The organism is Sporofaciens sp. St.21A7, from assembly GCF_059728535.1.
Window position 1 is genome coordinate 1 of sequence record NZ_BAAGFN010000002.1, and the last position, 228,963, is coordinate 228,963.

251 protein-coding genes, 16 pseudogenes and 1 riboswitch (1 of these 268 only partly in view) are annotated in these 228,963 nt (G+C 42.5%); of the genes and pseudogenes, 151 read left to right on the forward strand and 116 right to left on the reverse strand.

Annotation, left to right across the window (positions count from 1 at the left end; all coding sequences use genetic code 11):
* From AC6I3O_RS26420 to AC6I3O_RS26430, 3 genes are all read right to left on the reverse strand, one after another.
* On the reverse strand, positions 1–1,066 hold a 1,066-nt coding region (locus tag AC6I3O_RS26420; RefSeq protein WP_497853681.1), incomplete at its 3' end, for a putative ABC transporter permease subunit.
* The gene (locus AC6I3O_RS26425; protein ID WP_016220630.1) at positions 1,059–1,772 is read right to left on the reverse strand and encodes an ABC transporter ATP-binding protein; all 714 of its coding nucleotides are present in this window, start codon (positions 1,770–1,772) and stop codon (positions 1,059–1,061) included. The genes AC6I3O_RS26425 and AC6I3O_RS26420, both read right to left, overlap by 8 nt.
* Before the next feature lie 146 nt (positions 1,773–1,918).
* Positions 1,919–2,536 carry a TetR/AcrR family transcriptional regulator gene (locus tag AC6I3O_RS26430; protein ID WP_016220631.1) on the reverse strand — a complete coding sequence of 206 codons (618 nt, stop codon included), beginning with the start codon at positions 2,534–2,536 and terminating at the stop codon, positions 1,919–1,921.
* A 246-nt stretch (positions 2,537–2,782) separates the two neighbouring features.
* Here AC6I3O_RS26430 and AC6I3O_RS26435 point away from each other — a divergent pair, with 246 nt between their 5' ends.
* Positions 2,783–3,184: an SRPBCC family protein gene (locus AC6I3O_RS26435; protein ID WP_016220632.1), complete on the forward strand. Its 402-nt coding sequence runs from the start codon at positions 2,783–2,785 to the stop codon at positions 3,182–3,184.
* 9 nt (positions 3,185–3,193) lie between these two features.
* On the forward strand, positions 3,194–3,643 hold the full coding sequence (locus tag AC6I3O_RS26440) for a MarR family winged helix-turn-helix transcriptional regulator (RefSeq protein ID WP_022745031.1): 450 nt from the start codon (positions 3,194–3,196) through the stop codon (positions 3,641–3,643).
* A gap of 274 nt (positions 3,644–3,917) precedes the next feature.
* On the opposite strand, the gene AC6I3O_RS26445 is transcribed toward AC6I3O_RS26440, so the two are convergent.
* The 15 genes and pseudogenes from AC6I3O_RS26445 to AC6I3O_RS26515 all read right to left on the reverse strand — a co-directional run bounded on the left by AC6I3O_RS26445 (position 3,918) and on the right by AC6I3O_RS26515 (position 13,441).
* Positions 3,918–4,811, reverse strand: a complete 894-nt coding sequence (locus tag AC6I3O_RS26445; RefSeq protein WP_016220634.1) for an SPL family radical SAM protein — start codon at positions 4,809–4,811, stop codon at positions 3,918–3,920.
* A gap of 26 nt (positions 4,812–4,837) precedes the next feature.
* A pseudogene (locus AC6I3O_RS26450) lies at positions 4,838–5,137 on the reverse strand (GrpB family protein); the annotation flags it as partial.
* A gap of 43 nt (positions 5,138–5,180) precedes the next feature.
* Positions 5,181–5,642, reverse strand: a complete 462-nt coding sequence (locus AC6I3O_RS26455) for a GyrI-like domain-containing protein (protein WP_016220636.1) — start codon at positions 5,640–5,642, stop codon at positions 5,181–5,183.
* Positions 5,643–5,677: 35 nt separating this feature from the next.
* Positions 5,678–6,163, reverse strand: coding sequence for a GNAT family N-acetyltransferase (locus AC6I3O_RS26460; protein WP_016220637.1), 486 nt, complete (start codon positions 6,161–6,163; stop codon positions 5,678–5,680).
* A 7-nt stretch (positions 6,164–6,170) separates the two neighbouring features.
* A complete protein-coding gene (locus AC6I3O_RS26465) occupies positions 6,171–6,557 on the reverse strand; it encodes a DUF3795 domain-containing protein (RefSeq protein WP_497853685.1) in 387 nt (128 codons plus the stop codon).
* Positions 6,558–6,672: 115 nt separating this feature from the next.
* Positions 6,673–6,975 (reverse strand): DUF3784 domain-containing protein, encoded by a 303-nt coding sequence (locus AC6I3O_RS26470; protein WP_497853687.1) that lies wholly within the window; start codon positions 6,973–6,975, stop codon positions 6,673–6,675.
* A 202-nt stretch (positions 6,976–7,177) separates the two neighbouring features.
* Positions 7,178–7,381 (reverse strand): hypothetical protein, encoded by a 204-nt coding sequence (locus AC6I3O_RS26475; protein ID WP_497853689.1) that lies wholly within the window; start codon positions 7,379–7,381, stop codon positions 7,178–7,180.
* A 28-nt stretch (positions 7,382–7,409) separates the two neighbouring features.
* A complete protein-coding gene (locus tag AC6I3O_RS26480) occupies positions 7,410–7,865 on the reverse strand; it encodes a GNAT family N-acetyltransferase (RefSeq protein WP_497853693.1) in 456 nt (151 codons plus the stop codon).
* A 60-nt stretch (positions 7,866–7,925) separates the two neighbouring features.
* Entirely contained in the window at positions 7,926–8,882 is a 957-nt protein-coding gene (locus tag AC6I3O_RS26485; protein ID WP_159757744.1) for an amidohydrolase family protein, read from the reverse strand.
* Positions 8,883–8,900: 18 nt separating this feature from the next.
* Positions 8,901–9,254, reverse strand: a complete 354-nt coding sequence (locus AC6I3O_RS26490; protein WP_497853696.1) for a GNAT family N-acetyltransferase — start codon at positions 9,252–9,254, stop codon at positions 8,901–8,903.
* A 409-nt stretch (positions 9,255–9,663) separates the two neighbouring features.
* The gene (locus tag AC6I3O_RS26495) at positions 9,664–10,911 is read right to left on the reverse strand and encodes a DUF6070 family protein (protein WP_497853698.1); all 1,248 of its coding nucleotides are present in this window, start codon (positions 10,909–10,911) and stop codon (positions 9,664–9,666) included.
* Positions 10,912–11,023: 112 nt separating this feature from the next.
* Positions 11,024–12,262 carry a DUF6070 family protein gene (locus AC6I3O_RS26500; protein WP_497853700.1) on the reverse strand — a complete coding sequence of 413 codons (1,239 nt, stop codon included), beginning with the start codon at positions 12,260–12,262 and terminating at the stop codon, positions 11,024–11,026.
* A gap of 173 nt (positions 12,263–12,435) precedes the next feature.
* Positions 12,436–12,729, reverse strand: a complete 294-nt coding sequence (locus AC6I3O_RS26505) for a nucleotidyl transferase AbiEii/AbiGii toxin family protein (RefSeq protein ID WP_022745040.1) — start codon at positions 12,727–12,729, stop codon at positions 12,436–12,438.
* Positions 12,716–12,880: a hypothetical protein gene (locus AC6I3O_RS26510; RefSeq protein WP_497853702.1), complete on the reverse strand. Its 165-nt coding sequence runs from the start codon at positions 12,878–12,880 to the stop codon at positions 12,716–12,718. The genes AC6I3O_RS26505 and AC6I3O_RS26510 overlap by 14 nt, the downstream gene beginning before the upstream one ends.
* Positions 12,881–12,898: 18 nt before the next feature.
* Complete coding sequence (locus AC6I3O_RS26515) at positions 12,899–13,441, reverse strand: type IV toxin-antitoxin system AbiEi family antitoxin domain-containing protein (RefSeq protein WP_497853704.1); 543 nt, start codon at positions 13,439–13,441, stop codon at positions 12,899–12,901.
* A 276-nt stretch (positions 13,442–13,717) separates the two neighbouring features.
* On the opposite strand from AC6I3O_RS26515, the gene AC6I3O_RS26520 reads away from it, so the two are divergent.
* Positions 13,718–14,095, forward strand: a complete 378-nt coding sequence (locus AC6I3O_RS26520; protein ID WP_016220655.1) for a BlaI/MecI/CopY family transcriptional regulator — start codon at positions 13,718–13,720, stop codon at positions 14,093–14,095.
* 87 nt (positions 14,096–14,182) lie between these two features.
* Positions 14,183–16,042 carry a BlaR1 family beta-lactam sensor/signal transducer gene (locus AC6I3O_RS26525; protein WP_497853707.1) on the forward strand — a complete coding sequence of 620 codons (1,860 nt, stop codon included), beginning with the start codon at positions 14,183–14,185 and terminating at the stop codon, positions 16,040–16,042.
* A gap of 155 nt (positions 16,043–16,197) precedes the next feature.
* Here AC6I3O_RS26525 and ilvN read toward each other — a convergent pair whose 3' ends face one another.
* The 8 genes from ilvN to AC6I3O_RS26565 form a co-directional block, all read right to left on the reverse strand.
* A complete protein-coding gene (ilvN, locus tag AC6I3O_RS26530; protein WP_159757768.1) occupies positions 16,198–16,698 on the reverse strand; it encodes an acetolactate synthase small subunit in 501 nt (166 codons plus the stop codon).
* Positions 16,695–18,434, reverse strand: a complete 1,740-nt coding sequence (ilvB, locus tag AC6I3O_RS26535) for a biosynthetic-type acetolactate synthase large subunit (protein ID WP_497853709.1) — start codon at positions 18,432–18,434, stop codon at positions 16,695–16,697. The genes ilvN and ilvB overlap by 4 nt, the downstream gene beginning before the upstream one ends.
* A gap of 80 nt (positions 18,435–18,514) precedes the next feature.
* Positions 18,515–19,090, reverse strand: coding sequence for a TetR/AcrR family transcriptional regulator (locus AC6I3O_RS26540; RefSeq protein WP_497853711.1), 576 nt, complete (start codon positions 19,088–19,090; stop codon positions 18,515–18,517).
* A 116-nt stretch (positions 19,091–19,206) separates the two neighbouring features.
* Positions 19,207–20,421 (reverse strand): DUF6070 family protein, encoded by a 1,215-nt coding sequence (locus tag AC6I3O_RS26545; RefSeq protein WP_497853714.1) that lies wholly within the window; start codon positions 20,419–20,421, stop codon positions 19,207–19,209.
* 12 nt (positions 20,422–20,433) lie between these two features.
* Positions 20,434–21,738: a DUF6070 family protein gene (locus tag AC6I3O_RS26550; RefSeq protein ID WP_497853716.1), complete on the reverse strand. Its 1,305-nt coding sequence runs from the start codon at positions 21,736–21,738 to the stop codon at positions 20,434–20,436.
* Positions 21,735–23,006: a DUF6070 family protein gene (locus AC6I3O_RS26555; protein ID WP_497853718.1), complete on the reverse strand. Its 1,272-nt coding sequence runs from the start codon at positions 23,004–23,006 to the stop codon at positions 21,735–21,737. Before AC6I3O_RS26555 ends, AC6I3O_RS26550 begins: the two co-directional genes overlap by 4 nt.
* 448 nt (positions 23,007–23,454) lie before the next feature.
* Positions 23,455–24,873, reverse strand: coding sequence for a magnesium transporter (mgtE, locus tag AC6I3O_RS26560; protein ID WP_497853720.1), 1,419 nt, complete (start codon positions 24,871–24,873; stop codon positions 23,455–23,457).
* A gap of 397 nt (positions 24,874–25,270) precedes the next feature.
* On the reverse strand, positions 25,271–25,489 hold the full coding sequence (locus tag AC6I3O_RS26565) for a hypothetical protein (protein WP_497853723.1): 219 nt from the start codon (positions 25,487–25,489) through the stop codon (positions 25,271–25,273).
* 780 nt (positions 25,490–26,269) lie between these two features.
* On the opposite strand from AC6I3O_RS26565, the pseudogene AC6I3O_RS26570 reads away from it, so the two are divergent.
* Positions 26,270–26,455, forward strand: a pseudogene (locus tag AC6I3O_RS26570) (CatA-like O-acetyltransferase); the annotation flags it as partial.
* A 104-nt stretch (positions 26,456–26,559) separates the two neighbouring features.
* On the opposite strand, the gene AC6I3O_RS26575 reads toward AC6I3O_RS26570, so the two are convergent.
* On the reverse strand, positions 26,560–27,243 hold the full coding sequence (locus tag AC6I3O_RS26575; RefSeq protein WP_497853725.1) for an ATP-binding protein: 684 nt from the start codon (positions 27,241–27,243) through the stop codon (positions 26,560–26,562).
* An 86-nt stretch (positions 27,244–27,329) separates the two neighbouring features.
* Here AC6I3O_RS26575 and AC6I3O_RS26580 point away from each other — a divergent pair, with 86 nt between their 5' ends.
* On the forward strand, positions 27,330–27,989 hold the full coding sequence (locus tag AC6I3O_RS26580; protein ID WP_497853727.1) for a Crp/Fnr family transcriptional regulator: 660 nt from the start codon (positions 27,330–27,332) through the stop codon (positions 27,987–27,989).
* A 107-nt stretch (positions 27,990–28,096) separates the two neighbouring features.
* Here the strand turns inward: AC6I3O_RS26580 and AC6I3O_RS26585 are convergent, their stop codons facing one another.
* From AC6I3O_RS26585 to AC6I3O_RS26595, 3 genes are all read right to left on the reverse strand, one after another.
* Complete coding sequence (locus tag AC6I3O_RS26585) at positions 28,097–28,411, reverse strand: type II toxin-antitoxin system RelE/ParE family toxin (protein WP_497853729.1); 315 nt, start codon at positions 28,409–28,411, stop codon at positions 28,097–28,099.
* 1 nt (position 28,412) lies between these two features.
* On the reverse strand, positions 28,413–28,715 hold the full coding sequence (locus tag AC6I3O_RS26590; RefSeq protein WP_497853731.1) for a type II toxin-antitoxin system RelB/DinJ family antitoxin: 303 nt from the start codon (positions 28,713–28,715) through the stop codon (positions 28,413–28,415).
* A 355-nt stretch (positions 28,716–29,070) separates the two neighbouring features.
* Positions 29,071–30,087: an ABC transporter permease gene (locus AC6I3O_RS26595; RefSeq protein ID WP_497853733.1), complete on the reverse strand. Its 1,017-nt coding sequence runs from the start codon at positions 30,085–30,087 to the stop codon at positions 29,071–29,073.
* 239 nt (positions 30,088–30,326) lie between these two features.
* On the opposite strand from AC6I3O_RS26595, the gene AC6I3O_RS26600 reads away from it, so the two are divergent.
* Together AC6I3O_RS26600 and AC6I3O_RS26605 are read left to right on the forward strand one after the other, a co-directional pair.
* Positions 30,327–30,605 (forward strand): transposase, encoded by a 279-nt coding sequence (locus AC6I3O_RS26600; protein WP_497849288.1) that lies wholly within the window; start codon positions 30,327–30,329, stop codon positions 30,603–30,605.
* A gap of 8 nt (positions 30,606–30,613) precedes the next feature.
* Positions 30,614–31,480, forward strand: coding sequence for an IS3 family transposase (locus tag AC6I3O_RS26605; RefSeq protein WP_497849287.1), 867 nt, complete (start codon positions 30,614–30,616; stop codon positions 31,478–31,480).
* Positions 31,481–31,498: 18 nt separating this feature from the next.
* Here AC6I3O_RS26605 and AC6I3O_RS26610 read toward each other — a convergent pair whose 3' ends face one another.
* The 3 genes from AC6I3O_RS26610 to AC6I3O_RS26620 all read right to left on the reverse strand — a co-directional run bounded on the left by AC6I3O_RS26610 (position 31,499) and on the right by AC6I3O_RS26620 (position 34,515).
* A complete protein-coding gene (locus tag AC6I3O_RS26610) occupies positions 31,499–32,701 on the reverse strand; it encodes an ABC transporter permease (protein WP_497853735.1) in 1,203 nt (400 codons plus the stop codon).
* Positions 32,702–33,382, reverse strand: a complete 681-nt coding sequence (locus AC6I3O_RS26615) for an ABC transporter ATP-binding protein (RefSeq protein ID WP_497853737.1) — start codon at positions 33,380–33,382, stop codon at positions 32,702–32,704.
* A gap of 248 nt (positions 33,383–33,630) precedes the next feature.
* A complete protein-coding gene (locus tag AC6I3O_RS26620) occupies positions 33,631–34,515 on the reverse strand; it encodes a YdcF family protein (protein ID WP_497853739.1) in 885 nt (294 codons plus the stop codon).
* A 481-nt stretch (positions 34,516–34,996) separates the two neighbouring features.
* Here AC6I3O_RS26620 and AC6I3O_RS26625 point away from each other — a divergent pair, with 481 nt between their 5' ends.
* From AC6I3O_RS26625 to AC6I3O_RS26650, 6 genes are all read left to right on the forward strand, one after another.
* The gene (locus AC6I3O_RS26625; RefSeq protein WP_497853741.1) at positions 34,997–35,695 is read left to right on the forward strand and encodes a response regulator transcription factor; all 699 of its coding nucleotides are present in this window, start codon (positions 34,997–34,999) and stop codon (positions 35,693–35,695) included.
* Between the two features lies 1 nt (position 35,696).
* A complete protein-coding gene (locus AC6I3O_RS26630) occupies positions 35,697–36,620 on the forward strand; it encodes a sensor histidine kinase (protein WP_016220670.1) in 924 nt (307 codons plus the stop codon).
* A gap of 105 nt (positions 36,621–36,725) precedes the next feature.
* Positions 36,726–37,649 carry an ABC transporter ATP-binding protein gene (locus AC6I3O_RS26635; RefSeq protein ID WP_016220671.1) on the forward strand — a complete coding sequence of 308 codons (924 nt, stop codon included), beginning with the start codon at positions 36,726–36,728 and terminating at the stop codon, positions 37,647–37,649.
* Positions 37,642–38,376, forward strand: a complete 735-nt coding sequence (locus tag AC6I3O_RS26640) for an ABC transporter permease (protein ID WP_016220672.1) — start codon at positions 37,642–37,644, stop codon at positions 38,374–38,376. Before AC6I3O_RS26635 ends, AC6I3O_RS26640 begins: the two co-directional genes overlap by 8 nt.
* A gap of 10 nt (positions 38,377–38,386) precedes the next feature.
* Positions 38,387–39,142, forward strand: coding sequence for an ABC transporter permease (locus AC6I3O_RS26645; RefSeq protein ID WP_016220673.1), 756 nt, complete (start codon positions 38,387–38,389; stop codon positions 39,140–39,142).
* Between the two features lie 81 nt (positions 39,143–39,223).
* Positions 39,224–39,352: a DUF6809 family protein gene (locus tag AC6I3O_RS26650; protein WP_016220674.1), complete on the forward strand. Its 129-nt coding sequence runs from the start codon at positions 39,224–39,226 to the stop codon at positions 39,350–39,352.
* A gap of 164 nt (positions 39,353–39,516) precedes the next feature.
* Here the strand turns inward: AC6I3O_RS26650 and AC6I3O_RS26655 are convergent, their stop codons facing one another.
* From AC6I3O_RS26655 to AC6I3O_RS26690, 8 genes are all read right to left on the reverse strand, one after another.
* Positions 39,517–39,966, reverse strand: coding sequence for a GNAT family N-acetyltransferase (locus AC6I3O_RS26655; protein WP_016220675.1), 450 nt, complete (start codon positions 39,964–39,966; stop codon positions 39,517–39,519).
* A 49-nt stretch (positions 39,967–40,015) separates the two neighbouring features.
* Positions 40,016–40,495, reverse strand: a complete 480-nt coding sequence (locus tag AC6I3O_RS26660) for an MGMT family protein (protein ID WP_016220676.1) — start codon at positions 40,493–40,495, stop codon at positions 40,016–40,018.
* A 103-nt stretch (positions 40,496–40,598) separates the two neighbouring features.
* A complete protein-coding gene (locus tag AC6I3O_RS26665) occupies positions 40,599–43,088 on the reverse strand; it encodes an FtsX-like permease family protein (RefSeq protein ID WP_497853746.1) in 2,490 nt (829 codons plus the stop codon).
* The gene (locus AC6I3O_RS26670) at positions 43,085–43,768 is read right to left on the reverse strand and encodes an ABC transporter ATP-binding protein (protein ID WP_302168492.1); all 684 of its coding nucleotides are present in this window, start codon (positions 43,766–43,768) and stop codon (positions 43,085–43,087) included. The genes AC6I3O_RS26665 and AC6I3O_RS26670 overlap by 4 nt, the downstream gene beginning before the upstream one ends.
* 124 nt (positions 43,769–43,892) lie before the next feature.
* Positions 43,893–44,993, reverse strand: a complete 1,101-nt coding sequence (locus tag AC6I3O_RS26675) for a HAMP domain-containing sensor histidine kinase (RefSeq protein ID WP_302168491.1) — start codon at positions 44,991–44,993, stop codon at positions 43,893–43,895.
* Positions 44,981–45,664, reverse strand: coding sequence for a response regulator transcription factor (locus AC6I3O_RS26680; RefSeq protein WP_497853750.1), 684 nt, complete (start codon positions 45,662–45,664; stop codon positions 44,981–44,983). Before AC6I3O_RS26680 ends, AC6I3O_RS26675 begins: the two co-directional genes overlap by 13 nt.
* 59 nt (positions 45,665–45,723) lie before the next feature.
* A complete protein-coding gene (locus tag AC6I3O_RS26685; RefSeq protein ID WP_160283562.1) occupies positions 45,724–46,752 on the reverse strand; it encodes a sensor histidine kinase in 1,029 nt (342 codons plus the stop codon).
* A gap of 25 nt (positions 46,753–46,777) precedes the next feature.
* Positions 46,778–47,488, reverse strand: a complete 711-nt coding sequence (locus tag AC6I3O_RS26690; RefSeq protein WP_497853753.1) for a response regulator transcription factor — start codon at positions 47,486–47,488, stop codon at positions 46,778–46,780.
* A 285-nt stretch (positions 47,489–47,773) separates the two neighbouring features.
* On the opposite strand from AC6I3O_RS26690, the gene AC6I3O_RS26695 reads away from it, so the two are divergent.
* The gene (locus tag AC6I3O_RS26695) at positions 47,774–48,394 is read left to right on the forward strand and encodes a hypothetical protein (protein WP_016220684.1); all 621 of its coding nucleotides are present in this window, start codon (positions 47,774–47,776) and stop codon (positions 48,392–48,394) included.
* 175 nt (positions 48,395–48,569) lie between these two features.
* On the opposite strand, the gene AC6I3O_RS26700 is transcribed toward AC6I3O_RS26695, so the two are convergent.
* The 3 genes from AC6I3O_RS26700 to AC6I3O_RS26710 all read right to left on the reverse strand — a co-directional run bounded on the left by AC6I3O_RS26700 (position 48,570) and on the right by AC6I3O_RS26710 (position 50,535).
* A complete protein-coding gene (locus AC6I3O_RS26700) occupies positions 48,570–48,944 on the reverse strand; it encodes an RloB domain-containing protein (RefSeq protein ID WP_497853755.1) in 375 nt (124 codons plus the stop codon).
* A gap of 22 nt (positions 48,945–48,966) precedes the next feature.
* Positions 48,967–49,128, reverse strand: coding sequence for a hypothetical protein (locus tag AC6I3O_RS26705; protein WP_497853757.1), 162 nt, complete (start codon positions 49,126–49,128; stop codon positions 48,967–48,969).
* 93 nt (positions 49,129–49,221) lie between these two features.
* Positions 49,222–50,535, reverse strand: a complete 1,314-nt coding sequence (locus AC6I3O_RS26710) for an AAA family ATPase (RefSeq protein ID WP_497853759.1) — start codon at positions 50,533–50,535, stop codon at positions 49,222–49,224.
* 443 nt (positions 50,536–50,978) lie between these two features.
* Here AC6I3O_RS26710 and AC6I3O_RS26715 point away from each other — a divergent pair, with 443 nt between their 5' ends.
* Positions 50,979–51,236, forward strand: coding sequence for a hypothetical protein (locus tag AC6I3O_RS26715; protein WP_497853762.1), 258 nt, complete (start codon positions 50,979–50,981; stop codon positions 51,234–51,236).
* A gap of 19 nt (positions 51,237–51,255) precedes the next feature.
* Entirely contained in the window at positions 51,256–51,483 is a 228-nt protein-coding gene (locus AC6I3O_RS26720) for a DUF2188 domain-containing protein (protein ID WP_300825755.1), read from the forward strand.
* Positions 51,484–51,563: 80 nt separating this feature from the next.
* Here the strand turns inward: AC6I3O_RS26720 and AC6I3O_RS26725 are convergent, their stop codons facing one another.
* From AC6I3O_RS26725 to AC6I3O_RS26750, 6 genes are all read right to left on the reverse strand, one after another.
* Positions 51,564–52,808, reverse strand: a complete 1,245-nt coding sequence (locus AC6I3O_RS26725; protein ID WP_497853764.1) for an ABC transporter permease — start codon at positions 52,806–52,808, stop codon at positions 51,564–51,566.
* Between the two features lie 8 nt (positions 52,809–52,816).
* Complete coding sequence (locus AC6I3O_RS26730) at positions 52,817–54,220, reverse strand: efflux RND transporter periplasmic adaptor subunit (protein WP_497853766.1); 1,404 nt, start codon at positions 54,218–54,220, stop codon at positions 52,817–52,819.
* 77 nt (positions 54,221–54,297) lie between these two features.
* Positions 54,298–55,089, reverse strand: a complete 792-nt coding sequence (locus AC6I3O_RS26735; protein ID WP_081643959.1) for a carbohydrate ABC transporter permease — start codon at positions 55,087–55,089, stop codon at positions 54,298–54,300.
* A 52-nt stretch (positions 55,090–55,141) separates the two neighbouring features.
* Positions 55,142–56,077 carry a carbohydrate ABC transporter permease gene (locus AC6I3O_RS26740; protein WP_016220689.1) on the reverse strand — a complete coding sequence of 312 codons (936 nt, stop codon included), beginning with the start codon at positions 56,075–56,077 and terminating at the stop codon, positions 55,142–55,144.
* Positions 56,019–58,268 carry an ABC transporter substrate-binding protein gene (locus AC6I3O_RS26745; protein WP_286082699.1) on the reverse strand — a complete coding sequence of 750 codons (2,250 nt, stop codon included), beginning with the start codon at positions 58,266–58,268 and terminating at the stop codon, positions 56,019–56,021. Before AC6I3O_RS26745 ends, AC6I3O_RS26740 begins: the two co-directional genes overlap by 59 nt.
* A gap of 375 nt (positions 58,269–58,643) precedes the next feature.
* Positions 58,644–59,189: a hypothetical protein gene (locus AC6I3O_RS26750; RefSeq protein WP_497853770.1), complete on the reverse strand. Its 546-nt coding sequence runs from the start codon at positions 59,187–59,189 to the stop codon at positions 58,644–58,646.
* Between the two features lie 379 nt (positions 59,190–59,568).
* On the opposite strand from AC6I3O_RS26750, the gene AC6I3O_RS26755 reads away from it, so the two are divergent.
* The 3 genes from AC6I3O_RS26755 to AC6I3O_RS26765 are packed head-to-tail and all read left to right on the forward strand — an operon-like array spanning position 59,569 to position 61,962.
* Positions 59,569–60,252, forward strand: coding sequence for a response regulator transcription factor (locus AC6I3O_RS26755; protein WP_497853772.1), 684 nt, complete (start codon positions 59,569–59,571; stop codon positions 60,250–60,252).
* Positions 60,242–61,528: a sensor histidine kinase gene (locus AC6I3O_RS26760; protein ID WP_159757860.1), complete on the forward strand. Its 1,287-nt coding sequence runs from the start codon at positions 60,242–60,244 to the stop codon at positions 61,526–61,528. Before AC6I3O_RS26755 ends, AC6I3O_RS26760 begins: the two co-directional genes overlap by 11 nt.
* Before the next feature lie 26 nt (positions 61,529–61,554).
* Complete coding sequence (locus tag AC6I3O_RS26765) at positions 61,555–61,962, forward strand: hypothetical protein (protein WP_016220694.1); 408 nt, start codon at positions 61,555–61,557, stop codon at positions 61,960–61,962.
* Positions 61,963–61,966: 4 nt separating this feature from the next.
* Here the strand turns inward: AC6I3O_RS26765 and tenA are convergent, their stop codons facing one another.
* The 10 genes and pseudogenes from tenA to AC6I3O_RS26815 all read right to left on the reverse strand — a co-directional run bounded on the left by tenA (position 61,967) and on the right by AC6I3O_RS26815 (position 71,111).
* Complete coding sequence (gene tenA, locus AC6I3O_RS26770) at positions 61,967–62,641, reverse strand: thiaminase II (RefSeq protein ID WP_497853775.1); 675 nt, start codon at positions 62,639–62,641, stop codon at positions 61,967–61,969.
* Positions 62,638–63,447: a bifunctional hydroxymethylpyrimidine kinase/phosphomethylpyrimidine kinase gene (thiD, locus tag AC6I3O_RS26775; protein WP_300915554.1), complete on the reverse strand. Its 810-nt coding sequence runs from the start codon at positions 63,445–63,447 to the stop codon at positions 62,638–62,640. Before thiD ends, tenA begins: the two co-directional genes overlap by 4 nt.
* A 94-nt stretch (positions 63,448–63,541) precedes the next feature.
* Positions 63,542–64,201 (reverse strand): HAD family hydrolase, encoded by a 660-nt coding sequence (locus AC6I3O_RS26780; protein ID WP_016220697.1) that lies wholly within the window; start codon positions 64,199–64,201, stop codon positions 63,542–63,544.
* Entirely contained in the window at positions 64,198–64,839 is a 642-nt protein-coding gene (gene thiE, locus AC6I3O_RS26785) for a thiamine phosphate synthase (protein ID WP_016220698.1), read from the reverse strand. The genes AC6I3O_RS26780 and thiE overlap by 4 nt, the downstream gene beginning before the upstream one ends.
* The gene (gene thiM / locus AC6I3O_RS26790) at positions 64,826–65,647 is read right to left on the reverse strand and encodes a hydroxyethylthiazole kinase (RefSeq protein ID WP_497853779.1); all 822 of its coding nucleotides are present in this window, start codon (positions 65,645–65,647) and stop codon (positions 64,826–64,828) included. Before thiM ends, thiE begins: the two co-directional genes overlap by 14 nt.
* 303 nt (positions 65,648–65,950) lie before the next feature.
* Positions 65,951–66,056: riboswitch (TPP riboswitch) on the reverse strand.
* Positions 66,057–66,460: 404 nt separating this feature from the next.
* A pseudogene (locus tag AC6I3O_RS26795) lies at positions 66,461–67,114 on the reverse strand (ABC-2 transporter permease).
* Positions 67,083–67,970, reverse strand: a complete 888-nt coding sequence (locus tag AC6I3O_RS26800) for an ABC transporter ATP-binding protein (RefSeq protein ID WP_159757878.1) — start codon at positions 67,968–67,970, stop codon at positions 67,083–67,085. Before AC6I3O_RS26800 ends, AC6I3O_RS26795 begins: the two are co-directional and overlap by 32 nt.
* 144 nt (positions 67,971–68,114) lie before the next feature.
* Complete coding sequence (locus AC6I3O_RS26805; protein WP_497853781.1) at positions 68,115–69,428, reverse strand: sensor histidine kinase; 1,314 nt, start codon at positions 69,426–69,428, stop codon at positions 68,115–68,117.
* A 4-nt stretch (positions 69,429–69,432) separates the two neighbouring features.
* The gene (locus tag AC6I3O_RS26810) at positions 69,433–70,182 is read right to left on the reverse strand and encodes a LytR/AlgR family response regulator transcription factor (protein WP_497853783.1); all 750 of its coding nucleotides are present in this window, start codon (positions 70,180–70,182) and stop codon (positions 69,433–69,435) included.
* A 47-nt stretch (positions 70,183–70,229) separates the two neighbouring features.
* The gene (locus AC6I3O_RS26815; RefSeq protein ID WP_334638698.1) at positions 70,230–71,111 is read right to left on the reverse strand and encodes a coiled-coil domain-containing protein; all 882 of its coding nucleotides are present in this window, start codon (positions 71,109–71,111) and stop codon (positions 70,230–70,232) included.
* Positions 71,112–71,389: 278 nt separating this feature from the next.
* Between AC6I3O_RS26815 and AC6I3O_RS26820 the strand changes: the two genes are divergently transcribed.
* The 6 genes and pseudogenes from AC6I3O_RS26820 to AC6I3O_RS26845 all read left to right on the forward strand — a co-directional run.
* Complete coding sequence (locus AC6I3O_RS26820; RefSeq protein WP_497853786.1) at positions 71,390–71,872, forward strand: hypothetical protein; 483 nt, start codon at positions 71,390–71,392, stop codon at positions 71,870–71,872.
* Positions 71,873–71,918: 46 nt separating this feature from the next.
* Positions 71,919–72,701, forward strand: coding sequence for a hypothetical protein (locus AC6I3O_RS26825; protein ID WP_497853788.1), 783 nt, complete (start codon positions 71,919–71,921; stop codon positions 72,699–72,701).
* Complete coding sequence (locus AC6I3O_RS26830; protein WP_302168162.1) at positions 72,701–75,043, forward strand: TraM recognition domain-containing protein; 2,343 nt, start codon at positions 72,701–72,703, stop codon at positions 75,041–75,043. The genes AC6I3O_RS26825 and AC6I3O_RS26830 overlap by 1 nt, the downstream gene beginning before the upstream one ends.
* Before the next feature lie 28 nt (positions 75,044–75,071).
* Entirely contained in the window at positions 75,072–76,076 is a 1,005-nt protein-coding gene (locus tag AC6I3O_RS26835) for a hypothetical protein (protein WP_497853791.1), read from the forward strand.
* 290 nt (positions 76,077–76,366) lie between these two features.
* The gene (locus tag AC6I3O_RS26840) at positions 76,367–77,383 is read left to right on the forward strand and encodes a hypothetical protein (RefSeq protein WP_302168160.1); all 1,017 of its coding nucleotides are present in this window, start codon (positions 76,367–76,369) and stop codon (positions 77,381–77,383) included.
* Positions 77,384–77,545: 162 nt separating this feature from the next.
* Positions 77,546–77,719: pseudogene (locus AC6I3O_RS26845) on the forward strand (DUF3854 domain-containing protein); the annotation flags it as partial.
* A 39-nt stretch (positions 77,720–77,758) separates the two neighbouring features.
* Here the strand turns inward: AC6I3O_RS26845 and AC6I3O_RS26850 are convergent.
* Both AC6I3O_RS26850 and AC6I3O_RS26855 read right to left on the reverse strand, forming a co-directional pair.
* Positions 77,759–78,805 (reverse strand): ParB/RepB/Spo0J family partition protein, encoded by a 1,047-nt coding sequence (locus AC6I3O_RS26850; RefSeq protein ID WP_016220712.1) that lies wholly within the window; start codon positions 78,803–78,805, stop codon positions 77,759–77,761.
* The gene (locus AC6I3O_RS26855; RefSeq protein WP_016220713.1) at positions 78,806–79,654 is read right to left on the reverse strand and encodes a ParA family protein; all 849 of its coding nucleotides are present in this window, start codon (positions 79,652–79,654) and stop codon (positions 78,806–78,808) included.
* A 776-nt stretch (positions 79,655–80,430) separates the two neighbouring features.
* Here AC6I3O_RS26855 and AC6I3O_RS26860 point away from each other — a divergent pair.
* From AC6I3O_RS26860 to dnaX, 4 genes are all read left to right on the forward strand, one after another.
* Positions 80,431–82,170: a hypothetical protein gene (locus AC6I3O_RS26860; protein ID WP_497853793.1), complete on the forward strand. Its 1,740-nt coding sequence runs from the start codon at positions 80,431–80,433 to the stop codon at positions 82,168–82,170.
* Positions 82,139–82,762 (forward strand): hypothetical protein, encoded by a 624-nt coding sequence (locus AC6I3O_RS26865; RefSeq protein WP_497853795.1) that lies wholly within the window; start codon positions 82,139–82,141, stop codon positions 82,760–82,762. The genes AC6I3O_RS26860 and AC6I3O_RS26865 overlap by 32 nt, the downstream gene beginning before the upstream one ends.
* A gap of 285 nt (positions 82,763–83,047) precedes the next feature.
* Complete coding sequence (locus AC6I3O_RS26870; RefSeq protein WP_497853797.1) at positions 83,048–83,674, forward strand: DNA polymerase III delta subunit-related protein; 627 nt, start codon at positions 83,048–83,050, stop codon at positions 83,672–83,674.
* A gap of 161 nt (positions 83,675–83,835) precedes the next feature.
* Positions 83,836–85,209, forward strand: coding sequence for a DNA polymerase III subunit gamma/tau (dnaX, locus tag AC6I3O_RS26875; RefSeq protein ID WP_497853800.1), 1,374 nt, complete (start codon positions 83,836–83,838; stop codon positions 85,207–85,209).
* A gap of 769 nt (positions 85,210–85,978) precedes the next feature.
* Here the strand turns inward: dnaX and AC6I3O_RS26880 are convergent.
* The gene (locus AC6I3O_RS26880; protein ID WP_497853801.1) at positions 85,979–87,223 is read right to left on the reverse strand and encodes a hypothetical protein; all 1,245 of its coding nucleotides are present in this window, start codon (positions 87,221–87,223) and stop codon (positions 85,979–85,981) included.
* Positions 87,224–88,700: 1,477 nt separating this feature from the next.
* A complete protein-coding gene (locus tag AC6I3O_RS26885; protein WP_016220719.1) occupies positions 88,701–90,359 on the reverse strand; it encodes a hypothetical protein in 1,659 nt (552 codons plus the stop codon).
* Positions 90,360–90,530: 171 nt separating this feature from the next.
* Between AC6I3O_RS26885 and AC6I3O_RS26890 the strand changes: the two genes are divergently transcribed.
* Positions 90,531–90,959: a YwbE family protein gene (locus AC6I3O_RS26890; RefSeq protein WP_497853803.1), complete on the forward strand. Its 429-nt coding sequence runs from the start codon at positions 90,531–90,533 to the stop codon at positions 90,957–90,959.
* A 73-nt stretch (positions 90,960–91,032) separates the two neighbouring features.
* Here AC6I3O_RS26890 and AC6I3O_RS26895 read toward each other — a convergent pair whose 3' ends face one another.
* Both AC6I3O_RS26895 and AC6I3O_RS26900 read right to left on the reverse strand, forming a co-directional pair.
* Positions 91,033–91,272, reverse strand: coding sequence for a hypothetical protein (locus AC6I3O_RS26895; RefSeq protein ID WP_016222310.1), 240 nt, complete (start codon positions 91,270–91,272; stop codon positions 91,033–91,035).
* Positions 91,273–91,437: 165 nt separating this feature from the next.
* The gene (locus AC6I3O_RS26900; RefSeq protein ID WP_016222309.1) at positions 91,438–92,226 is read right to left on the reverse strand and encodes an SDR family NAD(P)-dependent oxidoreductase; all 789 of its coding nucleotides are present in this window, start codon (positions 92,224–92,226) and stop codon (positions 91,438–91,440) included.
* Between the two features lie 81 nt (positions 92,227–92,307).
* Here AC6I3O_RS26900 and AC6I3O_RS26905 point away from each other — a divergent pair, with 81 nt between their 5' ends.
* A complete protein-coding gene (locus tag AC6I3O_RS26905; RefSeq protein ID WP_016220987.1) occupies positions 92,308–92,685 on the forward strand; it encodes a MerR family transcriptional regulator in 378 nt (125 codons plus the stop codon).
* On the opposite strand, the gene AC6I3O_RS26910 is transcribed toward AC6I3O_RS26905, so the two are convergent.
* On the reverse strand, positions 92,682–93,485 hold the full coding sequence (locus tag AC6I3O_RS26910; RefSeq protein WP_497853807.1) for an amidohydrolase family protein: 804 nt from the start codon (positions 93,483–93,485) through the stop codon (positions 92,682–92,684). The two genes, AC6I3O_RS26905 and AC6I3O_RS26910, sit on opposite strands and share 4 nt — an antisense overlap.
* A gap of 126 nt (positions 93,486–93,611) precedes the next feature.
* Between AC6I3O_RS26910 and AC6I3O_RS26915 the strand changes: the two genes are divergently transcribed.
* Complete coding sequence (locus tag AC6I3O_RS26915) at positions 93,612–93,950, forward strand: winged helix-turn-helix transcriptional regulator (protein ID WP_497853810.1); 339 nt, start codon at positions 93,612–93,614, stop codon at positions 93,948–93,950.
* A gap of 24 nt (positions 93,951–93,974) precedes the next feature.
* Here the strand turns inward: AC6I3O_RS26915 and AC6I3O_RS26920 are convergent, their stop codons facing one another.
* The 3 genes from AC6I3O_RS26920 to AC6I3O_RS26930 are packed head-to-tail and all read right to left on the reverse strand — an operon-like array spanning position 93,975 to position 95,495.
* Positions 93,975–94,778 carry an SDR family NAD(P)-dependent oxidoreductase gene (locus AC6I3O_RS26920; protein WP_497853812.1) on the reverse strand — a complete coding sequence of 268 codons (804 nt, stop codon included), beginning with the start codon at positions 94,776–94,778 and terminating at the stop codon, positions 93,975–93,977.
* A gap of 28 nt (positions 94,779–94,806) precedes the next feature.
* Positions 94,807–95,016 (reverse strand): 4-oxalocrotonate tautomerase DmpI, encoded by a 210-nt coding sequence (gene dmpI, locus AC6I3O_RS26925; RefSeq protein WP_066535663.1) that lies wholly within the window; start codon positions 95,014–95,016, stop codon positions 94,807–94,809.
* Positions 95,017–95,072: 56 nt separating this feature from the next.
* Positions 95,073–95,495 carry a MerR family transcriptional regulator gene (locus AC6I3O_RS26930; RefSeq protein ID WP_497853814.1) on the reverse strand — a complete coding sequence of 141 codons (423 nt, stop codon included), beginning with the start codon at positions 95,493–95,495 and terminating at the stop codon, positions 95,073–95,075.
* Between the two features lie 207 nt (positions 95,496–95,702).
* Here AC6I3O_RS26930 and AC6I3O_RS26935 point away from each other — a divergent pair, with 207 nt between their 5' ends.
* From AC6I3O_RS26935 to AC6I3O_RS26990, 12 genes are all read left to right on the forward strand, one after another.
* Entirely contained in the window at positions 95,703–96,407 is a 705-nt protein-coding gene (locus AC6I3O_RS26935) for a response regulator transcription factor (RefSeq protein ID WP_016220983.1), read from the forward strand.
* Positions 96,397–97,806 (forward strand): sensor histidine kinase, encoded by a 1,410-nt coding sequence (locus tag AC6I3O_RS26940; RefSeq protein ID WP_497853816.1) that lies wholly within the window; start codon positions 96,397–96,399, stop codon positions 97,804–97,806. The genes AC6I3O_RS26935 and AC6I3O_RS26940 overlap by 11 nt, the downstream gene beginning before the upstream one ends.
* Positions 97,807–98,009: 203 nt before the next feature.
* Complete coding sequence (locus tag AC6I3O_RS26945; protein ID WP_016220981.1) at positions 98,010–98,894, forward strand: ABC transporter ATP-binding protein; 885 nt, start codon at positions 98,010–98,012, stop codon at positions 98,892–98,894.
* 1 nt (position 98,895) lies between these two features.
* On the forward strand, positions 98,896–100,122 hold the full coding sequence (locus AC6I3O_RS26950; RefSeq protein WP_497853818.1) for an ABC transporter permease: 1,227 nt from the start codon (positions 98,896–98,898) through the stop codon (positions 100,120–100,122).
* A gap of 11 nt (positions 100,123–100,133) precedes the next feature.
* Positions 100,134–100,502 carry a hypothetical protein gene (locus AC6I3O_RS26955; protein ID WP_016220979.1) on the forward strand — a complete coding sequence of 123 codons (369 nt, stop codon included), beginning with the start codon at positions 100,134–100,136 and terminating at the stop codon, positions 100,500–100,502.
* 82 nt (positions 100,503–100,584) lie between these two features.
* Entirely contained in the window at positions 100,585–101,259 is a 675-nt protein-coding gene (locus tag AC6I3O_RS26960; RefSeq protein ID WP_300858580.1) for a response regulator transcription factor, read from the forward strand.
* Positions 101,247–102,428 (forward strand): HAMP domain-containing sensor histidine kinase, encoded by a 1,182-nt coding sequence (locus AC6I3O_RS26965; protein WP_286152583.1) that lies wholly within the window; start codon positions 101,247–101,249, stop codon positions 102,426–102,428. Before AC6I3O_RS26960 ends, AC6I3O_RS26965 begins: the two co-directional genes overlap by 13 nt.
* A gap of 85 nt (positions 102,429–102,513) precedes the next feature.
* Positions 102,514–103,578 carry an ABC transporter permease subunit gene (locus AC6I3O_RS26970; protein WP_286152582.1) on the forward strand — a complete coding sequence of 355 codons (1,065 nt, stop codon included), beginning with the start codon at positions 102,514–102,516 and terminating at the stop codon, positions 103,576–103,578.
* Positions 103,575–104,249: a hypothetical protein gene (locus AC6I3O_RS26975; RefSeq protein WP_286152581.1), complete on the forward strand. Its 675-nt coding sequence runs from the start codon at positions 103,575–103,577 to the stop codon at positions 104,247–104,249. The genes AC6I3O_RS26970 and AC6I3O_RS26975 overlap by 4 nt, the downstream gene beginning before the upstream one ends.
* 41 nt (positions 104,250–104,290) lie before the next feature.
* Positions 104,291–105,166: an ABC transporter ATP-binding protein gene (locus tag AC6I3O_RS26980; protein ID WP_286152580.1), complete on the forward strand. Its 876-nt coding sequence runs from the start codon at positions 104,291–104,293 to the stop codon at positions 105,164–105,166.
* 73 nt (positions 105,167–105,239) lie between these two features.
* Entirely contained in the window at positions 105,240–105,503 is a 264-nt protein-coding gene (locus AC6I3O_RS26985) for a type II toxin-antitoxin system prevent-host-death family antitoxin (protein WP_016220969.1), read from the forward strand.
* Entirely contained in the window at positions 105,496–105,798 is a 303-nt protein-coding gene (locus tag AC6I3O_RS26990) for a type II toxin-antitoxin system RelE/ParE family toxin (RefSeq protein ID WP_497853822.1), read from the forward strand. Before AC6I3O_RS26985 ends, AC6I3O_RS26990 begins: the two co-directional genes overlap by 8 nt.
* Here the strand turns inward: AC6I3O_RS26990 and AC6I3O_RS26995 are convergent.
* Positions 105,795–106,286: a hypothetical protein gene (locus tag AC6I3O_RS26995; RefSeq protein ID WP_497853825.1), complete on the reverse strand. Its 492-nt coding sequence runs from the start codon at positions 106,284–106,286 to the stop codon at positions 105,795–105,797. The two genes, AC6I3O_RS26990 and AC6I3O_RS26995, sit on opposite strands and share 4 nt — an antisense overlap.
* Here AC6I3O_RS26995 and AC6I3O_RS27000 point away from each other — a divergent pair.
* The 28 genes and pseudogenes from AC6I3O_RS27000 (at position 106,263) to AC6I3O_RS27135 (ending at position 132,503) form a co-directional block, all read left to right on the forward strand.
* Positions 106,263–106,535 carry a GntR family transcriptional regulator gene (locus tag AC6I3O_RS27000; RefSeq protein WP_497854179.1) on the forward strand — a complete coding sequence of 91 codons (273 nt, stop codon included), beginning with the start codon at positions 106,263–106,265 and terminating at the stop codon, positions 106,533–106,535. The genes AC6I3O_RS26995 and AC6I3O_RS27000 overlap by 24 nt on opposite strands.
* 2 nt (positions 106,536–106,537) lie before the next feature.
* A complete protein-coding gene (locus AC6I3O_RS27005) occupies positions 106,538–107,389 on the forward strand; it encodes an ABC transporter ATP-binding protein (protein ID WP_497853827.1) in 852 nt (283 codons plus the stop codon).
* Complete coding sequence (locus AC6I3O_RS27010; RefSeq protein ID WP_497853829.1) at positions 107,389–108,018, forward strand: ABC-2 transporter permease; 630 nt, start codon at positions 107,389–107,391, stop codon at positions 108,016–108,018. Before AC6I3O_RS27005 ends, AC6I3O_RS27010 begins: the two co-directional genes overlap by 1 nt.
* Positions 108,019–108,141: 123 nt before the next feature.
* Positions 108,142–108,810 carry a DUF3796 domain-containing protein gene (locus AC6I3O_RS27015; RefSeq protein WP_286152577.1) on the forward strand — a complete coding sequence of 223 codons (669 nt, stop codon included), beginning with the start codon at positions 108,142–108,144 and terminating at the stop codon, positions 108,808–108,810.
* A gap of 3 nt (positions 108,811–108,813) precedes the next feature.
* On the forward strand, positions 108,814–109,014 hold the full coding sequence (locus AC6I3O_RS27020) for a helix-turn-helix transcriptional regulator (RefSeq protein WP_016220965.1): 201 nt from the start codon (positions 108,814–108,816) through the stop codon (positions 109,012–109,014).
* 84 nt (positions 109,015–109,098) lie between these two features.
* Complete coding sequence (locus AC6I3O_RS27025; protein ID WP_296442205.1) at positions 109,099–109,788, forward strand: response regulator transcription factor; 690 nt, start codon at positions 109,099–109,101, stop codon at positions 109,786–109,788.
* Entirely contained in the window at positions 109,785–110,819 is a 1,035-nt protein-coding gene (locus tag AC6I3O_RS27030) for a sensor histidine kinase (protein WP_497853833.1), read from the forward strand. The genes AC6I3O_RS27025 and AC6I3O_RS27030 overlap by 4 nt, the downstream gene beginning before the upstream one ends.
* Before the next feature lie 88 nt (positions 110,820–110,907).
* On the forward strand, positions 110,908–113,301 hold the full coding sequence (locus tag AC6I3O_RS27035; RefSeq protein WP_497853835.1) for an ABC transporter permease: 2,394 nt from the start codon (positions 110,908–110,910) through the stop codon (positions 113,299–113,301).
* An 82-nt stretch (positions 113,302–113,383) separates the two neighbouring features.
* A pseudogene (locus tag AC6I3O_RS27040) lies at positions 113,384–114,043 on the forward strand (ABC transporter ATP-binding protein); the annotation flags it as partial.
* A 182-nt stretch (positions 114,044–114,225) separates the two neighbouring features.
* Entirely contained in the window at positions 114,226–116,640 is a 2,415-nt protein-coding gene (locus AC6I3O_RS27045) for an ABC transporter permease (RefSeq protein WP_497853837.1), read from the forward strand.
* A 19-nt stretch (positions 116,641–116,659) separates the two neighbouring features.
* Positions 116,660–119,170: an ABC transporter permease gene (locus AC6I3O_RS27050; protein WP_497853839.1), complete on the forward strand. Its 2,511-nt coding sequence runs from the start codon at positions 116,660–116,662 to the stop codon at positions 119,168–119,170.
* Between the two features lie 13 nt (positions 119,171–119,183).
* On the forward strand, positions 119,184–121,565 hold the full coding sequence (locus AC6I3O_RS27055) for an ABC transporter permease (RefSeq protein WP_016220959.1): 2,382 nt from the start codon (positions 119,184–119,186) through the stop codon (positions 121,563–121,565).
* A gap of 149 nt (positions 121,566–121,714) precedes the next feature.
* On the forward strand, positions 121,715–122,419 hold the full coding sequence (locus AC6I3O_RS27060) for a LytR/AlgR family response regulator transcription factor (protein ID WP_497853841.1): 705 nt from the start codon (positions 121,715–121,717) through the stop codon (positions 122,417–122,419).
* Positions 122,420–122,481: 62 nt separating this feature from the next.
* Positions 122,482–123,798, forward strand: coding sequence for a sensor histidine kinase (locus AC6I3O_RS27065; RefSeq protein WP_497853843.1), 1,317 nt, complete (start codon positions 122,482–122,484; stop codon positions 123,796–123,798).
* 99 nt (positions 123,799–123,897) lie between these two features.
* Positions 123,898–124,473, forward strand: coding sequence for a hypothetical protein (locus AC6I3O_RS27070; protein ID WP_286082392.1), 576 nt, complete (start codon positions 123,898–123,900; stop codon positions 124,471–124,473).
* Positions 124,474–124,574: 101 nt separating this feature from the next.
* Positions 124,575–125,075: a hypothetical protein gene (locus tag AC6I3O_RS27075; RefSeq protein ID WP_497853846.1), complete on the forward strand. Its 501-nt coding sequence runs from the start codon at positions 124,575–124,577 to the stop codon at positions 125,073–125,075.
* Positions 125,076–125,109: 34 nt separating this feature from the next.
* Positions 125,110–126,153: a glycosyltransferase family A protein gene (locus AC6I3O_RS27080; RefSeq protein ID WP_497853849.1), complete on the forward strand. Its 1,044-nt coding sequence runs from the start codon at positions 125,110–125,112 to the stop codon at positions 126,151–126,153.
* Positions 126,150–126,569, forward strand: a complete 420-nt coding sequence (locus tag AC6I3O_RS27085) for a DUF6608 family protein (RefSeq protein WP_016220955.1) — start codon at positions 126,150–126,152, stop codon at positions 126,567–126,569. The genes AC6I3O_RS27080 and AC6I3O_RS27085 overlap by 4 nt, the downstream gene beginning before the upstream one ends.
* Positions 126,562–126,768, forward strand: coding sequence for a hypothetical protein (locus AC6I3O_RS27090; RefSeq protein WP_334638727.1), 207 nt, complete (start codon positions 126,562–126,564; stop codon positions 126,766–126,768). The genes AC6I3O_RS27085 and AC6I3O_RS27090 overlap by 8 nt, the downstream gene beginning before the upstream one ends.
* 44 nt (positions 126,769–126,812) lie before the next feature.
* Entirely contained in the window at positions 126,813–127,682 is an 870-nt protein-coding gene (locus AC6I3O_RS27095; RefSeq protein WP_497853852.1) for a hypothetical protein, read from the forward strand.
* Positions 127,683–127,715: 33 nt separating this feature from the next.
* Positions 127,716–128,201: a GNAT family N-acetyltransferase gene (locus AC6I3O_RS27100; RefSeq protein WP_497853854.1), complete on the forward strand. Its 486-nt coding sequence runs from the start codon at positions 127,716–127,718 to the stop codon at positions 128,199–128,201.
* Positions 128,202–128,221: 20 nt separating this feature from the next.
* Positions 128,222–128,359 (forward strand): DUF6019 family protein, encoded by a 138-nt coding sequence (locus AC6I3O_RS27105; protein ID WP_497853856.1) that lies wholly within the window; start codon positions 128,222–128,224, stop codon positions 128,357–128,359.
* A 132-nt stretch (positions 128,360–128,491) separates the two neighbouring features.
* Complete coding sequence (locus AC6I3O_RS27110) at positions 128,492–128,695, forward strand: GNAT family N-acetyltransferase (protein ID WP_497853858.1); 204 nt, start codon at positions 128,492–128,494, stop codon at positions 128,693–128,695.
* 61 nt (positions 128,696–128,756) lie between these two features.
* A complete protein-coding gene (locus AC6I3O_RS27115) occupies positions 128,757–129,818 on the forward strand; it encodes a hypothetical protein (RefSeq protein ID WP_497853860.1) in 1,062 nt (353 codons plus the stop codon).
* Positions 129,811–130,323, forward strand: coding sequence for a GNAT family N-acetyltransferase (locus AC6I3O_RS27120; protein WP_497853862.1), 513 nt, complete (start codon positions 129,811–129,813; stop codon positions 130,321–130,323). The genes AC6I3O_RS27115 and AC6I3O_RS27120 overlap by 8 nt, the downstream gene beginning before the upstream one ends.
* Before the next feature lie 217 nt (positions 130,324–130,540).
* Positions 130,541–131,083, forward strand: a complete 543-nt coding sequence (locus AC6I3O_RS27125) for a GNAT family N-acetyltransferase (protein WP_497853864.1) — start codon at positions 130,541–130,543, stop codon at positions 131,081–131,083.
* A gap of 6 nt (positions 131,084–131,089) precedes the next feature.
* Positions 131,090–131,953, forward strand: a complete 864-nt coding sequence (locus AC6I3O_RS27130; RefSeq protein WP_497853866.1) for a CPBP family intramembrane glutamic endopeptidase — start codon at positions 131,090–131,092, stop codon at positions 131,951–131,953.
* A gap of 139 nt (positions 131,954–132,092) precedes the next feature.
* Positions 132,093–132,503 (forward strand): hypothetical protein, encoded by a 411-nt coding sequence (locus AC6I3O_RS27135; RefSeq protein ID WP_497853869.1) that lies wholly within the window; start codon positions 132,093–132,095, stop codon positions 132,501–132,503.
* 146 nt (positions 132,504–132,649) lie between these two features.
* On the opposite strand, the pseudogene AC6I3O_RS27140 reads toward AC6I3O_RS27135, so the two are convergent.
* Both AC6I3O_RS27140 and AC6I3O_RS27145 read right to left on the reverse strand, forming a co-directional pair.
* Positions 132,650–133,153: pseudogene (locus AC6I3O_RS27140) on the reverse strand (IS91 family transposase); the annotation flags it as partial.
* 13 nt (positions 133,154–133,166) lie between these two features.
* Positions 133,167–134,033 (reverse strand): tyrosine-type recombinase/integrase, encoded by an 867-nt coding sequence (locus tag AC6I3O_RS27145; protein WP_172551161.1) that lies wholly within the window; start codon positions 134,031–134,033, stop codon positions 133,167–133,169.
* A gap of 238 nt (positions 134,034–134,271) precedes the next feature.
* Between AC6I3O_RS27145 and AC6I3O_RS27150 the strand changes: the two genes are divergently transcribed.
* From AC6I3O_RS27150 to tnpA (AC6I3O_RS27160), 3 genes and pseudogenes are all read left to right on the forward strand, one after another.
* On the forward strand, positions 134,272–134,526 hold the full coding sequence (locus AC6I3O_RS27150) for a GNAT family N-acetyltransferase (RefSeq protein WP_497854182.1): 255 nt from the start codon (positions 134,272–134,274) through the stop codon (positions 134,524–134,526).
* Positions 134,527–134,587: 61 nt separating this feature from the next.
* Entirely contained in the window at positions 134,588–135,337 is a 750-nt protein-coding gene (locus AC6I3O_RS27155) for a CPBP family intramembrane glutamic endopeptidase (RefSeq protein ID WP_497853871.1), read from the forward strand.
* A 478-nt stretch (positions 135,338–135,815) separates the two neighbouring features.
* Positions 135,816–136,061, forward strand: a pseudogene (gene tnpA / locus AC6I3O_RS27160) (IS200/IS605 family transposase); the annotation flags it as partial.
* 54 nt (positions 136,062–136,115) lie between these two features.
* Here the strand turns inward: tnpA (AC6I3O_RS27160) and AC6I3O_RS27165 are convergent.
* Both AC6I3O_RS27165 and AC6I3O_RS27170 read right to left on the reverse strand, forming a co-directional pair.
* Positions 136,116–136,619: a DUF6398 domain-containing protein gene (locus AC6I3O_RS27165; RefSeq protein ID WP_004072069.1), complete on the reverse strand. Its 504-nt coding sequence runs from the start codon at positions 136,617–136,619 to the stop codon at positions 136,116–136,118.
* A gap of 27 nt (positions 136,620–136,646) precedes the next feature.
* Positions 136,647–138,203 carry an IS1634 family transposase gene (locus AC6I3O_RS27170; RefSeq protein WP_290451292.1) on the reverse strand — a complete coding sequence of 519 codons (1,557 nt, stop codon included), beginning with the start codon at positions 138,201–138,203 and terminating at the stop codon, positions 136,647–136,649.
* Between the two features lie 144 nt (positions 138,204–138,347).
* Between AC6I3O_RS27170 and AC6I3O_RS27175 the strand changes: the two are divergent.
* A pseudogene (locus AC6I3O_RS27175) lies at positions 138,348–138,542 on the forward strand (transposase); the annotation flags it as partial.
* A gap of 400 nt (positions 138,543–138,942) precedes the next feature.
* Here the strand turns inward: AC6I3O_RS27175 and AC6I3O_RS27180 are convergent.
* Positions 138,943–140,241 (reverse strand): tyrosine-type recombinase/integrase, encoded by a 1,299-nt coding sequence (locus AC6I3O_RS27180; RefSeq protein WP_497853873.1) that lies wholly within the window; start codon positions 140,239–140,241, stop codon positions 138,943–138,945.
* A gap of 87 nt (positions 140,242–140,328) precedes the next feature.
* Entirely contained in the window at positions 140,329–141,015 is a 687-nt protein-coding gene (locus tag AC6I3O_RS27185; RefSeq protein WP_257465512.1) for a helix-turn-helix domain-containing protein, read from the reverse strand.
* A gap of 126 nt (positions 141,016–141,141) precedes the next feature.
* On the opposite strand from AC6I3O_RS27185, the gene AC6I3O_RS27190 reads away from it, so the two are divergent.
* Both AC6I3O_RS27190 and AC6I3O_RS27195 read left to right on the forward strand, forming a co-directional pair.
* The gene (locus AC6I3O_RS27190; RefSeq protein ID WP_004612412.1) at positions 141,142–141,357 is read left to right on the forward strand and encodes a helix-turn-helix domain-containing protein; all 216 of its coding nucleotides are present in this window, start codon (positions 141,142–141,144) and stop codon (positions 141,355–141,357) included.
* Between the two features lie 247 nt (positions 141,358–141,604).
* Positions 141,605–141,901 (forward strand): annotated as a pseudogene (locus AC6I3O_RS27195) (MobA/MobL family protein); the annotation flags it as partial.
* A 187-nt stretch (positions 141,902–142,088) separates the two neighbouring features.
* Here AC6I3O_RS27195 and AC6I3O_RS27200 read toward each other — a convergent pair.
* The 4 genes from AC6I3O_RS27200 to AC6I3O_RS27215 all read right to left on the reverse strand — a co-directional run bounded on the left by AC6I3O_RS27200 (position 142,089) and on the right by AC6I3O_RS27215 (position 145,183).
* Entirely contained in the window at positions 142,089–142,412 is a 324-nt protein-coding gene (locus tag AC6I3O_RS27200; protein WP_302134599.1) for a DUF6618 family protein, read from the reverse strand.
* 12 nt (positions 142,413–142,424) lie between these two features.
* Positions 142,425–143,231 (reverse strand): ExeA family protein, encoded by an 807-nt coding sequence (locus tag AC6I3O_RS27205; protein ID WP_497850223.1) that lies wholly within the window; start codon positions 143,229–143,231, stop codon positions 142,425–142,427.
* Positions 143,231–144,499: a DDE-type integrase/transposase/recombinase gene (locus tag AC6I3O_RS27210; RefSeq protein WP_497853876.1), complete on the reverse strand. Its 1,269-nt coding sequence runs from the start codon at positions 144,497–144,499 to the stop codon at positions 143,231–143,233. The genes AC6I3O_RS27205 and AC6I3O_RS27210 overlap by 1 nt, the downstream gene beginning before the upstream one ends.
* 90 nt (positions 144,500–144,589) lie before the next feature.
* The gene (locus AC6I3O_RS27215) at positions 144,590–145,183 is read right to left on the reverse strand and encodes a DUF6431 domain-containing protein (RefSeq protein WP_497853878.1); all 594 of its coding nucleotides are present in this window, start codon (positions 145,181–145,183) and stop codon (positions 144,590–144,592) included.
* 277 nt (positions 145,184–145,460) lie between these two features.
* Between AC6I3O_RS27215 and AC6I3O_RS27220 the strand changes: the two genes are divergently transcribed.
* On the forward strand, positions 145,461–146,603 hold the full coding sequence (locus AC6I3O_RS27220) for a MobA/MobL family protein (RefSeq protein WP_497853880.1): 1,143 nt from the start codon (positions 145,461–145,463) through the stop codon (positions 146,601–146,603).
* Between the two features lie 135 nt (positions 146,604–146,738).
* On the opposite strand, the gene AC6I3O_RS27225 is transcribed toward AC6I3O_RS27220, so the two are convergent.
* From AC6I3O_RS27225 to AC6I3O_RS27245, 5 genes are all read right to left on the reverse strand, one after another.
* The gene (locus AC6I3O_RS27225) at positions 146,739–147,164 is read right to left on the reverse strand and encodes a hypothetical protein (RefSeq protein ID WP_288162345.1); all 426 of its coding nucleotides are present in this window, start codon (positions 147,162–147,164) and stop codon (positions 146,739–146,741) included.
* A gap of 23 nt (positions 147,165–147,187) precedes the next feature.
* Positions 147,188–147,601 (reverse strand): hypothetical protein, encoded by a 414-nt coding sequence (locus AC6I3O_RS27230; protein ID WP_497853882.1) that lies wholly within the window; start codon positions 147,599–147,601, stop codon positions 147,188–147,190.
* Positions 147,598–147,801 (reverse strand): helix-turn-helix transcriptional regulator, encoded by a 204-nt coding sequence (locus tag AC6I3O_RS27235; RefSeq protein ID WP_039930565.1) that lies wholly within the window; start codon positions 147,799–147,801, stop codon positions 147,598–147,600. The genes AC6I3O_RS27230 and AC6I3O_RS27235 overlap by 4 nt, the downstream gene beginning before the upstream one ends.
* 224 nt (positions 147,802–148,025) lie before the next feature.
* Positions 148,026–148,100 carry a hypothetical protein gene (locus AC6I3O_RS27240; RefSeq protein WP_464834978.1) on the reverse strand — a complete coding sequence of 25 codons (75 nt, stop codon included), beginning with the start codon at positions 148,098–148,100 and terminating at the stop codon, positions 148,026–148,028.
* Between the two features lie 25 nt (positions 148,101–148,125).
* Entirely contained in the window at positions 148,126–148,404 is a 279-nt protein-coding gene (locus AC6I3O_RS27245; RefSeq protein ID WP_497853885.1) for a TnpV protein, read from the reverse strand.
* A 386-nt stretch (positions 148,405–148,790) separates the two neighbouring features.
* On the opposite strand from AC6I3O_RS27245, the gene AC6I3O_RS27250 reads away from it, so the two are divergent.
* The 3 genes from AC6I3O_RS27250 (at position 148,791) to AC6I3O_RS27260 (ending at position 150,399) form a co-directional block, all read left to right on the forward strand.
* On the forward strand, positions 148,791–149,546 hold the full coding sequence (locus AC6I3O_RS27250; RefSeq protein ID WP_497853887.1) for a YoaP domain-containing protein: 756 nt from the start codon (positions 148,791–148,793) through the stop codon (positions 149,544–149,546).
* 209 nt (positions 149,547–149,755) lie between these two features.
* Complete coding sequence (locus AC6I3O_RS27255) at positions 149,756–149,905, forward strand: hypothetical protein (RefSeq protein WP_497853889.1); 150 nt, start codon at positions 149,756–149,758, stop codon at positions 149,903–149,905.
* 74 nt (positions 149,906–149,979) lie between these two features.
* Positions 149,980–150,399, forward strand: a complete 420-nt coding sequence (locus AC6I3O_RS27260; RefSeq protein ID WP_497853891.1) for a C-GCAxxG-C-C family protein — start codon at positions 149,980–149,982, stop codon at positions 150,397–150,399.
* A gap of 8 nt (positions 150,400–150,407) precedes the next feature.
* Here AC6I3O_RS27260 and AC6I3O_RS27265 read toward each other — a convergent pair whose 3' ends face one another.
* The 4 genes from AC6I3O_RS27265 to AC6I3O_RS27280 are packed head-to-tail and all read right to left on the reverse strand — an operon-like array spanning position 150,408 to position 155,480.
* Complete coding sequence (locus AC6I3O_RS27265) at positions 150,408–151,619, reverse strand: HAMP domain-containing sensor histidine kinase (protein ID WP_497853893.1); 1,212 nt, start codon at positions 151,617–151,619, stop codon at positions 150,408–150,410.
* Positions 151,616–152,278 (reverse strand): response regulator transcription factor, encoded by a 663-nt coding sequence (locus AC6I3O_RS27270; protein WP_497853895.1) that lies wholly within the window; start codon positions 152,276–152,278, stop codon positions 151,616–151,618. Before AC6I3O_RS27270 ends, AC6I3O_RS27265 begins: the two co-directional genes overlap by 4 nt.
* Before the next feature lie 32 nt (positions 152,279–152,310).
* Positions 152,311–153,078 carry an ABC transporter ATP-binding protein gene (locus AC6I3O_RS27275; RefSeq protein WP_497853897.1) on the reverse strand — a complete coding sequence of 256 codons (768 nt, stop codon included), beginning with the start codon at positions 153,076–153,078 and terminating at the stop codon, positions 152,311–152,313.
* A 14-nt stretch (positions 153,079–153,092) separates the two neighbouring features.
* On the reverse strand, positions 153,093–155,480 hold the full coding sequence (locus AC6I3O_RS27280) for an ABC transporter permease (RefSeq protein WP_497853899.1): 2,388 nt from the start codon (positions 155,478–155,480) through the stop codon (positions 153,093–153,095).
* 236 nt (positions 155,481–155,716) lie between these two features.
* Here AC6I3O_RS27280 and AC6I3O_RS27285 point away from each other — a divergent pair, with 236 nt between their 5' ends.
* The 17 genes and pseudogenes from AC6I3O_RS27285 to AC6I3O_RS27365 all read left to right on the forward strand — a co-directional run bounded on the left by AC6I3O_RS27285 (position 155,717) and on the right by AC6I3O_RS27365 (position 167,721).
* A complete protein-coding gene (locus AC6I3O_RS27285; RefSeq protein WP_491870198.1) occupies positions 155,717–156,064 on the forward strand; it encodes a hypothetical protein in 348 nt (115 codons plus the stop codon).
* A 253-nt stretch (positions 156,065–156,317) separates the two neighbouring features.
* Positions 156,318–156,989: a hypothetical protein gene (locus tag AC6I3O_RS27290; protein WP_497853902.1), complete on the forward strand. Its 672-nt coding sequence runs from the start codon at positions 156,318–156,320 to the stop codon at positions 156,987–156,989.
* 86 nt (positions 156,990–157,075) lie between these two features.
* Positions 157,076–157,558 carry a GNAT family N-acetyltransferase gene (locus AC6I3O_RS27295; RefSeq protein WP_497853904.1) on the forward strand — a complete coding sequence of 161 codons (483 nt, stop codon included), beginning with the start codon at positions 157,076–157,078 and terminating at the stop codon, positions 157,556–157,558.
* A gap of 19 nt (positions 157,559–157,577) precedes the next feature.
* Positions 157,578–158,684, forward strand: a complete 1,107-nt coding sequence (locus AC6I3O_RS27300) for an alpha/beta hydrolase (protein WP_160282127.1) — start codon at positions 157,578–157,580, stop codon at positions 158,682–158,684.
* Positions 158,685–158,900: 216 nt separating this feature from the next.
* Positions 158,901–159,335, forward strand: coding sequence for a DUF3795 domain-containing protein (locus AC6I3O_RS27305; protein WP_160282100.1), 435 nt, complete (start codon positions 158,901–158,903; stop codon positions 159,333–159,335).
* 45 nt (positions 159,336–159,380) lie between these two features.
* Complete coding sequence (locus AC6I3O_RS27310) at positions 159,381–159,779, forward strand: SRPBCC family protein (RefSeq protein ID WP_160282101.1); 399 nt, start codon at positions 159,381–159,383, stop codon at positions 159,777–159,779.
* Positions 159,780–159,905: 126 nt separating this feature from the next.
* Positions 159,906–160,337: a pyridoxamine 5'-phosphate oxidase family protein gene (locus AC6I3O_RS27315; protein WP_159757440.1), complete on the forward strand. Its 432-nt coding sequence runs from the start codon at positions 159,906–159,908 to the stop codon at positions 160,335–160,337.
* Positions 160,338–160,371: 34 nt separating this feature from the next.
* Positions 160,372–160,596 (forward strand): annotated as a pseudogene (locus AC6I3O_RS27320) (response regulator transcription factor); the annotation flags it as partial.
* Positions 160,597–160,650: 54 nt separating this feature from the next.
* Positions 160,651–161,061, forward strand: a complete 411-nt coding sequence (locus AC6I3O_RS27325) for a response regulator (protein ID WP_497853907.1) — start codon at positions 160,651–160,653, stop codon at positions 161,059–161,061.
* A 19-nt stretch (positions 161,062–161,080) separates the two neighbouring features.
* On the forward strand, positions 161,081–161,707 hold the full coding sequence (locus AC6I3O_RS27330; protein WP_497854185.1) for a response regulator transcription factor: 627 nt from the start codon (positions 161,081–161,083) through the stop codon (positions 161,705–161,707).
* Positions 161,695–162,870: a HAMP domain-containing sensor histidine kinase gene (locus AC6I3O_RS27335; protein WP_497853909.1), complete on the forward strand. Its 1,176-nt coding sequence runs from the start codon at positions 161,695–161,697 to the stop codon at positions 162,868–162,870. The genes AC6I3O_RS27330 and AC6I3O_RS27335 overlap by 13 nt, the downstream gene beginning before the upstream one ends.
* A 60-nt stretch (positions 162,871–162,930) precedes the next feature.
* Positions 162,931–163,830: an ABC transporter ATP-binding protein gene (locus AC6I3O_RS27340; RefSeq protein WP_497853911.1), complete on the forward strand. Its 900-nt coding sequence runs from the start codon at positions 162,931–162,933 to the stop codon at positions 163,828–163,830.
* Positions 163,831–163,896: 66 nt separating this feature from the next.
* The gene (tnpA, locus tag AC6I3O_RS27345; RefSeq protein WP_497853913.1) at positions 163,897–164,331 is read left to right on the forward strand and encodes an IS200/IS605 family transposase; all 435 of its coding nucleotides are present in this window, start codon (positions 163,897–163,899) and stop codon (positions 164,329–164,331) included.
* Between the two features lie 108 nt (positions 164,332–164,439).
* Entirely contained in the window at positions 164,440–165,516 is a 1,077-nt protein-coding gene (locus AC6I3O_RS27350) for an ABC transporter permease (RefSeq protein WP_497853916.1), read from the forward strand.
* A 149-nt stretch (positions 165,517–165,665) separates the two neighbouring features.
* Positions 165,666–166,682 (forward strand): MerR family transcriptional regulator, encoded by a 1,017-nt coding sequence (locus tag AC6I3O_RS27355; protein WP_497853919.1) that lies wholly within the window; start codon positions 165,666–165,668, stop codon positions 166,680–166,682.
* Positions 166,683–166,783: 101 nt separating this feature from the next.
* A complete protein-coding gene (locus tag AC6I3O_RS27360) occupies positions 166,784–167,296 on the forward strand; it encodes a flavodoxin family protein (RefSeq protein ID WP_016220836.1) in 513 nt (170 codons plus the stop codon).
* Positions 167,284–167,721 (forward strand): hypothetical protein, encoded by a 438-nt coding sequence (locus tag AC6I3O_RS27365; protein ID WP_497853921.1) that lies wholly within the window; start codon positions 167,284–167,286, stop codon positions 167,719–167,721. Before AC6I3O_RS27360 ends, AC6I3O_RS27365 begins: the two co-directional genes overlap by 13 nt.
* Positions 167,722–167,737: 16 nt before the next feature.
* Here the strand turns inward: AC6I3O_RS27365 and AC6I3O_RS27370 are convergent, their stop codons facing one another.
* Complete coding sequence (locus tag AC6I3O_RS27370) at positions 167,738–168,919, reverse strand: IS630 family transposase (RefSeq protein WP_304523360.1); 1,182 nt, start codon at positions 168,917–168,919, stop codon at positions 167,738–167,740.
* A gap of 96 nt (positions 168,920–169,015) precedes the next feature.
* Here AC6I3O_RS27370 and AC6I3O_RS27375 point away from each other — a divergent pair, with 96 nt between their 5' ends.
* The 7 genes from AC6I3O_RS27375 to AC6I3O_RS27405 all read left to right on the forward strand — a co-directional run bounded on the left by AC6I3O_RS27375 (position 169,016) and on the right by AC6I3O_RS27405 (position 174,610).
* Positions 169,016–169,249: a hypothetical protein gene (locus AC6I3O_RS27375; RefSeq protein ID WP_497853923.1), complete on the forward strand. Its 234-nt coding sequence runs from the start codon at positions 169,016–169,018 to the stop codon at positions 169,247–169,249.
* A 12-nt stretch (positions 169,250–169,261) separates the two neighbouring features.
* Positions 169,262–169,450, forward strand: coding sequence for an ATP-binding cassette domain-containing protein (locus AC6I3O_RS27380; RefSeq protein WP_497853925.1), 189 nt, complete (start codon positions 169,262–169,264; stop codon positions 169,448–169,450).
* A 101-nt stretch (positions 169,451–169,551) separates the two neighbouring features.
* Positions 169,552–170,196 carry a TetR/AcrR family transcriptional regulator gene (locus tag AC6I3O_RS27385; protein ID WP_497853927.1) on the forward strand — a complete coding sequence of 215 codons (645 nt, stop codon included), beginning with the start codon at positions 169,552–169,554 and terminating at the stop codon, positions 170,194–170,196.
* Complete coding sequence (locus AC6I3O_RS27390; RefSeq protein WP_159757464.1) at positions 170,193–170,762, forward strand: flavodoxin family protein; 570 nt, start codon at positions 170,193–170,195, stop codon at positions 170,760–170,762. Before AC6I3O_RS27385 ends, AC6I3O_RS27390 begins: the two co-directional genes overlap by 4 nt.
* Positions 170,759–171,166, forward strand: a complete 408-nt coding sequence (locus AC6I3O_RS27395) for an FMN-binding protein (protein ID WP_159757467.1) — start codon at positions 170,759–170,761, stop codon at positions 171,164–171,166. The genes AC6I3O_RS27390 and AC6I3O_RS27395 overlap by 4 nt, the downstream gene beginning before the upstream one ends.
* A gap of 135 nt (positions 171,167–171,301) precedes the next feature.
* Positions 171,302–173,554 carry an ATP-binding cassette domain-containing protein gene (locus AC6I3O_RS27400; RefSeq protein ID WP_497853930.1) on the forward strand — a complete coding sequence of 751 codons (2,253 nt, stop codon included), beginning with the start codon at positions 171,302–171,304 and terminating at the stop codon, positions 173,552–173,554.
* Positions 173,555–173,701: 147 nt separating this feature from the next.
* On the forward strand, positions 173,702–174,610 hold the full coding sequence (locus AC6I3O_RS27405; protein WP_159757470.1) for a helix-turn-helix transcriptional regulator: 909 nt from the start codon (positions 173,702–173,704) through the stop codon (positions 174,608–174,610).
* A gap of 12 nt (positions 174,611–174,622) precedes the next feature.
* On the opposite strand, the gene AC6I3O_RS27410 is transcribed toward AC6I3O_RS27405, so the two are convergent.
* On the reverse strand, positions 174,623–175,555 hold the full coding sequence (locus tag AC6I3O_RS27410; RefSeq protein WP_159757473.1) for a helix-turn-helix transcriptional regulator: 933 nt from the start codon (positions 175,553–175,555) through the stop codon (positions 174,623–174,625).
* Positions 175,556–175,671: 116 nt separating this feature from the next.
* Between AC6I3O_RS27410 and AC6I3O_RS27415 the strand changes: the two genes are divergently transcribed.
* The 5 genes from AC6I3O_RS27415 (at position 175,672) to AC6I3O_RS27435 (ending at position 179,299) form a co-directional block, all read left to right on the forward strand.
* Positions 175,672–176,307: a type 1 glutamine amidotransferase family protein gene (locus AC6I3O_RS27415; RefSeq protein ID WP_016220827.1), complete on the forward strand. Its 636-nt coding sequence runs from the start codon at positions 175,672–175,674 to the stop codon at positions 176,305–176,307.
* A 167-nt stretch (positions 176,308–176,474) separates the two neighbouring features.
* A complete protein-coding gene (locus AC6I3O_RS27420; protein ID WP_016220826.1) occupies positions 176,475–177,206 on the forward strand; it encodes an ABC transporter ATP-binding protein in 732 nt (243 codons plus the stop codon).
* On the forward strand, positions 177,203–177,946 hold the full coding sequence (locus AC6I3O_RS27425) for an ABC transporter permease (protein WP_016220825.1): 744 nt from the start codon (positions 177,203–177,205) through the stop codon (positions 177,944–177,946). Before AC6I3O_RS27420 ends, AC6I3O_RS27425 begins: the two co-directional genes overlap by 4 nt.
* Before the next feature lie 104 nt (positions 177,947–178,050).
* Entirely contained in the window at positions 178,051–178,896 is an 846-nt protein-coding gene (locus tag AC6I3O_RS27430; protein WP_288175909.1) for a tocopherol cyclase family protein, read from the forward strand.
* Positions 178,897–179,077: 181 nt separating this feature from the next.
* Complete coding sequence (locus AC6I3O_RS27435) at positions 179,078–179,299, forward strand: tetratricopeptide repeat protein (protein ID WP_334638577.1); 222 nt, start codon at positions 179,078–179,080, stop codon at positions 179,297–179,299.
* Between the two features lie 68 nt (positions 179,300–179,367).
* On the opposite strand, the gene AC6I3O_RS27440 is transcribed toward AC6I3O_RS27435, so the two are convergent.
* Together AC6I3O_RS27440 and AC6I3O_RS27445 are read right to left on the reverse strand one after the other, a co-directional pair.
* Complete coding sequence (locus tag AC6I3O_RS27440) at positions 179,368–179,931, reverse strand: Uma2 family endonuclease (RefSeq protein WP_159757482.1); 564 nt, start codon at positions 179,929–179,931, stop codon at positions 179,368–179,370.
* Between the two features lie 20 nt (positions 179,932–179,951).
* Positions 179,952–180,371: a helix-turn-helix domain-containing protein gene (locus AC6I3O_RS27445; RefSeq protein WP_497853936.1), complete on the reverse strand. Its 420-nt coding sequence runs from the start codon at positions 180,369–180,371 to the stop codon at positions 179,952–179,954.
* Positions 180,372–180,540: 169 nt separating this feature from the next.
* Between AC6I3O_RS27445 and AC6I3O_RS27450 the strand changes: the two genes are divergently transcribed.
* Positions 180,541–180,747: a hypothetical protein gene (locus AC6I3O_RS27450; protein ID WP_334638581.1), complete on the forward strand. Its 207-nt coding sequence runs from the start codon at positions 180,541–180,543 to the stop codon at positions 180,745–180,747.
* A 231-nt stretch (positions 180,748–180,978) separates the two neighbouring features.
* On the opposite strand, the pseudogene AC6I3O_RS27455 reads toward AC6I3O_RS27450, so the two are convergent.
* The 5 genes and pseudogenes from AC6I3O_RS27455 to AC6I3O_RS27475 all read right to left on the reverse strand — a co-directional run.
* Positions 180,979–181,224, reverse strand: a pseudogene (locus tag AC6I3O_RS27455) (recombinase family protein); the annotation flags it as partial.
* A 421-nt stretch (positions 181,225–181,645) separates the two neighbouring features.
* Positions 181,646–181,828, reverse strand: a complete 183-nt coding sequence (locus AC6I3O_RS27460; RefSeq protein ID WP_334638733.1) for a cysteine-rich KTR domain-containing protein — start codon at positions 181,826–181,828, stop codon at positions 181,646–181,648.
* Positions 181,829–181,831: 3 nt separating this feature from the next.
* Entirely contained in the window at positions 181,832–182,581 is a 750-nt protein-coding gene (locus tag AC6I3O_RS27465; RefSeq protein WP_334638582.1) for a MerR family transcriptional regulator, read from the reverse strand.
* Positions 182,574–183,485, reverse strand: a complete 912-nt coding sequence (locus AC6I3O_RS27470; RefSeq protein ID WP_334638583.1) for a DUF2268 domain-containing putative Zn-dependent protease — start codon at positions 183,483–183,485, stop codon at positions 182,574–182,576. Before AC6I3O_RS27470 ends, AC6I3O_RS27465 begins: the two co-directional genes overlap by 8 nt.
* A gap of 529 nt (positions 183,486–184,014) precedes the next feature.
* Positions 184,015–184,199, reverse strand: a pseudogene (locus AC6I3O_RS27475) (TnpV protein); the annotation flags it as partial.
* A 250-nt stretch (positions 184,200–184,449) separates the two neighbouring features.
* Between AC6I3O_RS27475 and AC6I3O_RS27480 the strand changes: the two are divergent.
* The 20 genes and pseudogenes from AC6I3O_RS27480 (at position 184,450) to AC6I3O_RS27575 (ending at position 201,533) form a co-directional block, all read left to right on the forward strand.
* The gene (locus AC6I3O_RS27480; RefSeq protein ID WP_334638584.1) at positions 184,450–184,827 is read left to right on the forward strand and encodes a tyrosine-type recombinase/integrase; all 378 of its coding nucleotides are present in this window, start codon (positions 184,450–184,452) and stop codon (positions 184,825–184,827) included.
* A 228-nt stretch (positions 184,828–185,055) separates the two neighbouring features.
* A complete protein-coding gene (locus AC6I3O_RS27485; protein ID WP_288175625.1) occupies positions 185,056–185,742 on the forward strand; it encodes a response regulator transcription factor in 687 nt (228 codons plus the stop codon).
* A 5-nt stretch (positions 185,743–185,747) separates the two neighbouring features.
* A complete protein-coding gene (locus tag AC6I3O_RS27490) occupies positions 185,748–186,977 on the forward strand; it encodes a sensor histidine kinase (protein WP_288175626.1) in 1,230 nt (409 codons plus the stop codon).
* Positions 186,978–187,063: 86 nt separating this feature from the next.
* Entirely contained in the window at positions 187,064–187,747 is a 684-nt protein-coding gene (locus AC6I3O_RS27495) for an ABC transporter ATP-binding protein (protein ID WP_159757503.1), read from the forward strand.
* Positions 187,744–190,110, forward strand: a complete 2,367-nt coding sequence (locus tag AC6I3O_RS27500) for an ABC transporter permease (protein WP_497853941.1) — start codon at positions 187,744–187,746, stop codon at positions 190,108–190,110. The genes AC6I3O_RS27495 and AC6I3O_RS27500 overlap by 4 nt, the downstream gene beginning before the upstream one ends.
* Before the next feature lie 260 nt (positions 190,111–190,370).
* Complete coding sequence (locus AC6I3O_RS27505; protein WP_159757509.1) at positions 190,371–190,568, forward strand: flavodoxin; 198 nt, start codon at positions 190,371–190,373, stop codon at positions 190,566–190,568.
* Positions 190,569–190,880: 312 nt separating this feature from the next.
* Positions 190,881–192,143 (forward strand): AAA family ATPase, encoded by a 1,263-nt coding sequence (locus tag AC6I3O_RS27510; RefSeq protein ID WP_497853943.1) that lies wholly within the window; start codon positions 190,881–190,883, stop codon positions 192,141–192,143.
* 7 nt (positions 192,144–192,150) lie between these two features.
* Positions 192,151–192,636, forward strand: a complete 486-nt coding sequence (locus AC6I3O_RS27515; RefSeq protein ID WP_334638589.1) for an RloB family protein — start codon at positions 192,151–192,153, stop codon at positions 192,634–192,636.
* A 200-nt stretch (positions 192,637–192,836) separates the two neighbouring features.
* A complete protein-coding gene (locus tag AC6I3O_RS27520; protein WP_497853945.1) occupies positions 192,837–193,832 on the forward strand; it encodes a KAP family P-loop NTPase fold protein in 996 nt (331 codons plus the stop codon).
* A gap of 159 nt (positions 193,833–193,991) precedes the next feature.
* Entirely contained in the window at positions 193,992–195,554 is a 1,563-nt protein-coding gene (istA, locus tag AC6I3O_RS27525; protein WP_497853947.1) for an IS21 family transposase, read from the forward strand.
* 119 nt (positions 195,555–195,673) lie between these two features.
* Positions 195,674–196,318, forward strand: a complete 645-nt coding sequence (locus AC6I3O_RS27530; RefSeq protein WP_497854187.1) for an ATP-binding protein — start codon at positions 195,674–195,676, stop codon at positions 196,316–196,318.
* Positions 196,319–196,428: 110 nt separating this feature from the next.
* Positions 196,429–196,701: a hypothetical protein gene (locus tag AC6I3O_RS27535; protein WP_125128212.1), complete on the forward strand. Its 273-nt coding sequence runs from the start codon at positions 196,429–196,431 to the stop codon at positions 196,699–196,701.
* A 577-nt stretch (positions 196,702–197,278) separates the two neighbouring features.
* A pseudogene (locus tag AC6I3O_RS27540) lies at positions 197,279–197,467 on the forward strand (hypothetical protein); the annotation flags it as partial.
* A 76-nt stretch (positions 197,468–197,543) separates the two neighbouring features.
* Positions 197,544–198,035 (forward strand): GNAT family N-acetyltransferase, encoded by a 492-nt coding sequence (locus AC6I3O_RS27545; protein WP_497853950.1) that lies wholly within the window; start codon positions 197,544–197,546, stop codon positions 198,033–198,035.
* A gap of 62 nt (positions 198,036–198,097) precedes the next feature.
* On the forward strand, positions 198,098–198,580 hold the full coding sequence (locus AC6I3O_RS27550) for a GNAT family N-acetyltransferase (protein ID WP_120412141.1): 483 nt from the start codon (positions 198,098–198,100) through the stop codon (positions 198,578–198,580).
* A gap of 73 nt (positions 198,581–198,653) precedes the next feature.
* Positions 198,654–199,208 (forward strand): AAA family ATPase, encoded by a 555-nt coding sequence (locus AC6I3O_RS27555; RefSeq protein WP_497853954.1) that lies wholly within the window; start codon positions 198,654–198,656, stop codon positions 199,206–199,208.
* Positions 199,205–199,717, forward strand: a complete 513-nt coding sequence (locus tag AC6I3O_RS27560) for a GNAT family N-acetyltransferase (RefSeq protein WP_120412139.1) — start codon at positions 199,205–199,207, stop codon at positions 199,715–199,717. The genes AC6I3O_RS27555 and AC6I3O_RS27560 overlap by 4 nt, the downstream gene beginning before the upstream one ends.
* Positions 199,718–200,281: 564 nt before the next feature.
* Complete coding sequence (locus AC6I3O_RS27565; RefSeq protein ID WP_300822440.1) at positions 200,282–200,776, forward strand: hypothetical protein; 495 nt, start codon at positions 200,282–200,284, stop codon at positions 200,774–200,776.
* 249 nt (positions 200,777–201,025) lie between these two features.
* Entirely contained in the window at positions 201,026–201,277 is a 252-nt protein-coding gene (locus AC6I3O_RS27570) for a type II toxin-antitoxin system RelB/DinJ family antitoxin (protein WP_300822438.1), read from the forward strand.
* Entirely contained in the window at positions 201,270–201,533 is a 264-nt protein-coding gene (locus tag AC6I3O_RS27575) for a Txe/YoeB family addiction module toxin (RefSeq protein ID WP_497854189.1), read from the forward strand. Before AC6I3O_RS27570 ends, AC6I3O_RS27575 begins: the two co-directional genes overlap by 8 nt.
* A 221-nt stretch (positions 201,534–201,754) precedes the next feature.
* Here the strand turns inward: AC6I3O_RS27575 and AC6I3O_RS27580 are convergent, their stop codons facing one another.
* The 4 genes from AC6I3O_RS27580 to AC6I3O_RS27595 are packed head-to-tail and all read right to left on the reverse strand — an operon-like array spanning position 201,755 to position 204,937.
* On the reverse strand, positions 201,755–203,314 hold the full coding sequence (locus tag AC6I3O_RS27580; protein ID WP_129180396.1) for an AAA family ATPase: 1,560 nt from the start codon (positions 203,312–203,314) through the stop codon (positions 201,755–201,757).
* 15 nt (positions 203,315–203,329) lie between these two features.
* Positions 203,330–203,896 carry a helix-turn-helix domain-containing protein gene (locus tag AC6I3O_RS27585; protein WP_129180398.1) on the reverse strand — a complete coding sequence of 189 codons (567 nt, stop codon included), beginning with the start codon at positions 203,894–203,896 and terminating at the stop codon, positions 203,330–203,332.
* Positions 203,897–203,918: 22 nt separating this feature from the next.
* Positions 203,919–204,425, reverse strand: a complete 507-nt coding sequence (locus tag AC6I3O_RS27590) for a GNAT family N-acetyltransferase (protein ID WP_129180400.1) — start codon at positions 204,423–204,425, stop codon at positions 203,919–203,921.
* 38 nt (positions 204,426–204,463) lie between these two features.
* Positions 204,464–204,937 (reverse strand): GNAT family N-acetyltransferase, encoded by a 474-nt coding sequence (locus AC6I3O_RS27595; protein ID WP_129180402.1) that lies wholly within the window; start codon positions 204,935–204,937, stop codon positions 204,464–204,466.
* 195 nt (positions 204,938–205,132) lie between these two features.
* Here AC6I3O_RS27595 and AC6I3O_RS27600 point away from each other — a divergent pair, with 195 nt between their 5' ends.
* Together AC6I3O_RS27600 and AC6I3O_RS27605 are read left to right on the forward strand one after the other, a co-directional pair.
* Positions 205,133–205,324 (forward strand): helix-turn-helix domain-containing protein, encoded by a 192-nt coding sequence (locus AC6I3O_RS27600; RefSeq protein ID WP_120422738.1) that lies wholly within the window; start codon positions 205,133–205,135, stop codon positions 205,322–205,324.
* 12 nt (positions 205,325–205,336) lie between these two features.
* On the forward strand, positions 205,337–206,362 hold the full coding sequence (locus tag AC6I3O_RS27605) for a site-specific integrase (RefSeq protein WP_497853960.1): 1,026 nt from the start codon (positions 205,337–205,339) through the stop codon (positions 206,360–206,362).
* 31 nt (positions 206,363–206,393) lie between these two features.
* Here the strand turns inward: AC6I3O_RS27605 and AC6I3O_RS27610 are convergent, their stop codons facing one another.
* From AC6I3O_RS27610 to AC6I3O_RS27640, 7 genes and pseudogenes are all read right to left on the reverse strand, one after another.
* Entirely contained in the window at positions 206,394–207,788 is a 1,395-nt protein-coding gene (locus AC6I3O_RS27610) for a caspase family protein (RefSeq protein WP_497853962.1), read from the reverse strand.
* Positions 207,789–207,923: 135 nt separating this feature from the next.
* Positions 207,924–208,220 (reverse strand): annotated as a pseudogene (gene rhuM, locus AC6I3O_RS27615) (RhuM family protein); the annotation flags it as partial.
* Positions 208,221–208,287: 67 nt separating this feature from the next.
* Complete coding sequence (locus AC6I3O_RS27620; RefSeq protein WP_004072069.1) at positions 208,288–208,791, reverse strand: DUF6398 domain-containing protein; 504 nt, start codon at positions 208,789–208,791, stop codon at positions 208,288–208,290.
* Positions 208,792–208,818: 27 nt separating this feature from the next.
* A complete protein-coding gene (locus AC6I3O_RS27625) occupies positions 208,819–210,375 on the reverse strand; it encodes an IS1634 family transposase (RefSeq protein WP_290451292.1) in 1,557 nt (518 codons plus the stop codon).
* A gap of 131 nt (positions 210,376–210,506) precedes the next feature.
* A pseudogene (gene rhuM / locus AC6I3O_RS27630) lies at positions 210,507–211,208 on the reverse strand (RhuM family protein); the annotation flags it as partial.
* A 101-nt stretch (positions 211,209–211,309) separates the two neighbouring features.
* A complete protein-coding gene (locus AC6I3O_RS27635; RefSeq protein WP_497853964.1) occupies positions 211,310–212,422 on the reverse strand; it encodes a Fic family protein in 1,113 nt (370 codons plus the stop codon).
* A gap of 239 nt (positions 212,423–212,661) precedes the next feature.
* On the reverse strand, positions 212,662–212,901 hold the full coding sequence (locus AC6I3O_RS27640) for a hypothetical protein (protein WP_497853966.1): 240 nt from the start codon (positions 212,899–212,901) through the stop codon (positions 212,662–212,664).
* Positions 212,902–213,124: 223 nt separating this feature from the next.
* Here AC6I3O_RS27640 and AC6I3O_RS27645 point away from each other — a divergent pair, with 223 nt between their 5' ends.
* Positions 213,125–213,358, forward strand: coding sequence for a flagellar export protein FliJ (locus tag AC6I3O_RS27645; protein WP_497853968.1), 234 nt, complete (start codon positions 213,125–213,127; stop codon positions 213,356–213,358).
* A gap of 120 nt (positions 213,359–213,478) precedes the next feature.
* Here AC6I3O_RS27645 and AC6I3O_RS27650 read toward each other — a convergent pair whose 3' ends face one another.
* Positions 213,479–214,030 (reverse strand): helix-turn-helix domain-containing protein, encoded by a 552-nt coding sequence (locus AC6I3O_RS27650; RefSeq protein WP_497853971.1) that lies wholly within the window; start codon positions 214,028–214,030, stop codon positions 213,479–213,481.
* Between the two features lie 147 nt (positions 214,031–214,177).
* On the opposite strand from AC6I3O_RS27650, the gene AC6I3O_RS27655 reads away from it, so the two are divergent.
* From AC6I3O_RS27655 to AC6I3O_RS27695, 9 genes are all read left to right on the forward strand, one after another.
* Entirely contained in the window at positions 214,178–214,828 is a 651-nt protein-coding gene (locus tag AC6I3O_RS27655) for an AzlC family ABC transporter permease (protein WP_497853974.1), read from the forward strand.
* Positions 214,829–214,908: 80 nt separating this feature from the next.
* Positions 214,909–215,343 (forward strand): IS200/IS605 family transposase, encoded by a 435-nt coding sequence (tnpA, locus tag AC6I3O_RS27660; RefSeq protein WP_497853913.1) that lies wholly within the window; start codon positions 214,909–214,911, stop codon positions 215,341–215,343.
* Between the two features lie 160 nt (positions 215,344–215,503).
* On the forward strand, positions 215,504–215,830 hold the full coding sequence (locus AC6I3O_RS27665; protein WP_159757547.1) for a branched-chain amino acid transporter permease: 327 nt from the start codon (positions 215,504–215,506) through the stop codon (positions 215,828–215,830).
* Between the two features lie 122 nt (positions 215,831–215,952).
* A complete protein-coding gene (locus AC6I3O_RS27670; RefSeq protein ID WP_016220488.1) occupies positions 215,953–216,528 on the forward strand; it encodes an HDIG domain-containing metalloprotein in 576 nt (191 codons plus the stop codon).
* Between the two features lie 380 nt (positions 216,529–216,908).
* On the forward strand, positions 216,909–217,808 hold the full coding sequence (locus tag AC6I3O_RS27675; RefSeq protein WP_160282122.1) for a tyrosine-type recombinase/integrase: 900 nt from the start codon (positions 216,909–216,911) through the stop codon (positions 217,806–217,808).
* Positions 217,809–218,049: 241 nt separating this feature from the next.
* On the forward strand, positions 218,050–218,682 hold the full coding sequence (locus AC6I3O_RS27680) for a hypothetical protein (protein ID WP_159757552.1): 633 nt from the start codon (positions 218,050–218,052) through the stop codon (positions 218,680–218,682).
* Position 218,683: 1 nt separating this feature from the next.
* Positions 218,684–219,637 carry a phosphoadenosine phosphosulfate reductase family protein gene (locus AC6I3O_RS27685; RefSeq protein ID WP_159757555.1) on the forward strand — a complete coding sequence of 318 codons (954 nt, stop codon included), beginning with the start codon at positions 218,684–218,686 and terminating at the stop codon, positions 219,635–219,637.
* Positions 219,638–219,648: 11 nt separating this feature from the next.
* Entirely contained in the window at positions 219,649–219,906 is a 258-nt protein-coding gene (locus AC6I3O_RS27690; RefSeq protein WP_497853979.1) for a hypothetical protein, read from the forward strand.
* Positions 219,907–219,921: 15 nt separating this feature from the next.
* Entirely contained in the window at positions 219,922–220,368 is a 447-nt protein-coding gene (locus AC6I3O_RS27695) for a hypothetical protein (protein WP_497853982.1), read from the forward strand.
* A 106-nt stretch (positions 220,369–220,474) separates the two neighbouring features.
* On the opposite strand, the gene AC6I3O_RS27700 is transcribed toward AC6I3O_RS27695, so the two are convergent.
* From AC6I3O_RS27700 to AC6I3O_RS27715, 4 genes are all read right to left on the reverse strand, one after another.
* The gene (locus AC6I3O_RS27700) at positions 220,475–220,789 is read right to left on the reverse strand and encodes a DUF6618 family protein (protein ID WP_004604849.1); all 315 of its coding nucleotides are present in this window, start codon (positions 220,787–220,789) and stop codon (positions 220,475–220,477) included.
* Positions 220,790–220,802: 13 nt separating this feature from the next.
* Entirely contained in the window at positions 220,803–221,609 is an 807-nt protein-coding gene (locus tag AC6I3O_RS27705; RefSeq protein WP_497850715.1) for an ExeA family protein, read from the reverse strand.
* Positions 221,609–222,877 (reverse strand): DDE-type integrase/transposase/recombinase, encoded by a 1,269-nt coding sequence (locus tag AC6I3O_RS27710; RefSeq protein ID WP_039909679.1) that lies wholly within the window; start codon positions 222,875–222,877, stop codon positions 221,609–221,611. The genes AC6I3O_RS27705 and AC6I3O_RS27710 overlap by 1 nt, the downstream gene beginning before the upstream one ends.
* A 90-nt stretch (positions 222,878–222,967) precedes the next feature.
* The gene (locus AC6I3O_RS27715) at positions 222,968–223,561 is read right to left on the reverse strand and encodes a DUF6431 domain-containing protein (protein WP_368444840.1); all 594 of its coding nucleotides are present in this window, start codon (positions 223,559–223,561) and stop codon (positions 222,968–222,970) included.
* 287 nt (positions 223,562–223,848) lie between these two features.
* Here AC6I3O_RS27715 and AC6I3O_RS27720 point away from each other — a divergent pair.
* From AC6I3O_RS27720 to AC6I3O_RS27735, 4 genes and pseudogenes are all read left to right on the forward strand, one after another.
* Positions 223,849–224,079: pseudogene (locus AC6I3O_RS27720) on the forward strand (hypothetical protein); the annotation flags it as partial.
* A 66-nt stretch (positions 224,080–224,145) separates the two neighbouring features.
* Positions 224,146–224,580, forward strand: a complete 435-nt coding sequence (tnpA, locus tag AC6I3O_RS27725; RefSeq protein ID WP_300512659.1) for an IS200/IS605 family transposase — start codon at positions 224,146–224,148, stop codon at positions 224,578–224,580.
* Positions 224,581–224,686: 106 nt separating this feature from the next.
* Positions 224,687–224,842, forward strand: a complete 156-nt coding sequence (locus AC6I3O_RS27730; protein ID WP_497853985.1) for a hypothetical protein — start codon at positions 224,687–224,689, stop codon at positions 224,840–224,842.
* Positions 224,829–226,313, forward strand: a complete 1,485-nt coding sequence (locus AC6I3O_RS27735) for a hypothetical protein (protein WP_497853987.1) — start codon at positions 224,829–224,831, stop codon at positions 226,311–226,313. The genes AC6I3O_RS27730 and AC6I3O_RS27735 overlap by 14 nt, the downstream gene beginning before the upstream one ends.
* 82 nt (positions 226,314–226,395) lie before the next feature.
* Here the strand turns inward: AC6I3O_RS27735 and AC6I3O_RS27740 are convergent, their stop codons facing one another.
* A complete protein-coding gene (locus AC6I3O_RS27740) occupies positions 226,396–227,775 on the reverse strand; it encodes an IS4 family transposase (protein ID WP_497853989.1) in 1,380 nt (459 codons plus the stop codon).
* Positions 227,776–227,904: 129 nt separating this feature from the next.
* Here AC6I3O_RS27740 and AC6I3O_RS27745 point away from each other — a divergent pair, with 129 nt between their 5' ends.
* Positions 227,905–228,306 carry a ubiquitin-activating E1 family protein gene (locus AC6I3O_RS27745; RefSeq protein WP_497853990.1) on the forward strand — a complete coding sequence of 134 codons (402 nt, stop codon included), beginning with the start codon at positions 227,905–227,907 and terminating at the stop codon, positions 228,304–228,306.
* Positions 228,307–228,545: 239 nt separating this feature from the next.
* Positions 228,546–228,963, forward strand: the start of a protein-coding gene (locus AC6I3O_RS27750; protein WP_497853992.1) for an ATP-dependent helicase. Its footprint extends 2,255 nt past the window's final position; the window shows 418 of its 2,673 coding nt (coding positions 1–418); its start codon is at positions 228,546–228,548; the stop codon falls past the right edge of the window.

The following is a 228,963-nucleotide window of genomic DNA, read 5'->3' on the forward strand; positions in this document are numbered from 1 at the left end:
TTATTAAAGGGGCATACTGCCCTAAAAATAAATCCACATCTTCAATCCCTGCATACGTCCCTAGTATTTCAGGAGATACCACGCAAAGAGCCAAACTGGTCACACAAAGAAGGACAACTCCCAGACCTGTATTCAACACCCAAAGGTAGGAACTAAAATAACGTCCCATCTCTTTTAGATACACAGCCGTAAATACAGAATGTTTCTTGAGGTTGGCTTTCCTTCCTGGGGAGGCTGCATGGTATTGCAAAACATAAGAATTCAGCCTCGCATAACGGCACTCTACAATTTTTACAAATATACAGAAAACCAAAGCCGATAAGCTCCAGAACCCAACATTCCCAGCCAATGAAAAGTAATTCGTATATCGAAACCATGCCGATAAGGAATACAGCCTGCTGACTTGTTCCATGAGGATGACTCCTAAACTGCCGCCAGAAGCACCCGTCTGCATACTGTAGATCCCAATCCCCAGCAAACCTCCTAAAACTGCAAATGAAAAAACAAGAGAAACTATGTTTTTCCTTCGGAATTTAGAAGATACAACCGTAACCAGGACTCCAAGCAAAGAGGCAATGCACATCGGTACAAAAGGCACAAAAACGGCAGATGCCAAGTACATGAAAAAGAATAGCAAATGCGCCGACGCGTAAATCTGCCATATAATCCCTGCCGGGAGCATGAAGAGAATCCCTAACAAGAAATTCAGCAGATAAAGAAACCCAAATTTACTGCTGATAATTTCCTTTGCCTGAACCGGCAGGGAAGAAAGCATCTCATAATCCCTGCAGCCAAAAAGTATGCCGTTTGAACGCAGCACAGTAAATACAAGGATAATAAAGTTGGAAACGGACACCATGTAAGCCGGAATTAGCTGCGCCTGCCCCATCTTTGCAAGCGCAAGCGCTGTCATTATATTATAGCCACTCAACAAGGCCAATAATGTAAATATCCCAACTGCTGTGATAAAGGCAAAATTGCTCCTTTTCTTTTCGGAATGAAATAGCTCGTTTAATGAGAAATAATTATATATCTGTGTTTTTAACAGAAGCGTTGTTTTATTCATGACCCTGCACCTCCATAAAAACAGATTCCAGAGAATGGTTCCCCCTGACTGTTTCTATATTCCCAGATGTTATCAGCTCTCCTCGTTTAATGATGGCAATTTTATTGCAAAGTTTTTCTGCAACATCTAAAACATGCGTAGAAAAGAAAATTGCTCCTCCATTCTGTACAAGCTCTTGCATGGTCTGTTTCAGATGCCATGCCCCTTTGGGATCGAGTCCGACAAAAGGTTCATCTAAAATCAGTAGCTTGGGCTTATGAACCAAGGCAGCAATAATAGCCGTCCGTTGTTTCATCCCATGGGAATAAGATGCAATTACATTTCCCAGGCTGGAACTCATCTCAAAAAGTTCACTATACTTCTCAATCTGCTGCTTTCGTTCAGATAGTTCCACATCATAAATATCCGCAATAAAGTTAATGTACTGATATCCCGTCAAATGTTCATATAAATCCGGGTTATCTGGAATATAAGCCAGTACTTTTTTACACTGCAGCGGATCTGTGCGAATGGATTTACCATTGATGTAGATTTCCCCCTGGTCAAATTCATGGATACCGACCACAGCTTTTATCGTAGAGGTTTTCCCGGCTCCATTTGCACCGATAAATCCATAGATATCCCCCTCCTGTATCGATAGGGATAGATCATCAACAGCCTTTTTTCCGTTTGGATAAGTCTTTATAAGGTGTTCAATTTTCAACATTGATATGTCCTCCTTCACTGACATTTCGTCAGTTAGTATTTCAAAAATAACCGATAGCATAATCCATCGGATGTAAACTGACATTTTGTCAGTTGTTATGTGAAAAAATAGAATGAGATTGTCATTCTGCAAACTCTCATTCTGATTTATGAAAAAAGCGGTATTTGGGGATTTAATGCTCTTTCCAACAATTTTTTATATGTCTCTAAATAGCTCTCTAATTGCCCTTTGTCCCGGCCGGCAAGCTTAACGTCATTGGATACGAAAATATATCCTGTCATTAAAAATGAGGCTGTTTCCTTCGGAGAATCCACATGAAATATATTCTCCTTATTTCCCTGCTCAAGAATATATGCAAAATATTCTATCACACAGCTACATAATCTGTGGTAAAACCGATCCAGCATGTAGCGGTTTTCCTCCAGGTTTACTGCTTCCTGAAGGACTGAATTTTCGACCGTAATATCTTTATCTGAGATAGTAGTCATTGTAACAAAAGACCGAATTTTTTCAAGCGCACTCTTACTTTCGTCATATGTGAGATGCTCCAACTGCCGCAGCAACGGTTCGGAATATCTATTGATGATGCAGTATAAAATATCCTCCTTGTTCTTAAAGTGATAATAGAGAAGCCCACGGGATATTTTTACCTCATCAATGATGTCCTGTGTTGTTGTATTCAAATATCCCTTTGCGGTAAACAACCTGATTGCTGCATCCATGATTTCAGCCCTGCGAACCTCTGGCTCTTTCACATCACGCATAATATGGTACCTCCTTATGCATTAGAATAGCACACGACTGACAAATTGTCAATTAACAATGCATACCATTTTACTTACCGCGGCAGCCTTGTCCGCTATGATTGATTCCAGGCGGTGAAAAACGAAAAACTCTCCAAAATAGATACGCTGAAAAAACAATACTGGAATCAACAGCTAAAAAATGGCACTTGACTTTTATTGTAATATCACTTATTATAAGTATACTTATAACAAGGAGGAGAAAATATGTTTACCTATGAAAAATCTGTTACAGGCAAAGCTGACATTGAAAAGGTCTGGGAACTCTATTCCGATGTAACCCAGTGGAATTTGTGGGACGAAAGCGTTAAATCTGTCCAACTCTCTGGCCCCTTTTGTGCTGGTACTTACGGTGTTATGGAAATGACTCACGGACCGAACTTGCCTATCGTGCTGACCGAGTGCTCGGATAAGAAAAGTTTCACAACAAAATCCGAACTTGGCCCTATTACAGTCACATTTGGACATCTCTTGAAAGAGGACACAAATGGAGTTACGATTACACATACCGTTACCATTGAGGGCGGAGAAGAAAACCAAATGAAAGGTATGGGGGAAGGCATCGCGGCAGGAATACCTGGTTGTCTACGCAAGCTCTTTTCCGCATAATATGTTATTATGAAGTTTGCAGAATGTAAAAACCACAAAGAAAGTATAGGACTACTCTTTTGGCAGTCATCTATGCTTTGGCAAAGGAAAATTAAGCAGATATTACAGCCATACAATCTAACACATACACAGTTTGTAATTTTAGCTGTAATAGAAGAACTTTCTGAACAGGAAGTATGTATTACACAAAAAAAGATTTCTGATTTTTCTATGATTGATGTTATGACTGTATCTTCTACCGTTAGACTGCTTGAGAAAAAAGGGCTGATCTATCGTTTACCGCATAAGACAGATACAAGGGCAAATTCCATTTCCAATACTGAGGAAGGAAAAAACTGTTTGAAACAAGCGGTTATAGATGTTGAAGGGATTGATAAAGCCTTTTTCTTTAGTACTAATAAGGAAAATGCGCAGTTTCAAAATATGTTGTCACAGTTATTGTGTAAAAATTCGGAATGAACGTGTATCAGCTACCAGAGTTGATTTTACCAAAATGCTAGAAGCCCATAAAGGAACCCTTGCCTTAACTCGCTTGAAATATACTATCTGAATTAGATCCGAATATATTTCTTCCGGGTCATCGAAAATGGCTTGGAGGACTTTCTGAATGGTCATTAGAATCAAGCTTTAGAGCATGTGGATCATGTTCATCGCACCATCCGGCTGTACGGCAAGTGTACCGACATATCCTCCGGCATAAGACCAAGTCTGCTTAGGAGGTTTTGGATATTACCTAAAACGGAAGCGTTATCTGCGTAACCTTATATGGTCTTTTATACTGGCTTATAATATCCTCCATGCGGTATACAATCTGTCTTTTCTGACATTCTTCCGAGAAATATTCCCACAGTTTTCTCGCCTGTGGGCTGGTGCATTCATAGTATTCCCCATACCTTTTTCGGTAGGCTGCCACCAGACCCTCTCCTGGAAACTGTTCGTTAAGTTTCTGAAAATACCATGCCCTCTGATTGCCCCGCAAAGTCATGCCAAATGCAGGATAGATAAATTTAACCCCTGTATCCTCTGCCTTCCGGATAATCTCACCGATATTTTCCCGGTTGTCCTCAATAAAAGGCAGAACCGGCATGAGCAAAATGCCTGTATAAAGCCCTGCTCTGGCAAGCTTTTCTATCATTTCAAAGCGCTCCGTCGGGCGTGAAACGTTCGGTTCTATCTTCTCTGCCAAATCATCCCTTGCCGTTGTGATTGTAATCTTCAAAAGCACTGGAGAATGTTCTGCGATACTCTGCAGAATATCAATATCCCGGGAAAGCAACGAACTTTTTGTCGCAATCGCCGCGCCAAACCCAAACGCATCACACAATTCCAACGCATGCCTTGAAAGTTCAAGTTCCCGTTCAAAGGGATTATATGGGTCGCTCATGGCTCCGGTTCCTACCACCCCGCTTCTTGTTTTTCTGCGCAAATCATCCCTGATGATCCGCAGCGCATTCTCCTTAACGCGCACCTTGTCAAAATCATCTACTCCATAGCACTCCGAACGGCTGTCGCAATAAATACAGCCGTGACAGCAGCCCTTGTAAATATTCATATTGTAATCAATCCCAAACCATTTTGCAGGAGCCTTCGTTTTCGTTACGATTGTCTTTGCAGGGATATATTCCATCTGTTTCCTCCAAGTTCCAGTCCTAGTTACATTGTTTTAAAAACTGCAATATCCTTCGCTATTAAAGTGTATTTCTTTACAAAATCTGTTTTTGCATCCGTATAGCTATCACGGTTATGCTCGTATTGCTTCCATAACCCAAGTTTTAACTTTTCATATTCTTTGGCTGTATCAGGGTATTGATTCAAATAATCACGGAAATACAGTTCATCGTTATCGCCTTCCCTGCGCAAATGCAGATGAAAAACCTTCTCTGCAAAGCCCTTTTCCGTATATCCTTTATTAAACGATAAGCGCCGGCTGTTTTCTGACATGCATAAATACCCTGCAGAAGTAAGATATTATCCATATCTCTCAGCTCTTATCTCTTTACAGCTTTTTAATCGGAAAAAACATATATCCCTTTCCAGTCTGCGGACAAGTAAAATCATGAACTGCCCCTGTCAGTTGAAGACCATTATCTCCCAGATACTTTATCACCTCTGAAAAAGTGTCCTCATTTTCACGTTCCGCATAAATATATTCATAGCCGGGAACCACCCACTTTGTCCACCCGTCAGGAGCTTCTGCATCATCATTACATTCTACTCCGGCAAGATAAAGCCCCTTGCAAAAGTCCTCCCACGGATGAAAAGACCGGGAAAAATCAGACATTGCTCCCCATATGCCAGCGATATTGCCATTTTCGTCTTTCTTTGCCAAATGCTGAACTTCTCCAAAATGAGAATTTGCATCATCCCAAAGCTTTTGGATAAATCCTTCTCCATCTGATGTTGAACCCTCTTTTCCTATCACAACAAAAGAGGCTTTTTTGCATTTATCAATCTTCATATTTCTTATCCCTCTTGATTTCATTTATCGATTCTTTACGATACTATAATTTCATAATGTATTCTTTGCCCCGCATATTCGGAGAATGTTTCCTCACTCTTTTTTACAAACTGAAATCCCACACTTTCATAAGTGTGCTGAGCGGGAACGCAAATCTCATTTGTCCAAACAACTATCTTTTTTGCTCCCTGCGCAATCATACGCTGAACCGCTTCCTGCATTTGTCGTTTCCCATAGCCGTTTCCCTTGTATTCCGTCAAAATGCAGTTGTGCCCGACTTCTGCTGATTCAGGCAGGTTTGTCGGATTCCATGAAACAAATCCAACGGGCTTTCCTTCCAGAACTGTCATAAACCCGCTAACCTCGGCAATATGGGGATTATCATAAAAAAAATCATCAAAGTCCTGCCATTGGTTATGCCAATTAAGCTCGAATTTCGGCTCAAAAGAATAACTGTCTTTCAACAAGGCGGCAAGCGTTCCCCGAGGAAATTCTGTTATTTTCTTAAATTCAATATCCACTTTCTCTCTACCTCACCAATAAATCAGGGGCATTTTTAATAAACGCAATTAACTCTTCCAAATCAGTAAAACCATCATAATCTCCATATATCCCCTCTCTATGATAGACAACTCCGTTTTTTTCATTTCTTTCAAGGCAATCAAGCAAAGTTTCCAGACCATATCTTTTAGCAAATATCGTAAATCCATATGGCTTGAGCTTTGCTAAAAGTCCCTTTTTACAATCAGTTTCACATAAAAAACAATTTGATATCCCTTTTTTGATGGAACAAGTACGATTTTCACACCATTCTTTATCAGGACATTCACCAGAGTTACAGCCATTGCAGCCGACATTCTCAGAGCATAAGCAGCAAGCAAGTCCACATCTTGCAATCCCAAGTTCTCTTTTCATCCAAACGCCACCTCCATATTGCAATTTCCAATCTTCATATTCTTTCATCTGATTTCACAATTCATAATTGAGCATTAAACCTTGCCAAAACAATGATATCTCCTGACGATAAATTTTAATTATATTTCATCCCTGCATAAACCATAAGTCCAAATCCACTTACAAAACAAACCCCAAATGCAGTCCAACCCCATCCAGCTTGCGTAATAAAATCAATAATTCCCGTAAGAATGATTCCTATTCCAATTATGATTGCACCTTTTCCCATAAGCGCAGTATACTCTTTTTTATCTGCCTCCGCCACATTCTTATAATGGTAGTCATGTATGAGATTTATCTTCTCCCTTTTCCAAATGAACCAGCCGACAATCAAAAATATAATACCAATTATCAACAAAACGATTAGTTCCAACAGCATTCCATACCCCTCCATGATTTGTTATTATTCATTTTTCCTGTGTCTATAACATTTTCCATTCCGCGCGGTGCTATGTACTGGGTCATAATATCCTTTGGAATCGTAATTTCATACTCACAGGTCAAATCTTTGTTCAGCACAGAACGTACCACTCTGCCCTCAAGTTCCCGGTTTAATTCAATAAAACGTTCTGTCTCTGTTTTCAATGCTTTTGAAGAAACATATCTAAATCACCGATTTCAAGAAACTCTTCCCTTGCCCACGCAGACTGAGACGGATGTATTCCATGCCCCACTCTGTAAAGAATTTTCCGTACAGTTTTTTCGCCTGCCATCGCTTCCAACCGGCATATAAATGTATGCATATTGCAGCACTTGCAGCCAGCCTCGGTTTCCATATCCGGCAAAACAAGACCACCTGTTAGAATCCATTGTTCAAAAGCTTGCAAGATTAGACAGTGTATCGCCAGTAATCCGATATACCGTCCAATCATCCATAGGCTCTGCCCCCAGCGAAAGATAGAAATCAATACCAGGCTTGTTCCAATCAAGACACCACCACTCCAATCGCCCGCACCCACGCTCAACCGCGATAACCGCCAGCTTTTTCAGAATCGCCTTTCCATAACCTTTCCCACGATATTCAGGTTTTACAAACAGATCTTCAAGATAGATACCCGCCCTTCCGAGAAACGTAGAGAAGTTATGAAAGAAAAGTGCAAAACCAAGCCTTTCACTCGCTGTCCGGAATCTCCCTAGATCCTCTTCCGAAGCAGAATAAAGAACTTTTACATCTCCGACGAGCGGAAGAAGACCCTCTTCCAAATTTGCAATATTTCGGACACGTTCCCAGTCTATCGGAAAGATGTCATATCCTACTCCCGCAATCATAAAAGTTCCTGCCAGCCGATACCCCCGTTCTGTCCGGGGAATAAAATAACAATCCTATACTCACGTAATAATCTCCTCAATACTTTTCAATCCATTTTCTCGTATATCATCCAACTCTTCCGCTGACAAACATCCCGACTCATGTAGGCGCAGGTATTCTTTTGAAACATCCGAATCAAACATCAGGACATCATCTGAATTAATCGTAACGTCAACCCCGTTCCTATAGAGCAATGAGATCGGATGCTCTTTGAGCTTTTCCACTCTGCCCAGTAATATATTGCTTGTAGGTGTAATATTAAGACGGATGTGATTATCCGTTAAAAACCTCATAATCCCTTTATCATAAGCCGCTGCAATACCATGCTGTACTTCATCCAACTCTAACAATTCCACTGCTTTTTGGATGTCTTGTGCACTTCCCCATTCTCCAACATGCGCTTTTAACCGAAGGCCTTCTTTCTTAGCCCGGCGATAAACGGGTATAAACGTTTCAATAGGCTGCGCCATCTCATCTCCATACAAATCAATCGAATAGAAAGCACTGTTCCCCCAAAAATGCGAAAGACAGTCCTCCAGATAGCCAATGGAACAATGCCTGGAAAGCCCGATTTGCAGCCGTAGTTCCATGTCAGGAGCGATCTTCGCTTTCGCTTCATAAAAAGCATTGATAAGCTCATGGATGTCATTTCTAAAAAACTCTCCAAGCCCCCAGACATCCTCTCCAATCTCTAAAACCGTCACACCATCGTTTTTTGCCTGCTGAAAAGTCGCTTCAATCAGAAACTTTCTCATATCCGAAGAATCAAATCTCGAACCGATATACTTATCACTCCATCCATTCATTTCCTGCATGGATGAAAGCGGCCTCTCAAGCGGCATAATCTCTATATTTTTATATCGTTTTATATACTCGCGGCTTCCTCCAAGCACAAAATGATTATGTAAGTCCGCCTTTGCACAGACTCTTATATCTTCTAAACTATGCCGTTTCAGCCCTTCTATAAATTGACTCATTGTTTTTTAATCTCCATTTTACAGGATTCTTTCAGCTAAGATGACTTCCTCTGCAACGTTGCTCGTCGTTTCCATCAATGGTGTAAAACCATTTTTCAGCCAAAAGTGTTCCGACTGCGGGTTCCCCTTGACCCATGCCAGCCGAACCGACTCATATCCCAGACCAGAAAGATATCTGCACAAATAATCAATAATCTCCGTTCCTATTCCACGACCCTGTACCGAAATATCCGTCATAAAAAAACCGATATATACAATCAGCTTTTCGGGATAACCATCGTTTAAGTCCATAACTGCAATCAACTTTCCATCCTGACAGAACCCGATATAATATTTATCTTCGATTACCTTGCCAGGCGGCAATATTCTCATATCCTCCTGGATCGTCTGCCGTGTAACAAAGGGAGGGCAATATTCATAATAGTAAGATATTCTTGCTAAGCAGATCATATATTTCATCTACGTTCTTGTTGGTAAGTATATGAGCCTTATATTTATCTGATAATAATTCTACCTGCATGATTGCCACCTCAATGTTTTATTTTATCATTTACATCTGCCCAAAACAACAGTCCTTTCCGTTTTTGCAAAATGAGGGGCAATTTTTGCATAGTTCTTTTACATTTTTAGGGTATATATTTCCTTTAAATGACTAATTATCTGTATTATTCAAAAACATCTTTTCCGTTGATAAAGGGAAAGATGTTTTCAAATGCGCCAAATAAGTTATTTTCTATAAGTAATCAAATTATGTCATGTATCGGTATTTTGTGTATATTATTCATTTCTTTATGACCGGAATCTCCATTTCCTGCTGTTCTACGACATTTGACAAATAGCAGAATGTACCGTCCTCATATGACTGTATGACAACTTGATTTGTAAACGCATAATCCGAATCATAATCCGGCCATACGCCATCCACAAAGAGAGTTAATGTACCGTCTTCATTCTCTGTGTAGTCCACCACTTCACCGAACGGCGCATATGGCCTGACTGAAAACAAATCACATTCGTAAGTGTCGCTATCCGCATCATAACCGCAGCAATGGCGAAGCTGTTCTATAGTTATAGGAAAATATATTGTCATAATCTCTTCAAATATCTCTGCGTCAACTCTTCCTCCATGCACTTTCAGATATTCTCCCGTATGCATATGATAAATATCCCCAAACATAGTATCCATTATTATATCTTCCACATTGCTGCCGTTCCAGTCAACAGTCAGCAGATTATAATCTATATAGCTTAAGCCGGATATATACTTCTCTGTCAGCGCCCTGCAGTCCTCAGCTAATGGTTTTATCCTGTAGTGCTCCCGCAAATTTCCATGTGATATCTTTATTTTATTGGTATAGATAAAGTACCCTTTTTCTGTCAGCCTGATTTCTTCCAAATCCCATACGGATGTATGGGACAGTATGGGCACGCCTCCTTCCTGCCATGTAATTTCCACATAGTAAACCTGCAGCTTCCCTGCACGGTACAGAAAAGTGCGGCATCCAAACCGGCCGTCCCCATAGATATCACATATTGTAACCTGGGCCTCCTCTCCATCTGAATATCTGGAATAAAACATTTCTACCTCTTCATAATTTTCCATATTGATGCCTTTTGACACTGAAACATATCCAAGCCCGCCCATCCGGCTGACTGTCTCCCGCCTTTGTTCTTTTGTCCTCTGCCCCAGTTGATAAAAAGTCGTATCCAGCACCTTGATGTCCTTATATAAATCTGCACATCCTTCGGCGGCTGATATTGCGGCTTCCTGAAGCTGTTCCTGTTCTTCGCTTTCCAGGATGCTCACCGCCTCTTCTATTTCTTTCCCATAAGAGCTGCCATCCACATTTTCCCTGCTTTCTTCTGCCTGCTGCTCCTGCGGCTCCCCTGAAAATTCCTTTTCAGGGGAGATTGCCTTATCACAACCGAAATAAAGTAATAAGACAACAAAGCTACCTGCGGCAACAAAAAAGATACTTTCAAATAAACTCCTTTGGCATTCTATTTTTCTCTGTTTACTATACTTCATAACGTTCCTTACCTTTTCTGGTCGTATAATCTATATATAGTATTACATTTGTAAGATTTTAAGTCAAGAATAACTTATATTATCTACAATCTTACAGCCCCGTCTTATTTTCTCACCGTTTCCCCACTACCGGAATATCTAATTCCTGTTTTTGGATGGAATTGGATAAATAACGAAAGGCCCCATTCTCTAACGGTCTTACCACAATCTGATTTGTAAAGGCATAATCCGAACCATAATCCGGCCATACACCGTCCACAAACAGTGTAAGCGTTCCATCCACATTTTCTTTATAGTCCACCACTTCGGGAAACGGCGGCAATGGCTGCGAGATACTCATTTCATATTTATACGTATCCATGGCTGCATCGTAATTGCAGTACTCCCTTAATTGCTCTGCTGTTACCGGGAAATAAGTCATCATAATAGATTCATAAAGCTCTGCCGGGATCCCCTCACCGTCTGGCACAAATACCTCCCCTGTATGAATCCGATAAACATCCTCAAACATGCATGGCCTTAAAATTTCTTCCACATTTCCGCTGTCCCAATCCGTTATCATCACCGTATAACTCACATAACTAAGTCCAGAAACATATTTTTGGGTAAGCTCCCGGCAGGTTTCCGGCAGAGGCTTAACCCTGTAGTACTCCTTCAAATTACCATGTGCAACGATTACTGCATGTGTATAAATCAAATATCCCTTTTCCGTCAGCCGGATTTCTGTAATATCGTTGGTTCTGGCCGCCTGTATAACCGGTATTCCATTGTCTTGCCATCCAATCCCGATATAGTAGGTCTGCAGTATTCCCTGCCGGTAGACAAAGGTTCTGGAAGAAAATGTCCCGTCTATAAAAGGTTCGTAGATTGTAACCAGTGCCTCCTGCCCTGTGCGGTATTGGGAATAAAAATTTTCTACCTCTTCATAGTTACGCATATTCATATCATCCGAAACACTTACCATTCCATTGTCGCCCAACAGATTGACAATATCTCTTCTCTGCTGTTCTGTCAACTCAATAACCGAAGCGTAGCCGCTGTCCTTGCTGCTATTCACTGACTCTTTGGCAGAATAATAACCTGCACACATTTCTGCCGCCGATACTGCTTCATTCTGTAATTTTTTCTGTTCATCCATTGACAGGACACACTCCGGTTCCGTATACGCATACGGCTCCCCATCTACCGACCCCGGTTGTTCCTGGGATTCAATCCTGGCAAACGGCACTTTTACTCCCCTGCTGCCAGCCGGATACACTGCCTCTTTCATCTCTCCTACCACGTGCCCAACGGCTGCCAAGGATAGCGCTGATAAAAAACATACGCTGCATTTCTGTAAAGTACGTTTCATATGCTCTATCGTTCTCCCTTCCTGATAATATGCTTTACAATTCTTCTGTCAGGTAGAACATATGAAATTAAATGTCTGGCTATAACAAATCATTCCTTTTTTGCTGAATAAAGGGCGGTTTTTGCAGATTTTATATTATTCAGTCTACCAGTCATCACTTCAAACTCAATATGTTATTGTTGGCATTTCCAAATTGCCATCGGATGTTCCTTAATTCTTTCCACAATTTCTTCTTTCGTATCATTTGGTGTGTAATCCATATCAATATCCACAGACAAACGTGGTAGATTGAACACCGCCAGATTGATAGCTGTTCCACCTTTTAAAAGCAGATGGTCTCTTAGATATTCTTCTTCATTCAGATAATTCAATACATCCTTCAAGTGCAAGACCTTTTCAAAGGTATCTCTCACAAATCCATGCTGCTGTGCAATACGTCCAATCTCTGTTTTATTATACATCGGCATCCATCATTACCCCATTCTTCATATTTTGCAAATCATCCGGAACAACCAGTTTCCAAGTATCATCATAGCAGCCGCCATCCTGATCACGTGTAAGATAACGCTTGCTTTTGCCTATTTGTTTCTTACATTTTACAAAAAATGAATCAGTCAATCCCATTTGTTCCTTGTGCTACCATAATAAATATCCCATCTTCTGATACAAGAATTGATTTTGATAAAGTTCCAGGTACTTGATCAGTCTTTTCTCCTGTATTCTGTGCATACTTTCCACATTCTGCACCACTTCTTCAATGCCCGAAATCTTGTCCATATCCTTAATGCTGTCAACAATGGTTCGCTCCAAATTGGTCACTGCAACACCTCCGCTATAAGGAGGCTTCTCAATACCCTCTGAATTTTTTGACGCTACGAAACAAAACGTATAACCATCAAATGTAAAATTCCGGAAGCTAGTCCTTGATGATACATACACATCATAATAGACTTGATCTGTAATTCCATAATACTCCATGGCTGTATGATGAGACACATATGATGTTGGCGTAATGTGGCTGGCTATCTGAAAACGATTCGCAACCGGTGCGCCAGTTTCTCCGCTAACGCAGGTATACATATTATTACGAATCTTGGCCACCATTCCCTCTTTCATCAATCGCTTGATCGCCGAACGTGCGCTATCTATATTATTGTAAAACACATTTACATCTTCCATGTTGAAGACCGGTTTTTTAATAGTTCGAAATATAGGTTCATATTTCCACCTTCGTTCATTTTATCATCATTTTAATTTATATGTAAACTATTCCATCCACCTCTTAAACCAAAGATACTACCATGCCTTCATACAAATAAAAACGGATCTGCTGAAACATGCTCACTCCATCCAATAAACCTAATTGATCCGCTCTATGTTCTTCTACAATTGACAATCCCCTGAATCCCCTCTATAATATCTTTATTACACACGTAAGATTTGGAGGGATTTACCATGGCTGCTCTGCCGCAGATTTCCGAAGCTGAATATGAAGTGATGAAGGTCGTATGGAAGTACGCGCCCATCAATACCAATGAGATCACTGAGAAGTTACTGAAAACCACCGTCTGGAGCCCCAAAACCATACAAACCCTGATCAAACGTCTGGTGACGAAAGGCGCCCTCTCTTATGAGAAACAGGGCCGGATATTCGTCTACACCCCGCTTGTATTGGAACGGGAGTATGTGGGCCAGGAAAGCCGTTCGTTTCTGAAACGCTTTTACGGCGGGGATATTACTGCCATGCTGTCCGCATACATAGAAAATGACGGTCTGTCCGATACGGAGCTTGAACAGCTTCGCACCCTGCTTTCTGTAAAAAAGGATAAATGAGTTTGTAACTTTCGTCAGGAACTGTTCCTAACGAAATCTTGCGCTCCGGCTTGTCCGGGTTAAGGAAACAAAAAGGAGACAATACCTATGGCTGATTTTATGATTCGTTTTCTTATATGTAACCTATTCATCTGTGCCCTGGTTGGAATCCTTCTGGCCGCCAGGCATTTATTGAGAAATATCCTGTCAGGCCGGATGCAGTATCACCTGTGGTTTCTGCTGCTCGGCCTGCTTACTGTTCCGTTCCTGCCGCTTCGCCTAACAGGTTTCCCAATGCTTCTTGCCCGGCTTTTTGCATTTTGTAACCCCGCCCTGCCCGATACCAGAAGCGTTGTGAATCAAGGAGATGTGACGGCTCCTGCAGGAGATTCGGGCTGGCTGAATGATTTTACTCTCTCCATAAGCAATCAGACACCATCCATTGCCGGAACCATTTTACTGGGAATCTGGCTTGCCGGTATCCTTATCATGGTTGTGCGGACCGCCAGATCGTCCCTCCGCCTGCAGAACATCAGACAATCTGCCCTTCCTCTCCAAAATCCGGCAATCTGCAGACTATACCGCCATTGCCTGAAAGAACTCCATATCAGAAAGGAGATTCCCATATACAGTACCGCATTTTTGCAGTCGCCGGTTTTCACAGGGTTCCTAAGGCCGCGTATCTATCTTCCCATCCACATCATCTCCGATTACAGTAAGATAGATACCGACAAACTCTGCCAAGCATCCTGCGGTTCAAGTCCATCCGGAATGAACGGGCTTCACCAGATCCGCTACATGCTGCTGCACGAGCTGCAGCATTACAGGCACAAAGACGCGCTTGCAGGCTATCTGATGACCCTCACGGGAATCCTCTACTGGTTCAATCCCATGGTCTGGATTGCACTTAAGGAAATGCGAAATGACAGGGAAATCGCCTGCGACACGTCCGTACTGAATATGCTTGAACCAGATTCCTACGAGGATTACGGAATGACGCTGATCCATTTTGCCGAAAAGCTGTCCCGCCCTGCTTTTCCCTTTTCCGTTGGATTAAGCGGAAACATGTCACAGATGAAGCGGCGTATCCTCAATATCGCCGCCTACGAGACGCCCACCGCAAAGAAACGGCTTACAGGCATGACGGCATTCCTGATGGTAACAGTTCTCCTCACAAGCCTGGCTCCCCTGCTGTCTGCAAATGCAACAAAGGATGATTATTATGGATGGGATACATCTCATAAAAATATCAACGTCATAGATCTGTCTTCCTGCTTTCAGGGATACGAAGGAAGCTTCGTCCTATACAACATGGCACAGGATACGTGGAATATCTATGATATGGACCGTGCCGCCTTGCGGGTCTCTCCTGACTCTACCTATAAAATCTATGACGCCCTGTTCGGGCTGGAGGCCGGTGCCATTACACCGGAAGCTTCCGCCATGGAATGGAACCATGAACTCTATTCGTTCCAAGAATGGAACGCTGACCAGACTTTGCAGTCCGCCATGAGCGCTTCCGTGAACTGGTACTTTCAGGAAATAGATAAACAGCTTGGACTCTCTGGCATTGACCGCTATCTCCGGGAAATCAGATACGGCAATGAGAATTCCAAAGGCGGCCTCTCCTCCTACTGGATGGAATCTTCTTTAAAGATTTCCCCCATCGAACAGGTGGAGCTTTTGCGAAAGCTTTATGAAAACAACCTCGGCTTTGGCATCCAAAATGTTAATGCAGTAAAGGACTCTATCCTCCTGTCCTCTTCCGAAGCCGGAAACCTCTATGGAAAAACCGGCACCGGTTGTATCGACGGCAAGGATGTAAACGGATGGTTTGTAGGATATGTGGAAGCCCCTGACAATATGTGGTTCTTTGCAGCAAATATCGCCGCGAACGGCGGTGCCTCCGGCAGCCGCGCGGCAGAAATAACGCGGCACATTCTTTCTAAGATAAATATATGGCAATAAGGAGCTTCTGGATAGAAAGTCAAATGTCCATACAACAAATATGCCCACTTGGCTCGTTGCCTGCAGGAACAAAGGGGCTGCCTTTCTCAGGAGCCCCTTTTCCCTTGATACTATTGTTTCACTTCATAGCAGCGGCTGACTCCTGTACGGTTTCTCTATCTTTCCGAGACACTGACAGCTTCAGCCGCAACACTTCCACCCCTTACAATCTCAATCCTGTTTACAAACTTTCTTTTCAGCAATGCGATTAAATCATCATTCCTGTTTTCTGTCTGGGTACATTCCAAAAGGACGGTAGCGCCGTCATAGTCAATTATTGCAGCCCCGAATACTTTTGAAATCCGGAATAGTTCCGTTATGTCCGCATCTGAACAATGCTTCACCTTAACAAATAAAATTTCTTTCATGTGGATAGGTATATCTGTATAATCTACCACTTTGATCACCTCAACACTTCTGCTAAGCTGCTTCTTTATCTGCTCAAAAGTCCGGTCATCACTTGTCAGGCTGATTGTCATCCGTGATATGGTGCTGTCCTCAGTAACTCCGGCTGTCAGACTGTCCAGATTATAAGATTTTCCGGAAAACAAACCCGAAATACGGGCGAGTACACCTATTTCATTTTCAACAAACAGACAAATCCATCTCTTTTTCATTCCCTGTTTTCCTCTCTTTCTAAAATCATGTCATTCAGGGCGTTTCCCGGCGGAACAATCGGCAGGACATTGGCTTCTCTGTCTATGATAAACTCAATCACCGTAGGCATTTTTGTATTCTGCTTTGCACTGTCTAAAGCTGTTTTTATATCTTCTGCCTTTGTGACGCGGATTCCTTTTGCACCATAGCTTTCTGCCAGTGCAATGAAATCTGGCGTATATTTCGGACAATCATGACCAGGCTGGCTGCAGCCAATCTCACAGCTTCTCCGATAACGCATACATGTACTCGAATACCGCCTTTCATAAAACATTTCCTGCCATTGCCGCACATTCCCCAAGTATCCGTTATTCAGTATGCAGATAATGATTGGCAGTTCATAAACAACCGCAGTCGCCATTTCCTGGATATTCATCTGCATACCGCCATCGCCGGATATGACAATAACATCCTTATGCGGATTGCCAAGTTTTGCCCCGATTGCCGCAGGATAACCATACCCCATTGTCCCTAGACCGCCCGATGTCAACATTTGTTTATTCTCACCGCTATCAAGAAACTGTGTTGTCCACAATTGATTTTGCCCTACATCCGTAACGACAACAACATCTTTAAACCCTTCATTTATGGATTGAATGATCATCTGCGGCGTCAGACCAACCTTCCCCATATCAATCGGATATTCCTTTTTCCAACGGCTGATTTTATCCGTCCACTCTGAGATATGAAGGGGCTTTGCCTTTTTGAGCAAAGCGTCTATGGCCTTTTTCGCATCAGCTACAATCGGAACATCCACATCAATATTGCGGGAAATAGATGCCGCATCCACGTCAATGTGAATAATCTTTGCATTTCCCGCAAATTCCTCTATTTTCCCCGTAATGCGGTCATTAAACCGGGTTCCAATGGAAAAAAGAACGTCACAATTACTGATCGCTGCATTGGCGGCATAACTCCCATGGATCCCTATGTTGCCGACATAGGAACTGTTTGTTGTGGGAATTGCGCCTTTTCCCATGATTGTCGTAATAACAGGCACACCTGTCAGCTCTGCAAGCTGTGTCATCTCCTTCTCTGCATGGGCAATATGAACTCCGCCGCCAATCAGGAACACAGGCTTCTCCGCATGGTTTAAGATGTCCAGCGCCTTATTTAACTGTCCCATATGTACAGAGGTATTTGGCTTGTAGCCTCTGACCACAATTTCCTCCGGATAGAAATCGCTGCCATAAGCCCGCTGGACATCCTTTGGCAGATCAACAACCACTACCCCCGGTTTTCCGGTCTTTGCAATATAAAAAGCCTTTTTGATTGTTTCCGCCAAATCTTCCCTGTTTCGTACCGTTACGGCATATTTACAGATACTTCTTGTAATACCTACAATGTCTACCTCCTGAAAGGCGTCATTCCCAATAAGGTTTGTCGCCACCTGGCCCGTAAAACATACTAACGGAACGCTGTCATAATTTGCCGTAGCAATCCCTGTGACAAGATTCGTAGCCCCTGGCCCGCTTGTTACAAGACAGACACCAACTTTACCCGTAGAACGTGCATAACCGTCTGCCGCATGGATCAGCCCCTGCTCATGGCGAGGCAGGATCACATCTATTTCTTTTTCCCCATACAGTGCATTAAACAGATCTATCGCCTGTCCCCCCGGATAAGCGAACAATGTGTCAACTGCTTCTTCTTTTAGCGCCTTTACAAATAAATCCGCACCTGTTATCTGTTTCATAGCATCCTCCATTCTTCAATGCGTGTGCTTGCATGCATTATATTTCTTTTTTTGGCACTGCCCTCTGACAGCGCCAAATCTTACGGATCGATTCCTTTTACAAACATCTGCACACTTTCATTAATGTACCTGTCTTTTTCAATCTCTGTAAGCTCTTTTCCAAATGATGCATTCAGAAATGTATAGCCGAATGTTGCCGAAAATACGGTCAATGCCAGAGCCTCAAAATCTTTCTCCGGTATTTTTCCCATCGCACACATTTTATTCAGATAATCGGTAAATGTCCTCAAAAAAGCCTGGGGAACCTTCATAATAAGCTCTTTGGTTTCCTCATAGAGCTGCGGCGCCCTCAGACCGATTGACAGATTCACGAAATCCGGCGTCATCCTGTCAATATATGCCCTCATGAACATTTCCAGGTCTGCCTGCAAATCCCACTCTACATTTTCAAAAATCTCCGGTGTGACATTCGCCCGCCATCCAGCCTGGTTTGCCCCTTGTAAAACAATATCCTTTTTGCTCTCAAATTTGCGGAACAAGGTACACTCATTTACGCCGGCTACCCTTGCAATTTCTTTCGTGGTTGTTGCGACATATCCCTTGTCACGGACTAACGCCATCGCCGCATCAATGATCTTCTGGCTTGTCTCATCCACATTCTATTCCCCCTCTCTGCAGTTTTATCATTAATAATATCCTTTCATGCAAGTACATGCTTTCATCATAGCAGAATAAATATCTAAAGTCAATATCCTATAAATATCCAAACCTTTTATCTGCCCCCAACCCGATACCAGTATTCTGGGATTTCCCTGATCCCGTCACCAAGAATCCGATTGCCCAGATAGCGGAAACTGCCGTCTTCTGCAAATCTTACGGTCAATTCATGGGTTATGAGCCTGTCATCACATATAACCATGTCACACACTGCATCGACAGTCAGCGTAACCGTTCCATCTTCATTTTCTTTGATATCCGTAACCTCCGGAAGCGATGTTCCGAAGAAATTCGGATCATAATTTCCACATCCCAGCCGTTCCCACGTGTATCTCCGGCTTTCTTCATCAAATGCGGCATATTCCCGTATCTGTTCTGCTGTCACTGGCAGATACTCCATAAGCAGACTCTCAAACTCACCCTGCGGTATCCCATCCTGATCATCTGCGGGCAAAAAGGTCTCCTGGTATTTCATCTTATACAGATATTCATACAGTCCATTATAATCCAATTTCTCCATATGTCCTGCGTCCCAATCAGAACACAGCAGATTATTTCCCTTATACCCGATATCCCGGACGCACTTTTCAGACAGCTCTTTTTGTTCCTCAGTCATTGGTCTTATCCGGAGCAGACAGCTTCCATCCACGATCTCCGTTACTTCCGGCGGTTCGGGAACGCACATTTCATAGCAGAACCAGCCCTTGTCTGTGTAACTCCAGTCCTTTATTTTGGTATAAGAAATATACTCCACCCTTGGATGGTTGTCTTCCCGCCACGCTGCCCTTGCACTTAGGACATACATATCATTCCCGTCAAACGTATATTTTCTTCTTCCTATCCCTCCATCAGACTGTATCTCATAAACTACCGCAAATCCACTGTTTCCTTTTATGCATTCTTCCAGGAAGCCATCCATTTTCTCATAATTTTCCATATTGGAATACAACAGAGTTGAATGGACCGCTTCCCCTGTTTCCCCGGCTTTCTCCTGCATCATCTGAATGGTCTCATCAGAGAATCCGTCTGATAAAGTGTACACATCAGAAACCGCCTCCGCCATCCTGATACAATCCTCCTCTGCCTCTTCCCTTTCCTTATCATCGACCGGAAGATTGTAGCCTTTTTCCCATTGTTTTGCATCTTCTTTCCTTTTCTGTGTTTCTTTTTCTAAAGAAGATTCCTTCCTGTCCGGAATCTCTGCGCAAGCACACAAAATAGCAGCAAGCACAAACACCATAACCAAAATACATTTCTTCTGCAACGGCATATTATCTTCCTTTCACTCTATTACCGGAATTTCCAGCTCCTTCTGCTCTATCACGTTAGAAAGATATCGAAAAGTCCCGTCTTCAAACGGCTGTACAACAATCATATTAGTAAACGCATAATCCGAATTATAATCCGGCCATACACCATCGACAAACAGCGTTATCGTTCCATCCCCGTTTTCCGTATAATCAACCACTTCTCCAAAAGGCGGGTATGGACTTGCATATATCATTTCATAGGGGTAACTGCCACTGCCTGCATCATAGCCGCATACCTTTCGTACCTGTTCTACAGATACCGGAAAACATGCGGTCATGACCTGTTCATACACTTCTGCAGGGACAGTCCTGTCCTTCGTTCTGAAAATCTCACCTGTGTAAATGCGATAAATATCTTCAAACATACGAGGCATCAGAATATCCTCCACATTGCTGCTGTCCCAGTTTGTCACAAGCAGATTATAATTTACATAGCTTAGGCCGGATAAATACTTTTTGGTTAATTCCCTGCACTTGTCTGATATGGGACTTGTTCTAAAGCACTGGCGCAGGCTTGAATGCGGAATCAGGATTTCATAAGAATAGATAAAATATCCTTTTTCCGTTAATTTTATTTCTGCTATGCTGTTTTCCAAAGTACTCCTTATCTCAGGTATGCCGCCCTGCTGCCAGCCTATCCCTACATAATAGGTCTGCAGTTCATCCATCCTGTACAGGAAAGTAAATGCACCGATCAGGCCGTCCGGATTCACCTGGAAGATTGTGAACATGGACTCTTTTTGATTCAGATAATCGGCGTAAAATGCGTGGAGCCTTTCCGGATTTACCATATTGCAGTCCTCCGTAATGCTTACAAACCCCGCCTGTCCAAGAAGTGAGACCACTTCCTTACACTGCTCGCCTGTAAACTCTGCAATATTCGATGAAAAAGCAGGGCCGTCAGCGACCTCTATATTCTGATAGATACCTTTTACCTGCTCTGCTGCCGTCAAAGCCGTCTCCTGAATCTTCTTCTTTTCTTCCTCTGTAAAAAGGCAGACTTTCCTCTCCTGGGTAACTGGCGCCTGGGAATCAGAAGATTTTGCAGTGATATTGCCGATATCTATTTCGTCCCCGTCTATCTCGTCAGCATCTATTCCTTCCATATGATTAACAGGAACTTCTGCCTTTTGCGCCCTGATTTCCTCTATGTTTTCCTCTCCTGAATTATTCTGCTTTGGTCCTTTTAAAACTATGACACAGGCGATAACAATAACCAGCAATTCTATGATGAAAACGCCCTTTTTTTGAATCAGCCATTTCACATTTTCCATCATTCCATGCCTCCATACATCTCTTCCCACTGTTCCGGAGTCAGACGCGGCTTATGCCAAGTTCCCTCCTGATTCTCCTCTGACGGTATAACCCGGTTAGATACATACTGCACCCCTCCGCCTTCCAAAGGGCGGACCACCACCTCGTGGGCATATACTTTGGAAATGCCTGCATAAGGAAATACCACATTTACTGTCAGCGTTATGGTTCCGTCACTGTTTTCCGTATACTGAACTACTTCCGGATATGGATACTCCGGATATTCCACTTCATAAAAGCCTCTCGGCTTATATTCATACGTCCCATCCTCCGGATAAAAAACCGTTTTTGACTGCAATGTACCGCTGTCTATGTTGATATATCTTTGAATGACGTTCTCAAATTCATCCTCCGGTATCCTGTATACCGCGCCGACCCCTAAGTTATCGTCCATACCATATGGGATCTGCCCGCCGTTTACCCTGGGGTAAAACAGGTCATACAGATCATAGAAATCCAACGTCCCAAAATCATTCTCATTCCAATCCACCAGAAACAGGTTGTTCCTCTCATAACCGGCAGGAAGGATATACTGCCGGTTCAGCTCCCTGCATGTTTCGTCTAAAGGCAGCACCCGAAACGCAGCATACTCGCTGGCTTCACTCATAGTGAGCACATATAACTGTTCGGAAAAATAACTGCCGGAAAACATCAGATATCCGTCCTCCGTGTATTCCCACCGGTCCGCATGAAAACCAGCTGTAGACACCTTTTCCATGTCCTGATCCTTATACTTGTAATAACTGGTGGTTGCTTCTACCTCTCCGTCTTTTGTCGTCAGGTCATATTTCACAATCCCGTCCAAGACTCCCTCAAGGTCATTGATTTTAAGAATGGTCAGCTCTCCTTCCTCTTTCGCGTCTACTTTCCCGCAGAAGCTGATGACCTGCTCCGGTTCTGTCATGTCAATCTGGTTCCTTCCGTCAACGGCCGCATAACCATGATTGCCAAATTGGTTTACAATACTGCGGAACATTTCCAAATCCTCCATACGTCCTGCTTCCTCGGCATCTCTAAAAAGCTCATATCCAATCTCGATCACTGGGTCTGCTTTCTCCTGAGCCTCCTTCCCGGACTTTACCGCCCTGTTCTCCTGTTCATCATCTCCAGATTCCGTCTGGGATGTATCAGTACACCCAGATATACTCAAAAGCAAGATAATAATAAGAGGAAGAACGAACCAGTTTCTTCCCATCTTCTGCTTGTATCTGTCTTTTCCTTCAAACCTCATATCTGCCTCCATTCATCTGTTCTAAATCCCGCGTATCTATAGGCTTCAAAAGAAATACTACGCATGTAGGATTTAAAGTCAAAAAAAATTATAAATCTATTGTCTCAAAATAAATATTACATATGTAGGATTTGAAAGTCAAGAGAAAAATGTAAATGTTTCCCTTTCCTTCAAGATACAGAAACACCGTTAACGGCAGGTTTTGCATGGATAAATTTCAAAATATTGTCATTGAACCTTATCTTTTACGCTTTGGGTATCGCTCATGTTCCTCCTTTTTGGCGCATAAAAGGCGCATGGTTTACAATTTACTGTTCCATGCGCCTTTACGCTGTTTTATTGATATTAAGTTGTTGATTATGCCAGCTGCATAACCGCTCTTTCGATTTCTTCTACATCATCTGATGTCAATTCGGGGAAAAAGGCACGCTTCTTTTAACATGAAAACTCACAGATGCATAACATTAATTATCAGTATCCATGCTAAACCATAGTATGTAACAACTGCAATAAGGTCATTGATTGTTGTAATCAACGGACCAGACGCAACGGCGGGATCGACTTTTAATTTCTTAAACATAAGAGGAATCAATGTTCCTGACAAACTTGAAAGTATCATTGCAAAAAGCAATGCAATACCCGTACATGCAGATACAGCAAATGCTACCGTTGTCGCTTGGTTCTTTAATACAACTAAATACAACCCAATAAACACAAAGGATAATATGCCAAGTATCAGACCATTGGCCAAACCCACACGTGCTTCTTTTGTAACCAGAAAAAGTTTTTGCTTACTGTTCACATTTTCGTCCATGAGGATACGTATCGTAACAGCAAGCGACTGTGTTCCTACATTTCCCGCCATATCCAGAATCAGTGACTGGAAGGCAATAATCAATGGCAGCTGCGCAACAACTCCTTCAAATACTCCAACAACGCTGGAAACGACCATTCCTAAGCCAAGCAGCACAAGCAACCAGGGCAAACGCTTACGGATGCTCTTTTTCAAGGATTCATTTAAATCTTCTTCTGCGGACAGACCAGCCAGTTTTGCATAATCTTCCCCCATTTCATCATCAACAAGTTCCATAATATCCTGCGAGGTCAGTACCCCTACAAGTTTATTATCCGAATCTAAAACAGGAATGGAATCCTCTGAATAATCCTTGATACGACCAAGGCAGTCATCAATCAGTTCCGTGGCATAGACATAAGGATATGATGTCATAATAATCGCATCAAGCAGTGTACCGTCACGTGCTATAATCAAATCTTTTAAGTCAATTGCACCAAGAAGAGTTTCTCCTTCATCAAGTACATAAATAGTGGAAATGTTATCGTTATCTGCCGCCTGTTCAATCAGTGAGTGCATTGCCTGCCGCACGCCGATTCCAGAACGGACAGCAATATAATTTGTGGTCATTCTTCCACCGATTTCATCTTCACCAAAAGAATTGAGCATTACAATTTGATGTTTGAGTTCATCCCCTAACAATTCAATTACCGTGGCACGGTCTTCTTTATCCATTTGGCGAAGGCATTCTGCCATTTCTGTAATCTCAAATTGAGAAAGTACGTCAATTCTTTTTTGGATACTTATTTCTCCAATATATTCTGTCTTGTTTTCGGCATATTCGAGTATATCTGCAAGTGTGTCCGCACTCAAAATGCGATACAACCTGCTACGTTCTTCTAGACTAAGCAGTTTTAATGCATCCGCAATATCCTTTTCATGGTATGCAAGTATACGTTCCTGCTTGATTTTGGGAATCAGATTACTGCGGAGCACCTCGACAATCTCGGCTTTGTAGTCAGGGTATTGCATCATTTCAACAGCTTCATTTTGAACATTGTCTTTTACATTCATTGCATTTTCCTCCTTTTCTCATTGGGCTTGCATATCGACAGCCACAGATTAAAAGGCGGGCGCAAAAAGCAACCGAGCAAAAAGGCATAAAAATACCATTGTCGCTCATAAACCTTACGATTCTGCACTCGACCTATCCATGCAGTATAGTTTTAGAATCAGACAATGGTCTTTATATATGGACACAACAAACCGCTACATATTATGAACATGACTGTAGCAATGCATATTATGACAATATATGAAAACCCTGCCTATACTTCTACTACTACTGTCGTCCATAATTTCACCTCGCTTATCATTATATTTACAGGCATTACTCAATAAAATGCCATTTATATTATATCAAAAATCTGCAATAAGTCAATGAGCGACATATATATGATTATGTAAATTTTTACCATTCAGCCTTCCGGCTGGACAACTGGCAATGCACCGGAAACTCTTTTTCTTTCTTGATTTTTTCGGACTCTTCTTCAAGTTCTTGAACCTGCGTCTCAGCAGCTCCCGAAAGAGCTTCAAGCATTTTGCGTATCTCATTTTGTGCTATGGGATTTGAACCCAGAGACAGACTTACTATTAGCGCAAGAAATAATTTATATAACCTTTTTTTCATTCATATTTCTCCTATTCAATCTTTGCTTCACTCTCATAATAAGTATGCGGTTTATAAACACCGCTTACTTACATACAAAAAGGAAACCATTATTTAATTCTAAAAATGGCTCATAATCACTATCATACTTGCAATGATTTTGAAAAGGAGTTGATTCAAATGTCCAGACGTATTTTCTGATTAATTAATGTCCAACTATTGGGCAATAATATAAATAAGGTTAAAAAGATAAAAAGATAAACTATGAGTAAAAAAGGAAACAAGCAGAATCCTTTTGGTATAGTAGCAATAATGGATATTGGGCATATACTCTTCCTTATAGTTTCAGTATGAGAATCTTTATTATTCAAAAATAAAGGCCTAAAATGTGTCGTATTATCACTATCTTGATTGGCAGCAACACTTTCCGAAATTGTCCACGTTTCAATTACGGTTGTATTATCTAATGATTCATAAAGATTATAATTGCCGCCCAGAAGCACATTCATAGTCAAGCACATAGTAAAAAGGACCATAACGAAAAAAGCTATAATATGAGATAAACGATTTTTGCTATTATTTATTTTCATTACAACTCCTTTCTTAGCTACCGCTATGTCTAATGTGGTCAACTTAAACTTCTTTGCTTTTAATTCATAATCTTGAGGTGTCGAAAATTTTGATTTGTCACTGTCAATAATACTGGATATTGTAACACATACCCAACTATATCACAATGATTTATTTTGACTTTTCAGCCACCTTTTCAGCCACCCCAAATATGCAACTAATCAATTACGCCTCTCCCACATTGATTCCCAAAATAAAGATAATGCAACACCATTATTTGACTGGGGCAGATATGAAAAAAGAATGGAAAAAATCATGCTTCCCTTTTCTGTCCAGGTTCATCATTCTTTCGTAGACGGGGTGCATATAGGCAAATTTGCGGAGAATTTACAGCTTTATCTCAATACACTATCTTAACACTCATTAAGATTTTTCCAGTCAGGAATTGGTCTGCGAACGATTAGGTTCGTCAGACCAATTCCTGTAAGATACTTTATAGGTATTTCTTTCATAAAAAACAATTAATTATCCAGAATTTTTCCATCCGTAGAAATGGTTACAACTCTCCATGGTATAAATCTGCCACTCCTTTTAAGAGCCTCTTTTACCGCATGTTCAATTCCGCCGCAGCATGGAACTTCCATCCTTACAACCGTCACACTCTTGATATCATTTCCTGCAATCATATCCGTCAGTTTGTCCGTGTAATCCCCTTCATCAAGCTTGGGGCACCCAATCAGCGTAATATGGTTCCTGATAAACTCGCTGTGGAAATTCCCATAGGCATATGCCGTACAGTCCGCGGCAATCAGCAGATTGGCATTCTCAAAATAAGGTGCCTTTACAGGTGCGAGTTTTATCTGTATAGGCCATTGCTTTAGCTGGCTGCTGACAGGGACAGCGGTAACAGAAACATCCGAATCCGCTGCATTTCTTGTAATCGTCCTTGCGTTTGATCCGGGACAGCCAGCCTTTTTTGCAGCGAGTACGGCCGCCTCATCATAGGCTGGCGCCTCCCGTTCCTCAAATGAAATCGCATCAGCCGGGCATGTTGGCAGACAATCCCCCAGACCGTCACAGTAATCCTCACGGGTAAGCTCTGCCTTCCCATCTATCATTTCAATCGCACCTTCATGACAGGCTGCCGCACAGGCCCCGCATCCGTTACATTTCTCTTTATCGATTTTAATAATTTTTCTGATCATATGAACTCCTCCTTGCTTTTCTGTAGCTATCATAATACAATAAACAAAACAATTCGGTTGTATTTACAACAGAAAGAGGATTTTATATGGAAAAATATGTGCCTGTGCTCAAAGAGACGCAGCTGTTCGCTGGTGTAAGGACAGACGAAGTCAATACAATACTCGGATGTCTCCAGGCAAAATCCCGTATTTATAAAAAGGGAGAATATATTTTCAGGCAGGGGGAACACCTGACCCATATTACGGTTTTGGTAAAAGGGAAGCTGCACATCCAGCGGGATGACTATTGGGGAAACCGGAGCATTGTCAACGTCATCCATGTCGGTGAAATGTTCGGAGAAGCCTATGTCTCCCCCGGAAGCGGACCGATTCTGAATGATGTTATTGCTGTGGACGACAGCACCGTCATATTCTTTGACGTACGGAAAATGCTGAACGTCTGCTCATCAGCCTGCCGTTTCCATTCAATCGTACTGCAGAATCTTTTTTTTGCAATATCTGATAAGAACAGGAAACTCGTACAGAAGCTTGGACATATATCAAAGCGTACCACACGGGAAAAATTGATTTCTTATCTGTCCGAAGAGGCAAAAAAACAGAACGACAGTTCCATTACCATTCCCTTCAACCGGCAGCAGCTTGCGGATTTTCTTTCCGTAGACCGCAGCGCTATGTCCAATGAGCTGTGCAGGATGCGGAATGAAGGGCTTCTGACCTTTGAGAAAAATCAATTTACTCTGCTGTAGATTCATATTTTTAAAACTGAAAAGAGATACAAAAAGGCAGGACACCTTCCTTTTTATGGGAATGTATCCTGCCTCATGTTTCATATTTTCTTTTTTGATTTTATCATTTAACCTTTTAATCGGTTTTCAATATCTGATGCACTATATAATACATCTGTTACAATCACTTTATCTCCCTGGATTACAAAAAAGACAGAATAATTGTCTATCAACAATCTTCTCATCTCTTTGCTTCGTTCCGGTTCTGATTCCATAATACAGATTCTCTCAGCCATAGTATCCAATGTCAAAATAGCGTCTGCAATCCGGTTATACTGATTCATTGCATTTTCTGGTGCCTGAAGGGCATAAGCAATATGATTGTATAATTGATCCATATCAGCCAATGCTTCATTTGTAATCTCAACCGTATATTGTTTCATATCAATGGTTCTCCCTAAATTTTGCGAACGCTTCCGCTGCATTTTGCACTCTTCCTGCTGCTATATCATTGTAACCTTTTTCCAATTTTTGATGGATTTCTTCCGTTGTCATGGTATCTGCATGAATCGATACTGGTGCTTTGGGTAAAGAAACAGAAAAAGGAATTCCACCTGTAAGAGAAATTTGATTCAAATATATATCAATTGCTGTTGACATGGGAACACCTAACTGAGACAATACTTTTTCTGCCCGTTCTTTAACAGTTGGATTTACTCTTAAGTTCAATGTTGCTGTTTTTTCCATAATTACACCTCCTAGTTTTTATATTGTAACGCTTTTGTCGTTACAATTCAAGCACTATTTTCTTCATATATCAGACATACATTAGAGAAAAACTCCCCAATATCCTGAAAAGTCTCCTGAAGCTATTCCTCTCCGTCACAATAACATAATACACTATTTTCAGACAGATTGAATCTGTCTGAGCGTTGTGCCTCCAAATATTCTAATTGTATCATTTTATCCGATAATGTCAGAAATTGACCATTCTGGTTTATAAAACTGCAGCCAGCTAAAAACTGAATAATAGCCTTACATGCAGAACGGCACAAAAAACAGAAAATTCAAAAAAAGACTTCCTGTTTTTTATGCCCATTTATTACAACTCATTCATCGTCTCTGTCACCGCCATACTCCGAATGCGTTTCGCCGGAGAGTAGACTGCAGCCACGGCCGCTGCAAAAACCAACAGCACGATGACCAGAAGCGGAACGATTGGAATGCTCCACACAGCATATGGAAAATGCGGTGTAATCAGGATACCGTACAGCCCTTTACTAATGAGCAGTCCAAGAATACATCCGGCCACACATCCATAGAAAGCATAAGCAAATGCCTCTGCCGCTATCATTTTTGTGACCTGCCATTCGTCCATGCCCACCGCGCGCATTGTTCCGTACTGCCTGATTCTGGCAGATACACTCATGGAAATACTGTTCACAATATTCAATACTGTCACCAGTGCGATAATCGCCAGGAATCCATAAGCAAAAATCATAAATGCCGCATACGTGTTGCCTGTTTTCTGGCCGATCCTGTTTCTAAACGCATATTCACCGTCTATTTCATTGTCCGCTGCATTACGGATTGCTTCCACATCTCCATTCTCTACATCCTCTTCCATCTGCACCATGAGCAGAGCATATTCCGCAATACCCATCAGCCGTGTAAATGTTTCTTTTGAAGTAATGATCGTAACCTTTCCGCCAGATGTCCCGTCACTGCTGAACGGATTCATTTTCAGCATTCCCGCAATCTCAACCTCTTCACTGCCAACCCGTATCTTATCACCTATCCCTACCGGAACATCTGCGTCACAGATTGCCAGAACATAACGGCTGTTCCCATATACCTTTGAAATATCACTGCCTTTTTTAAGCTCCTTATCCTTTGTCAGGCAGTCCAGATCAAATTCATCATAAGAAATAACATCCACCACACCAGACGAAAGACCCTCTTCCGCAAACTGCGCCGGGACATCAAAACAACTCCTGCGTCCAAACACATTGGTTACTCCCTCCATGCCTCCAAGTTCATCCAGCAGTACGCTGCTTATTGAGTTCGAGCCGTCACTGCTCGCAATCTCAATATCTGCATCATTAGATTTCTGGGGCATAATCAGGCTCACCAAATCTGCAAAAACGGTAAAACTTAAAAAAAGAATAATGCTGAGGGCAAAAGAGCCGGTCATCAATATCAGGTTTTTCTTTTTCGATACCGCATGATGCATGCCAAGAGCGGTTTCTATTTTTGCAAACCGGGTATTTGCAGCGCTGTGGTGTTAGTATATAAGAGTGGACAGGAAAAGTTGAACAATCTATACTATCAAGTGAAAGAGCAAAGGAGATGAAGGGCATGGCGAAAAACCAAAAATCTTACACTCTGGAATTTAAACAGCAGATCGTGGATCTGTACAATGCCGGAGGAACCTCGTATCCAAAACTGGAGCGTGAATATGGCGTAAATCGGAGTACTATCAGCGGGTGGGTAAAGCAGCTTTCCCCAATCAAAGTATCGGGGGAGGAAACGGTTACCCTCAGGGAGTATAAGGCTCTCCAGAAAGAGAACCAGCGCCTTAAGATCGAGAATGAAATATTAAAAAAAGCGACCGCCATATTCGCAAAAGAACAATAGCCGAAATTGTGGCTTTTATCCAGAACAACCTGGCTGATTACTCTGTGTCCCAGCTTTGCAGCGCCTTGAAATTCCCAAGGGGCACCTATTACAAGGCTCTGGTCCGTGTGCCTTCAAATAAGCAAAAAGAGTATGAAGAATTCGGCCGGAAAGTGAAACAGGCATATGAGGACTCAAAACAGAGATATGGAGCTGTCAAAATATGCCGCATACTGAATGATAACGGTACATCCTGCAGCGTCAAGCGGGTGCAGAGGCATATGGCAGAGCAGGGGCTGCGCTCTGTTGTAGTAAAGAAGTACAACCACCGTGCCAATCATGGCAGCGTCCCAGATGATAAGGTAAATATTTTGCAGCGTGATTTTGAAACGGAGACCATTAACCAAAAATGGTGTACGGACATTACTTACATCCATGTGCAGAAAGAAGGATGGACTTATCTGGCGTCTGTTATGGACCTATGCAGCCGCAAGATCATCGGGTATGCCTATGGAACATCTATGACGGCGGAACTGGCAGTCCAGGCAGTAAAGAATGCGTGCCTGAATGTCGCGGATACAGAGGGGATTATCCTGCACAGCGACCTTGGGAGTCAGTACACGGGTCGGGAATTTGAAAACTACTTGGCCAGCAGGGGAATCCTGCATTCTTTCAGCCGTAAGGGGAATCCATATGACAATGCCTGTATTGAGTCATTCCATTCCGTGCTGAAAAAGGAAGAAATCTATCTCCATGACTATCAGGATTCAACGGAAGCCCGCAGAGCAATCTTTGAATACATAGAGGGCTGGTATAACCGTAAAAGAATACACAGTGCTATTGGTTATATGACACCACAACAAAAGGAGGATGAAGAACTTAAAACAGCAGCATAACCTTTCAACTTTTTTTGTCTAAAGTATTGACATAGATCCACTGCTCATATTTTTCCCATCCCCTGCATTGCCTGTAACAGCTGACACAGGCGACACCTTGGACGCTCTTTTTGCCGGAGACTGCGCTGCAATCAGAACCGTAATAATTCCCACTGCCACTCCGCTGACAATTCCTGCCGCACTCACTCCAAACAATGGAATACTGACAAATTCCTCTCCTGCCATAAACCGCAGCAGGGCGCACACTCCCCATGTGACCAGAATACCAAGGATGACACCTGCCGGAATCGCAATCTTACACCAGTTCAGGGCTTCCAGCCTTACGAAGCGGATAATCTGTTCCCTGCTCATACCGATACAGCGCATCATACCGAAAAATTTCGTCCTTTGGGCGACATTGCTGTTCATACTGCCTGCAATCATCAGTGCTCCTGCAATCAGTATCAAAATAAACAGCATAACAGCAATCATGTAAATCTCCTGCATTCCCGAATCCCCGCCAAGGGCTCCCGTCCCCATCAAAGCTTTATTTACTTCGATATTTTCATCCGTCCATCCATACTCTTCCTTGATGTCTGAAACATGTCTGCTGATATCTGCCTGGCTCTGATACCGTATATATAAGGATGGATTTCGGACAAGCCCGTACTTCTCAAATGCTTTTCGGTTCATATATACACTGAATGTTCCATATAATGCATTGAACTCCTCATCATCCTCACCAAATCCGGATATGGTAAAATCCATGCTGCCGGAAGGTGTTTCTATGGTGATTCTGTCGCCTGTCTTTGCACCAAACGCATCCTTTGCATTAGAACTGATCAAAATCTCCGTATCATTCTGCGGGAAAGAGCCCTCCTTCAAACCATTCTTGATATCCGTAATATAAGCTTCATCAACTCCATATAGAGCAGCCTTCCTTTTCCCAATATGGTACTCTTCTTCCCTGCCGTAATTCACCACATCCGTCCATGCCGCAACAGAAACATCTGCACTTTGGCCAATCTGCTCTGCGTCGGCTTCAGGCACATTTTTTAGCTGGACATGCCAGTTCCCATGCTTCTTAAGCATATTATTCGTCTGCATCCTATTTCCCATGTCAGCCATACTGAAAACCGCCGTCACCAGAAATACGGAAATTGTAATGCACAAAAGTGTCAACCGGTTCTGCCGACTGTGGACATGTGCAGAAATCGGAATTAAGCTAAGATAACTCTTCATTCACCGCACCTCCCCCAGATCATTCAGCTCCCCATCCGACACCTGCAGGATACGATCCGCTTTCTGTGCAATGCTGCGGCTGTGGGTAATCATAATGATAGTCTGCTCATACTTCTTGGACGCTTCTTTTAGGAGCGTAATCACCTCTCTGCTGTTCTGTGTGTCCAGATTTCCTGTCGGCTCATCAGCAAGGATGAGGGCAGGACGGGTAATCAGCGCCCGACCGATTGCCACTCTCTGCTGCTGCCCGCCCGAGAGCTGGCTTGGCAGATGGTGCCGGCGCTCCCGAAGGTTCAGCACTGTTAGCAGTTCCTCCAGATATCTTCTGTCTGGTTCCTGGTAATCAAGTAGTACCGGGAAAATGATATTCTGCTCAACCGTCAGTTCGGGAACCAGATTAAAGCTCTGGAAAATAAACCCGATATTCCTGCGGCGGAAAACCGTAAGATTTCTTTCTTTCATTGCAAAAATATCCTTGCTGTCAATATATACCTTGCCAAAGGAAGGCATATCCAGCGCACCGATCATATTAAGGAGCGTACTCTTTCCGGAGCCTGATTCCCCGACGATTGCGACAAATTCTCCTTTCGGTACCGAAAAACTAACTTTCTTTAAAGCCTGTACGGCCGTATCTCCTTCCCCGTAGGTCTTGGAAATTGATTTAACCTCCAACAAATTCATAAATCAAAGCACCTCTTTCTCCATAAAATCCATACATCGAAAATGAATTCCCAAATCATTATGCCCGTCTGCATGGAATTTCATTTTTAATGTATAAGAAGCATAACACACCAATCCTACAGGAATATTGCAATTATCCTGCAATTTTGCAGGAATTATCACTATATAGAGGTTCACTGCGGCATGAATAAAGAGGCTGCTGATCTTCTTTAGCCTACATTTATGAATTAAAATATGGATTTAATAACTCATCTAAAAGCTATTGCAATGCTTATAATGATGCCTATTACAATAGCGTGTCTCTTCCAGGTCAGCCGAAGATATCCTGCAAATTCACGGAGCAATGCATTCAGTGTAAAATACCATTTTGTCTTTGCACCAAACCCTACGCATTTTATTCCCTGCTGCTTCGCCAGAATTAAAGCCCTAAAGACATGATAAGCAGTTGTAACAATAACAATTTTCGCATTCTCGTTGTCTATCAACTCCTTTGAAAACATCAGGTTTTCCTCCGTTGATACCGATTTTTGCTCCATTATGATCTTTTCAGCATCCACTCCCTGATCGACAGCATATGCCGCCATAGCGGCGCTTTCCGAAATGTCTTCGCCTGGCCCCTGCCCTCCGGACATAATCAGTACCGCATTCTGGTTGCAGCGCAAAAGCTCTATTCCTCTATGAATCCGGGCCGCAAGCAGCGGCGTAACCTTAGTCCCAATAATCCCGGAGCCCAGTACAATAATATAGTCCGCATTCCTCTTTTTTCTCAGATGAATAAGATTAAGAACCGCAGATAGTGAATACATCGCCATCAGTGACAATACATATACAGCAGAAAAACTAATCGTTACATAAAATATTGTACTGAATCTGCCCTTTTCCAGACTCCCAATCACTGGCCAGACTGCAAGATATCCAAACAGCAGGATTGAAAATAGCATAGATAATAAATTAGAAGGCTTCATTCCCTCATGCCGGATAATTTTTATTCCTTCTATAAAAAACGTAACAATCAAAACTGCCGGAAATGCGATTACGCTGACTACTGCCAAAATAAACAGAAAAACAAGAAGTCCGACGACTGCATCATGTGACGCAAGCCATTCTGAGTACTGGGAAAGTATAAAAAACAAAAAAACTGCCAGACTTGTCATCATCCAGAAAAATGAAACGCCGCTCCATAATGTTCTGGGATCATGCAGCATAATTCTCGCAAATATGCAAAATGGTATTAAAAAAAGAATAAATGAAATCTGCAACATATCTGTATTGCCCCTTTAAAATACGACATTTTAGAAAGCCCTTCCGCTAAGGGATTCTCTCCATAATTTTATCATACTCAAATGGCGGTGTAAAATACATTCTAATACACAATCAGACACTTGCTATTATTCGAGTATCCATATACAATTATATTTGTCACCAATTTCCGTCAGGAAATTGATGACCTGCTTGCGCTTCAGCGCAATTCCTATTGTATACTGATACAGTTTAAAGAAAGACAGGTACAAATACTTTGCAGCGAGAACCGCATACCGGATATTTCAAGACCTGGGTATATGCGGCTGATGCAAAAAGACGCAAAAAAGCTGATTGATGGAAGGGAGTTACGCCATGAATAATGTATTGATTATAGATAATGATAAAGAACTTTGCGCTCTTATGAAAAAATGCGTAGAGCAGGAAAATTTATCAGCCATAGTTGCATATAGCGGCATTCAGGGGCTGCGTCTGGCCGATGAAAACAAAGATAGCTGTTCCCTTATTATTCTGGATGTAATGATGCCCGATTTAAACGGATTTCAAGTGTTGCAGCAAATACGGCGGACAAGCAATGTTCCCGTCCTTATGCTCACTGCCAAAAGCGACGAGGAAGATAAAGTGTCCGGCTTGCGAATGGGGGCAGACGATTATCTGACAAAACCATTTAGCATTAACGAGCTTATGGCGCGTGTCAATTCCCTGATCCGACGATACACTACCTTAAATCCCTCTACGGCAGATACAGATTATATATCGCTGAAAGATATGGTAATTGACAAATTAAACCGTACAGTTTCGGTCAAAGATATTCCTGTTTCGCTTACAGGGAAGGAATTTGATTTACTGCTCTTTCTTGCTTCCAACAAAGGACGGGTATTTACCAAAAAGCAAATTTATTCACAGGTATGGGAGGAAGAATATGCTTTTGACGATAGCAATATTATGTCTTTTATCAGCAAATTAAGGAAAAAGATTGAGCCGGACCCCGACCACCCCTTTTACATTTTAACTGTCCGGGGTGTCGGCTATCGTTTTAACAAGGAGGCATAACATGGACATCACTGTTTATCTTTTCATTGTGTCAGCCCTCATGCTGCTTATCATTGTGTATCTCATTTCTGCCTTACGGCGCGTGCGAACACAGCTTGCGCTGATAAAAGACGCCTTAGAGGACATAGAGGGCGGGAACTTGAACCGACGTATTTTAGCAGGCGAAAACGACATGACAAAGAAAATCTGCTATGGTATTAACGAAATAGCCGTAAACAGTCAGGCGCAGCTTATACGGCAAAGACAATCTGAACAGGCATATAAACGGCTGATGACAAGCCTTTCGCATGATGTAAAAACCCCGCTTGCCTCCCTTGTGGGTTATCTGGAAGCGGTAGAAAACAAAATAGTCATTGGGGAGGAAAAAGACGAATATATCCATGTCACACATGAAAAGGCACAATATCTGAAATCCTTTGTGGAAAATCTGTTTGAGTGGGTAAAACTGGATTCTGGGGAGCAGATTTTTCATTTTGAAAAATTTGATTTGAATGAACTATCCCGCAACATTATAGCAGACTGGATTCCTGTCTTGGAAAACAGTTCTTTTGAATATGAATTTGTCATACCCGAAACAGAGTATTTTATCCGTATAGATGTAAATGCATATACCCGCGTCCTTAATAACCTTTTGCAAAACATGATTGTTCACAGTGAGGGTGACAAAATGGAATTGCATATTTTCGAGGATATGCGGCAAGCTAAAATTATAATATCGGATAATGGAAAAGGAATAACTCCCGACAATCTCCCACATATCTTTGAAAGAATGTACCAGTGCGACCAGTCGCGGTCCGCGAAAGGAAACGGATTAGGTCTGGCGATTACAAAGGAACTTATCAGCGTTCATAAAGGAACCATCACCGCCGAAAGCAATTCCGGCCATGGGACCAAATTTACCATATTGCTTCCGAAAGCCCTGTAAAAAGTGCAGGGCTTTTCTTAATAAAACAAGAAAAAAGCAAGGTATCGGCAAGGTTATGGCAAGGTTAGTGATTTATAATAGGGAGTGCAAAAGGAGGAAACATCTATGAATGATTTCGTAATTGAAACAAAGCAGCTGACAAAAATATATGGAGAACAAACGGCTGTCAGCAAAGTAAATCTCCATGTAAAAAAAGGACGGATTTATGGTCTGTTAGGGCGTAACGGAGCCGGAAAAACAACAATTATGAAAATGATTTTAGGACTGGCTTCTATTACTTCCGGCAAAGTGGATGTATTCGGTAAAAATGTCAAAGGACGGGAAAAACTTGTATATCCCCGTATTGGTGCAATTATCGAAACGCCGGGTTTCTATCCAAACCTAACCGGAACAGAAAATCTGGAAATCTTTGCAAAGCTACGCGGCACAGCCGCCCCTCATGCAGTAAAAAACGCTCTGGAAATAGTTGGATTGCCCTATAAGGATAAAAAGCTATTCAGCAAATATTCCCTTGGCATGAAACAGCGACTTGGGATTGCAAACGCTATCCTGCATGACCCGGAATTGTTGATTTTAGACGAGCCGACAAACGGGCTTGACCCTATCGGCATTGCAGAAGTAAGGGATTTTATCAAAGAGTTAAGTGCGGCACAGGGTAAAACGATTCTTATATCCAGCCATATTCTTTCTGAAATCTCACTGTTGGCCGACGATATTGGAATTATTGATAATGGCGTTCTTTTGGAAGAAAGCAGCATGCGGGAACTGGAAAAGAAAAACCGTAAATATATCCTGCTGCAAGTGTCCGATATTCCAAAGACGACATTGATTTTAGAACGTCAATTCCATTTGACCGATTATTCTGTTCAAGACGACCATACGTTACGGCTTTATGACGCTTCCCTTGATATGGGCGAAGTCAACAAGGTACTTTTCATGCAGGATATTACCGTTATGAGTTCTCTGGTCTGCAACGATACATTGGAGGACTATTTCAAAAAAATTACAGGAGGGGAAGGCATTGCTTAAATTGATTGAAACCGAACTGCTGAAACTTCGCCGAAGAAAACTTTTATTGATTATGCTGCTCGCAGCACTTATTATGCCCTTTTTCGCAATGCTGCTGTTTCGCTACAAAGGAGAAACAGGAATAAACCCATTAGAGTTTTATCGGTGGTCTGCATTTGGTTATACGCTTTTTATTATTCTACCAGTCGTGTTGGGGATATTTTGTGTAATGCTTATCTATGAAGAAAAGCGGCATGATGTAGCAAAGCAGCTTTGGATCGTACCGATAAGCAGAATGAGCTATTTTTTCAGTAAGTTTTTTGTGGTTTTATTCTATTCAGTCGTTTTTATGATGATTACTGCAATAGCTTCTGCGGCGTTTGGTGTGCTTCCCGGATATATCGGATTTGACGGGAATCATATTTTGTACTTGTTTGAAAGATGTTTAGAAATAGGAGTGATTACAGCCTTTGCACTATTACCTGTTCTGTCAATCGCAACAATGACAAAGGGATATATTCTCCCTTCCTGTATCACATTGATATATGCCCTCTTAGGATTTTTCTTAATGAACACGAACATATATCTACACCCGATTTGTTCAACTGCGGCTATCATCATGCGAGACAGCGATATTCCAGGGCTTGCTTTTTCACAGACGATAAATGTTCCATTTGCATTGCTCTGTATTGCTGCTTGGGATATTATCTTTATCCTGCTTGCTAATATTGCTTTGAAAAAGAAGTGAGGTGTGTTCCATGATGAAATTACTTTGGGCGGAACGTCAAAAGCTTCGTCGCTCAAGTATCGTCTTACTTACCATATTTGCAACCGTATTAGTCGCTATTGTTGTTTTTATCGGCGGGAACAGTATGGATTTAGAAGGACAGTATATTGATAATGCGGGGTGGTACATGACAATGGTTCAGCCTTGGGCTACTTTGCTTGTTATTCCTGCTGTTATCGCTCTGTTGGGAAGTTATATGGTTTGCCGGGAGGAACAGGACGACACAATGAAAACGCTAAGGCTGATTCCTGTCAATGAAGTAAAATTGACTATCGTAAAGCTGGTGATTACTCTTGCTTTCAGTATATTTGTCTATGTGTTGCTTTTTATTATAACTTTTTTGACGGAAGCATATTTACATTTTTCCGAATTGTCGGCAGGAATGGTTTTCGATTTTTTGAAAACATACTTTTTAGAGGGAATAGGCGTATTTTTAGCTGTTTCTCCTATCATTGCATTAGTAACATATACAAAGAAAAGCTATTGGTTAGCACTAATCTTAACAGAAATGTACTCTTTTGCAGGAATGTTTATGAGTATGTCCGGCACTTTAAGAGCGTTCTATCCTATTACGGCGGTATTGGGTGTTGCAGGTTACTATGAAACTACTACTGAGAAATTAATTGCAAGTATTATAATTCTATTGTTATGCGGTTGTCTTTCGATTTTGTTATTGGTAGGGTTAAATCACAAAGAAAAGGAAAAGATATGCCATACTTGTTCGTGAAGAGTTCAGTTGCCTAATAAATTCACATGAACAGGGACACGAACAACTGGATTCTGGAAAACTGAATACAGGAGGTCACAAATGAAAGAACTGCCAGAAAGAATCCATGACGATACCAACGGTCTTGATTACGTTGAATTCTCGGAAATGTTCATTGACGGTTTTAAGCTGGGGGCAAAGATGATGGCGGAGGTTTTCAGGAACGAGTAAAAGGACGGGGACAGGAAAAGGCAGACGCTTTGAGGGGAGCGGCTGCCTTTTTTGGAGGGTTGCTGACAAGTTGGAAATCAAATTCTGTTAAATAATCCATATTTTCTACGCTATTTAAAAAATCCCGATTTTAAACTCCATGCAGCTTCCCAGCAAGCTGGAAATTACAGATATTTTACATATACTCTTGAATCTTCTCCATGCATATCTTTCATCATTCTAAAAAACTCATACCCATATTTCTCATATAACCCATTATGATTTGTTGAAATATAAATGCTATTAATTCCATCTGCTTTTGCCAATGTTTCAGCGTAACTTAACAGCTTTCCAACATAACGGTGTCCTCTATAATGCGGAAAGGTATATACCCACCCAATCCATGGTGTTAATTCTGTTGGCTGAATATCGTCCTTATCAGCAAATGTGCAAAAAGAAATCAAATCTCCTCCCTCTGTCAACATAAGTACCTTTGTATTTTCACCGACATATTCCTTTAACTTTTGATTTTTTAACAGTTCATATAAAAACTGACCTGCCCCCCAATCACTTTCTTTAATCTTTGAAAGCCAATATTCTTTGTTATTTGTACTGAAATATTCGATTATGTTCACAAAGTTATCCTCCTAACTCCGAATTATTATTGCGTTCAGTTTAGCACATTTATGTTAAATCAAACAGAAAGTCCTCATAATCACTTACATAATACCGGATATTCGTTCTTCCCCTTTGAATGATCGTATGTCCCTCTGCTTCCAGTTTTGATTTTTGGGCCTTAACACCGCCGGGATACTTGGGATTTAGCTCTCCTTTTGCTTTCAACGTCCTCCAATAAGGCGTCTCATCCTTTGTTCTCTGATGGCTTGCCCATGCTGCTATAGTAACAAAAATACCGGCAGTGATAGGTTCTGTAAAATCAGCACCGCTTAATTTAGCAAAATACTCACGGATCTTTCCCACGGTTATCACCTTCCCGTAAGGAATCCTTTTCATAATTTTATCATACTCTATTGGCGGTGCAAAATACATTCTGTCACCGCCATATTTGTCAATACTCTTCTGATCCGTAATCACTTGAATCTTGGGCATATCCTTACTTTCATGCAACATTGCATTAAAATCTTTTTTATCTTCATTCGCCATATCTCTTTTTTCGTAAATCATAATACAATACCTGCCCATATGCAATGAGACAGTTTTAAAAAATACGTCTTTCTACTTAGCAAATAAATCCGAATAGTATTTATCACTCTACCGTTTCAATCGAATCCACAATACTCATATTCGCAATCCGCCTCAATGGTATGCACGTTGCAATCAGGCAGGCAAGCACAGACATTACGGCCGCCTCCGCCAGGGAAACTACAGGAATCGAGACCAGCTGGATGGTATCTGTACGGGCAGCTTCCACAAAAATCGTGCAGATATACCCAATCACACCCCCAATCACAGCAGCAATGATTCCATAATACGCCCCTTCCCACAGGAATGTCTGATATAATGCCCCATGGCTCATGCCGATTGCCCTCTGCATCCCAATCTCCGTCACCCTGGTATGGATATTCGTATACACCGTATTTACGATATTCAAAAGGCCAATCAGACCTACGAACAAAATCAGCCCCCATGCCAGCAGCCGGATCTGCTCATAGCTCTCCGCAAGCTGCCGATCCGTATCTTCATAAGAGAGATAAGTCGTGCCCGGAATTTCCCGGCATAGTTCTTCCACCGCCCGGTCAAACAAGTTCCTGTCCGCCGTCTCCTTCAGCACCGGAAGCATTTCCTGATACTCGCTCTTTCCTGTCAGTTCCGAATAAATCCGGTCAGATACAATCACCTGCACACCATTTATAAATCCCTGATTCCCGATTCCCGCGAATCCATCCGTTCCGTCAAATGCAGCCATGACCAAAAGCTCCCATCCCTTTATGGAAACTGTATCGCCTGCGGCAAACTCTGAATGTTCCAGCTCCTCCCCCTCATAAACTACCGGGAACGGATTCTTTATCACACAGCCCTCTCCTGCCATCAGACGCTGAAACTCTTCTTCTGAAAGCTTCCCTTCCGTATAAGCGTCCATATACATTTCATTGAACCCTACAACCTGCAAGGTCTCCCCCGGCTTCAATTCAAATCCCGGAGACATCCCGGCAACCAGTTCTTCCGTATCATAAAGAGAAAACTGGATTGCCGCAACAGATTCAACAGCATCATTTTGAGATAACTCATCTAAATCTTTTTCTGTAAAGCCGGCCGTCTCATTGATAATCGAATAATCCCCAAGACGCATTTCTTCCATAAGACTGGCAGCATTTAAAAGCGAAGTAAAGCTCTGCAGGGCAATAAACACTGAAATACTCATCACAAGAGACAGGATTGTAATGGCCGTCCGTCCGGGGCTCCGCCTCAGATTCAGCCGGGCATAATAAGCCGCAAAATTCTTAATCCTTTTTGTCCTGCGGTTTCTGCGCCGGATCTTCGTATTCCCGCCTGACATGGCTACAGTCGGCGCCACCTTCCCCGCATACCGGACCGCCGGTACTGCCGCGGCAAATGCAAAGAACAAGGTGAGAAATGCACTGGCGGCAAGAAACAGTGGCTTCCCTGCGCTGTTTTCCCGGATCAGCTCCTTTAATCCCGCAGTATCATTTACCATAAAGATCTCCGGGGACACAAAGCTCGTTGCCATCGAAAAGATACTTTCTGCTGAAAAATATCCTGCCAGCATCCCAACCGGGATTCCGGCTGCACACAAAAACAATATCTGCCGGAAAACAATCTCCCAGAGCTGATCTTTCCCGCCTCCGATGGCACGCAACACGCCGTATTCTTTCGTGCGCTTTGACACGGAAATTTTCAGCACATTGTAAATCACAAGCCCTGATGCCAGAAGCACAAGGCCGCCTACCATGATACCCGCAATCTTAAGGAAGGAAACGTCCATCCCATCCTCCCCGCCTTCTTCCGGATTCTCATAGGGGATGCCCACTGCCGAAAGATAGACGATATTATAGGTCACATCCAGTTCAGGAATCTGCAGTTTCTCTGCCACATCCTCCACCGTACTCTGCATAGTCTTCTTATCCGCGGTACAGAAATCCGCCACATAATATATCTGCTCTGACGGGAACAGCCGGGAAGCCGTCCCCTCCCCCACAATACCGGGGAGCATGCCATAAGTATAGGCTACATAGTTGCTCTTCGTGATTCCTGTCAGGGTAAATTCCTCCGTATAATCCACTGCAGGCAGAATCCCATGTCGCCACGATTTAGAAGCCGTCAGGGAAATCCGATCTCCGGCTTTTCCCTGAAAGCCAAGAAACCTTAACACATCCTCTGACAGTGCAATCTCCATTGGACGTTCCGGAAGCCGTCCTTCCAGAAGTTCTGTAAAAGCCGGATACATCTCATAACTATGATCCAGATATTCTACAAGGCTAAGCTTTAGCTGGCTGTTCAGCTGGATTGTCCCAAGGTCAATGGCCGCTCCGACATAGGAAAAACGGGAATCGGATTTCACTTCTGCAAGCTGTTCTTCTGAAAGCTGCACGAAAGATCCATACTTTTTCCCTGCAAGGGCGGCTGCCTGCTGCTCCTTCATCGCATTCAGAATCCCAATCGACTGCCCGATTACGGTTGTTATGACTGTAGAGAGAACCACCGCAATCAGTATTAATATGGAAGTAACCTTCTGTGCACACAGCTCCCTCCATGCCAAAGTTCTGTAGGACTTCATACTTCCACCCCGCTTCCTGTCTCTGAAAGGATTCCATCCACGATTACAAACTGCCTGTCAGCCATCTTCGCGATCCGGCTGTCATGGGTAATGACCACCAGCGTTTTGTCCAGCTCCCTTCTGATATTGCAAAGAAGCTCCATCACCTCGCCGCCGCTTTTGCTGTCAAGATTTCCCGTCGGCTCGTCCGCAAAAATAATGTCCGGCTGTGCCGCTAAGGCACGGGCAATGGCCACACGCTGCTGCTGCCCGCCGGAAAGCTCATGGGGAAGATGATTCAGCCGCTTCTGGATTCCAAGAAGTTCTGTAAGCTTCTTTAGGTAAGCTTCATCCGGCTGCTTTTTATCCAATAGAAGCGGCATGATGATATTTTCCCTGGCCGTCAGAACCGGAAGGAGGTTAAACTGCTGGAAGATAAATCCGATACGCCTGCGCCGGAAAGCGGAAAGCTCCTTATCATGGAAACTGTAAATATCCCTGCCGCCATAGGAAAGCAGCCCTGATGTGGGACGGTCCAGACCGGACAGCAGGTGAAGCAGCGTACTCTTCCCGCTACCCGAAGGGCCTGTAATAGAAAGGAAATCCCCCTGCCCGATTTTAAGGTCTGCCTTGTCGAGCGCTACCACGCGGCTCTCCCCGCTGCCATAGATTTTCGATAGTTCTCTTGCCTCAATGATCATAAAAACACTCTCCTTATATTTTGTAAAACGGCCAAATGTCCGTAATGGAATGTAAACCATTGGATATCCGTATAAGAAGAGTGTAACTCATAAATCTCAAGAAACGTTCAAGATTATAAAATTGTCAAATAATTCTAAACGAAGCGGCTGCCGCTGCTCCTCCGCCTGCCGGATTTTCTAATTTAAGCGTCCCTCCATGTTTCAGGCAAAGAACATGGGTACTATATAATCCCATTCCAAAATGTTCCGCCTCCTCGTTCATTTTTCCGAAAGGTTTCGGACCCTCCCGAAGCATTTTCAGAGGGAATCCGGGGCCGTCATCCATGACCGTCAAAACGACTCTGCCATCCTTCTCCCTTAGCAGTACAGACAGCTTTTTCACAGCAAACCGCGCCCCATTACTGATCAGATTCTCGGCAGCATTCAGGAAAATCCCATAATCCAGCCGGGTACTTCCTCTGGGCTCCACCGTAACCGTAGATTCTAATGCCGGAGCAAGAAACTTTATCGTATCCGCCAGTTCTGTCTCAAGCATGGAATAGGTACATTCTACGGCCCGAACCGGAAGCTGTTCCATTCTCTGGATACTGCTCATCGCCTCAACATAATTCTCGATACGCAGCGTATAACCCGCAAGCCTGTCAAAGGTTCTCTGGTCGCCTTTCCCCTGCTGTATCAGCTTAACCGTTCCTTTTAAAACAGCAACCGGATTGCGCAGGTCGTGGGAAAATGCGGCATTCAGCCTCTTTCTGTCTTCCGCCTGCTCCCACAATTCCTGGTTCGCCTGAAGGAGTTCTGCCCGCATAATCTCAAATCCTCTGCAGATCTGCCCCAGTTCATCCTCTGAAATATCCGGAATGGAAAAATCCAGATCCCGATTCAGGATACGCTCCGTCCCCATCTTCAGGACAGAAATCGGCGTTTTCAGCTTGATACGGTAAAACAGAAGCCCTGCAGTCCCGATTCCGCCGACAGGCAGCAAGATACATGCAAAAAGCTGAAAGCTGTCTATCATACGCAGGATTCTCCGCTGCCCCTTTGTCGGCTGCTGAAGCAGTACATTCGTTCCATCCGCCCTGAATTCAATTCCCCCGGACGGGTAATTGTCCCGGACTTTCTCACAGCACACGAAAAGCAGTAAAAGGAGACACAGCGAAAGAACGACACAGAGGGAAGACAGCACAAAAAACGCTCTCTTTAGACCCATTTTTTTCAGGCGTTCCATTTATATCCGCACCCCCAGACTGTCTCAATATAGCTGTGAAGCGTATGCTCGGCCAGTTTTGCCCTGAGCTTGCGGATATGCTCCATCACAGTGCCGCTGTTTCCTTCCCCGTCAATCCCCCAGATCATGTCATAGATCCGTTCCCGGTCAAATACCTGTCCCATATTCTTAGAGAGCAGTTCCAGGATGTCAAACTCTCTTTTCGTCAGCAAAACCGGATTTCCGTTTACCGACACACTTCGGGTCCCATAATCAACCGCCAGTTCGCCGAAAAACCGGACTGCCCTGCCGGCTGCCCGGTTATCCAGTGTGCGCTGCTCCCTGCGCAAATGCGCCGCCACCCGCGCGCCAAGCTCATCCAGTTCAAAGGGCTTTACAATATAGTCATCCGCCCCTGCCTGAAAGCCGGTAATCTTATCCGGAGATTCCACCCTTGCAGTCAGAAACAGAATGGGGCAGGTGACAAATCCGCGGATTTTCCGGCAGACCTCCAGGCCGTCCATCTTTGGCATATTGATATCAAGAAGAATCAAATCCGGCTCCACATACAGCTTTTTTACCGCTTCCCCGCCGCTGTCAGCCGTATACACTTCATACTCCGGCTCAAAATACTCTTTTATCATATCGGTGATTCCCGGTTCATCGTCCACAATCAGTATCTTATATCGCATCTGATATCCTCCAAATGTTTGATAGATCTCTATTTTAGCACGAAAATATCAAGAAACTTTCAGAGAGTAGGAAAATTTATATAAAATGCCGAGCCGGCCCCTAATCCGCTGTCAGCTGCAATACTGCCCCCATGCGCTTCAATAATAGATTTTGCAAGAGGCAGGCCAAGACCAATTCCCTGTGTATCCTTGGAATACCGACTTCTGTAAAACCTCTTAAAAATATAATACAGATCCTCCGGATGGATTCCAGTCCCGTTATCCTTTATGGCAATCTGCAGCGAAGACGCTGACATCTTCCACTCAATCCAGACAAAACCTCCCTTTTCCGTATGGTCCAAAGCATTTTTTACAATATTTATCACTGCCTCCATCAGCCAGTTACGGTCACAGACAAAGTCTGTAGATTCATCTCCAGAAAGAATAATCTCTTTTTCTTCCTGTCCGGCACGAAAACGGAAACTCTTTTTGATACGTTCCATCATCTCAGATATATTTTCCGTTTTCCTCTCCATTACAATTGTACCCGCATCAAATTTTGAAATCTTTAACAGATTCTGTACCAATGTTTCAATCCTTTCCAGTTCCTGCTCGGAAAGATCGGCAAACTCTTTAATCGTAGGCAGATTTTCCGCCTCTCCCTGCAAAATCCCGTTATAAATATTTAAGGCTGCCAGGGGAGTCTTTAACTGATGGGAAATATCCGATATCGTATTTCTCAAGAACTCCTTCTCTTTCCCTTCCTTCTCAATATGTGCGTTCAGGATAGAAACCAAAGAATTCACTTCATGAAACAGCCTGTATAGTTCTCCCTCATCATAACATTCGATACGTGCGTCTTTGCTGCCGGAAATATATTCCCTGATCTGCCACACTGCCTTCTCCATAATCTCATTCTGTTCTTTAAAATATCCATAGCATGCCAATATGATCAGGAATCCCATAACGCAAGCGCCAATTCCAATGTAGAGAGCTGCCAGTGTGATTCCAAGTTGCATGAAAACAATAAAAAACACTGAAAACCCTATTATATATAGAAGAATTTTACAGAACAGCGCTTTTATTTTTTGATTTGCCAGTATCTTCATAATACACCTCTACAAGATGTTTCCTTTACATCTTCCTGGATTCCATGCCTCCCTCCGCCGGATTCCATTTATAACCCATACGGCGGACGGTTACAATTCTTTCCGGCTTTCCGGGATCATCCTCTATCTTTATACGAAGTCTCCGTATATAGGACGTAAGCGTATTATTGTCGATATAGTTTTCATCACAATCCCACAGCCTGTTTAAAATCTGCTCAGGTGAAAGTACAATGCCGGGATTCTCCATAAACAGGCACAGCAGTTTATATTCACTTGCCGTAAGGTCAAGCTGCTCGTCTCTTTTATAAACTTCTCCTTTTATGCGTTCCACCGTGATATCATTGGAGCTAAGCTCCGATTTCTCCTGAGCAAAGTTGCCGCTTCTGCGGAGCAGGGCATTCACCCTTGACAGGAACACAGCCAGCTTAAATGGTTTCGTGATATAATCATCCCCGCCGATATCAAGCCCCATGACAATATCCGTCTCATCATCCGCAGCAGTTAAAAACATAATCGGAACCCTGGAAGTCAGACGCATTTTTTTGCACAAATCAAAACCGGAACCGTCAGGGAGGGAGACATCCAGAATAACCAGGTCGTATTTTCCATCAGTCCAGAGCGTATCAGCTTCCAGGCTTGTGCGGGCAACATCTATCCCATATCCTTCTTTTTTGACTGCAAAAGAAAGTCCGCTAATTAAACTTAAATCATCTTCCACCAGTAAAATCTGTTTCATTATATTATCTTCCTCTGGATTTTTCTTTTATAATTCTACATGTATCGCTACGTCCCCGTTCATTTATTATACCATCTATATACATCCTTTACAATAAACTACCCGTCTTTTGCAAAATGAAAGGCCATCTTTGCATATTGTCCAATGAAATCCACAAATTTCACGAAATAAATTACTTTACACAGCCTCTTTATATTGTGTTATACTTTATTGTACAGTTTTTACGAGAGAATCATACAGTTTTATTACAGTATATTACATAATGGATTTTCGGCTCTATCGCTCATGGAAGACAATCTGCTTGGCGGCGCATATCCATTATGCCGGGGAGCAATCGAAATATACCTTAAACTTCTGATATCAAATTCGCAAAGTGAACTATATAAATGGCATGAAAAATTCACAACATTTGAGATTAAACAATCCTGTTGTACTCAGATATATCCTGAAGAATTTGATATATTATTTGAGAATCGCATCTGTAAAAATGCAAAAAATAAGGTTGATTATCTTCATTTTGGCTGGGTAGATTTTATAAACGGATATCATGACGTGGTAAAAAAGTTTCCGTACTCTGTTTATGGCATTATCACATATCTCAAGAATAAGAAGATATGCAAGATTTCAGAATTGGAGGAACTCGAGCATTTTTATAAATCATGTCATATATACACTCATGGCAATACACAGATAGTAAAATATCCCATACTGCACTATTTTGAAATCTCTATTATGCTTTACTATATTATCCGCAATACATTTCTTCTGCTATGTAAAGAAAATGAGACAAAAATTGCTATTAATGAACTTGATATTATTGCCTTGATAGACAGAGACTTTGAAATATTGTACAAACAATACAGCAAACGCTCCACTAAAAACTTTGAAAATTATTATAATCGCTAATTTAATCTGTAGAAGGGAATATAGAATTTCCCTTCGGTCTCCCTTGCTATAACGTTGTCTATTTCCCATACATTTTTAGTTCTTCGATCAATCTCCATAAATTACACCCTATGCTATCCACCAATTCATATTCATCACCAGGGAACCTTTTTGCTTGAATGACTGCTTTATCAATTTAAGGCAAATATTTTCTGGCAAAATTAATACCACTTTTCCCGTGATGTGCTCTGTCCGATACTTCCTTACTTACAAAAGTATGCTGCTCCGAAACCTTCTTATTTTCTTTAATTTCATCTAACTGATCGCCAAATTCCACTTCTATATCAGCTAAATGCATAAGCAACCAAAACTCAAAACAAGGATTCGCAATATAACATTTATATCCATTATCCCTACAATACTTAATACATTCAAGCATATTAGATTCTGAATGTGTCTGCATATCTCTGTCGATCAATACGGCAAACTCATCTAGCTCATCATTATATTTCTTTAAATATTTCCGATAATTGATATCATAGCCTATTTTCTTCAATTCAGTAGCAAACAAATTCTTTTGTTTCTTTGGTAATTTATCTAAGCCTGATGTATTCTTCTAATAACTCTATTACCTGCTGAGGTGCACTGTTCGTATCTTTCTTTCCCCTACGTAAAACCTCTACGTCAACTTTTGCGTTAATGCCTATTTTCACTCTATTTTTCGATAAGCCGTCGAAGTATTCTTTTTCTGTCAAATTTCCTTCTACGGACAGGAAAACCTTTTTTCCGGGATAATTTTCTGAGTCTCATCTTCCCGGTCATATACCGTTGATGTTAACCTGTAACGATTATGCATTTATATCCTCCAACACCCCTTCATCAAATATCGGTATAGCATCATAACGTCCCAATAAATATTCTTTGTCTATTTTCTTATCGTAACGTTCCTTGTAGCGATTTAACGAATATAAATTTGAGCTATGATCCCTTTTTCTTTTTACAAACCAAATTTCGTCCTGTCTGACCAGATCCAAATCCAGTAAGTTAATATCATGCGTTGTTGCAATTATCTGGCTCGTATCATCTTCTGTCAATTGATAAAACAGCTCAAGAAATTTCCGGGTAAGATTCGTATGAAGGCTTCTGTCAATTTCATCAATAAAAATAACCCTATTTCCATTGTGCTCATAAAATAAGGGGATAAGGTCAAATAACCTTTGTGTTCCATCAGATTCATCTAAATATTCAAAAAGCTCCTGCATGTTACCATGGTTTTGCATCATTTTTGTCGTAATAATATTCCCTTCGTCATCTTTACTTAAAGAGTATACCTGACTACTTACCTTGAACATTACAGGATCATCCCCTATATCATTCGAAATTCTGGCTTTTAATTTTTCAGCGTCTTCCTTCGGGATACCTTCAAAAATTTTATCAAACTCCATTTGTCCTAGCTTTGATTCCACAGATTCAATACCAGTATCAAAATATTTTAGGAGTTTTGAAAAAACATTTCTGAGCTGCTCATCTTCAACCATCTGGTTTAAACCACTATATTGACTGGTCGGAAATATGATTATCATGCTTTGAAACCAAATAAAAACATCTAGAATTTCAGAAAAGACTCCTTGCCTGCCGTTGCTTCTTTCAGCTATATCACTTAAAATGGTTTTTTTCTTCATAGACTCAGATATATTTTCACCAAAATCGCCCAAATAAATTTCCCATCTCATTTTTTCTTCAGCATCTTTAATTTTAATTTCACTTTCAGTAAGATTTATGCCATTATCGTCAATATTCCTATTAAAAATATAAGTCTCTGTGCCACTTTTCTCTATACGAATCAACCATTCTGAAAGAATTTCTTTTTCTGCATAGGATATCGCAATCCCATAAGAATATTCCTTCCCCGTATGTGTTATCAGCCTGTACTCAAAAACCCCTGGTGTCTTATAACACTTACCAGATATTCTAAAATATTTTTTGTTTAAATCAACCGCTCCCAAGCCGTCTAATATAATATCTCTTGAAAAATCAATCGCTTTCACTAAATTACTCTTTCCACTAGCATTAGCGCCATAGATAAGTCCTGTTTTTAATATTTTCTTTCCGTTGCCATTTAAGATGTGTTCCTTATGCCTTGCCACCTTAGATGCTGCCATTGACATTGTTTGCGCAGTTTTGAATGACAAATAATTACTGACTGAAAAGCCTATAAACATCTCTTTCTACTCTCTTTCTACTATATTTATTCTATTTATATTAATATACTATCCATTATATTGTGAATAATTCTCTTGTGTCAATAGATTTATATGCTTTTTTTCTCTATTTCAATTTATATTAGAGTTTTTTTCTCTTAATCTCTCTTGACAAGAAACATTCGATATGTTATCTTTTACTTACAGGAGCATTAGCACTCATTTTATATAAGTGCTAATAAAGGTAAAAAGATGGCCTCTCGACCATCTTTCAAACTGAATCTGCATTGTACAAATTCAACGTAGCACTTGAATCTTATCATATAAATGCAGAGAGTTCAACAGTTTTGTATTGCATTTAAGCAATTTACCTTTCCCAGTTTTATGAGGAAGGAGGAAAAAATATGTCATTTGATGGAGCTCTCATTAAAGAACAAGGGGTTACTTTTGCAATTGTGGTTGTAAAACCACATGTTTTAACCAGTACAGAAAAAGAATCCATTCGCCTAGGTTTTATGCGTTACTTTAGAAATATTCCTATAATTCTGATGGCGCAGAACCAAAAAGGTATTCCAACATACGACGGTCGCAAAGATATTGTACGCTTCCTGGCAAATATTCACCCATCCAGAATACCCTGGAAACACTATACAGCAGCTTAATGTAAAGGAGATGTTTTATATGGCAAATCAACATGTAGTTCCTAATGATGGGAAATGGCAATTAAAACGAGAAAATGCAGTCCGGGCAACAAAAACTTTTGATACACAAAAAGAAGCAATTGCTTACGGCAGAGATATTGCGATACGCCAGCAGTCAGAACTTGTAATTCATGACCGACATGGCCGCATTCGTGATAAGGATAGCTACGGTAATGATCCTTGTCCACCCAAAGATACTAAATTTTAAATCTTAGCTATAATTTTAAATTACTACACCAGTGGTGCTGAACCTCTCAGCACCACTTTTTCAGAAAATAATAATAATTTCTATTTTACTCTACCACAACTCTCACCACACATTCCTACTCTCCTAATCTGATGTACAAGTGAAGCAATCCAGCCTCTCCCCTTTTTCTTCCTGCGAACCCGCAGGTGCAAAAGGAAATCCATACAGACCAGCAGTATCAATACCCCTGCAAGAACCTCCGCCAGAATAACCCTCCGCCAAAGGCCAAACATCTTCTGCCAGACAAAAAACTCCTGATGAACGGCAAGACTTTGTATCTGTTCTGCCTTATCCTTAAAAAGCCTGCTGAAAAATTCAAAATCCGACCAGTAGGTAGGCAGGTAATCGCTTCCCGGATTCGCCGCATTTACTCCCGCTATCATTATCACATGCGCTGCCGCCAGACAGCACGGCAAGATACACCGTCTGCCAATCTCCGACGCTTTAGCACCCATCTGTTCCCCCGCTTTTTCATTCTCCATCTCTTTTGGCTTCTTACGGGTTTTCCTCGAAGCCGCAATTCCAATCACAATCAGGGAAACTGCCAGAATCATAAAATACAGCAGACTATCCAGAACATAATACAGCTGGCCGTCTATCTGCTGGCCGTCAGTGCTTCCAAATAGCGCTTCAATGATACTGACCGCCTGATTTACAGACTGGTCCTCCTCTTTTTTGCGTACCGTAATCCCGTCAAATACTTCTCCTTCCTCTGCCGGAATCACACAGATAGGAGCACTCCCTTTCAGCACTCCGGCAATCTGCCAGTTCTTTTCATCCATTCTGACTTCCAACCCCAGCACATTATCCGAGCCAAACAACTGCCGAACCGTATCCTGGTCAAGCAGACAGACATTCTTTTCTCCTTCCGTAAAATACCTTCCGACAGCCAGCTCCTTTCCAAAGACGGCGGCCGGCTGCCCCTTCATCTGATAGCAGGATACTTTCTGGTCGTGCCCGGTATCCTCGGACAACACTTTGAAATCCCCACATGCTTTCCAGACTGCCCCTTCTGAAAAAATCTCACTGTCTTCACTTTTTTTCCACTGCTCAAAAGCCGTTTCTGTCACTGCCCCTGCCGGATAAGATAAGGACATCATGTCTGCCTGTTCCTTTAACCGCAAAAGCCCGTTTATGATCCAGATATTTACCATGACAAATACCAGCATCAGCACCAGGATTCTGATTTTCTGCCATCTTATTTTCATTCTCTCACCTATGCCTGTTTCCATACAAAATGCATTGATCCCATTCTTATCACTTTCATAGATAATTATCATCCGCATATCCGTTTTTACTCTTTCAGCCTTACCCGGTCTCCTTCTACCACATACTTTTCAGATGATACAATCACCTGATCCGTGTTCGTAAGCGTGGAAGTGATTGCCGCACTTTTCGCATCTTTCTCTAACACAGTAACCGGAACGCGCTTTGCAGTCTGCAGCGTGCCAAGCATACGGTCTTCCTCGGAAAGAACCAGACAGTACGCTTCATTTGCATCTTCCCGCAGTGCGCTAAGCGGTATAATCTGGTCATACTCTTTTTCTGATGAGGTCTCAATACTCCAGGTAAACTGTTCCCCGCCTCCCACATTTGTATTCTCCGGAAGCGGCGCTCGCCAGAATGTCTGCATAGAAGAAGCGCCTTGGCCTGCCGCATCGTCCACGCTGCCTCCCTCTGCTATTTCTCCCGTCTCCATTCCTATGGATTCAATCTTTACGGTTTTTTTCTTCCCTGCTGCAAGCTGGACTCCCACTTCGGCGCCGACCTTTAATTTTTCTTTATCTTCTGCCTTGACCATGCCCTTTAGCTGGAAACCGCCGCTCCCAGTCACAAAGATTTCCGAGCCTGTAGTCACCGCGCCGGCCTGCACACCAACCTGCAATACGGTACAATCTAAAACTGCGCAGATCTTACCGTCTGCCGCCTGATAGGACAAAAGCCGTTCCAGCTCCTTTCTGGCCTGTTCAACCTGCACCTGCGCTGCTTCGGCTCCCAAAAGCGCCGCCTGGGCTGCATTTGCTGCATTCGTATTCTGGGCCGCATCCTCCTGTCTTGCCAGTTCATAAGCATTCTGTGCCTGGTTTACGGCCTGCTGGGCTGTCTGTACTTCTGCATTCGCTTCCTGAAGTGCTGCTTCCAGCTCCTGCTTCTTCGCAGCAACGTCGTCCTCTTCCCCATCCGGTACAGGCGAATTAATAAACTGGTTGTAGGCTGCCTCCGCCTCCGCCGCTTTCTGCTGGGCCGTCTGAAGCCCAAGCTGCGCCTCGGAAAGCGTCTGTCCTGCCCCTGTCGTTGCCGGAACCCTCGCCGGTTCCCTGGCAGACACCTGCTGCTGTGATACCTGCAATTCTAACTGGTTCAGTTCAGCCTGTTTCTTATCAATTGACTGCTGCAGATACTCCTTACGGAATTGAACCAGACGCTCCCCCGCTTTTACCGTGCTTCCCGGATCTGCCACCCATTCCACCTGCTGTTCAGGCCATAAAAATAACTGGTCCTGCTGTACCGTCACCACAGTACCGTTCCCATCGTAAGAATAAGACAGCTTTCCCCGTCCCACCTTCTCTACTCCCACCTGAGCTACCAGCATAGAGGCTGCCGCTCTGGAAATAACCCCGCCGGCCGCCATAATGATCAGAAATCCGGCAATAATCCGAATCATCCATTTTTGATTTATCTTTTTTTTCCTGTCCACTTCGTCAATCCTTCCATAATTAGTGTCTTGTCTCGTTGACAGACAAGCGAACCCATACATATCCCTGTAAAAAGTGGTTAAGCCTTCACCCCGGATGCCACAATCCCCTGTTCCAGGCTGTCCTGGCCATAGAAGAACAAAAGCAGCGCCGGAAGCAGTGTTATGATGGATGCCGCAAAAGCTGCCGCAATCTCCGTATTTACCATCTGCGGCAGATAAAGCGACAGGGGCCACAGCGCCTCTGTCTTAAGGTATGTCATTGGCTGTTCGATTGTATTCCAGTATTCCAGGAATCCCAGTATCAGGATAGAGAAAATACCTGGCATCCCCAGCGGTATGCCCATAGATACAAATATCCTTAAGTCCCCGGCGCCGTCAATCTTTGCCGCCTCCAGCAGTTCCTTCGGAATACCTGCAAAGGTCTTCTGCAGGATAAATACCGGCAGTGTGGAGAAAATACCCGGCAGGATCACCGCCGCACGGGTGTCCATTAAGTCCATCGTATTCAGGACCAGATACCCAGATACCATTGTTACCTGAAACGGCAGGATCATCAGAAGCATATAAAGAAACCACAGCACCTTTTTCCCCGGAAAACGGAACTGGGCAAATGCCCATGCCGCAGGCACCGCTGCAAGGAGCTGCCCTGCCAGCACCAGGATGGTCTGTATCATGGAATTCCAGAAAGCGGTAAAATACTCCGGCGAATCCAGCAAAAGGCGGACATACGCGCGCAATGTCGGGTACATGGGGAAAACACGCAGTTTTGCACTTTCCCCATAATCTGCAAGCACCGCGCCGCATGTTTCCAGAAGTTCCTGTCTTCCCATCAGAGAATTTGCAGTAAGCATAAAGAGCGGAAATACCATAACCGCAAGGACAATCAGAAGGAACACCCTAAGAGCCCACTGCACCAGCACTTTATATCCTCCGCTCTTCGATTTTCTTTGTATGATTTTTCCACCATTCTTCCGCACCCAGTATCCCTCCTGTCAGAATGACTAACATCACAGCCGCCGCCGTCATCTTCTGAATATCCAGATTCACAAACCAGTTGTTGAAAAGATGCTGCAGCATATAAATACTCTCATGGGGATAGTCTCCCGCCAGCAGATACGCCTCCCGGAATACCCGGAATGCGTTTACAAACGAAAGGAGCCCCGTTACAAATGTTGTTTCTTTTAACTGCGGCAGGGTAATATACCAGAAACAGGCCCATTCTCCCGCCCCCTGTACCCTTGCCGCCTCATACTGCTCCTCTGGAATCGCGCCAAGCCCCGCGAGCCAGAGTATCATGTCATAGCCAAGATTCTTCCATATATAACAGGCAACCAGTATCCAGAACGCCGAGTCAGACGCAAGCCAGTCACGTCCAGTAATCCCGAATATTCCTACAAGCTGCCCAAGCCATCCTTTTTCATCAAATACCATCTGAAAGAAAACCACTACAGATGCCGCCGGAATCGCCATCGGAAGAAGGAACCCTGTCTTCATCCATCTCTGGAACTTTGTCACATGGCCTACTAAAACCGCTGTGCCAAGCGACAGGACCAGAAGCAGGGGAAGGCAGACCGCCATGAATCTCGCCGTATTCCCTGCTGCCAAGCGAAACGCCTCATTCTCCACCACCATCCGGTAGTTTTCCATGCCCACAAATCCGCTGCCTACTGCCTGCTGAAAAGACCTTTTGACAACATCCATAAATGGAATGAGCACGAAGCCCCCCGTCCCCAGGAGGCTTGGGAGCAGGAACAGGTATCCGTTCCTGACCTCCCTTCCTTGTCTTTCCGATCTCTTTTTATTCCGCAAGGTACGTATCCACTTTCTGTGCGATGTTTTTTGCTGCCGTTTTTGCATCAACATTTCCTCCCAGACATTCATCTGCCTCTGTCTGATAAATATTCCAGATGACACAGTCCTGTGTAGCCGGCTTCTCTAATGTGCGGCAAATGGCAATCAGGCCATCGACCTCCTCTTCTGTCGGGTAGCTTACATCCAGCACAATCTCTTCCTCGCCTTCAAACTTCCAGCTTGACATGGTCACAAGCCCTGTTGCATATTCACTTGCCAGCTCCTCCTTGAGGATTCCCATTCCGGATTCCAATACCGACAATCCGTCTCCTACTGGCTTGCCCTGTACTTCCGGCGAAAACAGATACTTCACAAATTCCTCTGCGATGTCCTTCTGCTTTGTGTCTTTATTAATTCCTATGATACCTTTCGGTATATAAAGCCCATCCAGTGTATCCGGTGAAAGACTCATCTGACGCATAAGCGTATACGGGGTCATCATATCCGTCACGCTTGCAATCTTACTGGTGGCGACGCTGTCCGGATGGTTGATAATGGCCGCGCTTCCTCCGTTGCTGAACATATCCTGCTGGAAAATCTTTGCCGCCGTTCCCATATCCATCTGGGCCGACCCGTCCTCGTCGAATATCTCCGCCCGCGCATTTGCCGCAATCTTAACTTCTATCTCCAGCAGATCTGCCAGCTTCTCCTGGTCAACCTTGCCGTCCTTATTAATAACCTCATCCTGATACATCTGAAATAAGAAATCACGGATATAATCCCTCTGCGCAATTCCAAATATGCTTGCCTGGGGATGCTCTTCCAAGTAGGATTTCAGGCTGTCAAGGGATGACAGCGCTGCCTTTGTATTTTCATCTCCGTATATAACCGGCATGCTGAATTTCACCGGCATTCCGTATATCTTTCCGTCCTTCTGCGCTGTGCTTTTCAATATGGATTCCAGGTACGTCTCCTGCGCTGTCAGCTCATCTGCCAGGTCTGTCAGGTCAGCCAGGATTCCTTTCTCAATATACGACTCTGCCGAGAGGCCGTCTAACAGAAGTACATCCGCCCCGTTTCCTCCAAGCAGCTCTGTGTTCAGGGTACGGATATCGTCCATGGTAATCCCTTCCTCTTTCCCCGAAGTCAGGAATTCTACTTTAACATCCGGATGTGCCTTCTGGAATCCGAGAAGCGCATCCTCTACCGTCGCATTTTCCGAAAGGCCGAATACCCTCAGCGTATTCTCGGGAACCGCCATTGCCTCGGCGTCATACACATAATGCATAAGGCTCCACGTTGACGCTTTTGGCTGGCTGTAGAGGACATAGAAATCATCCTCCTGCCCTTTTATGAATCCCGCTATACGGTTCAAAGAAGATCCCATTGACGCCATCGTGCCATCCAGGATTACTTCTCCAACCTCATTGCCCAATACCATCCGCATGATACCTTCTCCGGAAATGATGTACCAGTTTTCTTCATTACCGCACATCATGATCCCTTCCTGCTGGTCAATCTTCATCGTGCCCTTCTCTGCTGCCCCGGAATCATAGACCGTAACCACGCCATCCTCCGTATTTGCTGCCATATCCCCGTTTTCCGCCGCAAAAAGCATCCTCTGCTCACTGGAACTGCCTTCTACACTGTTAAGCTCCTGCATGACCTCCATCGAAGATGCGTCGATCACTACCACTTTTGACTGGTACATGTCACTCAGCCAGTAGTTTCCTGCCCCGTCAACCTGAAGATTGGTCACCGCAGGGTATCCGTTATCGCCCTGCTGGCTAAGATAAGGAATGGACTGCTCAGCACCTGTCTGTCCGTCCTCACTTTTTGCAATATGCGTAAGCATCTCTTCGTCCGTACTTCTTGCAATCTGTGCCCCCTCTTTTGTTTCCTGTATCTCCTGCAGGCGGAGGTTCTGCCCTCCGTAAAGCTGGCCAATCCAGTCCAGCGGAGTCTGTTCCCAGTTCCCTTCCTTATATTCATAACGGAATACCTTCGTATCTTCTGCCTCTGAAAATAGAACCGGGTTTCCATCCTTTGACTTTGCCATGTTCAGGATCTTCTCCCCCTCCTGTATCGGCAGTTCCATATCATTCTCCACATAACGGCCCTTCACAGAAGTATTCTCTTTATTCTGTTCTTCCGTTTTTCCCTTGCCGCAGCCGGATAATAAACCTGCTGCCAATACGGCAGATAACAAAAATGCCGCCGTACGCTTTACGTATCTTCCATGCCTTCCCATTTTCATTCACATAATCTCCCTTCATACATACATAATGCGCAGTTTATGAACAGCTGCACGCCAGCTTGCTGAAAGCAGGCAGGTCATAAATGCTATCTACCACTATACACATTTTTCCTCAAAAAGACTTCCAAGAACAAAACTACTTTTCCGCCCTTTGTTAAGGTTTTTTTGAGGTTTCCATCATCTCACAGCATTTTACATTCACCACCGCCCCTGACTCTGGCTCCTCCACATCTGCCTCGATTCCTCCCCTGTAACCAAGAGGATGCTAAAAAGGGCCCTGCCGGAAAATGATTTGTTTCCCGGCGAGCCCTTTTTAGTACCATCTCATATTATGTACATCCACTCCATCCTGCCAATATAAAACAGCTCATCTGCTCAATTACCAAAATCCATAATCATTACGGAAGAAGCATGTATGGTATCGCCATCCCTCGTACCTGATACTTCTGCCGACCTGCCGCTTGCCAAATCACTGCTGCTGCCCGGTGTATCTGTATGCGTTGCCCCCATATCCGTAGATGAGCGCACCGTGAAGGTGGTCTGTTCTGTAAATACAATCTCCAACTGTTTCGCTTCCTCCGGGTCAAGCACCGCAACCTGCCCCGCATCTCCCTGGTCGTCTGTCTGAATCTCCTTTCCCGTAAAAGAGCCTTCTAAAACTTCTCCTATTTCTACTGACAGTCCGTTTATCGGTGTGCCTGTGCTTTCCGTCTCCCCGGCTATCTCTGGATTGTCGCTGTCCGGCGTCTGCCCTGCCTGTGTATCTTCCGTCTTCTTTTCCGGTTTTGAAGCTCCCTGTGTATCTGTATCCTTCGTACTGTCTTCTTTTCCGCTTCCGCATGCTACAAGCAACAACGCCAAAAAGGCTGCAACTGCCATGACGCATAATCTTCGGTTTCTGTTCTTTCCTTCATTTGCCATCTCTAAAATCCTGCCTTTCTAAAATATTTGTCATATATATCCTACCAAGCCATTCTCTAAAAAAACTCTAAAACTGCTAAAATTTTTGTGAAATTATAATCCAAGGAAATTTGACATGATATTGTTGAAGTGGTATTATACTAATAAGCAGTTGAGTATGACCCCTTCTGCTATAGTTTTTATGATTATTTCTGAAATAGGAGTTTGATATAAATCAAGCTCCTATTTTTAATTTCTATATCCACACCAGAAAATAAGATTTATAAAATACAAAAACGGCCCTTCATTTCGCAAAAGAGAACGAGGTTATTGTCCGCAGTCTGCCATAATGATAGAATCGCATTGTGATTTATATGATTCAAAGTAAGGAGTGTGAAAGATGCGTATTTTAATTGTAGAAGACGACAGAGAATTATGCAGCGCCTTAAAATTACAGCTTTCTGCCAAAAAACATACTGTTCACTGCTGCCACGCCGGAAGTGAGGCGATCTATCTTGCCATGTCCGGCGCTTACGACCTAATTCTTTTGGACCGCATGCTGCCGGAGCTCGACGGACTGGCCATCCTGAAAGCCATCCGCCAGAATCACATCAGCATACCCATCATCCTGACAACTGCACTGAGTTCTGTAGACGACCGGATTGCCGGCCTGGACTGCGGGGCAGACGACTATCTGGTAAAACCCTACGCCATAGAGGAGCTCCTTGCGCGTATCCGCGCCCTCTCCAGAAGGCCCCTTGCATTTTCAGACCAGACCTGTCTATCCTTTCTGGATATCCAGTTCGATATGGAGGCCAGGATTCTGACCTGCAACGAAAAAGAGCAACGCCTTTCCAAACAAAAGGCTCTCCTCATGGAATTCTTCTTACGCAATCCGGGAAAGACCCTGACAAGGGAACAGATCTTCCTGCGTGTCTGGGGTTCGGAAAGCGCCGTAGAAGACGGCAATCTTGATACATATATTTATTTCCTCAGAAAACACCTGCGCTCTTTAGGGAGCTGCGCAAATATTGCCACAGTACATGGCATGGGATACCGATTGGAGGACGGCAATGTTTCCTAAACTACAGAGAAAATTAGTTTTTCTTTATACCTTAAGTACCGGGCTGATCATAACTTTTATCCTGTCCATAACATTTCTTTTCTACTTTACCTCACAGGAAAACCGCCAGGAATCACTGTTCCAAAAACATCTTTTTACTCTGATGTTCCAGCTTCAGGGTAATTCCCACTTTACGGATCTGTTTCTGGCACAGATGGAGGAGAAAAACCAGCTCATCATTCATATAGAAGAAAACAACTCGCCCCTTTTCTTTCCTGGTTCATACAGACCGGATACGAGACGGGAGATTCTTCTTTCATATGCAGAAAAAGCTGCGGACAAGGAAGGCATTTTCACAGATTCCTACCCTATCTCCTCAAACATGTTGCAGACCTCCATATTTCAAATCCATGGAGACAGCCGGGATGTCTATCTTGGGAATATCCTTGTCCTCCAGACCCCTGCCGGATATAAAAAGCTCACCCTGCTGCAGGACATCTCTGACAGCAGGAAGAAATCCCTGAAAACCGGATGTTTCTATTTATTTATCGACCTGTTTGGAATCCTGCTCCTCTTTCTGAGCGGCCGCTGGTTCGTCCGCCGTTCCCTGCGCCCTCTGGAAGAAACATACCAAAAGCAGCAGGATTTTGTAGCCGCAGCCTCCCATGAGCTTCGTTCTCCGATTGCAGTCATCCAAATGACCGCAGATGCAGTCTCTTCCCATTCAGCAGAGGATACCCGTCTGCTTTCTGTTATTAAAAACGAATGCCGCAGGGGAAGCGCCCTGATTAAAAATCTTCTGCTCCTTGCTTCTGCCGAACAGAGGGAATGGGCTGTAAGAAAACGGAAATTTGAAATAGACGATCTCCTCCTAAGCCTTTTGGAGCTTTACGAACCGCTCTGCCTGTCCAAAAACGGAACCCTGCAGTTACGCCTGCCGGAGGAGCCGCTTCCGCCAGTATCAGCAGACCCCGAACTATGCCGACAGATTTTGACCATCCTGCTCGATAACGCCATCGCATATTCTCTGACGCGGCCTTCAAGAAAAATCCTTCTTAGGGCTGAACACTGCCATCCCCATACACTGGTTTTCGTCGTGGACCATGGCCCCGGAATCCCTGACGAGGAAAAAGAATTTATCTTCGACCGCTTTTATAAAAGTGATAAATCCCGAAATAAAAAAGACCATTTCGGACTTGGCCTGTCCATTGCCATTACCCTTGCAAAAATCCAGGGATTAAAGCTTGGCGTGCAGGATACAGACGGCGGCGGAAGTACTTTCTATTTGCAGATATAATCAAAAATGACAGGAGGATCAAACACATGCCATACTACAAAAAACCTACATTCTGGATAATAACCGCAGCCGCCATAATATGCCTTACCGTATTTATACTCTTTTCCAGAAACTTAAAGGAAGACAGCAGCAATCCTGCAGCTTCAGCGGATGACAAAAAGCATTCGGCTTCTTTTTCGGCTGCCATTATAGAAGCCGACGAGCATTCCTTACTGGTCGAACCTGTAGAGGGCTCTGCTGAATTATCATCCTCTGACCGCATTTCAATTCCTATAGAATATATGCCAAAATCCCCCACTCCAAAGGTTGGGGATATCATCAGCATCCAGTATAACGGTGAAATTATGGAATCCTATCCCGCACAACTAGGGGAAATATATGACATCCGGTTTATAGAGACAGACAGCGGCAGGCTCCATTATCACAACAATTAGCGCCCTATTTGCTCATGTTCCAGGCCATCTCCCAGAAAGCCAGCTCGTAGCGGGAACAGGCCACAAAAATATCTTCCAGATGCCGCACCTGCTGTTCGGTATAGTGCAGGGTCAGCCGGTCTGTCATTTCCAGCAGCAGGACGTTCGCTTCGCCGTAATGGGGATCAGCGTAGCCTCTGACCCAATCGCCGTAGAATGGATGATCCTGTGCCAACGGATTGTTCTCTACAATCTTTTTGGCAATCACCTCATAGCTGTAGGCACAGGACAGGATAGCGGCCAGAATCTCCGCCTCCCCCTCTTCATAAGCCACCCGGAGCATATAGGACGTATAGGAAAGATTGTCCAGCGACCGGGGCGTTGCCTCCAGTTCCTCCCGTGAAACTGAGAACTTACCCATATAGCCCCGATGGATATCCATCTCTCCCTCGGTCAGCAGGGTCACATACCTGGAGAAAAGCTGAATGGTTTCGGGGCTTTTTGCCTTGGCAATGCCCAGGGCGAACACCTTCGTATACTCCTCCAGATAAAGGTAATCCTGAATGATGTAATACTTAAACTTCGCCTGCTCCAAAGTACCGTCCTGGATACCCTTCACAAAGGGATTCTCATTGTAAGCCGCCCAAATGTCTTTTGTTGCGGATAAAAGCCGTTCTGTTGTCTTTATGGTTGTTTTCATGACTCTGCCTCCTTTGCGTATTCACCGGTCAGATTGAAATTGTGCTGCATGGGTCCTCGGCCCTTCCCCAGGTTCAGCATGGCATTAAGCGCGCCGGAGATGTATTCTTTGGACCGCCGGATGGATGTGGGCAGGTCAAATCCCTTGGCCAGATTTGCCGCTATGGCGCTGGACAACGTACAGCCGGTTCCATGGGTATTGGAATTATCAATGTGAGTTCCGTAGAACCATGTCCCCGCGCCATCCGCATAGAGGTAGTCATTGGCGTCGTTGATGTTGTGCCCGCCCTTGAGCAGGACCGCGCATCCATAGGCGCCGCTGATCTGTCTGGCCGCGGCTTCAATATCCTCCTGGCTTTGAATGGCCATGCCGGACAGGATCTCTGCCTCCGGGATATTGGGCGTAGCCACAGCCGCCAGGGGGAGCAGGCAGGTTTTCAGTGTATCCACCGCCACTTCGGAAATCAGCCGGTCGCCGCTGGTAGCCACCATTACCGGGTCCACCACAACGTTCCCCGCCTGATAGAAGCGCAGCCGCTTGGCAATCTTCTCAATCAGTCCGCAGGAGGCCACCATACCGATCTTCACCGCATCGGGCGGGATGTCCTCAAATACCGCGTCAATCTGCTGTCCGAGAAAATCGGGCGTCATCTCTACAATTTCTCTTACACCGGTGGTATTCTGCGCTACCAGCGCCGTAATGGCGCTCATGGCGAAAACACCGTTCATGGTCATCGTTTTCAGATCGGCCTGAATCCCGGCGCCTCCGCTAGGGTCTGTCCCAGCGATTGATAATACTGTTCTCATTGCTATCTCTCCTTTGCATTATTTTTATTAAGCGACGGAAAGTGGTGCCCCCGATCCGCCGCTTGAAGCTTTCGGATGTCAGGAAGTAAATTCCTTAAACCGGAAGGAGCTTCTGAAGTTTATCCAGCTGCGCCAAGTCTTTCAGGTATACATCGGACAGAACGCGGATTTCTTCCTGATTCTTTTCATGGCTGTCACAGACCGCCGCCACAGGGAACCCGGCTTCTTTCGCCGCTTTGATGGCATAGAGCGCGTCATCAAACACAACCGTCTCTGACTTTTCTGTTCCCAGGAAGCGAAGCGCCGCCTCAAAGATATCCGGCTCATCCTTGCCGTGTCCCACTTCATTGCAGGTGAAAATCTCGCCAAAATAAGACAGCGCTTTGCACCGCTTCAGAGCGGCCTCCACCAGATACCGGTCAGTGGCAGTGGCGATACACAGCTTGACGCCGCTTGCCCTAAACCGCTTAAGCAGCTCCTCCACCCCCGGTTTCAGCGGAACCTCAAAACAGTAATACCGCTCCAACATGGCGTTGACCCCATCCATGATCTCATCAATACCAAGCTTCACGCCATACTCGGTCTGATAGTAGCGGGCCGCCTGGCGCAGGCTCATATTCTTAAACACCTCGTTCAGATTCTCTTTCGGCTCATATCCGATAGAGCGCAGATAAGTCTCTCCGATGGTGTCCCAGATAAACATGGAGTCCAACAGCGTGCCGTCCACATCAAAAATCGCGCCGCGAATCCTCATGCCCTCACCATCCCCTCTGCCAACAGGCGAAGCTTTCGGCAGGTATCCTCAATATCCTCCGCCGAAAAAATGGCTGATACCAGGGCCACACCGTCCACACCGCTGCCGGACAGCTTAAGAAGGTTGCCCCGGTTAATGCCTCCGATGGCCACAACGGGCACGTCAACCGCATCGCAGATGGCGCGTAAGGTCTCATTCGTCATCTGATCCACATCTGTCTTCGTGCTTGTGGGGAACACCGCCCCCAGACCCAGATAGTCCGCACCGTTCCGAACAGCCCGTCGTGCTTCTTCCACCGTATGGACAGAGACACCCAGGAGCATAGCGTCCCCCACCCGGCGGCGAACCTCGCCCGCCGCCATGTCCTCCTGGCCCACATGGATACCGTCCGCCTGGCAGGCGATGGCGACGTCCACATTGTCATTCACAATGAACGGCACGCCATACCGGTGGCACAGGGCACAGATATCTTTGGCCTCCTGAAGAAACGCCGTCTCATCCATCTCTTTCTCCCGCAGCTGCACACAAGTCACACCGCCCTTCAATGCCGCCTCCACCTGCTCATAGAGCGTCTGTTCCCCTGTCCAGGCCCGGTCAGTAACGGCATAGAGCAGCATATAGCGTTTATCGCACTTCATAATTTGCTCCTTTCTCCAACCTTGCAGGAGTCAGGCGGTACATGGCGTCGATGATATAGTTCCGATAGGAAGCGTTGCCGTCCAGTTCGGTCATACGCCTGTGGGCAATCTCCCCGCACAGACCCATGGCGCACACGGCTGCGGCTGCCGCCTCAAGGGGATGCTCCGGGTTGGCGGTGACAAAGGCCGCCGTCAGGATGGAAAGCTGGCAGCCGGTCCCGGTAATAGAAGACATCTCCGGATGGCCGTTGCGGATACAGAATGCCCGCTCTTTGTCCGCCACGATATCAATGGCTCCGGTGACAGCAATAACCGCCCCGGTGCGCCGGGCCAGTTCCCTGGCAAAGGATACCGCCCCGTCCAGATTGTCTTCTGTCACCCTGTCCGCCACGTCGGCATCCACCCCTTTGGTGGTGCCGCTGCCGTAAGCCAGCGTCTTCATCTCCGAGATGTTGCCCCGGATTACCGTAAGCTTTAGCTCCTCAAGCAGCCGAAGTGCCGTATCCGTCCGCAGCGCGGAGGCCCCAGCTCCCACCGGATCCAGCACCACAGGATGCCTCAGCTCGTTGGCACGCTTCCCGGCAGCAAGCATAACCGGGATGGTGCGCTGATTCAGTGTGCCGATGTTGATAGCCAGCCCTTTGCAGATGCCGGTGATTTCCACGGCATCCTCCGGGTCATCTGCCATAATGGGTGAGCCGCCGCAGGCCAGCAGCATATTGGCACAGTCGTTGACAGTGACATAGTTGGTGATACAATGAACCAGGGGTGACTTCCCCCGTACATTTTGAAAAATCTGTTCAAACATAGTATGATACTCCTTTGTAAAATAAGAGAAAACATCCCTGCATGGCGGCGCTTTCCCGGTTGATGGCAGGCCGATATCGTCTGCCAAGTACAACTTTGCATTAATCTTGAAGTAATAGTGCTCGATATTCGTGTCATCTGTGCGTCTCTTAACCGACGGCGTAGCGGGCTACGTCTAGGTTAAGAGACGTGCAGATGGCGCGGATAGCGAGTGCTTATTACTCAAGAATTAATGCAAAGCTGTACTAGCTGCAAAAACTCAACAAAAAACAGGAGACATCTGCATAGCATGCCCCCTGAAAAAGTACCGATCTCCACGACTTCCTCCGGCGGCATTATCCGCATCAGGTTCAAGGGTCGAAGGTCTACCTTCCTCTCAGCCTGTCACACAAGCTCCCCTGTTTATTTTGTTATAGGAATTATATCATTCCATTTATTGCTTTGCAAGTGACTGTCTTAAGAAAAATGAATTTTATGTGAAGCCTATCTGCCTATCTTAAGCGACAGCTTCATGAAATAGACAAGCCCTCCTTTTCTCTATAATCTCACAATGCAATATAAAACTTTCCTGTCTCCTAAAAACAAAAAAACTTCACCAAAAAGCAAAGTTATTTCTGTTCCAAACTACATCCAGCATAAGCTGTCTGCCAAAATTAAAATATTGCATCTATCTAAAGTATAACATGCAAAGCCTCTGATCCGTATGGATTCCTCATACCATACCGGACTATTCTGTACCACTTTGACTCCATAAAGAAAAGGCTGGATACATTTTGCATAAATATATACTTTCTTCTCTTAAATTCTCTTTTCATCACCCGTTTATTTCCTGCTTATAAAATATTCTGCAGCTTATTCTATACATTGTGTAAATCCAGATCGCCGCAATCAAGGGAGACGCACATAAAATTGTAAAAATAAGCTGATCCGTGATTTTCACACCGAGCATCATTAATATTTCATACACCATAAAACATATTCCCAAAGGAACAGCAAATGAAATCAGTAAAAGCATACGCCCCTTTTCCGCACCATACTTAAAGACCAATGGAATAGACATACTTCCGAAAATAACCGAGACGATGAGTCCGACAAATCCCATAAAAAGCATTGTTACTATCCCTTCCATACTTAACGCCATCTTATGCATAGCCACTCCCCCTGCCACACCAAAAATGGTTCCTACGCAAATACCAGCAATACAGAAAATAATAAGAACAATAAATTTGGCCTTAACTATATCTTTTTTACATATCGGCATAACCAAAGCATATTTAGACTATTTACAATGATCATCAAACGTAAACGTTGTTACAATCATCATGCTGCATAACACTCCTGATGAAATAATATAGCTTTCCACCCCCGAAACCATAATCAAACCAATAGCAAACACCAGTAAGATTAACAGCATCGACTTTGCATTATGACCAATATTATATAAATCTTTTAAAATGAGACTCTTCATTTGACTGCTCCCCCTTTACATACATCAAAAGCATATCTTCTATCGATATTGTATCTACCATAGCATTTTTATATTTTCTTTTTGCCTTTTCCTTATCCCCAACAAGTATGTTCCATCTGGTCCCATCCTTCCGGCACGCTAAGATATCTGCTTTATCAACTTTCTCAAACAAGCCTGACTCACATCGAATTACCCCGTAACCATTGTACAGGTCACTTTTCCTCTTAGAGAAGATAACCCTCCCACGATGAATGAATGTAATATAATCTGCCACTTTTTCCAGATCTGTAGTAATATGCGACGACATCAAGATGGAACGCCCCTCTTCTTTGACAAATCCTGCAAATATCTCAAGAATATCATCCCGCATAACCGGGTCAAGTCCGCTCGTTGCCTCATCCAGAATTAACAACTTCGGCCGATGCGACAATGCAGCAGCAATACTCAATTTCATTTTCATCCCTTTGGACAAGGTTTTAATTTCTTTTATCTGTGGAATACTGAAACGCTCCAGGAGATTCTGATATGTAGGGTTATCCCATTGCTTATATGCTGCAGCACAAATTTTTCCAACTTTTTCTGGTGTCAGTGTCTCGTAAAAATTAATCCCATCAAATACAACGCCTATATTTTCTTTGATCTGTATTGTCGAATCAAGTTCCTTCCCCCAGAATCTTACTGTTCCCTTATCTTTTTTTATAAGACCCAGAATGGCGTTGATTGTTGTGCTTTTTCCGGCCCCGTTTTCTCCTATTAATCCCATAATGGAACCTTTAGGAATTGAAAAGGAAACCTGATCCAGTTTAAAATCCCCATACTTCTTTGTCAAATCCTTAATCTGCAATATTTCATCCATGATCTGTCCTCCGTATCCAGAAACGCAATATAAGTTTATCAACCCTACCTTTCTCCTGCAACAAGGTTGTCCATTTTTGCAGAATGAGGTGCCATATTTGCAGTTAAAGGATCTCCTGCTATCAGGCATTCTATTTTTCAACTTCTAATCCTGTGTTGACAATAACAGTACTGCTGTGAATACATCTTTTTCTACTTTACAAGAGAGATAACCCCCATACTTTTCCGCCATCTTATTTACGCTGCCAATCCCCAGGCCATGCAGACCTTTTTCTTTTTTGGTTGACAGGAGCGTATCCCCCTGCACGGCAATCTCCCCTGAATATCCATTTATAATCCTGAAGACACAAAACCCTCCGACATCCTGCATAAAAATACGTACCTTCACATATTTCTGCCCCCGGCATTCTCCGGCGGCACGCAGCGCATTGTCCAGCAGATTTCCCAGTAATGCGACCAGATCAATATCGGAAATCATCTCTAATCTTACTCCCGGCTCCACATAAGCATCAAATTCAACCTGGTTCTTTTCCGCCCGTCCTTTTTTCTCGGATAATATCATGTTCAGTACATGATGGCTGCAGAATATTTCCGTCCCACTGTCCTCTATATGCCCGTTCATCTCCTCCACTGCCTTCATAATACTTTTACAGTCGCCCTGCCTTGCAAAATTATGAATCATAGACAGGTAATGGTTCATATTATGAACGAACTCATTATGGCTTCCCTGCACTTCGTCCATCTGCGTATAATATTTTAAATCTGCCTGCTGTTTTGTAATGAGAATCTGATTTTCCGCATTTTGGTACATTTCTTCCGAATATCTGTTAAATGCATAGAACACAAGGATATTCCCGGTCAGCAGAAGGCTGAAGCAAACGGTGATCAGTACCTTTACATAGACATTCGTACCAAAATCAAAACCCGAATAGAAAATTCCTGCCATGATACCAAAACCGGCCACCGGCAGGCACAGATATTCCAAAAAGATATGATTATCCATCTTCCTCTTTGATGTCCCGATAAACTGTTCTACCAGTACAAACATAATATAGGTTAAAAGTTTCAGGGACAGGATCTCCAGATGAACCCTTGACATCAGCATATTCTTCTCATTCGTCTGGTTGAAGATAATTGCAAACAGACACTCACTCGCGAATATAATGGAATATGCGACTACGTAGCACAAAACCCTGCTCCCCGTCTTTCCTTCAAATAAAACCATCACAAAGACAAAGCTTATGACTATGAACATGACAAGGTTCAGCTCCCGTTTCCCCACCAGATTCACCGCATACAGGCTGAACACCGCCCCTGCATTCGTAAGACAAAGCTTCTTAGGTTCCAGCGCCCAGGACTTCTTTTCAAAAAAACATTCAAAAAAGGTATAGACAAGATATATCTCCACGATACAGTACACCAGTAATATATATTTATCAATAAAGTTCATACTATTCATAGCATCACTCCATATATTTGCGGCTGACCCATTCTGCAAAATAACTCCGGAATTCCTTTAGTCTGGAGCGGGAAATCGTCAGAATCGTGCCATCCTTTAATTTCGTCTCCCCGTCCGAGCACATCTTGACCACATACCTCAGATTGACAATATAACTGTTATGTGCGTATGCAAACCCAAAGGGGTGCAGAATCTCATACAGTTCCCCAAGCTTCTGCCTTGTGGTCAGCTTATGTTCAAAAGAATACTCTATCTGTTCCCTGCCCACATGAATCCTACTCCCATGTTTTGTATTCTCAATATATAATATATCATCCGGAACGAGGGCTACGCTGTTATGGTAATAATTCCCAACAATACAGGGAACATTCTGATTCTCCTTAATCTGCCTGACCACTGCACACATCTCTGAAATCATCCGTTCCTCAGAATAACTTTTAAGCAGATAACGAAACGGTGTCGCTTTAAACGACTCATCCGTGGGCATGTGTACACCTGAGCAGAATACAAGGATACTCCTGGGAAAGACCTCCCGAAACCTTGCCGCCGTTTCATGTCCGTCAAGCCCCTCCATCTGCATGTCCAGAATCAGCAGATCGCACCTCTTTCTGTTCCGGATTCCCTGCACAAGCTCTTCACCTGAATAATACTCGCTAAACAGAATCTCTCCCTTATCCATTCCGCTTTTTGCCATAACTCCTTTTATATAATCAACAAACGCTCGATCATCATCACAAATTATAATATTATACATAATTCCCCTATAATTCCTTACTGAACATCAGAGGGCTGTTCCCTTATCTATATACTTTCACTTCCAAGCTTCTCCAATAATTCCATATATTTATTCTGGTAGGAATCTACCTTCTCCTGCATTTTTTCTTTTAATTTTTCGATTTCCTGCGAATGCTGCTGTTTTAACTTAAGCTGTTCCCTTTCACCCGACAGGGCTGACTCTGCCAGTCTGCTTTCCATCTCGGCGACTGCCTTTTTGTGCGCTTCTTCCTGCTCCATGAGCGCACGCTTCTTCTCCAACTCTGCTTCCTTCTGCAGCCGTTCCAGATTTTCAATGCGTTTCTGAAGCTCTGTATTGGAGTCTGCAAGCTCCTCTTTCTCTGCCAGAATACTTTCTGTCTTCTGAACGGCCGATTCCATACTGGCAATTTTATTGCGCAAATCACTGCATGACTCGCTCAAATTCCGGTTTAAGGCATCTTTATCAGCCAGTTTGCTACGAAAATCTTCCTGCTGTTCCATAATCTTTGCATCCTGTGCATGGATTTTTTCAACGAGCTCCTCATTTTCTTTTTGCAGCGCAGAGATCCTCTTATAATTTTCATCCTTTAATTCTGCCATCGTCCGGTTCTTTATCTGCAGGTCTGAAATCGTCTCGTCTTTTGACCGGAGCAAAAGCTCATACTCCGCCCGGACAGTTTCTTTCATATTATGCTTTCCTTCCACCGCATCCATATACATCCGGTTTAAGATACTGCCATAATTCTCAAATTGCTCCAGATTCTCCCTGTCATCTACCAGTACCACCTTTGCCTTCTGGAGTGAATATGCCTCTATCATCCGGGCAAACGCCGCCTGCTGCCCTTCCCCGATCTCCTCTGTAATCTGCCGTATCCGCTCGGCGGTCTCTTCATCGATCCGATACGATTTGGGTTTTGTCTCAGCCATGTTACTTTCCTCCGTTATTTTCTCTTTCATCTGATTGTAACACGTGAATTCTATTAATACAACCTTGATAATAAGCTATTATAAATAAATGTAATACACTACATTGTAATACAATGTATTACAAATTATTTCTTTATAAAACTTGCCAGCCTCAACTTTTACTGTTATACTTAAGATACTTTTTCAGTTTATTTCCTTTCGGAAACATTCGTTTAGCAATTCCTGGAGACAGGTCTCTTGATTCTACACGAAACCATTATCAAACGAAAGGAGAAAACATGCAGATAAAGACATATTTTGAAAAAAGCCTGTGCGAAAGCGCCGGGCTTTTTTCTTTGCAAAAGAAACAGGCAGACCTGTTCCTGCTGTCACAGACCGGCCTGATTACCTACAGACAACTTGCCCTCTGCAATCTTCATGGAAAAACAGAGACCGCCGGAAGGCTTTCTCTCAAGACGTTGGAAAAAGACGGGCTTATCCAGTCAAGAAAACTGCCAAACCAACATCAAAATAAATATTATTTCCTTACCCCAAAAGGACGCTCCATACTGAAATCGCTTTTTCCTCCTATTCTTCTGGAATACCTGCAGATAAGCCTGGAAAAACGTTTACCGGCAGGCGGGCATCCTCAGAGAAAACGAGACCGGAAACATCCTGATCTTCTGTCTTGCTTTTCCACACAAACGCTCCCTCACTGCAAAGCCTTCCTTCTCCCTGTACCGTGTTCTCCTGCATTTTACGAAAATATGGTCTATCTTTGAGGAAGACTGCAAAGTACCGCTGGATTACCGGCAGTTCCTCCAGGTATTGGAATGTTCTGCGCTGAAAAGAACGATCTCGGCGAATGAAATCCAAGTCTTCCAGAGCCTGCACAGCCGCCATCCGGAAATGGACAGCCTCGCAGATGTATATACCCTGAAGAAAATGTATCTTGATGATACCAGTTATTCTGATATGCAGGATTTGGATATGGATGAACTGTTTCAAAAACGGGTGCATTCACATTTCCGGCGTGTTTACAGCGAACATCCTTCGCTCGTGTCCCACGCTTTAAATGGAAATCCGATTTTCACCGTTCCCAATCACAGGCTCCCTCTTTACCAGCCGTATATTATGCCCTATGAATATGATTTTCCAGAGCAGCTCCTGAAGTGTCTGCTTTTTAACGGGCTAAATACAGATGGCTGGGAATATCAGCACCCACTGCGAATCATACGCCAGGATCAGACAGAGCTTTGTTTCTTCCAAGGATTCTGCCATAAAAAATACGGCTATATAGCGTGTGAACATCTTACTATAGATTTAAGCTCCCGTATCCGTATTCAGAAATTTTTCCAGTCCGGGACCGATGCCAAAACACCGGTTTTCCTGCTTTTATTTTCATCCGTCCAGAATCTTACAGATATAGAATCCCTCTGCAAAACACCTGGCAAAAACACTACTGTACTGATGATTGACTGCAGCCGCCCTCTTCATCTTAACCCGCCGCCAGCTATTTTTCTGGCTGACGGCAGCAAGCTTCCCGTTATTTTTGAATGTGACGAATTTGACGGCCAGCTCCGGATCGTCACCAGAAAGGAGACCTGTTAATGAATAAAACAAACCGTTCTTTTCCTGCAGTTGCCTATGGTCTGTTCCTCTGCCATCTGCTTGCGTACAGCCTTCGGTTTATCTTTGCACTGTACCGAATCGACTATTCACTGCTCCCTTGCGGCTTTGTTTATCGTTTTTGCGCTATGACGCTTCCGATACTTCTCTGGCTCTTATCTACCGTCTCAGAAGCGTTTAACTATCACCGTTTTAAGCTTGCCGCCTATATTGCAACCCTGTATTACGAAACACTCATAATCATTACAGTTGTATTTCAGCTTTTATCAAAGTTATTCCTTCCCTCTGTTCTTGCGATTGAGACAGACGAAATCTTTACAAAGGGCATGGTTCTTTTTCTTGCCCGCCTGATTACAGAGCTCCCTCTCCTGCCGCTTTTTTATATACTGATGAAGTCTTTCCTCCGCCCAGCCAGGGACGCAAAAAGCCGCAGTGTTATTCTTTCCTTTAAGCTGACCTATTATCTGCAAACCGGAAAGCAAAAAAGAAGGATCCAGTATCCTTTGTCTATCGCCAGGGACATCCGCAGCGGGAAACGTATTACCATATCAGAAACAGACCGTTTTCTACATACATTGGTAGACGGAACCAGTGGAACCGGGAAAACGTCTTCCACGATTCTGCCCGCAATCCGTGACGATCTGGATATGCGTTGTCAGGCAGAGCAGGAACAGATAAAGGCTATGCACAAGCTTGTGCAGGACGGCCTATATACCTATACCGGCTCTTTCTCATATTTTTCCCTGTCCAATTTTCGTCCTGCCAAAGAAGCAATGCCGGACAGCTGCACCGAAACTGCCGCCACTTACGCCTCTCCCGAATCTATCCGCATGCAGTATCCGGTCTGCGGAATTACGGTTCTGGCACCGGAGGATTCTCTGACAGATGACGTATGCAGGCTGTGTGAGGCACGCGGCATTCCCTATCACAGAATTGACGCAACACACACCTTTGAAGGAACACTCAAGCCAAACTGGACTGGCATGAACCCATTTTTTATATCACCTTCTCTAAGCGGCAATGCACTCCATCAGGCTATTGTTAAAAAAGCGGTCATCTTTTCAGATGTCATGCAGGTAATTACCGATCTGAAGGGGAAGGCAGATTCCTATTTCACCGGACTCAACAGGCAGATGCTTGCAAACCTGGCCATTCTTGTCATGAACACGGTTCCTGTCCTTTACAAACGCCAGGCCACCCCTGCTGACCTGCAGCTGCTCATTAACAACTTCGACCTCCTGCCGCCTTATGTGAGCAAACTGGACGAGCTTGACAGGGAGCAGAAGCGTTATTCCTTTATCTCCCAATATATCCGGGAGGACCTCCTTGGGAAAGGCCGTCCAAAGATGGAGGATCAGAGCCGTGGTACCAGGAATATCATCAATGAGTTTTTACTGATGCCAGAAAGCAAAGATGTCTACTGTGCGCAAGCCTCCATTGACTTTGACCAGATTCTTGAAAACGGGGAGATTACAGTCTGCAATTACGACCTTGCCTCCGGTGACAGCAACGCGATTGCATTCGGTCTGTTTTTTCTGCTCTCATTCAACAATGCGGTATTGTCCCGTCCAGGAACAGAAAAAACAAGGATTCCGCACTTCTTCTATGTTGACGAGCTTCCTGTGCTGATCCACAGTTCTCTAGAGAAAAATTTCTCCTTATTCAGGAAATTCCGGGTAGCCATGTTCTGTGCAATCCAGACTTTAGACCAGTTTGAGAAAAACGAAATCACAAAGTATCTGAAAGGCGTAATCTTAGGCTGCGCCCATATTTTTGTATTCGGACGTTCTTCACTGTCAGATATGGAAGTATTTTCTGCAATGGCAGGAATCCATGATGAGGTGGAGGAACAGTCAACCGTTTCTGAGACAGCCCTGTCAGATGATTCGCCTTCTCTCTCTTATTCTTCAAGAGAGACATGTACGCAGAAAAATCTGGTGGAGGAGACAGATATCCGTATGAAGGATTTTCAGGAAATCACTCTTTTTACCACCAAGAATGGCCGTCCGCTCCCGCCATTGCATGCAAGAGTCGAATTTTTAAAGCCCGAAGACTGGTCTCCCCAAAAAAGAGAGTCTTTCTCTGCTGAAATTTTCAGGCCATATACTGGCCCTGCATCTTCTGCCACCCCCGCCTCATCCTTAGCCGGAAACAGCTGTGCTGCATTTTCTGGAAGAGAACTTGTTTCTGAATACTGTTGTTATGATTTTGATTCTTCCGAAACCAGACGCAGTGCAGCGCCAAAAATGCCGTCTCCTTCCCAGACGCAGGAATCCCGGCCGCCTGTACCCGATGGCAGCGAATCTTTAGACGGTTTATTCTGATTACACCCTAATATAGTAGGAGGATATTATGGCAATAAAAAAACTAAAAAATTATAAAACCGACGCCTTTATGATCCACAGTCCATTTCATTTTCAAGAAGGATACCAAATACAGATTGAAAATAGGAACAAAAACTGCTCGCACACCGAAATCGACACCCTTGCATTAAAAGGGTTGTTAAACTCTGTTGACTTTGAAATCCTGAAGCTTCTCGGAACCTACTGCTATGTCAACACCCACAACCTGAACTATGCTTTAAACCACACTCTTCCGGAAAATTACCGAAAACAAGATTACAAAAGAAATTTGAAAAAGCTGTCAGATGCCGGAATTCTCCTTAAGCATTCCATCTGTATGCAGACTGACGGCGAGGGCAGCGCCTGTCAGATTGTTTCCCCTTTACGGTTTTATTCCTTATCCCCCGGAGCGCGCAGTTATATTTCTTCCCTTATGGAAGTCCCATATATCTCCAACCAGACATTGCCTGCTTACCGGAGCATTGAGTTGATGGCAGCCGCACAGCTTTTGATTCGTTTTCAGGCATCCTACCGCAATTCCGTAAAAAAGATCCTTTTTAATCTGCATAAACAGATTGGCTCTCATCTGCTCCTTCTGGATGCATACATCCGTTATTCCGCCAGCCAGGGGGACAGCTCCTCTCCTGCTGTCCATCTGTTTCTTTTATGCGGAAGGGATAACGGGGACAATTATGCTGATATAGTTCTTCGCAGCCGCCTGCTCTTTTGCTGGCTTGACCGGCGCAAAGAGGAATATCCTTGCCATATGATTTTGCTTCTGTTAGAGAGTATCTCTGATATTCCCCCAGTTTATCTTCAGGTTCGCAATCCATATATGTCGGGTAAAACAGGCATTACAGATTCGTTGTATCCACTTTATTTTACTTTGGATACAAACGTACTGGTTCAACCGTTGTTTGATGCATTATACCAATGTGAAATCGAAGAAGACTCCGGAAGATGTAAAATCAGCAAGATTTCTTTGGGAATGACTGCTTCACTTTGCCATGGATAAAAGGGAAAACCTAACCGTTAGGGTTTCACAGCAAAATTATCGGATTTGTATTGTTCACTAAAAATTTGTCTTATTATTTTTGTTCCTTTACGCTTTATACTTTTCACATTAATATATGCCATGTTATTATGGTATAATTTTTAAAATTTATTTTTTGCTTTATGCCAGGATGGAACCGGGGCTTTTGTCCATCTTCCACCATTTCTGCATTATGCAGTCATATTACAGGTTGATATGATCTATTGTGACTGCATTTGCAGCCACAGGCTATAAAGCCATGGGAGGTATATATGGGTACATTTCGTAATGTCTCTAAGGCAGAACCTTGTCCAATTTGCGGCAAATCCGACTGGTGCAGCATTCTCATCCCGGACAACGCCGCTTATCCCGGACAGCTTCTTTACGTCTGCCGGAGAATCCACTCTCCCGAAGCACAGAGTCCAGTCAACGGCAAAACCTACTACTACATAAAGGAGCTTCCTGACAGTTCATGCCTTTATTCTGATATTGAGAAAAGAGGCCGGGTATCTGAAAAGTCTTTTGGTTACACCTATCGTCCCGCACAGGAAGCCCCTGCCCCGCCAGCCGACTATGGGACCATTCCTCTGCCTAACAACGATCTGGATTTAATTTATACAGATTTTATGAACCTGCTTTGCTTATCAAAGAAGCACTATGCAGGATTGCGATCCGAGAGATGGCCAAAGGATTTAATCAGAGATAGTTTTATACGTTCCCTGTCTTTTCCAAGAAAGTTTGACAGTGTCAAAGGGTTCTACAGTGACCATGTGGAACGACACAGGATTTGCCAGCTTTTGCTGAAAAAACACAAAACTCTGAAGGGAGTTCCTGGTTTTTATCAGGAAGCTGATCTTCAATGGACTTTCACAGGACACCCCGGAATGCTGATACCTATCTATGATACTGACGGAATGTTGTACCGTATCCGGCTGCGCCTCGACCATCCAGGAAAAGATGAGAAAGGGAAGGAAAAGGATAAGTATAAAAACTTTTCTTCATTTTACCCTTCAAAAGATAGCAATAACATTCTTTCGAATGAATATCTTAATGGCTGCCGGGCCGGCAGCCATATCGGGTTCTATTTTCACCCTTCCACAGATGACCCTGGCGTATGCTATATTACAGAGGGTGAGAAAAAAGCAATCGTTGCAAACTATTTTCTGCGTTGCATTGTAATCTCGCTTCCCGGTGTAAATTCACATGCCAAATTAACCAAAACGGACAAATCCGGTAGATCCGTTCTTGATTTTTTGAAAACTCTAGTGTTCCATCCGGTCAGAAATTGAACGAATGAGCTGTCTGGTTCGTGCCAGTGCTAGGCAAAAGTTCGACGGCGATGTGGGCGCATCGACTAGAACTTTTAACGACGCAATGGTGCGAACCAATCAGTTCAGGAGTTCGATTTCTGACCGGATGGAACACTAGGATGCAAGAGTGCGGTTGTTGCCTATGACGCCGATAAAAATGTTAATGAGCATGTCCATCGGCATGAAAAAAAATTAGTAGCACTTTTAAAAAATCATTCATTTCATACGTATATCGGCAGCTGGAATCCAGGTTTCGGAAAAGGATTAGATGACATTCTGGTACTTGGGGTAAAGCCTCAGGTATTTCCAGTTTAAAATAGAGGATGGTGTACCCATCCTCTCAGACCCTAACCGTTAGGTTTCCATTTTTAATGCATCAATCTTCTCATCAATGCTCTTTTTCAGCCCTTCCAGCGTTTCGATGACCACCGAGACTTCGTTGTCCTTGATTAAGGACTCCTCATCTAATACCTCATGGAGGCTCTTCGCACACTTCATGATTATTTTAGTCCCGTTTTTACGCCTGACGCGCACACCCGTTTTTTGCTCTGGCTTTTCATTTCTTCCAACAGCAGATTTCACATCGGATGAAAGCTGTTCTAATTTCAGATTACTAATCATTTCTAAAATCCGAACCTTTTTTACACTTTCAGCTCCTTCTTTTTCCGTCTGTTTCCGTATCATCTCTGCAAGGCTTCTTTGCTTCTCTTCATTCAATGTACTTGCACTGGAAAGTCCGGACCAGGAATAAACCTCCGAATCTGCCATTGTCTGCAACTCCGGTATCAGCTTCAAAAGCGCCCGGTACTTTTCAACGGATTTGATATCCAGTTCCATGTCAATAGCGACCAGTTCATTAATTGCCGTTATCTCCCCTTCTTTGAGCAACCCTTCCCTTTTCTTATGCTTAATCTCCATTTCATGGGCCTCAAAAAGTCCCTGAGCAAGTCTTGCCAGAATCATTGGCTTTTCCTTTCTGCCATGCAGATTGCCAAGAAACAGCCGCATCCTTCGCTCCCATTCCTCTTTTGGTGCTTCTGTAACCAGAACCGGATATTTATCAATACCGGCCAGCCGCCCCGCTTCTCTCCTGCGGTGCCCGGATTCTATCCTGTATTTCCCTTCATGCGGATATGCCAGAATGATCCCCTGGAAACCATAATCCTTCATGGATCGGGACAGCATTTCCACTTCAGATTCACCGTATATTTCAAGATTATAAGGATCATCTTCCAGCATGTTATCTTCCAGATACCTTATCTTCTCTTTTACTTCGTCTGGAAGTTCATTTACATTCGTTTCATCCGTTATCTCCTTCTGGAAATCTTCTGATTTACTTGCTGCTTTCTGCATCGTATTACGTTTTGTAAGCGCCTGGCTTGCCAAACTCCTCTTTGCCATTTATATTCCCCTTTCTTCCTGAATTCTCTCCTCCATCTCCTTCATCAGCATTTTATAATCCTTTGCAATCTCACTGCTTCCACAGCTGATGCAAAGCGGCCTTTTCTCCCACTCGCTAATCTGCATACTCGAATAATCATGGCGGATCGTTGTCCGAAACAGCCGCATGGAAGTCCTTGTTTCATCCTCCATGCTGTATTCATATAAGGCTTTCTGATCCCCTTTATATAATTGTGTACTTATATAAAACAACCCCAGTACCTGCAGTCTCTTGTTCCCATATTCCTCCCGCGCTTCGCGGCACCTGTCAATGACGTCTTCATATCCATGCGTACTGGTGTTCTTGGCGAGATGCAGAGGAACAATTACATAATCGCAGGCTACCAGGTAGGTCATTGTCACCATATTATGTGCGGGCGGAAAATCTATAAATATATAATCATAATATCCATCCAACATATCAAGTTTGCGTTTCAGAAGATTCATGTCGGTTCCACTGTAATAATCCATATCTCCGCTTCCGAGAATAATATCCAGTTTTAAATTGATTTTCCTGAATTTGTTTCTCCATTTCCTGCGAGCGGAAAATTCACAGGTCCTGATATGATTATGAATATTCAGATCTTCCTCCAACAAATTATAAAGTGTATCAATCCCCTCTTTTACTCTTCCGTTCTCCAGAATATCTTCATTGTCTTCATAGAAGAACTGAGTCAGATTGATTTGGGAATCCCCGTCAATCAGCAGAACCCTTTTTCCCGCTAATGCAAATTCGGCTGCCAGGTTGATGATAGAACTGGTCTTTCCCACGCCCCCTTTTCTGTTATAATCCCCTATTACAATAGCCACGCCGCTTCCTCCTTTTGCACAACCTAACCGTTAGGTTTCATATTTTATTACTTTTCTTATTATTACACATATGAATTATAATTTCAACTTAAATTTTATCTTTAAGAACAAATTAATATTTTATAGATTTTAAAAATATATTTTTCAATTTAAATTATCTGGCTTTACCACAGAAGAAATAAAATCAGAAATTCCGACATTTTCCTCGAATTAATTTTCTGAGAGTTTAAACAGGTAAAAGCCAAAACCCTAACGGTTAGGTTTTGATAATTACTCTATTCACTTTATTTATGCTTAATATTATTATTGTATACTGTATTTTGTATACATTGTATCTCTTTATATAATTTTATTTACCAGCCGTCTGTATTTCCGCATGCTTTTAAAGCTACTCTGAAGCAGTTACGGAATCATAAAACCTAACCGTTAGGGTCATTCTAAAAAAACATTTTGTTATCCCTGACCATAGGGCCATACCACATTTCGTATAAAACACAGAACCTAACCGTTAGGGTGACAGCAAAAAAATCCACCCCTTTGCGAAGCGAACTATAAATGGATCAAAAAGCTGAACCGTAACGAAATATTTTCTCAGACATACATATGAATTGACAATCTGACACATGATTGATATACTTTAAAAAACTTGTTTTTTGATCCCGGATGACCTTTGGTTTTCCGTTTCTTTCAATCCCTAGCGATAGGTGAAATAAGTTTTGATATACTATGTAGGCAGACATCCATTGATGTCTTTTTTATTTTAAAAGGAGGAAAACATGAACGAAACAACAAATCTATTTATTATGCTTGGACTTATCGAGGATAAACCAGATAAATCCAATGAAAGTCAAGAAGATAAGGATTGCATGAATTACTTGTCAGAAGGGGAAAGAATATTATCATTAGCAAGGGAGAAAAAAGAACGGGTCGTTTTTAAAACTCATAACCTAACGGTTAGGTTGTGCGATTTAAAATATCCCCGGCTTGATGTGGAAGAATATAAAGCCAAGCAGCAAATACAAAGTGCTATAGAAAGAGAAATCAAAAAAAATCTAAAAGAAATAAAAACGGAGGAATGTCTAAGTAGCAAAGGCATTCCTTTTTTATTGCACTTTGTTAATAAAAACTATGGCTGCAAAATCGAATCTGCATCCAACTTATTTGAAAAAGGATTAGCCAGGGATGTCAGCCGGTCGAACATTATTTTAACAATTAAAATAAAAGACACAACATTTTATCTTCCATGCAGTCCTGGGAAACGTTTCTCTAATGGCAGCTATCATTACAAATCAAATCCTCGTCATTTCATCCATATGTACCATGCCGAAAACTTTTTTTATCCTTTGTTCGGAATAAACTGGCTTAACCAGCTGAAAATGGATTCTTTTGACGATCCGGATATCGAAGATACCATGAAGCACCTGATTCGTGACTTAGTATCAATATTGGAAAATTATAAATGGGATATGACTGATCTTCCAAAATGGTTTTCCAACTATCTGATCGATTGTGGTTATCAGGAGGATACAATACATAACTGTTATATCAAAGCAGCCGGTTCCGAAAGCAAACCTTCAACACTCTATAAGGATTATTTCAAAAGCCATTCCGAAGTGTTTAACCTACTTTCTTTTGTATATGGGGATTCCTATCTGTCTTATGATATTTTACTAAATGTTTCCGGAAAATCTGCCATGATAGACCTGCCTTACTATTACAGAGAATACATATTCATGACATTAAGGCATTATATCGCAAACATACATGATCTTGCAGAGGAAGAAAAACATCGAAATGAGCTAAAAAGGATAGTCGCACGTGCCTACCAAACCAAGAAAAATATTCCAAAGCACGTTGTACATAAAATGAAATCCTCAGAATTAAACACATATTTCGGCTTTATCGAATTTGACGAAGATGTAGACCTGAATCTGGTTGATTCCATAACGGAAGAATTCAAGAAATTAAATCAAAATATTTTCAATGGCTATATGAACAAAAACGTTGCTCTGCGTTTTCGGAAACTTGGTAAACACCATGCAACTGGTCTGTATTATCCCTCCATCGATACTATGGTAGTTGATTTCAGGCATCCAACATCTTTTATCCATGAATATTTTCATATGCTCGATGATATGCTCGGCGACCTGTCCATGAAATGTGAATTTGACCAGGTTGCACTGCAATATCAGCAGCTTCTGATATCTTCTGTAGAAAAAGAACGCAAGGATGGAAAGGAAATTCTGCCAAAAAAGGGAAAATATAATCTTAACTATTTTCTAAGAAAGTGTGAGATTTTTGCACGGTGTGGCGAAATACATTTATTCCGCAATCTTCACATTGTCAGTTCCCTTCTAAAGCCTGAAGAAACCCATTATTTCGCTTACCCGGATGATAAAATCCTAAACAGTATGATTGGGGAATATTATACAAACTTATTAGACAGAATGAAAAATATATCTTATAAAATAGGAGAAGATGTATATGAAAAAGATCTACATATCGCATCTGTCTGAACATCTGGCAGAAGAACTGGAAGAAGAGTTTTATCTAAAGGAAATTGCCTTAAGCTATACAGAAGGAAATGGAATCCCATATCTGTTCCTGAAACTCCAGGATAAAACCGGCGTTATCTACGGACGGATATGGGAAAATAATATAGACGAGAGATACCTTCAATTTAAAGGCAAAGTCATCAAAATATGGGGCGAGGTGCTAAAAAACTACAAGAACCAGTTAGAGTTCACAATTCAAAAAATAAGCCCTGTAACCGAGTATTCACTCAGCAGCTTTATTGACGGTTTAAATGAGCTGGAAAAAGAACATTATTTAAACCTGCTAGATAAACAGAGCAGTTTAGTCACACATGCCCCCTTCCGGGAACTATTAAATCTGGTATTGAAAGGTCAAAAAAACAGGCTGGCTGAAACTCCTGCCGGCCTGACCTGTTCGGGCGCATATAACGGCGCCCTGCTCGTCCAGACCGTATCTGTCACAAGCATTGCAATCCAGATTATACGTTCACAAAAGATGTACGCATACCATCCGGACCTCAAGATTCCATATCAGGAAGACTTGCTAATCACTGGCTCCCTAAAGATATCCTAAGCATACAGATCATTGAATCATATATAAAAGAAATGAAACACCATATTTCGACAGAAGATAAAAATCTTCTTTATAATGTAATCCAAACTGCTTATAAAAAGGAAAGATGGAAGGCTATGAACCGGGAAGCATTAATATTGAACCTTGCATACACATCTTATTTGCAGATCAGTAATATGGAATTTTATATGACAGAAAACCAGCAGAAAAGCGGGGCAGTATACGTTTCAAAACTCAATAACTATTTATATTTGTCTAAAACGAACCTACAAGGAGGAATTGGAAATGCACCAACATCTATACATAAATAAAGATACAATGGACGAGATTGAAAATTATCTCTCACTGACCGAACCGCCGGGTATTATACTACAGGGTATTCCAGGGCTTGGGCAAGAGCTTGCGGCAAGATATATAGCTGCAAAGCTTCTAAAGTGCCAGGAGTCAGACTTAGAAAAAAATCCCGACTATTACCAGACAACCCAATCGGCCCTGAAAGTAGATGATATTGAACAGCTTCTCGAAGCGAGCCGCCGTAACAGTATTGGAGATGTAAAAGTATTTATTCTTTTTTGTGCCCATACTGTATCGAGGACAGCACAAAACCGTCTTTTAAAACTATTAGAAGACAGAGCTTCAAGTAATAAGCTGATTATTGTCTCGGAAAAAGACAGCCTGCTCGATACCATCAAAAGCCGCTGTTATTCTGTCCTTTTTCACCCGCTTAGGGAAGAAGCGATGGAAAAATATCTGAAGGAATTAAAAATTGATAAGGATTGTATTGGCTTCGTAGGTTTTTTAACGGAAAATGCTCCTTATTCCATTACTGCATCTATGGAAGGGATAAATGAATACATTCTTATATCCTTTTTATCAGTTTTTAGCAGAATCTCCCCGGAAAGTTCCCAGTAAGGGATATCCCTTCCCGGATACGTTATATACAAGAGCACAAGCATTAGAAATCATGGAATATGGACTGGAGCATTTATCCATGGCTCAACGTTCCTATACGAAAAACGATTATTTCAATCTGATACGATATATAATCCAAATAAAATAAAAGGAGGAATTTTATGTTATACTCAACATATAGGCCGCAAACATTCAAAGAAGTAGTAGAGCAGGAAAATAATATCTTAACGCTGAAAGAACAGTGTAAAACAAAAAAATTTGATTCTGCCTATCTTTTTGCAGGCCACAGGGGAACAGGAAAGACGACCATTGCACGTATCCTTGCAAGAACAGTATGCTGTGAGGCCCCAAGTGAAAACGGTCCCTGCAATCAATGCAAAAACTGCAGGTCGATTCTGGAAGGAAAAACATTAGACTGTATTGAAATGGATGCGGCATCGCATAACTCTATTACAGACATAAAGGAACTTATTGTATCAGCCCAGTATATGCCTACCATATTGCCGAAAAAGATATATATCATAGATGAAGTACATAATCTTTCAGCAGCTGCATTTGACGCACTCCTGAAAACAATCGAGGAACCGCCGGAACATTGTCTGTTCATACTCTGTACGACAGAAATGCATAAAATTCCTGCAACTATACGTTCCAGATGTTCTATTTACCAGTTCCGGACTATATCAATTGATGTCATCTGCGGCAGACTGTCCTTCGTTTTAACTGAAATGGGAAAACAGTATGAGGATGATGCCATAAAGCTGATCGCAAAACAGGCTGACGGGTCTATGAGGGATGCCCTCAGTATCACAGAAAAGCTAATGATCTCCTGTGAAAAAGTAACAGTAGAGCATGTGATGAAATCCCTTTGCCTTATGGATAGCGAGGTTGCTTTGCAGATCATGCGTTCGCTTGTAAATGGTGACGGCAGGCAGGCAATCCTCTTGCTTCAGAGAATCTGCGAAGAAGGGAAAAATTTGATGCAGCTGGTCGATCATATACTCCAATGCTGTACGGATGGGATCGTTCTTTCTGCATCATCTGGAACTGCAGCTTTATATAATACAAAAGAATATCAGGATGCACTGTATGAAATAATTAGTTCCTGCCAAATTGAAATATTATTCTGGTATGTGGAGCAATTCAGTATTCTTCGTGAAAAAATAAGGAACAGTCTGAATCCTTATATGGACGTCCTTGTATACCTGATAAAATGCTGCAACATAAAACTCCCCCAAAGTAACACAGCAGTGTTGCTTCAACGAATCAGTGTTTTGGAGGAAAAAATACTCAGTCATGAATGCGGTTCTGTGCATAAAGAAGATTCCAACAAAATTAAATTAAACGATAACATCGTCAATGATTCCGATGACAGTTTTCATACAGGCTCAGACATGGATGAAAATCCATTTACAGTTGACACAGAAATATTTGAAAATGAGCAGGCCGGCCTGGTTCCGGCACAGGATGTGAAGGAAGAAACCGATGACGGAATAGATGATTATATACTAAGCTTACTCGGAGGTCATCTTTAACTCTGCTAATCTTCCTGCTGTATGGTATGATTATAGCTATATATTTTCCCAGACAGGTTACTATAAATGGAAATATGAGAATGCGAAGAGAAAACATTTCTTATTTGCAACAATTCTGGAATGCTGTGAAAGAACGTCTGATTCCTATTGTTTTAAGACAAATCTGTACCCTGTATACGTGATCGCAGCAAAATATATAGACGTCTGTGGGTTGTTTTTTTGTAAAATCGAATATATACGTTAAGTAGTTCAGAATACCTCATCTATGGTTATGGGGTATTCTGAAAATAAACTATAATTTAATGTAAAATTGTGTTATACTAAAATCGTTCTATGAATCTGATTAGATTATTCTGTGGATATATGTATGGGGAGGGGAGTAAAACCTTATATATATATTTATCATAATATAATTCATATATAGTTATATATATAATTGATAAATGCTGAATATGAAAAACCCCGTATTTACAAGGAAAAATGGAAATATAGACGGATGAGAAACTTCCAGTGTGGATGAAAGTATGCCTCCGTGGAAGATTTTTTTATGATGTAGATGAAAATTTTCGCAGAAGGATAATATTTTTCACTTGTGGATGAAAATTTTCCATTTTGTTTCCAAAACAATAGATATGCATGAATCGCAAAATAGTTTTTATAGGGTAAGGTAAAGTTATCCTTTCAAAAATGGAATAGATTTATTGATTTTCCGGCTAAAAGAAGGGGAATCACTGTCTGAAAATAAAAAAGGGCACAACAAAAAGACCCATTATGCCGTCTGGAATAATGAAGATTCCTGCCGGTTATTCTTATCGTGGAGAATGGTCCGTATAAGGGCGCCTATGCTTGTGACTTTAAACTGTGAGTTATAATTTTCATAAACATAACCGATACAGTTTTTGACTGCATCAAATGTATATGTAGTGCAGAGAACCCCTAAGTCCTTATATTCCTTTGCGGATAAGTGGAAAGGAACAAATAAGGATTTATCCAGCTTGGTCAGAGTTTTGGTCAGAATTCCTTCCTGGGCCAAAAAGGATGCATCAGCCTCGTCGGGCTGGATTTTTGTAAGGATACTCTGGTTTATGCAGTCCATTGCTTTATCGAGGCTGGAAATGTAATCTTTTATAAGGGAAGTATTCTGTGCAACATTCTTATCATAATTCCTGCGGCCATGGCAGAGGGGATTCATTTTTAAATGGATATGTTCTTCGTCACCGTCAAAAGCGACAGAAAAAAGCTCCGAAACAGAAGATAAAGCATGCCGTATGATTCCTGGCTTACAGTAGTTAGGAAGAAAACGGCGCAGGAAATCATAATCCTGCGTGACAGTCAGTTCTTTTTCCGGATTACGGTTCGTATCAATATCTAAAGCAGCGCGCAGAAAAATCCGGAGCTGGTTCAGGTCTGTAATCTGAATCAGCTTCTCCAGACATTCATAATTAAATGTAGCATATCCCCGGCCGCCTTTATCAGCAGGAAGAGAATATGTTTCATATTCAGTCAGGATGACCTGGATCCTTTTTTTAGAAAGTCCATCAGACGAACACATAATATATCCATATTCCTGCAATACAGAATTAGCATTTTTAACGGAACGGACGGTGCAATCAAGCATGCCGGCCAGCTCCCTGGGGGAAAGGCCGCGCACTAGGCCATGCTCATCAGGACTGGCAAAATGATAGATGAGCAGCAGCTTTAAGGCTATGGATTTTAACCTTTTGGCATTTCCAAAAATATTTTTCTCGTTCACGCTTTTACACGTTTCATGTACAACTGTTTTGTAAACGGCACAGGGACAGTTCTTACAACGGTTCTTGGCTTCTTTCTGAATCTCCTCCGGCATAAACTCATAAAAATCAATGTTCTTGTAATTATCGCACGCAAAACAGCCAGACGCTGCATAATCCAGTTCCTGGCTTTCTGTATATATGACTTCTTTATGGTTTTTCTGAACTCCGATTGCTTTGATAAAAGGAGCTTTACCAATCCGTGCATATTTTGATAATTCCAAGCTAATCACCTCATGTCAGAATATTGATTCAGGACAAACAATAAAAATATATGACTGTACCACAAAAACACCCAATATTGACTGATTCGGCAATAATACTTGAAAATAGAGAAAGAATAGTCTATAATATTAATGCAGTATCAGCCATTGGTCAATAGCAGTATCTATGATTGATCTCTGATTGATATTGTAGTAGTAGCTAAACCGTCAAGAAAAGCTACTGTAAGTATATTTTATATTCGATGTGGATAACTTTTTTGAAACCGCCAAATTTCACAAAGTTATTCACATTTTTTTATCAACATTCTAAATATACTACATATTTTTGGATTTGTAAAATCAAAAAGTCGCACCCGAAAAAGCGGACTAAATTGAGAAAACTATGTGTTTAAAGGGGATTTTAAATATATTTTTTCTGCAAATTTATGATACAAGAAAATGGGAAAATGCGGAAAAGCCTTGATTTTACGGGGTTTTTAAGGATTCGGGACTTTTTAGAAAAAAAGTGAAAAAAATTTTTTATAAAAAAGAGCCATTTTTTATGGACTAAATTGGGAAATCATGACAGACTATAAAAAAGAAGCCGCAAAAAACGGACTAAATAGAAGATTTTAACAGGAATCATGGCTGAGTTCTCAAATTTTCCTCAAAAGATCTGTATTGGGGGAAAGATATTTTTTTTGGGGGAAATCATACAATGAAAAAAGTGTACCCTTTAAAACGGACTAAATAAAAAAATCAGAAAAAATACACCCCAAATAACGGACTGAATAAATTTGAAAGAAAAAAGTACCCTTAAAAAGCGGACTAAATGAAAAAAAATAGAAAAAAATACCTAAAAAAGCGGACTAAATTTATTTTTTGTGGGGTGAATCGTGGGAAAGATAGCGACAAAATTAATGGATCTGCTATCTGAAACAAAAAGATAGCGACAAAATCAGTTTATCTGGTACAGAATGATAAAGATAGCGACAAAATTAAAATTTGTATTTAAATTGCGGCAGTTATTGTGATATCCGGTGCAGATGGCGGCAGCCTTCCGTGAAAAAGAACACCTGAAAAAGCGGACTAAATGGGGGAACGAGAACGGAATGGATAGAAAAAATGAGCTTGAAAAAGTGGACTAAATAAAGGGGCAGGGATACAGATTCATGAAAAATGCACCCGGATTAGCGGACTAAATAGAAACCGGGAATGTGTACAGACTGAAAAAATGTGCCGTAAAAAGCGGACTAAAAGTAAGTTTGGTATAAAGAGTAGCAGAAAAACATACCCTCAAAAACGGACTAAATGATGAATCGGAGCATATAGAGATAAAAAGTGCACCCAAAAAAGCGGACTAAATGATAAAAATGAGGGGTATATCAGCAAAAGATAACGACAAAATCGAGATATGCGGTATAGGTGATGGAAGATGGAGACAAAGTTCCGGATTGAGATAGCGACAAAGTTTTAAGGGCAAGAAACCGCAGAAAGCTTAATCTGCTCCTGCGGTTTTTGTGATATCGACACATTCTACATCAATAATCTTTGAAGGATCATCAAGCGCTTTTGTATTAAACTCATAAGCAATCAGTTCTTTGGAGTCCAGTGGGAGGAACTGGATTGTAACAGCAGAGTTTTTATTGATAAACTCAAAATCTTTAATTACAATCTGCTCTGATTTCAATATGGACATATGGTTTGTCAGCTCTTTGACCAGGGCAGCGTTTCCGATTTTCTGAAGTTTCATGTGAAGGCGGAAATAATTCAGCGGAAGGGTCTTGGTATAGGAGTTCTTTGCATATTCCGTAAGGCGCTCCTGTTGAAGGATCATCATGATGCCCTTTGTCTGCGGAGAGTCAACACTTTTATAGGAGTCTGTTAAAATATTGATGTACTTTTTCTGGACATAGGTGCGGATCCACTGCTCAGAAGGGGTGTATTGGAAATAATTCTCCTGGAAGTTGATGTACAGGTAATTCAGCAATCCAAGGGATGTTGTTTCAATAAGTTCACCGGTCTCCCGGCTCCGCACAGTAATCGTATAATCATAGTTTTTCAGTTTTTCCAGCCGGTTTCCAATGTCTTCATAGTGTTTTTTCTTTGGAACCCGGATATTGAAAACCCTTCTTGTAAATTCCCTTAAATCAACCCGGATGTGCTGGGTTGAAAGCGTTTCTCCATTGATCAGGTTAAAGAGCTGCGTCATAATCTCTCGGTCTTTCATATCCAGTTCCCGCTGTTTCAGGTTAATCTGGAACTCTTTCATAATCTTAGAGAGATTTTTTTCCGTGACTGTACTTGGAAGATCCACGTCCGGATTATATTTTACCGTAATGTCGCCTTCTATCCCCTTGTCTTCGTCCTTATAGCTGTACTGGTTGAAAAAGGTAAGTTCATTTTCTAACAGTTGCGGCTCGAAATCCATTACCGTGCTTCGGAACGAGAATAGTGGATGCTCGTTGAATTCGGTGGGGTATTTTGTATTAAAGCCTTCAATCGATCCGCCAAAGGCATCCTTTATAATTAGAAGGGACTCGAAGGTGATGTCATTGATGAAAGCGTTGGCCAGAGTCTTGGTCGGCTTCTGGGCCGTAAAAGAAAAATCTGTAATAGGAGCGGTCGTATCGGAACGCCAGTTGTCAATTTCATTGTACTTGTCGAGCATGATCTCCTCAATGGTCCGGTCATCATCCTGTGAACGGTCCATATTATTGATTAATGACGTGGATTCCGCATATTTTCTCAATAACCGGGGATTTTTTGGCCTCATTTTCTCTGGAGGCCCCATTTCTTCCTTGATACTGTTGAACCAGTTCCTTTTATATACGCGCCGGTTCTCGCGGTAGGTACGAATCGACTGCTCAATATTTTCCTTGGAAAGTGCAATATATGTACAGACGGTGATAATATCCTCCAGTGATACGGACTTTCTGCGGGAATCTTTTTTGTCCTGGGAAGAAGGCTCCGTATCTGATGCCCTGGATAAAGGTTTTGTGGTTTTGATGTAGTTTTCATCTATATATAACTCTGGCTTTTTACCCCTGATATACTTCTCATAAGTGGCAATCAGGTTTTTGTGGATATTTGGCTGGATGAATAATGCTATCTTTTCATATTTCTCATATTGGTTGCTATCTATCATATCTGACATCTTATTCACCTCCGTAACAGCAAGCGTCTATTTTCTTATTATATTATAAAGGGAAAAAATATGCAAACTTTTCCGACAGCAGCTATCAGTATGGAACAAATAAATCAGATGTGCCTGGTTGTAAGAAGAGAGAAGTTACTGTAAAATGGATAACAAAAGGGAGGTGGATATATGGAGAACCATATGTATCGGGGGAATATCGGACCGGGAAGCCGGGTAAAAATCATTTTAAAGAAGGATCAGAAATCAGGTAAGCTGACAGAGGGGTACGTGGACAGGATACTTACTAACCGGCCGGTTCATACCAGAGGTATCAAGGTCATGTTAAAGGATGGGCAGGTAGGCAGGGGATCAATGGATCTGAATGTAATCTATATTATGGTTGGATCAAAAATAAAAACCGGCGATATGCTGTACCAAAGCGATAATAAAAAAGAGTCATGGGAAATCTTTCAGCGGGATTATAGGTTGGGAGAGGTAGAATTAGATCAGTTAAAATACGGTTTTGTAGATATATACGAAGAATATAGTGTATCGAGCCGGGAATTTTCTGAAGAGTTTTTCGAATCAGAGATTGTTCAGAAGACATTGATGGAATAGTAGTACACCCGCTAATCCGATACTGTTTATGCAGTATTCGGATTAGCGGGTTATTTTTTGCTTGTATTTATATTTATTGGTGTCCAACACCAAAATAACGGGAAACAGCTTTGCTTCGCATATTGTTGAAAGCAATCATGGCTTTTGCCTGACGGACAGCTTGCACGACCTCGTCAAAGCAGTCCGTAGGGATATTGATCATTAAGGCAGCCGGTTTTCCATTGTTGGTAATGACCACTTCTCCGTCTGCGGAAAGATTATCCCATAGGTTTTTGGTTTCGGTTCTTAAATCGCATACAGAATAGAAATTCATAAATAGCACCTCCTTGCACCCATAGAATAACACCAGATGGGTATGAAACGTATATGGAATTATGGTAGAACCTACAATTTCTGCGGACTGTTCAGCATGAATGGGCAGTCAATGGGCAAGGAAAGACCTTACCCTCTGGCTGCCGTTCAATGGAAAAATCCTTACTTAGTTTGGATTCTGATTATGAGTAGAGCTGTTTGCATAAGGGAACACCGGGGGCTGCAGTTTAAATTGGAAAGTCTCTCTGGCCACGATGCCGAGAGTGCTGTCGCTGTCGTATAGCTTCAGCAGGAACTCCGCCATCTGCCGGCTTGTGTGGTAAGTGCCAAACGCTTTGTCATAATCGTAGGCATCCACGTTGTTGGCCTTTTTCCCGAACTCCGTTTTTGTTGCCGCAGGAGCCAGAACTTTGGCCCGCATTTTTGCTCCTGTTTCAATCAGCTCCCAAGCTAGCCCTTCGGTAAACGTACTGACATAGAATTTTGTCGCACAATAGGTAACAGCAGTAGGGACAATCGTATATCCTCCCGCCGAAGATATATTGATAAGTTGTGTTCCGGGAACGTCCTTATAGTCACGAACGAACAGCGAAGACAAGATAGTGAGAGCCTCAACATTCAGCCGGAGCATGGTGTCAATCTTCCCCAAGTCCTGCTGTGCCACGCTGTCGTAGTTTCCAAAGCCTGCGTTGTTGACCCAGGTTTCCAGTTGGAAGTCCTTTAAATCGGAATAAAACTGATATACATTCTCCCGCACAGACAGGTCAACAGTCCTGATTACGACATCCAGTGTGGGGTGCCGCTCTGTGACTTCACGCTTTAGGGCTTCAAGATTTTCTGTGCGGCGGGCGGCGACAATCAGATTCCTCCCCCGATTCGCAAAGGCTTTTGCGGTTTCCCTTCCGATCCCGGAACTGGCCCCGGTAACAACCGTGTATTTTTTTGTTGGCTTCATTTGCAATCCCTCCATTCATCAAGTATAATAAGAGCATACAATGTAGAGTAAACTCTACGTCAAGAGGATGGAGGGAGTTTTTTGGACTATTCCATTGGAGAATTTTCAAAGGCCACGGGGCTGGGGATACATACCCTGCGCTACTATGAGCATGAAAACCTGATTATCCCGTTACGGAACTCCAGCAACCGCCGCCGCTATTCGGAAAAAGATATTGCCTGGATTGCTTTTATTAAGCGTCTAAAAGCAACGGGGATGCCAATTAAGGAAATCAAAAAATATGCGGCGTTACGGGCCAAAGGGGATGTTACTCTTTCCGAACGTATGGAAATGCTGATGCAGCACCGCCAATCCCTGGATGAGCGGATCAGGCAACTGCAGGAACATGAGGCCATGTTGGACGAAAAAATCGCTTTTTACCGGCAGGAGATTGAGTGTCGCCGGGAGGGTGAGCCTTAAATCTGCAGCAGCCTTTCTATGTTACCGCCCAAAGCCAGTTCTGTGACAGAAAGGGATGGACTGACAAATTCAATAAGCTGTCTGCATAACTGCGGCTCCCCAAACGGCGCATCAGAACCAAACAGACATTTTTCCGGTACTTCCGTCAGGGCCGTTTTGACTGACAACGGTGTAAAAGCTGCGGACAAGTCCAAGTATGCCTGTCCATGCTCCTTTGCAAAGGCGATTACATCCATCCAGTTTGAGCCGCCCATGTGTCCGAAGATAACCGGCACAGCAGGGTGTTTCCGGCACAGTTCCATGAGGGCTTTTATGCCGTTTGGCGTAACCGGGTTAAAGGTATGTACCCAAATGGGAAGAGTTTGATAATCTTCCAAAACCTTAAATATAGGTTCTAACTGCTCAATCTGCGTTTCAGAACCTGGGGTAAATTCGCCAATGCCTTTGAAAGAGTTCCCAATGATATGTTGGGATACCCACTCTGCTGTTGCCTGTTCGGAAATCCCCAGCGGAATCGGGCCAAAACCGTAGAACCGATCTGGCGCAGTCCGTATAGCCTGATTCAGCTCCAGAATGGTGTCTTTCATTTTTGATATTCGCGTTTCGGGAGAATAGCTGCCGGACAGGAGTTGGTACAGCACTTGCATTTCTGCGCCGATTGCATCCAAAGTCGCAGTTGCGGCCCTCTCAACATGAGGGGTCGTTGTAAACAAGATTGCTTTGTCCACTCCGGCATCATCCATTTTCTTAATCTGCATGGATGTGGGGAGCATAACGTGTTGGTGACTGTCTACAATCATGGTATCCATTCCTTTCTTTGCTCTTATATGACAAGATCAAGCATATCACAGGCAGGAAGGGTGAACAAGTACGCACTTTTTTGATATGTAGTGTCTTTTTTGATAGTGCATTATGGAGGAAAATTTATGGCAAAATCAATCGCTGTTACGGAACAATGCCCAATGGAGATCGGTCTCAATGTGTTAAGCGGGAAGTGGAAACTGAAAATTTTGTGGCAGATTTCCAAAGGAGCGGTGCGGTTCAACGAATTGCAGCGGCGTCTAGGCAAGATCACCACCAAGACCCTGACGCAGCAGCTTCGTGAACTGGAAGATCAGAAAATCATTCAGAGAACAGAAAACCCACCAAAAGTAGAATATGCTTTGACAGAACTTGGTGAAAGTATTTGTCCCGTTTTGAAGTCGCTGTGCGATTGGGGAACAAATTATCAAGTTGCTATTTCAAAAAATCTTTTTAGCGAATGAGACAAGACCTGGTATCGTTGCCCTCTACTCTTTGAACATCCATTGAACGATGGGGCTGATAACAGAAATAGGAAGCAGTTTAGAGAAATACACCAGCAGTTTGTTATATAAACCAGCAGTTGTTGATCGCCTTCCTTTCATCAGACTTTTATAGCCGATGGACGCAACATCTTCTGGCTGCATTACAAAGAGCTTGAAAAGCAGTGTGTTCTCAATATTTGCCTTGCTTGCAAAAAGGGTCTTTGTTGCACCAGGGCACAAACAAGTAACAGTAACACCAGTTCCTTTAAGTTCTTGATAAAGCCCATTTGAAAAAGAGAGGACATAGGCTTTTGTGGCAGCATATACCGTATCGCATGGACAGGGCATATATGCTCCCGTAGAACCCACATTCAAGATTCGTCCATACCCACGCTCTATCATTCCGGGCAAAAACAGCTTTGTTAAAGCTGTCAAAACTTTAATATGTACTTGTATCATGTCAAGTTCTTCGGAGAGCCGCGTGTCAGTAAAATATCCTGTTTCATTAAACCCAGCATTATTGATAAGAACATCAACAGACAATCCAAGTTCTCTGGCCTTGTTCGCAATTAACTCGGTTGCCCCATTCTCTGCCAAATCGCAGGAAATACATTCAACCGAAACTTGATAGCGTGATTGTAGTTCTGCCTGCTGCCGCTGGAGTTTTGCCTTACTTCTTGATACAAGAACGAGATTATTTCTTTCTCTTGCAAATTTTTCAGCAAAAGCGGCTCCAATCCCGCTTGTAGTACCTGTAATCAAAACAGTGTCCACTTCACCTTCTCCTTTGCGTTGGAATAAACTCACATCTGGATGTATCTCCGATGTGCAAAATTTATTGATGTGCCCGAATATATTCAGCCTTAACTTTATCAATCGTTTTCCCGCCAATACCAAAATTCTTATCAGGCACTTCTTTGATCGTGGTAACAAAAAACTCCTGCGGTACTTTCATAATTTCGGAAGATACTTCCGTCAACCGCTTTATCAGTTCCTCTTTTTGGGCGTCTGATAAATTCCCGCTTTCAACCGTGATATAGGGCATATTATCTCTCCTTTTCATTTCGTGTTGTTGCATTTATGTCAGAAACAGAATTTGTGTTATACATGGCCTCCATGATTAAACATTTTCCATTCCTCAGCATACGTTATGTCTTGGTGCAGCGGCTCTTTCAAAATCTTTTCGTAAAAGGCTAATTTACTTTGTGTCAAAGTCAATGCCTTTTGTAAATTGGCTATTTGCCCCATGATATTTTCTATATGTTCTTGAACCATCTCATAGCGCTGTTCAAGCGTTTTTCCACCTTGTATCAACAAAGAAACATATTCCTTGATAGAGTGGATTGGAATATTAGCCATGCGCATACATTGGATCATTCGAATCCATTCAATATCTTCATCTGTGTATTGCCTATACTTTTGGTCATTTCTTTTTACTGGCGGCAATAAACTTTCTTTCTCGTAATATCTTAACGCTGCGGTAGAAAGGCCAGTGATCTTAGCAGCTTCTTTTGCTGAGTACATTTCAAATCCTCCATTCATTTTGTAGAATAAACTATGAAGCGCACTTCAAAGCAAGAGGAATCATACCATAAAACAAAAATTTTTTGAACTTTCTTAAAAACAGTACCAGGATGGGTATTGCATGATGAGCATAGTAATATTATTATGTACAAAAAGGAGGAGATGATTAAATTGGGACAATATGATGCTGTGGGAGGATGCTGTTAAATGAATCAGTATAAGATTATGCTTGTTGATGATGAGCCGGCTATATTGGATTTGTTGGAAAGGGCTTTAAACATAGAGGGGTTTTACAATATCACGAAAATTGACAATGGGCTTTCTGCTGTAACCACATGCAGGGAAATGGAGCCGGATGTGATGGTTTTAGATGTCATGCTGCCGGATATAGACGGGTATGAAGTGTGTAAACAGATCCGGGAGTTTTCCCACTGCCCTGTTTTGTTCCTTTCTTCAAAAAATGATGAACTGGATAAAATACTTGGACTGGCTGTCGGAGGCGATGATTACGTTACAAAACCGTTCAGTCCGAAAGAGATAGCATACAGGGTAAAAGCACAGTTACGCCGCGCAGAATACAGGCAAGCTCCAATCCGGGATTTTTCTGTTAAAATCGGCGAACTGATGATAGACACTGACGGCTGCAGGGTTGTGAAGAATGGAAAAGAAATCGGGCTGACTGCGCGGGAATTTGAGATTTTGCGGTATCTGGCGGAGAACCTGGGACGAGTGATCAGCCGGGAGCGCTTGTATGAAACGATCTGGGGCGAGGATAGCTTTGGATGTGATAATACGATGATGGTGCATATCCGTCATCTTCGAGAAAAATTAGAGGAAAACCCTGCGGCGCCCAAATATATTATCACGATGAAAGGATTAGGCTATAAACTGGTGAATCCATATGAAAAATAAAAAGAATCCATTTTTACGAATCTTCATTTTCGTGGCAGTATTACTTCTCATCGCTGCCGCTGCCGCAATCGGCATGTTTTATTATTTTTTCGGAATCACTGAGCCGGAGGGCTTAAGCCTTGCTTCATGGCCGAATCGGTTTACGGATAATTTTTCCATATGGATGGGGAACGATAACGGCGAGATCAAGATAGAAGAAATAGGGCTTGAACGGCTGGATGAATATGGGCTGTGGCTTCAGGTCATTGATGAGACAGGGCAGGAAGTTTTCTCCCGCAACAAGCCCGAGAATTACCCGGCAAGATACTCTGCGTCTGAACTGATTTCACTTTCCGGGGGTGCTTATGAGCAGGGATATACAGTTTTTGTGAGCAGTTATGAAAGTCTTGAAGGAACATGGAGTTATTTGATCGGGTTTCCTTATGCCATAGGAAAACATATGCTTTATTACAACGGGGAGCATGTCGGACGGCTTTCGTTTTTGTTCCTCATGGGAATCTCCTTTATCTTGTGCTTCGTTCTTCTGTTCATGGTTTGGTATGGCTTCTGGCTTACCAGGCATCTTGGCAGGATCGCAAAAGGTATCGGGGATATTTCCCTGCGTTCCTATGTTCCGCTGACCGAAAAAGGAGTGTTTGGCGAAGTCTACGGGGCGATCAATCAGATGGATATAGAGCTCCGCAAGAGTGATAAGGTCCAGGAGGATACGGAACGGCTCCGCAGAGAATGGATTGTAAATATTACCCACGATCTAAAGACGCCGCTCTCACCCATTAAAGGCTATGCGGAGCTGCTTATGGGAACCCCTACCCCTGATAAGAAAGCAGTACGGGAATATGGCGGGATTATTTTAAAAAGTGCCAATCACACAGAGAAAATGATGAATGACCTGAAGCTGACCTATCAGCTAGATTCAGGTGCAGTTCCATATCATCCGCAGACGGTACGCCTTGTCCGCTTCTTAAAAGAGCTGGTCATTGATATTGTAAATGACCCTGCTTTTGCAAACCGCAGGATTGGGTTTGAAAGCAATATACAGGAATGCCAGGTCAGTCTTGATATCGGCTTGTTCCGCCGTGCGGTGAATAACCTTATCATTAATGCTTTGACGCATAACCCGCCGGAAACAGAAGTGACGATTCGTATAGATTCCGATTCAGAGAAGAATGTGTTGATCTGTATTTCTGATAACGGGACAGGCATGAGTGATAAGGAGCAGTCGAAGCTTTTCAATCGGTATTACAGAGGGACAAACACGAAGGAGAAACCAGAAGGGAGCGGTCTCGGACTTGCGATTGCAAAGCAGATTATCACACTCCATGGCGGCAATATTGATGTCAGGAGCAGATTAGGTGAAGGAACATGTTTTACGATTATTCTTTCTTTGGGAAATCCATAACTTAAGAGAGATAAATTAAGGTTAACTTAAGATACAGAAAAGCACTGCCTAAGATAGATGATTTATGCTAAGAGCTAAGTCATCTATTTTTTATGCAGTAATGCATCCGCAGGAAACTTAGCCAGGCATGCATATCAGGCAGATACTGTCTTTGGCAAACCACTAGGAGGAAGATGGCTATGAAAATGAATAGGAGGTTTTATATGGAATTACAGTTACAGGATTTAAGAAAACAGTACGGTGAGAAATGTGCCGTCAACAATGTGAGCGCTAATTTAGCGCCGGGGATATATGGGCTGCTTGGCGCAAACGGCGCAGGCAAGACGACGCTCATGCGGATGATATGCGGCGTTTTGAAACCAACTTCGGGTAGTATCTGCCTGAATGGAAAGACGGTGGAACAGTTAGGCGAGCAGTATTATACCCATTTGGGATATATGCCGCAGGATTTTGGCTTTTATCCGGATTTCACCGCCCGCGAATTTATGCTGTATATGGCGGCAGTGAAGGGCCTTGATAAAAAACTGGCAAAAAAACGGACAGAAAATCTGCTTCATATGGTCAATCTCTCTGATGTGGCGGATAAGAAGATCAAGTCCTACTCCGGCGGCATGAAGCAGCGTCTGGGGATTGCGCAGGCAGAACTGAACAGCCCGGCTATTCTGATACTGGATGAGCCTACGGCAGGGCTTGACCCAAAAGAAAGAGTACGTTTCCGCAATCTGATCTCTGATTTTGCAAAAGAAAAGATCGTGATTCTGTCCACACATATTGTTTCGGATGTTTCTTATATTGCGGATACCATATTGATGATGAAGGAGGGGCATTTTCTTCTGCAGGAGCCGATGAGTACGGTTACAGACAGTATCAGGGGCAAGGTATGGGAGCTTTTGGTTGATGAAAGGACGGCGGCAGAATACAGCAGGAAATTTTCTGTTGTGAATCTTCACCATGAAAACAATATGGTAAGGTTACGCATGATAGAGGAAACGGCGCCGGGGGAAGATGCACAGGCTGTGGAGCCGAGCCTGGAAGATTTATTTCTGTATCATTTTGGGGAAGAAGCTGAACAACAGGAGGAAAGGTAATATGTTGGTAAAATATGAGTTTTTGAAAATATTGCGTAAAAAATCTACGTTAATCGTGATGGCGGTCAGTCTGGTTTTGACAGGATTCCTTTTCGGGTTGCCCATGATACAGTTCCAGATCTACAATCAGGACGGCGTGATAAAAGGGGCAAAGGGGATCGCGTATGAAAAGGAGCAGTTTGCAGATTTATCTGTCCCTTTATCCGAAGAATATGTTGCCGAAACAATCCGGGAAGTGCAGGGGTTGTTTGAAGATCCGGATAATGTCGGAACGGACGGAAACGAGCAATTCTTAGTCGGCGACGCCTATTGGAACGGAGTTGCGCCAAGGGAAAAACTGCTGAACCTGATTGCCGATACTTACAGCAGCCCAAATGACAGTTGGGGCTACAATCATCTTCCTGAGGTGGAGGTAAAAGAGGAAAACCCCTTTTACCAGGCGATGAAAGGGAAGATACAGACCCTGCTCGACAGTCCGTCCCGGGCATTGACCGATGAGCAAAAAGAGTATTGGGGAGGTATGGCTGACAAGGTAGGTATACCGCTGCAGTATGGATATCATGGGGGATGGGAGATCATTATAAGCAGCTTTGAGCTTCTGATGTTTGCATTGCTGGCCATCTGCGTTGTGATTGCCCCTGTCTTTTCCGGCGAATACCAGGCGGGAACGGATGCGGTGATCTTGTCTGCAAAGTATGGGAAGACAAAGCTGACGACAGCAAAGATCGCAGCATCGCTTTTATTTGGAACGGCGGCATTTATCCTCCATGTTGTTGTGGCGTGCGGCCTGCCGCTTGCAGCGTTTGGGACAGATGGATGGAATCTGCCGCTTCAGATTGCAAATACCACAATCCCTTACCCATACACATTTTTACAGGCGGCGTTAATAAATATTGGCGTTATTTACCTGGTACTGCTTGCAATGATCGGGGTGACGCTTCTTTTGTCCGCAAAGATGAAAAGCCCGTATGCTGTGCTGATTATTCTTGTCCCGCTCCTGTTCATCCCTATGTTCTTAACGCCTAACGGAACCACAGGGGCATATAATCTGCTGCTATTTTTACTGCCCTACCGTTCGACAATGCCGGAATTTGGCAAATATATTTCGTATCAATTCGGCGGTATGGTTTTTGATGTACTCACCGTAAGGGCAGTACTCTATACTGTTTTAACTGTAATTATGTTGTCGTTAGCAAGGTTGGGATTTAAGAAACATCAGGTTGCGTAAGGAGGTAATGTATGAGAAAGAAAAAAAGAATGGTTATAGGCATTATGATAATTTTGGCGGCCATTGTCGTTGGCGTAACGGTGGTCAGCCAGTCCCCCAGATGGTCTGAAAAATCATTTAAGGCCATTGTCCAGGAAACTGTCACACAGCCGGATGGAGAGATTCGGCTGGTGATCGAACGGACAACAGAAGTCTACGGTAGTCCGGTCAATTCACTTGGCATTAGCGAAGATACAAAACTGCTTGGTAAAGATGGGGAAGAACTGTCAATTGATGATTTTCAACAAGGGAATGCAGTTACAGTAAAACTCAAGGATGCATTTACAGAAGAAACACCCTATTATTACCCGACCGTATATGAGATAAAAAAGATGGAATAGGGTTCATTGTTTATTTGTTGTGATTTGTGTAGTATAATCATCTTTAATCGCTGGCAGGGGATATTGGGGAAAGGGAGCAAAAATGGCCTACAAGATATTGATTATTGATGATGATACCGAACTTCTCAGGATGCTGAAGAAATATTTTGAGATAAAAAAGTATGAGATTATTACGGCAGAAAATGGAACAGAAGGGTTAAACAAGATAAAGCTTAAGCCGGATATCATACTTCTGGATGTAAATATGCCGGACATTGACGGGATAGAGGTATGCCGGATGATACGGGATAAAGTAACCTGCCCTGTTTTGTTCCTGACTGCACGGGTGGAAGAGCAGGACGTTGTGAACGGGCTTTCTTCGGGAGGCGACGACTATATTTTAAAGCCCTTTAGTCTGAAGGAACTTGACGCAAGGATTACGGCGCACCTGAAACGGGAGGTGCGCCGCAGAGAAAAGACAGAATGCTGCTTTTCGGGTGAATTAGCGATTGATTATAAGGCAAAGACCGTGCAGATCCATGCGGAATATCTGGAGCTTACAAAACTGGAATACGAAATCATTGAGTTCCTGGCCATGAATCCGGGAATGGTCTTTGATAAGGACAGGATCTATGAGAAGGTCTGCGGATATGACGCGGAGGGCGACAGCAGGGTGATTACAGAACTGATCCGCAGAATCCGAAAGAAATTCCGGCAATATACAGAAACGGAGTACATTGAAACCGTATGGGGGATGGGATACCGATGGACAAAATAAGAAATCTTTCCGTGAGAAAAACGATTCTTTTGTATATGGCGGCTGCTTTACTTGGAAGTTTTATCCTCTCGGCAGTCATTGTCAGGATTGCAGGACAGACGCAGAGGCAGGTCTGGTGGAAGTATGTGGATGAAGACGCATATTTTGAAGCTGTGGAAAAAGAAGGCCCTGATTATGTGGCGGATATTCCAAGGCCGGGCGCTTATGAGATGACACGGTCCGATTATTTTGTATCAGAGCTTTGTGATTTCTTACAGACGTATACGGTGCTGATCCTGTCCATGGCGGGAAGCTGCGGGGCGGTGTTCCTCTTTTACCGGAACAAGCTGAAAATGCCGATGGAAGAACTGGCGCAGGCTTCGCAGAAGATTGCCGGAAATCACCTGGACTTTCATATTGCCTATGAGAATCAGGATGAGATGGGCGTACTCTGTAAGGAGTTTGAGCGGATGCGGGAGGCGCTTGCCAGGAATAATCAGATCTTATGGAGAACGATTGAGGAGGAAAAGATGTTAAGGGCGGCTATCGCCCATGATATACGCGCTCCGCTGTCCGTTTTGAAAGGGTATCAGGAAATGTTGACGGAGTACCTACCGGGTGAAGATATCGATCTGGGACAGGCGATGGAGATGCTGTCAGAGAGCGGGCGCCAGATCGAGCGAATGGACGTGTTTGTAGAGACCATGCGGAAAATGAGCAGCCTGGAAAACCGGGAGCTGGTTCCGGGGGATATTTCTGCCGGGCAGTTGGAGAAAGATATCTGCTCAGAGCTTGCCATTCTGAAAAAGGAGTATGGGAAACAATGTCTGCTTAAAGTGCCGGAATCAGGGGAAGTATTCTGCGGAGATAAGGAAATAATCCTGGAGGTTACGGAAAATCTGCTGTCAAATGCCTTCCGCTATGGGAAACAACAGATTGTGATCCTGGTAAAGACAGGATATTCTGAATTAAGCATTTGTGTTAGGGACGACGGCGGGGGCTTCCGGGAAGACGCGGAGAAAATTACGGAAGCATTCTACGGGCAGAATGTGAAGGACAGCTTAAAGCACGCGGGAATGGGCATGTATATCAGCAGGCTGTATTGTGAAAAGCATGGGGGAAGACTGGTTTTGGGAAATGATGAACAGGGAGGGGCTGTGGTGACAGCGATATTCCGTCGGATTGCGTAAGTGATCCGGCTTTTTTTCTTTTTATTGTCTTTCTGTTGATATTTCGCTTCTACAATAGAGCTATCAAGAATAAGGAGGCGGAATTATGTGGTCGATTTTGAAAAGAGAGGTAAGAAATTACATGAAAAATCCTCTGTTCTGGATTGGTATTGCAGTCGGTGTCTGGATGATATTCCAGGATACAGGCCCCTATCTGGATATCCATTATCTTAAGGAAGGGGAAACCATTGTGAATGACTATCCGGAAATGCATCGGGATGGGGATGTTTTTGACGGATATGTGCCGACAGAGAAGGAGCCACGGCGGAAAATGTGGGAGGAACGGATACGGGAAATCCTGGTTTCCGAATTTGAGATGGAGGATGCCAAGGCGCAGTCTGTGATTGACGAAATGAAAGGAATGGATATTGCAGAAGCGAGCAGACATCTGGAAGAATACGGTTTCTACGATGCACATTACGAGTATGTGAATACGGCCTATCACAAAGGAACCCGTGAAGAGATCAATGCTTTTATTGAAGGGAAATTGAAAAATAAGACATTTTCCTACTATTTTTCCAGAAAGTTTGCCGATTTTGCAGGGTTGTTCATGGGATTTTTTGCAACTGTTTTATTATCCATGCTATTTATGCAGGATACGAGGAGGAATACCTATGAGCTTCTCCATACAAAGCCTGTCAGCGCAGGAAAATACCTATCCGGGAAAGTGGGCGGCGGTTTCACGGTCTGTCTGATTATACTGGCAATTCTGAATCTGATATTCTTTGGTTTATGCCTTGTATCAGCGGGGGACAGCGGATTCACGGTGCGCCTGTCAGACTTTCTATTAGCAACCTGCCTATATATCCTGCCGAATATGCTGATGATTGTAAGTGTCTACAGTCTGGTTTCACTGTTATGTAAAAGTCCGCTGCCTGCGGTGCCGCTTTTGCTTCTCTACATCGTGTATTCCAATATGGGAAGCCGGAATGCGGAGGGCATTTATGGATATGACGGCAGACCGTTAGCGATTATGGTGCGGTTTCCGGGAGGGTTTTTTGATACGTCTCCGCCGCCGATGGCACTTTTGAATCAGAGTTCTCTCATTTTGGCGGCTGTCTGCATCATTTTTCTCGCGGTGCAGATATGGAAAAGGAGGCGGGTCTATTGATACAGGATATGAAAATCTCCCTGACCGTTCAGAAACAGGCATATGCTATATTTTTTGTTGTAATCTTAAGCCTTGTGAGAGGGGTGACTGATTCGGATGAAGTAGGGATTGCGTTAGAGGCGCCGATGGCGGCGCTTGCCCTGACCTTCTGTGCAGATACCTATACCCAGGAAATTATCAGCAGACGGTCAGAAATCTGGCGGTTATGTCCAATGAAAAGGAGAGTTTGCGCTATTTACAGAAGGATGGCGATACAGGAAGTATTTCTGCTGTTTGTTGCAGCCGCCGGATATGGATTGTTTTTTCTGTTCCAGAATCCACGAACGGACAGAATGGGAACAGAAGGACCGGCAGGTGAGATAGGCCGGTTTCTCATCTATGTTGCGGCTGTCGCTGTTACTCTTGGATTCTGGGGGCTTTTATCGAATCTGCTTTCCTGCCTGTTCCGGAATATGTGGGTGGGGATCGGCGGCTGCCTGATACTGTGGCTGATTACGAATTCCAGTTTTGGCGACAAATATCTCGGAGTATGGAATCTGTTTTCCTATACATTCAGGGAGTTGGAAGACGGCGGCGATTTTCGCTGGATATATGGGAAAATGGTTTGTATTTGTATTGGAATCCTGGCAGCGGCGGCATTGCCTGGAATCATGAAGCGGCAAGACAGGTGATTATAGCCATAAATGTATTGTAAAGAAAAGAGGTTAGGATTATGGGAATTAAGATAGAGGATTTAACAGTCACATTTAAGAATAAGGTAACAGCGATCAATCATGCAAATTTGGAAATCCCCGAAGGTATCTTTGGGCTGTTGGGGGAAAACGGGGCAGGAAAAACAACGCTGATGCGGGTGCTTACGACGGTGTTATCGCCGACTGGCGGAACGGTAACGTTAGATGGTATGCTCTACAGTGAAGGGAATTATGAAAAAATACAGAAGAAGATCGGATATCTGCCCCAGGAGATTGACCTGTACCCGAGCCTGACCGTACAGGAATGCCTGGAATACATGGGAGACCTTTCCGGCATACCCAAAGAGACATGTAGGAAGCGCATCCAGTATTACCTTGAAAAAACAAGCCTGTCCGGGCATCGCAGAAAGAAGATGAAACAGTTATCAGGCGGCATGAAACGGAGGGTAGGTCTGATTCAGGCGCTTTTGCATGAGCCGGAATTTCTGATTGTCGATGAACCCACAACAGGCTTGGACCCGGAGGAGCGTATCCGTATCCGGAATCTTCTGGTTGATTTTTCGGAAGGACGTACGGTTTTATTTTCCACCCATGTGGTGGAAGACCTGACAGCGACCTGCAATCAGCTTGCAGTTATGAAAAAAGGGGAATTTCTTTATTTAGGAAATATGAGGGAACTGCTTAATCAGGCAAAGGGGCATGTCTGGATCTGCAAAACAAAAGATGAAGGGGAAGCGCGGGAACTGGAAAGAAGATATCATGTTTCATCAAAACAGTATGTGGGAGATGAATTGCACGTGAGATTGATAAGCGCCGCACCGCCCCGGACGAAATGCAGCCCCTGTGAGGCAACGCTTGAGGATGCTTATATTTATATCGCAAATAAGGAACCGTAATTGTAATAAGAATATGCGTATTGCGAAATGTGCATAATAATGTTATTATTATGTACAAAGGAGGTGCGTTTAAATGCCAGTAATTAAACCAATTACGGAACTTAGAGATACAAACGCGATATCTGAAATTTGTCATAAGCAGCAGCAGCCGGTGTTTATTACAAAAAATGGGTATGGAGATTTGGTGGTCATGAGCATAGAAGCTTATGATGAATTGATTAACATGAACAGAATTGACAAATCAATTCTGGAGGCGGAGCAGGAGGTGTCAAAAGGGGCAGAACTGTTAGATGCAAGAGAGGCCCTAAGTGAATTGAGGAGGAAACATTTTGGATAAATATACTGTTAAGATGTTTCCGCAGGCTTATCGTGATATAGACAAAATCTATGAACAGACACTTCTTAATGATAATTACGGTGACAATGCATTAAGGCTGGCACAACGGCTTGAAGATGCGATTTTTAGCTTAGAAGAGCAGCCTTATCGTGGAGCGGAACGTAAATATGGGTTCTATGCCCATAAAGGATATCGTCAGTTATTTGTTTCTGGTTACATTATTATCTATGAAGTATTGGATGCAGAAAAAATAGTTGCTGTGCTCACAGTTAAATATAGCGGAAGTGAATTTTAACCTTTCGCTATATTTTTTTTTATGGGAATTTCGATCTGGACAACAGCGTCTTCTGTCCGGCTGATGACATTTTCATTGATAATGACTTCATAGGAGAAACCGGACAAAACAAATCCATTTTCGCCGGAAAACTCAAAGATTTTCTGATAGCAGGCGATGGCGTTTGCGGGAGACTCCTGATAGAACGCTCTTAGATATCTTCCGGCGGGCTGTATATGCAGCCCCTTTTTCTTTATGGGAAATGGGATCTCGATAAATAGCCTGGAGTAATCTTCATAATTTCCCTGGCGAAGGCTTTCTGCGGCGATCATGGTTCCATAAGAGGCATCATGCAGCCGGCGAAGCTGATACTTTTTTGTTTCCTCAATGATCATTTCCACTTGTTTGTCAAATGGAGTGTCTTTGTCAATATCTACCGTGACCAGGCAGCGTTCTTTTTTCTCAATCAGGCTGATCTCGGATAAATCCATGGTCTTAAGTGTCTGCATACAAGATCGCTGCAGATCAGTGTCCTGACGGTACAGAAAGCGTATGACATCCTGCAGGAGGATGGTTTTATTGAGACAACAGCCGGGAAGGGGTGTTATGTATCTGTACAAAATCAGGATTTCTATTTAGAAGAGCAGCAGAAAAAGATAGAGGGGTGTTTTGGCGACGCGATAGAAATCGCCCGCATGAGTGGAATATCACTTGATCAATTAATCAGTTTATTAACGTTATTATATGAGGAGGATTAGCGATGACAAATGCTTTCGTTGTATCAGGGCTTACCAAATCTTATCAGGATTTTGTTTTGGATCATGTTTCATTCACTGTTCCCGGCGGCTCCATCGTCGGGCTGATCGGGGAAAACGGTGCAGGAAAAAGTACGACGATCAATGCCGCTTTAGGGCTGGTGGGGAAAGAAGACGGTATGGTTTCCATTTTAGGGAAAGAAGAGCTGGATGGGGATGTCAAGGAACAGATCGGCGTTGTGTTTGATGGCAGCAATTATCCGGAAATCCTTTCGCCGCGGAAACTAAACCGGGTCATGAAGAACATTTACAGGACATGGGACGAACGGATATATTTCGGACTGCTGAAACAGTTTTCCCTTCCGTACGATAAGCCGATCAAGCAGTTTTCAAAAGGAATGAAGATGAAGCTGGCAATCTCTGCCGCATTTTCCCATCATTCCAGACTGTTGATTTTGGACGAGGCAACCAGCGGATTAGATCCGGTTGTCCGGGACGATATTCTGGATATGCTGCTGGATTTCGTGCAGGACGAGGAACATTCCATCCTGGTATCTTCCCATATCACCAGCGATCTGGAGAAGATTGCCGATTATATCGTATTTATCCATGAAGGGAAAGTGTTTTTTGAGAAGCCCAAAGACGAACTGACCGAGCGGTATGGCATCATCAAGTGCGGCGCGGCGCAGTTTGACGCGTTGGATAAATCCGATATCATCTCGTACCGTAAAATGGACTATGAATGGCAGATTCTGGTTTCAGACCGGGAGAGGGCGCAGAAAAAATATCCAAAAGCCCTGGTTGTCCCGGCAACCATTGATGAAATTATGCTGCTTTACGTAAAGGGGGAGAAGTGATGAAAGGTGTTTTAGTGAAGGATCTTTATATTGCAAAGAGCAATATTCTTGTAACCTTTGTCAGCCTGGTTGTTTTGGGCTTTGGGCTGTCATTCCTGCTGGAAACCAGCGCGCTTCTGGTTCTGGCGCCGGTGGCTTCCACAACGGCAGCCTTTATCAGTATTACCAGCGATGCAGCCTCCAAATGGAATAAAAATGTCATCACCATGCCGGTATCGAGAGGGCAGATTATCGGCGAGAAGTTTTTGTTTTTTATCTTGCTTGCCGCACTGGGATTGGTTACGGCGCTGGTTCCGTGTGTCGTTCTTGCCTGTTTTGGCATGGATGTAACTCTTTATTCCCTATGCCTGTACGGCTCTATCGGGATAAGCGCATGCCTGCTTGCGGGCGGCATCAGCCTGCCGTGTGCGTATTTATTTGACCCGGAAAAATCGCAGATTGTCTTCATGATGTCTTTCATGGCGTCTACAGGGATCATTGCGGGGCTTGTTCTTCTCATAAACCTTGTTTTTCCGGTGAAAGAGAATATCCTTCTGGCGTTTGATATTGTGCTTGGCATTTCGGTGATCTGGTTTTTTATCTCGTACAGGATTGCTGTAAAGATATATCAGAAACGGGATATTGCCTGATGGATATTTGACTTTGAATCATGAATGTGATATATTTGTCTCTTTCCTATTGACACAAGGAAAATAAAGTGATATATTTGTCTTGTAAAGAGATAAATATATCACAATAATAGGAGGAGTACTATGAAAACGAACAAGATGAAGATTTGGATTGGCTGTGGGATTTTTTGTGTCTTGAGTTTGTTTCTATCGACATGGTATGCGGTTACATTCAATGATTCCCGCCTGGTAGTTCCCATGGATTTTAAAGATTATGTATTTCGCGCAAAAGATCTGCCGATGATTCTTTCTATTTCTCTCATTTGCATTTATGTAATCTCTCTGTTTGTCATGCTTTTTGTCTATGCGGGTGAAAAGCAGAGACAGGTGGAAGAAACAGGCGTCACGCGCAAGGTCAATCCAAAGTGGGGCTGGTTAGGAGTACTGGGGTTTTTGGGTTTTGCTGGTTTCTTTACATACTCTGCGGATGGCTCTGTCTTTCCATTTGCCTTTTTCCTTTTCTTTGGCTTCTTTGGTTTTTATTATGAGGGAAGGATGTCAGGAACATTTATGGATGAGCGCTTCCGCGAGAATATGGTTCGCGCTAGGCTGAAAGCATATAGAATTTCGTTTTCTATCATGCATGTTGCACTGATCATTCTCTGTCAGGGAAAACTTTTTGGAAGTCTTGAATATACTCTGATTGCTACAATTATCACCCTTTCCGTTGCGTTAGCTCTGGGGATTTTCCTCTCTGAATATTTGCTGTACCGGTATGACCATGACGACCTGGCAGATGAAAGTGAGGAATAAGATATGGCAGAATTTGAATGCAGATTAAAAAAATACCGGCAAATGAAAGACCTGACGCAAGGGCAGCTGGCGGAAAAAGTAGGCGTGCGCCGGGAAACCATCATGCGCCTGGAAAAAGCGCAGTATAACCCGTCTTTGAAGCTGGCGGTTGATATTTCCAGGGTTGTAGAAGCTCCGATTGAAGAAATTTTTATTTTTGAATAAAAATCTGTCCGCTGTAACATTTCGCGGACATTTTTTTGTTAAAATATAATGAATGGCAAAATAATGTCGTAAAGGAGAATGGACATGAAGAAAATTTTACTGGTAGAGGACGACGCCCTTTTAAATAAAACGCTGACTTATAACCTGATTTCGGAGGGTTACGATACGGTATCGGCTCTGAATGCAGATACAGCTACCGAAGCTTTAGCCCGGACGGAATTTGACCTGGTGCTTCTGGACATCAACCTGCCGGACGGTAATGGCTATGACCTGTGCAGGCTCATAAAGCCGGAGAATCCGGACACGCTGGTGATTTTTCTGACTGCCAATGACCAGGAGAGCGACCAGATACGGGGGTATAAAGCCGGGGCGGTAGATTATATCACCAAGCCCTTTTCCATTGAGGTGCTGCTTCGGAAGATACGGGCAATGTTCGCCATGCTGGAACACCGGGGACTTACAAAGGATTTTTATGATGATGGCAGGCTGTTCCTGGATTTTTCAGAACAATCCGCTGCACTTAATGGAAAGTCCCTTATTCTTTCCCCCATGGAGTATAAAATGCTGTATCTGTTCTGCAAGAATCCGAAACAGATTCTGACAAGGCAGCGGCTTTTGGAAAGGCTGTGGGATGCAGAGGAAAATTATGTGGACGAACACACCCTGACAACCTCCATCAGCCGGATCCGGGGCAAGATTGAGGCAGAGGGCGACACGTATATTAAGACGATTTACGGGATGGGATATCAGTGGATGGGAGGCGAGAGAAAATGAATCTGGGGCGGATCTCGGTAAAAGGGACATTTCTTTTGATCTGCGGCGGTATGGTAGCTTCCATGCTGGCTGTCTGTGCAGTTCTCTTTGCCATGACAGGCGAAGTCTGGGTGCTGACAGCCGGTATCCTGCTGACAGTCTGTGCCATCATCTGGCAGTTCCTTCTGATGCAGTTTTTTGGAAAACGGCTTTCTGTATTTACAAGAGAGCTGTGCCAAGTGATGGATCGGATGATAAGCGGGAGCGAAGAGCCTGTGCGTGTGACAGACAGTGAAACACTCTTTGCCCGTATCAGCTACCGTCTGTCGCGGCTTTTTGGTATCATGCAGGAGAACCGGCGGAAGGTAGATATGGAACGCCAGGAGCTGCAGATGCTGGTGTCAGACATTTCCCATCAAGTGAAGACACCGGTAAGCAACCTGAAGATGGTGACGGACACGCTGCTTACCAGGCCGGTTCCAGAAGAAGCGCGGCGGGAGTTCCTGCAGGGCATCCGCAGCCAGACAGACAAGCTGGAATTTCTCTTTCAGGCACTTGTGAAGACTTCACGGCTGGAAACCGGGGCAATCCGGTTAGAAAAGAAAGAGACTCTGCTGATCGATACGCTGGCGGTTGCCTGCAGCGGTGTTGTATATGAAGCGGAGAAAAAGGACATTTCCGTGACGGTGGACTGTCCGGATGGCCTTCGCCTTTCCCATGACAGCAAGTGGACGGCGGAGGCTTTATTCAATCTGCTGGATAACGCGGTAAAATATACTCCGAGGGGAGGGGCAATCCGAATTTCAGCGGAACAATGGGAAATGTATGTGAAGCTTAATGTATCCGATACCGGTAAAGGTATCCCGGAGAGTAATCAGGCGTCTATCTTCCGGCGTTTCTACCGGGAGGAGGAAGTGCACGAAGAACAAGGGGTAGGCATCGGCCTTTATCTGGCACGTGAGATTGTCACAAAGCAGGGCGGTTACATGAAAGTAACTTCGGAAGTCGGCAGGGGATCGACGTTTTCGGTTTTTCTTCCCAGCAGAGCATAGAAATTTTTTTGTCGCTGTAACATTTCGCGGACATTTGGGTTTTACAATGTCCTTATCAACAGGAAAAGTAGTAAGGAGGTGGCCGGCTATGACATGGCCTTTTGATAATGACACCAGCGCTATTATTAAAAAATTAGCGTCTGCTCAATTAAAGAAAGAGCGTTTGAAGAAAATTTTTACGATTATTGCAATTTCATTAGCAACATTTTTGATGGCATCCGTATTGCTTCTGGTTTCTGGAATTATTACAGTGAACCAAAATGGAGGCAATAACATAACAGGGTCTTATCATGCTCTTATTTCCGGCATAGAAAAAGAACAATATCAAGAATTGTCTGATGATGTGCGAGTGGATTTATGCGGATTCACAGCTTCTATTGGCAGTGTTAAATCTGGAAATGATCGTCTTAATATTTCATATTCCAACAATGATGCACTTACATTAAATGGGCTGTCTGTTGACCAGGGGAAAATGCCAGAGAAAGAGAATGAAATACTGATTGAACAAGAGTATTTAATTCGACAGAAGATAAATGCAAAAATTGGAGATACCATTCTATTGCCAGATCCAAACAACGCCCAGGAAAAATCCTTTATTATAACAGGATACTTGAAAACAGGGGCGAAAGGCACTGACCGTTCATTATATGGGGCTATGGTTTCTGAAGAATACTTTTTAGAAATGGATGGATGGAATCACTTTTCACCGGCAGTAATGCTTCGTGTAAATTTAGATGCAAAGACGAACTCTGGGGATGTAAAAAACTTAATATCAGAGATAACGGCTGATGCAGGCTGTAAAGCGGCTCCTTCTTATAATGAAGCGTATTTGAATCTTAGCCAGCCTTCGGTACCGATGGTTCTGGCGGCTGTTGCCGGGCTGGTTGTTATCGTAATCGCTGGTATTTTGGTAATATACAACATTTTCTATATTTCCATTATCAATTCAATTAAAGAATATGGACAGCTTCGCACAATAGGGATGACAGCAAAACAGATTCAAAGACTTGTTCTTAGGGAGGGAACTTTGCTGATGTTACCTGCAATACCTATTGGACTAATTGCGGGAATTGTAGTGGCTTATATTTTAATTCCACATGGATTTGGGCTATGGAATGTACTATGGATATGCCCAATTGTTGTTGTGTTAACCTATGCCACTGTACGCCTGTCCATCAAAAAACCTGCTAAAATAGCAGCGACCGTTTCACCCATAGAGGCTTCACGCTATGAACAAAATAAGTTGCCTAAATGTAAACATAGGCAGCACAAACTAACGCCGGGGTCTTTGGCAGTAAATCAAGTTTTGCGTTATAAGAAAAAGAATATACTGACAGTCGCCTCTCTTGTCTTGACTGGCGTTCTGCTGTCAGGTTTATCCTCTGTCCTTTCTTCTATCAATGCAAAAGATATGTCTTTATCTGGATTTGCAAGAGGACAGTTCGTTTTAAAAATCTCAAATCAGGAGCTAATGGAAAATCCTTTAGAGATTTTGCAGGAATCAAGTCCTTTTACGGAGAAAGTAGAAAAAGAACTCTCGCAATTATCAGGTGTGCAAAAGATTATGAATGATCAGCATCTCCCAGTCTCCTATGATCTGCAGGCTCTGGAATCAGATGCTGAAATTGTAGGATTTGAGAAAGCAGATATGACTTTGCTGCAAAGCTGTCTCTTAAATGGAAAAATATCAGATTATGAGCAAATGGCATCTAAGAATCAGATGGTGATTGGCAGGCCGGGTGACTTTGAGAAGTATTTTGGTATTCATCCAGAGGCTGGCTTGTCTGTAACGCTGAAGATTTTTGATGGGCAGCATACGGAGAACCTGGAATTTGAGATTGCGGCAGTTCTTGACGAAAGTAAGATTGGAAATAATGGCGATAAAATAGATATGCTGTTATTGCCGGTTGATTCCATGCAAAAAATCGCACACAACAATTTAACATATCAGTATGTGATTCGTGTAGAGGATTCTTTTGGACAGCAGGCAGAAAATGAAATAGACCAAATTGTATCAGATAACCCGCGGCTGAGTGTGGATTCACTTTCTGCTGCGATTGCCCAGAATGAAAACTTCCTGCAGGGAACACAGTTAGCCCTTGCAATAGCCATTGTTTTAATTGGTTGTTTTTCTGTGATGAATTTGTTAAATACAATTTTGACGGGAATTATCGTAAGGCGCAAGGAATTTTCTCTCATGCGTTCAGTGGGAATGTCTCAAAAACAATTATCCGTGATGGTTCATAAAGAGGGATTGATCGTAGTCGGCATGGGACTTGTATTATCTGTGATAATTGGTGGAGGAATTGGATATGTTCTTTGCTCATTTTTGAAAAACAACCTAATGAGCTATTTGAATTATCAATTTCCATTGTGTATTACAATCTTGTATTGTGCGATTGTTATTTTATGTAGTGTGCTGATTACAACAGGCGCCTTAAAGCAGCAAAGCAAGTTATCAATGATGGAAGCTCTGCGATAAGTGTATTTTTTTGCTGCTGTAACATTTCGCGGACATTTGAGTTTTACAATGTCCTTATTAACAGGAAAAGGAGTATTTGATTATGAATGTATTACAAACAATCGACCTGAAAAAGTATTATGGCAGCGAGCCCAATATCACCCGCGCCCTGGACGGCGTCAGCCTGTCTGTGAAACAGGGGGAGTTTGTGGCGGTGGTAGGGACTTCCGGAAGCGGCAAATCCACCCTGCTCCATATGATGGGCGGGCTGGATACGCCTACCTCCGGAAGCGTCATTGTCCGCGGGGACGAGCTGGCGGAAAAGAATGATGAGGAGCTGACCATCTTCCGCCGCCGCAATATCGGCTTTATCTTCCAGAACTATAACCTTGTCCCAATCCTGAATGTCTATGAAAATATTGTCCTGCCTGTGGAGCTGGACGGCGATACGGCAGATGAGAAATTCATGGATGAGATTGTGGAGATGCTTGCATTGGAAGATAAGCTTAATAATATGCCGAACAATCTCTCTGGTGGGCAGCAGCAGCGTGTCGCTATCGCACGTGCCCTGATTACCAAACCAGCTATCATTTTAGCTGACGAGCCCACGGGCAACCTTGATTCCAGGACCAGCGCCGATGTGCTGGGGCTTTTGAAACGCACCAGCATGGAGTTTAACCAGACGATTGTGATGATCACCCACAACAACGAGATTGCCCAGCTTGCCGACCGCATAGTCCGAATTGAGGATGGCAGGATTGTTGGAGGAGGAAGGCAAGTGCGGAGCGCTTTTAAAATGCCTTCCGACGACCTGCCCTCGGACGCTAGTGAGGGGGCGCTACCTTGTAAAGGAAGGCAGGCGCGACGCGATCTGGGAAAGCCTTCTGACGAAATGCTGCCAGGAACCGGAAAGAGGGCGCTGCCTCGCAGGGGAGGTGGCAGATCATGACATGGCCTTTTGAGAACGACACCAGCTCTGTTGTAAAGAAACTGGCAAACAGAAGCATGAGGGCAGATAAGAGAAGCAGGCTGCTTTTGCTCTTTACGATTGCGCTCTCTGTCTGCATGGTCCTTTCCATCATTTTAATCTCGTCAGGTTTACAGGAGAAATATAAAAATACCCAGAGAAACAAAGCGCAAATTGGCATTTTGGGAATTACAGACGAGCAGTCGGATCGGCTGCTTGAAAAGGGAGATGTTTTATGGATTGGCGAGTACTCTGCAATCGGACTGTTTTATGTGGATAGCAAGACCATCACGGTTGCATATGGGAACCAGGATTATTTCCTGCATCAGGAAGAAAAGACTTTGCAGGGGAATACTCCGCAAAAGGTGAATGAGATCATGCTGCCGCAAAATTATATTGATTATCTGGGAAAATCTTATCAGGCCGGCGATACGGTTTCGCTTGACCTGACCGGAACAGGTCAGGAGGCAGAATATATACTTTCGGGCATCCTGAATGATACAAAAGAGAGCGACGGATATTTCATCTATGTAAATAAAGAACTTGCGCGCAGTTTATCAGAAGATATGTTTCAGGTAACCGCATATACAAGGCTGAATACGAAAGCCATAAGCTCAGGAGCGATTCTTGATTTTGCCGAAGAGGTCATACGGGATACAGGCATTGTAAAAGAACAGATCAACCTTACAGAATATTTTGCGGTTATGTCGGGGGCAATAAAATCCGGGATTCCCATTCCGGTTCCGGTTCTGGCTGTGCTGACGGCGGTTCTGGCCGCGACGATTGTTTATGGTGTTTTTTATACAAAGATTGTAAAGAATGTTCAAATGTTTGGACGGCTGCGGACGATTGGAATGACAAAAAAGCAGATGAAAAGGATGGCAGGGAAAGAGGGGCGTTTGTATGCCCTGATGGGGATCCCGATGGGGCTTGTATTTGGCATTCTGATCGGGTTTGCCGGCTGTCCCGATGGATTTCGTGTGAAAACGGCAGTTCTTTATGCCGTTCTGGTTGCGGCGGCAGCTTTTCTGACCGTGAATATTGCGATATTTAAGCCTGTACGGGTGGCAATGCATACGTCCCCGGTAGAGGGTACGAGGTATCTTGCGTATACAGGGAAGGTCAAGAACAGCCGGGGGCTGCACCGGAGATTTACACCGTTCAATTTAGCCAAAATGAATATACAGAGGAATCGAAAAAAAGCAGTTTTGACACTTTTCATGCTTGGAATGAGTGGGGCGTTTCTGCTGGTTACCTCCACGGCTGCCGGTTCGGTTGATCCGGAAAAACAGGCGAACTTCAAGTACTATCCCTATGGGAACATCCTGATACAGATAAAAAATACGGTGGGAAGTTCGTTTGATAAGGAGTCGGAGCCATACGGAAGCTCAAAGCTGCAGCTGGAGGGAAATCCGCTGAAAAGCCAGACGTTGCTTCAGGAATTGGAAGAAATAGATGGAATAGAGAAAATTACGGAATGCGATTGTATCCATATGACCATAACATTTCCGGGCGGAAGCGGGTCAATTACAAGCATTACCGACTTTTTCCCGACCTTAAACCGGGAACAGGTAGAAGAGAAGCAGACCGTTTTATCTGACGGAACGGCGGATTATGATGATATGGCTGCAAGAAACGGAATATTAGCGGAAGAAGATACGGCCAAAGTCGGGGATACCCTGAAAATCGGGGGAAGGGCTTCAGACGGCAGCAGCTTTGATATAGAAGCTGTCGTAGTCGGGACATACGACAGGGCCGATCTGATGGAGGACAGCCCGGTTGTACCGGGAAGCCCTTATTTTATCATGACATATGATACGGCAAAAAAACTGACAGGAATCACAGAGCAGACAGGCATCCTCGCTGTGAAAGCTTCCGACGGATATTTTCAGGAGGTTCTGGATGCAGTCCGCAAGATAGCGGACAAGAACGGGACAATAGAAGTAAATGCGGTTGAGCAGACGATTGCCAACATTCAGTACAGATATCATTCGTCTATCAGGGCGATGTATATGATTTCAGCCATTTTATTTATCTTTGGAAGTATCAGCCTGATGAACATGTTTCTGGTTGATTTCCAGAGCAGAAAATGTGAATTTGGCCTGTTTGAGGTTGTAGGAACAACGAAGAATCAGCTAAATAAAATGCTGGACAGAGAAATTGGGATCTATCTTGGCGGTTCGTTGGCAATATCCCTTATTTGCGGCAGCATTTTAAGCCTTATTGTATGCAGGCAGCTGGATATGATGAACCACTGCATTACTCTGAAACTGCCATGGATATTTCTACTGGCCCTGGCGGCTGTATTGGCGGTCATATATTTGACTTTTTCTGTATATGCCAGGTCAGAACTAAAGAAAACAAGTATACTGTCTGCGATTAGGGAAGATTGAAAAAAAGGAGGTGGAGATTATGACGTGGCCTTTTGAAAACGATACCAGCGCCGTTACCCGCAGGCTGTCGAATGCCCGTCTTGGGCAGGACCGTTTTAGGAATCGCTTGATCGGGGTTATTATTTTTATGGCTGCGGCCATTATGGCGTTTATTTCTTCTTATGCATATAACATTACAAATGAATATGCGGCATCAACTTCCTATCAGGGGATTTTCCAGAACCTCTCACAGGAAAATATTTCCTCATTGAAGGCAGATCCCCGTATCCAAAAGACAGGCGTATTCCAGTCTGTCGGCATGACGGAGCAGGAAAATGGTATTACAATGAGTATGGTATGTTCGGATGAAACAACCATGCAGCTTTCCAATATTACATTGGCCAAAGGGCATATGCCGCAGGCAGCGGATGAACTGCTTATAGAAAAGGGGTATATAGATGCCTTACATCTAAATGCGGGAATCGGTGACACTATAACCCTTCATTACCGCAATCAGGCGAGCCGCCAGTTAGACACAAAAGAATTTCGGATCACAGGGTTTATCCAGACAACTGCTGAAAATGACAGGGACAGAGCAGCGTATAACGCTGTCGTTTCACAAGATTTTGTGCAGGAAGATTCTGCGCTTTCTGCTGAACCTGCAGCGGTTATGATTTCTGTCCGTGATTCAGCAGGATATACAAATCAGGAACTGAAAGAACTGGTACGGAATATTGGCCTGGATTGTGGGATTTGTGCAGACAATATTCAGATTAATAATCTGTACATTGACAGCAACAATCTGTCGAAGGAGACGGTGCTGGCCGTTCTGCTTGTTGGACTGGTCCTGATTGGCATCTGCTCTCTGGTTGTTTACAATATATTTTATATTTCTGTAATAAATAATGTGACATCCTTTGGACAGCTTCGTACAATCGGCACTACAAAGAGGCAGATCAAACAGATTATTTCAAAAGAAGGGAATTATCTTGCGCTTCGCTTTATTCCATTGGGGTGTGCGGCAGGCGTAATGTTGTCTTTTCTGACAGACCGGAACGCTTTTCATGCGCTTCCTGATATGATAACCGCATTTTTGTCAGGAATCGTGGTATTTGTCTGTGTAAGGCTGTCTATTTTAAAACCGGCAAAGATTGCCATGTCGGTTGCACCTGTGGAAGCATTCCGTTACAGCGGATATACTGAGCGCCAGATAAATCTGCCGCTCAGTATATGTGATGCGCACAGCCGCATAAGGAAGTATGCCGCTTTGCGGCTGCGGCTGGCGCGATACTCACGGCAGATTTCATCAGCCGTGAGTATATATTGGAATAAAAAGTTGAAAAAGAGCGGGAAACATCTCACACCGTTTTCACTTGCGGTTCTGAACCTGTTCCGTAACAGGAAGAAAAGCATACTGACCTTTGCCTCGCTGGCCTTAAGCGGAATGATGTTTGTAGGGATCTCTTCCCTGCTGTCCTCTCTTGATCCGGAGCAAAGGGCGAAACAGGCTTTTCCTTACGAGGGGAGTTATGTGGTGGAACTGAACCGCTCGCTTGTCACGCCTGCGTTTTCTCTTACGGAATTACAGGAAAACAATCTGTTGACAGATGAATTGGAAAGTCATATTCTGTCCATCGACGGGGTAGAGGAAGTCATCCGCCAGCAGGAAATATGCGCCGGGATAGATGGAACGGAGACAGCAATCCGGAGTATGAACACAGAGGATTATAAGGAATTAAAGGACAGGGTAATGACAGGGAAACTGCCGGATTGTGACCATACAGGAGAAAATTCCCTTATCATTAACATGGGAAGCCCGGAATTAGAATATCTGCATAAGAGCTATGAGGTAGGCGATACAGTCGCTTTTTCACTGGCAGGAAACAGCCCGCAAAGTAATATTACCTATACCGTATCTGCTGTTATTTTTGACAGAGACAGTTCTGCCAGCTTTATCCTGCCCGCGGCTGAAATGGAACAGATGGTTCCCTATAATGCAAGCAGTGCATTTGTAATCCGGGCAAATGCAGACAGTGATACCGGAATTGAGGAAGAATTATATTCGCTGGTTTCAGCAGGCGATACCTTGCGCCTGAAGACATTAAAAGATATGACGATGCAATACAAAAGCGTATTCAGCACAATTTCTATTGCGGCATATGCGCTGTTAGCAGTTATTGTCCTGTTCAGTATCATCAATCTGGTCAATACCAGTATGACAAATATCATTTCCAGAAGGAAAGAAATGGGGTTATTCCGGGCGGTTGGCCTGGGCGGCAGACAGCTTTATCATATGATAGGCTTTGAAAACGGATTTCAAACGCTTGGCAGTTTTGCCGTCTCCCTTGTCTGCGGTCTGGGGATTGGGAAAGCAATATGCGCTGCCGTGGGGAATATGCCTGGGTTGGGCTTTATAAATTATACGTTCCCTGCCGTACCTGTTCTCTTATATGTTTTATTGGTTTTTATGATTCAATTAGCGCTTACAAAATGGGCGGATCGGTATTGCAAAAAAAACAGCGTGGTAGAGCAGCTTCGCATAACGGAATAGGAGATGGCAGGTTATGACATGGCCTTTTGAGAACGACACCAGCGCCATTACAAAAAAGCTGGCAAAAAAAAGCATGAGAAGCGAGAAACGCCGGAACCGGATGGTGATCATCGCGGTCGCTCTGGCGGCGTTCCTGATCTGCTTTGCGGGAACTGCGTCTGTTTCTCTGGCACAAATACAGCGTAATCAGGTAGCAGATACGTATGAGGCGGTCTGGCAGGGGATTGACGAAGCGGATCTTGAAATCCTGAAAGAACAGCCGGAATTTGCCCGCGTGGGCGGCTACTATCTGCTTGACCAGGAACCCTCCAGACAAGGGTATACAGCGTCCTATGTGTATATGGACAGGGAAATGATGGATACTGCCCGTGGCCAGATGAGGCTGCTAGAGGGCCGGGTTCCTGAAAAAGCAAACGAAGTTGCTGTAAGTAAATACTTCCTTTCCACCTATGGAGATAATGCTAAGGTTGGGGACACGGTGACCTTAGATACAGAGAGTTTTCATGGCGGTTATACCGTTACCGGAATTATGGACAGCGCAGGCGAAAAGGAGATGAATACCTGTCCTTTTGTCCTGTCAAAGGCTGCATTGACAGAATGGGCAGGATTCGACCCTGCGGGATATCGTGCATATGTGCATTTTGAGAATGACACGAAACTGGATGAGGCGGTCATGACGGCTTCCTGCCGCGAGATTACGGAAAAATACGGGCTGCCGCCTGTGGGAATGAACAACAGATATTTTACTTATTATAAAAGAACCATAGATTTTACGGTCGTCGGCGGTATCGCATTGCTCGTCCTGATTGGCGGGTATGTGGTAATCCAGAGCATTTTCCGTATCTCCGTCAACGACAAAATACAAAGCTTCGGGCAGCTTCGGATGATTGGCGCAACGAGGAAGCAGATCAAACAGATCGTGAAGTGCGAGGGGAGAAGGCTTGGCAGTATCGGGACTCTGATTGGAACAGTGTTGGGAGTGTCTGGCAGCTTTCTCCTATTTCCGAAAGGATTTCACGCCCTGTATTATGCGATAGCCGCTGTTTTAGCGGCAGTAATCTGTTGGTTTATGGTGTTCGTCTCCATCCGCAGGCCGATGAAAATAGCTTCCGGCATTTCTCCCGTGGAGGCAGTCCGGTTTTCGCCGGAGCCAGACGCCATCTACAGGCGGAGGAAATACATCAGGCTGGATCCCGTTTTTATGGGAATCGCAAACTTCATGCGTGACCGTAAAAAAACAATCGCTATTGTGGCTTCTTTAAGTTTAGGCGGCATTTGTCTGCTGATCATTGCTTCTGCTCTTTTAACAAGATCGCCCAAGCAGTATGCGCGGCAGTTTTTTCCTGACGGGGATTATGAAATTTATCTGGATTCCGAAAAATCCGAAATTGAACTTATGACCGGGGGAAATCCGTTCGATGACCGGTTGAAAGAAGAAATTTTGTCTATTGACGGAGTGACTGATATCATTGAAAAACGGGAAGCTTTTATAGGAAAGGCTGCTGTTTCGGAGGTCACGCCTGTTGCCAGTATGTGTGATATTCTGGATGAGGAAAATGAACAGGAGGCAGAACTGGCTTTGGTCAAAGGCAGTATGCCGGCGGATAAGGATGAAATCTTAATAGCTGAAAGTGTGTATCAATACCTCGGACGATTCGCAGATGTCAAGGTCGGCCAGACGATGGAACTTACTGTGGAACAGAAGACCGTTTTGGTTACTTTAGCAGGTACTTTTGATACAAAGAAGGTTACAAACGGGCATGGCAGTCTGGCGATGGATTCTACGCAGGTTTTTCTCTCCAGAGACCTTGCACAGGGATTATTCCCTGAAATTGAGAATTTCGATTATTCGTGGAATATAGTAAGCGATCCCCAAAAGGCGCAGAGTGTGGAAGCCGGTTTAAAAAGTGTGGCTGCAAACCACAGAGACCTTGCATTATGGACATTTGCTGAAAGTCTGGAATATGAGGAAATGCAAAGCAGGATCATGTTCGGCAGTATGCAGGCGCTTTCGTGGCTGATATTCCTGTTTGGTGTGATCAACCTCATAAACACGACCCTTTCGAACCAGATATCCAGAAAACGGGAAAACAGTATTTTGCGCTCCATTGGCCTGACTGGAAAACAGCTATGTAAAATGAACATCTGCGAGGGCCTGTGTTATGCGCTTTTTACAGCATTGGCAGTCTTGCTTGCGGGGCTTCCGATTGCCGTTGTAGTTTCCAGGGAAATAAGCAAAATAGCCTTTGCGGGAAAGATTGTGCCGTATCAATTCCCGGTTTTGGAAATGGGGCTGTTCCTGCTGGCGCTGTTTGTCGTGGAACTGATCTTGTCTGTCTGGATGGTACATAGGCAGAAAAAACAGTCCCTGATTGAACAGATGCGGGCGCTTTAGTAATTCACATTCCACAGCATTCAGAAAGCATTTCACAGCAATTCGATTGTTTTGGCGCTTCAGGCAGAATATAATAAAATGTCTACCTATAGCAATGGCAAATTATATTTGATTTAGCCATTGGCTGTTGTGTACGGGGAGGTGGCACATTGATTCACATTGCAATCTGTGATGATGAAAAATATATGTCCGATCATATAAAAACTTTGGTCTCCGATTTTTTCCGTAAAAAGAACAGGGAGATCCGTCTTAGGATATTTTCAAGCGGCGAAGAGCTGTTAAGCGGCGGCAGGCAGATAGACATCTGTTTTCTAGATATCCAGATGAAGGGTATGGACGGCATGGAAACCGCAAGGAGACTGAGGGCAGATAAATTCCAAGGATTCCTGATCTTTATCACGGTACTGAAAGAGATGGTATTTTCGTCTTTCGAAGTGCAGGCGTACGATTACCTGCTCAAACCGGTGGAAGAAAAACAGTTTGAGAAAACCATGGAACGCCTTTATGCTTCCATGCGCAGTGCCGGTGAAGACAGTATGCTTATACAAAAGGGGTATGAGGGACGCATTGTCCAAAAAGATGAGATTATTTTCTGTGAGATCATGGACCGGAAAATATATCTGAACCTGACCTCAGGCGAGGTTCTTGATTATTATGAGCAGATTGAGAATCTGGAAACGAAGCTGGGCAGTCATTTTTTTCGGTGCCACAGGAGCTATCTCATCAATCTGAAGCATTTAAAAGGATATAAAAACGGAACCGCATATATGGATAACGGCAGGGAGGTTCCTGTATCACGGCTGCGGAGCAAAGAGTTTTCCGGTGTTATTCTGCAGTATATGAAAAATAGGTAAGTTGTGTATAGCTATGAAGGTATGGAATGGATACAGAAGTTATACATATGGGGGCAGGTAAAATGGCTGAGTATTTAGATTTTTTTAATGTATATGTCATGGGTGTCATTGAGATGACTTTTCAACTATATTTTCTGGGAAAAATTCTGAAAAAGAAAATATCGCTGCCTTTTTACTTCCTGTTTGCAGTTTGTGCGGTGATTGTCTGCGATTTTATCCCGGCCAGCACGATCACAGGCTTTGCTGCGCTTGTCTTTCTGCTTACGGCATGCGGGATTTTGGTGTGCCATGCGGATGTTAAGTCATCCATTCTGTATGCGGCCCTGGCGGTTGAAATCATGCTGCTCTGTTACGGAATTGTGAAATCCATACTGGCTCTTTTACGCCCATGGATGCCTGTGGTTTTCCATGATATGGACGGTATTGCGGTTATGCTGGTCAGTGAGGCGGCTTCATTGGCGCTGTCCGGTTTTTGTTATTATATGGTGTATCGTTATTTTTCCTGCTATTCTGCGGCGGAGATGCAGCAGATGTTTCTGGTTATCATTCCAATACTGATGATATTTATTATGAGTGAGTATATCAATACGGTTGAATTTGAATGTCAGTTTGAAGTTTTAGCGGAGGGCGGGCCTTCCGGAGACCTGTTCAGCCACTGGCATCTGCTTGTTATACATCTTCTGGGGCTTTTAAGCCTGTTCTGCATCCTGTTCTCTTATAAGAAACTGCAGCAAAACTTCCGTCTCAACACAAAAATTTCACTGCTGGAGCAGGAGGAACATACCCTGAACCAGTATGTGGAGGAAGCGAAGACCCGCTATGACAGGACAAAGTCCTTCCGCCATGATATCCGAAACCATATCGCAGTGATAAAAGACCTTTTAGAGAGCGGGAAATTTAAAGAAGCTGTAAGCTATATTGAGGATATGGACCATATGGCCGAAAAAATGTCATTTCCCTGCAGCACCAATAACCCTGTAGTGGATATCTTAATGGGAAACAAACTGGGGATTGCAGAAAGCATGGGAATCCGCGTGAACTGTTCCCTTCTCCTGCCATACCCCTGCGGCCTTAAAGACATGGATATCTGCATTGTCCTGTCGAATGCGTTGGATAATGCAATCCAGGCATGTAAAAATATGGATGGGTATATCCATGTGTCCGGGCGTATGCAGGGAGATTTTCTCATGATGGAAGTGGAGAACAGCTTCCGGGGGAAAAGCGCGGTGAAAAAGGGAACGGGATTGTCTAATATAAAGGCGGTAGCTGAAAAATATAGCGGCGCCATTAGCATAGAGACAAGGGAGGATGTATTTGCCCTACAGGTGCTGCTTGTCATTCCACAGCATCCAGAATGCATCTCACAGCAAATGGATTAACCGCCCGCATTTTGCAGCCGAAAAACGAAAAGGGAAGCTGTTTTTATAAATGTAAGAAATAGCTGCCCGATCATATCAGATTAAAGGAGGAACATACTTATGGCAATGCAGGTTAGTGGAAATTACGCGCAATCCAGAACTGATTATGCAGAGAAGGTGAAGGAGAAGCAGGCTGCGGAAAGGGCGGAAAAAGCAAAAGAAGCACAGGAAGCTAAGAAGGCGGCCGGGGAAAAAGGATCAGGCAGACTGTCCGAACCGCAGGATGTTTACATTCGTGGTGAAAAATCAGAAAAAGAGCCTGTCGGACTGTATCGGATCGGACAGGATGAGGACGGCAGCAGGAAAATCTTTTTTGATGATCCGGATAAGGCAAACCGTGCGGATAACAAGGAAGAGCCGAAAGCAGATGAGGATGGCAAAAAGTCGAAAGTAGACGGGAACGGCCAGGGAAAGCCGGCGGAGAAATGTGTCGGGAATACGGATAAGGTTGACAGAGAAATTAAGAAACTGAAAGAGAAAAAGCAGCAGTTTGAGCAGCAGATTCGGTTAGCTTCTGGAGATGAGAAGAAAATCCGGGAGTTGGAGAAAAAACTGGCACAGGTAGAGAATGAGTTAAGCCAGAAAGACAATGATACATACAGGAAGCAGCATGCTGAATTTTCCCAGATGAAATAGTTTCACAAGGAATGAATTTCGGGAAATGGTGGCAAATGTATACTGTTTTCCAGTATTTTTGAAAAGATTATGCCGGGAAAAATTTGGATGGAGGAATCATTATGCATGCGAAAACAATGGAAGGCCTTGCAGGAGCAAGTATGAATATGAAAATGATGAATACGCCGTTCCGTGTCTATGAAGAAGCAGAGAGGAGAGGCGATACATCCACCATGGCGCGGGCAATGGGGTATGTCGGTGAGACTGCAGACAAAGCAGAGGACTATCAGAAGAAGATTGAGAAAGGAATGAAAGAGGAGGCAAAAGAGGCGCGGGAAAACGCGAAATCAGAGCAGGAAAACGCGATCCGGAAACAAAAGGAAGAACGCGGGGAACAGGAAAAGAGGATAGCGGAAAGCAGGAGTGGCAACACGGATACAGTCAGTATCAGCGAAAGCGGGAAGGCCGTGTCAGGTGAGAGATCCGATTCGGTTCAGGCTGGTACAGACAGCAGCACACCTGTAGAAGGAGCAGATGCTATTATGACAGAGCCTGTAATTTATACGAAAACAGGAGAAGAAGCAAGACCCGAATCCGGTACGAATATTTCAATTTCTGCATAGAAGAAATCCATCCCCAGCAGGAAGGAACTGCCATATGGTTCCAAAACCTGCCGGGGAAGTTAGGATTCTTTTGGTATACAGGCTTGTAGGGGATTGCATTTTTTGTGAAGAATATGAGGCAGACCGGACATTGGAATTGGAAGGAAAAATAAAAATGGATAAGAACAGAGATTGTTTTGGAGCAGACATTGAGGCGGTCATAACAAGTTTTAATCAAGGAACTATGATTCTTGAAGCCGTTGAATCTTTATGCGCCCAAACATTATTACCCCAAAAAATAATCATTGTTGATGACGGCTCCAAAGAAGAGAATTCCATACGTATATTAAAAGATATGGAAAAAAAGGCTGATCTGCAGGTTCCGGTAATGATACATTATCAAGAAAACAGGGGAGTATCCTCTGCGAGAAATACCGGTATAAAGAAAACACAGGCGCCAATGGTATTAGTATTAGACGGGGATGATAAACTGGAACCTGAATTTACGGAGTATGTAAGCCAATTGCTTCGTGACAATCCATCCATGGTCGCTGCCTCCTCCCGGATGCAGACATTTGGGATTTTGGATTCCATTGTCTGTCCTGCCGGAGGGAATATAAGTTCATTTTTATCACGCAATTGCTGTCCGGCGACACACATTCTCCGCCGGGAAATATTTGAACAGTGTGGAGGATATGATGAATCCATGCGTTCTGGTTTTGAAGACTGGGATTTCTTTTTAAGCATGATAGAAACATCTCCGGAAGCATGGATTGGGATTGTTGATAAGCCGCTGATCCAGTATCGTACAGCTCCTGCTTCATCCAATATAAAAAGCATGGATAAACGGCTGGAGATTATGCGTTTTATGATTGAAAAGCATATTAGCAGCTATCACGACCATTTAGCAGATGCATTGTTGGGAATAGAGACCATATCAAATTTAAGGTTATATCATTGGGAAAATGAAGTAACTCACGCAATAAGAAGTCATCAGGAAATAAGCCGGTTGTCAAAGGAGTTTTTGGAAAGTCCGACATATGGTGACGGAGGAATGGCTTCGGCCGTTCGGATTGCTTCGATTGGAGAAGAGAAATGAATAAGAAAAAATGGATCCGCATCGTATCGATTTATTCGATTATATATACAGGAATCACATTGTTAAGCAGCATTTTGTATCTTTGTGACGGTATTTATGAAGATCCAAGCGGTAACTGGCACGAATTAGACAGGGCTATGATCCTTCTGATAGGGGTAGCGGCATTTGAGTTGTGTACGAAGCTGCCTGTTAAACCCTTGATTCTCAGATATGTAACCGCGTATATTCCATCCCTGTTGCTGGCGTTTGCATATGTCTGGTCTACCGGACTGCGGGAGCCTTTGGCGAAAACAGCATACAGGGATATCTGGATTAATTTTACGAGTCTTTTTGTGCTGTTATGTATCATCAATACCGTCACTCTTGTTTATAGGAAAAAGAAATGGCAGAAAGGAAAGGTGAAAAGTGATGAGTAAATACAACGCATTATGGGAATATGTGCAGAAAAGCGGAAAGGAATCTTTCCGGCTGACCTTTGAGGAGATTCAGAATATTGCGGGGATACCGATTGACCACTCTTTTTTGAAATATAAGAAAGAGCTTGCGGAATATGGGTGGCAGGTTGGGAAAATATCCATGAAAGAACAGACGGTACTCTTTCATAAGATTGACTGACCGTTTAAAAATTGTGAATAAATAACTTTACAAAGGGAGTAAAAATGGATGAAAAAATTTTAGAATGGCTGTTAGAAGAGGACACTCCTGAAGTCAGGATCCGGACATTAAAGGAGTATCTGAAACTAAGTGATGATGATACAAAAGTCATCGAATGTAAAAATAAATTACTTCAAAGCAAAGTATATGAGCGGGCATTAAAGAAATTAGAAAAGGAGAAACCCTGGGCGAAATTTGACGCAATTATGGCATTTGCCGAATGGGGATTAACCAGAGCTGATATCGGAAGTGATATCGACGAAGAAGTGTTTTCGCTGATCCAAAGCACGGGATTTAAAATGTTATGCGGCGAGCCTTATTTATTAAGGAACCTTGTGAAACTGGGATATTACCAGGTGGATATCGTGAAAGAGGAGATAGGATGTATGCTTGGTAGGATCAAAGAAGACGGCGGGTTTGGCTGTATCAGCAGTAATAAGAAAATCAATGACCCAAAGAAACCACATAAAAGCTGTGCCAGGCTGACGGTTGAGTATCTTCTGCTTGTTGCAGAACTTCATCTTTTAGGGATTGAATGTGAGTGTGAGAGCGCGTTAGTACATTATTTCACCAAAAGGAATATTTTTTACCGGACGGATAACATTGAGGCGCCGATGGTGGATGTGATGCTGGAGACATTTTATCCGTCAGATCCAATTAAAGTCGGCGTTCAGAATATTGTATATGCATTAAGAGTGTTAGGGTGTCCAGGGGAATCTGAAGCGATGCAGGCCGGATATGAGGTGTTGAACCGGCACAGGCTGGATAATGGGAGATACCTGTTAACTGCATCAAAAAGTGTCCCGGCATTTAAAGCAGGAAAAGTTGGCGAAGAGAATAAATGGATTACACTTTATGCGTATATGGCACAATAGACAGCAAACCAATATTTTTTGGGAGGTAATCATATGGCAGATATGCTTGTTAAATTATATAATATACCTCATTCGCACGACATAGAAGAAAATTTATTCAAGAGTGGTATCAGAATCAAAAAAGCATTAGCGCCTGACAGGAGCAGGATCATTGCTTTCTCCAGGACATGTGCAAAAGATGATTATTCAGATGAAGTTAAGGACGCTTTTTCTAATAATCCCATTACCTGTTATATTGCAACAAGGGAAAAGGAAATCATCGGTTTCGCATGTTATGAGGCGACAGCCAGGATTTTTTTCGGTCCTATGGCTGTGGTGAAAAGTGAAAGAAGAAAGGGAATAGGGAAAGCCCTGCTGCTGAAGTCTCTGGAATCCATGCAGGAGCTTGGCTATGCTTATGCTATTATAGGATGGCCTGCAAAATCCGCTGTTGATTTTTATAAAAAATGTGTAGACGCAATTATGATTGACGAAAAATCTTCGGGTGTATATAAACGGATGATTGAGATTGATGAATAAAATAAGGAACCTTTATTGTTTTGATTGCTTTATATTTTGTGGTTAAATGGGCGGTCAAAAATGGAATGTTGGAAGCCTATAAAGAGATAGAAAAAAAGAAAGCACAGGAGGCTTTAAAAGCGGATAAGACAATCATTGATTTGGAACAAAAGAAGTAAACATAAGGAATATTAGTGGAGGTTTAAATTGTATTCTTTACTGACGGTAAATTTAATTATGCCATTTGTAATGGTTTCAGTGGGACATGTATTTATTCCATGTCTCAATAGAAAGAGAACACTAAAATCCAGTTGACATACTGGAAAATCAGAATTGGTATTGGAAGGCAGCTTATGAAGGTCGCACACGATAAAGCAGGTGGCGAAAAAGATATAGCGGTATATTTGACAGCAAATGAAAATGCCATCCCGTTTTATGAGAAACTTGGTATGAAAAAGGCAAATGATGTAATGCAATATAATCATATGGAATGGACTGAATTTACAGTGCAATAGAAAAATGTAGTGTCCTGTTCTGCCTAAATCAAAAACTGAGATTTATATTGGAGGGTATGGAATGAATGACATAAATGAAAAAATGATAGACATTATCATAAAAAAGGCAGATGCTTTGTGCCCTGATTCCCTGGCAATGATTGGTGTGTATGGCTCGGTCATTACCGGAGATAAGTACGAAAAATCCGATCTTGATTTGATGATTCTGATCAATGACGAAAACGGACAGGTTCTGGCTGATGGATTTATTATAGATGATGTTGATATAGGGTATGACCTTTACTGTACCAGTTGGGATATGCTTGAAGAAGATGCGCAGTGCAGCCACGCACATTTGTCTAAGCTGTTCGATTCGAGGATCGTTTATTGCAAAGATAAAAGTGCATTGGAAAGGTTGGATGAGATCAGAAGAAAGGCGGCAGAGCTGCTTGCGTCGGACAGGCGGTATGAGAAGGCTGAACAGGTATATAGTGATGCAAAAAAGATGTTTGCGGAGGTCTGTCTTGCACAGTCTTTATCAAAAGCAAGAAGCTGTGCAGGAGCGGCTATTGAGTTTATAGAAAATGCTGTAATGTTGTATAATGGCCAGTATTTCAGAAAAGGAACGAAAAGGGCTCTGGATGAGCTTAAACAGCTTAAACTTCCTTTTGACCTTGAAACTGGGATTCTTGCTGTCATTCAGGCAGAGACGGTGGAAAAGATACGGGAAAGACTGACGGAAGTTTTCATTTTGACAGACGGGTATCTGCAGGTTCCGAAGAAAAAGAAACTTCCTTCAGCAGAAAATCTGCGAGGAACATATGAGGAAATGTATTCTAACTGGAAAAACAAAATGACCGAGGCAGCAGGCAGAGACGATGTGTGTTCTTCCTTTATGAATTTACTGTCTTTACAGTGGATGTTCTATGAGATTGCAGAATGTATCGCAGTAGATGATTTTGAAATTATGGATAAATTTAGCCCCAAAAATCTGGAGGAGAATGTGGATGTCTTCGATCAGGCTCTGAATAAGTATCTTGCAGAATATGAAAAAGTGGGAATTTGTCCAAAGCATTTTGAGAGTATGACAGAATTTGTGGAGGATTACGAAAAACGGTATTTTAAGGAGGACAAAAATGATTAGACTGGTCAGACCAACAGAAGCACTGAAAAAACAGGCATTGGAGTTCAAACAGGAATTTTTTGATAACGGGGAATTCGTAATTAATGGAAGTGAATTGCTTGATAAAATGGATGATTACAGAGAATGGTGCAGAATCATAGACGCAAATACGAAAGAGGAAACGGTTAATCCGGACTGGGTGATAACAGACACATTCTTTGCCGTTGATGGTAATGACAGAATTGTGGGAATCATTGATTTAAGGCATACGCTCAACGACTTCCTAAAGGATCTGGGCAATTGTGGCTACAGCGTTCGTCCGTCGGAAAGACGAAAGGGCTATGCTACGGAAATGCTGCGGCAATTATTAGATATTGCGAAAAGGGCAGGGATGAACGAACTGCATCTTTCCGTGGAAAAGATGAATGAACCCTCAGTGAAGACGATCATTAAGAACGGCGGAGTTTTTGAGCGCAGCTTTGAACTGGATGGGGAACAGGCGGATATTTATAGAATTGCCCTGTAAATCGGATTTATGGAGGAGAAAATAGGTTGTAGGTGGTTTTTCCTTGAGCAACTTATCATTATATCATGTGATATGCTTAATAATATTACATTTTGTATGTGATTTTGTATATAAGAAAACAAATTGTTTATGGGGAGCTATTGTATTGCACCTTTTGTACAATATAGGTCAATCAATGCTTATTTTATAAAATTCTCGTTTTAAGGAGAGCGTTTAGATGATAACTATAGAAACCAGCAGATTACTTCTGAGAAATTATAGAGTGACAGATTTTGAGGATATTATAAAATATTTTTCTGATGAAGAAGTCAGCAAATTCGAAGATTTTTATCCAATGTCAGGAGAACAGGTAAAAAACATAATTACTGAGTGGCAGGATATGGATAACCGTCTTGTTGCCGAATTAAAATCAAAACAGCATGTTATAGGAAGCATTGGCTATTGGATAGATGAAGAAGGACATTATTGTATGGATTATGATTATAATCCTGAATATTGCGGACAGGGTTATGCAACAGAGGCAGGCAATGCGCTTGTTCATTATCTATTTGAATCAGTGGGTATCAGTACAATTTATGGAGATTGTGATGTGCGGAATGTTTCATCATGGAAACTATTAGAAAGACTGGGATTTCAACGTATAAGAAGGCTTGATAATCAATCATATAAAAATGATAAAAATGGTAATCCAATTTTAATCAGTACGTTTTTATATGAATTGGATAAAGCAGGAAAATCATGCAGTACAGGAGGGAAATGATTTGGAATGGGAAGAAATACAAAATATAAATCAGATAGTTTGTGCGTCGCAATATTTACGCTTTGTTTAGCTGCAAGGTTTGTAGAATATTTTCTGATTGAGACAGACAGGACGGCTATTGGAGAAAATGTGCTTCATAAAGCAGTTGGAATTATCATATTAGCATTGGTATTGAAAAGGGTAAATCTTACATGGAGTGATATTGGATTTCAAAGAAACGGTTTTGTAAGCAGTATTTTGAAAGGTTTGTTATTGGGAAGCGTTTGCTTTGCTATTTCATATTGGTTGGAATTAACAATTTTAGCACTGCAAGGAAACCCTGCACATTTAGAAATATATATCAGCAGTTTTTCTTTAACGGGTTCCGGGATAAAAAATACGGATTTTGTTTTCTTTCTGTTATGTGTAGTATTCAATGTGCTCAATGTATGGATGGAGGAAGGCATTTTTCGAGGACTGTTCATTAAAATATTTTCTGAATCGAAATCATTTATGCAGGCGAATTTTATTGCGGCATTTTTATTCGGAGTCTGGCACATTGTAATGCCGGTCAGAAGCTGTATGGATGATGAAATGTCATTTGCGGCAATGGTTCTGATGGGTATCGGGTATATAATCCTTGCCGGAATTATGGGAATGAAATGGGGACTTCTTTACCATATGACAGGAAATATATGGACGGGGCTTGGCGACCATTTATTCAATAATACCGTTGCTACAAATATGCTGCATGTCATTTCTCTAAATGGTGCAGACGAATTACAAATTGTCCGGATTATGGCTGCACAAATAATTTCCTTTGCTTTTGTACTGGCAATTTATGTTTACAAGAGCAGGAAAAAGAGGGTGAATAGAAATGTATTTAATTGAAAATTACAAAGATAGCATACGATTTAACAGACAGTACGAAGAAATCAGTAAATTTCTTCAAATAGTTGCAGATAACGGCTATAACGAGCATTTCCATTGGGGGCGTTTTGATTGGGGTATGTGATTTGAAAACCAGGATTTGCAGAGTGTTCTGAAAATAGACTTATCGCGTAATCTTTCTTTCCAATTGCTGCAAGGATATCGTTTTAATGCTCCGGATTCAAAAATTGATACCTGGCAATGGCGATTGGTAATATATCGTGGTTTTAACCATGAGGAGATTGCGCAAGAACTGGGCGAGGAGGTAGCAAAAGCCGGGAAACATCTCGAAATCCCAGAATACATCAAGGTTTTTGCAATTAAGGATGGAGAATATGCTGCTCATTGTGGAGTGTGGTACAATTCTTTAGGAAAGTATCAGATTCAGGGCAGACGAAAAGAGCAGCTTTATACAAAAGATAAAACTGCCCTGAATGTGATTCTTTCCGATTGTACCAGACTGCGGACCTTTAGCCAATATGTGTATGGAGGAAGTATTTTTCACAGTTAGTGAAACTGCACAGATTTTGCAGGTACTTCCTGGCATAAGCATCTGTTTTTTGTGTAGATTTACAAATATATCCGGTAAAAAGGCATGCTTCGCAAGCCTTCTTGCGGAGGCTTTTAAAAAATTTATTCAGTAAGAAAAAGTTTGTATCAGGATGAACCATATGTCCTTCCGGCCTGTTGCATCCTGTGGCGCCCGCATTCCGGACAAATGCGTATATCAATCTTCCAGACCACAGCCAGCAGCTCTCCTATAGATAGTCCGGCATACCTTTCTTTAAACCGCTGTCCTCCCTGGATTTTGAAGATCAGTTTCAGGTTCTTGCTTTTATACCGGTTATTTAAAAAGCCGTAATAGCGGATCTTCTGAAAACCGGGAGGGAGCACATGCATCAGGTAACGCCGGATGAATTCCGTGTTTTCCAGGGTGATAGTCCTACGCGGATTGCCGGGCCTTTTTCCTCTGGCAGAAAAAGTGGTTTCCTGTTCATCCACATCCAGGATACGGCTGTTTGAAATGGCAATCTTATGGGTATATCGTCCAAGATATTCCAGGGCATTGCCAAATCTGTTAAAGGTTTCCTTAATGTATGGGCACCAGTCCTTTTCGTAAAGGGAATTGCGGAATGTGGCCCATTCATAGGAACTGCGCAGCTGGATTTGGGAATTACTCATGGGAAACACCTTCCATCCGGTCAAAGGGGCTTATGGCAGTATGTGTACCGTTAGAAGCCAGGTGGACATAAATCGTAGTGGAATTTAAAGATTTATGTCCGAGCAGGGCTTTTATGGTAAGCAGGTCTGTACCGTCCTCATACAGATGGGTGCCAAAGGCGTGGCGCAGGGAATGGCAGGTGATCCGTTCTTCCCAGCCGAGTGAGCGCTCTACAGCATGGATATGCCGGGAAAGGTAAAATGTATCAATGGGTTTATCCGGGCAGGTCTGCTTTGGGAAAAGCCAGCCTCTTGGCCTGCCAAAGGCAAACCAGTAGGAAGTGAGGATATCCAGAGCCCTTTTAGAAAGGATGGCATAACGGTCGGAACGATTCTTTCCGTGACGGATATGGATACGCATATTTTTGCGTTCAATGTCCTCATACCGTAAATGGCAGACTTCGCCGATGCGCAGACCGGAGGAATACATGAGGGAGACCATAGCCTTCTGCTTGAGGTCGGGCATGGCGTCGATCAGGATGGAAACTTCCTCTTTGGAAGGGACAAAGGGGAGGTATTCATCAAACTTACGCATGGGAAGCTGGGTATCGTCCCATGGCTTATGAAGGACATAAAGGGTAAAAAAACGCAACTGTGAAATGGCACAGTTGACCGTGCGGTCAGAAAGATTTCTGGAACGCTTTAGCCAGCGGATATAAACACGGAGTTCATCCCAGGAAACATCCTCCGGAAGCTTGCGGAGTACGCTGGAGAGATAATCAAGGTAGGCACGGATATAAGTGCAGTAATTTTTAAGTGTGTGGGCGGTAAGGCCGCGAAGGGAGATCATTTCCCTGAAAGAATCTAAATAATTGTCCATAATGGAACCTCCACGGTGTGATTTTGATAGAGTGAACAGGAAAAATCACAAAAGAGGTGGCGGGCGGGCAAAAAAATGAAATATAGAGTTGTTGAGTTTGAAAATCCATGATAATATAAACATAGCAGTTTTTGGGGTTATGTTTGCAGTTGTGTGTGGTAACTCAACAATACAACATAAACCAAAAAACTGCTACTTTTATTTTGAGAAAACGAAAAAATTTTGAAAAAGTAGTGGAATCACGTACCTAGGGCTAGCCACCGCACTAGCGGTTTGGTACAATGGCGGAAATACAGCATATATAGAGCCTGTCGCGACAGTTCCCGAACATAGGGGAAAAGGTCTTGGCAGGGCAGTTGTCTATGAAGCTGCAAACCGCGCAAAAGAACAAGGTGCAAAAAGGGCAATCGTGCTTTCGGATCAGGATTTCTACAAACGTCTTGGCATGATAAAATCATCGGAAGTCGGCACATGGGTTAGAAATAGCAAATAAAACGCATTCGTGGAGAAATCGAAATTTCTGTAAGATTTTCGCACTGCAAGGAGAAATTGTGATGGCGAGATATACAAATAAGTTGAAACTTACGTTATGGGTTTCTGTGGTATATGTTTTATCGTTTATATGCTATGCACCTACATTGTTAGGACAGAACGGGATTACTATTCCTGATATATTATTGTACTTAAAATACTTATATGTGTGTATTCCCGCTATAGCTGCTATTTTTTTGCTGATTTGCGAGCAGAACATCAAGGTGTACTTTATGCGGATGTTTTCAGGGAAAATAACAATCAAATATATTTTAATAGGGGTTATATGTATGGCTGCAGGTATATTTGGTTCTTATTGCTATTCGTTCATTATGAAAACTGGCGTATTTAAAAATACATATTCGACAGTAATATCCCTGTTAACAAGCTGTATATACCTGCTGATAACTGCGTTTGTTGAAGAAATAGCATGGAGAGGATTTTTGTTGGAACGACTTCCTTTTAAGAAAATCAAAAGTGTTCTTTTTGTTGGCACCGTTTGGGCAGTGTGGCATATACCAATGTGGATCATCAGAAATGCATTGGGCATGGAACAAATTGTTTGTTTTTGCATATGGACATTACTTGTTTCCGTTGTTTTGGGAATAACCTATTATCAATGCAGAAATATATTGCTGATTGCCATTATGCACGCAGCTTTTAATATCTGTTATTTAGCGCCAATACAATATAACATTGTTGTATTAGCTATCATAATTTTTGTTGGTACTCTATTGTATAAAAAATCAGACAAAAAATTATTCACTTGGTAACTTCCTACTTGTCAGGGAGCTGCATATGAAAAAGAAAATGGTGCTGATTGGAGGGCTATATAAGGTGCAAAAAGGGCAATCGTGCTTTTGAATTAGGATTTCTACAAACATCTTGGCATGATAAAATCATCGGAAGTCGGCACATGGGTTAAAAATAGCAAATAAAACGCACTCGTGGAGAAATCGGGATTTGGAGGATAGCAAGAAATAATGAAGGATAAAAAGCAAGCAAAAAATTGATGGTGTTACCGCTTATACTGGGAATTTCCTCTTTTTGCACGTTTGCGCTTTATTATTACAGTGCAAACCATGCACCCTACTCATATATCGACGTTATATGTGTAGGACCGATATTCTCCTTTATTGTCTGTATAATGGAGTTAAAACCCTCGCCTTAAGGCGAAACCTTTAGGTCAACCCCATAACCTCAAGTTTAGAAAAAAGTAAAAATAGAAATACTAAACGTGAGGTGAAGAATATGGAGAATTATAGAAAATCGTCACATTGCACGTATGATATTAAGTACCATCTGGTTTGGATAACAAAATATAGAAAACCGGTGATAACAGGAAAGATAGCGGTACGGACAAGAGAATTAATCCGAATCATATGCGAAAAGAACGAGGTAGAAATCCTGGCAGGGCATGTAGGAAGTGATCACATCCATATGCTGGTATCAGCACCGCCGCATCTATCAGCAAGTAAGCTGGTACAATATATTAAGCCGTAACTTCCTAAACTTAGGTATTATAGAGTCAAGAAATTACATAAGAATTAGCTATGGCTCTTTTTTATATGCGGGAACAAATGGAATCAGTCCTTTTTCATAACATATCTCCTGTATTTCTACTGGAAGCATTCTGGCATCAAATACCAATCCATCTATGGAAACCATCCATAACATAGGATTACTGGCAGCTTCTGATGGAAGACACCATTCAGCGTGAAAATAGTCAATTTTCAACATTTTCTTAATCTGGGCTGCCTTAGAAGATGCTGTAGATGCAGCAACCTCGAATGGGGCTGCCAGATCTTTCGCTGTCATATGGATTGGTTGGTTTTTATCAAATATAAAATTATTACTCCCAATTGCATAGACAATCCCTGCAGCCCAGGTAGTACTCCTGCCACTTTTTAATGGCGACGGCCGTTTACGGCATAACTTTTCAAGTGCATGAAGGCACAATTCTTCATATTCTTTATTCAGATATTTTTCACTATACTCAATCAACAGCTTTGAAATTTTCTCATAGGTTTCTCTCATTTCTTTTGGAACATTCATCTTTAGTCTCCTTCTCTGTTAGAAGTATTAGTTCTTTTTATTCGATTTTTCGGGAACGATTCTTTTCATTTCTTCCGGAAAAATATTACGCAGTTTATCTATAGAGACCTTTGTTGGAATTTCCCGGATTTCTTCACCGTTGATTTTCTGGTAAGTAAAACGTTTAAGGTATGTCATTATGTCTTTGACAGAATACCTAGACGTGAGGCCGGCTGCTTTAATACAGTTAAATACACGATAGTAAAGCATCATGGAAATATGGTTCAAAAACAACCATCCATTATAAGCATCCGAATCCTGCATATAGGACTTATCATCTTCCAGAACATCTTTATAGACTTTATTTGCATCTTCTATGGATTCACGTTCTTTGTAGGTTTCATAAAGTTTTTGCGCTTTCAAATCCATGTCAGTCCGAAGTGTCAGTGTGCCCATACGTACTTCCTTTTCCTGAAAATCCACAAAGGTGTATCCTTTGCAGCCACGCTCAATACGTTCATTATAATCTTTGATTTCCTGGTTCTTCAACCCTAGATCCGTAAATGTTATGACCAAATCTTGCAAAACAGTTATTTTGCGTTCCGCTCCTGCCTTTACCCGTCCGCGTTGTTTGACCGCTTTATATTTTTTCATAGTGCAGTAGTAAATCGTCCGGTTATGATATTGGAACATTCCTTCCATATGGCTGATTCCTTTCTTTAGACTTTGATAGTCTATCATGGAATCATTTCTTTTGAGCGGCACGATATAAGAGATTCCATTGTCCTGAAGATATCGAAAATTTTCATCCGAACCAAACCCCTTGTCGGCAATCATTATAAAATTTATCATACCAAATTCATCTAATGCATTTTTCAGGACGGATACATCTGGTTTATCGCCGGCATTTACTTTGAAATAAGCAGGCCCGAAAGTCGGACACAGACTAAAGCAATACAGAAGGTTCATTTGAGGATCCTGAATGGAGCAGTGGTTATAACCAATCTGGGCAAGGTTTAAATTCTCTGAATAAGACACAATGCGTGTTCCATCAAAAAGAAGGAATTCACTGCCTACCGTATAAAGTTTCATAAAATTCACCTGTGCCAGCCGGTTTCTGCCAATTTCCCTAAGCAGAGCGGTAAGCTCGTTTTTTCCAAGTCTTATGCGGGGATGAAGTACCGTATCATAAGAATTCGAGTAAAGGAAATCCACTCTTTTTAAGGCAGTTGGTTCAATCAACCGTATTTTGCCTATAATAAAGATTGCTTCCGCAAGTTCATCCCGGTAAAAAAGCTGAAGGTTTTCCAAAATATCCGAACCTAAAAGCTCCAACATCTCGACAGCGCCGGCTTCAAGAGGCCTGCCAAGCTCCAACGGTTTCATAAGGGTAGCTTTTTGTCTATGTTTTGCCGGGATCAACCCGGAATCTTCGGTAATCTTTCCAAGATAACCCGTAGATATTTTTTTTGGTTTTTTAGTCATCGGATCATAAACTGTTTTGAAAGTATATAAATAATAGCAAGAGCCTACTTTCTTAATTTCACGACCTTCTCCCCTGAATTCTTCTACCCATTTCGGATAGTTTGCTCGTTTACTCTTCATATCTTCATCTCCTGATATAATACCTAATAGGTATTATATCATAAAAAATACCGAAAAGCAAGGAAATCCAATGCTTGTCGGCATCCTATAATACCTTTATGAATATGGAATAAGAGGGTAATACCTAAACTAAGGAAGTTACGGATTAAGGGAACAACATCCCGAAAATTGCAGATGGAATACAAAGAATTGAACAAGCAATTCTGGGGACGGCATTTGTGGGCAAGAGGATACTTTGTGGCAAGTAGTGGAAATGTAACAGATGAAATTATCAAAGAGTATATTAAAAATCAAGATTTACAAGAGAAATTAAAAACAGACAACTTTGAAATAAGTTAAAGATAAAAGGAATAACAAAGAGCAGAGACAACTTTAGGCTGCTTTAGCAGCACACCGAACCTACCGGCTTTAGCCGGTAGTGGTTCAGTGGCGTGATTGTTTCCATTGTTACGAGGAGAAGCAGAAAACTGTATCCCATGTTATGGACAAGTGGACTTATTGTCTGCTTATTAAGCCTTATAATTTGTGTTCTGCTTATTATATTATTGATAGCAATTATGGCGGCGGCGTTTAATGAAAATTGGCTTTGACGAAGTCATGAGATTACAATGTAAATTCCTGTTTATCTATTCAATCCTCTATAAACCCTGTATTTTCAAGGCATATCGCCTATTAAATGTTCAAACCTTATGTATTTTCCCTTGTTTTTGCCCTTATGAGCCGAAACAAGGGAAATTTTTTATTCTCCGCCGATTCCCTTATCCAGCAGTCTTGCGGAAGTACGCTTCGCTTCCCTTGTAGCGTGAGCGTAAATGTTCATTGTGGTACTGACATCAGCGTGTCCGAGAAGTTCCTGCACATCTTTAGGTGCTGCACCGTTTGAAAGCAGATTGCTTGTATAAGTGTGCCTGAGCATATGGAAGTGGAAATCCTCCAATCCCTCCACCTTTTTTCTTGCTGTCCTGCACATAATCCCCACCGTACTCGGTGCTTCAAATGCCCCGTCAGGTCTAAGGCAGACAAAGGATAATTCCTTGTACCCCTCTGGGACTTCCTCCGGCCTCGTCAGACTGTAAACCTCATAATAGGTGCGGTCTTTTTCTTTGACCTCCAAATAGTAATTAAGGCTGTACAGTCCCCCATATCGGAAACGGTTTTTGTGCTGTTCTGTTTTCGCAGATTTCAGGATTGCGGCAAGCGTATCGCAGAAGTCTACGGTGCGGATTTTTTTACGCTTTGTTGCCCCTATTTCTGTTTTGTGCCTTGCCCCGTTGTAACGCATACTGCGGCGTACTGTCAAATATTGTTCTTCAAGGTTGATGTCCTGCCAAGTCAGACCGCAGACCTCTCCAATACGCAAGCCTGTATAATAGGCTATCTGTATAGGAAGGAGTGCAGGGTTGTTTTTCTTTTTCAGGAAGTCCTCTAACCTCTGATACTGTTCGTAGCTGAGCGTTGGTGTGGAAGCAGTTTCCCCATCCTCGTCCGAGAACAGTTCATATTCTTCTTTCTTTCCCCGCCATACCACATACTGCATCGGGTTAAAGGTTATCAGCCTTTTCGGGAATACCGCAAAACGGAACGCCCCTTGTAAAACTGCCGAAAACAATCGGAGATACCCTTTGCTGAGTGCCTTTGCGGTTGTGCCGTCAGGATTTGTGCCTCCAAAGCTGAGAAAGTCTATATACGCCTGTAAATGGTCGGCGGTTACGGTTTTCAGCTTTCGGTTTCCTATCGGGTGCTGTTTGATACGGTTGACCGTTCCCTGATAGGACATTACCGTTCCATTGCTGAGACTGCCGGGTTTCAGTTCTTCCTCCACCCACAGATCGAGCAGCATACCAACCGTGATGTTTTCAGACTTCGCAACGAATTTCTTTTCCTCATAGTCAGCGATTGCCTTTCTGAGCAGGGCTTCTGTTTCAGACTTGCTTTCTGTTCCCACAAACTCTTTCTGTGCTTTTCTGCCGCTTTCATCTTCGATATAGAAGCGTGCGTACCACTTTTTACCTTTTTTTCTTACAGAACCTTTTGCCATAGATAAATTTCCCCTTTCTATCCGTGGCAATCGGGACTGTGACATATGGTGTGCGTAAAGTAATAAGGTTACTTATGCCGATGAGTGTCAGTCATCGTTTTCACTTGTCAAAGAGCCACGGAATTTTTCTTTTTCAGCAACCCTTTCTTCGGCTGCTGTCGCTATCCCGAACAGGTCGCCCATCTTTACAGCGGTGCGTCCCTCATCGTAGATATGTAAAATCCCGTCTAAAAACTGTTTCATATCCTCGATAGGAAGTTCCATTTCTTTACGGTAAACCCTTTCCATAATCGCCCCTGACTCAATCGCATAGCGGCGTAAGGACTGCTTTAAGCCTTCGTCCCCCGCTACACGGTCAACCTCAGCCATAGCGTCTGCAAAGTGATAAGCCATAACCGTATAGAGGTCAATCATCTTTCCGAGGAATGTCGTGAGCAGTTGTTGGTGCGGTTCTCCCTTTACCACGGAAGAAACCGTATCAAGATATTTTTTGATATGTTCCTCCATATCCCTTGCACATAAAGTGCGGCTGCCATATTCCTTATCTTCGGAAAGTCCTGTCAGCCATTCGGGAGTGGTCAGGAGTGCTTCTGCCAGCCCGTTGATAATCATTGTGCGTTTCGGGTCTACTCCGTCCGCTTCATATCTTTGAATGGTAGACTTGTTTACCCCGACACGCTTGCCAAGTTCGGGCATTGTTAAGTTTAATTCTGTTCGGCGTTCTTTTACTCGTTCACCGACCTGTTTTGCGGTGAATGTAATTTCTTTTTTCAAGGTTTTCACCTCCTATTGCTGATAGTATAGCATGGAAAAACTTGTTTTGCAACTGTAAATTTAATAATAGGCAAAAATATTTCTTAATAAGTTGCAAAATGCGTATTTTGAAAGGAGGTTGATAAAATGAGCAACATCAAAATGGGTTTAACCATAGAAGAAGCAGCAGAATGTACGGGTATCGGAAGAAATACAATGCGTAAGTTGGTAGACTGGGGCAAGTTGCCTGTCCTCAAGGTCGGCAGAAAAGCGATTATCCGCAGGGATACTTTAGAGCGATTTATGAGCGTCAATCAGGGAAGAAACCTGCTCAATGAAAATGATGTCCGCAAAGTAGAATAAGCATTCTCCAAGCCCTCGGCGTTTGAGAGCGAAATACACCCCTCGCACAAATCTTCGATTTGTACTCTGGGTATTTCGCCCTTGCAGGGGGCACTGTATCACAGCTTCGGACAAAGCACCGCCGCTATGATACAGAAGAAAACAGCCCTCTGTTTTCTTCGCTGTCCGTCTGCTTACGCCGCCGAAACAGCGGCAACCGAACAATCGGTTGCAAAAAGAGTATGCCCGTCACGGGAGGAAGGAGTAAATGGCAAGACATTCATTTATACAGATGTCGAAGCTACCAAATGTCAAGGGAAGAATATCCTATATTACAAGCCACGCAAGGCAGGAAAATCTCTATGCCACCTACCGTACCGCCGACAATGAATTTTGGAAGAACCTTGCAAGGGAAAGCCAGCAGGAATTTAAGCGGAGCGGCACAGAGGGCAAATGTATCGAAGCAAGGGAATTGATTATCGCCCTACCTGAAGTATATACAAGATACGAGCCGCAGGAAGTCCTTGAAGATTTTACGGAGGAGTTCCGCAGGCAGTATGGTGTCGGACGGCAAATTGAGGGAGACGCAAACAGCGAATTATTTTTCCGACATTTATCCTATTGACTGCGCAGTGCTGTCTGCAAATGCACAATCCTGTCAAAAATGCTGCACGTTGTTGTCGGTATTGTTTTGCGCCTGAAATGCAAAAGGCCATGGATCCCTCATGAGACACATGGCCCATATGAAAAATTTAGTTTTTCCCCTGCCTGTCGGCCAGAACAGGAAGATGAACCAGGCCGGTGGCGACAGTCACCGCATCCACCTTCCGCATCAGGGAGCCGATCCTTTCTTCATTCCAAAAGATATCGGAGAAATCGGAGAGCTCGCACCCTACATCATGGTTAGGGATGCACAGGTAGTTCCCATATTTATGCCGTCCGGCGAGGATGTGGAAGTAAGTCCCCCGCCCATTGATCTCAGCTTCATACCATCCGTTCCCCGTGCTCAGCAGGATGATCTGCCCCGTCCAGGTCTCCTTGCGGGAACCGCTTTTCAGGATACAGGTATAATTCATGTTCCATTCCTCCTATCCGAGATTCTGGCTGCTGACAGAAGCCAGGATGACATCCGTATCGATCACTTTCTTGTCCATCTGTGCCCCCAGAGTCAGCGCGTCGGTCATCAGGTTGTCCACCAGGCGGGGGCTCCCCTGGGAGTGACTGTGGACGGCAGAAAGCGCTGCCTGGTCGATGATGGAGGCTGCGCCTCCGGCACAGGCGATCTTGTGGAGGATATACTGCGCCACTTCCGAGTCTGAGAGACCGGAAAAGTTGTAGTGTACGGTGATGCGCTGGCGCAGGGCCTCATGGACGGGCTTTTTCAGGGTGCTGTTCAGGTGGGGCTCCCCACAGAGGATGAGCGTGAAGCAGTTCAGGGAGTCATACCCGTAGTTCATGAGCATCTTGATATCCTCCAGGATGCCGGTGGAGAGGTATTGTGCCTCATCGACTGCCAGGAGGAGGGGCTGCTTCTTGTCCTTGTAGAGGTAGAGTATCTGCTCCTGTACGGCGCGGAACATCCCAGGCTTGCCGCCCCTTGGCTCTACCCCCAGGACAGAGCAGAGCTGGCGGTAGAACTCCATGACGCTGACCGTGGAGAGGCAGATGTACTCCATATGGTAGAGGTTGGGGTTGAGGCACTTTGCGAAGCAGCGCAGTGCGAAGGACTTGCCCATGCCGGGGCGTGCGGTGAACAGCCCGATTCCCCTTGTGTCCTTGAGGTAGTCCAGCCGGGACGTCATTTCCGAGATGTCCTTTGAGAGGAACCGGTCCTTTTCTCTTGCGTTCTGTTTGTCAAAGGGATTGAAGGAAAGCCCATAGTAGGAACGGAACATCAGCTCTCACCCCCGATCCTTGAATAATCGATGGACGGCGTGTTATTGCGTTTCGTCCTGCAGTTCTCGTTTTTATCCGTAGGCCGGATGGGATAATGTTCCCCCTCATAAAGGATGAAGGCACTGGACATGTCGTCTGGCAGGAAGCGGATCTCCACTTTTGAAGAAATGAACTGCATGGGAACGTCATAGGACACCTTGTCGATGGAGACGGTAGAGTCCTTGTTCACCTTCCTGGTGATGCGGTTCAGGAAACATTCCTCCAGCCACTCCCTGGACTTAGGGTTCCGGATGGAGGAGCGTGTCTGCTGGTAGCGGTCCATGGGCGTTGTGCCGATGCCGGAATGGACAGATGTGTTGTAGGTGCGCATATAGTCCTTAAGCAGCCTGTTGAACTGTGCCAGCGTGGTGATGGAATCCAGATCCAGCGTATAGAGCCAAGTCTCCTTGAGCGTTCTGAACTGGCGTTCTATTTTGGCTTTGGAAGCACCATCACGAATTTTTGTGTGTAAAAGTACGGTGCCGATGGAGCCGCAGATGAGGGAAAGCTGCTCATTCGAGTAACTGCAGCCATTATCGACATAGAGCTTTGCCGGGATTCCATGGGCTGCCACAGCGTCCTTCAACACCTTCTGGAAGTTATAGGCATTATCGTTATAGAAGAGGCCGCCGCCCACCAGAAAACGGGAATGGTCATCAATAATCATGATGCAGTAGACTCTCCTGCGCTGGCCGTGCTCCGTGATATAAGGCAGGTAACAGGTATCGGCCTGCCACATCTTCCCAAAGGCGTCTTCTTCAAATGCCTTCCTGTCCCGCATGCCGGGGTTGCGTGCCGATTTCAGGTCATGTTTCTTGACGAAGCGCTGGACGGCGCAGACGCTGACTGTGGCAGGGATGAAGGCTTCTTCAACGAGGTGCCGGTGGATCTGTGTAGAGTTCAGCCGTGGGAAGGCCTCCTTGAGGCGGTAGATCTCCTCAATGGCCGTGTCTGGGAGAACCCGGGTGGAGCCCTTATCGGAACGCTCCTGCGGCAAGAGGGCGTCGATGCCGCCGTTCTGGTAGAGGGACACCCATTTGCTGAGGGTCTTTGGGCTGTACTGGAATACCGAGCCGTCAGGCAGGGTGAGCGGTTTTTCGGTGATACGCTGGTAGTAAGCGTTCCTGGACGCATCCGGATAAAGGCCATGGATGACCGGCGCTATGAGAGCGAGGCGGAACTGTGCCATGGCGGCTGCGTCCGAAAGGTTTTTGGGATTGTTGTCCATAAAAATGTCCTCCTTAGGTGGTTTTCCACCATTATGCAGGAGAGAAGGGAGGGAAGCCATACCCGTGGCGTGTGGCCGACGGAAAAAGGGTCAGGGGCCGAACACCTGCTGGCAGTAAAGTGCCGGGTTTTTATGGGACTGGAGGAAAGACTTTGTAAAACGGCGGACAAAGGCGGAGGCGAAATCCGAATAAGCCGGCTGCGTGAACAGGGACTTCAGGAAGGAAAGGCCGGAAACCTCCATGGAGGAAAGCACGCCGAGCCAATCTTCCTTCTGCACCCGAAAGAGCTGCAGCCACCGGCGCAGCTGGGAAAGGGTGATGCAGAAGCGTTCGCATAGCCTTTCCACAGTGGAAAGGCGCAGGAAATACTCCGCCAGGACACGTAGAAGGAAGAACAGGCCATAGCCGGAGTAGGGAATGATGAAGTCCGGGAGGATGGCATGGGTATGGCCACAGGTACAGATGAGGCGCATGATGCAGAGGCTGTGGCGGACCTGGGTGCCGCCAATGAAGTCCACCAGGGAGCGGTCATAGTAGGCATGGATGCGGCAGGATCCCTTTACCCCACAGCAGGGACAGGTCTGTAGTTCCGAACGGAATCCGGCCATAAAGGAATCGAACAGGATCTTTGATGAACTTTTTATACGAACCAGCTTGCAAAACAGGGAGTTTTCTCTTATCATAGTATATGTCGGTGTTGCCGGAGCCTCACGAGTGGGATACGATCCCGTATATGGCAGGCACACTGGTATGTGAGAGAAAGAACGAACTGCGGAAGGGGCTGTTCTTTCTCTTTTTTTCGTTCCATAAAAACTATATCGGAATGACATGGGATGGTCAAGAGGAAAACGTGCCGCCTCCTGCAGCACACTTTTATAGACAGTGTTTAAAAACTGAGATTATAATTTGATGTTTTTGTGCGGGAGATAGGAACTTTAGTTTGCTGGGCTACAGTATGGTATGGAGTGCGTGTCAGCCCTCCACCACAACAAACGCAAAACAAACTATCATATCCATCTTATCTTCAGCGAAAGAAAACTGCTCCCTGAGCCTGATATTAAGACAGCCACACGCAGCGTGTTCTATGATGAAACAGGCAAAAGGGTACGCACCAAGAAAGAAATCACAGGGGAGGACGGGCAGATACGAAAAGGCTGTACCATCATTAAAAAGGGCGAGGTTTACGAAAGCCACCTCTTTACCGTGAAAGATGATAAATTCAAAAGCGAGCCTTTTCTTCGGGAGGTTAAAGAGATTTACACCGACCTTATCAATCGGCATATCTCCGATCCCGAACAGCAGTTAAAGGTATTTGATAAGAACAGCGTTTATCTTCCCACCAAGAAAATCGGCAAGAACAATCCCAAAGCCGCCAAGATTGAAGCGGACAACACCGCAAGGCAGGAATGGAACAGGACAGCGGATATGGCGTTGTTATCAGGTATTTCCGAAGCAAAGATTTTAGAAGTCAAGCAGACCGAAATACACGAAAAAGCAAGCCAATCTATCAAAAGCAAAGGCTGGCTGCCGAATCTATTCCGTGGGATTGTGGCAAGGGCAAAAGATTTTCTGCAAAACCTTATTCGAGAAAAAGATATGCCGCCCAAGCCTACGCTTGATATTGATATGGCAGAGTTCCGCCATATGCGAAACCTGATGATAAAAGTACAGGATAAGGCAAGGGAAATCAAAAACTTGCAGGATAAAGTTCTGCCGCAGTTGAAACAGCAGCTTGCCAATACAAAGGGGCTTTTCAAAGGCAAAGAACGAAAAGCGTTGGAGGTAAAAATCAAAGAAACCGAAGCGGAGATTGCCGACAGGCTGGATAAAATCCCCGATACGCTCAAAGAGGACGGTTATCCCGATGTACAAGTTTTTATGAGGACTTTCCGAGAAATGGAAAGCGTTGTAGAACAGTACAACCGTGACCTTGCCGAGTGGGAACATCAAGCCAGCAGGAAACCGACAGCCGCCGCCAAAGAACAGCACAGACCGCCCGAAAAGCAGAGCGTGCTAAAACATCTGCGAGAAATACAGGAACGCAACAAGCAGAGACTACCGCAAAGACAGCGTAAGAAATCCTTTGACAGAAATAGCCGATAGGCATTGAAAAACCGCCGTTATGGCGTTTCCCGTAGCGGCGGCATACATAATCATTTACTGATTACAAGCGTGATTTTTATATCTCATTTTTTAAGTCCTATTATAGTATTTCCTCATCACAATTTACCGAATGTTTTAAAAATGTTTTTCAAAATGTTTATACAGAACAATTCCTAAAAATGTTTGCAGTAGGAATAAACCAAATATAATTCCTATAATCCATGCTTCAATATGAAGTAATGCAAGTACAAAAGCAACAAACAAGTACACGAAAGTCATTAACTGATACACTAAAGAACCAGCTTTCATTCTTAAAAATACTTTTCTTTCATCAACACTATTGATATGATTTTCTCTATTTATATTTTCCAATTTTTCTTTATTTTTTGGCATTTCATAATAATAAATTTTAAGTAATTGAACACATGAAGCAAAAGCTAAGCCGAACCCCATTGCGTAAAAAAGTGTAGAGTAATAGTCAGTGTCAATAACGAAATATCCAAAACATATAAAGATTATGCCTATAATAATCTCAATGATAAATGATATTTTTTTCTTCATTGTCAATTCCACCTTTCATACGACTACATTTTCTTATCTAAATAACGAGCTGTTATAACCCATGTAATTTGCCCGACAGCAATAACTCCTGTTATCGAAAAAAATACAACTTTACTCATATATCCCATAAAGATAAGGGCAAATAATACAAGAACCAATAATGTAAGTGTTACTTTGTAAGCATTCGCAAGAGAAGCGTTAATAATTGCAATATTTCTTTCATCATTTTCTAATATTTGTATTTCTTTTGTCGGCTTACTGAATATATCACACCCCATTAAAATCAATATTATCCCAATAAGTGTTGTACCATAGACAACCAAATCTGGACGAGGTACAGGTAATAGTCGATGTACGCCTAAACCATAAGTTAGTAAACCACCTAAAAAAATTATTACACCGATGAACAATTCGACTTTTTGTATCTTATGCCTCATTTACTTTCCTCCTCATAAATAAAAATTTCTTCAATGCTCATTTGAAAGTATCTTGCGATTTTAAAGGCTAACATGATAGAGGGATTGTAGCGTCCATTTTCTAAAGAGCCTATTGTTTGACGAGATACTTCAAGAGCAGTAGCTAAATCTTCTTGTTTAATACCTCTTTGTTTTCGTAATTCTTCTAATCGATTTTTCAAAATATCCCCCTTCCTACGGAAAGCATGCTTTCCATACCTTTATTATAGCAAAAAAAATTCTGATGTCAAGCACACTTTCCGTTTTGGATGATCATTCTGCACTTTTCCAATTGCTATCTTTACGAAGCGTATACTTGTGGCGTTATACCTCTTCTGAGAAAACGAGAGAATTTTTTCTTTAGGAAAAGCGGTAGGGACAATCAATTCCCTACCGCTTGAGTGCTTTATACAAAAATCAGTTCTGTTTGTACGATTTCTCTTGCCCTTGCTTGTATTTCGTTCATTTTTCTAACCCACAAAATAGGGTTTTCTGCTTTAAGCTGTTCAGCCCCCCTCCTTGTCAGCCATTTGCTCGACCAATCGAAACATCATCTCTGTTGCTTGTTTGTCAATGTCGGCAAGATAACTATTCAACTTGCCATTCATGGGCAGCGAGGTGTAAACCGTTCTTTTATGTTCCTGTAAGTAGCGTTTGTGTCGCTGTCCCCATAAACCGATAGGCTTGTGTTCTTTTTCGGTTGGTAAAGTAAGACAAGGAATATAATAATCTCCCTGCAACTCATACCATAAACCGTTGCTTTCATCATAAATATATTTCTCCATAGTGTTGTCCTCCAAATAATATATTCGCACATATATCACAATTCTCCGATTGCCACACTCTGTTATATCGTGTTATGAGATTTTCTTGCCCTTAATTTTGCCCTTATAAGCAGTCAGGGAAAGAGTAAACTTGTGTGAAATCATATAAAGAGATAAGGCGAACACATTGCGACAAATCCTTTGTTTTCAAAGCATTTAGAGGATTTTATTGACAACCTATGAAGCGCAATAATCGCTCATAATTTTATGGTTTCCAATTTCCAGTTTGTGGGACAAAGGAGAAGTTCAATGAAGGATTTAAAAGAATTAGGGAAACTGATGAAAGAGCACCCTAATTTTGCATTTTATATCGTAATGCAGATCGAAGGATAAGGAGGCAATAGAATATGGAACTTGTAAAACTGACACACGAAAATATTGAAAAGGAGCACATCTGCTGTGCAATCTCCAATAACAAGGATATCCAGGTTATGTCCAAAAAGAACTGGCTGAAAGACAGGCTGGACGAGGGGCTTGTATTCCTAAAAGGCAACGTCCGGGGAAAATGTTTCATTGAGTATATCCCCACGGAATACGCATGGGCGCCCATCGAGGCGGCGGGCTATATGTACATTGACTGCCTGTGGGTATCCGGGCAGTTTAAAGGACATGGATACTCGAACCTATTGTTGGATGCATGTATCAAGGACGGCAAAGAGAAAGGAAAAAAGGGGCTTGTGATCCTGTCCTCCAGGAAAAAGATGGGATTCCTCTCTGACCCGAAATACATGGGCTATAAGGGCTTTCAGACAGCGGATACGGCAGAGCCTTATTTTGAGCTGATGTACCTGCCCTTTGAAGGGGGCGCACCTCTTCCACGCTTCCGGGACAGCGTGGGCAGACAGGAAGATATGCCGGAAGGATTTGTGCTGTATTACACAAACCAATGCCCTTTTACGGCAAAGTATGTACCGCTGCTGGAGGAGATGGCAAAGGCCAGGAACGCAGTGTTTCAGTCCGTACATATCCAGACCAGAGAGGATGCGCAGAATGCCCCTTCGCCCTTTACCACCTTTTCCCTTTTCTATGACGGACAGCTCGTGACACATGAAATCTTGTCGGAGAAGAAATTTGCTAAAATCTTAGCAGATAAAGGAGTGTGAAAAATGATTCAATTAGTCAGACCAACAGAAGCGATGAAAGAACAGGCTATAGAGTTCAGATAGGAATTTTTTGAAGGCGGCTCCCCCTGCGCGGGAAAAAGCAGTGTTGCCAGATATATGCAGACAGGGGCAAGAAAAGGGTATTCCGTTTGCAGGAAAGTCACCAGTATGAATGCGGAGCAGGTCTGGATGCGGGAACCGTTAGTCCAATGGAATTTTATTATTCTACACGGGCAGAGAATCTTGCTTCAAAGGCGCTTGCATTATCCTGTGGATTGGCGTATCAGTATTTGGAGCAGAAGACAGACCAGTGCGGCGGAAAAACTTATGAATTGGAGATTTATAAAAAGAATCTGTAATGTATAGGAATTGAATTACGGCTGGGCCTATGCTATAATTCAAACGATAAATTCTTTTGGAAAAAGGTGTTTTGATGAACGAATACATAACAAATCGGGTACATGATTTGTACTGGAAGGAAGATATAAATTGTGCGAGGACAGCACTCGCCTGTTTGAGTGAATTATTTGAAATTACCATTGAGCCGCAGACAATTTGGTCTGCGGTTGGACTGCATGGCGCAGGCGGATATAGAGCGCAATGTGGTTTGGTGGAAGGTTCGCTTATGTTCATAGGGATTTATCTTCATGGGCTGGGAAAATCAGAAGATGAAATCGTATCTGCCTGCTATAATTTTGCGTCTGCTTTTGAAAAGACATTTGAGTCATTAAGATGCCGTGAACTGCGTCCTTCGGGTTTTTCAGAAAGTGATCCGCCACATCTATGTGAAAACCTGACTTGTAATGGAATTGAGTTTGCATACCAATTTATTTTAGGGATTACAAAACAGTAAATTTTACTTTACGCCAATTTTACAACCAGTGTCACAAAGAAGCACCCGTTGCGAATATCCGCAAACACCTCTCCACCCATAAGTGACATCATCCGTTTGCAGATAAAAAGTCCAAGCCCGTTGCCTTGCACCTTATCTGCATTGTTTCCGCGATGAAAACTCTCAAATATCTGCGGCAGTTCTTTCGCTTTAAGCGTGCAGCCCGTATTTGATACCGTGATAAGCTCACAGCCGTCCATTTTATCACAGCTGATCTCAATTCGTCTGCCGTCCCCGTATTTGATTGCATTTTCGATCAGATTTTGAAAACATTCCGCAAGGCGGTTCGGATCGCAGGAAAGAATGCAGTCATCATATTTGCGAATCAAAAGCTCTGTTCCCGACATGGAAAGCTGGGGAGTATATCTCGCGTCTATTTTTGCAATGATAACACTGAGATACTCCTCGCCGGGTGTGACCTCAAAGCTCATAAAGTCCTCGCTTACTGCCTTTGAGAGCTCGCTGACAAAGTGCTCTATCTCATCAGCGCGGGTATTGATGCTCTCGGCAGCGGCACGCTGTTTTTCCTCGTTCTTGTATAATCCCTTTGCAAGTGCCTTTGCATTCAGCTTGATAGCCGACAAAGGTGTTTTTATGTCATGGGAAAGGGAGAGCAGCAGGAGTTTTTTATCCTTTTGCATCGTAATCTCTTTTTTGCGGCTATTTTCTATGCTCTCACGCAAGAGGTTAATCCCCCATGCGAATTTGCCGAAAAATCGGCTTTTTTCTTCGGATATCGGCACGGCAAGATTGCCCTTTGCAAGCTCCTTAGGAACATCACTCAGCCTGTCGAAAGGTGCGATGATATGTCTGCGGATATAATACAAAAGACTTGTCAACAACAGGAACAGCGCACCCAATACGCAATTTACCGCAGCAATGCCATATTGTCTGTTCTCGATGGTATATTCAACACGATAAAGCGATTCGCCCGCTTCTATAATAAGATAATGCTCATCGGAACGGTAGATGCCATCACCTGTAAACACGCCCGTAATATGGGGGTATTTTTTAAGATCATAACTACCTGTCCCCGCTATCTCATCCGCAAGCCTCCTGGCTTCAACACGATAAATACCGTCACTATTTTCTTTTAATTCCGCGAGAAATATGTTCAATGCCGCCGTCAGTAATAGAAATATGGTCATCACTGCGACACACAGTTTTTTGTAAGCTTTCATACAAATTTATACCCCACGCCCCAGACAGTAAGCAAACGTTTTGCATTCTTAGGGGCATCACCGAGTTTTTGGCGAATGCGGTTGATATGAACATGAAGCGTCTGCATCTCCGAAACGCTGTCGCTGCCCCAGATCGTGCCAAACAGGTACTCTTTTTTTAGAACTTTTCCTTGATTTTCAATCAAAAGCGCCAGTAAATCAAACTCTTTTGAAGGCAGTTCCACCGGCTTTCCGTCAATGACCGCCGTTTTGTCTGCAAGGTTGAGTGTCACACCATCTGCTGATAATATATCATGCTGATACCGCCGTTTAAATATACCCTTAATTTTAGCGATAAGAACATCTATATCATAGGGCTTTTCAATATAATCATCAGCACCGAGGTCATAGCCGTTGAGCTTATCTTCCCTGCCCGTCCTTGAACTGACAATCAATATGGGAGTATCCGTGTTTTCCCGGAGTTTTGAACATACCGCAAAGCCGTTCATATCGGGAAGATTGATGTCAAGCACCACAAGCCTTGCGCCATATCGTTCAAAAAGATGTACGGCACGTTCTCCGCTGTTCACGCTTGATACAACATATCCTTCCTCGCACAGGAAGTCGGTCAGCAAGTTCGCCAGTTCCTTATCGTCCTCTACAATCAGAATGTCAGTCATAAAATCACCACCTGCAAGTATTGTTTCAAGTATCACCAGCCCTGTTCTATAAGCCAGTTATTCAGTTCTCTTTCACGGCTGCAAAGTTCCTTGCCGCTGCCGTCAAAATGTCCCATTTCCTTTTCACCCATGATACCGCCGTCCATGATATACAGCACCCTGCTGCATTTGGCGGCTACCTTTGGATCATGGGTAACGCACATAACTGTAGTACCGTCACGGTTGAGGGATAACAGTTCGTTCATTACCTCATCGGAGCTTGAACGGTTGAGGGCGCCTGTCGGCTCATCGGCAAAGATTATCTTGGGATCGTTTATCATACTGCGGCAAATACAAGCCCTCTGAAGCTGTCCGCCAGACACCTCGTTGATGTCGTTGCCGCCTATGTCATCGATGTCGAGCCTGCGCATAAGCGCTCTGCCGCGCTCATCGGTCTGCCTGCGGCTTTTTGTATTCTTTTTTGATTGTACCGCAGGGAGGATGATGTTGTCCAGAATGGTGAGGTTTTTCAGCATATACATCTGCTGGAAGATAAATCCCATTTCATCAAGACGCAGATCGGCAAGCTCTCTTTCTCCCATTGCGGTGATATTTTTACCGCAGAATAAGACTTCCCCCGATGTGATGCCGTCCATACCGGACACAGTGTAAAGCAGGGTGGATTTGCCCGAACCGGAGGGACCCATAACTGCTGTCATTTCACCCTTGGAAACGGTGAAATTTACGTTTTTCAGAACATTGTTCTGACGTTTGTTTACTATGTAGGTTTTGCAGAGGTTCTTTACTTCTAAAATATTCATAATAAACTCCTTTCTTACTCGATACTCGCCGTATCGGAGGATTTAATTTTTTTGGTGTAAAGAGAGGTCAAAAATGCGCTGACGACTGTGGCAGCAAGAGCGATAATGGGGAATACCACGTATATCTCCACGGGGTTTTGCATATATTCTACGCCCATTTCAAGACCCATTAGTCTGAAAACAGGGTCGAAGCAAAGCTTTGTGAGGGGCATACCCAAAAGTTCCGCAATAAGGACAGCCGCCGCTGCCGCAATAAAAAATCTTAACGTGTACTGTCCGTATATCCTGCTGTTCCTTATGCCTATGGCTTTCATAAGGGCGATCTCCGCCTGCTCCTTCGCGATAAAGGAACGCGCCATAAGCACGGTGATAAGTGCGGCTAAAATTACCATAAGGATGGCGGACATTTTTTTCACCGAGTCTATGGCATCGCCGACTCCGGTGGTATCATTTACAGTTTCGCCTGCTGTTTTAACGCTTGAAAATTCAGGGTAAAGCTCCTTGATCTTTTCAATTCTGCGTAATACTTCCTCATCATCGGGGTCGTCGGTAAATTTTATCTGCGTACCAGGGGAGCCGCTTGATGCGATATAGTTTATATCGCAGTCGGTATGAGCCCTTACGGAAATACCCTGATTAACCATTGATTGATACAGAGCGGTTATGATGAACTCCGCCGTTTCTCCTGTTGGGTAGGACAAGGTAACGGTATCGCCTATATCTGCATCCAGCTTTTTTGCCAAAAGAGTCGTCACTGCAATTTCGCCGCTGTTTTGGGGAGGAGTCCCCTCTAAATATTCGTACATATCCATTGTTGTTCCCGTACCCTGAAGTATAGCTGCCTTGTTTTCATATTCGCTGTGTCTTATCATCGAATAAATATAATATTCCGTCATACATTCCGCGGACATACCGTTTTTTGCAAGGGTCTGTTCCATATCCGCAAGATATTTTTTAACCTTTTCATGTCCGTCCTCAGTCATAAATTTCATAGTTTCGTCGCCGATGTCCGTAACGGCGTGGCAGTCTGCCATACCGAAATATTTCGCCAGCTTTCTGCTTTTAAGAGACGCTGTGACATTGGAAAGCATGATCAGCAGCGACATACACAGAAAAAAGGTAAAGATAATGACAGCGTAGCGTCTGGGACTGCTTACAATATCGTTTGCGGCAAGGAAAGCCGTTGTGTTAAGCCGCGATTTTCCAAGGCTCATAACGCTCTTTTTGCGGAAGCGTTCTCCTGTCTGCCCGTTTCTTACAGCATCGACAGGGGACATCTTGCTCACCCTGCCCGTACAGCAAAGACAGAACAGGAGAATTACAGCCGCTACCAGAACCGAACAGGCAGCATTGATAAAACCGTTATTGCCGCTGTCTATTATAATAGTCTCCGAGGAATAATTTATAAGCAATTTCCCGAACGGGTAACTGAGCATCAAGCCAATGCCCGCGCCGACAGCGGAAATAGCGAAGTATTTTGTAAGGTACAATCCCCGGATTTTTATGTTCCGTATGCCTATTGCTTTCATAACACCTATCTCGCGGAATTCCTCGGAGAGGGTAAAGGCTATGGTGAACCGCAGCACCGTAAAGGATATGATGATAAGAATCATGCTCACCGCAAGGATAAGCCCCATGATTATCATATCAAAAATATAGGCCTGCTCCAGCATCTCCGTATCGCCCGCAAAGGCAAAGTTGTCGGATATATCCGCGATCTGGGACAGGGTTTTGTCAAGGTCGGCGGTGTGTATGTATAATAATTTTCCGCCGTACATATTTTTTATCGTCTCATTGGACATATATTCGTCAAAGTCCTCGCCGTTCAGGATAAACCTTTTAATGCCCATCAATTCCGTGCCGCAGACAGCGTCCCTGAAACTGCCCGCAAAGGTGAATTCACGGCTTATGCCCTCTATTTCGACAGTAATTTTGTCACCTGCCTTAATTCCCATGTTTTTCTCTATGAAACGGGTAGCGTAAATTTCCCCTTTCGGTACGCTTTTAAGAATACTTTCGTCGTCCAGAAAATAATTTATCCCCATCTCCCTGTCGCTCTGCAAAACTAATTTCTGACTGAGGTTGGAAGCGTTAAGCGGTTCGCCGGCACGTGTAATATTGGACTGGGACATCGAGACGAACTCCTCGATACGGAACTCGTCTATCGCGGAGGCGTTTTCAAGCGTCCCGCAGATATCCTTGTGCTCAGATTTGTTTTCGCTCATCGTGAAGTAATCGGGCACGTCCGCCATTTCAAAATAGCTGTCCAGCGCAGTCGTCACGGTGATGATGTTGCTCACGCCGGAGGACATGAACATCGACGCGAGTATAATAAATACCAGAAGTATTACGTTCATTGCCCTTTTACGTTTAAGGTCCTTTTTCAGTATTCTCCAGAACATAGTGTATTCCTCTTTTCTTGAATTTGATGTTTCTATATTCTGAATTGTACCATATAAATTCTTAACAAGTCTTTAACTTTTCCACCCGCTTTCTTTTATCAGCTGTTTTTTGGCTGGAAATTTTTTGAAAATGGTTATATAATAAAGCAACAGACAGGAGTTTTTATGCATCAAGCAGGTATCTTTCAGAAAGTAATATTAAGGTGATAAGCAAATCAGGATTTTGGGAGGGCGTTATGTTTAATGAAATATGTATATATGAAGCAAAATTAACTAAGCTCGATGAAATTGAAGAGTTAATGAAAGAAGTAGCTGAATTTTATTTGGAGCAAGATGGTGTTATTGATGTACATTACATAAAACGAACTCATAGGCAAAAAGATTTTAATGCAGTTAAAGAAGGAGAGTTACCTATCCGTCTTACAAGAAATGTAGGAAAGGTAACATATGTTTTATATTGGGTACTGGAAAACGAAGAAGCTCATGCAAGAGTATCTAAACTTGGTGTGGAGAAATTTTATAAACGCTGGAATCGGTGCTTAACCACAATGCCTAAAATAATTCTTGGTGAAAATGTCATCTAACTTGCAACTTTCAATTTATAGAGCAGAGATAAATGTTGACAAAGCCGTATGAATCTATGTTCTGCAAAGCAATAAAGCGGATTCAAAACAGAAAAGCACCTCGAATACAATAAAAAATGCGTGTGAATTTGTGTATCGATATCATATTACCGAAAGTATAAGAAGTATTTACACGAACATAGTGATGAATATGCAGGTAAGCTGATTGATTATCTGCAAAGCTGAAAAATCGGGATTTCATAAGGTGAGGAAAATGGTTAGAGAAGTAAAATGGACAAAATATCTATGGCTGAGCCTGCTCTTGTTTGGAGCATTTATGCTGGAATATTTTTCAATATTTGTAATTGAATTCATGATTCTGCATGTAGATATATGGAACTATACAGTAAACCAAAGAAGTGTTCATTGTATGATAATGGTTTTAATATGGGCGGTTGTTATTGTAATGGCACTATTTTTTTCGCAGAGGTATTATCACTTTCCTTCAAGAGAAAATAAAGAGGATCATCCTTCTTTGAAAAATTGGGTCATAACATTTTCCTGCTTAATCTGCTGCAAAATCTTGACTTTTATAGATTGGCATACTCTAAAAGTATTTAGTGAAGTTCAAGGTAAAAATGCATACCAATTCTGTGCACAATATTTATACTATCTTTTTGAGGTAATGCTTGTTACTCTAATCATAATGTATGGGCAAAAAGCGATTGAAACCTTGTTGAAAAAAGAAAGTCCGATTCCTTTCGGTGGTATTATATTGGCTGTGACATGGGGAGTATTTCATTTCGTGTCGAGAGGAGCAGGACTTGAAATATGGAATGGAATCTCTACTATGATATTTTCTGTTCTTAGCGGTGCAATGTATTTGAGACTAAACAGGAAATGCTTGTATAGCTATTTTTTTATCGCTGTAGGTTACTTACTATAAAATCTTGTTGAATTACAAGAAATTGGGAAATGAATCACGTGGGAAGAATTAGACATAAGTGGAGAGATTAAAAGGAGGATAACAGTATGCTGAGATTGGAAAAAATACACGGACAGAATGTATGGGATATTCTTAAATTGAAGGTTGCAGAAAATCAAAGGCATTTTGTTTCAAGCAATGACAGGAGCATTATCGAAGCTTATACAACAATTGCCGGAAATGGCTATGTTTTTCCCTTTGGTATTTATGAAAATGACACACCAATAGGCTTTATAATGATTGGCTTTGGGACAGATGATTATTGGGATGATGCACCGTTTGTGGCAGCAGGCAACTACAACCTTTGGCGGTTGATGATAGATGAGAAATATCAGAATAAGGGATATGGACGCGAAGCGGTCAGGCTTGCATTGGAATTTATAAAGACACTCCCGTGCGGTAATGCAGAATACTGCTGGCTGTCATATGAACCTGATAATGATGTTGCCCGCCATTTATACCATTCGTTTGGATTTGTTGAGACAGGTGAAAAGGATTGCAATGAATTGATTGCTGTATTGAAGTTATAAGGAAGAATAGGTGACCAATATGAAAATGAAATCCAAGAGAAAAATTCTCATTATTGTATTATCTGTAGTTATTGTGCTGTTCATTGCCGGAGATTGGGCATTATCCGTGATAATATACAACGAAAATTTTAACCAGCGTTTTGAAAGTGATGAGGCGTTTATACGGCATGTTGATGATTTTGACGGATTGCAGCGCACGAAATATGAGTTTGTTTCCAATAAGGGACAGAAATTGACGGGATATCTGTACACCACGGAGGAAAAACCGCATGGAATCGTTGTAATGTCTCACGGATTTGGCGGTGGCGGGCACAACTCTTATATGGACTGCGCAAATTATTTCGCGCATCATGGATACTGTGTTTTTTCTTATGATGCTACGGGAAATGATGAAAGCGAAGGTGAAGGAGTTGGAGGACTTCCACAGGGAGTCATAGATCTTGACTATGCAATCACATTTGTGGAAGAAAGTGGGAATTTCCCAGATCTGCCAATCGTTTTATTCGGGCATAGCTGGGGCGGTTACAGTGTTTGCAGTGTACTTACCTATCATCCTGAAGTAAAAGCAGTTATCGCGTGTTCCGGTTTTAACTCTTCATCGGATATGTTTGAAGCAGAGGGGAAAAAACAGGCAGGGAACGGTATCTATCTTATATTGCCGTTTGTGAAGCTCCACGAGAGGATGAAATACGGCGGCTATGCCTCAAATACTGCGATGGACGGATTTTCAGAGAGCGATGCCGCCATTATGATCCTGCATAGTTTGGATGATGAAGTTGTTCCAGCCAAATACGGCTACGACATTTATTATGAAAAATATAAAGATGATTCCCGGTTTCGTTTCATTCATTTCCAGGATAAGGGACATAATTATTTCAATGATGAAACCTATAGGGATGAATTTAATGCGGAATTTGACAAATGGCTTGAAACACTGGATTACGATTATAATGTCTCCGAAAACAAAGAACGGTTTTCGAAGGATAGAGCTGACTATATACATAAAAACCTTGACAGGGAAAAAAGGTTCAATTCATTAGATTTGGAGCTGTTTGGGGATTTTGTTGGTTTTTATGATGAAAAGATACACGGGGTTATCAAAAGTGAAGAGGCTTTCGAGAAATGATTAGTCCAAAATAGCGAGAGCTGTAACCAATGTGGTTACAGCTCTCGCTAAATTTTTCCCTAAATTTGCAAATATGGCACTTTATTTTGCAAAAGTGGACTGTCTCGTTGAAAGTAATGGATAAAGTAGATACAATAAAATTATCTTTGTAGCAATGAAAGAATTTTTTTATTACCGGAAAGCTATGGAGTAATAATGTATACGGAGGAAAACATAATGAAATCTATTTGTGGAATTGATTGTACGAACTGTGAATTAAGCAGCACTTGTAACGGGTGTGCGGCAACAGGAGGCCAGCCTTTTGGGGCGGAATGCCTTGTTGCACAATGCTGTAAAAAAGGCAAGACAGCGTTAAGTGAATTGAAAGAAAAGCTGATTGCGGCCTTCAATGCGCTTCACATTCCGGATATGGAAGAAGTAACAGAGCTGAATGCGCTGAAAGGTTCCTTTGCCAACATTGAATATGCCCTTCCCAACAGCCAGATTGTAAAGTTTTGGGATGACAACAGGATCTATCTGGGGAACCAGCTGCAAAAAAAGGACAGCGACAGGTGCTACGGGATCATCGCTGACGAGAAATACCTCATGGTGTCTGAGTACAGCGGCTTTGGAACTGATGCAGAGATTATTGTGTTCAAACGATGGAACTAAAATGGATCTTCTGGAAAAAACAATAAAAGAGTGGAGGGACGTCCAGTGAAGATCTCAAGAGTGACAGCACAATTTCCCTGTGATTGTAAAACGGTCTGGGATATTGTTACAGATAATGAGAATTTTGAATGGCGAAGTGATTTATCTAAAATCGAAATAATTGATGAAAATCGTTTTGACGAGTATACAAGGGATAAATTTGTAACACATTTTCGGATCACTGCAAAGGAGCCATACCGAGAATACCGCTTTGATATGGAAAATCAGAACATGAGAGGTCACTGGAGCGGCATATTTGAGAGCTGCGATGATGGTACACAGATTACTTTTACAGAACAAGTCCAGGTGAAGAACCCGATTATGAATTTGTTTGTAAAGGGGTATCTGAAAAAGCAGCAGGTCGGGTATATTGCAGATCTCAGAAAAGCGATAGCAAAATTGTAAGTTGGAGGATTAAGCAAGTAAAGAAGTGCAGCTTCCTGGGAAAAAGCGGATGAAAGTTAATGCCTTTCTAAGAGGAAATATACTGGAGACGGGAACGCTGCTGAAAAGAGTGGAGGAGACGACAAAATGAGAAATCCAGAACAAACAATAGGAAACTTAATAGATAAGCAGAAAGTTTCATTTATTGCCTCGATTTCCGCGGAAGGTTTCCCAAATATGAAAGCTATGCTGCCGCCCAGAAAACGAGTGGGAATCAAGGAATTTTGGTTTACAACTAATACATCTTCTATGCGGGTAGCTCAATACAGGGAAAATCCAAATGCCAGCATTTATTTTTATGACAAACGTTTTTTCCGTGGAGTTATGCTGATTGGCACCATGGAGGTTTTAGAGGATGCTGAAGCTAAGCAGATGATCTGGCTTGAGGGTGATACTATGTATTATCCCCAGGGCGTGACAGATCCTGATTATTGTGTTTTAAAATTTACTGCTGAAAAAGGGAGATACTATTCTAACTTTAAATCAGAAGATTTTGATGTGCTGCCCATGAGCATATGAAAGAAAATATCTGTGTGGCAGGAGATGGCTAAAGATAAGTAAAATATTATTATTAGAGGACGATGTGAGTCTGGTAGATGGACTCAAGTATTCTCTAGGGAAGAACGGATTTGATGTTACGGTTGTACGGACAGTGGAAAAAGCCCTTGAGTCCCTGTCAATTATCAGTGAGTACGATCTATTACTGCTTGATGTTACTTTACCGGATGGAACAGGATTTGATGTATGTGAAAAGGTAAGACGGCAGAATAGGCAGATACGTGGATACAATCAGTGCGCCATAGATTTTGGAAAGATAATTTGAGGTTAATCAATGATTAAAATATTATTTGTAGATGATAATTTCGATTGCTTAAAGATTCTGGAGCGTGTGTTTAGGAAAGAGTTTATCGTATATACAACGTCGGGAGTGAATGCGGCAATGGAGATTCTGAAAAATAAAAAGGTCAATTTGGTCTGTTCTGATTTGCATATGCGCGGTGAGACAGGTGTTGTTCTGCTACAGGAGATGATACGGAGCGACATGAATATACCGTTTATTTTGATGTCCGGTGATATTGACAGTATGGAAATAAAGAGGGCAGAATCTTATGGGGCAGTCTTTCTGGAGAAAAACGGGGAGTTAGCCTCTCGGATTAAGAGAATTGCGGTTTCAGTAGAGAAAAAAGGAAGCCAGGCAATTGGGGAGATGCCAGCATGCGTAAAAAATATTAATAGCGGATGATGAAGCAGATATTGTGTCAATGCTTCGTGCCTTTTTTGAAAGCAAAGGATATTTTGTCCTGTCAGCCGTAAATGGAACAGAAGCATTAAAGCAAGTGGAACAGGAACCGGATATTATCTTGCTTGATATTAATATGCCCGGACTGGATGGCCTGAAGGTTTGCGAACGTATTCGGGATTATGTGTCCTGCCCTATTCTTTTCTTGACTGCGCGAATAGAAGATACAGACAAAGTAAAAGGGTTTGCCGTCGGCGGTGATGATTATATTGTCAAGCCCTTTTCCCTTATGGAGCTTGAAGCAAGGGTGACTGCGCATTTGCGCAGGGAAGCAAGGCGTACCTTTGATGCACAGATCAAGTTCTCCGGTGACCTGACGGTTGATTATTCAGAGCGCTGCCTTTTCTTTGAGGGGCAGCGTCTTGGTCTTGCTAAAAAAGAATTTGATATTGTGGAACTGTTATCTCAAAATCCGGGACAGGTTTTTACGAAAGAACGGATTTATGAGCGCATTTGGGGTTATGACAGCATGGGGGACAGCAGTGTTGTGGCGGAGCATATCCGAAGGATACGGTCAAAGATTGCAGCATATACGGACAGGGCATATATTGAAACAGTTTGGGGGTGCGGATACAAATGGAGAAAATAAAGCACTATAGACTGAATTTATCTCTTAGGAAAAGTCTGGTGCTCTACGTGGCAGTTTTTGCGGTACTTGCTCTTATTCTCTCTATAATGACGATTTCCATATGCGATAACACAGTGGATACGATACGGAAGTCTTACCCGTCGGCCGGTGAAAAATATTATCTGACAAATGAGCAGGGCAAACGACTGGGCGACGGCGCTTATATCGGGAATGTACCCGTTATGCCTTCCGGGCAGGATGAACGTATCATCACTTTATTAGAATTGTTTTCTACGATTGCTGCACCTGTCTATTCCGCATTATGTATTATAGCGGCAGCATTTCTGTTTTACAGGGACAAGCTGAAAAAGCCGCTTGCAAACTTGCGCATTGCGGCTGAAAAAATATCAAATAATGACTTGGACTTTGCGGTAGGATACGACAGTAAAGATGAGTTGGGGGAGCTTGTGGATTCCTTTGAAATCATGCGCGCGGCTCTTGTAAATAATTTTTCTGAAATGTGGAGGCAGGTCGAAGAACGGAAAGCACTCAATGCTGCATTTGCCCATGATTTGCGTACCCCGCTTACAGTATTAAAAGGCTACAATGAAATGCTGCAGGTAAATGCAGATGAACGGACAAGAAAAATCGCTGCTACTATGGGAAGACACATATCCCGTATGGAGGCTTATGTAAGCAGTATGAGCAGTCTCAGGCGTTTGGAGGACACACAGCCGAAGTACGAGGCGGTTTCTCTGCAGCCGTTTTTGTCTTCTCTACAGGAAAACGCACAAATGGTATGTACACAAAATAGAAAAGCATTGCACCTGCAAAATGAGGCGCCTGCCTGTGAACTTTTTATAGATAGATCGTTCATTTTACAAGTATGCAATAATCTGTTAGCAAATGCCGTCCGCTATGCCCGGACGTCCATTACATTGTCTTTTTCTTTACAGAATAAAGGATTGCTGATCATGGTATTGGATGACGGAAAAGGCTTTGATAAGAATATTGTACATAAGGTAACGAATCCATATTTCACAGAAGAAGACCGTGCGGAACACTTTGGCCTTGGATTATATATCTGCAGGCTGCTCTGCGAACATCATGGCGGATATCTGAACATTGATAATACGCCGAATGGAGCTATGGTATCTGCATTTTTCAAAAATCTTTCTTTGTAGATAAAAAGTTGAAATTTACGCGTTATACTCGTCATAAAAACATAGGAAAGGAAGTTTGACATGGTTTTAAAAACAGTCGGGCTGACCAAACAATTTGGCGGGAAGACAGCCGTAAATGATTTGAACATTACTTTATCAAATGGTGTTTATGGACTATTGGGGGCAAATGGCGCGGGGAAAACTACATTTATGAGACTGCTGTGCAATCTTCAAAAACCTACTTCTGGAAGAATATTTCTGAATGGGAAAAACATTGCAGGGCTTGGAGAAAAGTATAGGAATCTTTTGGGATATCTGCCGCAGCATTTTGCGTATTACCCCGATTTTACCGCACTTGATTTTCTGCTGTATGTTGCAGCTCTAAAGGGAGTGGGTGAAAAAGCGGCGCAGAAAAAATCAAACGAATTACTTGAAGAGGTAGGATTATCTGCAGAAAGCAGACATAAAATTAAAACCTTTTCCGGCGGTATGAAACAGCGATTGGGAATTGCACAGGCAATGTTGAATAACCCGCGTATATTAATCTTAGACGAGCCGACAGCAGGGCTTGACCCTAAAGAGCGTGTCCGTTTTCGTAATCTGATCAGTGCATTTGCAAAAGATCGTATCGTAATCTTATCTACCCACATTGTTTCTGATGTAGAGTTTATTGCAGAGGAAATTATTATGATGAAATCCGGTTCAATTATTCACTTCGGGAAACCACAGGAGATCACGTCTGAAATCAATGGGCAGGTGTGGGAGTGTATTGTCCCATCGGCAAAGGCGGAGAAATATGCAGCAGCATTTAACACCAGCAATTTGCGCAACATGAATAATAACAAAACGGTTTTACGGATCATTGCAGATCATCCGCCTATGGCAGATGCTTCGCAGGTGCAGCCTAATTTGGAAGATTTGTATCTATTTTATTGTCTGTATAATGGGGTTAAAACCCTCGCCTTAAGGCGAAACCTTTAGGTCAACCCCATAACTTCAAGTTTAGAAAAAAGTAAAAATAGAAATACTAAACGTGAGGTGAAGAATATGGAGAATTATAGAAAATCGTCACATTGCACGTATGATATTAAGTACCATCTGGTTTGGATAACAAAATATAGAAAACCGGTGATAACAGGAAAGATAGCGGTACGGACAAGAGAATTAATCCGAATCATATGCGAAAAGAACGAGGTAGAAATCCTGGCAGGGCATGTAGGAAGTGCTCACATCCATATGCTGGTATCAGCACCGCCGCATCTATCAGCAAGTAAGCTGGTACAATATATTAAGGGAACAACATCCCGAAAATTGCAGATGGAATACAAAGAATTGAACAAGCAATTCTGGGGACGGCATTTGTGGGCAAGAGGATACTTTGTGGCAAGTAGTGGAAATGTAACAGATGAAATTATCAAAGAGTATATTAAAAATCAAGATTTACAAGAGAAATTAAAAACAGACAACTTTGAAATAAGTTAAAGATAAAAGGAATAACAAAGAGCAGAGACAACTTTAGGCTGCTTTAGCAGCACACCGAACCTACCGGCTTTAGCCGGTAGTGGTTCAGTTCAAAGGAGGCACAGAAGAATGAAAAAACTAATTCAATTTGAATTACGAAAAATATTTTCAAAACGCCTGACACAGATTGCTTTGCTTTTTGTGCTGTTTTATTCTGCCATTTTGGGGTTTTCCAGCTATCAAAATAAATACGCATTTGATGGAGTGAGCAAGGAAGGGACAGGAAAAACAGCCGTAGAGATTGATAAGGAGATTGCGGCGAAATATGAGGGAGTATTGACAGATGAAAAAGTTCAGCAAATGATGAATGACTTTGCTGCCCAAACGAACTTACATGGAATGAATGCTGCGTATCTCTATCATAACGCTCTGCAGTCTGCAGTTTTTACGCGGTTTTCTGATATGAATGGAAACTGGAACGGTGTTCGTGTTTCGGATGCATTTGGCGGTGAGGAAGTCAGGATTGGTTATGTTGACGGCTGGCTTACAACGAGCCAGAACATGGTTAAGATTTTTTTCATTCTTTCGCTGGTTATTGTTATTATGACCGCGCCTGTTTTCTGTGGTGAATATGGCGGAGTGGATAATATTATCCTTACAAGTAGATATGGAAGGACGAAATGTGGGGCGGCGAAAGTGGGCGCTGGTTTGATTGCTGCATTTATAGTGACACTGGCAGTAGCTGCCGTCAATATTTTGTTTGCATTTGTTCTATATGGAAGAGATGGATTGAATTGCAGCGTTCTTTTTGCGCCTATGCCATTTGATAATGGGTATATTCCTTTTAATATTACCTGTGGAACTTTGCTGAAATATCAAGTTTTGCTGGCTTTTACGGGAACATTGAGTGTTGCGGGAATTACGCTGCTAATCTCAGCTATCAGCAGGAATCAGATGGTGGCTCTGGTTGCTTCAGCGGCAGTGTACTTTTTCCCTGCTGTATTACCCATTTCGGAAAGTAATCCATTGTTTCGGTTTATAGGGCTTTTACCTATGTATCATGCTCAATTTGTTTCTCTCATGTCAATAGAACAAATGGATAACGGCATATTATATGCAATATGGGTTATTCCGACGGCATTTATTTTTATAGAAACAGGTGCTTTTGCTTCCCGTAGATTTTTTGCGAATCATCAAGTCACATAAAGAACGGGAGAAATAAATGAAATCACAAATACTATAATATTTCCTGTTAGGCAAAGGAATGCCAAGCTGGTGATAATTTTAATAAATCCAAAGTTACTTTCTTGTATATTTCAGGTATCTGAAATATAATAGATGCAGGAGGGATGGAAATGGATTATCTCACTGCTGCAGAGATTGCAAATAAATGGAAAGTGTCCAGCCGAATGGCTGCTTATTATTGTGAGGCCGGAAGGATAGAGGGTGCTGTAAAAAAAGGAAAGACCTGGTTTGTTCCGGCCGATGCCCCAAAACCTATGGATAGACGTTATTCCAGAGATATTATCAAAGCAAAGGAGAGTCAGGCAGCTGAAGATACACTTGCTGCAGCTGCCGCGGAATCGGCGGTTTATCATACGAAAGATATTTCTGAACATCTGGGGTTTACCCGTGAAACCCTGCGGTATTATGAGGAAATCGGACTTATCAAGCCGAAAAGAGGACAGTATAGCAGATATCGTGAATTTGACCTGTTTGACATGTCCCGTCTGATGGCGATTGATTTCTATAAGAAACGGGGCTTTTCGCCGGTTGCCATCAAAGGGATGGTGGAAGCGGAGCCAGAGGAATATGCCGAAAAGCTTCAGCAACAGTCAGACAGCCTGCAGGCTCAGATAGACCGGCTTTCTCAGATGCAGAAGCGTCTGAAGGAGACACAGCGTTTTTATCAGGATTTTTCCGAGAATACCGGTAAGCTTGAGATCCGGGAACTACCGCTTTATTATGTGGCAGAGCGGTTTCCTTCTGTAGCTTCCTTTGGAGAGTACAGGGATAAAGTGCTGCGGTTTCTCAACGTGGAGAATGAGGATATTCTTTCAAGCATGGTTCGGACGCTTACTTTTGATGAAACAGGTTACAAAGGCTCAGAAATGTATGTAGTAAAACCTGCCGGAAAAGTAGAATATGAGAAGCAAAATGTTTATCTGGAGCATGGGAAATGCCTGTATACTACATTGCTTGCAGATAATAATGACACTTCGGTTCCGGAAAAGATGTTTTCTCTGTGCCATACATGGGCAAAAGAAAATCAGGCAGCGTTTCGCGGTATGGTGTATATTTTTGTCCGTATGGCGATGCCAAATGAGGATATAGACAAACACATTTACGAAGTATGGGTTCCTCTAAAATGAATTACACTTTCCTATTGACTTGGGGGATTCCACTGGCTTTACAGTATTATTTGCAGGGCCGGTGTTTTTTTGGCCCTATTGAATAGAAGGGAGAAAAAAGAATGCGGCTGTTAATTATCAATACATTGCCTAAAGAGCATCTGCTGGCAGAAAAAGCAATATGCCGCCTGGAGGAAAAGACGGCGGAGTGTAAGACATTTTATATAAAAGATATGAAGATAACACCTTGTATTGGCTGCAATGCCTGTTGGTTAAAAACACCTGGTATTTGCGCTGTCAAAGATGATTACGAACAGATCCTAAGGGCTTATTTGCAATATGATGTTACTGTTTTTATCTCTGATACGACACTAGGATTTGTTGGCTATAAAATGAAAAATATAATAGACCGGATGCTGCCCATGGCGACTATGTATACCAGAATTGAAAACGGACAGACACGCCATGTTCCTCGTTATAAAAAAGAATTCCAATTCGGGCTTCTATATGCAGGTGAAGGAAATAAGGATTATTTATCACACTGGATGAGTCGGTTTTGTTTGAATTTTCATGGAATCAGTCTGGGGGCATATCCAATTGAAGCGTGGAAGGAGATGGCTGTATGCATTTCGTAATGATCAGCGGTGCTGCCCGTACACAGTCTAAGAGCAACACTGCGAAGATCCTTGCTGCATTTGGCGCGGGTTTGAATAGCAGCGGGAATACATCGGAGACTTGGTATCTCTCAGACCGAAAACAGTGGAAGAGAGCAAAGGCTGCGTTTGAAGAGAATGAGAATGTCCTGTTTGCCCTGCCGCTTTATGTAGAGAATGTGCCAGGGATTATGCTGGAGTTTTTAGCAGGTGTATCTGCAAAGGAACAGCCGGGAACCCAAATATCCTTTCTCCTGCAGGGAGGATTCCCGGAAGTATCTCAAGGACGATGCTGCGAAGAATTCTTAAAAATGCTTCCGGCACAGCTTGGATGTGCGTATGGCGGAACGATCATCAAAGGAGATATGTTCGGTCTCAGCCTGATGGGAGGAAGACTAGTACATTGAATAATTAATAACTGGCCTAATTAGCATTTGATTTTATGCCAGCTTTAACGGCTTCATCCTGACTTATTTCATCCATTTTATAAGTCCAATGGTATACAACTGGCTCCCTGTTGACCTCTTCAAAATACAGGTATATGCGGTCAGCGAGTTCCTCCTTTGATTTGACTCGAATTCCTTTTAACATCTGCTTTGTCATCTTGCTAAAGAAACTTTCTATCATGTTTAACCATGATCCATGCGTGGGCGTAAATACAAAGATAAATCGTCCCTCCGGACACGTTGCAAGATAGTTTTTTGTCTCCTTGGACTTGTGGGCAGAATGGTTATCGCATATGATACGTATCACATCCCCTTCTGGATATTTATTGTCCAGTTTCTTCAACAGATTGATAAAATCTGAACTTTTATGACTCTCGCTGACCAGTGGAATTGCTTCCCCAGTCAGCAGATCAATTCCTGCCAATAAGGAAAGAGTCCCTAAACGCTTATATTCCGCGTCACGGTAAACACATCCTGTATCCGCTGTTGGACGCAGGTCATCCCCGGTCGTTGCAATCGCCTGTATTCCGGGTTTTTCATCACAAGAAACTGTATGGACAACAATCCCATCTTCTGGGACGATTATGCTACCATCTTCATTAAACTGTAAGGATATTTGCTTATATACCAAAAGTACATCATGCATTTTCTGTTCAAATTCAGGGTCACGTTTTTCACAGTAATACTTGATTTTGAAAGGTTTGATTTCCGACTTGCGCAATATCTTTTGAACCATAGGTTTTGTGATCGTGGCAAGCCGGGGAAAGCCCACCTCTTGTGCATTTTTCTGAATATGCTGATGCAGGTTTTTCAGAGTCCAAAGTTCCTGGGAATAGCCAAGATCAGCTGGACGTTGGCAGGCCAAATCCACGATCCATGCCACAGCATCATCTGTAATTTCAATTGGATGACCAGGACGTGGTCTATCATATAAAGCAAGATCAACACCGCCTTCTTTAAACTTTTTAAGGCATAACTTAACGGTATTCACGTTAACATCTATGCGCTGTGCTATTGCGGCATTTGACTCACCTTGTGTTTTGTATATCAATATTTTTGCTCGGTCAACAATCTGAGCCTGTATTGTTCTGCATCTACACAGAGATTGGAGATATTCATAATCTTCCTGTTCAATATCTAATATATTTGCGTGTGCCATAATCAACATTCCTTCCTATATTAAATAATTTGATTATAACACTCATATATATATTTGGCTAGTTATTTAATTTATGATGTACTAGGAGCAAAACTGTTGCAGCCATTTGTGGAAGCCGGACAGCAGTTTGGAAAGGATGGTTATTTCCGGCCTGAAATCATGGAGTCTTTCTCGATACCGGAATATCTTTCGGCAAAGCAGATCCGCATTGCGAATGGCCCGCTCCGATATGTTCAAAGATTCGTGATGTGCTGTATTGCAAAAAAACTTGGGTGTAAGACAAGATTGGATGCAAGGCCATTAAGCGGAATTAATTCATGTGGTATGTAGGAGGAAACGAAGATGGTACAAGTTCGTGAAGTAGTCAAGGTCTTTGATGGAAAGGAAGTGCTGCGGCATCTCAATATGAGTGTGGAACGCGGCACTATCTATGGGCTACTCGGTGCAAACGGCGCCGGAAAGTCCACCATTGTGACTGGGCTCCTGTTGACATTTAATATGGTACGGAAAGTCGAAAGAATGGAAATATGATATAAAAAACAGAAAGAACAGTCTAAGCTATTCAGAGAAACATTGACAAACGAAAGCCTTTTCCATATAATTAAACTAATAGTTTAATTATTGGAGGGATTATGGGAAGAAGAAAAAAAGAACCGAGAGGCGTGCATCGGGAGAACATTGCCTCTGCTGCAGCCGTGCTTTTTATGGAAAAGGGTATTTCCCAGACATCTATGGATGATATTGCAAAAGCAGCAGGTTACAGTAAAGCAACGCTTTATGTGTATTTTGAAAGCAAGGAAGAAATTGTCAGCGTATTGGTATTGGGCAGCATGAAAAAGCTCTGCGCCTACATCACATCTGCCATACAGCATCAGGAATCCACACGTTCAAAGTATGACCTTATCTGCAAGGAACTGGTACGGTACCAGGAAGAATATCCGTTCTATTTCAAAATGACGCTGGAAAAAATAAAGTTTCATTTTGAGAGCCAGGACTTCTATCCGGAGGAAAGGGAAACTTTTCAGGTGGGAGAAGAGATTAATGAAATGATAAAGACTGTTTTGATGTCCGGTATGGTAAAGGGCGACTTGCGGGCAGATTTAGACATTGCGCCTGTTTCGTTTTCCTGTTGGGGAATGTTGTCAGGGCTGATTCAGTTTACGGCAAGTAAAGCGGATTACATCAAACAGTCCATGGGATTATCCAAAGAACAATTTCTTCAATGTGGATTTGATATGATCTACCAGTCTATTGCAGGTATGGAGGTAAAACAATGATCCAGAAGCAAGCGCTTGCGATTTTAGGGAGCCCTCATTCGGGTGGAATTACAGCAACTATGTTGAAACATTCTGTTAATGCTGCAGAAAGAGCGGGATATGCCGTTACCAAAATCAATTTATATGAAAAAAATCTTGCCTATTGTACAGGATGCAGGGCATGTTTAAAGAGAGAGCAATGTGTGCTGAAGGATGATATCCATGAAATTACTTCTCAGCTTGGGGCATGTCAGGTCGTGATCCTTGCTGCTCCCGTATATTGGGCAAATGTTCCGGCTCCTGTGAAAAATCTTTTTGACCGGTTGCTTGGAATTGCTATGGAAGAGACGAGAGCTTTCCCAAAACCAAGATTGTGCGGAAAGAAATATATGCTGCTGACCGCCTGTAATACCCCGGCTCCGTTTTCCTGGATATTCGGGCAAAGCAGAGGCGCAATCCGTAATATGGATGAATTTTTTAAAACTGCCGGTATGAAACCAATGGGGAAAATCGTCTGTGCCAATACAGGAAAGAGGAAGGCCGTACCAGACCACATCTTGAGAAAGATTGAGAGGCGATTCAAATGAGACAACATAATAAAAAGTTGCTTGTAGGCGTTGCTGCCGCCGCAGTTTTTTTAGGACTGATTGCTCTGACAGTTTATTTAAAAAGTGTATGGGATTATAAGCAGGCAGTACAGGAAATTTCTATTGGAGATGTCCGTATCAGTGATGTTGCCGACGGAGTTTATATTGGAGAATGCAATGTCAATTTCATTTATGCGAAGGTTGAAGTTACAGTACAAAATAAAGAGATTGAGAAGATCAGGATATTAGAGCATAAAAATGAACGCGGACAGGCGGCAGAGACGATTGTGGATCAGATTGTTTCGGAACAGAAGATTGATGTGGATGCCATATCGGGTGCGACCAACTCAAGCAAGGTCATAAAGAAAGCTGTTGAAAATGCTCTGGAAAACGGTTTACAATAAATTTTTCTGCTATCGTGAGGGAAAGCGCTGTCTAATGAGACAGGAGAACCGGATTAAAAATGCCAAAAAAAGTCGAGACTATATTCTGGAACAATGCTATACTGCGAACAGAAAATTTAAGAAAGGGGAACAGATATGCCGCATCAAGACAGCATTATCATAAAGGGATTGTGCCAGAATAACCTGAAAAATATTTCTCTTGAAATTCCAAAAGAAAAAATTATTGTATTTACCGGAGTTTCCGGTTCCGGAAAGTCCAGTATTGTATTCGATACGATTGCCGCAGAGAGCCAGCGGCAGATGAATGAAACGTATACGGCATATATTCGGAGCAGGCTCCCCAAGTTTGAGAAGCCGAAAGCAGAGAAGATTGAAAATCTGTCTGCATCGGTCATCATTGACCAGACAAGGCTTGGAGGGAATGCCCGGTCTACCGTAGGGACGATCAGCGATATGTATTCTGCCTTGCGTCTTCTCTATTCACGTATCGGGGAACCGTATGTGGGTACAGCTTCCTATTTTTCTTTCAATAAACCAAACGGGATGTGTCCGGAATGCTTTGGAATCGGTAAGGTGATGGAGCTTGATATTTTGCCGTTGATTGCAGAGGACAAGAGCTGGAATGAGGGGATGGTGGATCTCCCTACATTTCATGTGAATAACTGGTATTGGAAACAGTATATAGGAAGCGGTTTATTTGACCCTGAAAAAAAATGGCGTGATTATACGGAAGAGGAACGCAACCTCCTGCTATATGGCTCCAGGGAACAGGGCGGAGAGCGTGTGTCGAAGCAAGTAGAGGGAATCCATAATATGATGAGCCGCCTGCTTCTGAAACGTGACAATTCCGATATGAGCGAGACATCCATGAAACGTCTGGCAAATTATGTGCATCCTCTGGAATGTCCGCTCTGTCGTGGGAAACGCTTAAATTCTGCAGCGCTTTCCTGCAAAGTCGCAGGTTACAGCATTAACGAGATGTGCGGGATGGAGCTTACAGAGCTTCGGAAAGTGTTGGAAACCATTACAGATCCAAGGGGCAAGTCGATTGCAGAAGGGCTGGTTACAACTCTGAACCGGATGATCGACATTGGGCTTCCTTATCTTTCCCTGAACCGGGAGTCTGCCACTTTATCAGGCGGTGAGGCGCAGCGTCTTAAGCTTGTACGGTATATGGGAAGTGCGCTTACCGGAATGACTTATATATTTGATGAGCCGAGTACCGGAATGCATCCGCGGGATGTCCACCGTATGACAAAATTGCTCTTGTCCTTGCGGGACAAGGGGAACAGTGTTTTGGTGGTGGAGCATGACAAGGATGTGATTTGCATTGCAGATGAAGTGATTGATATCGGACCGTTGGCGGGGAGAAAAGGCGGGGAAATCCTATATCAGGGAAGCTATACCGGGCTTTTGGATTCTGGCACTCTAACAGGTAATGCCATGAAAGCGTTGATACCATTGAAAGAAACGACCAGAAAACCGGAAGGGTTTCTTCCGGTCCGAAACGCAAATATCCATAACCTGAAGAATGTTTCCGCTGATATTCCATTAAATGTATTGACCGCTGTGACTGGTGTGGCGGGTTCGGGGAAGAGTTCGCTGATTCGTGATATTTTTGCGAAGCAGTATGAGGAACGGGTGATTTTAGTGGATCAGTCTCCGGTGACGGCCACAGGACGCTCTACGCCTGCAACTTTTTTAGGATTTTTCGATGATATACGTAAACTGCTGGCGAAAGAGAACGGTGTAGGTGCAGGCTTGTTTTCCTTTAACAGTAAAGGGGCATGCCCGGACTGTAAAGGACGGGGAGTGATTGTGACAGAGCTGGTTTTCATGGATCCGGTGACGACCACCTGTGAGGCCTGCGGCGGCAGCCGGTACAGTGAAGAAGCCCTTTCGTATTCCTATCATGGAAAAAATATTGTGGATATTCTGGACATGAATGCGGAAGAAGCAGAAGAGTTTTTTTCAGGCTGTCCAAAGATTCGCAAAGCTGTACATGCTATGGTGGAGGTTGGGTTATCCTATCTATCATTGGGGCAGCCTCTGTCTACGTTATCCGGCGGAGAGCGCCAGAGGGTGAAACTGGCAAAATATCTGGATAAGAGAGGCAATATCTACGTGCTGGATGAACCGACAACGGGACTTCATGCTTCAGATGTACAGACAGTCATGGAGCTTTTAGACAGTTTTGTAAAGCGGGGCAATACGGTAATTGTGATAGAACACAATATGGATGTGGTAAAGCTGGCAGATTATGTGATTGACATCGGCCCGGATGGCGGAACATCCGGAGGGGAAATTGTCTTTACCGGAACTCCGTCAGAGATGGCTTGGCATGGGAAAACGATTACGGCTGAATATTTACGGAGGTCTTTGCAATAAATCGAGTGTTTTACCTGGCCGGAATCTAGTACAGCATTGCATAATTAACAGTGAATTCTGCGAGGTTGTACTAGATTCATTAACTGTATGGTTTTTGAATCTGGATTCTGACAGGGTGGAGCATTAGCAGTATATCAGGAGGGCGGTATGAACGAACAAATGGAGGCTGTTCAGAGGATGCAGGAATATATTGAGGGACATTTGGAAGAAGAACTTACATTAACTCAACTTTCGGAAGTTTCGCTCTATTCCCCATGGCATTCCTACCGGCTGTTTAAGAATTATCTGGGGGCAACTCCGGCGGAATATATTCGGAAGCTGCGTCTTACACGTTCCGCTATGCGGCTGAAGCAGGAGCAGTGTCTTGTTTCAGATGTAGCTTATGAGTGCGGCTTTGGCAGTGTGGACGGATATACACGAGCCTTTTACAAAGAATTTGGCTGTAATCCAGGAGACTATGTAAAGGACCCGGTTCCTATTGCGCTTTTTATCCCTTATGGTGTGAAATTCAAAGAATTAAGGAAGGATGTTGTTGATATGGAAAATTTGCAGAGTGTTTTTGTACAGGTAATCCGAAAGCCAGAGCGCAAGGCAATCATCAAGCGGGGTATTTGCGCAGAGGATTATTTTGATTACTGCAGCGAGGTAAACTGTGACATATGGGGAATTCTCACGAGTATGGATTCTCTCTGCGGGGAGCCCGTCTGCCTTTGGCTGCCTGAAAGATTTAAGACGCCGGGTACGTCTACTTATGTACAGGGGGTAGAAGTGGAGTCAGACTATGCAGGTGGGATCCCGGAAGGATTTGATATCATTTCCCTGCCTGCTTCGGAGTATCTGGTTTTTCAGGGTGAGCCGTTCAGGGAGGAAGATTATTCCCAGGCAATCCTTTCCGTACAGTATTCTATGAACCAATATGATCCGGCAGTGATTGGTTACGAATGGGATGACGATAGCCCACGTATCCAGCTGGAACCGCGGGGGGAACGGGGATATATAGAATTGCGTGCAATTAAGGCGCTTAATGTGCATTGTCAGAGCGATAGAATAAAGTAAATATCTAAGATTCTAATTATCATATAGGGCAACTATATTATGTACTTTATATTTTATTTTTTCACGGATATGTAAAGGTTCCAGACATTCGCACTTATCGCCAAAACTTAGAAGTATATCATAGTAGTAGTCTCTATCAATAAAGGGGAAGTCTACAATGTAATATTCATCGTCATCTGGCGTAAAGTGTTCATAAGCGCAGAAGTCAAGTACTCTGTCCATTATAGATTTATGGATACGGATTTTGATTTCTATTTGCAGTGTTTCCACAATTTCTGCGATGTCTAAAATAGGTTTTTGATAAGCCCGTGGAACAAAAGTATCTTTTTTCATTTGCAAATCTGTCATGCGAGACAATCGAAATAAGCGGTAATCATTTCTGCTATAACAGTATCCTTGAAAATACCAATGATTGCTTTTTAGTACAAGCTGATATGGTTCGACTGTTCGTGTTGTTTTATTTCCATGACGATCTATATAACTAAAGGAAATTGCCCTGTTTTCCTGCAAAGCAGTTTTTATAATTTCCAAATACGATTGAGTATTTCTGTTGCTTACCCACGGGCTCAGATCTATACATATTTGGTTCACTTTTAGCTCTATATCTTTCGCTCTGTCGGCAGGAATAAAACTTTTGACTTTTGCCAAAGCGTGTATCAATTCATCCCCCCGAACTATATTGTAAAGGTTGGAAAGGCCCATCAAAAGTGCTGAGAGGTCATCCGCCGAAAAAACTTTTTTATCAACCTTATAATCTGGCATAATTTCAAATCCTCCGCCTACTCCTGATGTAGAACGGATAGGAATACCTGCCATGCTAATTGTGTCTATATCGCGGTATATTGTGCGGGGCGAGACTTCAAACGTATCTGCTAACTTCTGTGCGCTTACCCTCTTTTTTTCAAGGAGTATCATAATAATACTAACAAGTCTATCTACTTTCATTCGAGAGCCGCCTTTCAAATTCTTTTATTATCACATAAATGCTGACATAATGATGTCAACAATTACATGATACAATAAGGGAGCAGACTAATCAACTATGAAGATGGAGGAGAGTTATGTTTACGATCTATGTCTATACTCTTGACACTATGGCAGACTGGGAAATAGGGTACGTTACCGCGGAATTAAATTCTGGTCGATTCTTCAAAAAGGATGCACCAGACGTATCGGTCAAAACGGTCGGTATTTCAAAAGAGCCCATAAAAACAATGGGCGGTCTTAACATTATTCCAGATTGTGTAATTGATAATATTGTGATGAATGATAAGAGTGTTCTACTGTTGCCAGGGGGAAACACCTGGGATGATCCGAAACATGGTGCTATTATCAAGAAAGCGACTGAGCTACTTTCTGTGGGTGCTACTGTGTGCGCTATCTGTGGCGCTACTGTTGCTCTGGCCCGCGCAGGACTGCTAGATCAGCGCCCGCACACAAGCAACGGAGCAGGGTTTCTTGAAATGTTTTGCCCCAACTATAAAGGGACAGATTGCTTTGTGGACAAGCTTTCTGTTGTGGGTGACAATCTCATTACCGCAAGTGCATCTGGAGCCTTGCTGTGGGCAAAGCAGATTATTGAGCACTTAGGCGTTTTTAGACCCGACACGCTGGAAGAATGGTATGCGTATTTTAATACTGGCGAGACACAACATTTCTTTGCGCTTATGCAAACACTACCAAAGGCTAATAAGTAACATCAATCTGCCCAGCGGCAGAAAAGAAATTTCCACCATAACTTATCTCATACAAGCTCCATCAGCTGAAAAGCGCGGCACCTCAAATATGCCAAAAAAAGTCGAGAAGATATTTCCGGGTAATGCTATACTGCAATCTGAAAACAGGAGTAAGAGAGGAGATAAAAATGAGAAAAGCGAAAGAAGCCATCAGAGTAAGCGGCCTTACAAAAATTTATAACGGGAAAAAGGTATTGGACGGCTTGAATCTTTCCGTTAAGAATGGCACAGTCTTTGGGCTGCTGGGAGCAAATGGAGCAGGGAAAAGTACAACGATTGAATGTATCTTAGGAACCAGGCGGGCCGAACAAGGGACAGCGCTTGTATTGGGACGTGACCCAGGAAAAGAACGCCGGGCACTGTTCCAAAAGGTAGGCGTCCAGTTTCAAGAAGGAGATTATCAGCCAGAGATTAAAGTTTCCGAAATATGCGAGGAAATAGCATGTTTATATGACAGCCCGTCAGACTGGAGGGAACTCTGTGAGCGGTTTGGAATTGGCGATAAGCTGAAAAATGCGGTAAAAAGTCTGTCAGGGGGTGAACGTCAGAGGTTGTTTATTGCCTTGGCGCTTATCCCGGCGCCGGAGCTGGTTTTCTTAGACGAGCTTACAACGGGGCTTGATGCGAAGGCAAGGAGGACAGTGTGGAAGATTCTGGAGGATTTAAAAGCGCAGGGGCTGACTATTTTTCTTACATCGCATTTTATGGATGAGGTGGAAGCGCTCTGTGATGAGGTCTGTATCCTGAAAAAAGGTAAGACGGTGTTTTATGGAACAATAGAGCAGGCAAAAGAGCAAAGCGGATGTGAAAAATTTGAGGATGCTTATTTAAAATTTTCAGATGAGGAGGCAGATGCATGAGGACTTTTACAAATCTTTTGAAAACAGAACTAAAATTGAATATCCGAAATATGAATATGGTTATTTTTGCGGTGATTATGCCGGTAGTAGTACTGGTTGTCCTTGGGATTATTTATCAGTCCAGGCCGGCATATCCCGGAGCAGAGTATACGTTTCTGGAGCAGTCTATGAGTGCGGTGTGTACCATATCTATTTGTGCCGGAGGCCTTATGGGTCTGCCGATTGTGGTATCGGAATATCGGGAACGTAAAATCCTGAAACGTTTTCAGGTGACTCCTGTGAGCCCGGTCATGCTTCTCGTTGTAGAATTTACGATTTATGTATTGTATGCCCTTGTTTCTATGGTTCTTCTCTTTCCGGCCGCTGCATGCTTCTGGGGAGTGGCGTTTCGTGGGAGTTGGCCTGCCTTTATTGGGAGCTGGTTTCTTACATTGATTTCTACCTTAAGTATCGGCATGATGGTAGGCGGGATTGCAAAAGATACGAAAATAGCCAGCGTTATAGCCAGTATCCTGTATTTCCCTATGTTGATATTTTCAGGAGCAACTGTACCGTTTGAGGTAATGCCAAAGATGCTGCAGAAGATTGTCGGATTGTTTCCTTTGACACAGGGGATACAGCTTATGAAAGCGGCATCACTGGGGCTGGCTGTTGATAACCTGTGGCTGCCGGTAGCGGTCATGGGGGCTGTTGCTATTGTTTGCACGGGAATTGCGGTGAAGTGCTTTCAGTGGGAATAAACATTAGCAAAATATAATCAGTGATTCTGACTATAGGGACTGCGGTGTATAAATGACAGCTATTTGAGGAAAAATAAAATATCTCTCAATGGAGGACAGAATTTATGCGTAATTTTTTTTATGGATGGTATTTTAAATGTCAGTCTGCGACTCAGACGCTGGCAGTTATACCGGCAGTCCACAAGTCAGAACAAAAGAAATTTTGTTCCATTCAGATCATTACAGAACATCATTCATGGAAAGTTGATTTCCCTGTTGCTGCATTTCATCGGACAGGAGAGGATATTCGGATAGGACAAAATCGCTTTGGAAAGAGAGGAATCCTTTTGGCAATACATACGCCAGAGTTAAATATAAATGGAAAATTGCATTTTGGACCGATTTTTCCTTTAAAATATGATATTATGGGGCCATTTTCCGTACTGCCTTTTCTAGAATGCCGGCATAGTGTGCAAAGCATGCGGCATTTTGTTCAAGGCAGGGTGTACGTTAATGGCCAGGAATATTTGTTTCAGGATGCATTCGGATATTGGGAGGGTGACCAGGGATGTTCATTTCCTAAAGAATATGTGTGGACACAGTGCGGTTTCCCGGACGGGTCGCTGATGTTATCTGTGGCCGATGTTCCCGTTGCAGGGTTTCATTTTCGCGGCGTCATAGGTGTTGTGTTATGGAAGGGCAGAGAATATCGGCTGGCAACTTATTTGGGGGCAAGAGCAGTACAGGCTCAGAATGGGAAACTTCGAATTGTTCAGGGAGATTTGGAGTTAGAAGCAAGATTGCTGGAGGGAGTCAAGCGCCCTCTTAAAGCTCCTGCTAATGGAGACATGACGAGGACGATTCACGAAAGCGCGGCTTGCCAGGCATTTTACAGATTTCGGAAGGGAGAACGTATTTTCTTTTCCTTTAAGACAGACAGGGCTTCTTTTGAATATGAATTATCGAAGTAAATGTTGGTTGCCAGCGGATTTTCCGTTGGCAATTTTGCTTTGGCTTTCAGATTAAGCATTCACCTTACATTTTTGTAAGAAAATATCCCATGAGAATAAAATTGCTCTTAGTATTTGTTGCCGTTTCCCATCGTCAATACGTTATATCAAAGCATTATATATCGTCTATGCTCGTATATTATTGACTGATTTACAAAAAAACGGTGTCAAAATTGGTGTAAATGGTGTCAGAAATTTAGCGGAAGAACTGCAAAAGAAGAGTCTGCAGATTAAAGAAAGGGTACTAGGAGAGGCCCATCCAAATGCACAAATTATTTTGGAAAATATGAAAATAGCGTTTTATAAGTGGAATCCAGAGGGAAATTTTGAGCAGTGGTTAGAAGAAAATAAGAAAGAACAGTAGAGAATGACAGAAAATTACATAGACGGAATGAAAGACATATGCAGCGGAGCACATGCCTTTTCTTTTGGCTAAATATTCAGCAAACCGGCAATATCAGAGAAATTGATGTACAAATCATCATAGATATTAACCTTAATTGTAGAATCAAAGGAATATTGAACATTGAGCATATTTCCCTCAAAATAGTTAACCGTCACAGTCTTACGGCGCGGATCTACAATCCAATATTCACGGACTCCAGCATTTTTGTAGTAATAGAGTTTGCGGATATAATCATCTGACGGATTCCCAGGGGAAACAATCTCAATGATGAAGTCCGGGGCACCATTGCAGCGCTTACCATCTAGCTTGTCCTTATCACACACAATCATGATGTCAGGCTGGACAATGGTAAGCAGCTCCGTAGAAAGCTTCACATCGAATGGAGCCGGGAATACTTGGCATCCTCCGCCCTTCTTCCGTATATGATTACGGATAGAGACAAGCAGTTCTGTGAGAATAGTCTGGTGATCTTGTGATGGGCTGGCCATGTAATAAATCTGTCCGTCAAAGACTTCTGCTCTTGTATCCTCCGGGAGTGCTTCATATTCTTCCAGAGTGGTAATGATAGGTTGTGGTTGTAATGCTGACATGGCAACACTTCCTTTCCGAATTACTTTTTGCTTAATTCATCAGCGAGTACTCCACCGATATGCATAGCTTCAATCTTAGAGCCTGGATATGCATTGCTTGATTGAAGTGCATGAAGATAATTCAAGGCGGTATTAATTTCTTTTTTTGAGACGGATTGCCTGTTATCAATTTTTACTGTTACGGTTTTAATAAAATCATATTCTGTCATTTGAAATATTTCTCCCCTTTCTGAACTAGTGTTAGGTACATGCTCCATGATATCACCAGGTTGGCAATTAAAAGCTGTACATATACGGTCTAAGACTTTAGGGGAAATACCTTCCCCTTTACCCATTGCTGCTATTGTTGTAGGAGATGCTTTGATTAATATACGGAAATTTTCTTTAGTCATTTTTTTATCTATTAGTAATTTCCATAGTTTGTCATAAGAAAAAGCCATTTACTCACTTCCTTTCGGTAATTGTATTATAGCGGATGTTTCTATATAATGCAATAATAAACCTACAAAAAAATATAGATAATCTATAAAAAGCATACATATTATATATAATGATGTAGAATAAAAGCATAAAGATAAAGAAAAACGTTGCATGAAAGGAGAACACACCATGACGGAGAGAATGATTGAGAACAGAGTTAAAAAGCTGCAGACTATTGAAGCGCAAATGAAAGAGCTGGAAGCCCAGGCGGAGAAAGTGAAAGCCGAGATTAAGGCAGATTTAGAGGGAAAAGGAGTCGATGAATTAAAAACTAAGAATTTCATCATCTACTGGAAAGAAATCATCAGCAACCGCGCATTGACAGCAAAACTCTGAAAGCGGTGCTCCCGGATGTGTACAGCCAGTTCGTGAAGCTGGCAAGAAGCCGGAGATTTACAATAGTATAAATGAAATGCCCTTACCGGAATAGCAGTCCGGCAGGGGCAGGTAACCTGCCAAATAAGCAAATTGGGGGGATGCAGGCATTATAATATGCCTGTGGCCATCCGTCAGAGAAAATAAGCATGGAGGTACATAAAATTTGCACAGCGAAGTAACCGTTTCACATATATAACCGAACGGGGCGGTAGTAGCCATATACTTGCCCTGCATTCTCCTTGCGTGGAGTGCGCGTTTGATTTTCCTTGACGTGTCCTTTGCGTACATTTCATTGATGATGTTGCGGAACGGCATGATATCCATTTGTGCGTTATCTATGGAGTCCACTCCGTCATTGATTGCAATGTACCGTACATTATGGTTTGGGAAAAATACCTCGATATAAGTACCCGTTTCAAGATAATTCCTTCCCAATCATGACAAGTCTTTTGTGATGAGCGTTGACACTTCACCGTCCTGTATGTCCTCGATAAGCTGGCGGAAAGCGGGGCGGTCATAATTCGTACCGCAACTCCTATTATACTATATATTCCCTTTTCCGTTTCCAGTGCTAATTTCCGCTGTTTTCCGCTATCTCCTTAATCTTTTTTGTTATCTGTTCCCCGGCTATCCGTTTGAATACCGTTTCCATTTTTCAGTGCCTACATAGTGACTTTCCACGATAATTTTTGCGGGTGGGTGCTGTCGGGTGACTCTTTGTTGTGTGTTTCTGTCTTTGCCAATAAAATTTTGCTCCTTTACATAAAAATAGAGCGCATAGACTTTTTTATTATACAATAAATATTATCTTCCATATCCTAATCACCTCATAAATAACGATAGGTCGATTTGTTAATTAGCTCTGTGTTTTCACATCAAGCCTTTCAATAACCGTTACCTGTAAATTTTTTGCTTCAATCAATGTTTCCTGTCGGCATTTCGGGCAATAGAAAGGATAGTTTTTCAAAATCGTTTTTTCTCTAATTTTGTTATGAGTCTTATTTCCGCAAGCAGGACAGCGTATCCATTCCGTCACAATTAATTACACCTTTCTTTTACTGCAATATACAACAATAGCCTGTTTAACAAAAACAGCAGTTCCATCACCGCCTGCGTTATCAATATTGTTCCTAAAGCGTTCATCACCTACATACATTTCACCCAATCCACTAAGCACTTTATTGGTGCATTCATAATAATTATCAGTTATAAATTTCTGTATTGCAGCGATTCCGTTTTGTACTTCATCAGCATTAGGTGCTAAATGCTTCAATTTTCCTAATTTAAAAAATATTGTCAACAGTTCGTTTGCAATCTTACTATAACTACCTCCGTTTCGGGCAATATCCTTTTTCTTGTACTCTTGATACTCTTTGGTATTGCCCCACTTTGCTTTGATTTCCGCTTTATACTTTTCAATCTCGCTTTTGCCGAAAACTTCAAAATTCATTGCCGTTATTCCCTTGTTTTGAATTTCGCGGGCAAAGGTAATCAGTTCCTCTATATGTTTACATTTTAATTCTAACAGCTCAATTTGTTGAGAAATAGCTTCTGATGCGTCAAAGTCAGGACTGTCAAGAATTGCTTTAATTTCCTTTAAAGGAAATTCTAACTCACGGAACAATAAAATACTTTGCAACCGGCTAAGTGCTGTATCGTCATACATTCGATAGCCCGCTTCGGTTAAGCCCGTAGGTTTCAAAATCCCAATTTCATCATAATAATGAAGTGTGCGGGCGGTGATACCAGTCAATTTAGCAACTTCATGGACAGACATAGTCTTTTTAATCATTCCAAAAATCCTCCGCAGCGTCTAAAATTTCTTTTGCGGGCAAGAGTGTCGCTTCAATTATACTTTTACCAGTTTTTTTCAAGAAATGCTTCACTAAATAATAGCCGCAGGCATATCCGGCACAATAGGGCAGCTCAACGGGGGGATAGTTTTGTAAAGCCGCCATTTCATCGCCATATAAATAAGCATTGAGATTTTCAAGCCCCTGCACATTTAGTCCGTCATAAATAATTGGTTTGATATATTCATTCAGCATTTTCATATCTGTTTTTTTAACCCACGGTCCTGCCTTATCTTCTCCATACAAATATGTGGCAAAGTTTTCTGCAAGCCCCTCACTGACCATCATTTCTCCGAGTGTAATATCATTTTTCCATTTAATAAACTGGAAACGCACATTATGATTAGTTTCATGTGCAAATGCAACTGGAAGATGCTCTATTGTGTAATCGTTAGGGATTAGCCAAGCCATAATATATCCTGGGATGCCCCCGTCCCCGCAATAACCCTCATTCATTATGGTATAAGGGCTTTCAGCATTAGCCAACAGAATGGTAAACAAATACTCTTGAACAGGCAGTTCAACTCCTGCTTTAGAAAAACAGTTCAACGACCTTTGGATTGACTGTTTACAATCAATCCAAAGACTATCAGAAGATATACGTTCAATATTATCCCGTTGAGTTTCATCCACTTTTGTTGGCACAATATGACCAAGCATGCCGCTTGCCATTATCACGTCATATCCATTTGGTGTAGTTGCTTTTAGCGGTATACTGTAGCAAGCCAATTTTTTTTCAAAAGGCATCATCATCTCATAACGATAAATATCGTCTTTCTTATCAAACGGAGCTTTCATAATTTTTGCGTAAATACCGTCTGAACGAATTGCATTTACATTCATAATTATATCATCCTTCCTCCCCAATTTTTTTATAATTATAAACTATTACGTTGCGTTAAAGTCAAGTGTATTCCCGAAAAAAGCGACTTTCATATTTTTATTTCCTAAATACAAATATGGAATCTCTTGTTTTAAGCGGTTTCATATCGCTTAATCATAACTCCCCGAAAAGAAGAGCAGCAGAGCTTTTATCCTCTGCCGCCAGTCTGTTATACGTAAATAATTTCTTTGTTCACAATCTCCATCGCACAAGCCCGTATGTTATTCATTCGTCCTGAAATCCAAACTTAGGAGAAATCCAAACTTTCTTTTGTAACTCCTTTATTCAAGGCATTTTCTGATAGAAAAGTTTGGGTTTTGTTTTGCCCTTCTCTTGTCAGAAATGAGAATAAATTGATTGAAACAGAGCTAAATAGCAATATTTTACTCATTTTGTCATAATTAGAGTATTGCGCTTTGTGAAATGAAATCCAAACTTTTTCCGGCAAGAATCCCCTGTTATCAAGCCGTTTTCAGAAAAGTTTGGATTTTATATAAGTTTGGATTTCAGGAAAAATCTAAACTTTTGGATTTGCTTTATCCATTCTAAGGCGTTTTCAGCCTTTAGCTGTTCCGTTTGCCCTGTGCTTGATTCATACCCTCTATGAGCCTTTCAAAGCGTTCCTGCGCCTGTCTGTCTATATCAGAAAGATGGGCGTTGAGTTTGCCGCTCGTATTTTCCGCCCAGTTCCTCAAAAATCGTCTTTGCCATTACCTGTTACATCCACATTCTTTTTTATTTTGAATGTCCGCAAAATCCGTCCTACATCATCCGGCGCTGAAGGGGACTCATAACACCATTGAGGTCATCTATGATCTGTTCCTTAGTGGCTTTGAGGTTATGGGCAATGATTTTCTGTTTATACAATTCGTTATATTTCGCCTCATCCATAGATGCTCCGGTGAGAAGGTATTCTAAAATATTGTGTGCGCTCTTACCATTGATATCCGACACTGTGTCGGACAGTTTGATGTTAGCGCCTTCCAGGTAGAAAAGAAGCTGCGGGATGTGAAATATGAGATTGACCATGGAATCTATGCAAAGCCGCAGCGGTTAACGGTTGACTCATGGTATAGCACTTGGTTAAAGGAATACCGGGTGAATGTTGTCCGGGAAACAACTATAATTAGCAATGAGAAAAGCTATAAGCATATAAAGCAGGAGATAGGCAATATGAAGCTGCAGGCGGTGCGTCCGGAGCACCTTGGCCATTCTACGGTTGATTTGGCCATGGACATATATACTCATGTGACAGCCGAATTGGAAAGAGAGGAGATCAAGAAGATTGAAAGCCAGTTTTGATATAAGGACATTATTGGGTCAGAAGAGGGAAGCAGGAAGAGCAGAAGCCTGCTGCCTGATTTATGCAGAATGGTGTCAAACGTGATGTAAAATACTAGAATGTGATATATGAAAGCCTTGTAAATACTGGAAATATTGGCTATCTGAGAAAAATATATATTGTTCCATGAGAATAATGTATAATATATTTTAACAGAGTTATTATGCGAATAAAGGGAGGCGTTTGATTTGCAGAAACTGTTACTTCTTGAAGACGATATCAGTCTGATTGACGGTCTGACATATTCTCTGAAGAAAAACGGATTCGATGTAGATGTTGCCAGAACGATAAAGGAGGCAGAAAAACGGATTGCGAAGAGCAGCGATTTTGATATCCTTCTTTTTGATGTGACACTGCCGGATGGGAATGGATTTACCTTGTGTGAGAAGCTCAGGGAATCCGGAAACCAGGTTCCTATCATTTTCCTGACGGCATCCGATGAGGAAACAAGCGTAATCCGCGGTCTTGACTGCGGAGGTGATGATTATATTACAAAACCGTTCAGGCTTGGAGAATTGTGTTCCCGTATCCGCGCACTACTGCGGCGCAGTAATAGGAAGAATGAGGAAGGAAATATCCTGCGTTCGGGTGATCTGACGATAAATCTTGCAGAAGGGAAAGTATTCTTAGGAGATAAATTGGCAGAGTTTACAGGGGCAGAATACAGGCTTCTCTGTCTGCTGCTGCAAAACAGCGGGCGTGTTCTTACCCGTGGGATGATTCTGGACAAACTGTGGGACGGCGCAGGGAACTTTGTGGATGATAACACACTGTCCGTATATATACGCCGCCTGCGTGAAAAACTGGAGAAGAACCCGTCTCGGCCGGAACATCTGAAAACAGTCCGGGGATTTGGATACCAGTGGGAGGAGTGAGAGGTTTGAAATTTCTATATGAAAAGCAGACACGAAGGTTTTATCTGTTTCTTGTAGTGATTTGTTTGCTGCAGATCTGCGTTTTGGGAATCTGCGGCATTTTTCAGGCACAGGATATCAGAAGAATTCTTATAAAACGCGAGCTTGCGGCAGCTTCTTATCTGTTGGAACAGGAAGTTTCACCTGCGCTGGTGGCTTCTGCATGGAATCATGTGGAGGTAACGGAAGAAGGGAAACAACTGTTGGAAACCATCGGACATACAGAACATACGCAGAGTTATTTACTGCTGTTTGCAGAGCAAACGTCCGTTTGGAAGATTGCAGCGCTGCTTTTTGTAGGTCTGGTGTTTGCGATTATGGTGTTGGGCGGTACGGGATTGTTTTTGCGAAGAAGAGAGCAGATGTATGAAAGTATTGAAACGGTGATTGCAGAGTATGACCAGAACCGGTTTGAAAACCATCTGCCCGCAGGAGAAACAGGGGCAATTTTCCAGTTGTTTGGCAGTATTGAACAACTTGCTATGTCGCTGCAGGCAAAGAGTGAGATGGAACATAAAGCGAAGATGTTTTTAAGAGATATGATATCGAATATTTCACATCAGCTGAAAACGCCTCTTGCAGCTCTAAATATGTATATGGAGATCATAAAGGATGAGCCCGAGAATGAAGAAACGGTGAAGATTTTTTCTCAGAAATCCATGAAATCTCTGGAACGGATGGAGCAGTTAATACAGTCTCTTTTAAAAATGGCGCGTCTGGATACTGGGAATATAGTTTTTGAAAAACGGGAGTGTTTTGCGGCAGAAGTCGCAGGGCAGGCAGTGGACGATCTGCTGGAACGCGCGAAGCAGGAGGGAAAAGAGATTTTGATGGACGGCAGGCCAGAGGAGAGACTGCTCTGCGATCAGGAGTGGACGAAAGAGGCGGTTGGGAATCTTATAAAAAATGCGCTCGATCATACGGAAACAGGAGATGTTATCCGTGTATCGTGGAAAAGAACCCCTGCAGTTTTTCGCATGACAGTAGAAGATAACGGGTCAGGCATTGCGCAGGAAGACATCCATCATATTTTTAAACAGTTTTATCGGAGCCGGTCTTCCAGTGACCGGCAGGGGACAGGGCTTGGGCTTTCCCTGGCGAAATCAATTGTGGAAGGTCAGGGGGGAAATCTGTCTGTGGAGAGCAGGCCGGGAGAGGGGAGCGTCTTCTGGCTGACCTTTCTTACGAATCTGTAAGCTTCCATTCACCGGAATGTAAGGTTAAAATGCTATTCTTTTTTTGTCCATCCAAAAAAGAATAGTTGAGAAAGGCAGGGGATTGTATGGAAATATTAAAAGTAGAAAATCTCTGTAAGGTTTATGGAAGCGGGGAGGCCCGTGTAGATGCGTTAAAGAATGTTTCTTTATCCATGCAGAGAGGAGAATTCGGAGCGGTCGTCGGAGCATCCGGTTCTGGGAAAAGCACGCTTCTGAACTGTATTGGCGGGCTGGATGAGGCAAACTCTGGGAACGTATTTTTAAATGGAAGAAACATATTTGCGATGGGGGAAAATGAACGGACAGTCTTCCGCAGACAGAATATCGGGTTTATTTTTCAGTCCTTTCATCTGATTCCAGAGCTTGATGTAGAGCAGAACATTATCTTCCCGCTTCTGTTAGATTACAAGAAACCGAATCAGGAACGGGTGGATGAGATTTTAGAGGTACTGGGGCTTACGAACAGACGGAAGCATTTGCCGGGACAGCTTTCTGGCGGACAGCAGCAGCGGGTGGCCATAGGGCGTGCTTTGATTACGAGGCCGGCGCTGGTCCTGGCGGACGAGCCGACCGGGAATCTGGATTCCCAGAGCAGCCAGGATGTAATGGATCTTTTGTGCAAGGCGTCACGGCATTATCAGCAGACTGTTTTAATGATTACCCATAATATGAACCTGACGTCCCAGGCAGACCGGGTGTTCCAGGTTACGGACGGAGAGCTTAGTGAGCTGGGAGGTGTGTCGGATTGAAGCATTATCTGGATTTGATACAAATATCGGCGAAACAGCATAAGAAACAGAATCGGATGACCAGGCTCTGCATCGTGCTGGCAGTGTTTCTGGTCACGGTGATCTTTGGGATGGCGGATATGGAGATTCGTTCCCAGATGATACAGGCGGTTAAGAGCGATGGAAGCTGGCATGCAGGTTTTTTGGTGGATGAAGAACAGGGAGCGCTTTTGAAAGCACGACCGGAGGTGGAGCATATCGCGCGGTATGGGGTGCTGAATTATCATCTGCGAGACGGTTATCGGATTGAGGGAATTGAAACGGCAGTCTGTGGGTTTGACAAAGAGCTTTTGGAAATGTTTCCGGCAGCGGAGCTTACAGAGGGAGCATTTCCGGAAAATACCGAAGAGGCAGTTCTGAATGAGAGTGCAAAGACTCGGCTGGGCGTGCAGGTGGGAGATACTGTCAGCATGGCAACTCCTCAGGGGGAGATGAAGCAGTATCATATTACCGGGATTACGAAAGATACGGCATTAGAGGCAGAGCATGACGCGTTTGGCATGTATCTGAATACGGACGGATTTTCTGCATTGCGGCCGGAAGAAACAAAATCGGCACAGGAAGTGCTTTATTATGTAGAGTTTCGGAAGTTTTGTAATATCCAGAAAGCAATCCGTGAGATCAGCGCGCAGTTTGGCCTGGAAGAGGGGCAGGTGCGTCAGAATGTAAAGGTTCTTATGCTAATGTTTCAGAGCCAGGATACCTACATCCTGCAGTTATATTTTGTGGCGGTAGTTTTGGCGGCGTTAGTCGTGGTTGCAGGAATCTTTATGATTACAGCAAGTATGAACAGTAATATCGCACGGCGGACAGAATTCTTTGGTATGATGAGATGCCTTGGAGCAACCGGAAAGCAAGTGATCCGATTTGTGCGAAGAGAAGCGCTCAGCTGGTGCAGGACGGCCATTCCAGCGGGCATTATTGCGGGGATTTGTATGGTATGGGTTCTTTGTGGAATGCTGCGTTGTCTAAGCCCGGGGCTTTTTGAAGGATTGCCGGTGTTCGGAGTCAGTTATATAGCGGTCGCAGCCGGAATGATCGTGGGATTCGTTACTGTACTTCTGGCTGCAAGGTCTCCGGCTAAGCGTGCTGCGAAAGTGTCTCCGTTAACAGCAGTTTCCGGAAATGCAGGAACCGTGCAGGCAGTGAAAAGGACGGCAAATACACGGATTTTTAAAGTGGATATGGCGTTGGGGGTTCATCATGCTTCTGGAAGTAAGAAGAATTTCCTTTTAGTAACAAGTTCTTTTGCATTCAGTATTATCCTGTTCCTTGCATTTGGCACAGCTATTGATTTTATGCATCATGCGCTTACGCCGCTTCGTGCGTCTGCCCCCGATCTTTATATTTATAAGGAAGATTATACTAATCAGATTCCGTCAGGGCTTGATGAAGTAATCAGAAAGTATCCGGGCGTGAAGCGTGCATTTGGCAGGGGTTATGCAGAGTTTACGGTTCCAGGAGAAGGGAGCACGCTTATCGTGATTTCTTATGATGACCAGCAATTTCAGTGGGCAAAGGATTCTCTGATTGAGGGAAATCTTCAGGATGCGATAGATGGAAAAGGCATGCTTTCCGTACATCGGGAAGGGAATACATTTGCAGCAGGCAGCAATGTCACGGTATCGGCAGGCGGCAGGGAGCAGGAAGCTTCCATCGTCGGTACCCTTGGAGATGTTCCGTACAGTTATGGAGTGGACGGTAATACAGACAGTATGACAGGGATGGCAGTCTGTTCGGAAGAATTGTTCCGGAAACTGACAGGAGAAGACGGGTATGCGGTTCTTGATGTACAGCTTAATCGGGATGCAACGGATTCACAGGTGCAGGAGATCCGCAAGGTAATGGAACAGGAATGTAGCAGTAGTGTTGCATTTTCTGACAAACGGATCGGAAACAAAGAAACGAAAGGGGCGAGCTATTCGATGTCCGTATTTCTCTATGGTTTTTTGGCAGTGATTGCTCTGATTGGTTTCTTTAATATCATCAATAACATTGCCATGAGCGTGTCGGCGCGGATGAGGGAGTATGGCGCGATGCGGGCGATTGGAATGACTGTGCGGCAGTTAAACAGGATGGTATTGGGTGAGACAATGACCTATACGGTCTTTGGTGTTCTTTTAGGATGTGTGATTGGGCTGCCTCTTAATAAGGTTCTGTTCCAAAACCTTGTGACTTCCAGATGGGGAGATGAATGGAGCGTTCCGGGATGGGAGCTTTTGGTGATTGTGTTCATTATGCTTGGCTCCGTATGTCTGGCGGTTATGGGGCCGGCGAAGCAGATCAAGAAAATGACGGTGGTGGATACAATAAGCAGGGAGTAAAAAGCCGGTAAGGCCTTGGATATCGGAGGCACAGTTGGGGGCAAAAAACAATATCCGCTAAAAAGTATAATTCCGACATTATGCCGTGAGAACATTTTAGCGGATATTTTTATATACGGAATTGCCTTGGAAAAATTGTAGGCACCAAAAACCCCGCTGCCGGAGCCGTTCCGATGAAGTCGCTTACTGCAGTTGCCAGCTCTTTTCGGCGGGGGCCGGTTACATTGTAACTGATTTCCATGGTACTGGCTTCGGAAAAGGTGGCAAAAATGATCGCCGCCGCAGTTGGAGCCGATCTGTTCAAGATTGAGCAAAAGGTTCCGTATGCCGCCGATTACAATACTTGTATTGAGCAGGCAAAAAATGACTTGAGGGCAAAGGCGAGGCCAGAGCTGGTATCCGTGCCGGAAAGTCTGGATAGCTATGATGAAATTTATTTGGGCTACCCTAAACTGTAGCCCCGTTTTGAGTGTGTATTATGTGTATCGTGTTCCCATAAGGGCAGGAAAAGGAACAGTATACATAGATAGCTGTAAAAAGTGTGTATAGCGTTAGCAGATAAATAACATAAAGTGAGGATAGCAATAGATGTATCTGGCAGGAAGTAGCTGGACCCATCTTTTTTTATTGTAAATTTATGGATAGACAAAGATAATTATGTTAAAATGCGATAATAAAATACATATAAGTGAGAATAAATCGAATTTACATGTTGAAAAAGTGATAAAATGTGATACAATAGTTAGTAAAGAAAAATGTGAGGTGCAAGCATGCTTATACAATTTAATTTTAAAAATTTTAAATCATTTCGAGATGAAGCAATTTTGGATTTATCTGCGGCAAAGATGACAGAATTTTCTGACAGGGTGGTTTCGGAAGGAAATGAAAAAATTTTGCCTATGGCGGCTATATATGGTGCAAATGCCAGTGGAAAGTCTAATATATATAATGCGTTTGAATATATGGCAGATTATGTGATTGAATCTTTCAAATATGGGGATGAAGAAGAAAAATTTGAGGAATATCGGCCAACTCCATTTTTGTTTGATAGTATTTCAGGTAATGCTGAGTCTAGTTTTGAAATATATTTTACAATTTCAGGGGATAAGACAGAAAAAACATATAATTATGGCTTTTGTGTTGACAGACATGGAGTTACAGAGGAATGGCTGAATTCGAAGGCTAAGACAGCGCGTAAGTTTAAGTCTGTTTTTTATCGTTCTATTGAAGAAAATACACTGGACTTGTCAGGTCTTCCAAAGAGCAGTAGGGAGAATATTCAGGTGGCATTGGAGAAGCAGGTTTTAATTGTTTCTCTTGGAGCAAAATTGAAAGTGAATAAGTGTAAAGACATTCGGGACTGGTTTCTGGCAAATGAGTTCGCAGATTTTGGGGATCCATTTACCAATTTCTTTTTGTCACGTCGTTTGCCGAAAGGCTTTGTAGACGATGATAGTGTGCAAAAGAAAGTGATAGAGTATTTTGCCTCTTTTGATGAGCACATTAAAGATTTTGAGATAGAAAGGGTTCCGCATGACACTGAAACGAAAGAAGAAACATATAAAATCAGTGCATTGCACAAAAAAATAGATTCTGATGAATTTGCAGCTATTCCTTTGGGCATGGAATCGGCGGGGGCATTGAAAATGTTTGCATTGTATCCAGAATTACAGGATGTTTTGGAAAAGGGAAGCGTATTTTTCATTGATGAATTAAATGCTCGTCTGCATCCGTTACTGGTTCGGAACTTTTTGCTTACTTTCCTGAATCCAGAAATCAATACGAATCATGCACAGTTGATTTTTACAACACATGATACATGGCAGCTGTCTAATCAGCTTCTTCGGAGGGATGAGGTGTGGTTTACGGAAAAAGATGGACAGGGGATTTCTAAATTGTATTCTCTGGCGGACTTTGTAGATGAATCTGGTGCCAGGATTCGAAAAGATGAAAGCTACGAAAAAAATTATCTGATTGGAAAGTATGGTGCGATTCCAACATTAAAGAGTATTGATATCTTTAAGGAGGGATGATCATAATATGGCAAGAAAAGACAGGACTGGTAACCGAAAGACCAGAGAACAGCGACAGCCATTAAAGATTCCGGAATTGGGTTATTATTTGGTGGTTACAGATACAGAGGCAACAGAAAGATGCTATTTTCAGGGACTGCATAAAGAGCTTCCGAAAGACATACAGAATAAATTAGTAATCAAGGTAGTGGAAACTAAGACAAGGGTAATGATTGATAAATGTCTGGAAATGACAGCATATGATGCGCAATATCGTATGCCTTGGATTGTGTTTGACAGGGATGAGGTAAAAGATTTTGATGAAATCATAAAGGAAGCGGAGGCATTGGGCATAAATTTGGGCTGGTCAAATCCATGTTTTGAAATATGGATGTACTCCTATTATGGAGCAATGCCAGCTATTATGGAATCTTGGGTATGCTGTGATGAGTTTGAAAAGATTTTTCAAAGAAAAACAGGACAAAAATATTCAAAATCAGATGCGGGATTGTAAGAAAAGATTTCCCGGACAGGAGATGAAGAAAAAGCTCTACAAATAGCAAGGCAGAAGTATGGGCAGTGTGTTCGAGAAGGAAAAACGATACCATCTAAGATGTGTCCATGTACGACGGTTTACCAGTTAGTGGAGGAAATAAAGAAAAAGGTAAATTTAGCCAATAAATATTTACTATAGGCAGAATCATGGAGGAATTTATGTGGAGAGATAGTGAAACAGAAATTGATTATTTAGATTATGGGTATATTGTTGATATTATGATTGATACCATAAATGATGAAAAGTTGCTTCCATCTTGTATAGGTTTGTATGGTGACTGGGGAAGTGGCAAATCGAGTTTGATGCATATGTGTATGAAAAAGCTTAAAGAGCAAAAAGATGATACAGTCTGTTTATTATTTAATGGCTGGTTGTATGAGAGCTATGACGATGCAAAGACGGCAATTTTATCATCAATATTAGATGGAATAAAAGAAAACCGAAAATTGGAAGGAACAGCGCTTGAGATAATACGGGCACTCTATCAAAGTGTTGATAAATTTAAACTAATTAAAGGAGGAATAAAATTTGGAATTGATTTGGCACTAACAGGTGGAATCGGTTCAATTGCTAATTTGACAATGAATTCTGTAATAAAAAAATCAAGAAAAGTTTTAGGGGAATTAGATGAAGAAGCAGTAATTAAAGATATAAAGGAGAAGTTAGATTATAAGGAACTGCGGGAAGATATAAAAGAGTTCAGAGAGAAATTTGCAAAGTTGATAGAAGCGGCAGGAATTGAGAAACTTGTTATTTATGTGGATGAATTGGATCGATGCAGTCCAAATACTATTTTAGATACATTAGAAGCAATGAGGCTGTTTTTATTTAATGGAAAAGTAGCTTTTGTAATTGGCGCTGATGAAAGACATGTGTCCTATGCAATCAAAAATAAATTTAAAGACATAGAGGGCATTAATATGGATATTGGAAAAGAATATCAGGAAAAAATTATCCAATATCCGATTCGAATACCAAGTATGAATAAAGATGAAACAGAATTTTATATATTGTGTCTTTTAGCAGAAAATGAATTAGAAGAACAGAAGTTTAATGGTTTGTTATCATATTTGCAAGAAAAAAGGGCGGAAAGTCCATTGGAATTTTCAATAGATATGACTGATTATTCTAATGCTTGGGAGCCATCTATTTAAAGCTTGAGAGCCATCTGGATCCAGTGTATTTTAAAGCTTGGGAGCCACCACTATATATTGTGGTCATCCAAATATATTGCTTAAGATAAGATCCCTCTTTTAAGATGTGTTTATGAAAAGTACCCGTACTTTTCAAATACATTTTAAAGGAGGTTTTCTATGTTTAAGAAAACAAAAGTAAGACAGATCCTTGAACTTCTTCACAAGGATCTAAGTGCCAGAGAGATCTCTAAAACTTTGAAGGTCTCTCGTAATTCTGTTGCATTTGTGAAAGAATCTTATGACAAATGTGACAAAGACTGGGATGAAATATGTCTGATGAACGATGACGAGATCTATCACCTTTTTTATCCCCATACCTTCAGGCCAAGAAACAGATTTGCTCCAGTGGACTATTCGTATGTCCACAGTGAATTGAAAAAGGTCGGGGTTACAGAAATGCTGCTATGGGAGGAATACTGTGAAAAGGGTAATGCACAAGGGATTTCCCATTGCTGTTATGCTACATTCGCAAATGGCTATAAACGCTTTATAGCTGATAAAAATTATACCAGTCATATCGAACACAAACCGGGAGTAACTCTGGAGGTTGACTGGTCAGGTCCTACGATGAGCTACATGGATCCTGACAAACAGGAACAGCAAACGGCATATCTGTTTGTTGCGGCTTTTCCGTACAGCCAGTATACCTATGTAGAGGCTGTCGCTTCTATGAACCAATCAGACTGGCTGTCGTGCAATGTCCACATGCTGGAATTCTTTGGCGGGACACCTGTAAGGATTGTCTGTGACAACCTAAAAACAGGCGTGATCAAACACCCGAAACATGGAGAGGTCGTGCTGAATGATTCCTATTTATCTTTTGCAGAACACTACCAGGTTGCAATTATGCCGGCACAGGTAAAGAAACCCAAACAGAAAGCAAGTGTCGAAGGCGCGGTGGGAAAAATTGCAAGAAAGATCATCGGCATGCTCAGAAATGAAACTTTTCATTCTATAGAAGGGCTTAATTCGGCAATCAGAAAAGTGCTTGACAGGCTAAATGACAAACCCTTCCAAAAGAGAAACGGCAGTAGAAAAACAATTTATGAGCTGGAGGAAAAACCATATCTCAGAACCCTGCCAATGCTTCCCTTTGAGATCTGTGAGTGGTCATATAATCACAAAGTAGGCCCGAATTCCCATATATGGTTTCACAAGGGACAATACTCTGTTCCAAGCAGTTACATAAATAAATACGTTGATGTGCAGTATAACAGTTCTCTTGTTTGTATCTACGCCTCACATCAATTAGTAGCTGAGCATAAACGTATTCCCACAGGCATTCGGAATGCGAAAAGAACAGAGATGTCCCATCTTCCATATCCAATATACACTCCGGATACAATGGAATCAACGCTGAATAAAGCAGAAGCTATTGGCAACAGTACAAGAACCGTGATAGGCAGGTTGTATGACAATGCAAAAGTAAAAGAACAGGCTCTTGTAGATGCAAGAACCGTATTGGATATCGCTGGTGTATATGGTAAAGATATCCTTGAAACAGCTTGCAGCCTTGCATTTAAGGACTTTCATCTGATTACTTACAACACGCTTATGCCTTATGTGAAAAGAGCTGCAAAAAACAGAAAAAATGATCTTACAAAAAAGAACGTAAAAGATCATAAGCAGGGAATCGTAAGAGGTGCGGATTATTATAGAGAGGATGGTAAAAATTTATGAATACAGAGATCAAGAAACAATTATCAGTATTAGAACTCAGTGATTTAGTGGCTGTGATCGAGGCTCAGGAAAAAGAAGTATCTTTTGTTGACCTGACTTACAATGAGAGACTTTAGCATCTGCTCTCAGCTCTAATAACAGAACGGCAGAACAGACTGATCACCAGGCTGACAAAGAATGCAGATTTAAAGTATCCCAATGCAAGCCTTGAAACTTTAGACTGTGATGCACGAGAGAGCAGTAGGGAGAAAATCGCAAATCTTGCAACCATGGGATTCGTAGGTGCTGCAACAAACCTGATCATTACAGGCCCGACGGGTGCCGGGAAAACCTATCTTGCATGTGTCCTGGGTGTAGAAGCATGTAAACAGACTCTCCGGACGTGTTATATCAGAATGCCGGATATGCTGGGACATTTTCAGGCCCACAAAGATAACCTCAGAGAGCAGGTACGATACCGGAAGAAACTGGGAAACTATAAAGTGCTGATCATAGATGAATGGCTGAACTATAAGATCAATGAGAAAGAGTCAAAATTCATATATGAGTTGGTAGAACAGCGTTGTGGAAATAATCCGACGATCTTTGTCGGGCAATACGAGGTCTGTGACTGGCATGAACGGTTAGGCGGCGGAACCCAGGCCGATTCTATTATGGACCGGATCATACATAACTCTTATTCCATACCGACTACCGAAAATAACCTCAGAAAGCTGTACGATTCTCAAAAAGCCAGAAAACTTATGGAGTCCTTAAACTCATAAAAACGCAGATTTATTTTTGTATGTGGCAGACGATAAATCAACCGTTAGCAGGAAACACTGATGACTCTTTAGATGCCACAACATTTATTCCTTTTATCAGGAGGTTTTTAATGAAAATAAAGTTAGACGAACCGACCATTCCTAATGATATTCGACAAAAAATACGAAATCTACGAGTATTGCTTGATCTGGCAGACAATTTAAGGGATGAAATCCTGGCATGGTATACAGCCGAACTAAAATCTTATGATTTCAGAGCTGATGCACAGCAAGAATTATTTAATCCTGGAACAGGAACCACTGTTGAAGGGATATCAGAACTTGCCATCATGGAGGCACTTTCCGAGCTTCAGATTTTTAATGAAGTAAGAAAGAAAAAATGAGGTGAAATTTATTTGCCATTAATTTGAAGCTGTTATTTTAAGCTTTGTTCAAGTTTTATGCAAAAGATTGTCTCGGTGATTTCGATTAGCAGACAAAGAGAGGGAAGAGCCGGTCATCAAAGGTTCTGTCTTCTTTCGTTCAAAAAGAGAATATGCTGGAAAAATAAGATTTCGAGGAATTTCGTATCAGCATAGCTGGCCAAAGGTCTGCTTTGTTATTTCTTAATTTTATTCAGGAACATTCCAAAATTACTCTGGACAATCCATGATATTTTCAGTACAACTATATCTTGTATCTTATAGATGGCCCCCAAGCATTAAAATCAGGACGGATTTTGGGTGGCTCTCAAGCTTTAAATTGGTGGCTCCCAAGCATTAGAATAATCACAATACCTCCTTCTTGGTTTTCTGGCATGAAAAAAGGGTTTGACCTCTCTTGTCAAGCCCCGGTAGTTGGGGTGCCTCCTTTCCCTGCGCCCATGAAAAAACCGCCCTTCGTTGTGAAAGAGCGGTTTTTCAGTAGGTTGGCAGTCCATTATTTTGTTTTTTTATATGTATCCCTTTGTACACTGTTGCAAAAGAAAACAATAATACAATCCGCAATCTGACCGGGGAATATAAAAAGATTGAGCCGGATTGTCGGGAGGGAGTGCGGGCGCAGTTGGAGCGCATGAAAGAATTGTGCAAGGAGCGTAACAGTCTGTACGAAAAGCAGAATGATTTGAAAGGGCAGAAAGAGAAAATAGAGAAGTCGCTAGAACGATAAGAAATATGGGGTGTGGCGGTTGCTATGCCCTATATTTTTGTGGAAAATAAAAATAAGAAGTGGTATACTCAAATAAATGAATTTACGAAACTGCAAAATAAGAAGTTATAGGAGTAACAATATGGTTGAACTTAGAGAAATTACATCGGATAACCTTGAAGATGTGTTAAATTTACAGATATTTGAATATCAAGACAAGTTTGTATCATCAACTGCTCATGCATTAGCGCAGGCATATGTTTATCGTGAAACAGCTTTTCCTTTTGCAGCATATGTTGGTGATACATTAGTTGGATTTATTATGTTAGGATATTATAAACCTAGAAGCCAATATACGTTATGGAAATTTATGATAGATAAACAATATCAGAAAAAAGGATATGGCAAAGAAGCGTTGACGTGCGGAATTACATATTTGAGAGAAAAATTCAATGTAAGAGAAGTATATACAGGAGTTCTCTTGGGTAATGAAATTGCAAAACATTTATACACGTCTGTCGGATTTGCGGAAACAGGAATTATTGAGGATAATATGATAGAAATGGTTTATCTGTTTAGCGAAATATAGAAACATTCATATGTCTATTTGTAAATAATTTGAAATATGTACAAGTAATGAGGTAATCATACATGATTAGACAAGCTAATAAACAGGATATTTCAAGGATAGCCGAGATTATTGTGTTTGGAAAAAGGGTTGCATATAGACCTATATTTGAAAATGATTATGTGTCATTTAACGAGTTGCAGGTTGTTCGTTTATATGAAGAATATAAAAATAATCCAGATAGATTAGATGGAATGCTATTATATGATGATGGAATTATCAAAGGGATAATAAACGGACATTCTATAGGTGATAAGACAATTGAGATTACGGATTTTTATGTTGAACCTTTTTTTGTAGGACAGGGGATAGGAACACTTTTAATAAAATATCTGATTCAGCAAGTAAGAAAAAAAGGAGTTCATAAAATAGTATTATGGGTTATAAAAGATAACATAAAAGCTAGAACGTTTTATGAAGATAATGGCTTTGTCAATAGTGGAAAAATGTGCATAATAGAAGGTACTACAAAAGAGGATTGTTGCTATGAGTATGTTCTTGAATAAGAGGATATATGTGTAGTGCCAAATTTGAGCTTGCAAAGAGCTTGATAACCCAGAAGTTGCTTAAGGAGATTTTATGGGAATTATTATATGTGGATTAAATGGTAGTGGAAAGAGTACATTGGGTAAAATTCTTGCAGAGAAGTTACATTTCCATTTTATTGATATTGAAAATTTGTATTTCCCTAAAACATATTCTAATTATATATATGCTTCTCCACGTACCCGTGAGGATGTAGCGGAACGATTGCTCTGTGAGATACGAACACATGAAAACTTTATTCTTGCTTCTGTTAAAGGAGATTATGGAGAAGAGTTATATTCATTTTTTCAATGTGCCATATTGCTTGATGTTACACGGGATATTAGATTGCAGCGAGTGAAAGATCGTTCTTTTCAGAAGTTCGGTAATAGAATGTTATCGGGCGGGGATTTGTTTGAGCAGGAAGAAAAATTTTTTCGCTTTGTTGAATCCAGAAATGAAAGTACTGTTGAAGAATGGGTAAAGTCCTTGAAATGCCCGGTTATGCGGATTGATGGAACAAAGTCCATTGATGAGAATACGAACTTGATTATAACACTTATGCAGGGTAAAAATTTATTTGCTAAAGAAATGGGGAATAAAAAATGATTTGTAAAATAAGAAAATGGAAACTATCAGATGCAAAAGATTTGGCAATGGCTCTCTCCAACAGAAAGATACAAGATAATCTTCGGGACGGAATGCCTTATCCCTATACAGAGCAGGACGGAATAGATTATATTTCTTCTATGATTTCCGCAGATGAAAATGAAACTTTTGCTTTTGCTATTACAGTAGATGACAAGGCGGTGGGAAGCATTGGCGTTTTTCGACAGGACAATATTCATAGGCAGACTGCCGAGTTGGGATACTATATTGCCGAGAAATACTGGGGTAAAGGTTTAATGACTGAAGCGGTAACGCAAATGTGTGAATATGTTTTTGAAAAGAGTGATATTATCCGTATTTACGCAGAGCCATTTGCATACAATGCAGCGTCTTGTAGAGTGCTTGAAAAAGTGGGATTCCAGTATGAGGGTACATTGAGAAGCAATGCTGTAAAAAACGGTAAAGTTATCGACATGAAGATGTATTCTTTACTGAGAACGGAAATATAGCTTCACGTTTATAATGTAGTGATGGTAGCGGAAAATTGTTCTTCCTTATTGATTATATATACATGGTGCTAGCACCATGTATTAAGGATAGATAAGGAGAAAAGAGGTATCGTCGTGTTACGCATTAGACGTTATGAGAGCTTTATTTTGCGTGAACTTACAACTATAAAATGAACGTAGGAGATATTCTGTACTTTTATCATTGAAAACGGCTTTTAATCCGTAACATTTCAAAAATAGGTTGCCAAATTACCGGGATTTGCTATAATAAATGCGTGGCAACATTTTGGCAACAGAAAATCAGCAAGCCATAATAAATGATGTAATTGATGTAAAAATGGGCGTGTATTCGCATAAAACCTAAACAAATACAGTTAATAATAATAAAGAACACGCCGAGTTCGAGTAGTGCAAGAGTATATTATTTATTTTATATGGCAGGTAGTCTATGAGATTGCCTGCTATATTTACAATCTATTGTTTCAGAAAAAATTAGGTGGTAAGTTGTTGCCAATAGAAATGGGTATTTATATAAAATTGACGAATAGTTAATGAGGATAGTATATGAAAAGTACGAAAAAGGATTCAGAGAAAGTGGAAGAAAAAGCACCGTTTGCGCAGAGACATCCTAGAATCAATTTTGTGATAGGGTTGGTTTTGTTGGTAATACTTGTGTTTGGAGCAATATTATTTATATGGCTTATATTTTCTTGCTTAGGGAATGGAATTGAGCATTTGGTTGATTTCCTGAAAAAGTTTGTAAGTACCACAGATAAAGTAATTATTGTGGCAATGATAACAGGTATGGTGTCTATAGTCGGTGTGGTTTTTACGTCTGTAATAGCAAAAATCATTGATTACCGATATAATGTAAAAAAATATTTATACGACAAAAGAGAGGCACCGTATGAACAATTTATAAGCATAATTTATACTATTATGGAAGATACAAAAAAACCTGTAAATGAGCAAATGACAGAATCTGATAAGTTTAGAATGATGTCGGATTTTTCCAAGGGATTAACGTTATGGGGGTCAAATAAAGTAGTAAAAAAGTAGTTAAGATACAGAAAAGCGTCACTGGAAGACATGAGCCCAGAGAACTCTTTATTACTATTGGAAGATATCATTTATGAAATCAGAAAGGATGTTGGACAAAGAAAAAGGTTGGGCAAAGGGGATATGTTATCCATTTGTATAAATGATATTGAAAAAATAATAAAGAAGTAAGTATTTGTATAGAGATATGCTTTACAAATGCTACGATATGGGATATACTAATACCATCATGAAGAAAGAGGTGATATAATGGCTCAAATCAGTTTGCGCATAGAAGATGATGTAAAAAAAATGGCAGAACAGGCTTGTGCTGATATTGGTATGTCTTTATCAACAGCTATAAATATTTATTTAAAAAAATTAGGGCGAGAGAAACGAATACCATTTGAAGTATCTGTCGATCCTTTTTATTCGCAGGAAAATATGACCAGGCTTAAGGAGTCTGTAGCGCAAATGGAAGCTACAGGTGGTACGGTGCATGAGGTGGACTTTGATGATTAAGGCATGGTCAGATGCGGCGTGGGAAGATTTTGAATATTGGACAAAACAGGATAAAAAGACTTTAAAACGTATTCTCCAATTGTTGAAGGATATTGACCGGAATGGCTACGAGGGAATAGGAAAGCCAGAAAGGTTAAGTGGTGATTTGGCATCCTATTGGAGCCGGCGGATAGACGATGCAAACCGTATTGTTTATCGGATAGAAGATAATGTGATAAAGATTGTTCAATGTGGTTCTCATTATAGAGATAAATAAGGGCGGCAACATTTTGGCAACGGAAAATCAGCAAGCCATAATAAATGATGTAATTGATGTGAAAATGGGCGTGTATTTGCATAAATCTTAAACAAATACAGTTAAGAACAACAAAGAACACGCCGAGTTCGAATAGTAAACAGAAAGCCGGGAAGCCGCATAAACAGCGGACTTTCCGGCTTTTGATGTGGGGCGTGATACCTTTTTGATACCTATATTTGCTAATAAAAGATTTGATTTAATGAAGTGCCTAATTTTTCTTCAAAATTAGAATAGTTATTACAACTTATTACAAGTTCACACATATTTTTTCTAAATTCACTTCTTGTTCCGCCATTGTTAATGTATTCTTTGGAAAGAATTGAAAAAAGATTCTTTCCATTAGCAAAATATTCTATATCAGTTTTGGGTTGCTTATTTTGTGCAACATCCAAATTGCGTCTATTAACTATATTTTCAAGATACTCAGATTCAAACCAATTTATTTCGGTTTTAAATTTGAATAATCGATCTCGGATTAAGCGCATAAGATTATGGTTTTTTAAATCAAAAATTTGTTTTTTTAGGTATTTTTCCAAACTTTCTATAGGTAAAAAAAGTACATTATCAAAAGGAACAGTAGACCAAAGATTTTCTTCGTTTTTCTTTTTAAGAACAATCTCTTTGACATCTCCGTCAATAATACTAATAATATGTGTTACGTTTGAAAATACACGGTCTTCTAATAGATTTTGATGTAAGTCTAAAGTGTTGTCATAGCCGCCAATAGGGAGAACTTGAATTCTTTTATTTTGTTCTAAATTACATTTTTGTATAAATGCTTCTACAATATATTGAGCCAGGTCATCTTCAACCAATATTATAACATCGTAACCGCTATGATAATAAATATCTCTTGTAACATAGGCTGGATAGCATGGTGTTTCACATTTTATGGCAGAAGAATCTGTCTGTTTAAGATAAAATAAATTATCTATTGGCAGAGAGTGGATGATTTCTAAAGAGTGAGTAGAAAAATATGTTGCAACATTATAGCGGTGTGCAATATTTCGCATAAAATCAACAAGTCTTTTTATTGCTGAAGGATGTAAAGCTAACTCAACTTCATCAATGAGTATTAGATTTAGATTTTCATTATTATTAACACGTACAAGAAGATTATTTAGTAAGTGAAGCAAATTTATTAACAAAAATTCACCAGTGCTGAGATCAAAATAGCTTAGTAAATTTTCTCCGTTTTGGAAAAAATAGGGTACTCCTGAGTAATGATATATCCGATAAGCTTTGTCACGCTCTAGTCGAAATAAATTTTGATAGTAATATTTATTATTATGCAATATTAGACCAAGGTTTTCTTTTACAAATGGGTCGGCGGGAACAACTAAATTGGGGTTGACGTGTTGCAGTTTTTTGTAAGCTCTATATGATGAAGTGTTAGAGAATCGAGTGCCCTTTGTAATACTGCCTTCTTGAAAACCCCTTAGATTTAGACATTGTTCTGTAATACAGTTCCATTGATTTTGTTCATTAGGTTTCCATATTTCGTGATTATTATTTAAAGAATATGATATATAGGAATCTGATTTAAAATCAAAATCACGTAACATAGAAAAATTAATAGGACGTACTAAACGTGGAGAAATTGCAGATAATACAGTGCTTTTCCCAATGCCATTAATGCCTGTAATTGCGTAAACATCAGGATTAAGGGGCATATTGATTTCTAAGAATGAAATTCCACGTATATTTTTTATTTTTACTTGTAATATATTGTTTTCCATAAAAACTCCTTATATCTATTTTTTCCATTTATAACTATTATTTTTCTTATCATGCCCTTTTTCATCAACACTACTGCTCGTAGCAGGCCAGTTGATTTTCCACTCGAAATACTCGTCCTCGGAAATTTCCCCATTCTTCAACTGCTCTTTCCTCAAACACCACTCCCGCATGAAATCATTGACTAACCCATACTCTAGCCACATACCCACCGGGGCATGAGTAGGCCAATCATCATTATCATAGTAACGCACCGATTTATCATCAGAAGCGTTGCATTTGCCGGGATTACGGACAAGCTGAAATAAATGGATCGTGCTACGGTCGTCTTCGTCAAGCCAAAGGAATGTGAGCATAATATCCTCGGCGCAACCGGGAGTGACACCAATAAAATGGATATAATTGACATTCAGTATCTTTGCCATTTCCATTAAAGTGTTGTTTTTGGGAACACGATAGCCGGATTCATACTGTGCGATACGAACATCGGCATTGCGTTCCTCATATCCCAATTTCAAGCCTAGTTCACGCTGTGTCAAGCCCCGGAACGTGCGTATTCTCTTTATCCGTTCTCCTAATACCATAATCATGTGTCCTTTCTGAAAATTAGAGTGATTGTTTTGAAATTATCATGTTACATCTACTCCATAACTCGTCTTTATATGCAAATACATCTTTATCAATCTTTCTTTCAACAAAGCCGATTTTTTCATAACATTGTTTCGCTAATGTGTTTTCATTGAAAACATTTAGTTGAACCGCTTTTGCTCCACTTATCTGAAAAGCGTATTGCAGAGTTAGATTCAGCATTTCTTTTCCGTAACCTTTTCCACGTTTAGTTTTATCAACAATAACAAATTTAAGAAAACCGATATTGTCTGCTGTATTGACAGAATAACAGAAGAAGCCTACTGCCTGTCCGCTGTTTTCTGTTGCGACATAAGCACTGTCCGTCCAGTCCATTGCATTTTTCTCTAATAAATCATGGAAAGATTTTTGTGTCATGGGGTATGGCAAAAGATTTGCACACCAAAAAGCATGAGTTCTTTCGTCATCAATCCATTTTGATACATATTCGTAATCTTTGCTTGGTATATACGGTCGGATTCTCATAAATGGAATGTCCTTTCTCCAATTTATTTATAAATTTGTTATAGGTAATACACCATAATATATTCTTCCTCATTCTCCCTTACAATCTCAAAACCAATCTTTAAATACATCTTTGCCGCATAATTATCTTTTTGAACAGAAAGAGAAACCCGACTGTACCCATGTGATTTAAGCAGGTTAAGAATTTCTTTCATCATAGCCGTTCCAATGCCAAAGCCCCGGTACTCTTTATAAAGAGAGATTGCCAAAGAGGGCGTTTCATCATCTATATGTCCGTAATCGTTCATACTGCGAACCCAAACAGCACCGACAATCTTACCGTCAACCTCTGCTGCTAATCCCCAATCATCTTTGGATTCCCCGAAACGCTCAACATAAACCTGTAATTCGGGAGATGTAATGATGGTTTTAGGTGGAGGTTCGATACCATCTGGAACGAAAATTGCTTCATATAGAAAATTATCCAGTAACGGATATTCCTGTTTTTGTATTTTTCGTATCGTTACGTCCATAGCTGACCTCTCAATTCTGTATTCTCCATATATTCTAGCATAATTCAGATAATACAGCAATAAAAACTTATCAGAAATGCTAAATTTAATAAAAAAGATAAGTTTAACAAATAGGCTATTGACAATAACAGAAATGTTAAGTATAATTCAAATACAGAACTTAACAAAAACGCTAAATAAAAAGGAGGATATTGAATGAAGAATGAACTATTTGTAACTGCCGGGGAGGTAGCGCAGGAGTTGGGTGTTTCCAAACCATTTGCTTACAAATTAGTACGACAGATGAATGAGGAACTGGAAGAAAAAGGTTTTATCACAATCGCCGGACGTGTCAGCAGAAAATATTATGAAGAAAAATTCTACGGCATGGCGCAGGCGGCGAACTAAGGAGGGCAGGTTATGGCGGCATATAAAGATGAACAGCGTGGAACGTGGTATGTATCGTTCCATTATTATGACTGGACGGGAAAAAACTGCCGGAAAGTCAAGAGAGGTTTCAAAACCAAAAGAGAAGCTACGGAATGGGAACATCATTTTCGCATGAAAGAAGCGGCTGACTTGGATATGACTTTCGGGGAATTTGTGCAGGCATACACAAGGGATATGAAGCCAAAGCTGAAGCGCAATACTTGGCTGACAAAAGAGCATATTTTACGCACAAAATTGTTGCCGTACTTTGAGAATAAGAAAATGTGTGATATTCGTGCAAAAGATATTATCCAGTGGCAGAATGAGCAGATTTCCTATCGTGATGAAAAAGGAAAGCCCTTTGCGCCGACTTATCTGAAAACTCTGCAATCTGAATTGAGCGCATTATTTAATCATGCGGTGCGCTTTTACGAATTAAAAAGCAATCCCGTTGTTAAAGCCGGACCACTTGGGAAAGGGAAAGCGGAGGAAATGCTTTTTTGGACGAAAGAGGAATACCTGAAATTCATTGAAGCAGTAAAAGACAAGCCATATTCCTATCAAGCATTTCAAATTTTATATTGGTGTGGCTTGCGTGTTGGCGAACTTTTAGCACTCACGCCGCAGGATATAGATTTTGATAACAAGGTCATTCGGATAACAAAATCTTATCAGCGATTAGAGGGAAAAGATGTGATAACAGACCCCAAAACACCGAAAAGCAAGCGAAATGTCAGTATGCCGGATTTTTTATGTGAGGAATTAAAAGAGTATCTCGGCAGGCTGTACGGGCTTCTCCCGACTGACCGTATCTTTCATCTGACAAAAAGTTTCCTGCACCATGAAATGACGAGAGGGGCAGGGAAAGCAGGGGTAAAGCGCATTAGAATCCACGATTTAAGGCACCCGTATGTCAAACCTACGACAAAAAATATATACCTGTATACTAGGTTCCGATTTGAAAATGCCAGCCGGTCGCTGGCATTTTCTGGATTGTTAGCACTTTCTTTGATTTAACAGATACCATCTGTTGAATTGAGTAGAAAAGTTATTTGGGTTCAATATATTCAAGTAATGTTTTTTCAATAAAGTCAACAGTTTCCTGTAAACGCTTTATCTGATAACGATACCAATCCGATTCATTGAAACTATCATATTCAAATTTTGTGTAAACATATTTTGTGTAACGACCATTTTCATATTCTTTCCAGCCCTTTCGGACAAATTGTTTTGTGCATGTAAAAACATAGAAGAAAGTAGGGCTATATACAAAAATAAATGGTACTACATAGTCGGGCAAATTGCTATCCGAGGCCTTAAAGTGGATAGCAAAAACAGATGGAAGTTGATTTGCCACGGATTGATATGATACAGGAATATCCTTATAGCCTGAAAAAAGAGATTCCACCAGAGGATTTTGTTTTTTGACGGAGGTATACTCCACTTCAATAAACAAATTTTCCTTTTCCATCCTGCCATGTAACATTTTCACAAGACTGGTATCTTCATGGTATCTATGGTATTCATAAGGAAAATTTGTTTTGCACTCACATTCATAAAACTCATTCAAAAAGCTGTGTTCCAATTTCCAATTATTTAGAGCATCTTGAATTTTCTCAAGCATTGATTTCACATCACCATCATCCCGGCATTTACCTAAATACGCTTTAACAGCATCAATGTTCGACTGCGAATTATCGTTGATATCAGAAGTTTCTGGATGAAGGCTTTGTAAATACGCTAATACATTTGAGTTTTTTTCAAAAAACAACTCCGTGCCATCACACTGCGTGCTAAAATATGGAGTCTGTATGCCTCCTGCTGAATTGAAAATGTCACTCAAGTAATTTTGAATGTCTGTAAATTTTACGGCTGGTGCTGATATACTTTCAACGGCATCTATGATAGCTTTTGTAAATTTACTATAAAGATCCTCAGCATAAGATGATTGAGATTTTAATGACGAATATATGAAAATACAATTCTCAAATCCTTTTGCTTCAATGCACTTGAAATCGCCATCTATTTCATCAATGCCTTTTATGTAGGCAACCCCAGATTGGCAAGCATCAATGATTTTGACATATAGCTTAGGAGCACATTTTCGAATAATATCATCAAGTTCAGAGTTGTTGAGAGAAGTACTATTGATTTTACTTACATCGGTATCGTACAATGCATAATGCATACCCTGTTCATCCTGTTTTCCATGACCACTAAAATAAAACAAAACCTCACCAATATCTGTAGAATCTATGGGTAAAAAAGAAGATATTTCTTCTTGTATTTGATGCTTTGCCGCATTATTTGCTATTCGCAACACTTTATATTTTCCTGTTGCTGTTAGTAATCCCTCCATAAGATTGGCATCATTTTCACAAGATGGTAATGCGGAAGCATATTTATATTTATCAACACCAAGAATAATTGCATAGTTGCTCATATTTATTTCATCTCCTATCGAATGTATTAGCAAACCCTTCCAGAAAACCAATATTCCTGTGGGCTTCAATCAGTAAAACAGCCAATTCGTCATCCATCTGATACATATAACATCAAAGAGTATAAGGTAATGGATTTAATTCTTTTCTTCCAACTCTTGTAATTCTTCTATACTTTCAAGAAAATGACATTCCACAGGAGAAAGGATATCCTTCTGCTTTTTCCGATATTTCTCGTACTCTCCATGCGCCTTTTCAAGAGCCTGTTTATGTGTAACTCTTCCTTTTGTGGTTAAAATATCCCTTCTTGTCATTTTCAGATAGTCATCAATTGTTTCTAGCCAGTCTTTCATATACATGGGTTCTTGATTCAAGGCATGGACTTCCGCAATATCTAAATACGCCGTAACAATTTTATTTAGCGCATCTATTTCTTTTTCGCTTAAACCGTAACTTCCTAAACTTAGGTATTATAGAGTCAAGAAATTACATAAGAATTAGCTATGGCTCTTTTTTATATGCGGGAACAAATGGAATCAGTCCTTTTTCATAACATATCTCCTGTATTTCTACTGGAAGCATTCTGGCATCAAATACCAATCCATCTATGGAAACCATCCATAACATAGGATTACTGGCAGCTTCTGATGGAAGACACCATTCAGCGTGAAAATAGTCAATTTTCAACATTTTCTTAATCTGGGCTGCCTTAGAAGATGCTGTAGATGCAGCAACCTCGAATGGGGCTGCCAGATCTTTCGCTGTCATATGGATTGGTTGGTTTTTATCAAATATAAAATTATTACTCCCAATTGCATAGACAATCCCTGCAGCCCAGGTAGTACTCCTGCCACTTTTTAATGGCGACGGCCGTTTACGGCATAACTTTTCAAGTGCATGAAGGCACAATTCTTCATATTCTTTATTCAGATATTTTTCACTATACTCAATCAACAGCTTTGAAATTTTCTCATAGGTTTCTCTCATTTCTTTTGGAACATTCATCTTTAGTCTCCTTCTCTGTTAGAAGTATTAGTTCTTTTTATTCGATTTTTCGGGAACGATTCTTTTCATTTCTTCCGGAAAAATATTACGCAGTTTATCTATAGAGACCTTTGTTGGAATTTCCCGGATTTCTTCACCGTTGATTTTCTGGTAAGTAAAACGTTTAAGGTATGTCATTATGTCTTTGACAGAATACCTAGACGTGAGGCCGGCTGCTTTAATACAGTTAAATACACGATAGTAAAGCATCATGGAAATATGGTTCAAAAACAACCATCCATTATAAGCATCCGAATCCTGCATATAGGACTTATCATCTTCCAGAACATCTTTATAGACTTTATTTGCATCTTCTATGGATTCACGTTCTTTGTAGGTTTCATAAAGTTTTTGCGCTTTCAAATCCATGTCAGTCCGAAGTGTCAGTGTGCCCATACGTACTTCCTTTTCCTGAAAATCCACAAAGGTGTATCCTTTGCAGCCACGCTCAATACGTTCATTATAATCTTTGATTTCCTGGTTCTTCAACCCTAGATCCGTAAATGTTATGACCAAATCTTGCAAAACAGTTATTTTGCGTTCCGCTCCTGCCTTTACCCGTCCGCGTTGTTTGACCGCTTTATATTTTTTCATAGTGCAGTAGTAAATCGTCCGGTTATGATATTGGAACATTCCTTCCATATGGCTGATTCCTTTCTTTAGACTTTGATAGTCTATCATGGAATCATTTCTTTTGAGCGGCACGATATAAGAGATTCCATTGTCCTGAAGATATCGAAAATTTTCATCCGAACCAAACCCCTTGTCGGCAATCATTATAAAATTTATCATACCAAATTCATCTAATGCATTTTTCAGGACGGATACATCTGGTTTATCGCCGGCATTTACTTTGAAATAAGCAGGCCCGAAAGTCGGACACAGACTAAAGCAATACAGAAGGTTCATTTGAGGATCCTGAATGGAGCAGTGGTTATAACCAATCTGGGCAAGGTTTAAATTCTCTGAATAAGACACAATGCGTGTTCCATCAAAAAGAAGGAATTCACTGCCTACCGTATAAAGTTTCATAAAATTCACCTGTGCCAGCCGGTTTCTGCCAATTTCCCTAAGCAGAGCGGTAAGCTCGTTTTTTCCAAGTCTTATGCGGGGATGAAGTACCGTATCATAAGAATTCGAGTAAAGGAAATCCACTCTTTTTAAGGCAGTTGGTTCAATCAACCGTATTTTGCCTATAATAAAGATTGCTTCCGCAAGTTCATCCCGGTAAAAAAGCTGAAGGTTTTCCAAAATATCCGAACCTAAAAGCTCCAACATCTCGACAGCGCCGGCTTCAAGAGGCCTGCCAAGCTCCAACGGTTTCATAAGGGTAGCTTTTTGTCTATGTTTTGCCGGGATCAACCCGGAATCTTCGGTAATCTTTCCAAGATAACCCGTAGATATTTTTTTTGGTTTTTTAGTCATCGGATCATAAACTGTTTTGAAAGTATATAAATAATAGCAAGAGCCTACTTTCTTAATTTCACGACCTTCTCCCCTGAATTCTTCTACCCATTTCGGATAGTTTGCTCGTTTACTCTTCATATCTTCATCTCCTGATATAATACCTAATAGGTATTATATCATAAAAAATACCGAAAAGCAAGGAAATCCAATGCTTGTCGGCATCCTATAATACCTTTATGAATATGGAATAAGAGGGTAATACCTAAACTAAGGAAGTTACGGCTTAAATAATTCTTTGCGATCTCTACATCAGAACGTTTAATTTCCTTTCCAGCCCACGCTGTTAATCCCATATTGTCCTTATCTGCATCTGCCCGCTGATAGATTACTTCTGCCGCCGTGTGCTTATGAGCCGCCCAGTGCATTTTATTTTGTACCTGCTTAAAAAATATAATTGAACTTTCTGCTTTTGGGTCATAATCAATACTTGTTGCATATATTTCCAGAACTTTTCTCCAAAATACTTTTTCAGAAGAACGAATATCACGGATACGAGCTAACAATTCATCAAAATAGTTTCCGCCTCCGAGATTCTTAAGCCGATCATCATCTAATGCGAACCCTTTTTTCATATATTCCTTCAAAATAGAAGTAGCCCATATTCTAAACTGTGTTCCTCTCAGGGATTTTACCCGATAACCAACGGAAATAATAACATCTAAATTATAGAAATCCACCTGATAGGTCTTGCCGTCAGAAGCAGTGTAGGCAAATTTTGCCCAAACTGCTTCTTTTTCCAATTCTCCTTCTTTAAAAATATTTCTTACATGTTTTCCAATTACACTTTTATCCCGTTGAAATAATTCCGCCATTTGATCTATAGAAAGCCAAACTGTATCATGGTCAAATGTAACTTCTATTTTTATGACTCCATCTTCTGTAGTGTACATGATGATATTTGATTGCGTCATTATGTCCTCCAAATCTTAGATATTTATCGCTGCCTAAAGTTCAGGAATAAAGAGCCAATAATTTAATCTTATCGAATATTCCCTTAAAACGAACATTAATCTTATATCAAATGGGATGCAAGCGCAGTATACTTCCAAATACGATTCCTCATGTTGTCGTTTTCTTGAGTGACGATGCCATTCGAACTCAACAAGTGCAGGGCATTTGAGATTGAATTGAACGAACTTCCCAACTGTGTGGCGGCATGGGAAATGCTAGTCACAGGAAAAAGCTTAAGATAATTATATACACGCCAAACACTTTTGGGTAGCAACTGTATATCTTCTAATTGTTTTATATCTTTTGCTACAATATCTTCATACTGTATCAGTAACTGAGCTGACCGTTTTGCAGTTTCATTTATAGCATTTACACAAAATTTGATCCACCGAATATAACCACCACTGTATTGAGTAGTTTGAAGCAAGTCGAAGTATTCATTCTTGTTGTGATACAAATACTCGGACAGACATATTAGCGGTCTTGCTTCTCCAACGATATTGCACAATATCGTTGGAACAATGATTCGTCCTACAATCCCGTTATATCTCTCAAATGGATGTATCATCTCAAACTGATAATGCACTAATGCAGCCTTAATTAACGGATCAGTGTCTTTGTCATTATATAGATAAGCAGAAATATCGGCCAGCGCTGGCAAAACTGCGTCAGGGGCTGTAGGGTTGTAAGATATAAGGTTCGTCCTGACACCCAATAAAAAAGTCTGTTTGTCCCTAATATCAATTGGCTTGCTAACTACATCACCATATAATGCAATTCCGCAAAGTTCACTTAGAACTGGAGCTGAAATTGTCCTATCTATCGCTTTCTTGTATGCCAGTTTGAGATTAGTAATTGATGCAATATCGTTTTTACCACTCCCGCGACTGGCAAGTACCTCGTGAAAAGTGAGAGTATCGTAATCAATCATTCGGGAATATGTGCATTCTTTTAATAGCATTAATTCGACGAACGCTTCTCTATTTGGGGCATACTTAAAAAGTCCCTTTAAAAATCCAATATTTCGATGAACTTCAATTAGCAAGGCAGATAGTTCATCGTCCATTTTATACATATCCCCATGCATCAGAGGACGTGGGGTAAATGTGTAATATTTAAAATTATTTATGCTACCATCAATATGTTCAATGTAATCTCCAGTATAAGGAATCATCTCATATACCTCAATAGTAAAAATCTATTTTCAGTATATCATTAATATTGAAATAAATGAAGTGCAATTTATTGAGTTTATTTCAAAAATCAAAGAAATAGTGCAATATAAATTCAAAAGCAAGTTTCATGACTTAGGCACCCGTATGTCAAGCCCACGACAAAAAAATTACAACTTTTTTTGAGGATTTCCGGGCAGCCGCATAGCTGCCCGTAGTTGCTTAATACGGTATTCATGGCTCACGCCTCCTTTCCTGGTTCGCTTATTCCTAAGAAATCCTGTGTCACATATTCAATCTCGATCCGGTCTCCCGGAAAGATATAGACCTTACTGATAAGCCTGTCAATCAGGGCTTGCGTCAGTGTGTCGGCGCTGCCTACTTCCTGAACGATCTCACGCTGTTTCAGCTTTGCTTCATAATCGCTCTGTATCTGCTTGGTCTGTGCGGTAATGGCGGCATGGACATTCCTTGCCTGCACCAGTTCCGCGTCATATACCGCCTTGCGTTCCTGGTAGGTTTCCAGGTCAATCTCTCCAAGTGCATACTGTTCATAAAGCTGCCGTTTGCTGTCCTGGATAGAGCGCAGCTTTTCTTCGTGCTCGGCCTGCTTGAAATATTAAAGAAAAATGGAAAGAAAAGTATAGTAATTTCACCGGATCGGTGGTAGGATGTAGATAATATTTTTGATTGGAGGACGAGCAATGGCTGGAAGACGTAAAAAACAAAATAATCTTACATTGGAAGAGCAGCTGGAAGCTGTGGAAAAGGATATCGCAGAATGTAAAGAACATATGAAAGTATTGAAAGAAAAGAAGAAGGAATTAAACAGCCAAATTGAAGAGGCTCAAAAAGAAAGATTGTACAAGGCAGTAGCTGAGTCAGGAAGAAGTATTGAGGAAATCCTTGAAATGCTTTCAAAGGAAGATTCAGAATAGATGATAAGCCATTATAGGAATAGGTATCCTATAGTGGCTTTTTTTTAATTTGACAAAATATTGGCAGACAATAGTGAACGTGGATTATAGTGAGTCTGTATTGGAAGGCAGATGAAGATGTTAATTAGGGTAGTAGTTGATTACCATGAAAGCCGCCATTATATTTTTCTGATTGATGTAAGTATGACCGATGGAGGAGTCGAATACAAGAGAATCTCCTTCTTCCAGTGTATAATCCCCTGTTTCCGTATGAAGAATCAGCGCCCCGCGAATCACATAAACATATTCTTGGGCTTTTTTGGAATGTCCAATAGAGGCATTGGAGGATTGGGCGTCTAATTCTACATAAAAAAGTTCAAAATTCCGGACGGGAGTACTTTTGAAATAGCAGTATACCCGGTAATGCTCGGCTTCCCCTTTCTGTGCAGTAGTTTCTGACCTGCGTATAACAGTCGCCTCTTTTTCGATACCGTCCATTAGTCGGGTGTATGGCACATTCAATCCATTGGCAATCTTCCAGATGGTGTTGATGGTAGGATTGCTGCCGCCTTTTTCTATATCTGACAGCATCGCTTTGCTGATACCTGATATTTTTGATAGCTGTCCCAGTGTCAGGTTCCGTTCTGTTCTTAAATTTCTCAGATTAATTGCTATAACTTTTCCCAGTTCCATAAAATTTCCTTTCTGCTTGACAGATATATCGAACAGTTGTAAAATATAAAAAACAAAATCGTTCAAAATATCAGACGAATGTACAGTATGATATTCCACATTATAAAAAATATCGAAAAGGAAGTCAACAAAAGGGAGAAAAATTTGATGAAAACAAAAGCATTTAAGGCGGCATTGCCTTATACACTGCCGATTTGTGTGGGTTTTTTATTTCTTGGGATGTCCTATGGGTTTTTGATGAGGAGTAAAGGCTTCTCATTTGTTTATCCAATGCTTATGAGCATGTTTATATTTGCTGGTTCTATGGAATTTATCACAGCAGAACTCTTGCTGTCTGCTTTTCATCCGCTGCATGCTTTTTTTCTGGCATTGATGGTGAATGCCAGACATCTGTTTTATGGGATATCAATGTTGGAAAAATATAAAAATACGGGATGGAAGAAACCATATCTGATTTTTGGCATGTGTGATGAATCTTTTACTGTCAATTGTACGGTAACGCCTCCTGCGGATGTTGATAAAGGCTGGTTTATGCTTTTTGTAACACTGTTGAACCAGATTTACTGGGTCTCTGGAGCGACGCTTGGGGCTCTTTTGGGATATGTCATTCATTTTGATACAACGGGGATTGAGTTTGTCATGACAGCTTTATTTGTAGTGATGTTTATAAATCAGTGGGAGGAGGCAAAAGACCACCGGCCGGCTTTGACAGGTCTTGGATGTTCTCTGCTTTGTCTGCTGATATTTGGGAGCGGGAATTTTATTGTCTGTATAATGGGGTTAAAACCCTCGCCTTAAGGCGAAACCTTTAGGTCAACCCCATAACTTCAAGTTTAGAAAAAAGTAAAAATAGAAATACTAAACGTGAGGTGAAGAATATGGAGAATTATAGAAAATCGTCACATTGCACGTATGATATTAAGTACCATCTGGTTTGGATAACAAAATATAGAAAACCGGTGATAACAGGAAAGATAGCGGTACGGACAAGAGAATTAATCCGAATCATATGCGAAAAGAACGAGGTAGAAATCCTGGCAGGGCATGTAGGAAGTGCTCACATCCATATGCTGGTATCAGCACCGCCGCATCTATCAGCAAGTAAGCTGGTACAATATATTAAGGGAACAACATCCCGAAAATTGCAGATGGAATACAAAGAATTGAACAAGCAATTCTGGGGACGGCATTTGTGGGCAAGAGGATACTTTGTGGCAAGTAGTGGAAATGTAACAGATGAAATTATCAAAGAGTATATTAAAAATCAAGATTTACAAGAGAAATTAAAAACAGACAACTTTGAAATAAGTTAAAGATAAAAGGAATAACAAAGAGCAGAGACAACTTTAGGCTGCTTTAGCAGCACACCGAACCTACCGGCTTTAGCCGGTAGTGGTTCAGTTTGCCGGCGATGGCTTTGATTATACTGTGTTTTTCTGCTGATAAGAAGAGAAAAGATAAGGGGGCGGTATTATGACAGCCGTACAGGAGATTGTTACAATAATTGTAGTGGTGGCTGGCACTATGCTTACAAGGTTTCTTCCGTTTATTATATTTCCGGAAGGGAAGAAGCCGCCGGCATACATATCTTATTTGGGAACGGTACTTCCATATGCGGTGATTGGGCTTTTGGTGGTTTACTGCCTAAAGGATGCTTTTGCCGGAAAGTATTTTGTGATACCGGAGATGATTGCAGTTTCCTCTATTGTTGTGCTTCATAAATGGCGAAAGAACACGTTGCTCAGCATCGGGGGAGGAACGGTTTTGTACATGTTTTTGGTACAGGTTTGTTTTCGTTAGCATTTCCTTACGGGAATGTCATGCCGCCGTATGATGGGTACCGCGGCCATTTATACAATTTTTTAATTTGCCGCTGAACCAGCGGTGGGAAACATTACATTATTATACTAGGAGGTTTTACAATGGAAAGAAAGTTACCAAGGGAAGAAGCGTGGGGGCTGCTGACGGGATATACAAAGACATTGGCGCTCCAAAGGCATGCATTGGCTGTGGAAGCAGTGATGAGGCATTTTGCACGTTTAAATGGCGAAGATGAGGACGTATGGGGTGTGGCCGGGTTGCTGCATGATTTGGATTATGAGAAATATCCAGAGGAACATTGCAAAAAGGCAGAAGAAATCATGCAGGCGCGGGGAATTGATGAAGCCTATATCCGTGCTATGAAATGTCATGGCTATGGACTTTGTACGGATACGAAACCGGAAAGCCGGATGGAGAAAGTATTGTTTACAGTGGATGAACTGACGGGTCTGATTAATGCGGTATGTCTGATGCGCCCATCCAAAAGTGTATTGGATCTGGAAGTAAAGTCTGTAAAGAAGAAATTTAAGGATAAGTCTTTTGCGTTCGGCGTCAATCGAGATGTTGTCCGCAGTGGCTGTGAGATGCTGGGGATGGAACTGGATGAAGTGATTCGGGAAACTATAGAAGGCATGAAGGAGAAGGCTGCGGAAATAGGACTGAAGGGGAATCTGTAGTTTGGCTTAAGACCCCGGGTATAAAAATATAGTTATGTGTATTTAGCGTATAGTTTTTGTGGAAATCCAGCGGGCTATGCGCTATTTTGTTAGACCTAGAGTCTGTTTATCAATTACGGAGTTTTTAGAGTTCCGAAAAATGGTATATTGATTTGATATTGCTCCTTGCCAAGTAGACAGGTAAATTCGCTGCGTGTTGATTATGAAAAGATTTTAAGGAATCTGTGGTAGGGAATGCTAAAGTAGAAGATAGTGCGGAGTAATCAAATTTATAGTATCACTTGAATTTGACATATAATATATGTTATAGTATGAATATATACTTATAACATATTGTGAATCCGCTTCCGCGGATCAGTCAACAAGGGAGGGCAGGCCAAATGAACAACATACACGCTTCCGACCAGTTTCTGCAAGTAATCTGGCCAGATTTTACTGCACATTTCCGTAATGAAGTCAGTATTGCGTCATATGAAGTAGATGTGGCCGAATTTATGCGGTTCTGCGAGAGTGATTTTTTACAGCTGGACTATGAAAAAGCAGAAGCCTATTTTGAATATCTGCAGAAGAAACTGGAGACAGGAAAGATGCAGCCAAGCACAATGGCAAAGAAAATCCGGGAATTGCATTCCCTGGCTGAATATATCTGTGATGAGCGTGGGAAATACAAGGTCCCGGCATCATTTCGGGACTACTTCCTTCCTTATTTAAAAAGGATTGCAAAGATAGATAAATACGCAAAGACGATCCCGGTAGAACATATTGATAAGATATTTACTGAAGCGCAGGATGACCTCCAGGCATATTGTATTTTTGCCCTGCTTCAGAGGGTAGGGCTTTCATCGACAGAGATTGTAGGATTGAAGCTGTGTGATATTGTTGCATATGACAATGGTGTGTATGCGGAACTGCCAAGCCGGAAGGACCCCTGTTTTATACCGGAGGATGTGTTTGTGATTTTAGGGCAGTATATTGCCCAGAGGCAGGAACAAGAATATCTGTTCTATAACAGCCGCGGGAATAAGCTGAATACCATGTATATCAGCAGGCTCATGAAGAAATATACAGAACTTGCCGGCGTACCGAATTACAGTGCAGAAGCGCTGAGAAATACTTGTGCGGTCACAATGTTTGCATATGAAGCAAGCCCGGAGCAGGTAGCCAGGCAGATGGGGGTCACACAGATTCAGATCAAACGTTATAAGAATCTGTCTTACCGGGACAACCTTGTCCGTGCAGCGAATGAGTTAGTGAAAGTAAGGGTGGAGCCTCCGAAGTAGGGAAAGGCTGCGGATACATTTCACCCTAACAGTAAGGTTTTGTATTTTATGCTTGTAAAATGTCAAATAAGAGAAAAGGGCGGTTGGAATTAGTGTGGATTAACATTATAAAGTTTTTGACATTCTGCTTCGTATGCAATATAATGAACGCATAAAGATTCTTTTCATACTCTGATTCTTAGGAAGAGGAGAAGGCGTGAAATCCCTGGTAACAGGTTTTTATCTATCATCAGGGGGAAGCGTGGGAAGAATTTTGCATCTGGTACTATGCCAGATGTTTTTTTATGCAAAAATATTAATAGAAGGAGGAAGTTGTTATGCGTACAACAAAGAGAAAGAAATGGCAGATCGAGTGAAGAAGAAGGAGGATACAGATGTCCAGGAATTTCTAAGGTCTCATGGGATGTCAGCGGGAAATGATGATTATAACTATCATATGTCGCTGGGATTCTATTATGCCTATTCCGCAGACGCATTCCGTTATGCGGAAATGATCGAGGACGGGGAAATATTTAACGAATACGTGGTAAGCGCAGTGATAAAAAATCTGCATGTTTCGTATCAGGCATTAAAATATTTCCAAAACAAACTGAATATAGGGAATTATGAATTTGACACAGCAGAGACAGTTACTTTGGAAGAGGCAAGACTGGAGAACGGCAGGATTATCGGGAATAAGGATCATGCGGTAAAAACCGCCCGGAGGTGGCTGGCCAGATTCAAAAAGAGACAGGCGGCAAATACAGGAAAAAGTTCTGATGGAATGAAAGAAAAAAGCATTTCTCAGGACTTTTTTTTATATGAAGTCGCAGTTTTTATCCTATACCTGGCAGGAGAAGAGATTGATTATGGTTTTATAGGAGAGGGCGGATAAGATGTTTATAATGGACAATGAACTGAAACTGAATGAATGGCAGTTTGCCCAGAGAAAGTATCTTCCTTTTGAAGAGAAGCTTATCCTCTCCAGGAGGCGAATTGAGGACTGGTATGATTTCCACGAGGGTGACGTCTATGTATCTTTTTCGGGCGGGATGGATTCGACGGTACTTGTTGATCTTGTCAGAAAAACGGTCGGGGATGTTCCGTTGGTATTTGTGAATACCGGGCTTGAGTATCCGGAAATCGTCAGATTTGTTTCCTTATATGATAATGTGACTGTTCTGAGGCCAAAAATGTCATTCAAGGAAGTGCTGGAAGTGCATGGATACCCACTGATCAGTAAAGAGACGGCAGCAAAAATCAGAAAGCTGCGGCATGGCAACCTAAGCGCCCGTTATCGAAATTATCTTCTGAACGGAGACGAAAGAGGAAGTTTTGGAAAGCTGGCCGAAAAGTGGAAATTCCTTGTAAATGCACCTTTTGATATCAGCGAACTGTGCTGTGACATTACGAAAAAGCAGCCAATTTATGCATATAACAAGGAAACAGGCAGGGTTCCCTATATTGGGATCACACAGGATGAAGGGTACAGAAGGCAGAGGGAATATAACCGTACAGGCTGCAATGTATATGATGCAAAGCACCCAAAATCCCAGCCCCTAGGTTTTTGGACCCGTCAGGATATCCTACGGTATATTGCCGTAAATAATCTCAACATTTGCAGTATCTATGGGACAATAGAGTGCCGCAATGGCGTGTTCCAAAATACAGGGGTTTACAGATCCGGCTGTGTCTACTGCTGCATGGGGGTACAGCTGGAACCTCATCCGAACCGCTTTGAGAGGATGAAGTCTGATGACTATAGGCTTTACAACTATTGTATGCGCCCGCTGTATGAAAATGGGCTTGGGTTTGATTATGTGCTGAATTACTGTGGATTTGCACATTGAAAGGAAGGAATATGATAAAAGTAAATGAATTGATAGCGCTGATTGATAAACTGGAGGAAGTAGAACCGAGAGATAACGATGATTTTAAACAGGTAATGGGAATTGTTTCAGGGAATAAAGCATGTCTAAAAAAGGCTTCTCTGGAATATATTGTTTATCTGCTAAATAATCTGGGGACTATCTTAAATAATGAACTGCAGGAAGATTATCCGGTGATTAACCTGGAATCCATGCCAGGATGCAGTATAGCAATGAGAAGGGCTATTTAATATGAGGTACTGAGTATGAAGACGGTTATAACATTGGATGATGAAAAATTTGGCGGTAATTATTATCATGCCGCACATGTAGAAGTAATCCGGGGAGACAAAACGCACAGTGCAAAGTATGTGGATGTTGACAGACTGCTGGAAGCAATGAAAAATGCCAGGAATATGGATGTGTTCTACAGAATTGGCAGGCTACCTCAGAATTATTATGATGGGACGATCCGGAGGGAATCCGATATGACAATAAGCGGACATATGCTGCTGACAGTTTCAAAGCAGAGAATCCCATTACAGTTTGAGGAGACAAAGTACACAATCCCGTTTCCTGCACTTCTGTTCTGTTTTCATATTATACACGGGCGGGTTTGTTTGTTGGGCGGCGAATTGAGGGAGACGCAAACAGCAAATTATTTTTCCAACTTTTCTCCCGTAGACTGCGCAGTGCCTTCTGCAAATGCATAATGCTGTCGAAAATGTTGCACACTGCCGGTATTGATTTTTCCTTTGAAACGCAAAAGGCCATAGATCCTGTCGTAAGATCCACGGCCACAAGATGCATATAGGTGGTTCATTGTTTGTCAGCCAGAGTCGGGAGATAAGCCAAGCCAGAGGCAACCGTAACTGCATCTACCTTCCGCATCAGACTGCTGAGCCGCCCCTCATTCCAAAAAATATCAGAAAAATCAGACAGTTCACATCCTACATCATGGTTCGGGATACAAAGGTAATTCCCATATTTATGCTGCCCGGCCAGGATGTGGAAGTAAGTCCCCCGCCCATTGATCTCTGCTTCATACCACCCAGGCCGCCACCGTAATAAGAGGATCTTTCCTGTCCAGATTTCCCTGCGGGGACCATCCCTGAGGATACAGTTATATTCCATAAGCAGCACCTCCCTACCCAAGATTCTGGCTGCTGACGGAGGCTAGTATCACTTCTGTGTCGATCATCTTCTTCTCCATCTGTGCGCCAAGGGTGAGAGCGTTAGTCATGAGGTTGTCCACCAGCCTGGGACTTCCCTGGGAGTGGCTGTGGACCGCGGAAAGGGCGGCCTGCTCTATGATGGAGGAAGAGCCTCCCGCACAGGTGATCTTATGGAGCACGTACTGCGCCACCTCCGAATCAGAGAGACCGGAGAAGTTGTAGTGCACAGTGATCCTCTGCCGCAGGGCTTCATGAACGGGCTTGCGCAGGGTATTGTTAAGATGGGGTTCCCCGCACAGGATGAGCGTGAAGCAGTTCAGGGAGTCATAGCCGTAGTTCATGAGCATTTTGATGTCCTCCAGGATGCCTGTGGATAGGTACTGGGCCTCATCAACGGCCAGGAGGAGGGGCTGCTTCTTATCCTTGTAAAGGTAGAGGATCTGCTCCTGTATGGCGCGGAACATCCCGGGCTTACCGCCCCTTGGCTCCACCCCCAGGACGGAGCAGAGCTGGCGGTAGAACTCCATGACGCTTACGGTGGAGAGGCAGATGTACTCCATGTGGTAGAGGTTGGGGTTGAGTCCTTTTGCAAAACAGCGCAGGGCGAAGGACTTGCCCATGCCGGGGCGTGCCGTGAACAGGCCGATGCCCCTGGTATCTTTTAAGTAGTCCAGCCGGGAGAGCATCTCAGAAATGTCCTTAGAAAGGAAACGGTCTTTCTCCCGGGCCATTTGTTTATCAAAAGAATTGAAAGATAATCCATAGTAAGAACGGAACATCAACAGCCACCCCCTAACTTTGAGTAGTCAATGCCTGGTGCGTTATTGCGCTTGGTCCTGCAGTTTTCGTTCTTATCCGTAGGCCGGATGGGGTAATGCTCCCCTTCGTAAAGGATGAAGGCGGAGGACATGTCATCCGGAAGGAACCGGATCTCCACTTTTGATGAGATGAACTGCATGGGGACGTCGTAGGCCACCCTGTCGATGGAGACGGTAGAATCCTTGTTCACCTTCCTTGTAATACGGTTCAGGAAGCATTCCTCCAGCCATTCCCTGGACTTAGGCCTGCGGATGGAAGAACGGGTCTGCTGGTAGCGCGCAAGGGGTGTAGTGCCGATGCCGGAATGGACGGAAGTGTTGTAGGAGCGCATGTAATCCTTAAGGAGCCCGTTGAACTGCGCCAGGGAGGTGATGGAATCCATATCCAGGGTATAGAGCCAGGTTTCCTTGAGTGTCCTGAACTGGCGTTCTATCTTGGCTTTGGAGGCACCGTCCCGTACTTTTGTATGTAAAAGGACGGTGCCGATGGAACCGCAGATCAGGGAGAGCTGCGCACCCACGTAGCTGCAACCGTTGTCGACATAGAGCTTAGACGGGATCCCGTGAGCGGCCACGGCATCCTTGAGCACCTTCTGGAAGTTGTAGGCCGTATCATTATAGAAGAGTCCGCCGCCCACCAGGAAACGGGAATGGTCATCAATGACCAGGATGCAGTAGACCCTCCTGCGCTGGCCGTTTTCCGTGATATAAGGAAGGTAACAGGTATCCGCCTGCCACATTTTCCCAAAGGCATCTTCCTCGAAGGCCTTCCTGTCCCTCAGGTTTGGGTTGGATGCCGATTTCAGGTCATGCTTCTTCACAAAACGCTGGACTGCGCAGACGCTGACGGAAGCAGGGATGAAGGCTTCTTCCACAAGATGTTTGTGGATCTGGGTGGAATTCAGTCTTGGGAAAGCCGCCTTGAGCCGGCAGATTTCTTCGATGGCGGTATCTGGCAGCACCCGGGTGGCACCCTTATCGGAGCGCTCCCGGGGCATAAGTGCGTCGATGCCGCCGTTCTGGTAAAGGGATACCCACTTGCTGATGGTTTTGGGGCTATAGCGGAACACAGAACCATCCGGCAGGGTGAGAGGGTTCTCGGTGATACGCTGGTAGTAGGCGTTCCTGGACGCATCTGGGTAAAGGTCATGGATGACCGGTGCAATGAGCGCGAGCCGGAACTGTGCCATGGCGGCTGCATCCGAAAGGTTCTTTTGATTGTTGTCCATAAAAATATCCTCCTTAGGTTGTTTTGCACCATTATGAGGGAGGTGGGGAAAGGAAGCCATACCTATGGCGTGTGGTTGAGGGAAAGCATTTCACGGGCCGAATACCTGCTGGCAGTAAGGCGCCGGATTCCTATGGGACTGGAGGAAGGATTTCGCAAAGCGGCGGACAAAGGCGGAAGCAAAATCAGAATAGGCGGGTTGGATGGACAGAGCCTTCAGGAAAGAAAGGGCGGATATCTCCACGGAAGAGAGGATGCCCAGCCATTCCACCTTCTGCACACGGAAAAGATCCAGCCATCGGCGCAGCTGGGAAAGAGAGATGGAGAAGCGCTCGCAGAGTCTCTCCACGGTAGACAGGTGCAGGAAATACTCCGCCAGGACACGCAGGAGAAAGAACAGGCCATAGCCGGAGTAGGGGATGATGAAGTCCGGAAGGATGGCATGGGTATGGCCGCAGGTACAGATAAGGCGCAGAATGCAGAGGCTGTGGCGGACAGGGGTGCCACCCACGAAGTCCACCAGAGAACGGCCATAGTAGGCATGGATCCGGCAGCTTCCCTTAGCCCCACAACAGGGACAGGTCTGCAGCTCAGGGCAGAATCCCTCCATGAAAGAATCAAACAGGACTTTAGATGAAGTTTTTATACGAATCAGCTTGCAAAACAGGGAGTTTTCTCTTATCATAGTATATGTCGGTAGTGCCGGAGTCACAAGAGTGGGACATGATCCCGTATATGGCAGGCACACTGGTGTATGAGAGAAAGAACGAACTGTAGGGGTGCTGTTCTTTCTCTTTTTTTCGTTCCATAAAAACTATATCGGAACAGCATGGAATGGTCAAGAGGAAAACGTGCTGCTTCCTACAGCACATTCTTATAGACGTTATTTGGGACTTGAGATTTTAATTTGACGTTTTTGTGCGGGAGATTTGAACTTTAGTTTGCGGGACGACAGTTTGTTCAACGGAGGTATATGCATTGACGGGTACACAGTGGAATGAGAAGTCTGTCTTATATAATTATCCGTATGGAAATGTAAATGTGCAGTCACATCAAGTGTGCTGGGGGAGCAACAGTCTGCCGGAGATTACGGAATTAAGGAAATTAGATGTAGTATGCTCTCTGTTTTATGACAGTCCCTGCAACAATGATTATTGTCTGTATAATGGGGTTAAAACCCTCGCCTTAAGGCGAAACCTTTAGGTCAACCCCATAACCTCAAGTTTAGAAAAAAGTAAAAATAGAAATACTAAACGTGAGGTGAAGAATATGGAGAATTATAGAAAATCGTCACATTGCACGTATGATATTAAGTACCATCTGGTTTGGATAACAAAATATAGAAAACCGGTGATAACAGGAAAGATAGCGGTACGGACAAGAGAATTAATCCGAATCATATGCGAAAAGAACGAGGTAGAAATCCTGGCAGGGCATGTAGGAAGTGATCACATCCATATGCTGGTATCAGCACCGCCGCATCTATCAGCAAGTAAGCTGGTACAATATATTAAGGGAACAACATCCCGAAAATTGCAGATGGAATACAAAGAATTGAACAAGCAATTCTGGGGACGGCATTTGTGGGCAAGAGGATACTTTGTGGCAAGTAGTGGAAATGTAACAGATGAAATTATCAAAGAGTATATTAAAAATCAAGATTTACAAGAGAAATTAAAAACAGACAACTTTGAAATAAGTTAAAGATAAAAGGAATAACAAAGAGCAGAGACAACTTTAGGCTGCTTTAGCAGCACACCGAACCTACCGGCTTTAGCCGGTAGTGGTTCAGTTTACTGCGGAGCGCTCGGTGAAATGGAAGACAGACAACCTGCGCAATGTGCTGGAGAAATTAAAAGAAGAAGAGGAATTTCCGGAAAAGCTGCTTGTAATGAGCGACAGGGGAAATATTGGCACCATGATTAAGGGTATCATAAAGAAGGAGGACAGGAATGGATCTATTTGATATTTTTGGAATTACAGAAGAAGAACTGAAGGATGAAAAGAAGGCATCTGCAAAGCCTAAAAAGAAAGAGAAAAAAGAAAAGAAGCAGGGAACAAATTACAAGCTGCCGGTTTCATTTTGTGCGGGGCATCTGCGTCATGTATTTTATGATGAGGCTGCGGGCACGTGGAGTGAAGATGCGCTCAAGAAAAACATCCGCAGCACGTTCAGGGAACTGGCCGGTATCTTCTTCAAAATTTCTGTTATGAATGTAGAAGAAAAAGAAGAAGGAATAGAAACTTATATCCGGCCGGAGATTATGTACAAGGAGTTTACGAATGAAGATAAACTGGAATTCCCACTGGAAGTAACAGCCGGTACAGAGTCTTTATGGCTGGACACAAAGATGTCATTGGATGAGATAAGGGCATTGTGGGTAGAAGCACATCCTGAATATGACGGCTGCAGATTCCAGTATGATGAAAAACAAAAGCTGCTGATTCCATTTATGGAGAGAAATGCTCCAGGCGGGAAAAAGTATACCTTCCCTGTTACGGTTGGATATCTTGGGATACAGGAAACATATGGGGAGGAGGATTTCGGCGTTTCAGAGGTGACAGAGGCAGAGCTCCAACAGAAGTTTGCCAGTCATTATCCGGAATTTTCTGAGTGTGGATTTGCCTATATTGAGGAGCAGAATCATCTGTTTCCAGTTATGAAATCGGGTCAGGAAGAGAAGGATAAATCGATTGCAATTCCAGTGGAAGTAAGGGCGAGCGGATTCTCCCTTACGATTAATCCGGAGGATATTCAGGGGAAACGTTCCGCGACCCTGGAGGAGATCCGAGAGGTACTCGAAGGTGTTTATCCCGAATATACGAAGGACAGGACGGATATGCAGTACGATCAGAGGCATTTTGTTGTGCCGGTATTGATTAGTTCAAGGAAAGGGCTTGAAATCCGGCCGCTGAACCCAGGATGGAAGCATGAGATCATAGAAGATGAGTATCAGGACAAATGGCGTGTGGAAACCACGCCATTTGGCGTTTTCAGATGTAACAGCTCAAAAAAGGATCAGGCAGCCTTTCAGCTGTCTGCCCACAAAATTCCGAGACGGATATTGGAGGATGTAATCAGGATTTTTAAGAAAACACCGGCGCTTGAGCATGCGCTGCAGATTTTCTATGATAATTCCAAAGACTCCTACATTCTCTTTGAACCAGAGCAGTGTGTAACCAGAGGTTCCGTAAAATTCAAAAGAGATCTGCAGATGGAGCAGAAATATATTCTGGTTATGGATATCCATAGCCACGGAATGTATTCAGCCTTTTTTTCGAGCGTAGATAATGAAGACGAGAAAGGCATACGGTTGTATATGGTGTTTGGAAATCTGGACAGGCATACGCCTGGATATGCGCTTCGAGTAGGTGTTGCAGGCATATTCGGTGAAGTGGCATTAGAGGATATTTTTGAAGGAAGGTCAGAGGCATGAAATATAATATTACTCAAACTTCCCACATAAAAAATGGGTTTTGCACCTTGATAAATCAATACTTTAACTCATAAAATAACATTTAGGCAGACGCTGAACCGTACTCCAATGCTTTTTGCATGTACTTTGGCAGTCTCTGAACAAGGCTGGTAGTGAAATCCTCCAGCTGTTGTTCCGTGATGTGGAAATGTTCCATTACGGTATCCATGAGTGCATCTATGATAATCCTCATGGATTGACTAAAAGTGATATCATCCAGTTCATCCATGAGACGGTAAAACAATTCACAAATCGTTTTGTCATCGGTATTACACCGCTGCGTAACTGCAAGCATCATATATCTTACAAAAACAATAGACACATGCGCAGTCAAAGCGTCATAGGACAGGCTCCGGCACTCTTTTACCAGATGTAAATAGGATTTGCAGGTCTTGAAAAATACCTCAATATCCCAGCGTTTCCCATAAATACGGATGATTTCTTCTTCTGAAATCGTTGTGTCTGTACTGATAATGGCAAGCCAGTCTTTTTTCTTGCTTTTGTTCCGGACACAGACGATTTTTGCCGGAATTGCCTCATCACCAACGGTTACATCAACGGAAAGCAGATATTTGGAGCGGCCTCTGCGTTTTTTGCTTTGTTTGTAAATTTCTTTGATGTTGTATTTCCCATCCTGATATCCATATTTGATTTTACTGCTTTTCTTAACCATTGCGATTGTGTCTAATTCGCAGTCTGTCTTCAATGCAGTAATGGTCTTCGGTGATGAAAACCAGCTATCAAACAACACATATTTTGCAGAAATTCCGGATGATCGTGCTGCTTTGAGCAGGTCAATCATGACCTCTGTTGCTTTACGTCTGGATTGTTTCCGCCTTTTTCCGGCAAGGGAACGCCCATCGAAGTCTGCAGCTTTGCAGAGCAGATTTTTATCATCGGCTGCCGACATAAGACAATGGTTGAGCGGAACAAAGGAGTTCCCATCGGACCATCCGAGCGTCAGCATACGGTAACCGTTCTTGTACTTCATGGAACAGTGGTCAAAGACTTTCGCCAAAAGTTCTGTTTTCTTTGAACGGGAACGGTCAAACAGACTATCATCAATAATGAAGACATCTTTGCGGTTCTCACCTGTAAGCGGCTTCATGAAATCATTGATGATACGGCTTGAAAGTAAGGTTGTGAACCGAAACCAGTTAATCTTTGCATTATTGAGGAAACGATAAATGGTGTTTTTGCAGAATGAACCGTCAAATGTGCCGGTTTTCCGTTGCATATACATGCTCCGATTCGAGAAAATGAGACAAAACAGGTATCGAAACACTTCGATTACCGGGATTCCTTTTGCTTTTCCGGCATTACATTTGAAAAGAAGCTTTCCGATTTGGAATCTATTCATAAAATTTGTGACTGAATTGAAAATCTCGTTTTCGTTTTCCTCAGAATGTGGTATACTTGACATGGCATAAATCTCCTTGCTGTGTGATTGTTTTTCGCAACTCAATTATACCATAAGCAAGCGGTTTATGCCTTTTTTATGGACTAAAGTATTGATTTTTCAAGGTTCAGCACACCAAATGGTGTGGGAAGTTTGAGTAATATTATTATTGTTGGCTGCGGGGGAACCGGAGGTAATTTTATCAAAGAACTTGGCAGATTTTTATATAGAGCCTCCAATAAAAATAGCTGCAGCATACTGTTAATAGACGGCGATCTGGTGGAGGAACATAATGTCTCCAGACAGCCGTTCCTCCCGGAGGATGTCGGGCGGAAGAGAGCGTTGTTGGATCTTTTGCATACAAGGGGATTCCCGGATTCATGGTTACCACTTTTCTGGAAAAATTTATCCAAGATAGAAAGGTCGTATGGTTCTATGGAAGATGGAGAGATTATTATTATGCAGAACAGGTCGATTGGCGCATATAAAAAATTTCGCAGAGAACATAAAGAGATGGTTCATAATTACTTTGCAGAAGAGGAACAGGCAATATAGGATGTGCTGGATGACTTGATGTATCCTCTGACTTATACGAATGTACATGATAACGGATACCTGGGAGATAATTACTATATTTATTTTGATACGGGATGTGATGGATATAATCACCTTTCATTTTCAATGCTGAGTATGCAGTGGGTGATATCCTGTGTAGTATTAGGAAAACTGCTTCGGGATTTTAGAGACAAGGTATACCAGCTCATGGACATTCAGCTGGAGTTTGGGCTTATATCATGAAGGCTGATAATTTAATGACTCTGCTCAAATGTCCAAAGAAATATGAATTGGAACAGACCGTGTTTCATTACGAGACTCAGAAAGAGGCATCCTTTCGGAAAGCTCTGGATATAGCCGCCATCCAGCTCGCCGGGAAGGCGGGGTGGGAGGATGCGGCCGGAAAGATAGAGTCTGTCCTTCGGGAAGAATACGCGGAGCAATGGTTTGAATTAAGCTGGCAGAAGAAACAGGCCGTCAGGGATGACCTGTTTCGGATAAGACGCTTATACTGCTGGCTGTCAGGGCGTACGGCGGGGAAAGCACAGGCGCTGAAGCCATTGGAGGTAAATTTTGAGGCTTCCTATGCCGGACATGAAATCCATAATCTGCAGATTCAGGCGGATTTAGTCATAGAGAAGCCGGATGGAAAAATTC

Bases quoted from the DNA above. Each gene is read 5' to 3' on its own strand.
- AC6I3O_RS26425 (WP_016220630.1), bottom strand. From the start codon at position 1,772: ATGTTGAAAATTGAACACCTTATAAAGACTTATCCAAACGGAAAAAAG.
- AC6I3O_RS26430 (WP_016220631.1), bottom strand. From the start codon at position 2,536: ATGCGTGATGTGAAAGAGCCAGAGGTTCGCAGGGCTGAAATCATGGAT.
- AC6I3O_RS26435 (WP_016220632.1), top strand. From the start codon at position 2,783: ATGTTTACCTATGAAAAATCTGTTACAGGCAAAGCTGACATTGAAAAG.
- AC6I3O_RS26440 (WP_022745031.1), top strand. From the start codon at position 3,194: ATGAAGTTTGCAGAATGTAAAAACCACAAAGAAAGTATAGGACTACTC.
- AC6I3O_RS26445 (WP_016220634.1), bottom strand. From the start codon at position 4,811: ATGGAATATATCCCTGCAAAGACAATCGTAACGAAAACGAAGGCTCCT.
- AC6I3O_RS26455 (WP_016220636.1), bottom strand. From the start codon at position 5,642: ATGAAGATTGATAAATGCAAAAAAGCCTCTTTTGTTGTGATAGGAAAA.
- AC6I3O_RS26465 (WP_497853685.1), bottom strand. From the start codon at position 6,557: ATGAAAAGAGAACTTGGGATTGCAAGATGTGGACTTGCTTGCTGCTTA.
- AC6I3O_RS26470 (WP_497853687.1), bottom strand. From the start codon at position 6,975: ATGCTGTTGGAACTAATCGTTTTGTTGATAATTGGTATTATATTTTTG.
- AC6I3O_RS26480 (WP_497853693.1), bottom strand. From the start codon at position 7,865: ATGATTGCGGGAGTAGGATATGACATCTTTCCGATAGACTGGGAACGT.
- AC6I3O_RS26485 (WP_159757744.1), bottom strand. From the start codon at position 8,882: ATGAGTCAATTTATAGAAGGGCTGAAACGGCATAGTTTAGAAGATATA.
- AC6I3O_RS26490 (WP_497853696.1), bottom strand. From the start codon at position 9,254: ATGAGAATATTGCCGCCTGGCAAGGTAATCGAAGATAAATATTATATC.
- AC6I3O_RS26495 (WP_497853698.1), bottom strand. From the start codon at position 10,911: ATGAAGTATAGTAAACAGAGAAAAATAGAATGCCAAAGGAGTTTATTT.
- AC6I3O_RS26500 (WP_497853700.1), bottom strand. From the start codon at position 12,262: ATGAAACGTACTTTACAGAAATGCAGCGTATGTTTTTTATCAGCGCTA.
- AC6I3O_RS26505 (WP_022745040.1), bottom strand. From the start codon at position 12,729: ATGCCGATGTATAATAAAACAGAGATTGGACGTATTGCACAGCAGCAT.
- AC6I3O_RS26515 (WP_497853704.1), bottom strand. From the start codon at position 13,441: ATGGAAGATGTAAATGTGTTTTACAATAATATAGATAGCGCACGTTCG.
- AC6I3O_RS26520 (WP_016220655.1), top strand. From the start codon at position 13,718: ATGGCTGCTCTGCCGCAGATTTCCGAAGCTGAATATGAAGTGATGAAG.
- AC6I3O_RS26525 (WP_497853707.1), top strand. From the start codon at position 14,183: ATGGCTGATTTTATGATTCGTTTTCTTATATGTAACCTATTCATCTGT.
- ilvN (WP_159757768.1), bottom strand. From the start codon at position 16,698: ATGAAAAAGAGATGGATTTGTCTGTTTGTTGAAAATGAAATAGGTGTA.
- ilvB (WP_497853709.1), bottom strand. From the start codon at position 18,434: ATGAAACAGATAACAGGTGCGGATTTATTTGTAAAGGCGCTAAAAGAA.
- AC6I3O_RS26545 (WP_497853714.1), bottom strand. From the start codon at position 20,421: ATGCCGTTGCAGAAGAAATGTATTTTGGTTATGGTGTTTGTGCTTGCT.
- AC6I3O_RS26550 (WP_497853716.1), bottom strand. From the start codon at position 21,738: ATGATGGAAAATGTGAAATGGCTGATTCAAAAAAAGGGCGTTTTCATC.
- AC6I3O_RS26555 (WP_497853718.1), bottom strand. From the start codon at position 23,006: ATGAGGTTTGAAGGAAAAGACAGATACAAGCAGAAGATGGGAAGAAAC.
- mgtE (WP_497853720.1), bottom strand. From the start codon at position 24,873: ATGAATGTAAAAGACAATGTTCAAAATGAAGCTGTTGAAATGATGCAA.
- AC6I3O_RS26565 (WP_497853723.1), bottom strand. From the start codon at position 25,489: ATGAAAAAAAGGTTATATAAATTATTTCTTGCGCTAATAGTAAGTCTG.
- AC6I3O_RS26575 (WP_497853725.1), bottom strand. From the start codon at position 27,243: ATGATCAGAAAAATTATTAAAATCGATAAAGAGAAATGTAACGGATGC.
- AC6I3O_RS26580 (WP_497853727.1), top strand. From the start codon at position 27,330: ATGGAAAAATATGTGCCTGTGCTCAAAGAGACGCAGCTGTTCGCTGGT.
- AC6I3O_RS26585 (WP_497853729.1), bottom strand. From the start codon at position 28,411: ATGAAACAATATACGGTTGAGATTACAAATGAAGCATTGGCTGATATG.
- AC6I3O_RS26590 (WP_497853731.1), bottom strand. From the start codon at position 28,715: ATGGAAAAAACAGCAACATTGAACTTAAGAGTAAATCCAACTGTTAAA.
- AC6I3O_RS26595 (WP_497853733.1), bottom strand. From the start codon at position 30,087: ATGCCCCAGAAATCTAATGATGCAGATATTGAGATTGCGAGCAGTGAC.
- AC6I3O_RS26600 (WP_497849288.1), top strand. From the start codon at position 30,327: ATGGCGAAAAACCAAAAATCTTACACTCTGGAATTTAAACAGCAGATC.
- AC6I3O_RS26610 (WP_497853735.1), bottom strand. From the start codon at position 32,701: ATGAAGAGTTATCTTAGCTTAATTCCGATTTCTGCACATGTCCACAGT.
- AC6I3O_RS26615 (WP_497853737.1), bottom strand. From the start codon at position 33,382: ATGAATTTGTTGGAGGTTAAATCAATTTCCAAGACCTACGGGGAAGGA.
- AC6I3O_RS26625 (WP_497853741.1), top strand. From the start codon at position 34,997: ATGAATAATGTATTGATTATAGATAATGATAAAGAACTTTGCGCTCTT.
- AC6I3O_RS26630 (WP_016220670.1), top strand. From the start codon at position 35,697: ATGGACATCACTGTTTATCTTTTCATTGTGTCAGCCCTCATGCTGCTT.
- AC6I3O_RS26635 (WP_016220671.1), top strand. From the start codon at position 36,726: ATGAATGATTTCGTAATTGAAACAAAGCAGCTGACAAAAATATATGGA.
- AC6I3O_RS26645 (WP_016220673.1), top strand. From the start codon at position 38,387: ATGATGAAATTACTTTGGGCGGAACGTCAAAAGCTTCGTCGCTCAAGT.
- AC6I3O_RS26650 (WP_016220674.1), top strand. From the start codon at position 39,224: ATGAAAGAACTGCCAGAAAGAATCCATGACGATACCAACGGTCTTGAT.
- AC6I3O_RS26660 (WP_016220676.1), bottom strand. From the start codon at position 40,495: ATGGCGAATGAAGATAAAAAAGATTTTAATGCAATGTTGCATGAAAGT.
- AC6I3O_RS26665 (WP_497853746.1), bottom strand. From the start codon at position 43,088: ATGAAGTCCTACAGAACTTTGGCATGGAGGGAGCTGTGTGCACAGAAG.
- AC6I3O_RS26670 (WP_302168492.1), bottom strand. From the start codon at position 43,768: ATGATCATTGAGGCAAGAGAACTATCGAAAATCTATGGCAGCGGGGAG.
- AC6I3O_RS26675 (WP_302168491.1), bottom strand. From the start codon at position 44,993: ATGGAACGCCTGAAAAAAATGGGTCTAAAGAGAGCGTTTTTTGTGCTG.
- AC6I3O_RS26680 (WP_497853750.1), bottom strand. From the start codon at position 45,664: ATGCGATATAAGATACTGATTGTGGACGATGAACCGGGAATCACCGAT.
- AC6I3O_RS26685 (WP_160283562.1), bottom strand. From the start codon at position 46,752: ATGAAGATACTGGCAAATCAAAAAATAAAAGCGCTGTTCTGTAAAATT.
- AC6I3O_RS26690 (WP_497853753.1), bottom strand. From the start codon at position 47,488: ATGAAACAGATTTTACTGGTGGAAGATGATTTAAGTTTAATTAGCGGA.
- AC6I3O_RS26695 (WP_016220684.1), top strand. From the start codon at position 47,774: ATGGAAGACAATCTGCTTGGCGGCGCATATCCATTATGCCGGGGAGCA.
- AC6I3O_RS26710 (WP_497853759.1), bottom strand. From the start codon at position 50,535: ATGGCAGCATCTAAGGTGGCAAGGCATAAGGAACACATCTTAAATGGC.
- AC6I3O_RS26715 (WP_497853762.1), top strand. From the start codon at position 50,979: ATGTCATTTGATGGAGCTCTCATTAAAGAACAAGGGGTTACTTTTGCA.
- AC6I3O_RS26720 (WP_300825755.1), top strand. From the start codon at position 51,256: ATGGCAAATCAACATGTAGTTCCTAATGATGGGAAATGGCAATTAAAA.
- AC6I3O_RS26725 (WP_497853764.1), bottom strand. From the start codon at position 52,808: ATGCGGATGATAATTATCTATGAAAGTGATAAGAATGGGATCAATGCA.
- AC6I3O_RS26735 (WP_081643959.1), bottom strand. From the start codon at position 55,089: ATGGTATTTCCGCTCTTTATGCTTACTGCAAATTCTCTGATGGGAAGA.
- AC6I3O_RS26740 (WP_016220689.1), bottom strand. From the start codon at position 56,077: ATGCAAAAACGGCAGCAAAAAACATCGCACAGAAAGTGGATACGTACC.
- AC6I3O_RS26745 (WP_286082699.1), bottom strand. From the start codon at position 58,268: ATGAAAATGGGAAGGCATGGAAGATACGTAAAGCGTACGGCGGCATTT.
- AC6I3O_RS26750 (WP_497853770.1), bottom strand. From the start codon at position 59,189: ATGGCAAATGAAGGAAAGAACAGAAACCGAAGATTATGCGTCATGGCA.
- AC6I3O_RS26755 (WP_497853772.1), top strand. From the start codon at position 59,569: ATGCGTATTTTAATTGTAGAAGACGACAGAGAATTATGCAGCGCCTTA.
- AC6I3O_RS26760 (WP_159757860.1), top strand. From the start codon at position 60,242: ATGTTTCCTAAACTACAGAGAAAATTAGTTTTTCTTTATACCTTAAGT.
- AC6I3O_RS26765 (WP_016220694.1), top strand. From the start codon at position 61,555: ATGCCATACTACAAAAAACCTACATTCTGGATAATAACCGCAGCCGCC.
- tenA (WP_497853775.1), bottom strand. From the start codon at position 62,641: ATGAAAACAACCATAAAGACAACAGAACGGCTTTTATCCGCAACAAAA.
- thiD (WP_300915554.1), bottom strand. From the start codon at position 63,447: ATGAGAACAGTATTATCAATCGCTGGGACAGACCCTAGCGGAGGCGCC.
- AC6I3O_RS26780 (WP_016220697.1), bottom strand. From the start codon at position 64,201: ATGAGGATTCGCGGCGCGATTTTTGATGTGGACGGCACGCTGTTGGAC.
- thiE (WP_016220698.1), bottom strand. From the start codon at position 64,839: ATGAAGTGCGATAAACGCTATATGCTGCTCTATGCCGTTACTGACCGG.
- thiM (WP_497853779.1), bottom strand. From the start codon at position 65,647: ATGTTTGAACAGATTTTTCAAAATGTACGGGGGAAGTCACCCCTGGTT.
- AC6I3O_RS26800 (WP_159757878.1), bottom strand. From the start codon at position 67,970: ATGGATGAAATATTGCAGATTAAGGATTTGACAAAGAAGTATGGGGAT.
- AC6I3O_RS26805 (WP_497853781.1), bottom strand. From the start codon at position 69,428: ATGAATAGTATGAACTTTATTGATAAATATATATTACTGGTGTACTGT.
- AC6I3O_RS26810 (WP_497853783.1), bottom strand. From the start codon at position 70,182: ATGTATAATATTATAATTTGTGATGATGATCGAGCGTTTGTTGATTAT.
- AC6I3O_RS26815 (WP_334638698.1), bottom strand. From the start codon at position 71,111: ATGGCTGAGACAAAACCCAAATCGTATCGGATCGATGAAGAGACCGCC.
- AC6I3O_RS26820 (WP_497853786.1), top strand. From the start codon at position 71,390: ATGCAGATAAAGACATATTTTGAAAAAAGCCTGTGCGAAAGCGCCGGG.
- AC6I3O_RS26830 (WP_302168162.1), top strand. From the start codon at position 72,701: ATGAATAAAACAAACCGTTCTTTTCCTGCAGTTGCCTATGGTCTGTTC.
- AC6I3O_RS26835 (WP_497853791.1), top strand. From the start codon at position 75,072: ATGGCAATAAAAAAACTAAAAAATTATAAAACCGACGCCTTTATGATC.
- AC6I3O_RS26840 (WP_302168160.1), top strand. From the start codon at position 76,367: ATGGGTACATTTCGTAATGTCTCTAAGGCAGAACCTTGTCCAATTTGC.
- AC6I3O_RS26850 (WP_016220712.1), bottom strand. From the start codon at position 78,805: ATGGCAAAGAGGAGTTTGGCAAGCCAGGCGCTTACAAAACGTAATACG.
- AC6I3O_RS26860 (WP_497853793.1), top strand. From the start codon at position 80,431: ATGAACGAAACAACAAATCTATTTATTATGCTTGGACTTATCGAGGAT.
- AC6I3O_RS26865 (WP_497853795.1), top strand. From the start codon at position 82,139: ATGAAAAAGATCTACATATCGCATCTGTCTGAACATCTGGCAGAAGAA.
- AC6I3O_RS26870 (WP_497853797.1), top strand. From the start codon at position 83,048: ATGCACCAACATCTATACATAAATAAAGATACAATGGACGAGATTGAA.
- dnaX (WP_497853800.1), top strand. From the start codon at position 83,836: ATGTTATACTCAACATATAGGCCGCAAACATTCAAAGAAGTAGTAGAG.
- AC6I3O_RS26885 (WP_016220719.1), bottom strand. From the start codon at position 90,359: ATGTCAGATATGATAGATAGCAACCAATATGAGAAATATGAAAAGATA.
- AC6I3O_RS26890 (WP_497853803.1), top strand. From the start codon at position 90,531: ATGGAGAACCATATGTATCGGGGGAATATCGGACCGGGAAGCCGGGTA.
- AC6I3O_RS26895 (WP_016222310.1), bottom strand. From the start codon at position 91,272: ATGAATTTCTATTCTGTATGCGATTTAAGAACCGAAACCAAAAACCTA.
- AC6I3O_RS26900 (WP_016222309.1), bottom strand. From the start codon at position 92,226: ATGAAGCCAACAAAAAAATACACGGTTGTTACCGGGGCCAGTTCCGGG.
- AC6I3O_RS26910 (WP_497853807.1), bottom strand. From the start codon at position 93,485: ATGATTGTAGACAGTCACCAACACGTTATGCTCCCCACATCCATGCAG.
- AC6I3O_RS26915 (WP_497853810.1), top strand. From the start codon at position 93,612: ATGGCAAAATCAATCGCTGTTACGGAACAATGCCCAATGGAGATCGGT.
- dmpI (WP_066535663.1), bottom strand. From the start codon at position 95,016: ATGCCCTATATCACGGTTGAAAGCGGGAATTTATCAGACGCCCAAAAA.
- AC6I3O_RS26930 (WP_497853814.1), bottom strand. From the start codon at position 95,495: ATGTACTCAGCAAAAGAAGCTGCTAAGATCACTGGCCTTTCTACCGCA.
- AC6I3O_RS26935 (WP_016220983.1), top strand. From the start codon at position 95,703: ATGAATCAGTATAAGATTATGCTTGTTGATGATGAGCCGGCTATATTG.
- AC6I3O_RS26940 (WP_497853816.1), top strand. From the start codon at position 96,397: ATGAAAAATAAAAAGAATCCATTTTTACGAATCTTCATTTTCGTGGCA.
- AC6I3O_RS26945 (WP_016220981.1), top strand. From the start codon at position 98,010: ATGGAATTACAGTTACAGGATTTAAGAAAACAGTACGGTGAGAAATGT.
- AC6I3O_RS26950 (WP_497853818.1), top strand. From the start codon at position 98,896: ATGTTGGTAAAATATGAGTTTTTGAAAATATTGCGTAAAAAATCTACG.
- AC6I3O_RS26955 (WP_016220979.1), top strand. From the start codon at position 100,134: ATGAGAAAGAAAAAAAGAATGGTTATAGGCATTATGATAATTTTGGCG.
- AC6I3O_RS26960 (WP_300858580.1), top strand. From the start codon at position 100,585: ATGGCCTACAAGATATTGATTATTGATGATGATACCGAACTTCTCAGG.
- AC6I3O_RS26965 (WP_286152583.1), top strand. From the start codon at position 101,247: ATGGACAAAATAAGAAATCTTTCCGTGAGAAAAACGATTCTTTTGTAT.
- AC6I3O_RS26970 (WP_286152582.1), top strand. From the start codon at position 102,514: ATGTGGTCGATTTTGAAAAGAGAGGTAAGAAATTACATGAAAAATCCT.
- AC6I3O_RS26980 (WP_286152580.1), top strand. From the start codon at position 104,291: ATGGGAATTAAGATAGAGGATTTAACAGTCACATTTAAGAATAAGGTA.
- AC6I3O_RS26985 (WP_016220969.1), top strand. From the start codon at position 105,240: ATGCCAGTAATTAAACCAATTACGGAACTTAGAGATACAAACGCGATA.
- AC6I3O_RS26995 (WP_497853825.1), bottom strand. From the start codon at position 106,286: ATGCAGACACTTAAGACCATGGATTTATCCGAGATCAGCCTGATTGAG.
- AC6I3O_RS27005 (WP_497853827.1), top strand. From the start codon at position 106,538: ATGACAAATGCTTTCGTTGTATCAGGGCTTACCAAATCTTATCAGGAT.
- AC6I3O_RS27010 (WP_497853829.1), top strand. From the start codon at position 107,389: ATGAAAGGTGTTTTAGTGAAGGATCTTTATATTGCAAAGAGCAATATT.
- AC6I3O_RS27015 (WP_286152577.1), top strand. From the start codon at position 108,142: ATGAAAACGAACAAGATGAAGATTTGGATTGGCTGTGGGATTTTTTGT.
- AC6I3O_RS27020 (WP_016220965.1), top strand. From the start codon at position 108,814: ATGGCAGAATTTGAATGCAGATTAAAAAAATACCGGCAAATGAAAGAC.
- AC6I3O_RS27025 (WP_296442205.1), top strand. From the start codon at position 109,099: ATGAAGAAAATTTTACTGGTAGAGGACGACGCCCTTTTAAATAAAACG.
- AC6I3O_RS27030 (WP_497853833.1), top strand. From the start codon at position 109,785: ATGAATCTGGGGCGGATCTCGGTAAAAGGGACATTTCTTTTGATCTGC.
- AC6I3O_RS27035 (WP_497853835.1), top strand. From the start codon at position 110,908: ATGACATGGCCTTTTGATAATGACACCAGCGCTATTATTAAAAAATTA.
- AC6I3O_RS27045 (WP_497853837.1), top strand. From the start codon at position 114,226: ATGACATGGCCTTTTGAGAACGACACCAGCTCTGTTGTAAAGAAACTG.
- AC6I3O_RS27050 (WP_497853839.1), top strand. From the start codon at position 116,660: ATGACGTGGCCTTTTGAAAACGATACCAGCGCCGTTACCCGCAGGCTG.
- AC6I3O_RS27055 (WP_016220959.1), top strand. From the start codon at position 119,184: ATGACATGGCCTTTTGAGAACGACACCAGCGCCATTACAAAAAAGCTG.
- AC6I3O_RS27065 (WP_497853843.1), top strand. From the start codon at position 122,482: ATGGCTGAGTATTTAGATTTTTTTAATGTATATGTCATGGGTGTCATT.
- AC6I3O_RS27070 (WP_286082392.1), top strand. From the start codon at position 123,898: ATGGCAATGCAGGTTAGTGGAAATTACGCGCAATCCAGAACTGATTAT.
- AC6I3O_RS27075 (WP_497853846.1), top strand. From the start codon at position 124,575: ATGCATGCGAAAACAATGGAAGGCCTTGCAGGAGCAAGTATGAATATG.
- AC6I3O_RS27080 (WP_497853849.1), top strand. From the start codon at position 125,110: ATGGTTCCAAAACCTGCCGGGGAAGTTAGGATTCTTTTGGTATACAGG.
- AC6I3O_RS27085 (WP_016220955.1), top strand. From the start codon at position 126,150: ATGAATAAGAAAAAATGGATCCGCATCGTATCGATTTATTCGATTATA.
- AC6I3O_RS27090 (WP_334638727.1), top strand. From the start codon at position 126,562: ATGAGTAAATACAACGCATTATGGGAATATGTGCAGAAAAGCGGAAAG.
- AC6I3O_RS27095 (WP_497853852.1), top strand. From the start codon at position 126,813: ATGGATGAAAAAATTTTAGAATGGCTGTTAGAAGAGGACACTCCTGAA.
- AC6I3O_RS27100 (WP_497853854.1), top strand. From the start codon at position 127,716: ATGGCAGATATGCTTGTTAAATTATATAATATACCTCATTCGCACGAC.
- AC6I3O_RS27115 (WP_497853860.1), top strand. From the start codon at position 128,757: ATGAATGACATAAATGAAAAAATGATAGACATTATCATAAAAAAGGCA.
- AC6I3O_RS27120 (WP_497853862.1), top strand. From the start codon at position 129,811: ATGATTAGACTGGTCAGACCAACAGAAGCACTGAAAAAACAGGCATTG.
- AC6I3O_RS27125 (WP_497853864.1), top strand. From the start codon at position 130,541: ATGATAACTATAGAAACCAGCAGATTACTTCTGAGAAATTATAGAGTG.
- AC6I3O_RS27130 (WP_497853866.1), top strand. From the start codon at position 131,090: ATGGGAAGAAATACAAAATATAAATCAGATAGTTTGTGCGTCGCAATA.
- AC6I3O_RS27145 (WP_172551161.1), bottom strand. From the start codon at position 134,033: ATGGACAATTATTTAGATTCTTTCAGGGAAATGATCTCCCTTCGCGGC.
- AC6I3O_RS27155 (WP_497853871.1), top strand. From the start codon at position 134,588: ATGGCGAGATATACAAATAAGTTGAAACTTACGTTATGGGTTTCTGTG.
- AC6I3O_RS27165 (WP_004072069.1), bottom strand. From the start codon at position 136,619: ATGAATGTTCCAAAAGAAATGAGAGAAACCTATGAGAAAATTTCAAAG.
- AC6I3O_RS27170 (WP_290451292.1), bottom strand. From the start codon at position 138,203: ATGAAGAGTAAACGAGCAAACTATCCGAAATGGGTAGAAGAATTCAGG.
- AC6I3O_RS27180 (WP_497853873.1), bottom strand. From the start codon at position 140,241: ATGGCAAAAGGTTCTGTAAGAAAAAAAGGTAAAAAGTGGTACGCACGC.
- AC6I3O_RS27190 (WP_004612412.1), top strand. From the start codon at position 141,142: ATGAGCAACATCAAAATGGGTTTAACCATAGAAGAAGCAGCAGAATGT.
- AC6I3O_RS27200 (WP_302134599.1), bottom strand. From the start codon at position 142,412: ATGAATTATACCTGTATCCTGAAAAGCGGTTCCCGCAAGGAGACCTGG.
- AC6I3O_RS27205 (WP_497850223.1), bottom strand. From the start codon at position 143,231: ATGTTCCGTTCCTACTATGGGCTTTCCTTCAATCCCTTTGACAAACAG.
- AC6I3O_RS27210 (WP_497853876.1), bottom strand. From the start codon at position 144,499: ATGGACAACAATCCCAAAAACCTTTCGGACGCAGCCGCCATGGCACAG.
- AC6I3O_RS27215 (WP_497853878.1), bottom strand. From the start codon at position 145,183: ATGATAAGAGAAAACTCCCTGTTTTGCAAGCTGGTTCGTATAAAAAGT.
- AC6I3O_RS27220 (WP_497853880.1), top strand. From the start codon at position 145,461: ATGGAGTGCGTGTCAGCCCTCCACCACAACAAACGCAAAACAAACTAT.
- AC6I3O_RS27225 (WP_288162345.1), bottom strand. From the start codon at position 147,164: ATGAAGAAAAAAATATCATTTATCATTGAGATTATTATAGGCATAATC.
- AC6I3O_RS27230 (WP_497853882.1), bottom strand. From the start codon at position 147,601: ATGAGGCATAAGATACAAAAAGTCGAATTGTTCATCGGTGTAATAATT.
- AC6I3O_RS27245 (WP_497853885.1), bottom strand. From the start codon at position 148,404: ATGGAGAAATATATTTATGATGAAAGCAACGGTTTATGGTATGAGTTG.
- AC6I3O_RS27250 (WP_497853887.1), top strand. From the start codon at position 148,791: ATGGAACTTGTAAAACTGACACACGAAAATATTGAAAAGGAGCACATC.
- AC6I3O_RS27255 (WP_497853889.1), top strand. From the start codon at position 149,756: ATGGAATTTTATTATTCTACACGGGCAGAGAATCTTGCTTCAAAGGCG.
- AC6I3O_RS27260 (WP_497853891.1), top strand. From the start codon at position 149,980: ATGAACGAATACATAACAAATCGGGTACATGATTTGTACTGGAAGGAA.
- AC6I3O_RS27265 (WP_497853893.1), bottom strand. From the start codon at position 151,619: ATGAAAGCTTACAAAAAACTGTGTGTCGCAGTGATGACCATATTTCTA.
- AC6I3O_RS27270 (WP_497853895.1), bottom strand. From the start codon at position 152,278: ATGACTGACATTCTGATTGTAGAGGACGATAAGGAACTGGCGAACTTG.
- AC6I3O_RS27275 (WP_497853897.1), bottom strand. From the start codon at position 153,078: ATGAATATTTTAGAAGTAAAGAACCTCTGCAAAACCTACATAGTAAAC.
- AC6I3O_RS27280 (WP_497853899.1), bottom strand. From the start codon at position 155,480: ATGTTCTGGAGAATACTGAAAAAGGACCTTAAACGTAAAAGGGCAATG.
- AC6I3O_RS27285 (WP_491870198.1), top strand. From the start codon at position 155,717: ATGTTTAATGAAATATGTATATATGAAGCAAAATTAACTAAGCTCGAT.
- AC6I3O_RS27290 (WP_497853902.1), top strand. From the start codon at position 156,318: ATGGTTAGAGAAGTAAAATGGACAAAATATCTATGGCTGAGCCTGCTC.
- AC6I3O_RS27295 (WP_497853904.1), top strand. From the start codon at position 157,076: ATGCTGAGATTGGAAAAAATACACGGACAGAATGTATGGGATATTCTT.
- AC6I3O_RS27300 (WP_160282127.1), top strand. From the start codon at position 157,578: ATGAAAATGAAATCCAAGAGAAAAATTCTCATTATTGTATTATCTGTA.
- AC6I3O_RS27305 (WP_160282100.1), top strand. From the start codon at position 158,901: ATGAAATCTATTTGTGGAATTGATTGTACGAACTGTGAATTAAGCAGC.
- AC6I3O_RS27315 (WP_159757440.1), top strand. From the start codon at position 159,906: ATGAGAAATCCAGAACAAACAATAGGAAACTTAATAGATAAGCAGAAA.
- AC6I3O_RS27325 (WP_497853907.1), top strand. From the start codon at position 160,651: ATGATTAAAATATTATTTGTAGATGATAATTTCGATTGCTTAAAGATT.
- AC6I3O_RS27330 (WP_497854185.1), top strand. From the start codon at position 161,081: ATGCTTCGTGCCTTTTTTGAAAGCAAAGGATATTTTGTCCTGTCAGCC.
- AC6I3O_RS27335 (WP_497853909.1), top strand. From the start codon at position 161,695: ATGGAGAAAATAAAGCACTATAGACTGAATTTATCTCTTAGGAAAAGT.
- AC6I3O_RS27340 (WP_497853911.1), top strand. From the start codon at position 162,931: ATGGTTTTAAAAACAGTCGGGCTGACCAAACAATTTGGCGGGAAGACA.
- tnpA (WP_497853913.1), top strand. From the start codon at position 163,897: ATGGAGAATTATAGAAAATCGTCACATTGCACGTATGATATTAAGTAC.
- AC6I3O_RS27350 (WP_497853916.1), top strand. From the start codon at position 164,440: ATGAAAAAACTAATTCAATTTGAATTACGAAAAATATTTTCAAAACGC.
- AC6I3O_RS27355 (WP_497853919.1), top strand. From the start codon at position 165,666: ATGGATTATCTCACTGCTGCAGAGATTGCAAATAAATGGAAAGTGTCC.
- AC6I3O_RS27360 (WP_016220836.1), top strand. From the start codon at position 166,784: ATGCGGCTGTTAATTATCAATACATTGCCTAAAGAGCATCTGCTGGCA.
- AC6I3O_RS27365 (WP_497853921.1), top strand. From the start codon at position 167,284: ATGCATTTCGTAATGATCAGCGGTGCTGCCCGTACACAGTCTAAGAGC.
- AC6I3O_RS27370 (WP_304523360.1), bottom strand. From the start codon at position 168,919: ATGGCACACGCAAATATATTAGATATTGAACAGGAAGATTATGAATAT.
- AC6I3O_RS27380 (WP_497853925.1), top strand. From the start codon at position 169,262: ATGGTACAAGTTCGTGAAGTAGTCAAGGTCTTTGATGGAAAGGAAGTG.
- AC6I3O_RS27385 (WP_497853927.1), top strand. From the start codon at position 169,552: ATGGGAAGAAGAAAAAAAGAACCGAGAGGCGTGCATCGGGAGAACATT.
- AC6I3O_RS27390 (WP_159757464.1), top strand. From the start codon at position 170,193: ATGATCCAGAAGCAAGCGCTTGCGATTTTAGGGAGCCCTCATTCGGGT.
- AC6I3O_RS27395 (WP_159757467.1), top strand. From the start codon at position 170,759: ATGAGACAACATAATAAAAAGTTGCTTGTAGGCGTTGCTGCCGCCGCA.
- AC6I3O_RS27400 (WP_497853930.1), top strand. From the start codon at position 171,302: ATGCCGCATCAAGACAGCATTATCATAAAGGGATTGTGCCAGAATAAC.
- AC6I3O_RS27405 (WP_159757470.1), top strand. From the start codon at position 173,702: ATGAACGAACAAATGGAGGCTGTTCAGAGGATGCAGGAATATATTGAG.
- AC6I3O_RS27410 (WP_159757473.1), bottom strand. From the start codon at position 175,555: ATGAAAGTAGATAGACTTGTTAGTATTATTATGATACTCCTTGAAAAA.
- AC6I3O_RS27415 (WP_016220827.1), top strand. From the start codon at position 175,672: ATGTTTACGATCTATGTCTATACTCTTGACACTATGGCAGACTGGGAA.
- AC6I3O_RS27420 (WP_016220826.1), top strand. From the start codon at position 176,475: ATGAGAAAAGCGAAAGAAGCCATCAGAGTAAGCGGCCTTACAAAAATT.
- AC6I3O_RS27425 (WP_016220825.1), top strand. From the start codon at position 177,203: ATGAGGACTTTTACAAATCTTTTGAAAACAGAACTAAAATTGAATATC.
- AC6I3O_RS27430 (WP_288175909.1), top strand. From the start codon at position 178,051: ATGCGTAATTTTTTTTATGGATGGTATTTTAAATGTCAGTCTGCGACT.
- AC6I3O_RS27440 (WP_159757482.1), bottom strand. From the start codon at position 179,931: ATGTCAGCATTACAACCACAACCTATCATTACCACTCTGGAAGAATAT.
- AC6I3O_RS27445 (WP_497853936.1), bottom strand. From the start codon at position 180,371: ATGGCTTTTTCTTATGACAAACTATGGAAATTACTAATAGATAAAAAA.
- AC6I3O_RS27450 (WP_334638581.1), top strand. From the start codon at position 180,541: ATGACGGAGAGAATGATTGAGAACAGAGTTAAAAAGCTGCAGACTATT.
- AC6I3O_RS27465 (WP_334638582.1), bottom strand. From the start codon at position 182,581: ATGATTAAAAAGACTATGTCTGTCCATGAAGTTGCTAAATTGACTGGT.
- AC6I3O_RS27470 (WP_334638583.1), bottom strand. From the start codon at position 183,485: ATGAATGTAAATGCAATTCGTTCAGACGGTATTTACGCAAAAATTATG.
- AC6I3O_RS27495 (WP_159757503.1), top strand. From the start codon at position 187,064: ATGGAAATATTAAAAGTAGAAAATCTCTGTAAGGTTTATGGAAGCGGG.
- AC6I3O_RS27510 (WP_497853943.1), top strand. From the start codon at position 190,881: ATGCTTATACAATTTAATTTTAAAAATTTTAAATCATTTCGAGATGAA.
- AC6I3O_RS27515 (WP_334638589.1), top strand. From the start codon at position 192,151: ATGGCAAGAAAAGACAGGACTGGTAACCGAAAGACCAGAGAACAGCGA.
- AC6I3O_RS27520 (WP_497853945.1), top strand. From the start codon at position 192,837: ATGTGGAGAGATAGTGAAACAGAAATTGATTATTTAGATTATGGGTAT.
- istA (WP_497853947.1), top strand. From the start codon at position 193,992: ATGTTTAAGAAAACAAAAGTAAGACAGATCCTTGAACTTCTTCACAAG.
- AC6I3O_RS27535 (WP_125128212.1), top strand. From the start codon at position 196,429: ATGAAAATAAAGTTAGACGAACCGACCATTCCTAATGATATTCGACAA.
- AC6I3O_RS27545 (WP_497853950.1), top strand. From the start codon at position 197,544: ATGAATTTACGAAACTGCAAAATAAGAAGTTATAGGAGTAACAATATG.
- AC6I3O_RS27550 (WP_120412141.1), top strand. From the start codon at position 198,098: ATGATTAGACAAGCTAATAAACAGGATATTTCAAGGATAGCCGAGATT.
- AC6I3O_RS27555 (WP_497853954.1), top strand. From the start codon at position 198,654: ATGGGAATTATTATATGTGGATTAAATGGTAGTGGAAAGAGTACATTG.
- AC6I3O_RS27560 (WP_120412139.1), top strand. From the start codon at position 199,205: ATGATTTGTAAAATAAGAAAATGGAAACTATCAGATGCAAAAGATTTG.
- AC6I3O_RS27565 (WP_300822440.1), top strand. From the start codon at position 200,282: ATGAAAAGTACGAAAAAGGATTCAGAGAAAGTGGAAGAAAAAGCACCG.
- AC6I3O_RS27570 (WP_300822438.1), top strand. From the start codon at position 201,026: ATGGCTCAAATCAGTTTGCGCATAGAAGATGATGTAAAAAAAATGGCA.
- AC6I3O_RS27575 (WP_497854189.1), top strand. From the start codon at position 201,270: ATGATTAAGGCATGGTCAGATGCGGCGTGGGAAGATTTTGAATATTGG.
- AC6I3O_RS27580 (WP_129180396.1), bottom strand. From the start codon at position 203,314: ATGGAAAACAATATATTACAAGTAAAAATAAAAAATATACGTGGAATT.
- AC6I3O_RS27585 (WP_129180398.1), bottom strand. From the start codon at position 203,896: ATGGTATTAGGAGAACGGATAAAGAGAATACGCACGTTCCGGGGCTTG.
- AC6I3O_RS27590 (WP_129180400.1), bottom strand. From the start codon at position 204,425: ATGAGAATCCGACCGTATATACCAAGCAAAGATTACGAATATGTATCA.
- AC6I3O_RS27595 (WP_129180402.1), bottom strand. From the start codon at position 204,937: ATGGACGTAACGATACGAAAAATACAAAAACAGGAATATCCGTTACTG.
- AC6I3O_RS27600 (WP_120422738.1), top strand. From the start codon at position 205,133: ATGAAGAATGAACTATTTGTAACTGCCGGGGAGGTAGCGCAGGAGTTG.
- AC6I3O_RS27605 (WP_497853960.1), top strand. From the start codon at position 205,337: ATGGCGGCATATAAAGATGAACAGCGTGGAACGTGGTATGTATCGTTC.
- AC6I3O_RS27610 (WP_497853962.1), bottom strand. From the start codon at position 207,788: ATGAGCAACTATGCAATTATTCTTGGTGTTGATAAATATAAATATGCT.
- AC6I3O_RS27620 (WP_004072069.1), bottom strand. From the start codon at position 208,791: ATGAATGTTCCAAAAGAAATGAGAGAAACCTATGAGAAAATTTCAAAG.
- AC6I3O_RS27625 (WP_290451292.1), bottom strand. From the start codon at position 210,375: ATGAAGAGTAAACGAGCAAACTATCCGAAATGGGTAGAAGAATTCAGG.
- AC6I3O_RS27635 (WP_497853964.1), bottom strand. From the start codon at position 212,422: ATGATTCCTTATACTGGAGATTACATTGAACATATTGATGGTAGCATA.
- AC6I3O_RS27645 (WP_497853968.1), top strand. From the start codon at position 213,125: ATGGCTGGAAGACGTAAAAAACAAAATAATCTTACATTGGAAGAGCAG.
- AC6I3O_RS27650 (WP_497853971.1), bottom strand. From the start codon at position 214,030: ATGGAACTGGGAAAAGTTATAGCAATTAATCTGAGAAATTTAAGAACA.
- AC6I3O_RS27655 (WP_497853974.1), top strand. From the start codon at position 214,178: ATGAAAACAAAAGCATTTAAGGCGGCATTGCCTTATACACTGCCGATT.
- tnpA (WP_497853913.1), top strand. From the start codon at position 214,909: ATGGAGAATTATAGAAAATCGTCACATTGCACGTATGATATTAAGTAC.
- AC6I3O_RS27665 (WP_159757547.1), top strand. From the start codon at position 215,504: ATGACAGCCGTACAGGAGATTGTTACAATAATTGTAGTGGTGGCTGGC.
- AC6I3O_RS27670 (WP_016220488.1), top strand. From the start codon at position 215,953: ATGGAAAGAAAGTTACCAAGGGAAGAAGCGTGGGGGCTGCTGACGGGA.
- AC6I3O_RS27675 (WP_160282122.1), top strand. From the start codon at position 216,909: ATGAACAACATACACGCTTCCGACCAGTTTCTGCAAGTAATCTGGCCA.
- AC6I3O_RS27685 (WP_159757555.1), top strand. From the start codon at position 218,684: ATGTTTATAATGGACAATGAACTGAAACTGAATGAATGGCAGTTTGCC.
- AC6I3O_RS27690 (WP_497853979.1), top strand. From the start codon at position 219,649: ATGATAAAAGTAAATGAATTGATAGCGCTGATTGATAAACTGGAGGAA.
- AC6I3O_RS27695 (WP_497853982.1), top strand. From the start codon at position 219,922: ATGAAGACGGTTATAACATTGGATGATGAAAAATTTGGCGGTAATTAT.
- AC6I3O_RS27700 (WP_004604849.1), bottom strand. From the start codon at position 220,789: ATGGAATATAACTGTATCCTCAGGGATGGTCCCCGCAGGGAAATCTGG.
- AC6I3O_RS27705 (WP_497850715.1), bottom strand. From the start codon at position 221,609: ATGTTCCGTTCTTACTATGGATTATCTTTCAATTCTTTTGATAAACAA.
- AC6I3O_RS27710 (WP_039909679.1), bottom strand. From the start codon at position 222,877: ATGGACAACAATCAAAAGAACCTTTCGGATGCAGCCGCCATGGCACAG.
- AC6I3O_RS27715 (WP_368444840.1), bottom strand. From the start codon at position 223,561: ATGATAAGAGAAAACTCCCTGTTTTGCAAGCTGATTCGTATAAAAACT.
- tnpA (WP_300512659.1), top strand. From the start codon at position 224,146: ATGGAGAATTATAGAAAATCGTCACATTGCACGTATGATATTAAGTAC.
- AC6I3O_RS27735 (WP_497853987.1), top strand. From the start codon at position 224,829: ATGGATCTATTTGATATTTTTGGAATTACAGAAGAAGAACTGAAGGAT.
- AC6I3O_RS27740 (WP_497853989.1), bottom strand. From the start codon at position 227,775: ATGTCAAGTATACCACATTCTGAGGAAAACGAAAACGAGATTTTCAAT.